Below are 225953 nucleotides of genomic sequence, written 5' to 3' on the forward strand. Positions count from 1 at the left end.
GGCCGGCAGGAGCTTCTGGGAGTTGAAGATCTCCGCGAGCTTGCTGAGGCGCGGGTCCGGGACGCCGACCACTCCGACGTTCGGCTCGATCGTGGCGAACGGGTAGTTGGCCGCCAGCACGTCGTTCTTGGTCAGGGCGTTGAACAGGGTCGACTTGCCGACATTCGGCAGACCGACGATTCCGATCGTGAGCGACACTTTGGCGACTTCCTGGAGTGAGGAGGGGGTCAGGGGCGTCCGGGGCCGGCTCGGCTGTTCGGGCCGGGTCTCGGAGTGGACCGATTCTCCAGTTTACGGGCGGGGGCGCGCGGCCCCGCACGGGTCCACCCGAGGCCGTGGACCGGTGGCTGCTGTTCGCTGCTGTTCCGTGCCTCGCTGCCGTACGCCGATGGCCCTCGCGTGCCTCCTTGCCGTCCCTTACGGCTCGACTTCGGCGTATGTACGCAGCCGAACAGGTTCGTTTCGGCCGTGTGGCATCGAACGCAACGCCAAGCTCAGCCAAAGCGCGTGTCCAACGCCTGATTCCTCCCGCCGCGCGACCTACGTTGTCCCCGTGGAGCAGCACAGGACACGTCCCTCGCAGCGCAGGCCGTCACCGCAGGCCGCGACCGCCCCTCCCGTCGCGCCCGTGCAGGGTTCCTTCGGGGAGAACGCCACCGTCTACCGGGCCGTGGGGGCGGCCGGCGGGCGTGTCCGTGCCGTGCCGCCCTTGCTGCTTGCCTTGAGGCGGTTCCCCAACCCCCGGCTGACCGGGATCGGCGCCGGGCTGTTCGCCGCCCTCACCATGTTCGTGCTCGCCTGCCTGGACCGGCTGCTGTTCGACAGCTCCGAGATCGTCTACGGGCTGCTGTTCCTGCCGGTCAGCGCGCTCACCGCGCTCTGGGTCCGGCCCGCCGACCTGGTCACCGCGCCGATCAGTGTGCCCATCGCCTTCGCCGTCGGGGTCTTCCCGATCTCCGGAGGGTCCGGCGGCTTCGGCGGTCAGACCATGGCCCTGGTCACCGCGCTCGCCGTGCACGCCGGCTGGCTGTACGGGGGCACGCTGGTCGCCGGCCTCATCGCCTCCGTACGCAAGGTCCGGCACATGCGGGCCCGGCGGCGGTATCTGCTGGCTCAGGGGCGTACGGGAGCGGAGAAGGGGCGGCCCGCTCCCCGGGCGCCCAAGAAGGCCGCCGGGGCGGGCGCACCGGCCGGACGTGCCGAGCGCCCCCGCGCCAGCAGGTAACGCCACCCGGACAGGTATGGCCGACGCCGCAGATAGGGCCGCCCCAGCAGAAAGCGCCGCCCCCCTACCTCCCCGCCGCCGCCATCGCCGCGCCGACGATCCCCGCGTTGTTCTGGAGCTCCGCCGGGACCGTCTCCGCGCGGACCTTCTCGATCAGCGGCAGGAACTTCTCCGCCTTGCGGCTCACGCCTCCCCCGACGATGAACAGCTCGGGCGAGAACAGCATCTCCACGTGCAGCAGATACTTCTGGACCCGGTGCGCCCAGTGCTGCCAGCTGAGGTCCTCGTCCTCCTTGGCCTTCGTGGAGGCACGCTTCTCCGCGTCGTGGCCGTGCAGCTCCAGGTGGCCCAGCTCCGTGTTGGGGACGAGGCGGCCGTCGACGAAGAGCGCGCTGCCGATGCCCGTACCGAAGGTCAGCATGATGACCGTGCCCTTGCGGCCCCGGCCCGCGCCGAACGTCATCTCCGCGACCCCGGCCGCGTCCGCGTCGTTCAGGATCGTCACCGGCTGGCCGACCCGCTCGCCCAGCAGGGTGCGGGCGTCGATGTCGATCCAGCCCTTGTCGACATTGGCTGCCGTGCGCGTGACGCCGTCCGTGACGACACCCGGGAACGTGATCCCGATGGGGCCCTGCCAGTCGAAGTGGCCGACGACCTCGGCCACGCAGTCGGCCACGCGGTCGGGCGTGGCCGGATGCGGTGTCAGCACTTTGTGGCGCTCCTGCGCCAGGTCCCCTCGGTCCAGGTCCACGGGAGCGCCCTTGATCCCTGAACCGCCGATGTCCACGCCGAAGATCTCCATGGAAACACCGTACGGGCAGGCCGGGCCCCGTGCCCTGCTACTCGGCCTACTCGCGCCTATTCGGCGGAGAGGGCCGCGGCCTCGGCGCGCAGGTCCCGGCGGAGCTCCTTGGGGAGGGAGAAGGTGATCGACTCGTCGGCCGTCTTGACCGTCTCCACGTCCTCGTAACCGCGCTCCGCGAGCCACTCGATGACACCGTCGACCAGGACGTCGGGGACCGAGGCCCCGGAGGTCAGGCCGACCGTCGTCACGCCCTCCAGCCACGCCTCGTCGATCTCGCTCGCGAAGTCGACCAAATATGCGGCGTCGGCTCCGGCGTCGAGGGCGACCTCGACCATGCGGATGGAGTTCGAGGAGTTCTTGGAGCCGACCACGATGACCAGCTCGGCGTCCTCGGCCAGCTTCTTCACCGCGATCTGGCGGTTCTGCGTGGCGTAGCAGATGTCGTCGCTGGGCGGCGAGAGGAGGTTCGGGAACTTCGACTTGAGCGCGCCCACCGTCTCCATCGTCTCGTCGACGGAGAGGGTGGTCTGGGAGAGCCAGACGACCTTCGACTCGTCGCGGACCTCGATGTTCGCCACGTCCTCGGGGCCGTCGACCAGCTGGATGTGGTCGGGGGCCTCGCCGGAGGTGCCGATGACCTCCTCGTGGCCCTCGTGGCCGATCAGGAGGATGTCGTAGTCGTCCTTGGCGTACCGGACGGCTTCCTTGTGGACCTTGGTGACCAGCGGGCAGGTCGCGTCGATGGTCGCGAGCTTGCGCTCGGCGGCCTCCGCGTGGACGGTGGGCGCGACTCCGTGCGCGGAGAACATCACGATGGACCCCTCGGGGACCTCCGCGGTGACGTCCACGAAGATCGCACCCTTCTTCTCCAGGGTCTGCACGACGTACTTGTTGTGCACGATCTCGTGGCGGACGTAGATCGGGGCCCCGTACTGCTCCAGGGCCTTCTCGACGGCGATCACGGCGCGGTCCACGCCCGCGCAGTAGCCACGGGGTGCGGCGAGCAGGACACGACGGGCAGGCGTTGCAGTCATGCGTCCCATCGTAAGGCCGTACCGAACAGGCGCCGTGACGGCCGGGTCGGGAGACTGGTCGCTACACGTGTGAAGCGGACGGTGACTGTGGAGGGTTCATGACGTCGGTCTCGGGGAGCGGTACGGGGTCCGCAGGCGGCACGGGGAAGGGAAGCAGCGCCGAGGAGGGCAAGCTGCGGCGGACCCTCGGCTTCCGGGACCTCGTCGTCTACGGGCTGCTGTTCATCGCGCCCATGGCCCCCGTCGGAATCTTCGGCACCCTGGACGCCAAGTCCGGCGGCTCGGTCGCCCTCGTCTACGTCGTGGCCACCGTCGTCATGGGGTTCACCGCCTTCAGTTACGCCCAGATGGTGCGCGTCGCCCCCTTCGCCGGCTCGGTCTTCACGTATGCCCGCAAGGGGCTCGGGGAAGGGCCCGGCTTCATCGCCGGGTGGATGGCGATGCTCGACTATCTGCTGATCCCCGCCGTCGCCTACCTCTTCTCCGGGATCGCGATGAACGCGCTGGTCCCCGAGGTGTCGCGGTGGGTGTGGACCGCGATCGCCGTCCTGATCACCACCCTGCTCAATCTGTGGGGGGTGCGGGCGGCCGCACGGGTCGGGTTCGCCGTGCTGGCCACGGAGATCGTGGTGCTGCTGGTCTTCGTGGCGTCGGCCGTGGTCGTCCTCGTACGGGACGGGGCGCAGCGCGGGTGGCTGACGCCGCTGACCGGGGACGCCACGTTCTCCATGGCGGCGGTCCTGGGCGCGGTGTCGGTGGCCGTCCTGTCGTATCTGGGGTTCGACGCCATCGCCTCGTTCGCGGAGGAGGTGACGGGAGGGTCGCAGAAGGTCGCGCGGGCGGTGCTGTTCTGTCTGGTGCTCGCGGGGGCGCTGTTCATCGCCCAGACGTATCTGGCTGCGCTCCTGGAGCCGATGAGCTCGGCGGAGCTGGCCGCGGATCCGGCGGCCCAGGGGTCAGCCTTCTACGACGCGGTCGACGCCTCCGTCGGGACCTGGCTGCACGACCTGGTCGCGGTCAGCAAGGCGATCGGTGCGGCGTTCGCAGCGCTGGCGGGGCAGGCCGCCGCCGGGCGGCTGGTCTTCGCGATGGCCCGCGAGCGGCGGCTGCCGTCCTTCCTCGCGAAGGTCGACCCGAAGTCGGGCGTGCCGCGGGTGGCGATCCTGGGGGCCGCGATCGTGACTCTCGTGGCCGCCGTGTGGGCCGCCCGGCGCGACGACGGCCTGGACCAGCTGGTGTCGGTGGTGGACATCGGGGCGCTGACCGCGTTCGTGCTGCTGCACGCGTCGGTGGTCGGCTGGTTCGCCGTACGCCGGATGAGCGGGCCGCCCGTCTGGTGGAAGCACGTGCTCATGCCGGTGGTCGGTGCGGGGGTGCTGATCGCCGTCATCGTGGAGGCGACGACGAGCGCCCAGGTGGTGGGGCTTTGCTGGCTGGCGGTGGGTTTCGTGGTCCTCGCGGTGCAGGGGGCTGGCGGGCGCGGGATGGAGCGCGGGGCGGGGCGCTGAGGGGGCCTTCGCCGGACAGCTTCCGTACGTGGGCCGCGCAGCTTGCGTTCGTGGACCTCCGTCGCTGTCGGTGCGTCCCGATACGCTCGGGCGCATGGCTCTCAATACGTCCGCGGAAGCGCCGCTGCCCGTCGGTGAGGTGTCGCGGCTCATCGGGGGGTGGATCGACCGGCTCGGTGCCATCTGGGTGGAGGGGCAGATCACCCAGCTGTCGCGGCGGCCGGGTGCGGGGGTCGTCTTTCTGACCCTGCGCGACCCCTCGCACGACATCTCGGTGAGCGTGACCTGTTTCCGGCAGGTCTTCGACCGGATCGCCGACGTGGTGAGCGAGGGCGCCCGGGTCGTCGTCCTCGCCAAGCCCGAGTGGTACGCGCCACGGGGGCAGCTTTCGCTGCGGGCCACCGACATACGGCCGGTCGGCATCGGCGAGCTGCTGGTGCGGCTGGAGCAGCTGAAGAAGTCGCTCGCCGCCGAGGGGCTCTTCGCCCTGGACCGGAAGAAGCCGCTCCCCTTCCTTCCCCAGCTCATCGGGCTGGTCTGCGGGCGGGCCTCCGCCGCCGAGCGCGATGTCCTGGAGAACGCGCGCCGCCGCTGGCCCGCCGTGCGCTTCGAGGTCCGCAACACCGCCGTGCAGGGGGTGAACGCGGTCAGTCAGGTGGTCCGGGCGGTCGAGGAGCTGGACGCGCTGCCCGAGGTGGATGTGATCGTCGTGGCCCGGGGCGGCGGCAGCGTGGAGGACCTGCTGCCGTTCTCCGACGAGCAGCTGATCCGGGCCGTGGCCTCCTGCCGTACGCCGGTGGTCTCCGCGATCGGCCATGAACCCGACTCCCCGCTGCTGGACCTGGTGGCCGACCTGCGCGCCTCCACGCCCACGGACGCGGCCAAGAAGGTCGTACCGGACGTGGGCGAGGAGCTGGAGCGGGTGCAGCAGCTCCGGGACCGGGCGCTGCGGACCGTACGGGGGATCCTGGACCGCGAGGAGCGGGGGCTCGCGCACGCGCTGGGCCGGCCCGCCATGGAGCACCCCCAGCGGCTGGTGGACGAGCGGGCGGCGGAGATCGACGCGCTCGTCGGGCGGAGCCGCCGGGTGCTGGGCCATCTGCTGGACCGGGCCGATTCGGAGCTCGCGCACACCCGGGCCCGGGTCGTCTCGCTGTCGCCCGCCGCCACACTGGAGCGGGGGTACGCGGTGCTCCAGCGGCCCGACGGACATGTGGTGCGCTCCCCCGCCGAGGCCGGGGCGCCCGGTGAGCCGCTGCGGGCGCGCGTGTCGGAGGGCGAGTTCACGGTGCGGGTGGACGGGAGCGGGGGCAGGGACGGGGACGGGGACGGGTGAACCGGATGTCGGCGGTCCGGCGGTCCGGCGGTCGGCGGTCGGCGGTCGGCGGTCGGCGGTCGGCGGTCGGCGGTCGGCGACGGGGCAGTGCCCACGATGACGTAGCAAGCTCACATTTAGGGTGGATCACATGACGGACGACGGTACGGCGGCGGCTGCCGCGACGAGCACGCTCGGGTACGAGCAGGCGCGGGACGAGCTGATCGAGGTCGTGCGCCGGCTGGAGGCGGGCGGCACGACGCTGGAGGAGTCGCTGGCCCTGTGGGAGCGGGGCGAGGAGCTGGCGAAGATCTGCCGCCACTGGCTGGAGGGCGCCCGGGCCCGCCTGGACGCCGCACTGGCCCGCCCGCAGGACGAGCCCGGCGGGGGTCCGGCCTCCGACGACTGATCCCTGGCGATCACCGCTGCCCGGCAACTGCGGCCGTGTTGTGGAGTGGATCACTCCACTCCGGTTTTAGTTGAAAGTTAACCTACCTCTCCGTTACGGTCGACGCACCGCTTCCCCCCATGCCCGTCCGGAAGGTTTGCCCCAGATGTCCCTCGTTCTTGACCCCGCCGCCCAGGACCTCCTCTTCCGCGAGGCCCGCACCGCCAACACGTTCACCGACGAGCCGGTGACCGACGAGCAGGTCCAGGCCATCTACGACCTGGTCAAGTTCGGCCCGACCGCCTTCAACCAGTCGCCGCTGCGCGTCGTCCTGGTCCGCTCCGCCGAGGGTCGCGAGCGTCTGGTGCAGCACATGAGCGAGGGCAACCGCCCCAAGACCGCCACCGCTCCACTGGTCGCGATCCTGGCCGCCGACAACGAGTTCCACGAGGAGATCCCGGCGCTGCTGCCGCACTTCCCGCAGGCCAAGGACATGTTCTTCGCCGAGCGCCCGGTCCGTGAGTCCAGTGCCGGCCTCAACGCCGCGCTCCAGGCCGCCTACTTCATCATCGGCGTCCGCGCCGCCGGCCTGGCCGCCGGACCGATGACCGGCTACGACGCCGCCGGCGTCCAGAAGGAGTTCCTGGACGGCGACCACACCCCGCTGATGATCGTCAACATCGGCAAGCCGGGCGAGGACGCCTGGTTCCCGCGCAGCCCGCGCCTCTCCTACGACGAGGTCATCACGACCGTCTGAGCTGCCATGCGAAGGGGCCCGGAACACATGGTGTTCCGGGCCCCTTCGCGTACGTACGGCGAAGACTTCACGTACGTACGGAAGACTTCACGTACGCACGGAGAACGGCGGACCGCCCGTCAGGAAGCCGGGGCGGAGGGGGACGCAGAGGCGGAGGCCGACGGCACCGCGCCCCCGACCGGTTCCGTCTTCAGTGCGGCGGCCATCTCCACCAGCCGCTCCTTGGGTGCCGAGCCGGTCACCACGGTGGTGTGTCCCTTGTCCAGCAGGACGAGGGCGTTGTACTTCGCGCCCTTCCAGTACTGCCACTCGCGGCCCGCCACCGTCTCCGTGGCCCCGCTGTCCTTGGCCTTCTGGCTGACCTGGGGGACGTACGTCCGCACGGCGGCGGTGGACTGCTCGACCGCGACGTACTTGCCGTCCGGGTCGAGGAAGCCGATGTGCCAGGCCTTGCCCGCGGCGGCGTCGTACGAGACGGAGGTCGGCTTCCACTGCTCCGGCAGGCCCTCCGGCGCGGCGACCGGGTAGGGCGCGGCGATGCGTACCGTCGCCAGTTCCACGGTGAAATCGACGGCCTTGACCGGGTCGAGGTTCTCGTCGTGCGGAACGAAGATGTAGATGACGCCCGCGCAGGCGGCGGTCACCAAGGTCGACAGGAACATGTTCCTGGCCGTCTGCTTGCCTCGCTTGCTTGCCACGGGGTCCATGGTGGCACGCGGCCCGGCGCGCCCGGCCGCAGGGTGGGGCCGGGCGCGGGTGCTGACGGTGGGTGGCGGCGGGAGCACGGACCGGGGCGCTCATGCGTGACCCGCACTGCTCATTTTATCGACCTACCGATAGAGTCACAGCACCCTCATATCCGGTCGTCGCCGTACAGAAAGGTGCGCTCCGATGTCCGAGCATCATCTGCCGTCCCAATTGGAGGTCTCCCCGGAGGCCCCCGACCGCAACCTGGCCCTGGAGTTGGTCCGGGTCACCGAGGCCGCCGCGATGGCCGCCGGGCGCTGGGTGGGCCGCGGCGACAAGATCGGCGCCGACGGCGCCGCCGTGAAGGCCATGCGCACCCTCGTCTCGACCGTCTCGATGAACGGCGTCGTCGTCATCGGGGAGGGCGAGAAGGACGAAGCCCCCATGCTGTTCAACGGCGAGCGGGTCGGCGACGGCACCGGCGCCGAGGTCGACATCGCGGTCGACCCGATCGACGGCACCACGCTCAACGCCAAGGGCATGCCGAACGCGATCGCCGTGCTGGCGGCCGCCGACCGCGGGGCGATGTTCGACCCGTCCGCGGTCTTCTACATGGACAAGCTGGTCACGGGGCCCGAGGCGGCGGACTTCGTCGACATCGACGCACCCGTGGCGGTGAACATCCGGCGCGTCGCGCGGGCGAAGAACTCCACGCCCGAGGACGTCACCGTCGTCATCCTGGACCGCCCGCGCCACGAGGGCATCGTCAAGGAGATCCGGGAGACGGGCGCCCGGATCAAGTTCATCTCCGACGGCGACGTGGCGGGTTCGATCATGGCCGCCCGTGAGGGCACCGGCGTCGACCTGCTGATGGGCATCGGCGGCACTCCCGAGGGCATCATCTCGGCGTGCGCCATAAAGTGCCTCGGCGGTGTCATCCAGGGCAAGCTCTGGCCCAAGGACGAGGCCGAGCGGCAGAAGGCGCTGGACGCGGGCCACGATCTGGACCGGGTGCTGTCGACCGACGACCTGGTCAGCGGCGACAACGTGTTCTTCGTGGCGACGGGGATCACCGACGGTGAGCTGATGCGCGGTGTGCGGTACCGCGCGGAGACGGCGACCACCGAGTCGATCGTGATGCGCTCCAAGTCCGGCACGATCCGGACGATCTCCTCGACCCACCGGCTGTCGAAGCTGCGCGCCTACAGCGCCATCGACTTCGACCGCGCGAAGTAGCGGAGAAGCAGAGAGAGCCGAGAAGCCGAGAGAGGGGGCGCGGGGGCCACGGTCCCCGCGCCCCCTCCCCCGTCGGCCGCTCAGCCGGCCGCGGCTATGCGCTCCGCCGGTGCGGCGGCGGTCAGTTCGATGTCGCGGCGGCGCCGACGGGCCAGCGCGACCCGGCGTTCAGCTGCGGTGAGGCCGCCCCACACCCCGTACGGCTCGGGCTGGACCAGCGCGTGTTCCCGGCACGCCACCATCACCGGGCAGCGGGCACAGACCCGCTTGGCGGCCTCCTCACGGGCCAGTCGGGCGGCGGTCGGCTCCTTCGACGGGGCGAAGAACAGCCCGGCTTCGTCCCGGCGGCACACCGCCTCCGAGTGCCAGGGGCCCGCCTCGTCCTCCCGGGCGGGGGTCCGCTGGGCAGGAACGGCGGCGACCTGCAGAGGCTGATGCGGCGGTTGCAGCACGGTCTACTCCTGACGACGGCTACGGCTTCGCGAGCGAGAGACGATGCAGCAAGCCATACCCACCGTGTGTACGCCTAAGCACGCAGTGCCACCGGCGCACGGTGTGCGACAAGGGCTCCGGGAGGCGTTCTGGCTGATTCCCGAACGTGCGTCCGCCGCCCCGTCGTCAGTGCCCGAGGTGCTTGCGCAGCCGCCTCTGGAGGTCCGCGACGAACTTGCCCCGCTTGGGTTTCGCCTCCACGCTGCCGAGGACCGCGTAGCCGTTCACGACGACGACCGGCGCTTCCGGGTCCATCGACTCCAGCGTGCGCACGTCGAAGCTGCCGAGGACGCCCGTTCCGCTGCCGCGCAGCGTGACGTTCTCCGGCACCCGGATCTCGACGCTGCCGAAGATGGACGTCGCGTTGATGACGGTGAGTCGTTGGCCGAAAAGCGCTTCGGTCAGATCGATCTCCACGCTGCCGAAGAGCGAGAAGGCGTTCGTCCGGGGGCCGACCCGCCAACGGCCCTTGCGGGTGGCGCTGCTGAAGACCGCGACGAGGTTGTCGGCGGGGCCGTCGGGGGACTCGGGGCCGTACGCGTACGGCTGCGGCTCCGGGCGCGGGGAGGCGCCGGAGGAGGCGGCGGGCAGATCGCGGACCAGCGGCTGGAGTTCGCCGACGGTCTTGGCCCGGTAGACGAGGTCGACCCGCTCCGCGTGCTCGTCCGCCGTCAGACGCCCCTCGGCCATCGCCTCACGCAGGATGTCCGCGATCCGGTCGCGGTCGGCGTCGGAGGCGCGGAGGGAGTCGCCGGGCACGGCCTCGGTGGGCGAGACCTGGGCGGGCGGGGCGGCCGGCCGGGCGGGCTGCTGGGGCTGCTTCTCTAGGTCCACCGCCCCAGCGTACCCAAACGCGATAGATCGCGACTACCCCTCCGGGCGGCGCGCCCGCTCCCCGGAACACCTCCTGGGCGGCGTCCAGGTGAGCCTTACCTCACAGGATCGGCCCGAAGGCGGCGTTCTACCCTGGTTGATGCGCTGCCCAAGGGAGGTCAGCCGCTGTCGCCGAGTGAGGAATGGCCGTAATGCCAGAGTTTGCGTACTCCGATCTGCTCCCCCTGGGAGAGGACACCACGCCGTACCGTCTGGTGACCGCCGAGGGTGTCTCCACCTTCGAGGCCGACGGCCGCACGTTCCTCAAGGTCGAGCCGGAGGCGCTGCGCACGCTGGCCGCCGAGGCGATGCACGACATCTCGCACTATCTGCGCCCGGCCCACCTGGCGCAGCTGCGGCGGATCGTGGACGACCCGGAGGCCTCCTCCAACGACAAGTTCGTGGCCCTGGACCTCCTGAAGAACGCCAACATCGCCGCCGCGGGCGTCCTGCCGATGTGCCAGGACACCGGTACGGCGATCGTCATGGGCAAGCGCGGGCAGAACGTGCTGACCGAGGGCGGCGACGAGGAGGCCCTGTCGCACGGGATCTTCGACGCGTACACCAAGCTCAACCTGCGCTACTCGCAGATGGCCCCGCTGACCATGTGGGACGAGAAGAACACCGGCTCCAACCTCCCGGCCCAGATCGAGCTGTACGCCACCGACGGCGGCGCGTACAAGTTCCTCTTCATGGCGAAGGGCGGCGGCTCGGCCAACAAGTCGTTCCTCTACCAGGAGACGAAGGCCGTCCTGAACGAGGCCTCCATGATGAAGTTCCTGGAGGAGAAGATCCGTTCGCTGGGCACCGCGGCCTGCCCGCCGTACCACCTGGCGATCGTGGTCGGCGGCACGTCGGCGGAGTTCGCGCTGAAGACCGCCAAGTACGCCTCCGCGCACTACCTGGACGAGCTTCCCGCCGAGGGCTCCCCCACCGGGCACGGATTCCGGGACAAGGAGCTGGAGGAGAAGGTCTTCGAGCTGACGCAGAAGATCGGGATCGGCGCGCAGTTCGGCGGCAAGTACTTCTGCCACGACGTGCGCGTGGTGCGGCTGCCCCGGCACGGCGCGTCCCTGCCCGTCGCCATCGCCGTCTCCTGCTCGGCGGACCGCCAGGCCACCGCGAAGATCACCGCCGAGGGCGTCTTCCTGGAGCAGCTGGAGAAGGACCCGGCGCGCTTCCTCCCCGACACCACCGACGAGCACCTCGACGAGGCGGGCGGGGACGTCGTGGAGATCGACCTCAACCGCCCGATGGACGAGGTGCTGGCCGAGTTGACCAAGTACCCGGTCAAGACCCGGCTCTCGCTGACCGGCACGCTGGTCGTGGCGCGCGACATCGCGCACGCCAAGATCAAGGAGCGGCTGGACGCGGGTGAGGAGATGCCGCAGTACCTGAAGGACCACCCGGTCTACTACGCGGGCCCGGCGAAGACGCCCGAGGGGTACGCCTCCGGCTCCTTCGGCCCGACGACGGCCGGCCGGATGGACTCCTACGTCGAGCAGTTCCAGGCGGCGGGCGGCTCCAAGGTGATGCTCGCCAAGGGCAATCGCAGCAAACAGGTCACCGACGCCTGCGACGCGCACGGCGGCTTCTACCTCGGCTCGATCGGCGGCCCCGCGGCCCGTCTCGCGCAGGACTGCATCAAGAAGGTCGAGGTCGTCGAGTACGAGGAGCTCGGCATGGAGGCGGTCTGGCGGATCGAGGTCGAGGACTTCCCCGCGTTCATCGTGGTCGACGACAAGGGCAACGACTTCTTCACCGAGCCCGCCCCGGCGCCGACGTTCACCAGCATTCCGGTGCGCGGGCCCGGTCTGGGCTGACCGGCCGCCGAGAGCGGTTGATGGGAGAGGGGGCGTCCTGACGGGCGCCCCCTTCGCCATGTCCGGGCCCCTTCGCCATGTCCGGGCCCCGCCGCCGTGTCCGGGCCCCGCCGCCGTGTCCGGGCGGCGGCGTCCGAACGGGCGCCCTTCTCCCGCGTACGGGCGCGCCAACCCCGCCCTTACGTCGAGATCAAGCCAATTCCTCGGCCGCGCCCGTCCCCGGTGCCGCCGCGCCCCGAACAGGTGCGGCAGGCTCCATGACGCGCCTGCCGACCGCCACCAGGGCCGTCCGGCCGCCACGGGCAGGGCCCTGTCAGCTCGCCCGAACGGACCCCGCGCGAACATGCGTTAGGCAACTTTCCCGCCCCGGACCCCGGGAGCCCCGGCCACGGCGCCGGGCCGATGGCCGGTCCGGCACCGCCGCTTTCCCGCAGCCCGCCGCCTTCCGGGCTTGCGCCGCGCCGGGCCGCCGCGAAGGGTTATCGAACGTTCCTGAAATTCTCCACCGGCCTGATCCGCCGGGCACCCCCCGGCGCCCTGCGGCCCTTCGCCCGCGCAGCCACTGCCGAACTCCGGAAAGGCGGACGCCGAATGACCCCGGCCCCCCACCGCAGCCACACCGACGACCTGCTCGCCTTCATCGCCGCCAGCCCCTCGCCGTACCACGTGGTCGCGAGCGCCGCCCAGCGGCTGGAGAAGGCCGGGTTCCGCGAGCTGCTCGGCACGGACGACTGGACCGGGGCGAGTGGCGGCTGTTTCGTCAGCCGGGCCGGTGCGCTGATCGCGTGGTACGTCCCCGAGGGCGCGCCCGCGCACACCCCGTTCCGGATCGTCGGCACCCACACCGACTCCCCGAACCTGCGGATCAAGCCCGCGCCCGACACCGGCTCGTCGGGGTGGCGGCAGATCGGGGTGGAGATCTACGGCGGGGTCCCGCTGAACACCTGGCTCGACCGGGACCTCGGCATCTCCGGTCGGCTCGCACTGCGCGGCGGCCCGGACGGCACCCCGCGCAGCAGCCTCGTCCAGATCGACGAACCCCTGCTCCGGGTACCCCAGTTGGCGATCCATCTGGACCGTACGGTCAACGACGGCGTGGCCCTGGACAGGCAGCGCCACATCTCCCCCATCTGGGCGCTCGGCGACCCGCGCGAGGGCGAGCTGCTGCGGCTGGTGGCGGCGGCGGCCGGGGAGGACCCGGCCGATGTGCTGGGCTGGGACCTGATGCTGCACGACATCCAGCAGCCCGGATACCTGGGCGCCGAGCGGGAGTTCGTCGTGGCGTCCCGGCTGGACAACCAGGTCTCGGTGCACGCCGGGGTGAGCGCCCTGGTGGACTCCGCGACCGGGGTCACCGAGCCCTCCTTCGTCCCGGTGCTGGCCGCCTTCGACCACGAGGAGGTCGGCAGCGGCTCCGAGACGGGGGCTCAGAGCCCGCTGCTGGAGCGGGTGCTCTCGCGCTCGGTCTCGGCCCGGGGCGGCAGCGACGAGGACTGGTCGCGGGCCCTGGCGGGCGCGTTCTGCGTCTCCGCCGACATGGCCCACGCGGTGCACCCCAACTACGCGGAGCGGCACGACCCCGACCACCGCCCACTGCCCAACGGCGGCCCGACGGTCAAGGTGAACGTCAACCAGCGGTACGCCACCGACTCCACCGGCATCGCGATGTTCACGGCCGCCTGCGAGCGGGCGGGCGCCCCCTGGCAGCCGTTCGTCTCCAACAACGCGATGCCCTGCGGCACGTCGATCGGCCCGCTCACCGCGGCCCGCCTCGGCGTCACCACCGTGGACGTGGGGGTGCCGGGCCTCTCGATGCACTCGGCACGCGAGCTGTGCGGGGTCGACGACCCGGCGCACCTGGCGGCGATCCTGGGCGCGGTGATGACGGGGGCCTGACAGGACGGCACGCGATGGGTGGCGGACGGACCGCCAGGCACAGGTGGGTGGCGGACGGACCGCCAAGCACACGGTGGGTGGCGGGCGCCGCACGGCACCCGCCACCCACCGCTGCCGGACGGCACCTACACGAAGCGCTGCTTCGCGCTGCCGTCGCACGTCTGGAGCTTCAGCGGGTCCTTGGCCCCCGCCAGCGTCAGACAGAGCCCGGTCGCGGCGGCCGGACGGATGGTGCCCGCCTGCCGCACGAACTTCTGGTTGGCCGCGCCCGAGCAGTCCCACACGACGAGCGTGGCGCCCGGGTTGTACTTGGCGCCCGACACGTCCAGGCACCGGTCGTGGCTGAGCGCGGTGCGCAGGGTCTGCGTACCGCCGTCGTACCACCAGTTCTGGTTGCGGCCGCCGTGGCAGTCCCAGCCGCCGATCGCGGTGCCGTTACGGGTCACCGAGGCGGGGACGTCCACACAGGTGCCGGTGGCCTCGTTCTTCACCGGGGTGAACACGTCGTCCCAGGCCGCCCGTTGCAGCACCGGGCTACCGGTGCTCGCCGGGTCGGCGCAGCTCGCCTCGCGGAGCCCGGAGTCGTACATCTGGGTGAGGCAGGAGGCGAAGGCGCGGTGGCCGGCCGCGTTGGGGTGGAAGGACTGCCGTACGGAGTTCTCGTCGGGCAGTCCGGGCTTGCTGAGGTCGATGTAGAGCCCGCGCGCCCAGGGGGCCTCGCTGCAGACCTCGTGGCCGTGGAAGAGGCGGGAGTTGTCGAGGTAGGCGGCTCCGGTGTTGGCGGCGGCCTTGCGCATGCCGACCTGGAAGGCGGGCACGGCGGTGTTGCGGCCCCAGACGGTGTCGGAGTCGTAGCCCAGGCCGCCGCAGATCAGCTTGCCGGGGAACTTCGGGTTGTCGTAGAAGTCCGGGCCGATCGGGCTCGGGTAGCCCATCAGGACGAGCTTGTAGTCGCTGTTCGCGTACCCGGCGTCGGTCATCACCGTGCGCAGGTCGCGGACGGTCGCCTCGACCTTGGGGACCAGGGCGTCCACGCGGGCCTGCCAGCCGCCCGCGTACTTCGGCTCGCACGGGCCCTGGAGGGTGATGTAGCGGACCACGCAGTCGGTCATGACCGGGCCGAACTGGAGGTCGTCGTTGGCCCCGGCGACCAGGACGATCATCTTGATCCGGGTGTTGCGGGCCTTGACGGCGAGGCTGTCGCTCTGCACCAGCTCGTCGGCGTACTGCTTGTTTCCGCCGATTTTGATGTTCCCGGTATAGGCGCCGGAGCAGGAGACGTTGTACGTGACGTCCGCCGCGATGCCCGTGCGGTGGATGGCGGCCTCCGGCGAGCGGTGGCACCAGTTGTCCGGCCCGTTGGTGCCGGGGTCGTAGGTGCCGACGCCCTCGCCGGAGATCTCGCTGTCGCCCAGCGAGATCAGCCCGGTCTTGCGTTCGGCGAGCGGCCGTTCGGCGGGGCTGCCGTACAGCCGGGTGGCCTCGGCCGCCCGGACCGTTTCCAGCGCGGGCGGGAGAGGAGTGGATGCGATAGTGCTGGAGCCGGTACCCGACTCGGCCGCGCCGGCCGGTCCGGCGACCGCCATGGTGGTGGCGGCCACCGCGAGCGCGGCGGTGACAGCGGCCGTACAGCGGAGCCGGCGAAGGCTACGGAGCCCTCGAAGTCTGAGCCTGGTGCGCCTCATTGCGCCTCCCGGGTGAGTTGTTACCCCCGGTATTTACTGGCCGGTAGGCGACTTGGGAATACATAGAACAAGACACGTGCTCATCTTTTGCAGGAGGTTTAAACACGATGGTCGACGCGACGTCGGATCCGCAGGACACCCCGGAGTTCCGGATCGAGCATGACTCGATGGGTGAGGTGAAGGTCCCCGTTCACGCCAAGTGGCGGGCGCAGACCCAGCGGGCGGTGGAGAACTTCCCCGTCTCCGGGCAGCGCCTGGAGCGGGCGCACATCGAGGCGCTGGCCCGGATCAAGGGCGCGGCCGCCAAGGTCAACGCCGAGCTGAAGGTGCTGGATCCCGATATCGCGGGTGCGATCCAGGAGGCGGCCGCCGAGGTCGCGTCGGGCCGTTGGGACGAGCACTTCCCGGTCGACGTGTTCCAGACGGGCTCCGGCACCTCGTCCAACATGAACACCAACGAGGTCATCGCCACCCTCGCCACCGAGCGCCTGGGCAGCGATGTCCACCCCAACGACCATGTCAACGCCTCGCAGTCGTCCAACGACGTCTTCCCCTCCTCCATCCACATCGCGGCGACCGCCGCCGTCACCGCCGACCTGATCCCCGCCCTGGACCACCTGGCGGAATCCCTGGGGCGGAAATCGGCCGAGTTCGCGGAGGTCGTCAAGTCCGGCCGTACGCATCTGATGGACGCCACCCCGGTCACCCTCGGCCAGGAGTTCGGCGGCTACGCGGCCCAGATCCGCTACGGCGTGGAGCGGCTGCGCGCCTCCCTGCCCCGGCTCGCCGAACTCCCCCTGGGCGGTACGGCGGTGGGCACCGGCATCAACACCCCGCCGGGCTTCTCCGCCGCCGTGATCGCCGAGGTCGCCGCGGCCACCGGGCTGCCGCTGACCGAGGCCCGCGACCACTTCGAGGCGCAGGGCGCCCGGGACGGGCTCGTGGAGACCTCGGGCCAGCTCCGTACGATCGCCGTCTCGCTGACGAAGATCTCCAACGACCTGAGGTGGATGGCCTCCGGCCCGCGCACGGGACTGGCCGAGATCAACCTCCCAGATCTCCAGCCCGGCTCCTCGATCATGCCGGGCAAGGTCAACCCGGTCATCCCGGAGGCGGTCCTGATGGTCGCCGCCCAGGTCACCGGGAACGACGCGACGGTCGCCACGGCGGGCGCGGCCGGCAACTTCGAGCTGAACGTGATGCTCCCGGTCATCGCGAAGAACCTGCTGGAGTCCGTACGGCTGCTGGCCAACGCCTCCCGGCTGCTGGCCGACCGCACGGTGGACGGCATCACCGCCAACGTGGAGCGGGCCCGCGCCTACGCGGAGTCCTCCCCCTCGGTGGTCACCCCGCTCAACAAGTACATCGGGTACGAGGAGGCCGCGAAGGTCGCCAAGCAGTCCCTCAAGGACGGCACGACGATCCGCGAGACCGTCCTGGCCTCGGGGTATGTCGAGCGCGGCGATCTGACCGTGGAACAGCTGGACGAGGCGCTGGACGTGTTGCGGATGACACGGCCGTGACGCGCGGGTCACCCGGGGTCAGTGGGGGTCACCCGGGTGACCTGAGTCGCAGCGGGCGGGCGCGGACGCTCCGTAAGATCCATCCATGACAGGTACGGGGACAAGCACGGGAGAGTGCGCACGCTGGGCGCCGGGGGACCGGATCCTCTGGCGCTACCGCGACAACGGCCGGGCCCACCGGGCGCAGGGCGGCCCGCCCGTGCACATCTGCCGCCCGGTGACCGTCGTCCATGACACCGCCGAGCTGCTCGCCGTCTGGATGGCGCCCGGCACCGAATGCGTACGGCCGGTCCTGGCCGACGGCACCCAGGTGCACGCCGAGCCGCTCGCCACCCGCTACACCGCGCCGCGCACCACGGCCCGCTCGACGTGGTTCGGCGCGGGGGTGCTGAAGCTGGCCCGGCCCGGGGACCCGTGGTCGGTGTGGCTCTTCTGGGACCGGGGCTGGCTCTTCCGGAACTGGTACGTGAACCTGGAGGAGCCGCACACCCGGTGGTCCGGAGGGGTGGATTCCGAGGATCACTTTCTCGACATCTCCGTGAATCCGGACCGCAGCTGGAAATGGCTCGACGAGGACGAGTTCGCCCAGGCGCAGCACGTCGGCCTGATGGACCCGGCGACGGCCGCGGGCGTACGGGAGGCGGGCCGGGCGGCCGTCGAGGTGATCTCGGCGTGGGGCTCGCCGTTCCGGGACGGCTGGGAGCACTGGCGGCCCGATCCGCGGTGGCAGGTGCCGCCGCTACCGGATGACTGGGACCGCACCCCTGCCCATATGCCGTCGTGAGACCCTGGACGCACCCCCCGGGGGCCCGGTCGGCAGGCCCGGCCCACCGAGGGGCGCGCCGGCGTGATCGGCGCGCACCACACCGGATCTGACCACAAGTCATCGCACCGGTCGTGCGGCAGGACGGGCCACGGACCCGGCCGGACCGCCCGGTCGCAGGACCACCACGAGGGGGTGGAGACGTGTTCGCTGCCCGCTGCCGCCTCACCGTGAGCAGACCGGCCGCCGCGCGGAACGTCGTCCTCCGGCCATCTCACGGGCGCACGGTTTCAGCCCCGCGTGCGGGGGCATCCGCAGACAGCCGTTGTCCTCATCGCGGTCGCCGGGGCACAGTGGCGCCCCACGAGGTGACTGCCTCATACAACCGGCCCGGACGGACGGAATCCCACGCGTGACGGAGCATCCCACCTCCCACGAAGGCCGGCAGCCTCTCGCGGCTCGGCAGCAGGAGCGCACCCGGCCCCGGCAGCAGGACGCCGCGGCCGCGGCCTCGGCTGCCGCGATCCCGGCGCCGGCCGCCGCACCGAACCCGGGCCCCGGACCGGCCGCCGTCGCCGAGGCGCAGGCGGCCACCCGCCGCGAGGGCGACCGGCTCCGTTTCGTCGGCGCGGCAACCCGGCGGATCGCCCGCGGCATAGACCTGGACGAGATCGTCCTGGGGCTGTGCCGGGCGAGCGTGCCGACCTTCTCCGACGCGATCCTGGTCTATCTGCGCGATCCGCTGCCGGTCGGCGACGAGCGGCCGGTGAGCCCGTTCGTGCTGCGGCTGCGCCGCAGCGACCGGCTCCGGCTCACCGACGAGGACGGCGAGGCGGGCCCGGAGACGGAGCGGCTGCGTCCGCTGCTCACCGACCCGACGGCCGACCTGATGCCCGCCGCCGAGCTGTGCGAGGTGCGGGCGGGCGGCGCGCTGGCCGAGGTGCTGCGCGGGGTGCGGCCGGTCTTCGGCGACTCGGCCGCGGCCCGGGCCGCGCTGCCCGAGCTGCTCGGACCCGGGCACCCGGCCCCCACCGGCCACCGTGCGATCCTCGCCCCGCTGCGCGGCAGGCGCCGGGTGATCGGCGCGGCCGTCTTCGTACGGGGCACCGAGCGGCCCCCGTTCGAGGCCAGTGACCTGCTGGTCGCCGCCCAGCTGGCGACGCACACCGCGCTCGGCATCGACAAGGCCGTGCTGTACGGGCGCGAGGCCTACATCGCGGACGAGCTCCAGCGCACGATGCTCCCCGACTCGCTCCCCCAGCCCACCGGCGTACGCCTCGCCTCGCGCTACCTCCCGGCGGCCGAGACCGCCCGGGTCGGCGGCGACTGGTACGACGCGATCCCGCTGCCCGGCAGCCGGGTCGCACTGGTCGTCGGCGATGTGATGGGCCACTCCATGACCTCCGCGGCGATCATGGGTCAGCTCCGGACGACGGCCCAGACCCTCGCCGGGCTCGACCTGCCGCCGCAGGAGGTGCTGCACCACCTGGACGAGCAGGCGCAGCGGCTCGGCAGCGACCGCATGGCGACCTGCCTGTACGCGGTGTACGACCCGGTCGCGCACCGGATCACCATCGCCAACGCCGGCCACCCGCCGCCCGTGCTGCTGCACCTGGGCGGCCGGGCCGAGGTGCTGCGGGTGCCGCCGGGCGCCCCGATCGGGGTGGGCGGGGTCGACTTCGAGGCCGTCGAGCTGGACGCCCCGGCCGGTGCCACGCTGCTGCTGTACACGGACGGCCTGGTCGAGTCGCGGCTGCGGGACGTGTGGACGGGCATCGAGCAGCTGCGGGAGCGCCTCGCGGCGACCGCGCAGCTCACCGGGCCGGACCACGCGCCGCCGCTGGAGGCCCTCTGCGACGACGTGCTCGACATGCTGGGCCCGGGCGACCGGGACGACGACATCGCGCTGCTCGCCGCCCGCTTCGACGGGATCGCACCGAGCGATGTGGCGTACTGGTACCTGGAGCCGGAGGACGCGGCCCCCGGCCGGGCCCGCAGGCTGGCCCGGCGGGCGCTGAGCCGGTGGGGCCTGGACGAGATGTCCGACGAGGTGGAGCTGCTGGTCAGCGAGGTCGTCACCAACGCGGTGCGCTATGCGGAGCGGCCGGTGACGCTGCGGCTGCTGCGGACCGACATCCTGCGCTGCGAGGTCGGCGACGACTCCCCGCAGCTGCCCCGGCAGCGCAGGGCCAGGGAGACGGACGAGGGCGGCCGCGGGCTGTTCCTGGTGAACCGGCTGGCCCGGCGGTGGGGTGCGACGCGGCTGTCGACGGGCAAGGTCGTCTGGTTCGAGATGGCGACGCGTAGTTAGCGGAACGTACGTGCATGGGGAGAGGGGCGGTGCCGAAGTCGGCACCGCCCCTCTCCGTCCCTGTCACGCGCGCGTGGTCACTCCCCGAGGAGTCCGCCGCCGCCGGGCCGCTCGCCCGGCTGCCCGTCGCTCTCCCCGGGCTGGGGCGGCACCTCGGGGCTGGTGGGCGGCGTGGTGGACGGCGTGATGGTCGGCGGGGCCGACGGCGTGGTCGGGGTCTCGCTGGGCGTCTCGCTCGGGGTCTCCGACGGCTTCTCGGACGGCGAGGGCTTCTCGGACGGGGTGGGCTCCTCCGACGGCGTCTCCGAAGGCGTCGGAGGAGCCGGGACCTCGCCGCGCTCCACGTCCTGGAGGTCGAACCGGGCGTCCGAGCCGCCGCCGAGGGCGCCGAGCGTGTAGTCCGCCCAGATGCGGGCCGGGAAGCCACCGCCGTTGGCCCGGCCGGAGTTGGCCGTTCCGGTGAGGGAGACCTGCTTGCGGCCGCCGTCGCCCTCGCCGAAGAGGGCCACGACCGTGGTCAGTTCGGGGGTGTACCCGGCGAACCAGGCCGACTTGTTCTCCTCCGATGTGCCCGTCTTGCCCGCCGCCCGGTAGGCGGAGGTGTTGGCCGCGCTGCCGGAGCCTGACTTGACGACCCCGGTGAGCGCGGAGGTCACGGTGTCGGCCGACGCGCGGCTGATCGACTGCTCCCGCTTGGGCGCCGCCGGCTTCACCGTACGGTCGCGGTGCTCGGCGGACTGGAGGATGTGCGGGGTGACCTTCCGGCCGTGGTTGTCGAGGGTCGCGTAGACCCCCGCCATGTCCCAGGTCGAGGCGTTCATGGTGCCGAGGGTGACGGCGGGGCGCTCGGGGAAGTTCTTGTCCGGTACGCCGAGGGCGAGCGCCGTCCGCTTGGTGGCGGCAGGCGTCACGTCCACGATCATCTGCGCGAAGACGGAGTTGACCGAGCTGTTCATCGCCTTCTGGACGGAGATCGGACCGTAGCTCCGGTCGTCCTCGTTCTGCGGGCTGAACGGGGTGTCGCTGCCCACGACGGGCCGCTTGCTGGTGCCGTCGTAGACCGTGTTCAGCCCGATCAGGCTGCCGTCCTGGGTCTTCGACTCGTTCTCCAGGGCGGCGGCGAGCACCAGCGGCTTGAAGGTGGAGGCCGGCTGGTAGTCCTGGCGGGTGGCGTTGCTGATGTAGTGCTTGACGTAGTCCTCGCCGCCGTACAGCGCGACGACCTTGCCCGTCTTCGGGTCGACGGAGGTGGCGCCCGCCTGGACGGTGGCGTCGACCTTGCTGCCCTCGCGGTCGAGCTTCGACTCCAGCTCCTTCTCCACCGACTTCTCCAGCTGCCGCTGGCGCTTCTTGTCGATGGTGAGGGTGAAGGTCCAGCCGCCGGCCTCACGGTCCTCGGCGGAGATGCCCTGCTTGTCGAGCTCCTTGTTGACCGCCTCGACGAGATAGCCGGTCTGGCCCTCCATGCCCTTGGCGGGCTTGGGCTTCTGCGGGACGGGGAACTCCTGCTTCGCCCGCTCGGCTTCGCTGAGCCAGCCCATCTCGACCATGTTCTTCAGGGTGTAGGCCCAGCGGTCCTTGACCAGGCGCTTGCCGGTGTCGGTGGCGGTGGCCCAGTCGTACTGGCTGGGGGCCTGGAGGAGGGAGGCGAGGTAGGCGCCCTGGGAGACGTTCAGGTCCTTGGCGTCGATGCCGTAGTACGCCTGGGCGGCCGCCTGGATGCCGCTGGCACCGCGTCCGTAGTAGGCGGTGTTGATGTACCCGGCGAGGATCTGCCCCTTGGACTGCTTCTGGTCCACCTTCAGCGAGATCACCAGCTCCTGGAGCTTGCGGCTGATGGTGGGGTCCTGTGTCAGGTAGTAGTTCTTCACGTACTGCTGGGTGATGGTCGAGCCACCCTGCTTGCCCTTGCCGCTGAGCGTGTTGATCAGACCGCGGGTCGTGCCCTTGAGGTCGACGCCCTGGTCCTTGTAGAAGGTCTTGTTCTCCGCGGCGACGAAGGTGTGCTGCACCTCCTTGGGCACCTGGGCCAGGTCGACGATCTGACGGTTGACGCCGCTGTTGGACCGGGCGAGGAGCGTGCCGTCGCTGTACTGGTAGACGTTGCTCTGCCGCTCGGCCAGGGCGTTGGGCGCGGGCACGTCGACGTACAGGTAGAGCGCCCCGAAGGCGCCCATGCCCAGCAGGATGATCCCGAAGAACGTGCCCAGCAGCTTCTTCCACGTGAAGAGTCTGCGTATGCCGCCGCTCTTCGCAGCCCGGCGCGATTCCCGCGCCTGAGCTCGTCGCGCATCCGCTCGACCCATTGCTGTGTTGCTCCCGCTTCTCTGCTCGACCGGCTCGCTCGGTTCACCCAGTCCGTTCAGACCTGCCAGCTAACACCGTCGGCAGAGACAAAAGGCAAGCGATCCAGTCTTTTCCGGACGTGACAATCAGCACCCGTTCCCAGGGGAACCGACTCCTCAGGGGTGCACAAGGTTGCGAGAACCATTAATGTGTAATCACATTGATAGCGCGGCGGGAGCCGCGCGGAACGGGGGAACCCATGACCGGACAGCACGACGGCCACAGCCCGGACAGCACGGCGGCCGGCCTCGACATCGACGCCCCCGACATGCCCGCACCGCAGGTCACCGAGGTCACGGCGCACTCGATCCCGGGCGGCCTGGGGCTGCTGCTGACGGTGGTCGGGGTGCTCGCCGGTGCCGGCCTCGCGATCGTCGGCGGTGTGATCGGGTCGGGCGGCAACAACGCCGTCGGCGTCCCGCTCCTCGTCGTCGGCATACTGCTCGTGATCACCTCGTTCTTCTGCATGAGCGGTGTGAAGATGGTCGCTCCGGGCGAGGCCCGGGTGATCCAGCTCTTCGGGCGGTACGTCGGCACCATCCGCGCCGACGGACTCCGCTGGATCAACCCGCTGACCTCCAGCCGCAAGATCTCCACCCGGGTCCGCAACCACGAGACCGCCGTCCTCAAGGTCAACGACGCCTACGGCAACCCGATCGAACTGGCCGCGATCGTCGTCTGGAAGGTCGAGGACACCGCCCAGGCCCTCTTCGAGGTGGACGACTTCCTGGAGTTCGTCGCCACCCAGACCGAGGCGGCGGTCCGGCACATCGCGATCGAGTACCCGTACGACGCCCATGAGGAGGACGGCCTCTCGCTGCGCGGCAACGCGGAGGAGATCACCGAGAAGCTGGCCGTCGAGCTGACCGCCCGGGTGAAGGCGGCGGGCGTCCTGATCATCGAGTCGCGCTTCAGCCACCTCGCGTACGCCCCCGAGATCGCCTCCGCCATGCTCCAGCGCCAGCAGGCCGGCGCGGTCGTCGCCGCCCGCCAGCTGATCGTGGAGGGTGCGGTGGGCATGGTGGAGATGGCCCTGAGCCGGATCGCCGAGCAGGACATCGTGGAGCTGGACTCCGAGCGGAAGGCGGCCATGGTCAGCAACCTGATGGTGGTGCTGTGCGGTGACCGCGCGGTCCAGCCGGTCCTCAACACGGGCAGCCTCTACCAGTGACCGACCAGACGCCCGGCCGGCGGACGCCGGACTCCCGGCCGCGGCAGCGCAAGCAGATGCTGCTGCGGCTGGACCCCGCGGTGCACGACGCGCTGGCCCGCTGGGCCTCCGACGAGCTGCGCAGCGCCAACGCGCAGATCGAGTTCCTGCTGCGCCGGGCGCTGAAGGAGGCGGGGCGGCTGCCGGGCACGGCGGCGCCGATCGCCCGCCGGGGGCGGCCGCCCAGACGGCCGCCGTCGCCGGAGGAGCCGGAGGCCCCGGAGGCCCCGGAGGCCCCGCCCGGAACCGACGCGTAGGAAGCTCCCCGCCGACCCGTAGGACGCGCCCCCGGCCCGCCACCTGGGCCGAGGGTGCTTTCCGGACGGGTATACATGCCGGGTATACACCGCGTGTACAGTGCTTCCCATGTCTATCGGTCACACCCTCCTCGGGCTCCTGGAGTCCGGCCCCCGCCACGGCTACGACCTGAAGCGGACCTTCGACGAGAAGTTCGGCCAGGACCGCCCGCTCCACTACGGCCAGGTCTACTCGACGATGTCCCGGCTCCTGAAGAACGGACTCGTCGAGGTCGACGGAGTCGAGAGCGAAGGGGGGCCCGAGCGCAAGCGGTACGCCATCACGGACGCCGGGATCACCGATGTCTCGCGCTGGCTGATGCAGCCCGAGAAGCCGGAGCCGTACCTCCAGTCGACGCTCTACACCAAGGTCGTCCTCGCGCTGCTGACCGGTCGCAGCGCCTCCGACCTGCTGGACTCCCAGCGCTCGGAGCACCTGCGGATGATGCGCATCCTCACCGACCGCAAACGTAAGGGCGACCTCGCCGACCAGCTGATCTGCGACCACGCCCTGTTCCACCTGGAAGCCGATCTGCGGTGGCTGGAACTGACCGCCGCCCGTCTCGGCCAGCTCGCCAAGGTGGTGGCCCCGTGATCCCCGAAGGCTCCCTGCTCGCCGCCCACGACCTGCGCAAGACCTACGGCTCGACGCCCGCCCTGGACGGCGCCTCGTTCTCCGTGCACCCGGGCGAGGTCGTCGCCGTGATGGGGCCCTCCGGCTCCGGCAAGTCGACCCTGCTGCACTGCCTGGCCGGGATCATCACCCCGGACTCCGGCACCATCACCTACGCGGGCCGCGAGCTCTCCGCGATGTCGGACGCCGAGCGCAGCGCCCTGCGCCGCAGCGACTTCGGTTTCGTCTTCCAGTTCGGCCAGCTCGTGCCGGAGCTGACCTGCGTGGAGAACGTCGCGCTGCCGCTGCGGCTGGACGGTGTGAAGCGGAAGGCCGCCGAACGGACCGCCCGGGAGTGGATGGAGCGCCTGGAGGTCGACGACCTCGCCGCCAAACGCCCCGGCGAGGTCTCCGGCGGCCAGGGGCAGCGCGTCGCCGTGGCCCGCGCCCTGGCCGGCTCCCCGAAGGTGATCTTCGCGGACGAGCCGACCGGCGCCCTGGACTCCCTCAACGGCGAGCGGGTCATGGAGCTGCTCACCGAGGCCGCGCGCTCGTCCAGCGTCGCCGTCGTCCTGGTCACCCACGAGGCCCGGGTCGCCGCCTACTCCGACCGTGACGTCACCGTGCGCGACGGCCGGGCCCGCGAGCTGGAGCACGCCGTATGACGCTGCTCGAATCCCGTGACGCCCCGGCCGCCGAACACCATCGCCCGCAGCCGCCCTCGCGCGGTGCGGCCACCCTCCGGGACCTCGGCCTCGGCATCCGGTTCGCCGCGGCCGGGGGCCGCGAGGGCTGGATCCGTACGCTGCTGACGGCGGTCGGCGTCGGGCTCGGGGTCGCGCTGCTGCTGCTCGCCTCCTCCGTACCGCATCTGCTCGACGAACGCGCCGCGCGGGAAGCGGCCCGCAGCGAGACGCGGATCTCCGACTCGCCCGACACGAACGCCGTGAAGTCGGACAGCTCGGTGCTGCGGATCAACGCGACCACCGAGTACCACGACCGGACCGTGGCGGGCTATCTGATGCGCGCCGACGGTTCGGCGCCCGTCCGCCCGCCGGGGGTCGCCCGCTTCCCCGGGGCGGACGAGATGGTGGTCTCCCCCGCCCTGAAGGAGCTGCTCGCGGCCCCGGGCAACGAGCTGCTGCGGGAGCGGCTGCCGTACGCGATCACCGGCACGATCGGTGACACCGGGCTGCGCTCGCCCGGTGAACTCCTCTACTACGCGGGCAGCGACACCCTGACCCCCGCCTCCGGCGGCCACCGGATCTCCGGGTACGGGAACTCCCTCGACGGCGAACCGCTCCCGGCTCTGCTGGTCGTGCTGACCGTGATGGTCTGCGTCGTGCTGCTGGTACCGGTCGCGATCTTCATCGCCACCGCCGTGCGCTTCGGCGGCGACCGGCGCGACCGCAGGCTCGCCGCGCTGCGCCTGGTCGGCGCCGACATCCGTACCACCCGGCGCATCGCCGCCGGGGAGGCGCTGTTCGGCGCGGTCCTCGGGCTGCTGATCGGACTGGTCTTCTTCCTGGTGGGGCGGCAGTTCGTCGGCGCGGTGGAGATCTGGGACGTCAGCGCGTTCCCGGCGGACCTGGTGCCCGACGCCCTGCTGGCGCTGCTGATCGTCGTCGCGGTGCCGCTCACCGCCGTGCTCGTCACGCTGGTCGCGATGCGCTCGGTGGTGATCGAACCGCTCGGTGTCGTACGCCGCGGCCGTGACCGGGGCCGCCGGCTCTGGTGGCGTCTGCTCATGCCGCTCGCCGGTCTGGCGGTGCTCGGGTTCACGGGCCGGGTCGGTAAGTACGAGGTGGTGAACCCGTTCCCGATCGCGGCCGGTGCCGTGCTGGTGCTGGTCGGTCTCGCCCTGCTGCTGCCCTGGCTGGTCGAGGCGTGTGTGAACCGGCTGCGCGGCGGCCCGGTGCCCTGGCAGCTCGCCACCCGCAGGCTCCAGTTGAGCAGCGGGGCCGCCTCCCGCGCGGTCAGCGGGGTCACGGTGGCGGTGGCGGGGGCGATCGCCCTGCAGATGCTGTTCGCCGCGATGAACGCCGACTTCAACCGGATGACCGGTCAGGACCCCACGCGGGCCCAGTTCGCCGCGTACTCCCAGAAGGTCACGGACGAGGCCGCCACCTCGGCCATCGAGCAGTTCCGCGCCACCAGGGGCGTCGAGCTGGTGATCGGCTCGGTGGAGACGTATGCGGCAAAGCCCGGCGTCTACGCCGAGGACGACATCCCGCCCACGACCTCGCTGACCATCGGCACCTGCGAGACCCTGCGCGAGCTGGCCCGGATCGGCACCTGCCAGGACGGCGACACCTTCGTCGTCCACCCGGAGAACGACAAGGACATGTCCCACTGGGTCGACCAGGCCGCCCGCAAGGGCAAGGTGGTCGAGATCGGCTCCGGGGACGGCAAGCCGGTGCGGTGGACGCTGCCCGCCGACTCCCCTACCGTGACGGGGCGCACGGACCCGATGGGTACCCCTCACTACGGGATCATGGCCACCACCGGCGCGATCGACGCGGGCAAGCTGCCCGCCGCAACGATCACGGCCCACATCCGGGTCGACCGGAGCGTGCCGGACGTCGCCGAGCATGTACGCAACACGGCGGCCCGGATCGATCCCGGCATGCGCTTCGTGACCCTGGACTCGGTGGAGCGCGACCGGCAGTACGCCAGCATCCAGACCGGCCTCCAGGTCGGGGCGACCGTGGTGCTGCTGCTGATCGCCGCGTCGATGCTGGTCTCACAGCTGGAGCAGCTGCGCGAGCGCAGGCGGCTGCTGTCGGTGCTGGTCGCCTTCGGCACCCGGCGTACGACACTGGGCTGGTCGGTCCTGTGGCAGACCGCCGTCCCCGTCGTGCTCGGCCTCGCGGTGGCGGTCGCGGGCGGGCTGGGACTCGGCGCGACGCTCGCGTGGATGACCGAGAAGAGCGTCTCCGACTGGTGGCTGTTCCTGCCGCTGACGGGCGCCGGAGCGGCGCTGATCCTGCTGGTGACGGCGTTGTCGCTGCCCTCGCTGTGGCGGCTGATGCGGCCGGACGGGCTGCGCACGGAGTAGCGGGACAGGCCGGTGCGGCCGGGAGGAGGTCTCCCGGCCGCACCGGCGTCCGTTCACCCGTCGGGCGCGTCCACCACCCGCACCGGGAGCGGCTTCATCGCCCCGCGCAGCGCGGCGCCGAACTCCTCGAACTCGCCGCCCCGCGCCGACCCGGCCCGCATCGCCAGCGCCACCCGCCGGGTGGGCGCCGGGTGGGCGAAGTACCCGGTGGCCAGGGCGTCGTTGCGCGCGGTCTCCACCGTCACCGCGGTGCGCGGGAGCAGCGTCACCCCGAGCCCGCCCGCCACCAGCTGGACGAGGGTGGAGAGCCCGGCGGCGGTCGTGGTCACCGGCGCCCCCTCCGTACGCCCCGCCTCCCGGCAGATGTCCAGGGCCTGGTCGCGCAGGCAGTGGCCCTCGTCCAGCAGGAGGAGCGGCAGTTGCCGCAGCGCCTCGCGCGGGATGTCGGCGCGGCCGCCGAGCCAGTGGTCCTGCTCCATGACCAGTACGAAGTCCTCGTCGAAGAGGGGGATCTCGCTCACTCCGGGGACCCCGAGGGGCACGGCGAGGAGCAGCAGGTCCAGGCGTCCGGCGGCGAGCCCCTCCAGCAGGGAGGAGGTCTGCTCCTCGTGGACCTGGAGGTCGAGGTCCGGGTAGCGGTCGTGGACCAGCCGGAGCACGGTCGGCAGCAGATAGGGGGCGACGGTCGGGATCACGCCGAGCCGGAGCACCCCGGTGAACGGCGCCCGGGCCGCCTCCGCCTCCTCCATCAGCGCCGCGACGGCCTCCAGCACGGTGGCGGCCCGCACCGCGAGCCGCTCCCCCGCGGGCGAGAGCAGCACCTTGCGCGTCGTACGCTCGATGAGCTGGACACCCAGTGCCTCCTCCAGGGTGGAGACGGCTCCGGAGAGTGCCGGCTGACTCATCCCGATTGCTGCCGCCGCGTCCCGGAAGTGCAGATGCTCCGCCACGGCCGCGAAGGCGCGGAGCTGCGACAGACTGGGCTGCTTGGCGGCCGACTTACCGGACTGCTTCGGGCGTATGCCCTGTTTTCCCTGAGCCACTGATAGGCACCTCCGATCATCACGACCGAGTGTAGCTATTTCCCTGATCAATGCACTCTGTGCCAAGGTGGATCTCGTCCAACCCTCAGGAACTCCCCCATAAGGGGAATTCCAGACGTTGCAAGGAGAGCGCGTGCTCACTGTCGGTGACAAGTTCCCCGAGTTCGACCTGACTGCTTGTGTTTCGCTGGAGAGCGGCAAGGAGTTCGAGCAGATCAACCACAAGACCTACGAGGGCAAGTGGAAGATCGTCTTCGCGTGGCCGAAGGACTTCACCTTCGTGTGCCCCACCGAGATCGCTGCTTTCGGCAAGCTGAACGAGGAGTTCGCCGACCGGGACGCCCAGGTCCTCGGCTTCTCCGGTGACTCCGAGTTCGTGCACCACGCCTGGCGCAAGGACCACCCGGACCTGACCGACCTGCCCTTCCCGATGCTGGCCGACTCGAAGCACGAGCTCATGCGTGACCTCGGCATCGAGGGCGAGGACGGCTTCGCCCAGCGCGCCGTCTTCATCGTCGACCAGAACAACGAGATCCAGTTCACGATGGTGACCGCCGGTTCCGTGGGCCGTAACCCCAAGGAGGTCCTGCGGGTCCTCGACGCCCTGCAGACCGACGAGCTGTGCCCGTGCAACTGGACCAAGGGCGAGAACACCCTCGACCCGGTCGCGCTCCTCTCGGGCGAGTGAGCTGATACCCATGGCTCTCGACGAACTGAAGTCCGCCGTACCGGACTTCGCCAAGGACCTGAAGCTGAACCTCGGTTCGGTCATCGGCAACAGCGACCTCCCGAAGCAGCAGCTGTGGGGCACCGTGCTGGCCTGCGCGATCGCCTCGCGCTCGCCGCGGGTGCTGCGCGAGCTGGAGCCCGAGGCGAAGGCCAACCTCTCCGCCGAGGCGTACACCGCGGCGAAGTCGGCGGCCGCCGTCATGGCGATGAACAACGTCTTCTACCGGACCCGGCACCTGCTGTCGGACCCGGAGTACGGCACGCTCCGCGCGGGCCTGCGGATGAACGTCATCGGCAACCCGGGCGTCGAGAAGGTCGACTTCGAGCTGTGGTCGCTCGCCGTCTCGGCGATCAACGGCTGCGGCCAGTGCCTGGACTCCCACGAGCAGGTGCTCCGCAAGGCCGGCGTGGACCGTGAGACCATCCAGGAAGCCGTCAAGATCGCTTCGGTGATCCAGGCGGTCGGTGTGACCCTCGACGCCGAGGCCGTACTCGCCGAGTAGTCACCCGCACCACCCCTGATACCGGAAGAGCCCCGAGGACGACCGACCGTCCCCGGGGCTCTTCTTCGTCTCCGTGCGCCGTGCGCCTACTTCTCCGGCGGCCCGCCCTCCGACGGGCCCCGCCCGGCCGGCGGCTCCGGGGGCGCGGCCGGGGTGACGGGCTCGGCGCCCGGCTCGTCCGGAACCGTCTGCCGCGCGGCCGGCGCCGGTGTCGGGGCGACCCCCGGCGCGGTGGCCCCATGCTGGCCTCCGGCCGCGCGCGGGGCACCGTAGGACCGTAGATAGCCGACCACCGTATTGGTGACCGCGACCAGCGGTACGGCGACCACCGCACCGCCGATGCCCGCGACCAGGCCGCCCGTCGCCACCGCGAGGACCACGGCCAGCGGGTGGACCCGCACCGCCCGGCCGAGGATGAACGGCTGGAGGATGTGGCCCTCGATCTGCTGCACCGCCAGGACCACCACCAGCACCATCAGCGCGGTGAACACGCCCTCGGTGACCAGCGCGACGACCACCGCCAGCGCTCCGGAGACCACGGCACCGATCAGCGGGATGAAGGCGAACAGGAAGATGAAGACGGCCAGCGGCACCGCGAGCGGCACATTGAGGAAGTACAGGCCGAGGCCGATGAAGATGGCGTCGATCAGGGCGACGAGCACTGTGCCGCGTACGTAGGCGGTCAGGGTGCGCCAGGCGCGCGGGCCGGCGCCGGCGACCCCGGGGCGGGCCTGGGCGGGCACCAGCTTGAGCGTCCACTCCCAGATGCGCCTGCCGTCGTAGAGCAGGAAGAGCGTGGAGAACATCGCCAGCAGCAGGCCGGTGAGGAACTCCACCATCACCGTGACGCCCTGGAGCCCGGCGGAGGTGATCTCCTCCGTGTTGGTGCCGATGGTGTCGTTGAGGTTCTTGGCGATGTCGTTGATCTGCGACTCGGTGACGTGGAAGGGGCTGTCCAGCAGCCAGCGCTTCAACTCGTCGATGCCGTCACGGACCCGGTCGGAGAGCGTGTCGAGGTTCTCCATCACCTGCCACACCACGAACCAGCCGACCAGGCCGATGATGACGAACCCGAGCACGGCCGTCACAGCGGTGGCGAGCCCGTGCGGCAGCCCGAACCGCTTGAGACGGACGACGGTCGGCTGGAGCATCGCGGTGACGAGCAGCGCGGCGGCGAAGGCGAGGACGACCAGCTGCACCGCGCTGATCACCTGCATCAGCACCCAGAGGGTCCCCGCGAGGACGAGCAGCCGCCAGCCCGCCTCGGCCGCGACCCGCATCCCCCACGGAATCGCCGCGACCGGATCGGGCCTGGCGGCGACGGAGGGGGCGTACGAGGGCGGCGCGGGCACCTGCCCGGGGTCCGGCACGTCCGAGGGCGTCCCGGTGCCACCGGGGGGATCGTCGGCGGCGGCGCGCGCCCGGCGCTCTTCCAGGCGTGAGCCCAGTTCCGTCAGTTCGGACCCGAAGCGGCCCAGCCAGCCCGGCAGTTTCGACATGTCTCTTTCCCTTCCCCCAACTTCGCTCCCCAGCGCTGCCAGGTTCGCCGGATGCGACCGTACACGCGCGAAGCCCCCCGCCGCGTTTCGCGGTGGGGGGCTTCGGCGGGACTGTTCGCCCCTAGTACCAGTTGTTGGCCTGCCAGAAGGACCAGGCGCCGCACGGGGAGCCGTAGCGGCTGTCCATGTAGCTGAGGCCCCACTTGATCTGGGTGGCCGGGTTGGTCTGCCAGTCGGCACCGGCGGAGGACATCTTGTGGCCCGGGAGGGCCTGCATCAGTCCGTACGCGCCCGAGGACGGGTTGCTCGCGCGGTAGTTCCAGGTCGACTCGTGGTTCACGATGTTGCTGAAGCACTGGAACTGGTCCGCGGGGACCATCTGACGGGCCATCGCCTTGACGTCGGCCACGCTGTAGGAGCCCTGCGCGGAGAACGAGGAGGCGTCGCGGACGGAGGACCGGCTGGCGCGCTCGGCCTCTTCCTTCTTCGCCTCCTCCGCGGCCTGCCGCTTGGCCTCGGCCTTCGCCTCGGCATCCGCCTTCTTGGACTTGGCGTCCTTGGCGGCCTGCAGGCGGGCCGATTCCTCGGCCGACTTCTTCGCGGCGGCGTCGGCGGCGGATGCCTGGGCATCGGCCTGCTGCGTCAGCGAAGCGGTCTGGACCTGGGCCTGCTGGCCCGCGGGGATGTCTGCGAGCAGCGTGGTGTCGGCTGCGGCCGCCTCGAAGTTGTTGTCGTCGGCGGCAGGTGTGCCGCCCGCAGCAACGCCTACGACGGCGCCTACGGTGGTGACCGCGGTGGCAGATGCCACGGCGAACCCCCGGACCGAGATCCGGCTCACATGGTGTCCTTCCAGCATCGTCCGCTTAGGTGACCTCGCGGGCGCAATCGTGCCCCTGGCACTGGCCTCCCTACTGCGTGGGTCACGGGAGGCACGGGCCCGTTGGGCAACCCCGTTGAGAGGGTTGCCACGTGGTACTCGCGGGCGGCATACGGGCGTCTCATGTTGAGTTGTGTGGTGCGTGGCACCTCTGGAGGTGCCCAAGTGCCGTATGCGGGGCCTGACGGAAGCAAGACTCTGCCGGACAGGGACGCCACAGGGCAATTCTGTGTTGCGTGGGAAAGGTCACACCCCGTTTGGGCCATCGGTTTTACGGAAATGACGGCGCAACACGATGCCGCCCGGCTAAGCTCCTTGGCTCGCCGGGCGGCATCAACAGGACATGCAGGTCAGATGTGGCCTTCCTCCAGCATTTCGGTCACCAGTGCGGCGATCCGGGAACGCTCCGAACGTGTGAGCGTCACATGGGCGAAGAGCGGATGACCCTTCAGCTTCTCGACCACGGCGACCACTCCGTCGTACCGGCCGACCCGGAGGTTGTCCCGCTGGGCCACGTCATGGGTGAGCACCACACGTGAATTCGCCCCGATCCGCGACAACACGGTCAGCAGGACGTTCCGTTCCAGCGACTGCGCCTCGTCGACGATCACGAACGCGTCGTGGAGCGAGCGGCCGCGGATGTGGGTGAGCGGCAGGACCTCCAGCATCCCGCGCCCCAGCACCTCCTCGATGACCTCGCGCCCGGCGACCGCCGACAGGGTGTCGAAGACCGCCTGCGCCCAGGGGCTCATCTTCTCGGCCTCGCTGCCGGGGAGATAGCCGAGCTCCTGGCCGCCCACCGCGTACAGCGGGCGGAAGACCATCACCTTCTTGTGCTGCTGGCGCTCCAGCACCGCCTCCAGGCCGGCGCAGAGGGCGAGGGCCGACTTGCCGGTGCCGGCCCGGCCGCCCAGCGAGACGATGCCGACGTCCTCGTCGAGCAGCAGGTCGAGGGCGATCCGCTGCTCGGCGCTGCGGCCGTGGATGCCGAAGGCCTCCCGGTCGCCCCGCACGAGCCGCACATTGCCCTCGGCCGTCACCCGGCCGAGCGCCTTGCCGCGCTCGGACTGGAGGACCAGCCCGGTGTGGACGGGCAGCTCGGCGGCCTCGGGGACGTACAGCGTCTCCTCGGTGAAGAGCAGGTCGACCTGCTCCCCCGAAAGGGACAGCTCGGTCATTCCGGTCCAGCCGGAGTCGGTGATGGCGAGTTCGGCGCGGTACTCCTCGGCGAGGAGGCCGACCGAGGAGGCCTTGATCCGCAGGGGCAGGTCCTTGGAGACGACCGTGACGTCGTACCCCTCCGCCTGGAGGTTGCGGGCAACCGCGAGAATCCGTGAGTCGTTGTCCCCCAGCCGGTAGCCGGCGGGCAGGACGCCGGGGTCGGAGTGGTTGAGTTCGACACGGAGCGTCCCGCCCAGATCCCCGAGCGGGATCGGGGCGTCCAGCCGGCCGTACCGGATCCGGAAGTCGTCCAGCAGGCGCAGGGCCTGCCGGGCGAAGTATCCGAGCTCCGGATGGTGCCGTTTGGCCTCCAGCTCCGTGACCACCACGATCGGCAGCACGACTTCGTGCTCGTCGAAGCGGGCCATGGCACCGGGGTCGGCCAGCAGGACGCTGGTGTCGAGAACGTATGTGCGCCTGTCGGGCATGCGGCGCTTAGTACTGGTCACCACGGAAGGACGTACCCCCTCGGACGAGGTCGGGGAGTGCGACGAACGGTCGCGGAGCTTCCCGAAGGGAGAGGACGGACCGGGATCGGGCCCCTGTGCGCGGGCCGGACCACGGCCTCCGCGTCGGCCGCAGGCTGTCTACGGTCCTTCGTGTGCAAAGGGCCTCCCGGGCGAGCGGACTGGGTGCCGCTCACTTGGATGCGACATCCGCCTGGTTGGTGACCGGATGTCGACCTGTCAGGGGTATTCCCTGTTCGGCCCGAAGCCATGCCGCTGCATATGACACGGTGCGGAGAAGTCCCGGTGGACGCGCGATGACTCCCCTATATAGAGGAGTCATCGGCGGTACGGGTGAGGGGGGCCGTTCAAGCCCCGTAGCGCCGGTGGCGGGCGGCGTAGTCGCGCAGCGCCCGCAGGAAGTCGACCTTGCGGAAGGCCGGCCAGAACACCTCGCAGAAGTAGTACTCCGAATGGGCGCTCTGCCAGAGCATGAACCCCGACAGGCGCTGCTCGCCGCTCGTCCGGATCACCAGGTCGGGGTCGGGCTGGCCCCGGGTGTAGAGGTGCTCTGAGATCAGGTCGGTGGAGACCACCTCCGCCAGCTCCTCGAAGGTCGTGCCCCGCTCCGAGTGCTCCAGGAGCAGCGAGCGCACCGCGTCCGCGATCTCCTGGCGGCCGCCGTAGCCGACGGCGACGTTCACGATTATCCCGTCGACCTGGGACGTGGACTGCTCGGCCTCCTTGAGCACCAGCTGCGTCTCGGCGGGCAGCAGGTCGAGCGTGCCGACGTGGTGGACACGCCAGCGGCCGTCGGCGGCGAGATTGCGCACGGTGTTCTCGATGATGCCCAGAAGCGGCTTCAGCTCGTGCACGGGCCGGTCGAAGTTGTCCGTGGACAGCATCCAGAGGGTGACGACCTCTACATCGGTCTCGCTGCACCAGCCGAGCAGCTCGGAGATCTTGTCCGCGCCCGCCTGGTGGCCCTGCACGGCCGATCCGCCGGACGCCTTCGCCCACCGCCGGTTGCCGTCGAGGATGACCCCGATGTGCTTCGGCACCTGGTCGTGGTCCAGGCGGCCTTCCACCCGGCGCGCGTAGAGCCTGTACACCAGGTCGCGGAAGTTCACTGAGTTCACCCTCTCGGTTCCGTACGGGCCCGTGGCCCGCCCTCCCCGTCGCCGGGGGTCCGGGGTCCACCCCCGCAGGGGAGCGCTGCGCGGTCCGCACGGACCCGCGCGGGCATGAGCCGCGCCGCACATCGGCATTCCCCGAAGCCGCCACATTACTGCGATCGGGTCACGGGGGCCCAACCCGGTCTGTCACAACTCCGTGATAAGGAGGGAAAGTGACTGATTACCTCTCCCCCGACCTCTACTACCGCGCTGCCGACACGCGCTACGACTCCATGGAATACCGCCGCACCGGACGCAGCGGCCTCAAGCTGCCCGCCCTCTCCCTGGGCCTGTGGCACAACTTCGGCGACGACCGGACGCTCGATTCCCAGCGGGCGATCCTGCGCCGTGCCTTCGATCTCGGGGTCACCCACTTCGACCTGGCCAACAACTACGGGCCGCCGCCCGGCTCGGCCGAGCTGAACTTCGGCAAGCTGTTCGCCCAGGATTTCGCCCCGTACCGGGACGAGCTGGTCATTTCCACCAAGGCCGGCTATCTGATGCACCCCGGCCCGTACGGCGAGTGGGGCTCCCGCAAGTACCTGCTGTCCTCGCTCGACGCCTCGCTGAAGCGGATGGGCCTGGAGTACGTCGACATCTTCTACTCCCACCGCTTCGACCCGCACACCCCACTGGAGGAGACGATGGGCGCCCTGGCGTCCGCCGTGCGGCAGGGCAAGGCGCTGTACGCGGGCGTCTCCTCGTACAACGCGGAGCAGACCGCCGAGGCGGCCCGGCTGCTCCGGGAGATGGGCGTCCCGGCCCTGATCCACCAGCCGTCCTACTCAATGATCAACCGCTGGATCGAGGACGACGGCCTGCTCGACACCCTGGAGACGGCCGGAATGGGCTGCATCTCCTTCGTGCCGCTCGCCCAGGGCCTGCTCACGAACAAGTACCTGGCGGGCATCCCGGAGGGCTCGCGCGCCACCCAGGGCAAGTCGCTGGACCCGGGGCTGCTCTCGGAGGAGGTGCTGCGCCGGCTGCGCGGCCTGAACGACATCGCGCAGGGCCGCGGCCAGTCGCTCGCCCAGCTGGCCATCGCGTGGGTACTGCGCGACAGCCGTATGACGTCGGCCCTGATCGGCGCGTCGAGCGTGAAGCAGCTGGAGGAGAACGTGGCCGCGCTGTCGGGACCGGCCCTGACGGCGGCGGAGCTGAAGGAGATCGACACCTTCGCCGTGGACACCGAGGGCACCAACATCTGGGCCGGACGGGGCTGAAACCGGGGCACTCATGCCGGGGCTCTCATGCCCCGCCAATGACACCTGGTCAGTCACCCCCGGTCACTGACGCCCGGTCAGGAGAGCTTCGGGACGGCGGGGCCGGCTCCGCCCAGAAAAAACGGGCCGGTCCGTGGGGGGATACGGACCGGCCCGAGGGGGGGTTTCCACCATAACCCTTCATAAGTCCTGCTGGGTGCCACGCCACTCCCCAACTACTCTCCGGATTCACCGGACTCCGCTGCGGGCAGCCACGGCACCCTCCGGCCCGCGCTCACGGGCCCGGATTCGCCCCCGGTATCGAGGGGGTGCCCCAGGGCGCGGCCTTGACGCCACGCCTTGCGGTTGCGGACAGGTTCTGACCTGAAGAGGTCTTAGGTTCGGTCCATGACGACCCGAGCCCGTGCGACCGTGACCGTGACCTGGCCCGAGGCGAACGCCCGGAGGTCGGCCCGCCAGCACCTGTGCGGTCCGGTGCCCGGAGTCTCCCCCGCCGAGGCGGCCGGCGCGATGCTCGGCGCGCACGCCCAGGTGCTGTCGGCGGCCGAGCTCTCGGTGGGGCTGCGCGGCGAGGGTCTGACACGCACGGACGTGCGTACGGCTCTGTGGACCGACCGGACCCTGGTCAAGACGTTCGGCCCGCGCGGCACGGTCCACCTCCTGCCCGCGGCGGACCTGCCGATGTGGACCGGCGCGCTCTCCGCCGTACCGACGGGCCCGAATCCGTTCCCCGGGGACACCCGGATGACCCCCGAGCAGGTGGAGGAGGTCGTGGCGGCGATCGGGGAGGCCCTGACCGGGGCGGAGCTCACGGTCGACGAGCTCTCCGATGAGGTCGTCGACCGGACCGGGCCGTGGGCCGGGGACCTGGTGATGCCCGGGTTCCAGCAGATGTGGCCGCGCTGGCGGCAGGTCCTGCACCTGGCGGGCCACCGGGGCGCACTGGCCTACGCCCCGAACCGGGGCCGCCGGGCGACGTACACCAACCCCGGGTACACCCCGCTGCCCGGCCCCCAGGCGCAGGCGGCTCTGGTGGAGCGGTACCTGTACGCGTACGGTCCGGCCACCCCGGCCCACTTCGCCCGGTGGCTCGCCGCGCCGAAGCGGTGGGCGGACGGGCTGTTCGCCTCGCTGGCCGCGTCGGGGGCGATCGAGGAGGTGGTGTTCGAGGACGCCGGGCCCTCCTGGGTGGTGGCGGGCGACACGGACTTCCCGGCCGGTCCGGTACGGGGAGTGCGCCTGCTCCCCTACTTCGACGCGTTCACGATCGCCTCGCAGCCCCGCGAGCGGCTCTTCCCCGGCCGGGCCTTCGAGCGGGCGCTCGCGGGCGGGCAGGCGGGGAACTACCCGGTGCTGCTGGTGGACGGCACGGTCGCGGGAGTCTGGCACCAGCGCCGCTCGGGGAAGCGGATCGCGGTGACGGTGGAGCCGCTGGAGCCTCTTGCCGCGCCGCGGCTGCGGGCGCTGGAGGACGAGGTGGAGCGGGTGGGGGCGATCATGGAGGGGCGGGCGGAACTGACGGTGGGGACGGTGACGGTGGGGCCGCACGCTTAGGGCTCGGTGGCGGTGGGCGCCGCATGCGTACGTGGACCAGTGGCGGTGGGACCGTACGCGGGGGGCTCAGTGGCGGTGGGGCCCCCGCGTAGGGGCTCAGTGGCGGTGGAAGCGGACCGCCAGCGTGTCCCCCGCCGCGACCACGAAGTCCCCTTCCTCGCACCGGATGACCGCCTCGTGGACCTCGCCGTTGCCGTCCCTGCGCTCCAGCGTGCCGACGACCGTCCAGGCACCCTCGTACGGCACCGGCGGCAGCTGGGTGAGTGGAGCGTGCTGCCACTGGTTCGCCGGTACGCACCAGTCGGGCAGCAGCGGCCAGGTGCCCGGGGTGATGCGCAGCGTCCAGTCGGAGGTGCAGGTGAGCAGGACGGACTGGCCCCGGTCGATCACGAACTCCACGGCCTCCGGCTCACCCGCGCGCCCCTCGGGCCGGTAGAAGACCCCGTGCACAGCGGTGATCCGGGAGCCCGTGAGCCAGTCGGAGTTGCCGCTCCGAGCGCGTCCGGCCGGGCCGCCGCACTCTTCCCTCTCCACCGTCATGGCCGCTCCCCGTCTCCCTCGCTGTGCCTGCTCCCACTGAGTAGGACGGCGGCTCGCACGATCGCGTTGCCTGTGGGGCAAAGCTGAACTGGCGTCCGGTGTAAGCAGGTTGACACCTCTCGATACGTCACAGGGGCTTGCGGGCCTCAATCAGGAAGCGCGTGGTGTGGGCGAGGAACGGGCCCTCCTCCTCGATCTGCCGGTGCAGTGCGGCCAGTTGGGGCCGGTACCGCTCGACGGTGAATCCGGGCACCATCCAGATCACCTTGCGGAGGAAGTAGACCACCGCGCCGATGTCGGAGAACTCGGTGCGCAGCCGCTCGGGCCGCAGGGCGACGACGTCCAGCCCGGCCGCCTCGGCGGCGGCGCGCGCGTCCTCCGGGTCGCGGCCGCGGCGCACCTCGGGCGGCTGCGGGCCGAGGAAGTACTCGACGAGTTCGAAGACGCTGGCCGGTCCGACCTGCTGCGAGAAGTACGTGCCGCCGGGGGCGAGCACCCGGGCGATCTCCTCCCACCAGGTGGTCACCGGATGCCGGCTGACCACCAGGTCGAAGGCCCCGTCGCCGAAGGGCAGCGGCGGCTCGTCCGCGTCCGCGACGACGACGGCACCGAGGGGGTGCAGGAGCGCGGTGGCGCGGGCGATGTTCGGCGGCCAGGACTCGGTGGCCACGGTGACCGGCGGGAGCTTGGGCGCGGCGGCCAGCACCTCGCCGCCGCCGGTCTGGATGTCGAGCGCGGCGCGGGCCTCCCCGAGCCGGTCGGCCATGGCCCGGGCGTACCCCCAGGAGGGGCGCTGCTCGGTGGCCCTCCCCTCCAGCCAGGAGAAGTCCCAGCCGTCCACGGAGACGGCGTCGGCCTCGGCGACGAGGGCCTCGAACCGGTCGCGGGAGGCAGGGGAAGCGAAAGGCGGCAGAAGCTGAGAAGGCGGAGACGGATGAGAAGGCGGAGGGGACTGTTCGGACATACGGGAATCGTGTCAGGCCGGGGGTGGGTGGCGCGAATGGATTCCGGGGCGTACGCGGGCGGCTTGCGGGCCGGGCCCTGGGCTCAGGCCGCCAGGGCTCCCAGCAGGATCCCGGTCAGCGCCCCCGCGATCATGAACGGGCCGAACGGGATGCCCGTCCTGCGCCCCGCCCGGCGCAGGAGGACGAGCCCGAGTCCGTACGCCGCGCCGAACAGGAACCCGGCGAACCCGCCCAGGAACAGCAGCTCCCAGCCGTACCAGCCGAGGGCGACGCCCAGGGCGAGGGCGAGCTTCACATCGCCGAAGCCCATGCCGTCGGGGTTGATGAGGAAGAGCAGGAAGTAGAAACCGCCGAGCGCCGGGCCGCCGAGCAGCGCGGAAGTCCAGGATCCGGCGTGGCCCGGGAGCAGGGCGGCCCCTCCCAGCAGCAGGACGGCCGCGGCGGCCAGGGGCAGGGTGAGCGGATCGGGCAGCCGGTGGACGCGGCGGTCGACGGTGGCGAGGAGCACGGCGACGGGCGTCAGCAGCAGCCAGCCGACGAGCTCGGGCCGGGCCCCCGTGGCGGCGGCGAGCCCGGTACAGGCGAGGACGGTGACCAGGGGCGCGAGGGCCCCGGGGGCGTACGGGACGGGGGCCTCGGCCTCGTCTCCGTACGGCGGCACGGGGGTCTGCGCGCGCGACCCGCAGGCGGGGCAGCGGGCCGGGCCGAACCAGCCGCCGAGCGGACCGGTGAACGCGTGCCCGGCCGGGCACTCGGTGCGCCAGGGTTCCTCGGGTTCGACGGCGAACCGGTACGCGGCGCGCGGGATCAGCAGTCCGGTCACTCCACCCCAGACAGCGGCGACGGCGAGCAGCACGAGGTCCACACCACGACCCTAATCGGCCGCGCGAACAGGGGGCTTGGGCCCTGGGGCCCACTCCCGGCCGTTCGGGACCCAGGCGGCGGCGCCGGGGGCTACGGTCGGTGCCCATGAGGACTTGGCGTGATGGCGAGGGGACGCTGACGGTCGGCGGGGACGCGGGGGCCCGGGGGGTGCCGCTGCGGATAGCGGCCTCGTACCGGGCCCGCACCCGGGGGCTGCTCGGGCGGGACGGGATCGACGGGGCGCTGATGCTCACGCCGGCCGGGAGCGTGCACACCTTCCGGATGCGGTTCGCCATCGATGTGGCGTACCTGGACCGGAAGTTCACCGTGCTGGCGGTCCGCACGATGAAGCCCGGCCGGCTCGGCCTGCCCCGGCTGCGGTCCCGCCATGTGGTGGAGGCGGAGGCGGGGGCGATGGAGCGGTGGGGGGTGCGGCCGGGCGTACGGGTGGAGTTGCGGGCGGCGGGCACGTCCTGGGGAAGGCCCACGCCCGGCACCTCCTAGGGCGGGCCCGCGCCGAGCAGGGTCCAGGCCCCGAAGGCCGCTGACGCGCAGGCGAGTACGGCGAGTACGGCAGCGGTGCGCGCCCCGCTCCGCAGCCGTACCAGAGCAACGGCGGGCGGGAGGAGCAGCGGGAAGGCGGGCATCATCAGACGCGGCCGCGAACCGAAGTATCCGGCGCCGATCAGCGAGATCACGACGATCGCGATGCCGTAGACGAGGACGGGCAGCGGCTGGCGCTGCCGCACGCAGAGCAACACGAGCCAACCGAGCAGCCCGAGCGCCGCGCAGAGCCCGAGGGCGGCGGGCAGCGGGAGCCCGGCGATGAAGGCGGCGAGCGCGCGTCCGCCGTCGATGCTGTTGCCCCACTGCGCCTGGACCTCGAAGTACGCGAACGGGCTGCCTTCGCGCACGCCGACGAAGACCACGTACGCCAGCCAGCCCAGCGGTGCGAGCGCCACCCCGGCGATCATCCGGGCGTTGCGGCGGAGCACCGGACCGGTCCGCTGTCCGGCGCGGACCTCCCGTACGAGCGTGACGGCGGCGGCGATCGCCAGGGCCGCGATGAGGGCGGCGGCCGAGGGCCGGGTGAGCCCCGCCAGTACGCAGAGGGCACCCGCCACGAGCCAGCGGCCCTTGAGGACGGCGTACAGCGCCCAGGCGGCCAGTGCGGTGAAGAGCGTCTCCGTGTACGCCATCGACTGGACGAACGCCGTCGGGTACACGCCCCACAGTGCGGCCAGCACCACCCCCGTACGCCGCCCGTGCAGCTCTGCCCCGACGGCGAAGATCCCCCAGGCGGCCAGCAGCCCGGCCGGCCAGGCGACCAGGAGCCCGGCGCCGCCGAGGGTGAGCGGGGTCACCTCGGAGATCCCGCGCTCCAGGGCGGGGAGGAGCGGGAAGAAGGCCAGGTCGGAGTGGAGGGCGCCGTCGGGGAGGGTGGCGGTGTAGCCGTACCCGTCCTCGGCGATGCGCTGGTACCAGACGGAGTCCCAGCGCCCGCTGAGCCGCGCCAGGGGGTCCTTGCCGGAGCTCCGGGCGGCCACCCAGAAGACCAGGAGCCCCAGGGCCCGGACGGCGGCGTAGACCGCGAGCGCGGGCGCGGCGGCCCGGAGAGCGGCGGCCGCCCGGGGGCCGGGGGCACGGGGGTGCCGGGCCGGGGGGCCGGGCGTCCGGGTACGGAGCTGGTGGTCGGACATATTGCCGATTATGTCCTCCGGCGGGTGGCGCCCCGCCCTCGGTGCCGCCCCGGCCTGGGCAGTGGCCCGGCCTCGGCGCCGTCGCGGCCCGGCGGTCGTCCCGCCCTCGTCAGCCGATCGCCGGCCGGAGGGGCGGGCGGGTGCCGAGGCCGCGGCCGACGAGAGGGGCCACCGTGCGGATCAGCTTCAGCTGGGCGGAACGTAAGACGCGCACGGTCGTCTCGTCGGACCAGCCGGTCGTGGTGGACCACTCGTAGCCGGAACCGACCACGTCGCTCGCGAAGGCAAGCTCGGTGGCGAGGAGGGCCCGTGCCCAGTCCATCGGCTCCAGCGCCTCGTGGGCGATCAGGGCGGCGCGGATCCGCAGCGAGCGGTAGTGGAGATCCTCCGTACCGTCGAAGCCCATGGCCACGGCGAACTCCTCCGTGGAGCGGGCCGGGCCGCACCACTCGATCAGTCCCAGCTGCAGGAGCCGGGACTCCTCGTCGGTCAGTGTCAGCTGCTCCGCGGTCTGCACGTCCGTCATCACCCTCTGGTCGTCCGCCCGCCCACGGGGGCCGTGGGGAGGACACCGGGGCGAACCTTGATCGGTTACGAGGAAGGACGCTAACTCCCTTACCCGGCAGGCGTCTTGGGCCCGAGGACCCATGCCTCCGGCACATGCGGACGCACCTCCGCTCCCGCCGCCTCACAGGCTCGGCACGGCGCTCCCGAACACCTTCCACGGCGAGATCGTGACGGAGTCCGTGGCCGTCAACTGCGGGTGGCTGGAAGCGATTTCCTCCCGTACGGCGACCGCGTCCGGCCAGGCGTCGAGCTGTGCGGAGCCATCGATGACGACGCCGTCCCAGTCGGTACCGGCCGTCGCGCCGTCCCGGTCGAGGACGAAGCCGATGCAGAGCACGGACGCCCGGCCGACGGTCCGCCGGATGGCACTCACCGCCCGCTCCCGCACGACCGGCGGCAGCTCCCCCACGGAGAACTCGACGGCGACGACACCGCTGCGCGCACGCCGTATGCGCACCAGGAGATCGGGCCCCTCGTCCACCCACAGCCGGAAGCCGACTTCCTGGAGTCTTCGCAGACCGGAAAGGGAGAGAAGCTGCTCCCGCGTCACGGGTGAACGGGCCCCGGACGAGGGGAGGTCCAGGCTGACGAGCACGGTACGGCCGGTCAGGGGATGTCCCGGGCGAAGACCTTCTGCTTCCAGGTCACCCAGTAGCGTCGCGGCATCCAGCCGGGTCCAGCCCAGGTGGTACGAGTAGAAGAACCCGGCACTCATCGACACCCCACCCCCCCATCACGGCATGATCCTAATAATTCGCGTGCGCAAACACAAGAGCAGGTGGACACCGGTACGTCCGAGCGTACCGAGCGGCAGGAGACGTGGCGTGGGCCCAGGGACCCACGAGCGGCCCACAGGGCGGAGGGAGCGGAGCCACCGGGCTTCCCGTGAACGGACTTGGGCCCGGCTTTGGGGCCGGGGGCCCGCGCCGGGGACGTATTCCGGCCGTACGCTCACGGCCGACAGGCGGCACGCGCGCAGTTCGGGTGCCGGGTGCCGGGTTACGGGTTCGGAGAAAGGGTGAACCGTGAGCGGTGGGGGCGGGGGCTGGGGAGACGGAGGGGCGGGCCACATACCGCCAGGACGCCGGGGTGCAGGGGGCTCCGGCGCCCTGGCAGGCAGCGAACCGGGCGGCCGATTCTTCGCGTTGACCCGCAGTTGGGCGACGGGTGCACTGGTCTACATCGCCGCCGGGTTCCTGGCGAGCCGGGTGCTCCTCGAACTGCTGGGCAACGCGGCCCGGTTGGAATCGTTCGGCTGGCGGCTGTGCTTGCTGCACATACCCGCGCTCGCCGTCACCCTGCTCACCGTCCTGGCCGCCACCCGCATGCTCCCCGACGAGTACCGCACCTCCCGCGCCCTCTACCTGCTCGCCGCGCTGACCGTGCCGCTGGCCGGTATGGCGTACGGCTTCGCGGTGTCGTGGGAGGCGGTGGGGATCGAGGGCGTTCTGATGCCGGTGGTGGCGCTGGCGGCGGGCGCCGCGTCGGGGATGGCGGTGGACCGGCTCCTGGAGGAGCGCGCCACCCGGCCCCCGCCGCCGACTTACTCGTACAACTGGCGTGACAGCGGCGTCACCGCGACGGAGTACCTCGGTGTCGTGGTCCTCGTGGTGACCCTGATCGGCGCGATGGCGATGGCGGGGGTCGGCGGGCAGATCGGGGAGCGCATCCGCTGCGCGGTCAGCGCGCTGGCCGGTGTCGGTGGGTCGTGCGCCACGGGCGGCGGGGACCCCGAGGCGCAGCCGAAGACGGACGCCGACTACGAGCCGAAGATGTGCCAGGTCTCGTCCGTCTCCGACACGGCGGGCGGCAAGGTCAAGATCGGCTGGTTCGAGTGGGGCGAGGAGTACGGCTTCCAGCAGAAGGTCTCCCAGGCCAACACCGACATCAACGGGGACGGAAAGGTCGACGGGAACGACAAGGTCGTCTCCATGACGTTCACCGACGCGGCATCGGCCGGCGTCACCGCCAGTACGCCGGGCGTGAAGCTCGGGAAACTCGGCAAGGCGGACATCGACATCGGCGGCGGCATCAAGATCACGAACGGTGACACCTGGATCTTCGCGAGCGAGGAAGAGGCGCAGAAGATGCGGGACGATATCGAGGAAATGAAGATGTGGGAGACCGCCACCAAGCACGGCGGCGGGTACGGCGGCAACTGGTACTCCGGCATGAAGTGGGCGGAGAAGAAGGAGGACATCGAGCGGAAGATCGGCGACAAGAAGATCTCGTACTCGACGGTCGGCCTCAACGCCTATGCCGACGGTGGTCTGTCCATCAAGGGCGGCGACGAGGACGAACTCGGCGCCAAGCTGGGCGGCAAGGCCAAGTTCACGCCCGAGGTGACGATCACCAAGGACGACGTGAACGGCAACGAGTCGTACACGTACACCGCCAAGCTGGAACTGGAGGGCAAGCTCAGCGGGAACACGGGCCCGCTCAAGGGCACGCTGAGCGGCAAGCAGGACCGCACCGGCGCCATCACCGTCACCCGCGACCAGAAGACCGGGAAGATCGTCCGCATCGACATGACACAGACGGTGGAGAGCGGCTCGACGTCCGGCAAGGTCGAAGTGGGCGGCGACAACGGCGAGTCGGGCGCGGACAAGCGCGGCGGCAAGGGCAGCGCGTCGGACTCGTCGGGCGAGACCGGCATCGAGGTGGTGACGAACTCGGTCGTCTTCGGCAAGGAGACCGACGCGGGCACCGAGGCCGAGCGGGCCGTCGCCGAGCAGTGGCTGGACGGCTCCGGCAACAACACGGCCCCCTTCGAGTACCTCTTCGGCGACCGCGGCATGGAGACGCGCCCCACGGGCAACGACCCTTTCGAACAGCTCATGTTCGAGGACGGGCTGTCCAGCACGATGCGCTACCACGGGGAGACGGACGCGCAGGAGTTCGGCTTCGAGGTCTCGCTCGGGATGAGCCTCGGGTTCTCGATCTCGGACGAGCAGAAGAAGGAGACACTGACGGACGCCAGGTTCCTGGGGGCGCCACGGGGTGACGGCCGCACGTATCTTCCGTACAGCTACTGCGCGAACTGACCTTCCCTACAGCTACTGCGCGAACTGATCCTCCGTGCAGCTGCTGCGCGAACTGACGCTGCCCGCCGCTCGCACGACGGACCTGGCCGGCATGGCACGACGAGAGGCGATGACGATGACGAATACCCCGCAGGTGCGCAGGACGGCCGCGGCGGCCGCCCTGGGGCTCTCCCTCCTCCTGTCACTGGCCGGCTGCGGCAGCGACACCGAGGGCAAGGCCTCGGTGCCCGAGGGCTGGTCCACGCTGGACACCGACAGCCTGAGCGTCGGCTACCCGAAGGCCAAGGGGTACGCGGAGCAGCCGGCGGCCGAGCGGAGCAGGAGTAACGCGGCGGTGGCGCTGAAGGTGGAGAACGGCATCCGCACGGGCATGGTCTCCGTCCAGCTGAACTTCGCCACGGGCGTGAGCGACGCGGGCGAGGCGGCGGCCGCGGCGGGCGCCGGAATCGGCCTGGGCTCCACGCGCAGGGCAACGGAGGACGTACGCCTGGCGGGCCCGGAGAAGTCCCGCGAAGCCCGCCGCATCGACTACGACTTCACAGCCGACGGCAAGGAGGACACCCCGAACACGGGCACCCCGATGACGGGGGTCCTGGTGGCGGGGGTGGACTCGGGGGGTGTGCCGTTCGTGGTCCGCCTGAACGCGGTGAAGGGCGCGGTGAGCGGGGAGGAGCTGGATGCGTTCGTGGGGTCGATCACGGTGAAGTAGGGGACGGGTGGAGGCCGTTCACGCCCTGTTGGGAGCGCCGGCACGTCGGTGCCGCCCTGCGCCGAGGCAGGCAAAGTGGACCCGTCGGCTGTGACAACGAGGGTCCGGCACCGCAGTGTGATCGCGGTGCCGGACCCGGCCGTACGTGGAGCGGAAGGAGTCAGGAACCCTCTCCGCGCGGGAAGGAGACCTCCACGCGGCGGTTCTTCTTCCGGCCCTCTTCGTTGCTGTTGCTGGCGATCGGGTACTGCTCGCCGTAGCCCCGGATCTCGTACGTGATCGTGGGGCCGAGCTCCTTCGAGAGGATCCCGTGGACGGCGTCGGCGCGCTGCTTGGAGAGCACGTCGCCGTGGGCGGAGGAGCCGAGGTCGTCGGTGAAACCGAAGACGCGGACCTTGGTGGCGTTCTGCTTCTTGATCTCGTCGGCGATTGCGGCGATACGGGCGTTGGCCGCCGAGCTCAGCTTCGCGCTGTCCTTGCCGAAGAGGACTTCCGCCTGGAGCGCGAACTTGATGTCGGCGTTGCTGTCCTCGCGGCGCTCCTCACCGCCCTGGTCCTCGACGACCTGGACGATGTCGAGGACCTTGCCAGGTGCGAGTGTCCCGCCCTCGGGCATCTTCAGATCGGGATCGTTCGCGTCGATGGGAACAGGCGCCTCGGACGTCGCCTCCGTACCCGGTGGAACGCTGGGTCCGTCGTCGGCGTAGGAGACCGTGGTGCCCAGGACCGCGCCGCTCACCACGAGTACGGCAACGGCCATCGCACGGCCGGCACTGCGCGTGGGCCTGACACGTCGGGTGGTTTTCATGTCCGTAGTCACCCGGAGATCTTGAGTGAGGTGGTGGCGAACGTCGGCAGGGTGAAGTCGACTTCCGTCGTCTCCTGGGGAGGCGCCGGGAACTGCATGAAGACCGACGCGGAATCACCGGGCGACAGCGGAACGATGGCGGTCGTGCACAGGCATCTGCCGTCGGTGTCCCGCAGCACGTAGTAGTTCTTCTTGCCTGCCTTGTCCACCAGCGTCGCCCCGGCGACCGAGTTGGGGTTCTTCGCCACCAGCGCGGACTCCTGCCCGACCCAGTTGGACGTGTTCTGGGTGCTGGAACCGCCGTTCTTGATCACACCCTGCACGGTTACGAACCCACCGGAATCGCGCTTGACCTGGTTGACGACCAGCGTCAGACCGTTCTGACCGCGAGCCTCCGCGAGCTTGGCATCCGGGTCGACGTCGTCGCCGGCGGCAGTGTCGTTCTGCTGCTCACCCTTGTCCTCGGGGGACGGGCTTGCCGGAGCGGACGTATTCGCAGAACCTGTGCCCGGCGCGTCACCGCCGTCATCACCGCAGCCGGCGAGGGCAAGGGCGAAGGCCGCGGCCATCGCCGCCGCCACCGTCGCCCTTCTGGCTGTCGTGGTCCGCCGCATGCTCATGGTCAGATTCCTCTACTCGTCGTTCGCTTCACTGTCACTGGTCGACCAACCGCACATCAAAGAGAGTCCTGCTCACGCTCTCCCACGGTGGAGGGCTGGCCGGCACGATCTCGAGAATCTCGCCGTTCCGGCACGTGAAGATGAAAAGGTCCTGGACTCCGTCACTGTTGGCGTCCACTGCCTTCGGATTGGGGCAGCGGAACTCGATGAGTGCGGTGGCCCTGGCCTCGGCCTTCCTGTTGTCCGAGCCCGGGAGGACCGACGAGTCCACCGTCTTACGGCCCTGGACCTCGACCGTGATCCGGTCGCGCAGGTATCCGGGGGTCGAGTAGCAGAGCTTCTCGTCGGCGTCGTTGGCGTCGGCCAGTCGTTGCGCCTCGTAGCAGGGTGCGGCGAAAGGCGTGCCGAGGAAGGCGTCCAGCATGTTGCCGGGAAGCGAGGCGAGGAATCCGGTCCCGAAGTCATCACGTGCCTGCTGAGCGGCGGCCAGCGCGGCGGCGTCGGCCGCGCCTTGGGACCCGTTGCGCAAAGCGGAGGCTTTGCCGACAGCGAAGAAGGCCAACGCAAGGAAGAGCAGGCCCGCCACCATCATCACGTAGATGGGGAAAGCCTGCCCTCGGTCCTTGCGCAGGAAATGAATCACTTCGCCGTGATCGAGTTCACCAGCCCGCTGATGCGCGCCGAGATCGCTCCGCCGATGCCCGTCGCCACGATCGCACCGATGATCGCCACGACCACCAGAATGATGCCCAGGTACTCGAACGCCGTCTGCCCCCGGTCCTTCGCCGCGTAGCGCTTCTGGATGGTGCTGACGGCGGTGTTGGCCCAGCCGTTGACGCGGACGGCGGTCTTCAGGGTGATGTCCGACATGGTGGTCCCCTCCTGGTTCGGCCGACCGGTTGCCGGCCGACTCGGGCGTTTCTGCGGTGCCGTCTCCGGTACCGGCTTCCTCCTGGCCGGTGCCGTCGGCGGCGACGTGAGAAACATAGGAGGGAACCGTCGCACGTTGAGAGGGTCCGTGGGCCCATTCCCGGGCCCAAAAGGTTTCCTGGGCCCCCTCGTTCGGCTTCCGGGCGGTCATGGGTGCCGTCCTGGGTCCCGGGGGGCCGTGCCGAGCCAGCGGGCTATCGCCTCGCTGCGGCTGGCGCTGTGGAGCTTGGTGAAGATGCGGTTGATGTGGTTCTTGACGGTCTTCTCGCTGATGAAGCAGGTGGCGGCGATCTGCTGGTTGCTCATTCCGGACGCAATCAGCTCCATGACCTCCACCTCCCTCGAACTCAGCCCGTACTGCTGCCTGTTGGGGGAAGGGACCGACCCCCCGGTTACCAAAGACTGTCCCACAAGAGGTTGCAGTTGCGAAAGGCTTTCGGAATGTTCGCGCTGTCGTGGAGGCGCGTGGACGGGCGTCGACGTGAGCGCCGCGCCCAGGCCGTCGGGCAGGGGGGACGGGTTCGGGGCCGTGCCGTGGCGCATGTGCGCCAGCAGGGCGTCGGCGGCCGTGGCGGTGAAGTTGGCCCGGCCGTTCCTCGTGTCCCGTACCGCCTGCACCAGCTGGTCCGCCGTGAACTCGCCGTGCACCAGGTAGCCGCCGGCGCCCAGGCGCAGGGCCTCGTGGACGATCTCGCTCTCACGGCTGTACGTCAGCATGAGTACGGGGGCGATGCCCACCAGGTGCGGCAGCGCCGAGATGCCGTCCACGCCGGGCATGCGGACGTCCAGCAGGACCACGTCCGGGCGGTGGTGGAGCGTCTTCTCGTACGCCTCCCGGCCGTCCGCCGCCTCCGCGACGACCTGGATGTCGGCCCGGCCCGAGAGCAGGACACCCAGGCCCGCCCGCACCACCGGGTTGTCGTCGGCCACCACCACCCGGAGCCTGGCGGGGGTGGGGGCGGAGGGCAGGGCGGGGGGACCGATCGCGGGGTGCGGGGGGCCTGGTCGGAAGGCGTCGTCCGGCATGCCGCGACCTCCTCTCTGGGTCGGGGATCAGGGGGGTCAGCGGTGGGGGGTGGGGAGGGATGGAGGCGGGGCCGGGGTGGTAGTGGTCGTGGTCGTGGAGGGGGGCTTGAACGGGGATTGCGGTGGTGGGGGTGGGTCTGTCTTGGGGGTGGGCCATGGGGTGCGCTGTGTTGCAGCCTGCTGCTGCCCGGGGGCGGCCACCTGGTCCTCCCGCCCCTCCCCTCCCGCCAGCGCCGCCAACGGGAGTTCCACCCGTACCTCCGTCCCCCTCTCCGCCTTGCCCCTGCCGATCCGGATCCGGGCCCCGATCGACGCCGCGCGTTCCACCATGCCGACCAGGCCGAAGTGGCCCGCCCGGCGCAGGCCCTCCAAGGTGGTTCCGGCGGGGAGGCCGCGGCCGTCGTCGTACACGCTCACGCGCAGCACATCGCCCTTCACCCCGGCCAGGACCACCAGGTACGTGGGGCCCGCGTGGCGGTTCGCGTTCTCCAGGGCCTCCGAGGCGACCGTGAGGAGCTGGCGGGCCACCGCCTGGGGGATGGGGGGGACCGGGGTCTCCTCTCCGAGCCTGCGGAACGTGGCCGTCACCGGGTGGCGGGCGGTGAAGTCCGCCGCCTGGGCGGCCAGTTCGGTGATGACGTCCACGCCGCCCTCCAGGCCCTGTTCCCTCCGCAGGTCCGTGAGCAGCTCCCTGGACTCGGCGGCCGCCCGGCGCGCGGCCCGGGCCACCAGGCCCGCCTGGTGCCGCACCGTCGGCGGGTCCATGCGGTCGGCCGAGCAGGCCAGGCCGTCGGCCGCCAGGGCCAGGCCGTGCAGGGTCTTGGCGACCGAGTCGTGCATCTCCCTCGCCAGGCGCGTGCGTTCGCCCTCCACCGCCTCGTTCACCGCCAGCCGCGCCCGGGTCTCGGTGAGCGCCTGGGTGGCCGTCCCGAACCGCAGGAGCAGGTTGCGCAGGGTGACCCCCACCGCCCCGGCGATCACGCAGAAGCCGGGGAGGAGCAGTCCCGTCGCCCCGCCCGCCTCCAGCTTCGGGACACTCGCGTACACGCCGAAGACGATCACCACCTGGAGCGCCGCGAAGACCGCCGCCCCGCGCCAGCCCTGGACCAGGCCCGCCAGCAGCGGGGTGCAGACCGTGACGTACGCGAGGGTCGACTCGGGGGTCGCCGTGATCAGCAGCAGTGAGCCGAAGAGCGCGTCGACGGCGAGCAGCCAGGGGTGGCGCAGGAGGACCGGGCCGAAGCGCTCCCAGTCGCGGAACAGGACGTACGAGCCCATGAAGGTGGCCAGGACCGCCGAGCCGATGAACCAGGTGGGCAGGCCGGGGGCGGTGTGGCCGATGGCGTACGGGGTCGCTATCGCGATCATCGCCAGGCGGAAGCCGAACACCTGGCGGCACATGGCCTGGAGGGCGTTGACCTGGATGGCGAAGGCCGGGCGGGCCGGGGTGCCGGTGTGGGCCCGGGTCAGGTCCGCGGCCAGGCCGGGCTGGGCGCCGCTCAGTTGGTATGCCATGTTCCTGTCACCTCCGGCTCGTTCCCTGTAAGGCCCCGCGGCCTCCGCCGTTCCCGCTGTGCCTGCCGTGTCCGCCGTGCCCGCCGTTCCTGTCGTCCCCATCCCTCCCGCCGTTCATGTCAGCCGCCCGTGAGAAACGAGAAGTCGACATCGGCCCCGTACACGAAACCGACCGTGAGGAGAACGAGCGTGCCGGGCAGGAGGAACGACGTCACCGCGAACGTCGCCTTGGGGACCGCCTTGGCGGCCTTGCGGCGGGCGTTCTGGGCGTCGGTGCGGCGCATGTCGTTGGCGATCTGGATGAGCGTCTCGACGATCGGCGCGCCCAGCTCCTCGCCCTGCTGGAGCGTGGTGACGAACATCGCGACCTGCTCCGAGTCGTTGCGTCTGCGCAGCTCCTCGAAGGCCTGGCGGCGGCTGACGCCCATGTCCATCTGGCGCAGCGTGATGCGCAGTTCGTCGGACCAGGGGCCCTCGTACTTCTCCGCCACCCGGTCCAGCGCCTGCCGGAAGCCGAGTCCGGCGGAGACGACGACGGCCAGGACGTCGAGGAAGTCCGGCAGGGTGCGTTCGATGTGCTCGCGGCGGACCCGGATCGCGGACCAGATCCCCGCCTCCACCCAGAACAGGCCGAACGCGACCATCAGGAGAGCCAGGAAGAGCTGGCCCCGGAGGAGCATCGAGAAGGCGCCCAGGAGGCCGAGCGCGCCGTAGACCGCACGGCGGGCGGCGTAGCGGTCGATGGTGAGGCCGCCCGGGTTTCCGGCCAGGTCGATCTGGCGGCGCTTCTTGTTGACCGCCTTGGGGCCCATCATCCGCAGCACCATCGGGGCCCAGCGGATGCCGAGCCGGTCGATGCCGGAGCCCACCGCGCTGGTGCGCGAGGAGCCGGATTCGAGCGCGATGGCGAGGTCCACGGGCAGTTCGGCGTCGGCCCGGTACATCCGGATGCCGTGGATGGCCCCGTAGACGGCGAGTCCGACGACCAGGGCAAGCAGCAGATCCATGTCCGTCCCCCTTCTTCCTGGTGTCAGACGTCGATACGGGACAGGCGGCGGATGACCACGAACCCGATCGCGTACAGGGCGATGGCCACGACCACCGCGGCCTGGCCGATGAAGGCGCCCGTCATGCGGTCGAGGGCGCCGGGCATGACCGCGTTCATCAGGAGCATCGCGCCGACGCCGAAGGCCGGGACGGCGTAGGCGGTGACGGTGACCTGGGAGAGCTGGGTCTTGACCTCGCGGCGGGTCTCCTTGCGCTCCTCCAGCGTCTCGGTGAGGTTGCGCAGCGAGCTGACGACCGTGCCGCCCGCCCGGTTGGAGAGGACCAGCGTCGTGACGAGGACGACGAGTTCGCGTGAGGGCAGCCGGTCGGTCAGTTCGCTCAGCGCTTCGTCCAGGGGTTCGCCGACCGCCAGCCGCCTCGCCACCCTTGCCAGCTCCTCGCCCGCCGGGTCCTCCAGTTCCTCGGCGGCCATGGAGAGCGCGGTGCGCAGGGCCAGGCCCGCCTGGGTGGCGTTGGCCAGGATGCGGGAGAGCTCGGGGAGCTGGTTGATGAAGCGCTCGGTGCGTTTGGTCCGCTGCCAGTTGAGGAAGGCGTTGGTACCCCAGAGGCCGATCAGCGCGGCGACCGGGCCGAAGAAGGCGGCGAGCATGGAGGAGGCGATCATCCACAGCCCGGCCATCGCGACCAGGGCGTAGACGAAGAACTCGCCGGGGGTGAGCTCCATGCCGGTGGCCGCGAGCTTCAGCTCCAGCTTCCGGCCGAGCGCGGTGGCCCGCAGCCGGCGGTCCAGGCCCTTGAACCGGCGGTGCCGGCCCGTCTCGGGGACCTGCCCGACGTGGGAGAGCCGTTCGACGAGGGCGTCGCGGTCGGCCTTGCCGCCGGAGTAGGCGTACAGGCCCATCACGCCGAGCACGCAGGCGACCAGCGTGACGCCGACGGTGACCAGGGGGAGGTTGACGTTGTCCATGGCTCGGTACCTAGTTGGCCTCTCGGATGGCGAGATGTTCGGCGCTCTCGGCGATACCGAACGCCTGCGGGATGGGCTGGCTCGCCATGTAGAGGCGGTCGGCGATCTTGCGGGGCAGCGGCAGGTACTGGAAGTGGCCGTAGATCCGGCCGTCGGACGCCATCGGCTGCCCGTTGAACCGGGCCACCGTGACGATCCGGTACGGGTCGCGGCCGTGCGAGTCGAGGACCGCGATCTCGGTGATCTTCCTGGTGCCGTCGGCGTGCCGGGTGAGCTGGACGATCACGTCGACGGCGCTGTTGATCTGGTCGTGCAGCGCCTCGAAGGGGATCTCCACCTCGGACATCGAGGCCAGGGTCTGCAGACGCATCAGCGCGTCCTCGGCGTTGTTGGCGTGGACGGTGGCGAGCGATCCGTCGTGACCGGTGGACATCGCCTGGAGCATGTCGAGCGACTCGCCGCCTCGGACCTCACCGACCACGATGCGGTCGGGGCGCATACGCAGCGAGTTGCGGACCAGGTCGCGGATGGTGATCTGGCCCTTGCCCTCGACGTTGGCCGGGCGGGACTCCAGCCGGATCACATGGCTCTGCTGGAGCTGGAGTTCGGCGGAGTCCTCGATGGTGACGATCCGCTCGGTGTTCGGGATGAGGCCGGAGAGCGCGTTGAGGAGCGTCGTCTTTCCGGTGCCGGTGGCGCCCGAGACGATGATGTTGAGCTTTGCCTGGACGAGACCGGCCAGCAGGATCAGCATCTGCTCGTCCAGCGAGCCGAAGCCGATCATCTCCTGAAGGGTGAAGGAGCGCGGGAAGCGGCGGATGGTGAGGGTGGCGCCGGTCAGCGACAGCGGCGGGATGATCACGTTGACACGTTCACCGCTGGGCAGGCGTGCGTCGACCATCGGATTCGACTCGTCCACACGGCGGTTGACGGTCGACACGATGCGTTCGATGGTCTGCATCAGCTGCTCGTGGGAGCCGAAGCGCAGGGGCAGTTGCTCCACCTTGCCGCTGCGCTCGACGAAGATCTGGTCCGGGCCGTTCACCATGATCTCGGTGATCGACGCGTCCTCCAGGAGCGGTTCCAGGATGCCGAGGCCGAGCGCCTCGTCCACGACCCGCCGGATCAGCTGCGAGCGCTCCACGGTGGAGAGGACCGGGCCCTCACGGCTGATGATGTGGCCGAGTACGCGTTCCAGGCGGGCCCGCCGGTCGGCGGCGGCCAGCGAGGACATCTCCGCGAGGTCGATCTCCTCCAGCAGTTTGGCCCGGTAGGTGGCCACCATGTGGCTGTCCTCCCGTGCGCCGCCGTGTTCGTCCGGGGCGGTCATGCGTGCCCGCAGGCTCATCTGCGTAACTCTCCTCGGTGTCGCGGAATGCTGCTGGGTCCGGCCGGTCTGTGCCGTGGGCGGCTATTCGCGTGGCATCGTGGCGCTCCGCTTCGCCACCCAGCCGTCCAGGCCAGGGACGACGGAGGGGACCTTGACCTGGACGGTCGCGGTGATGTCCTGGCCGCCGCTCTGGCTGTACCCGAACCCGTCGCCGCTCAGCCAGTCGCTCACCGCGCCCCGGGCCGCCGACTCCGGGTCCCCGTGGGCGTCGTAGCTGGCCGCCGTACGGGCTCCGGCGCGTGCGGCGGTGCCCGCCTGGTTGGCGGCGTACGCGGCGAGGCCGAGCTGGAGGGCGCCCATCGCGACGAGGAGCAGCAGGGGGAGGAAGCCGAGGTACTCCATGGCGACCTGGCCGCGGTCGCGGCCCTTCCCGGCCGGCCCGGACCGGATGCGTGCGCTGTACGGCAGGGTCGTCATCACTCAGTCCTCCAGCGCCGATCCGGCTTCGCCGTCGATGTCGATGTCCAGGTCGAAGAGGCCGGGGACCAGTACCGGGACCTTGAGCGTCACCTTCGCCTCGTACAGGTCCGAGCCCCGGCTGCAGCTCACCCGGGCCGCACCCGACCAGGCGTCGGGCAGGTCCTCCAGGGCCCCCGCCCGGCAGGCCGCCCCGGCCCCGTACTCCGCTCCGCTGCCCTTGCGCGCGCCCACGTCCGCCGCGTTGCCCGCGAGGCTGAACGTGTAGCCGATCAGGGCGCACTCCCAGAGCACCAGCATGATCAGGATGATGAAGGGGGTCATGCCCAGGAACTCGACCGCGGTCTGCCCGCGGTCGTCCCGCACGCCCCGGGCCCTTCGGCCCAGCACAGCCCGGGCCGAAGGGTCCCGTGCGTCTCCGGTGCGCTCACGCGGGGCGGTGATCCGCCCCCGTATGCCGCTGCGAGCCGTCCTTTTGGTGGTCATCGCTCAACGTGTCCCCTCAGCTTCTGCGGGCCCGCCACGCCGGCGGCGCGGGAGTCCGATCGAGCCCCGGTCGTTCTTGAAGGTGCCGCTGTTCCTCTTGGCGAGTAAGCCGCCGGACTTCTTGGCGGTCGCGCTCGCCTTGACGATGCCCAGCTCTCCGGCCAGGCCCCACAGGGCTTGCTTGACAGTGCTCTTGGCGTCCAGTTCGTGCAGGCGGCCGGAGTCGATGGACGCCTGGAGCTCCTTGAAGTTGGCGGGGACCGCCGCGTTGGCGACCCGGGTGCCGGTGATCTTCTGGATCAGGGGCGGCTGGATCTCGGTGTTGCGGGTGAAGCGGTTGACGAGGGTGACGGTCTCCTCGGCCTTGCGGATCTGGAGCCGTTCCCACATCCGTACGATGCGTTTCGCGCCGCGCACCGCGACGACGTCGGGGGTCGTCACCAGCAGGGCGACGTCGGCCATCTCGATGGCGGCCGCGTTGGCCCCGTTCATCTGCCCGCCGCAGTCGATGACGACGATCTCGTACCGGGAGCGCAGGGCGCTGACGATCTGGCGGGACGAGCGGTCGCTGACCTCCTCACCGCGTTCGCCCTCGCCGGGGGCGAGCAGCAGGGCGAGGCCGGTGGAGTGGGAGAAGACGGCGTCGGCGAGCACCCGGGGCGAGATGTCGGTGATCAGGGCGAGGTCGACGAGGGAGCGCCGGAACTGTACGTCGAGGAACGAGGCGATGTCGCCGGTCTGGAGGTCCATGTCGACCAGGGCGACCGAGTGGCCGGAGGCCTGGGCGGCGAGGGCGAGCTGGATGGCGGTGACGGTGGCGCCGACGCCGCCCTTGGCGCCGGTGACCGTGACGACCGTGCCGCCGGGGCCGGTGAAGACGTCGCCCGCGGAGGAGAGGTGGCGGCGTACGCCGGTCGACCACTGGGCCGCGGCCTGGACCCGGTTGGCGAGCTCCTCGTAGCCGACCGGCAGGGTGACCAGGCCGCGGGCGCCGGAGTCCATCGCGTCGGCGAAGAGGTGGGGGCTGGCGTCCGTGGTGATCATGACGACCCCGACGGAGGGGAACCGCAGGGACACCTCCCGGATCAGCTCCAGGGCGGGGACCGGGCCGATCCGCTCGTGCACCAGCACCACTTCGGGCAGCTCGTCGAGGGCCTCGCCCGCGAGCCGGGCCAGGGTGTCGATCAGCTGGGTCGAGTCGCCGACCGGGCTGGCCGGTTCGGCGTCGGGGAGCTGGCTGAGCAGGGTGGTGACGGAGCGGGCCGCGTCGGGGTCGCCCACGGCCGGGAGGATTCTGGTGGTCATCCGATCCTCACTTGTCCTTGTCGAGCGTGTAGGTGCGGTCCCCCGGGCGGATGGTGCCGTCGCTGCCCGGGGCGACGAGGGCGAGACGTACGTGCTCCGCGAAGGACTCGGCGTACGCGATGCGCTGGGTGTCCAGCGTGTTCAGGGCGAAGGTGATCGGCACGGCCTCGGTGACCTGGCTGCGGCGCTCGTCGCCGCTCGGGTTGAGGGCGGTGAGCGTGCCGACCTCCAGCACCTTGGCGTTGGAGACGATGACCTTGGACTGGGCGGGGGTGCCGTTCTCCTGCTGCTCACCGGCGAACGTGGCGTAGATGTTGACCGTGGCGCCCGGCGTGATCTTGCCCGCGACGCCGGTGGCGGCATCGATCATGATGGCGATCTCCTGCTCACCGGCACGGAGTTCGGGTTTGCGCACCATCATGTCCGACTGGAGCAGCGAGCCCGAGCGGAGCTGGGTGACGGCGATCTTCGACTCGATCTCGCGCAGGTCGGTCACGGCGTTCTCCGAGAGCCACCGCTTGGGCATCGTGATCTTCTCGAACTGACCACTGCGCAGGGCCGTGTACGGGGCCACGTCGGATTTCAGCTGGTAGGCGGTCACTTCGGGACCCACCTTGGAGTTCACATCGCTGATCACCGAGAGCACGCCGGCGAAGGCACCGAAGGCACACAGGACCGACAGGAGCAGGAGTATCACGCCGCGGCGCTGGCGGGAGTTCATGGGCCGGACAACCTCGTTCGAATCGGATGCGTGGGGCAGCGGACAGAGGGATGTGCGGTGAGGCGGTACGGGCCGGGGGCCGGGCGCCCGGGCCGGGCGGGCCTAGGGGCCGGAGGACTGGCCGGCTTCCAGCTGAAGGACACCGGTGGACGCCCTGCGGTTCTCGGGGGCGGCGAGCGGTGCGGAACAGAAGGCGCAGCGGTCGCCGATGAGTTCCATTTCGCACCAGTGGCACTTCTCCCGCCGGACGGAGCAGACCAGTTGGTAGAGCATGGAGATGTCCGGGAGGTAGGCGGCGAACTCCACCAGCTTTCCCGTGCCCCACCAGCGCGGGGAGTCGGCGAGTACGCCGGTGTCGTGTACGGCCTGGACCTTCCAGGCGGGCACGAGGGTCTCCTGTACCCAGTCCGACTGCAACTGCCCTTTGGCGACCAGAAGATGCGTACGGAATTCCGGTCCGGCCAGGGGTTCGGCGGCCGGCCCCACTTTGATGAGCTGCGGTTCGGGCCCGGCGAGCACGGCGAACTGCGAGCCGGGGACCCAGGACTTGGCGTGGCTCTTGAGGCTGACCGGGACCCGGTCGAGTTTGGCGACGGAGTTGAGCAGGGCGCCCGCGTAGATGTAGTGGGACAGCAGCCGGGCGGCGGAGGCGACCACCCCGGGGCTGAAGTCGCAGATGGACAACTGCCGCAGCTGGCGCACCAGTACGGCCACGCCGAGGGGTGGCAGATCCACCTTGACCAGGGCGATCCGGTCGCTCTCCAGGACCGAGCGGATCGAGTGCAGGCGGCGTTCGTGCTCGGGCCGGATGCCGGACGGGTAGAGGGCGATCACGTATCCGTGCTGTTCGAGCAGCAGATGCATGTCGCCGATCGCCAGCTCCAGGGCCTGGGCCTCTGGGGCCTGGAGCAGGGCCGCGGTCGGTGTCTGCTGATCGGTGGGCGGCAGCACCAGATCTGCACTCGTCACTGCTATTGCGGTCGGCACGCTCTTCCCCGTTCGGCTCCGGCCGCCGTCGAGACGTCGGCCGCAATCGCTCCTGCTCCGTGCTCCTGCCTCAGCACTTTAGCCACGTCTCACCAGGCAGAGAACAGTTATCGGAGACCAGTGCGTCATCATGCGAACACCGTTCGTACGGGGGTCGGGTGCTAAACAGGATGAAATCGATTCCGGTCAACTTCCCGGCCACTGCGGAGCGTTACCGAACCCGGCATCCGGAATCCGGTCGTGTTTTCATTTCCGCACGTCAGGGCGGATACAGGAGCGTTCCGGATCATTCCGGCGGGCCGTTTCCGTCACGGTACGAAGACCTTCAGCAAGATCACCCGTGTGGGTAGCGGAGTGAGGGCGGCGGGTCGCCTCCCGGCAAAGAATCTCCGGCCCGGGACCCTCCGCCGAGAGCCCCGCGGGCAGCGCCGGAGCCTCCCGCGAGCACGGCCGCCCGACGCTTCGGGATGCCCTTTCACCGCCAGAGGTCTTGACAACTTGATTGGTCTGGACCAGTTTATCCGCCAGCGGTGGCCACCGCTTCTGCTCCACACCGCACGGCCTTCCCCATCCCCGCCGCCGTGCACTCCCGCCACGTACCACCAACTCCCCACGGAGGCCCACGTGCAACGCTCCGCAGGCAGCAGAAGACGCAGAAGGCACAACTCCCGGCCCATCCTCGGCGGCGCCATGGCCGTCATCGCGGCCGGCGCCCTGACCGTCACCGGACTCGTCTCCACCGCGCAGGCCGCCGACATCAACAACGCCAAGAACGCGGGCTTCGAGTCGGGGCTCGCCAACTGGGCCTGTTCCGCCGGCAGCGGCGCCACCGTCTCCTCCCCCGTGCGCAGCGGTACGTCCGCGCTGAAGGCCACCCCGGCCGGCCAGGACAACGCCAAGTGCACGCAGACCGTGGCCGTGAAGCCCAACTCGACGTACGCGCTGAGCTCCTGGGTGCAGGGCGGTTACGCCTACCTCGGAGTGACCGGCAGCGGAACGACGGACGTCTCCACCTGGACGCCGGGCTCCACCAGCTGGACCAAGCTGTCCACCAGCTTCAAGACCGGCGCGAACACCACGTCGGTGACCGTCTACACCCACGGCTGGTACGGGCAGTCCGCCTACTTCGCCGACGACATCGAGGTGACGGGCCCCGACGGCGGTGGCGGCGGTGAGGACCCCGGCCCGGTCATCCCGGCAGCCCCCGCAGGCCTCGCCGCGGGCGCCACGACGACCTCCTCCGTCGCCCTGTCCTGGAACGCGGTCTCGGGCGCCACGGGCTACAAGGTGTACCGGGACGGTGCGCAGGCCAGCACCTCCACCGGGACCTCGGCGACCGTCACGGGGCTGGCCTCCGACACGGCGTACCAGTTCACGGTGAGCGCCACCAACGCGGCCGGTGAGTCGGTGAAGTCCGCCGCCGTCAGCGCCCGTACGGCCAAGCCCGGCACGGGCGGCCCCGGCCCCGCCGTGCCCAAGCACGCGGTGACCGGCTACTGGCAGAACTTCAACAACGGCGCGGCTATCCAGAAGCTCACCGACGTCCCGGCCGACTACGACATCATCGCGGTCTCCTTCGCGGACGCCACGGCGACGCAGGGTGCGGTCACCTTCAAGCTCGACTCGGCCGGGCTGGGCGGCTACACCGACGCCCAGTTCCGCGCGGACATCAAGGCCAAGCAGACGCAGGGCAAGAACATCATCATCTCGATCGGCGGCGAGCTCGGCACGATCCGGGTCGACAGCGACGCCTCCGCCACCGCGTTCGCCAACTCGGTGTACGCGCTGATGCAGGACTACGGCTTCAACGGGGTCGACATCGACCTGGAGAACGGCCTCAACGCCACCTACATGACGAAGGCTCTGCGCCAGCTGTCGGCGAAGGCGGGCAGCGGGCTCGTCATCACGATGGCCCCGCAGACCATCGACATGCAGTCGACGTCGGGTGAGTACTTCAAGACGGCGCTCAACATCAAGGACATCCTGACCGTCGTCAACATGCAGTACTACAACAGCGGTTCGATGCTGGGCTGCGACGGCAAGGTCTACTCCCAGGGCTCGGTGGACTTCCTCACCGCGCTCGCCTGCATCCAGCTGGAGGGCGGCCTCGACCCGTCCCAGGTCGGCATCGGTGTCCCCGCCTCCACCCGGGGCGCGGGCAGCGGCTACGTCTCCCCGTCGATCGTGAACGCCGCCCTGGACTGCCTGGCCAAGGGCACCAACTGCGGTTCCTTCAAGCCCTCGAAGACCTACCCGTCGCTCCGTGGCGCGATGACCTGGTCGACCAACTGGGACGCGACGGCCGGGTTCGCCTGGTCGAAGGCGGTCGGCCCGCACGTCCGCAGCCTGCCGTAACCGCGTAGCCCGTATCGCACAGCGATCCTCCGAACCTGCAGCGCCGCCGCTCCCCCGGCGGCGCTGCGGCGTTCCGGAAGCACGGTTCACCAGGGCAGTTCGCGCACCTGCTGCACACAGAGCACGACGAACAGCAGCCCCGCCAGGGCCAGCATCCCGTTGCTGAGCCAGCCGTTGCGCCACTCGCTCGGCGTACGGGAGGAGTTGAGCAGCCACAGCAGGGTCAGGGCGAGGAAGGGCATGAAGAACGCGCCGAGCACCCCGTACGCGATGACCAGGCCGAACGGCTCGTCCAGCCAGAGCAGGGTCATCGGCGGGAAGGTCAGCCAGAGGAGGTACGCGCGGAACGGCAGCGACCGCTGCTGGCGGTCGGCGACGGCCGGCCCGGCGTGTTCCTTCTCCTGCGCGACCGGGGCGGCCGGGGCGCGGAACCGCTCCACGAAGTCGGCGAACATCAGGCTCACCCCGTGCCAGACACCGATCAGCGACGAGAACGACGTGGCGAAGAAGCCGATCAGGAAGAGCTTCGCGGTGCCCGTCCCGAACCGGTCCTCCAGCACCTTGCCCAGGTCGATCAGCCCCCGGTCACCGGAGGTGAGGGCGATCTGGGAGGCGTGCAGCAGCTCGGCGCCGACGATGAGCATCGCCACGACGAAGATCCCGGTGGTGATGTAGGCGACCCGGTTGTCGAGCCGCATCACCTTCATCCAGGAGGAGTTGCCCCACCCCTTGGCGTTGACCCAGTACCCGTACGCCGCCATGGTGATCGTGCCGCCGACACCGCCGATCAGCCCGAGCGTGTAGAGCAGCGAACCGTCCGGCAGTACGGGCAGCAGCCCGGCGAACGAGGCCCCGACGTCCGGCACCACACGGGCGGCCACATACACGACCACCACGAACATGATGCCGATCAGGACCGTCATGACCTTCTCGAAGACGGCGTACCGGTTGAACCAGACGAAGGCCAGTCCGATCAGCCCGGTGACGATCGCCCAGAACTTCAGGCCGGGCCCGTCGGGGAAGAGCGCCACGATGGGCAGGGCGCTGGAGGACATGGCCGTCGCCCCGTAGATGAAGCCCCAGACGACGACGTAGATCGCGAAGTACACCGTGGTCCAGGGGCCGATGCTGCGCCAGCCGTCGAAGAGCGTGCGGCCGGTCGCGAGATGCCAGCGGCCGGCCGCCTCGGCGAGCGAGATCTTGACGACGCAGCCGATCACCGCCGCCCACATCAGGGTGTACCCGAACTTGGAGCCCGCGATCAGCGTCGCGACCAGGTCGCCGGCCCCGACTCCGGTCGCCGCGACGACGATGCCGGGGCCGATGTACTTCCAGCTGGACTTACGTGGTCGGGAGGCCGGCTCCCCTGTTTCTGTGGTTGCGCTTGTCTCCGCCATGCCGATCAAGGAAGCGCAATCGGCGGGGCGGCACAAGGGGGCGTGCACGGATCGGTGGGCGGGGCACGGGGAACGTCCCCGTGTGTGCCGGTTCGCCGGCGCTCTGGCTAGATGACCAGGCTGAGCAGCGCCGCGACCACGAAGCCGGCCACCGACAGCACCGTCTCCAGCACCGTCCAGGACTTCAACGTGTCGCGTTCCGAGATGCCGAAGTACTTCGACACCATCCAGAAGCCGCCGTCGTTCACGTGCGAGGCGAAGATCGAGCCCGCCGAGATCGCCATGATGATCAGCGCCAGGTGGGCCTGGGACATGTCCTGGCCCTCGACCAGCGGGACCACGATCCCGGCCGTGGTGACGATCGCGACGGTGGCCGAGCCCTGGGCGACGCGCAGGACCACCGAGATCAGCCAGGCGAGGAGGATGACCGGGAGGCCCACGTCGTTGAAGGTGTCGGCCAGCGCGTCCGCGATGCCGCTGCCCTTGAGCACGGCGCCGAAGATGCCGCCCGCGCCGACCACCAGCAGGATGTTGCCGACGGGCTTGAGCGAGGACGTGGAGACCGATTCCAGGGACTTGCGGGACCAGCCGCGGCGGATGCCCAGCAGGTAGTACGCGAGGAACAGCGCGATCGTCAGGGCCACGAACGGGTTGCCGAAGAACTCGACGACCGAGCGGAGCGTGGAGGGGTCCAGCGCGATGGAGGAGAACGTCGCGGCGAGGATCAGGATCAGCGGGGTCCCGATGATCGCGAGGACCGTGAGGAGCGGGACCGGCTTCTCGTGCGGGGCGACCCCGGCGGCCCGCTGCTCGGCGGCGACGGCCTCCTTGGCCTCGGCGGCGGCCTCCACCATGTCCTGCGGTACGTCGACGAAGATCCGCTTCCCGATCCAGGCGGCGTACACCCAGGCGGCGAGGACGGAGGGGATGCCGACGACGGCGCCCATCAGGATGACCCAGCCCAGCGACACATTGAAGAGTCCGGCGGCGGCCACCGGGCCCGGGTGCGGGGGCAGGAACGCATGGGTCATCGACAGCCCCGCCAGCAGCGGCATGGCATAGAGCAGAATCGATTTTCCGGAGCGCTTGGCGGCCGCGTACACGATCGGCGCGAGGACGAAGATGCCGACGTCGAAGAAGACCGGGATACCGAAGATCAGGCCGGTCAGGCCCATGGCGAGCGGGGCGCGCTTCTCGCCGAAGAGGTTCAGCAGGCGGGTGCTCAGCACCTCGGCCCCGCCGGACACTTCGAGGATCGCGCCGAGCATGGTGCCGAGCCCGATGATGATCGCGACATGGCCGAGGATGCCGCCCATACCGGATTCGATGACCGAGACGGCGGCGGACTTCTGCACGGTGCCGAACAGCTCGGTGACCGAGAGGCCGGCACCCAGGCCGACGGCTATGGAGACCGCGAGCAGGGCGACGAACGGCTGGAGCCTGACCTTGATGATCAGGAAGAGGAGGAGCGCGATACCGAGGGCGGCGACGGTCAGCAGACCGGCTGTGCCGTCGATCAGGAGGAGCAGGCCACCGGTGTGCGGTGGCGTCTCGACCGGCGGTGGGGTGGCGGCGAGCAACAAGGGGACTCCGGTGGTGCTGGAGGAGGGCAGGGGGGAGCGCGGCACGGCGTCCCCGAAGAGCGGGACGCCGTGCCGTACGGCGAGGTGGAGAGGTGCTGCGGGTGAGGCAAGACGATCAGTGGGTCCGAAGCGATCGGGGCCGGGCGGTCAGGGTCGAACGGTCGGCGCCGGGCGAGCGGTCAGCTGAGCACCGCGAGGGCGTCGATCTCGATCAGCAGGTCCTTGGGCAGGCCGACGTAGACCGTCGTACGGGCCGAGGGGGCCTCCTTGAGGTTCTGCTCGGCGAAGTACGCGTTGTAGATCTCGTTCATCTCCGCGAAGTGGTCCACGTCCGTGAGGTAGACGCGCATCATCATCACGTCGTCCCAGCTCGCGCCGCCCTCCTCCAGGATCGCCTTGACGTTGGCGAAGGTCTGGAGGGTCTGCTCGCGCAGGGTGGGGCCGGCCGGGGTCGGGGCCTGGCCGTCCACGGCCGGGAGGAAGCCGACCTGGCCGGCGACCTGGAGGATGTTCCCCTTCTTCACGCCGTGCGAGAACTGCGCGGGCGGCGCGGTGTGGGTGGAGGGGGTGAGGGCGGTCTTCTCGGTCATGGCTGATCAGACTTTCTTGGGTCGGTTGGTGCCGGAGTACTCCCGGCTGATGGTCTCGGCGGTGCGCCGGACCAGCGGGAGGAGGGTGAGGAGTTCCTCGGCCGTGACGACCACGTTCGGTGCGGAGACCGACATGGCCGCGACGACCCGCCCGTCCGCGCCGCGGATCGGGGCGCCGATGCAGTTGATGGACTCCTCGTGACCACCGAGGTCGGTGGCCCAGCCCTGTTCGCGGACGACGGCCAGCTCCTTGAGGAAGGCAGCCGCGTTCGGCGTCGAACGGGACGTGTACAGGGGGTAGTCGAGCTTCTCGGCGATGGTGCGCCGCTCGGGCTCGGTGAGGTCGGCGAGCAGCAGCTTGGCCACGGCCGCGACGGTGATCGCGACGGGCTTGCCGATCCGCGAGTACATCCGGACCGGGTAGCGGCTCTCGACCTTGTCGATGTAGAGGACTTCCTGCTCCTCGTAGACGGCGAGGTGCACGGTGTGCCCGCAGCGGTCGTTCAGCTCGACCAGGTGGGGGTGGGCGATCTCGCGTACGTCGAGGTTCTCGACGGCCTCCTGGGCGAGCGCGAAGAGCCGGGCGCCGAGGCGGTAGCGCTGGTCCTGCTGGCGGTAGACGAGCCCGTGCTCGTGGAGCGTACGCAGCAGGCGCAGCGCCGTGGACTTGTGGACGCCGAGCCGCTCGGCGACCTGGCCGAGGTCGGCGGGTCCCTGGGCGAGCAGCGGCAGGATGCTGAGTGCCCGGTCGACGGTCTGGCTCATGACGTACGTACCTCCTCGGGGGCCCGGTCGGCTGCGGTCCAGCCGGGGCCGAGAAGAAGTCTCCCCCAGGCGCCGTCGTCGAGGGCGACGAGCCGGTCGGCGTGGTCGCGGGCGGGCGGTTCGGTGAGGTCGCCGGGGACGGTGAGGACGGCGGCGGCCATGAGGTGCCCGTGCCGGACCCGGTCCCGTACGGACAGACCACGCAGGGTGGCGGAGAGGAACCCGGCGGCGAAGGCGTCCCCGGCCCCGACGGCGGCGACGACGTCGACGCGGAGGGCGGGGACGACGGTGACGATTTCAGCCGCTCCGGCGTTTGAGGAGCGGGGTCCGGGGCGGAGCCCCGAGAACACCGTCGCCCCCGCACTCCCCCGCTTCACGACCACCACGGACGGCTCCGGCAGCGCCGCCCGGATCGCCTCCGCACCCTCGATCCCCCACGCCTCCTCCGCCTCGTCCTCCCCCACGAACACCAGGTCACAGTGGCGGGCCAGCTCCAGCAGCACAGAGGCGTCGGCCTCCCCGCCCCGCCACAGATGCGGCCGGTGGTTCACGTCGAAGGAGACGAGCGGCCGGCCGGGACGCGGCGCGGTCAGCTCCCGCAGCAGCTCCAGACAGTCCCCCGACAGCGCGGCGGTGATCCCGGACAGATGAAGAATCCGCCCCGCGAACACCTCCCCGTACGGCACGTTCGACGGCGACATCGCAGACGCCGCCGACCCGGCCCGGTAGTACGCCACCTCGTGGGCGCCCGCCCCGCGATCCGTCGCCGTACGGAAGTAGATCCCGGTTGGACGGTCGGGATCCCGGCGGACGGCCGAGGTGTCGACCCCGTACCCCGCGATCGTCTCGACCAGATGGTCGCCGAAGCCGTCCGCGCCCACCCGCCCGACCCAGGCCGCCCGGTGCCCGGCGGCGGCGAGCGCGCAGGCCACGTTGGACTCGGCGCCCCCGATCCCGCGTCCGAAGGACGGCACATCGGCGAGGCGGCCGGGCTGCGAGGGCAGGAACGTCACCATGGACTCACCGAGGCAGACGACATCGGTGGTCGTGGCGGCGTGGGCCGTCCCTGCTGCGGGTCCGGGCACTGAAGGCTCCTCGCTGATCGGCGTGCGGGCCGGTGGTCACCATTGACCGGGCGTCGGCTCGGATGTTAGACAGCGTCAAGCGATATGCGCAATGGGTGTTGCATATAGTGCAACGAACTTCGAGGAGCTCCCCTTGGCAGCCGACCACCCCACAGGCCACACCGCGTCCCACCCCGCGAACCGCCCCGCGTCACTGGCCGCCGGCCTCGCCGAGGAGCGCGTCGACCACCGCTTCAAGGCGCTCCCGCCCGACGCGGAGGGCCTGACCGTCGCCACCCTGACCGCCGAGCGCCGCAACCTGTTCACGGGCGGGTTCACCACCCCCGTCCTCGCCCTCTCCGCCGAGTCGGTGGAGCACAACCTCGCCCTGCTGGAGGCGTACGCCGAGCGCCACGGCCTCGCGTTCGCCCCGCACGGCAAGACGTCGATGTCCCCGCAGCTCTTCGCGGACCAGCTGAAGCGCGGCGCCTGGGGCATCACGGCGGCCGTGCCGCACCAGGCGCGGGTCTACCGGGCGTACGGGATCGGGCGGATCTTCCTCGCCAACGAGCTGGTCGACGCGGTGGCGCTGCGGTGGCTGGCCGGCGAGATGACGGCCGACCCGGAGTTCCGCTTCATCTGTTACGTGGACTCCGTGCGCGGGGTCGAGCTGATGGAGGAGGCCCTGAGCGCGGCGGGTGCCACCCGCCCGGTCGATGTGGTCGTGGAGCTCGGCGCGGGCGAGGGCGCGCGCACCGGCGCCCGCACGGAGGCCGACTGCGCGGCGGTGGCCGACGCGGTGGCGGCGGCCGGGTCGCTGCGCCTGGTGGGCGTGGCCGGGTACGAGGGCGAGGTGCCGGACGCCGACCCCGAGCGGGTACGGGAGTGGCTGCGGCGGCTCGTCGCCCTGGCGGCCGCCTTCGACAGCGCCGGGCGGTTCACGTCCGGCGACGAGATCGTGATCAGCGCGGGCGGCAGCGCCTGGTTCGACGCGGTGGCGGACGTCTTCGCCGAGATCCCCGAACTCAGCGTTCCCGTCCTCAAGTTGCTCCGCTCAGGCGCGTACGTCTCGCACGACGACGGGCACTACAAGCACCTCACCCCGTTCAACCGCGTCCCCGAGGAGGGCGCTCTGGAGCCGGCCTTCCGGCTCTGGGCCCAGGTCGTCTCCCGCCCCTCCGGCGAGCAGGCGTTCCTGAACGCGGGCAAGCGGGACGCGGCGTACGACCTGGACCTCCCCGAGGCGCAGGTGGTCCGCTCCGGCCGGGACGGCTCGGTCCGCCCCGCCGCCGGGATCACGGTCACCGGCCTCTCCGACCAGCACACCTGGGTGCGTACGGAGGAAGGGGCCCGGCTGGAGGTGGGCGACTGGGTCGGCATGGGCCTCTCGCACCCCTGCACCAGCTTCGACAAGTGGCAGCTGATCCCGCTGGTGGAGTCGGACGGCACGGTCAGCGACTACATCCGCACGTTCTTCTGAGCCGCCCCCTCCCCCGCCCCGAAAGGCCACCCATGGACCTGGTCCTGCGCGACGCGCTCGTCGTCGACGGCTCCGGCGAGCCCGCCCACCGCGCCGATGTGGCGGTCGACGGCGGCCGGATCACCGAGATCCACCCCGAGGGCTCCCCCGGCCCCCGCCCCACCGCCACCCGCACGGTCGACGCGGACGGTCTCGCCCTCGCCCCCGGCTTCATCGACATGCACGCCCACAGTGATCTGGCGCTGCTGCGCGACCCGGACCACAGCGCAAAGGCGGCGCAGGGCGTCACGCTCGAAGTGCTGGGCCAGGACGGCCTGTCGTACGCGCCCGCGGACGACCGCACCCTGGCCGAGGTCCGCCGCTCCATCACCGGCTGGAACAGTGACGGCTCCGACATCGACTTCGACTGGCGCACGGTCGGCGGCTACCTGGACCGCCTGGACCGCAACTTCGGCGGCCAGGGCATCGCGGTCAACGCCGCCTACCTCATCCCGCAGGGCACGGTACGGATGTACGCCGTCGGCTGGGACGACCGCCCCGCCACCGAAGCCGAACTGGCCCGGATGAAGGAGCTGGTGGACCAGGGCATGCGGGAGGGCGCGGTCGGCATGTCGTCCGGCCTGACCTACACCCCCGGGATGTACGCGGACGACGCCGAACTCACCGAACTGTGCCGGGTGGTGGCCCGCCACGGGGGCTACTACTGCCCGCACCACCGCAGTTACGGGGCGGGCGCACTCGAAGCGTACGAGGAGATGGTGCAGCTCACCCGCAACGCGGGCTGCGCCCTCCATCTCGCCCACGCCACCATGAACTTCGGCGTCAACAAGGGCAGGGCGCCGGACCTCCTCGCCCTCCTGGACGGCGCGCTCGCCGCCGGGGCCGACATCTCGCTCGACACCTACCCGTACACCCCCGGCTGCACAACGCTCGTGGCGATGCTACCGAGTTGGGCGGGCGAGGGCGGCCCGGAGTCGGTGCTCACCCGACTGGCGGACCCGGAGAGCGCGGAGAAGATACGGCACCATCTGGAGGTGCTGGGCTCGGACGGCTGCCACGGGGTGCCGATCGAGTGGGACACCATCGAGATCTCCGGCGTCAGCGTCCCGCACCTGGCCGAGTACGTGGGCCGTACGGTGGCCGAGTCGGCCGGACTGCGGGGCGAGGAGCCCTGGGTGACCGCGCGGCGGCTGCTCACCGAGGACCGGCTCGGGACGACGATCCTCCAGCATGTGGGCCACGAGGAGAACGTCCAGCAGATCATGCGCCACCCGGTGCACACCGGCGGCAGCGACGGCATCCTCCAGGGCGACAAGCCGCACCCGAGGGCGTACGGGACGTTCCCGCAGTATCTGGGCCGATATGTAAGGGAGTTGGGCATCCTCTCGCTGGAGGAGTGCGTGGCGCACCTGACCTCGCGCCCGGCCGCCCGGCTGCGGCTGGCGGACCGGGGCCTGGTGCGCGAGGGCTACCGCGCGGACCTGGTGCTGTTCGACCCGGAGACGGTGGCGGCGGGCTCCACGTTCGAGGAGCCGCGCACACTGCCGGTGGGCATCCCGCACGTGCTGATCGACGGCCGGTTCGTCATCGAGGACGGCAGGCGGACCTCGGTACTGGCGGGCCGGGCGGTCCGGGGCGCAGGTTCCCGGGCGGCCTGAACCTCCCGGGAGGGACGGGGCGCGTGAGCCGTCCGAGCACCCTTTACGAGGCGTCGGCGGCGCGCTCCACAGCCCAGGCCAGGTCCTCCTCGGTCGGGGCGTCGTCCTGGGTGAGGGCCCGCCGCCAGTAGCCGCTGAACTCGACGGCCCCCTTGGGCAGTCCACGCTCCCCCACCAGATGGCGGCGGAGCGCCCGCACCGCCGACGCCTCGCCCGCCACCCAGGCCGCGTCCACCCCGTCGAGGTCCCGCCCGGCGTCCCGTACTGCCGCCACCAGCGAGCCGCCCCGGTCCCGATGGACCCACCGCACCTCGACCCCTCCGGCGGCGGCCGGCAGCTCCAACTCCTCCGCCGCTTCCGCGACCTCCGCGTACACGAGGGCCCTGGTCGTCACCGGCAGCGCCTCCAGCAGCGTGGCGATCGCCGGGAGGGCGGTCTCGTCCCCGGCGATGAGCAGCCGCTCCGCCTCGGGCAGCGGGCGGGCGTAGAGGGACGACGGGCCGACCAGGCCGAGTACGTCACCGGGGCGGGCGTCCGCACCCCAGCGCGGGGCGGGCCCGCCGTCGCCGTGGAGCACGAAGTCCACGGTCATCGCATTGCTGCCCCGGTCGTAGGCACGGACGGTGAAGCTCCGCATCCAGGGCCGCCGCGCCTCGGGGATCGCGAGGAACGCCTCGTACCAGCGCATGCCGTACGTGTCCTCGGCGTCCTGCTCCGGCAGCAGCCCCTCCTCCAGGCTCCGCCCCTCGCGCGGCAGGCACAGCTTCAGCTGCTGGTCGGGGCGGTCCTCCAGGATGCGGGGCAGCGCCTCCCCGGTGAAGGTGACCCGAGCGGTGCGGGGGGTGATCCGCTCGACCCCGGTGACCCGTACATAGCTGACCGGCATGGCCTGACCCATGGGTCGGAGCCCCTCTCCCTGATACCTTTACGGGGTAAAGAGTTCCCCGGATTACCCGGCCGAAGATACTTTATGGCGTAAGGAGTCGCAAGTGGTGGTCTTTGCCGGGCAGGGTGACGCCCGCCGCTCCCTCTCCCTGCTCTGGCGCGCGGAGGTCGCCGCCCCGCCGCGCGTCGGCCCCGGGCCCAGGCCCCGGCTGAGCGTGGACGCGATCGTGGCGGCGGCCGTCGCGATCGCGGACGAGGAGGGCATGACGGCCCTGTCGATGCGCGCGGTCGGCGAGCGGCTCGGGCGGACCGCGATGGCGCTCTACACCCACGTCCCGGGCAAGAGCGAGCTGCTGGACCTGATGTACGACGCGGTCCACGCCGAACTCCCGTCCGCGTACCCGGAGTCGGAGTCGGACGACTGGCGGGCGCCGCTCACCGCGTGGGCCGGGGAGGTCCTGGAGTTCTACGTCCGCCACCCCTGGGTGCTCCAGGTCTCGCAGGCCCGGCCGGTGCTGGGCCCGCACGAGTACGCGAACCTGGACACGCTCGTCCGGCTGCTCGGGGCGACCGGGCTGCCGGCCCGGACGGTGCGGCGGCTGGTGGGGACGCTGTTCCCGCTGGTGCAGGGCTCGGCGCGGACGGTGGCGGACGCGCGACGGGCGGCGGGGGCGACCGGGAGCTCCGACGAGGAGTGGTGGGCGGCCCGCGCGGCGGCCCTGACGGAGCTGGTCCCGGATTTCGCGGAACGCTTCCCGGCGGTGGTGCGGCTGGAACGGGAGAGGGCTCCGGACCCGTATCCGGAAGGCGCCGAAAGGGAAGATCTGCCCTACCCCGAGCGGGAGGCGCGGGAGACGTTCCGGGTGGGGCTCGGGGTCCTGCTGGACGGAATCGACGCAGCGCGCGCCGGGCAGGGCCCGACGACGGACACCGGGCGGCCCTGAGATCGGGACCGCCCGGCGCGCCTAAGAGGTGGGATACGACCCGACCACGGCTACAGCTGCTTCTGCAGCCACGGCTACGGCTTGGGCAGCCCGCAGCCCTCCCGATCCAGATCGATCTTGTTGCCGACGCCGATGCACGGGACCATGTTGTACGTCTGCTGGGCGTAGTTGATGCCCTCGCGGACGGTCACCTCGCCGTTCTCGTCGACCTCGCACGGGTTGTTGTCCGTGCACTCCTGGCCGCTCTCGTTACCGGTGTTGTTGACGGCGACCACCTTCCCGGTGGCGTCGTCGATCACCGGCGAACCGGACGTACCGCCGATGGTCTGGCACTCCGGGGTGTAACGGACCGAGTCCTTCCAGGTCCACCGGCCCTCCTTGAGCTGGTGGACGAAGCCGTCGATGTCGCAGCTGTAGGTCCGCTTCCAGTAACCGGACGCGACGGTGATGGCGGTGCCCGCCACCGGGTGGGCGGCCTCCAGCTCCAGCGCCCGGATGCCGTAGCTGCTCTCGATCTGCTCGTAGGTGGAGGTGAGTTCGTAGAGCGAGAGGTCGGTGTCGGTCATGGTGCCGTACGCGATCTTGCTGGCCTTCAACGTGCCGACACCGCTGCCGGAGGCGTTGAGCAGGGTGAACGTACGCGTGGACGGACGGTCGACGAGAACCTCGCCGGGGCCCGGGAATCCGGTCTCCAGACAGTGCCCGTTGGAGAGCACGAGGGCGGGGTCGGTGGGTGCGGAGTCGGGCGAACGGACGACGGAGCCCGAACAGTTGCTGAGTGCGACGGTCCCGGCGAAGGTCACGGCCTTCGCGGTGGGGGCGGCTTCCTGCGTCGGTACGTTTTCGGCCGCGACGGCGGGCGCGACGCCCGCTCCCAGGAGCAGGGCAGCAAAAAACGCACCGGTGAGAGGCTTGTTCATGTGGGGGGTCCCCTCCAGCGACGCCAAGGACCGGAGATCTTCCGGCTTTTGACATGCGCATGGTGGCCCAGATGTCAGGCCGTCACAAGGGGTCACTTCCAGCCACGCTCCCCCTCCCGGGGTAGACGTTCTCGCGCCCCCACTCCCCCAGCGGGGCCAGGGCCGCGTTCAGCGAGACCCCCCGCGGCGTGAGCGAGTACTCGACCCTGGGCGGCACTTCGGCGTACTCCTCGCGGTGCACGATGCCGTCGTCCTCCAGCTCCTTGAGGTGGGAGCTGAGCACCTTCTCGGTCACCCCGGGCACGGCCCGCCGCAGCTCGCCGAAGCGGCACGGCTTCTCGTCCAGCGCCCACAGGATGAGCACCTTCCACTTGCCGCCGATCACGTCCATCGCCGCGTCGATCCCGCAGACGTAGGCCCCCGGCCTCCGCACGGACCTCATCGCCCACCCCTTCCCCGCCTGGTCGCTCACCACCGGGTAACCACCCACTCGTAAGTGCGTACTTGATCGCTCCCGGCCCCGTCGACCAGCCTAATCCGCATGTCCGACAACGCACCAGCACCGACCCCGCCCACCCCTCTCACCCTGCTCGGCCTCGGCGCCATGGGCACCGCGCTCGCCCGTACCTGGCTCGCCGCCGGGCACCCCCTGACCGTCTGGAACCGCAGCCCCGGCCGGAGCACCGAACTCGCCCTCCGCGGCGCACGGGTGGCCGCCACCGCGGCGGAAGCGGTGGCGGCGAGCCCGCTCGTCGTCACCTGCCTGCTCGACGACGCGTCGGTCCGCGAGGCGCTGGCCGACGCCGACCTCACCGGCAAGGACCTGGTCGACCTCACCACCTCCACCCCGGCCGAGTCCCACGCCCGTGCCGCCTGGGCGGCCGAGCGCGGCGCCCGTTTCCTGGACGGCGGGATCATGGCCGTCCCCCCGATGATCGGTGCGCCGGACGCCGGCGGCTATGTCCTCTACAGCGGCACGCGCGCCCTCTTCGACGAGCACCGCGAGGTGCTGACCGTGCCCGCCGCCACCCGGTACGTCGGCACGGAGGCCGGTCTCGCCGCGCTGTACGACGTGGCGCTGCTCAGCGCGATGACGGCCATGTTCGCGGGGGCCCGGCACGCGTTCGCGCTGGTGGAGAAGGCGGGGGTCGACGCGAAGGAGTTCGGCGGGCTGCTGGCGGACTGGCTCGCGGCGATGGCCCCGGCGACCGCCGGATTCGGTGCCGCCCCCTCGGCCGATGACGCGACCAGCCCGGCCGTGGCGGAGGCGGGGGACGCGGCGCTGCTCCGTACGGCGCGGGAGCGGGGCGTGGACACGGCCCTGCTGATCGCGTCGGCCGGCTCGGTCTCCGGGATCTGACGGCCCGGCCAGGGCAGGCCCGCCCCCAGCCCCCGGCCCCCGCCCGAACAGGGGACGGGCGTGCCCCCCAGCCCCGCCCCCATCCCCCGTTCGGGCTCGGTCCGAAGTCCCGGGCCGGCCGGTCGCCCCGCCTGGTCCCGCAGCCTGAGGCGCCGCGCGGCCCCGGCTGCGTACGGTCGGGGTATGACACTCGACCTCGACGCCTATGTCGCCCGGATCGGCTGGACCGGGGAGCCCGCCCCCACGGTGGAGGTGCTGCGGTCCCTGCACCGCGCCCACGCCCTGGGCATCCCGTTCGAGAACCTGGATCCGGTGCTCGGTTCGGCGCCCTCCCTGGCCCTGGCCGATCTGGAGGCCAAGCTCGTCCGCGGCGGGCGGGGCGGCTACTGCTACGAGCACAACACCCTCTTCGCCAGCGTCCTTCGGCAGTTGGGCTTCACCGTGACGCTGCTGGCAGCCCGGGTGCTGCTGGGCGCGGCGCCGGGCGATGTCCGGCCGCGCAGCCACATACTGCTGCGAGTGGACGTGCCGGGCGTGGCGACCCCGTACGTGGCCGATGTCGGGTTCGGAACCGTCGGCGCGCTGCTGGAGCCGATCGAGCTGGTGGCGGGGGCGGAGCTGTACGACGCTCCGCGTCATCACCGGCTCGTGACGGTGGCGCACGAGGGGCCGCTGGAGATGTGGGAGCTGCAGGCGGAGAAGGGCGGGAGCTGGGAGGCGCAGTACGCCTTCACTCCGGAGCCGTTCGAGAGCCCGGACTTCGAGATGATCAACTGGTACGTCGCGACCAGCCCGCACTCTCCGTTCGCGCAGGCGGTGTACGCGCAGCGCACCCTGCCCGACGCCTCCCACCGGTCGCTCGCCGGGCTCGACCTGGTCGAGACGGCGGAGGACGGCACGATCGAGGAGCGGGTGCTGTCCGGCCCCGACGAGCTCGTCCAGGTGCTGGAGGACGGCTTCGGCATCCACGTCCCCGAGGGCGCCGAGCTGCCCGCCTGAGCCCCCGCACCCGGGCGCCCGTCACCCGGACACCGGAGCCCTCGCACCCGGGCGCCCGTCACCCCGACACCGGCCGGGCGACGCCGCCCGTCACCCGGGGCCCCGCGCGCCCGTCACCCCTGCCCCCGCGCGTGGCGCATCTCACCCGCCCGGGCGCCTCACGCCCCATTCCAAGCCTCGACGGCGCCCGGACCGGTCCTTCCCACGGTCCGGGGCCGGGGCGGCCTTGCCGATGGAAGCCGGAGGTTGGAGGCGGGCGGGCCCGGGGGTCGCGAGGACGGCGCAATCTCCGCGCACCGCGCGAAACGCGGCCGTAAGCTCGCGGACATGCAGGTCATCCAGTCCACCAAGCTCGCCAATGTCTGTTACGAGATCCGGGGCCCCGTCCTCGAGGAGGCGATGCGGCTCGAAGCGGCCGGTCAGCGCATCCTCAAGCTGAACACGGGCAACCCGGCCGCGTTCGGGTTCGAGTGCCCGCCGGAGATCCTTGAGGACATCCTGCGGAACCTCGCGGGCGCGCACGGCTACGGGGACGCGAAGGGCCTGCTCTCGGCGCGGCGCGCGGTGGTGCAGCACTACCAGACCAAGGGGATCGACGACCTCGACGTCGAGGACATCTACCTGGGCAACGGAGTCTCCGAGCTGATCCAGATGTCGATGCAGGCGCTGCTCGACGACGGCGACGAGGTTCTCGTACCGGCCCCGGACTACCCCCTGTGGACGGCCTCGGTCTCGCTGGCCGGCGGGACGGCCGTGCACTACCGGTGCGACGAGCAGTCCGACTGGATGCCGGACCTCGCGGACATCGAGCGGAAGATCACCGACCGCACCAAGGCCCTGGTGATCATCAACCCGAACAATCCGACCGGTGCGGTGTACGACGACGAGATGCTGCGCGGTCTCACCGAGATCGCCCGCCGCCACAACCTGATCGTCTGCTCCGACGAGATCTACGACCGGATCCTGTACGACGGCGCGACCCATACCCCGACGGCGGCGCTGGCCCCCGATCTGATGGTGCTGACCTTCAACGGGCTTTCCAAGAACTACCGGGTGGCCGGCTTCCGCTCCGGCTGGCTGGCGGTCTGCGGCCCGAAGGCGCACGCCACCTCGTACATCGAGGGGCTCACGATCCTCGCCAACATGCGGCTCTGCGCCAACATGCCCTCCCAGCACGCGGTGGCCACGGCGCTCGGCGGGCGGCAGTCGATCGAGGACCTGGTACTGCCGGGCGGCCGGATCCTGGAGCAGCGGGACGTGGCGTACGACCTGCTGACGTCGATCCCCGGGGTGACCTGCGTGAAGCCGAAGGGGGCGCTGTACCTCTTCCCCCGGCTCGACCCCGAGGTCTACAAGATCAAGGACGACCGGCAGATGGTCCTGGACCTGCTGCGGGCCGAGAGGATCATGGTCGTGCAGGGTACGGGGTTCAACTGGCCGGAGCCGGACCACTTCCGCATCGTGACGCTGCCCGCGACCGAGGAGCTGACCGACGCCATGACCCGGATCGGCTCGTTCCTGGACGGTTACGGACAGCCGTAGGGCGACCACACCCCGAAGCACGCCCGGATCGGGCACAAACTTAGACTCAATCCAATGTAGGATGGGAACCCAGCATCACCGGGAGGCCATCCATGTACGAGCCGATCCGCACCCCATCGGTCCACAGCCCGGCCGACGACGCGGACTTTCCGCACCGCAGCCGCGAGGAGGAGCTGGACATCCAGCTCGCGGGGCATCTCGCCGCCCTCCTCGCGGTCACCGACGAACTCGGCCTCCGCCCGGCGGGCGACCGCATCGCCGAGCAGGTGGCACGGCTGCGCGGCGCCCCGCCCGCCCGGCACGCCGCGCTGACCGACGCCGCCCCGGCGTCCCTGCACCGCCGCGCCCACGCCCTGGCGGGCCGCGCGCTCGTGGTCGCCGCGTCCCGCGCCGACACCACCGCCGCCATCCTCTCCGCGCAACGGATGGACGCCCACACCGAGGCCCTCGCCTCCACCCCCGCCGAGCAGCTGGTCGGCGCCCACTGACGGCCCCGGTCCACGTGCCGCCTCGGCGCGCGGACCGGGTGCCACGACCATGTGCGCCCGGCCCCGGGCGTTGCGTACTGGGATGGCCCCTTCATCTGCCGTCCACCCAACTCCGCCTGGAATGTGGACTTCCGCGAGCACTCTGCGTACGTGAGACGCATCGTGGGAATCGTCCTGGCGGTCCTGCTGATCGGCGGCGTGGCAGCAGCCGTCGTGGCAGGCCGTGACAGCGACGGAAGCAGCGGCACGGCAGCGACGGCCGTGCGGGGAGTCATCGGGTCGGAGAAGGCCGAGTTCTTCGCCGACCCCGAGACCGTGAAGGCCCTCGCCGCCCGGGGCCTCACCGTCCGGGCGGAGACATCAGGCTCCTGGGCGATGGACCAACTCTCCCTGGACGGGCAGGACTTCGCCTTCCCCGGCTCCAAGGCCCCGGCCGACGAGCTGCGCCGCAGGTCCGCCGTCGAGGGCGGCCCGCTCCGCCCCTTCTACTCGCCGCTCGTCGTCGTCGCCCACCGCAACGCGGCCGAGGTTCTCGCCGCCAACGGGCTGGTCCGGCTGAACGCGAACGGCACCTCGAAGTTCGCCACCCGGGGCACGCTGCTCATGGGCCCCTACCTGAAGGCCGCCGAGGCGGACCGGACCTGGCAGCAGCTCGAAGGGGCCTCCGGGCAGGCCGAGTTGAGCGGCACGGTGTTCATCACGAGCACCGACCCCGTCTCGTCCAACTCCGGCGCCCTCTATCTCGCCGCCGCCTCCTACGTCGCCGACGGCGGGCGGGTCGCGACGGACACCGCAGCCGTGGACCGTACGGCCGGACTGATGCGCAAGCTCGTCCAGGTGCAGGGCGCCCAGCAGACCAGCAGCGACGCCCCGTTCCGGGACTTCATCAGCGGGGTCGGCAATCCGCTCGTCCTGGTCTACGAGTCGCAGGTGGCCTCCCTCCTGACCCACAGCCGGCGGCAGGAGATCGGGGACCTCGTCGTCCTCTACCCCGACACCACGGTCTCCAGCGACCACACGCTCGTCCCGCTGACCGCCGCCGGGCAGCGGCTGGGCGAGCTGCTCTCCACCGACCCCCGGCTGCGGGAGCTCGCCGTACGCCACGGCTTCCGGCCGCAGGGTGCCCCGGCCGAGTTCACCGCCGCCACGGCGGACCACACCGACTACATCGACCAGGGACTGACCGGCGTACGCCAGGCACCCGTGCCCACCGCCGAGGTGCTGCGCACGATGGCCCGGCGGGCCCGCGGCTGATGACACCCGCAGCCACGCCCGGGCCGGTCCTCCCGTTCCCCGCGCGCCCCGACGCCCCCGCAGCCCAGGAGAGCTCAGCCATGCCCCAGGACCCCAGACGCCAGTACGCGAGACCGCGGGACGCCGACCCACACGAGCCCGAGGCGCCGGCCGCCGTCCCGCTCGTGCTCACCCCGCCCGAGCCCGTCGCCCCCGTCCGTACCGAGCAGGCCGCCGGTCTCGTCCCGGTCGAGGACGCGGTGCGCGAGGAGATGACCCGGCGCGCCGAGGAGTACGTGGGCTCCCTCGCCGGAATCGACGTCCGCTCCCCGGAGTTCACCGCCCGGATCGGCGAGATCGCCGCACTCGGGCAGGGCGACATCCGCAGCGCCGCCCAGCAGTCCAACCGGATGCTGGACCGCACCGTCCGCTCACTGGCCTCCGGTGAGGGCGACGCCCCTTCCCGGGTCGGCGCGTCGCTGGTCGAGCTGCGGCGCACCGTCCAGGACCTCGACCCGGGCGACACCCCCGGGCGCGGGGCCCGCCGCCTTCTGGCCAGGCTGCCCGGCGCGAACCGGCTCCGCGACCATGTCGCGAAGTACGCCTCGGCGCAGGGCACCCTCAACCGGATCGTCGGCTCCCTCCGCAGCGGCCAGGACGAACTGCGCCGCGACAATGCCGCGTTGCACACCGAACGCACCCGGCTCTGGGAGTCCATGGGCAGACTCCAGGAGTACGCGGTCCTCACCGAGGCCCTGGACGGCGTCGTGGCCCGGCGGATCGCGGACACCGGGCACACCGACCCCGTACAGGCCGACGCGCTTCGGGCCGACGTCCTCTTCCCCGTCCGGCAGAAGCACCAGGACCTGCTGACCCAGCTCGCCGTCTGCGCCCAGGGATACCTGGCGATGGACGTAGTGCGGCGCAACAACGACGAGCTGATCAAGGGCGTCGACCGGGCCGCGACCACCACGGTCTCCGCGCTGCGGATCGCCGTGACGCTCGCCTCGGCGCTGGAGAACCAGCGCCGGGTGACCGAGCAGGTGCAGGTGCTGCGCTCGGCCACGGAGGAGCTGATCCGGGGCAACGCCGAGATGCTGGCCACGCAGAGCGGCGAGATCCAGCGCATCGCGGCCGACCCGGCGGTGGGCGTGGAGACCCTGCGTACCGCGTTCCAGCAGATCTACCGGACGCTGGACGCCATCGACACGTACAAGGTGGCGGCGACGGAGTCGATGGCCGCCACCGTCGAGTCGCTGACCGCCGAACTCCAGCAGGCGAGCGCCTGGTTGGAGCGCGGACGCAGCGCCGGTGCGCTGGGCGGCGGCCTCGGATGAGCCGCCGCCCGCAGGCCGGGGCGGTCCGCGGACTCCCGCGCCTGCTCGCCCCGCTGCTCGCCGCCGCCCTGCTCGTCCCGCTCGCCGCCTGTACGCCCCAACCGGCCCGCCCCGACCGGGAGTCCACCGACGACGGCCGCCCGCGCGCGGGCACGGTACGGGTCCTCGCGTCCAGCGAACTCGCCGACATGGAGCCCCTGCTGGAGGAGGCCCGGAAGGCGACCGGGATCACCGTGCGGCCCACCTGGACCGGCACCCTGGACGCGGTCGGGCAGTTGGCGTCGGGGAAGGCGGACGGGGCGTACGACGCGGTGTGGCTGTCGTCGAACGACTATCTGCGCCTGAACCCGGACGCCGCCCGCCGCGTCACCTCGGAGACACCGCTCATGGCCTCACCGGTCGCCCTGGGCGTACGGCCCGCGACGGTGGAGCGGCTCGGCTGGGACCCGGAGCAGGTCACCTGGGCCCAGGTCCACCGGGCGGTCGCGGCCGGGAAGCTCACGTACGGGATGACCGACCCCGAGCGCTCCAACTCCGGTTTCTCCGCGCTCGTCTCGGTGGCGTCCGGGCTCTCCGGCGCCCAGGCGGCCCTGACCGACGCCGATGTCCGCGCGGCGAGCCCGAAGCTCAAGGAGTTCTTCGCGGGCCAGCGGCTGACGTCGGGCTCCTCGGGCTGGCTGGCCTCCGCGTACTCCCGGCGCTCCACCGTGGACGCACTGATCAACTACGAGTCGGTGCTGCTCTCCCTCAACCGGGACAGTTCCACCGGGCTGACGGTGATCCGCCCCCGCGACGGGGTGGTGACCGCCGACTATCCGCTCTCCACCCTCGCCACCGCGGCGCCCTCCGCCAAGGACGCGGTACGGGCCCTGACCGAGCACCTCCGCTCCCCCGCCGTACAGCGCGCGATGACCGGGCAGACCCTGCGCCGCCCGGTCGTGGCCTCGGCGCGCCCCGCCGGCCCGCTCTCCCCCGAGGCCCGCCGCGAACTGCCCTTCCCCGGCTCGCGATCGGTCGCCGACGGGCTGCTCTCCGCCTACGAGCACCAGCTCCGGCGCCCCTCGCGGACCGTGTACGTCCTGGACACCTCGGGGTCGATGAGGGGGAAACGGCTGGAGCAGCTGAAGTCCGCCCTCACCGGCCTGACCGGGGACTTCAGGGAGCGCGAGGAGGTCACAATGCTGCCGTTCGGGACCTCGGTGAAGCAGGTCCGCACCCACACCGTCGATCCGGCCGACCCGGAGGCCGGGCCCGCCGCGATCCGGGCGGACACGGCCGCGCTGACGGCGGAAGGGGACACCGCGATCTACTCCTCGCTCGCCGCCGCCTACGACCATCTCGGCCCGGACACCGAGTCCGCGTTCACCTCCGTCGTGCTGATGACGGACGGCGAGAACACGGCCGGCCGGTCGGCGGCCGACTTCACCGCGTTCTACCGGTCCCTGCCGCCCGCCCGGCAGGCCACCCCGGTCTTCCCCATCGTCTTCGGGGACTCCGACCGCTCCGAGCTGGACCGGATAGCCGCCCTGACCGGCGGCCGGCTCTTCGACGGGACGAAGGAGCAGGGCCCCGGTTCGCTGGACGGGGCGTTCGAGGAGATCCGTGGCTACCAGTAGACCGGCGACCGGGGTGGCGGGCCGGGCGCTCGCCCACCTCGAATCGGCGAAGAACCTCACCGGCAGCGCCTGTGCCGTCGGCGGGCTCGCCCTCACGCTGACGGGGTTCGCGGGCACGTACTGGCCGGTGGTGGTCGCCGGGCTGTACGGGGCGGGCGCGCTGATCGCGCCTCCGGCCCGGCCGCCCGCGCCGGAGTTCCCGGGCCCCTCGTCCCAGCTGGACGGCCTACGGGAGGACTTCACGACGCTCCGGGAGTACCTGGACCGGGTGGAGCTGCCGCCCGCCTCGGCCGAACGGCTCGACTCCCTAACGGAGTTGCTGGCCGGGCTGCTGGCGCCGGGCTGGGTCTCGCAGGCGCTGGCGCAGGACCCGGAGGGCATCCACATACTGGCCCGTGCGGTCCACCGGGACCTCCCGGAGTCCGTCGACGCCTTCGTACGGACCCGGTGGTGGACCCGGATGGCGCCGGGGCAGCAGGACCCCGAGGAGCAGCTGGGGCGGCAACTGACCTTGCTGCACCGGGAGGTGGAGGCGCTGGTGGCGGGGTTGCGGGAGGCGGAGGAGATCCGCCAGCGGACCCATACGCGGTATCTGGAGGACCGGGGCACGTAGAAGAGGAAAAGGGGCGGCCCCCGGAACCGTGAGGGGGTTCCGGGGGCCGGGAGGGTCTCCTTGGTCGGGGACGGCCCTCCGGGGCTGTCGGTGACGACAGGCCCCGTACCGCGGCGGGTCGTTCGGCCCCACAGGTCAGGGCGGATGTCCGATGGACCCGGCCGCGGAGTCAGCAGGGGTGCCGGGCTCAGCCCAGCCGCTCCACCAGCGCGCGGTACTCGTCCCACAGCTCCTTGGGCGTGTGGTCGCCGAAGGTGTTGAGGTGCTCGGGGACCAGGGAGGCCTCCTCGCGCCAGACCTCCTTGTCGACCGTGAGCAGGAAGTCGAGGTCGGACTCGGAGAGGTCCAGGCCCTCGGTGTCGAGCGCGCCCTTGGCCGGCAGGATGCCGATCGGGGTCTCGACGCCCTCACCCTTGCCCTCCAGGCGCTCCACGATCCACTTCAGGACCCGGCTGTTCTCGCCGAAGCCGGGCCAGACGAACTTGCCCGCGTCGTTCTTGCGGAACCAGTTCACGTAGTAGATCTTCGGGAGCTTGGACTGATCGGCCTTGTCGGCACCGACCTTGACCCAGTGGTTCATGTAGTCGCCCATGTTGTAGCCGCAGAACGGCAGCATGGCGAACGGGTCGCGGCGCAGTTCGCCGACCTTGCCCTCGGCGGCGGCGGTCTTCTCGGAGGCGACGTTGGCTCCGAGGAAGACACCGTGCTGCCAGTCGAAGGACTCGGTTACCAGCGGGACGGCCGAGGCGCGGCGGCCGCCGAAGAGGATCGCGGAGATCGGCACGCCCTTGGGGTCCTCCCACTCGGGCGCGATGATCGGGCACTGTCCGGCCGGGACGGTGAACCGGGCGTTGGGGTGGGCGGCGGGCGTGCCGGACTCGGGGGTCCAGTCGTTGCCCTTCCAGTCCGTGAGGTGCGCGGGTGCCTCCTCGGTCATGCCCTCCCACCACACATCACCGTCGTCCGTCAGCGCCACGTTGGTGAAGACGGAGTTGCCCCACATGGTCTTCATGGCGTTGGCGTTGGTGTGCTCGCCGGTGCCGGGCGCGACGCCGAAGAACCCGGCCTCCGGGTTGATCGCGTAGAGACGGCCGTCCTCACCGAACCGCATCCAGGCGATGTCGTCGCCGATGGTCTCCACGGTCCAGCCGGGGATGGTCGGCTCCAGCATGGCCAGGTTCGTCTTGCCGCAGGCGGACGGGAAGGCGGCGGCCACGTACTTCGACTCCCCGCGCGGTGGCGTGAGCTTGAGGATGAGCATGTGCTCGGCGAGCCAGCCCTCGTCGCGGGCCATGACGGAGGCGATGCGCAGCGCGTAGCACTTCTTGCCGAGCAGGGCGTTGCCGCCGTAGCCGGAGCCGTACGACCAGATCTCGCGGTCCTCGGGGAAGTGCGAGATGTACTTGGTGGTGTTGCAGGGCCACGGGACGTCCTGCTCGCCGTCGGCCAGGGGGGCGCCGAGGGTGTGGACGGCCTTCACGAAGAAGCCGTCGGTGCCCAGCTCGTCCAGGACCGCCTGGCCCATACGGGTCATGGTGCGCATGGAGACGGCGACGTACGCGGAGTCGGTGATCTCGACGCCGATGGCGGAGAGCGGGGAGCCGACGGGGCCCATACAGAAGGGCACGACGTACATGGTGCGGCCACGCATGGACCCGCGGAAGACACCGTCGGAGCCCGTGAAGCTGTTTCCCTCTTCCCCGGTGAAGATGGCCCGCATCTCGGCGGGGTCCTTCCAGTGGTTGGTCGGACCCGCGTCCTTCTCCTCCTTGGAGCAGATGAACGTACGGTCCTCGACGCGGGCGACATCGCTCGGGTCGGACGCGGCGTAGTACGAGTTCGGCCGCTTGATCTCGTCCAGCTTGGTGAACGTGCCCTTGGCGACGAGCTCCCCGCACAGGCGCTCGTACTCGGCCTCGGAGCCGTCGCACCAGACCACCCGGTCGGGCTGGGTGATGGCTGCGATCTCGTCGACCCAGGAGACCAGCTCCTGGTGGTGGGTGGGGACAGTGAGGGGAGCCGCGATGTCGCGCGCCACGATCGCTCCTTGATGAGGGGGTGTGTTGTCAGGTGCCCCGTGGGGGCTGCGACCCGGATGCTTCGTACCCTTCGATCCCCTGGCGCTCATCCGGTGCCGACCGCACTCATTTGATCATCCGACCGTTTCGCCCATATGTCCAGGGGGCCGCACACGTGAGCATCGCCACTCATATTCGTTACCTACGGTTGCGTAGGTAGCATGCGGATATGACTGACGCCGCCGCTGCCGCCGCGACCACAGGACCTGCCGAGCCGACGACCGGACCCGTCGAACTCGACCCCGTTCCCGTCAAGCCCCGGATGCGCGGCTGGCTGCACGCCGGCATGTTCCCCGCGGTGCTGATCGCCGGAATCACCCTGATCGCCCTCACCGACAGCACCCGCGGCCGGATCGCGTGCGCCATCTACATCGCGACGGCCTGCCTGCTCTTCGGCGTGAGCGCGGTCTACCACCGCGGCACCTGGGGCCCGCGCGGGGAGGCGGTGCTCCGCCGGCTGGACCACGCCAACATCTTCCTGATCATCGCGGGGACCTATACCCCGCTGACCCTGCTTCTCCTGCCCGAATCCACCGGACGGCCCCTGCTCTGGGCGGTCTGGGCGGCCGCCGCGGCGGGCATCGCCTTCCGGGTCTTCTGGGTCGGCGCCCCGCGCTGGCTCTACACACCGTGCTACATCGCGATGGGCTGGGCGGCGGTCTTCTTCCTGCCCGACTTCATGCGGACGGGCGGTATCGCGGTCCTGGTCCTCGTCATCGTCGGCGGGCTGCTCTACAGCGCGGGCGGCGTGATCTACGGGATCAAGCGGCCTAACCCGTCGCCGCGCTGGTTCGGCTTCCACGAGGTCTTCCACTCGCTGACGCTGGCGGCGTTCGTGGCGCACTACGTGGGCATCTCGCTGGTGGCGTACCAGCACGGATAGACATTCAGGCGTTACGGGTGAGGGGCCGGCCGCACGCAGCGACCGGCCCCTCACCTCTGTGTACGGCTCTCAGCCGCCCAGCTTCACCGCCAGCTCGCCCGCATCCGTGGTCGGCGCGTCACAGACGAAATGCCGGCAGACGTACGCGGTCGGCTCCCCGCCCACCAGCGGCCGGTCCACCAGCAGCGGGAACTCGGCCCCCGCACCCGGCCCCTCACCCGCCGCGACGACCGCACCCGGCGCCCGGCCCAGCAGCGCCGTACGGTGCAGCTCACCGCCGACCGGCCCGGCGACGGCCACCTCGCGGGGCCCGTCCAGCAGCGCTTCGGCCACGGCCAATCCCCAGCCGATGAACCGGGGCGCGCGCGGGGCCAGCGCCTTGACGACCCCGAGCGCACCTTCGGCGGCGGTTCGGTGGGCCTCGGACCCGGTGTACGCGGCGTACGAGAGCAGGGCGCCCGCCGCCGCCGTCCACCCGGCCGGAGTGGCGCTGTCCGTCGGATCCTGCGGTCGGCGGATCAGCTTCTCGGCGTCGTGGGCGGTGTCGTAGAGCTGCCCGCCCTCGCCGGTGAACTGCTCCAGCACGATGTCGAGCAGGAACCCGGCGAACTCCAGCCAGGCCCCCTCTCCCGTCACCGCCGCCAGCGCGAGGAACCCCTCGGCGACATCGCCGTAGTCCTCCAGCACCCCGGCGTTGGAGCCCGCGCGCCCGTCCTTGGAGGTACGGGTCAGCCGGGCCACCTCGCCGAGGTGGACCCGGACCAGCAGATCGGCGGCCTCGGTGGCGCGCTCGACGAGGTCGGGCCGGTCGAAGTAGGCCCCGGTCTCGGCGAGCGCGGCGATGGCCAGCCCGTTCCAGGCGGCGACCACCTTGTCGTCCCGCCCCGGACGCGGCCGCTCCTCACGGGCCGCCAGCAGCCGGGCCCGTACGTCCGCGACGCGCCCCGCGTCCACGGGCCGCGCCTCACCGGAGAGCTGGAGAACGGAGGCCCCCTCCTCGAAGGTCCCCTCCTCCGTCACACCGAAGTAAGCGGCGGCGAAGGCCCCGTCCTCCTCACCGAGCACCTCACGCAGCTGCGCGGGCGTCCACACGTAGAAGGCGCCCTCGACGTGCTTGCCGTCGGCGTCCTCGCTGTCGGCGTCGAGCGCGGAGGCGAAGCCGCCCTCGGCGGTGCGGAGCTCGCGGACCATGAAGTCGGCGGTCTCCAGGGCCACCCGGCGGGCTTCGGCGGACCCGGTGGTGCGCCAGAGATGGGCGTACACGCGGCAGAGGAGCGCGTTGTCGTACAGCATCTTCTCGAAGTGCGGAACGACCCATTCCCGGTCCACGGAGTAGCGCGCGAACCCGCCGCCGAGCTGGTCGTAGATCCCGCCCCGGGCCATCGCCGAACAGGTGTCGGCGGCCATCTGGAGCGCCCCCTCGGACCCCGTACGGGCGTAATGCCGCAGCAGGAACTCCACAGCCATGGACGGCGGGAACTTGGGCGCACCCCCGAACCCGCCGTGCTGCTCGTCGTACTCCCGCGTCAGCCCCAGCAGCGCCTGCGCGATCTCCGGCTCCCCCGGCACCCCCTCACCCCCGTGGGCCAGCGACCGCCCCGCCAGATCGGCGACGATCCGCTCGGCGACCTCGGCGACCTCCTCACGCCGGTCGCTCCACGCGGCACTCACCCCTTCGAGCACCTGCTGGAAGGAGGGCGACCCGTGCCGGGGCTCGGGCGGGAAGTAGGTCCCGAAGTAGAAGGGTTCGGCGTCCGGCGTGAGGAAGACGGTCATCGGCCACCCACCGTGCCCGGTGGCCGCCTGGACGGCCTCCATGTAGACGGCGTCGACGTCGGGCCGCTCCTCACGGTCGACCTTCACGGCGACGAAGTGCCCGTTGAGGTAGGCCGCGACGGTCTCGTCCTCGAAGGACTCGTGGGCCATGACGTGGCACCAGTGACACGCCGAGTAGCCGACCGACAACAGAACGGGCACATCGCGCCGCTTCGCCTCCTCGAAGGCGTCCGCTCCCCAGGGCCACCAGTCGACGGGATTGTCAGCATGCTGAAGCAGATAAGGCGAGGTCACACCAGCCAGCCGGTTCATGCAGCCCAGCCTCTCACAGCACTTGGCGCGACCGGCGAAACCCTCACGAGCCCGCCCCGCTTGGCCGAATTGCACTGGTGAGCCATCACGTGGTGGACGGCTCCTCCCTCTCGGGGTCGACGTCGAACCTCTCTCGGCGTTCGTCCGTGTCGGGCGCCCCGACACCTCGGAACAGTAGGCTGAGCGCAGCAGCGCCGGACCTGCTGAGGCTCCTCGAAGGAGGTGGACCATGACCGCCGAGATGGTGGCGCCCGCATGGATGCATACGCAGATCAGCGCGGAGCAGTACGACTCCTGGACCGAGGAGCAGTGTGCCGGCATCGAGATCGTGGACGGGATGGTCGTCGTGAGCCCGAGCGCCTCCAAGCGGCACAACCGGCTGACCCGCATCCTGGCCAATGCCCTCGCCGCTGTCGGGCTGCCGTTGCCGGGCGGCGGCGACATGGCCGGGTGAGCCCGCACCCCCTTCCTTGACCGTCCCCTTGCACAGTGGCTCTCGCGTCGAAGCCTCGTACGCAGGACACTTGGCCCTGATGCCGGGGCACCGGCCCTCGGCTTCAGAGGGCATCAGAGGGCTTCAAGCGGCTTCAGAGGCAGCTTTCGGAGGGGGACACATATGCGGGACAGCCATCGGGCGGAGGCCGAAAGGCTGTTGGTGCGCGCCGTGGAGGAGGAGGCGCGCCGCACGGGTGGCCGGACGGACCCCGGCGTGCTGATGGCGCGGGCGCGGGCAGCGCTCGACACCATCGCGGCGGGGGCGGGCGAGGAGTACGCCGCGTACACGCAGGCGCTCGACGCTGCGGCGGCGGGCGAGCGGCCGCTGTCGGAGCGGCTCACGATGGAGACTCTGGGAACGCCCCTTCTGGTGACGTGAGTTGCCGCCGTCGCCGCGTTCGGGGCGGACCTGGCGTTCGGTACGGCCACCGGCCCCGCCCTCGGCGCGGGCGCGGTCGTCGCGGTGGCCGGCGCCGCGACGACCGTGGCGAAGGCAATGGCCTCGCACTGGCCCGCGGCCCATCGCCGCGCCGGTGCGGCCGGACAGCCGGGCGGGGCCGAGCAGTTGCGCCTCCAGTGGCTGACCGCGCTGGAGGTACGGGGCATCCGCCCGTACCTGGACCAGCAGCGGATGCTGACCCCCGCCACCCGCGCCGCCAAGAAGCGGACCGCCCCGGTGGTACGGCAGTTGCGCGGCGGTGACCGCAGTGCGGTGGCCCGGACGCGGGTCGTGCTGGAGCAGTCCTTCGGGCATCTGCCCGACGCCGAGGGGCCGTTCACCGGGCGGCGGGCCGAACTGGACCGGATCGCCCAGTGGGTGCACGCCGCCCGCGCCGCCACGCAGACCCGGCCCACCGTCGTCGTGCTGCACGGCGAGCCGGGCTCCGGGCGCACCACGCTCGCGGTGCGGGCGGCGCACGCGCTCAAGGACCAGTTCCGGGGCGCCTGCGTGGTCGATCTGCGGGGCCAGGTGGCCGGGGAGAGCCCGCTGCCGACCCGGGACGCCCTGCTGCACCTGCTCAACCGGCTGGGCGCCCCGCGCGAGCAGCTGCTCTTCCGTGACGGGGCCACGCCGGGAGCCCCCGGCCGCCCCGAAGGAGCCACGCCAGGAGCCACGCCCGGAGCCCCCGGCACCACCGGTCCCGCCCAGGCGGCCGCGTACGGCAACTCGGCCGCCGAGCAGCACGTGCGGCGGCTCGGCGAGCTGTACCACCAGCACCTCACCGGCACCCCGGTCACCATCGTGCTCGACGACGCGACCGACGCCGGTCAGGTCCGCACCCTGATCCCGGAGCGCTCGGACAGCCTGGTGATCGTCACCGCCCGGGAGCCCCTGGAGCTGCCCGCGGACGTTCCGGCCTGGGTGCACCACCTGCCGGTCGGCCCGCTGGACGCGGCGGGTGCGGAGGAGCTGCTGCGCGAGGTGGCCGGGGGTGAGGAGGCGGGGCCGTACGACTACCCGGCCACCGATGCCGTCGTGGAGCTGTGCGGCGGGCTGCCGCTGGCGCTGCGGGTGGCCGCGTCCTCGCTCGGGGACCGTACGCGGAGCGCGCTCGCGGAGGATCTGCGCGCGTACGGTCCGGTGTCCCCCGTGGACCGGGCCCTGTGGCTGCGCTACACCGACCAGAGCGAGGCGGCCCGCCGGCTGCTGCGGCGGCTCGCGCTGGCGGGCCGGGCCAGCCTCGGTGCGGCGGCCGCCGCGGCCCTGCTGGCGGCCGACGAGCAGGAGGCCGGGCGGAGGCTGGCGGAGCTGACCCGGGCCGGGCTGCTCACCCACGTACGGGGATCGCGCTACCGGCTCCACGACCTCGTCCGGGGCTTCGCACTGGCCCGGTTGCTCGACGAGGAGGAGCCGGCCGAGCGGGCCGCCGCCCATGAGCGGCTGCTGACGAACTACGCGGAACTGGCCGACGCGGTGATCCGCATGGTCGACGGGAAGATGTCGACCAGGGCCGGACAGTTCGGCTCGCACGGCTTCGGTTCGCTGGACTCGGCGCTGCGCTGGCTGGACGACGAGTCCAGCTTCATCACCTCGGCCCTGCGCCACACCGAGGGCGTCGACCAGGGCACGGTCCTGAACCTCCTGGGCGCGCTCTGCGACTACTGCCTGCTGCGCGGCGACCTCTACCGCCTGGGCGAGATCAGCGAGCTGACCCGCTCCGTCGACCAGGGCCTGCTGGAGCGGTCCGTGCAGTGGCGTACGGGGATCGCGGCCCGGCAGCTCGGCGAGCTGGACAAGGCCCGCACCACGCTCTCCTCGGTGGTCGGCCTCTACCGGGAGGCGCACAACGACTCGGGGGCGGCCCTCGCCCTCTGCTCCCTCGGTATCACCCTGCACCACCAGGGCAACCTGACGGAGGCCGCCGCCCGGCTCGGTGAGGCGCTGGAGCTCCAGGCCTCCGAGTCGCAGGCCGAGGACCGCGCCTGGACCCTGCACGCCCTGGCGGCCGTCGAACGCGACCGGGGCAACCTGGGCCGCGCCCTCGCCCTGCTGGACACCGCGCTCACCCTGCACCGGGAGGGCGAGTCGCTGCACGGGGAGGCGTGGACGCGGTTCCAGCTCGGCCAGGTCCGCCTCCGTACGGGCGAGGTGGCGGCGGCCGAGGAGGCCCTGTCCACCGCCCTGGAGCTGTACGGGCGCACCCGCGACGGCCGCGGCGAGGCGTGGGCGATCACCCAGCTGGCCCGGGCCCGGCTCCTGGACGGCGACCCGGAGCCCGCGCTGGAGCAGCTCCGCGACGCGCTGGCCCGGCACCGGGACAACGAGGACGCGCGCGGTGAGGCGTGGACGCTGTACTACCTGGGCCAGGCGCTGGAGGAGGACGGCGACACCGTCGAGGCGGTACGGGAGCTGGAGCGGGCCCGGACGATGTTCTCCCGGATGCGGGACGTGTACGGGCTGGCCTGCGCCCGCCACCACTCGGGCCGGGTGACCCGCGACCAGCGGGCCGCGCAGACGGGGAACCTGCGCAATTCGGGGTTCGCCCGGCAGCTCCTGATGGATGCCCGGGCCGACTTCCGGCGGATCGGGGTGGCGCACGGGGAGGCGTGGGCCTGCCTGGAGCTGGCGCTGATCGACGCGGGCAACAGCCGTGCGGCCCAGGCGCTCGCGCTGTGCGGCGAGGCGGTGGAGCTGTTCGCCTCCTACGGGGACGAGCGCGGGCGCGACTGGGCCCGGTTCCTGCGGTGCACGCTGCTGCCGTACGCCTCGCCGGGCGGCAGCGAGGTGGGCACGGTGGTGGCGCAGCAGGAGCTGGCGGAGCTGGCCGCCGAGCACCACCCGGCCCGGGACAGCAGGCTGGAGCGGTGCGCGGAGGCGTACGCGGTGGTCCTGAACCGGGGTGTGGACCTGGAGGACGGCTGGCAGGCGTGGCGGCTCGGCCTGATCCCGACCCGCCACTCCCGCGAGGTCATGGGTGTGCCCCTGGAGGCGTCCCGCCCGTGACCGTACGCCCCGGCCCTCACCGTGCCGGGTTCACCCCCGGCGGCCGCCGCGCAGCCGGGCGCGCAGGAGGTTGGGGTCCTCAGCCGTGGTGTAGGCGGCGCTGAGGACGTACACCTCCCTGCCCCGCACGGCGACGGAGGTGGGGTTCTGGAGTCCGTCCCCGGCGTCCAGCACGGTGGTGCCGGTGCCGTCGGGCCGGATGCGTACGACCTTGTTGGGGGCGTTGAGGGTGGCGAGCACCTCGTCGCCCCGGCCGGTGAAGGCGAAGTCGTCGATACCGGCCAGGCCTGTCGCCTTCACCTGCGGCGCTCCCGCCCGGTTCCCGTGCCGGATCGGGATGCGCAGGAGGGTGCCCTTGTCGAGGTTGGTCACCCACAGGGCGCCGTCGTGCACCTTCGCGCCGTTGACTCCGAGGAAGCCGGCCGGGGCGAGCTCGGGTGCGGTCGCCCACGCGGTGGGCCGGCCCCCGGAGAGCGGAACGGTCCATACGGTGCCGAGCACCGAGTCGGTGATGTAGAGCCGCTCGCTGTGCCGGTCGAGGGCCAGTCCGTTGGGCACGCCGTCCGGGGGCAGCGCGGCGATGCGCCTGGGGGCCCGGCCCGGGGACAGCCGCCACAGGCCCGTCAGGTCGGCGGCACCGGTCGCGTACAGCACGTACGTGGCACCGCCGGGGGCGTGGACGATCCCGGTGGTCATGGGGAAGCCGAGGACGGGGGTCTTGACCCCGGCGTCGGCGGGCGCGGGCAGGGTCGCCAGGATGCGGGTGGTGCCGCGAGGCGTGATCCGGGCGATCTGGCGGCCTGCGGCGAAGGTGACGTGCGCCGAGCCGTCGGGGAGCAGGGCGATGTTCTCCGGCATCTGGCCCGCGGTCAGGTCGAAGTGGGACGCGATCCGGACGTCGCTGAGGGGCTTCGGGTCCGCCGGGGTGGCGTCGGCCGGGAGGGCCACGGCGAGGGCCGCCGCGACCGAGGCCGCGACGGTCGCGACGATGCTGCTGCGCTGGGACATGGGCGACATGGGTTCCTTCACTGTTCTCAGGCGTGCGGGCATGCTGCAGCCAGGGTGGGTGCCGAGGGGTTCGGAAACCGGCAGATGGAGGCTGAACACGGCGGTGTCTGCCCGTGGTTCGGGCATTTCCGGCCATGGAAGAGGACCGTGGGGTCTGCTTCTCGGGTCAGGTGGGCGGGGTTCGTTCTCGGGTCAGGTGGGGCGGGGTTCGGCGCCCCGGGGCGGCCGGGCCGCCTCGCCGGCGTGGGCGAGGAGCTTCAAGGCGGCCGCCGAGGGAGAGCCCGCGGCCGCCGTGGCGACCACCAGAGCGGGTCCGTCTCCTTGCGGGCTCTGGAGGGTCTGCTGCGTGACGGTCAGGGGTCCGACCGTGGGGTGGTGCATCGCGTAGTCGGCGACATCGCAGGCCAGGATCCGGTGATCCGCCCACATGGTGGCGAACTCCGGGCTGCGCATGGTCAGTTCGCCGACGAGTCCGGCCAGCAGGGGATCGTCCGGGTACCGGCCGGCGGTCAGGCGCAGGTTCCCGACCACGGCCCTGGCCTTGGCGGGCCAGTCGACGTAGAGGTCACGGGTGTGGGCGTCGAGGAACACCGACCTGGCCATGTTCGGCCGGCGGCCCGGTTGGTCGGGGCCGTCCCGGTCGAGATGACCCGCGAACAACGCGTGCCCCTGGGTGTTCCAGGCCAGTACGTCACTACGGCGGCCGACGACGATGGCGGGGGTGCCTTCGAGAGCTGCCAGCAACGCGCCGGTGGCCGGGGTGAGGTGCTCGGGGCGGGGACGGGGGGTGGCTCTGCCCCGCTTCGGTGCACGGGCGAGCTCGTGCAGATGGGCCCGCTCGGACTCGTCCAGACGCAGAGCGGTCGCGATGGCGTCGAGTACCTCGCGCGAGGCGTTGCGCGACTGGCCCTGCTCCAGCCGGGCGTAGTAGGGCGCGCTGATGCCCGCGAGCATCGCCAGCTCCTCCCGTCGCAGCCCCGGCACCCGGCGCCGCTCACCGTAGGTCCGCAACCCGATGTCCTCGGGACGCAGCAGGCCACGGCGTGCCTGGAGGAAGTCGGCGAGCTGCCCGTGCTTGGTCATGGGACCGAGTATGCGGAGCGCTGCCGGCTCGTGCCCCACCCTGCCGGGGTGCGGATCCACAGGGTGTGGCTGCTCCCCGTACCGGTCCCCAGGATGGGCCGCGTATCTCCTCGACAACGTACGGAGCACCCATGAGCGCCACCACGTCCGAGAGCACCGCCCCCGTCGCGCGGCAGCCGCCGGCCGGGCTCGATCCGACGCCCTTCGCCTTCTCCAGGCGGTGCTGGGTCGCCTTGGCGCCGGACTCCGTCTACCGCCTGATCAGTGATGTCTCACTGATCGAACTGTGGAGCCCGAGCGCCAGTGCGGTGAGCTGCGAGCCGGGGGACGGCCCCTGGGTCGGCGCGCGGTTCCATGGCCGCAACCGCCGGGACGGGCGTGAATGGGTCACCCGTTCCGAGGTGGTGCGAGCCGATCCGGGTTCCGCGTTCGCCTTCGTCGTCGGCGGCGCCGAGGACGGCATCGTGCGCTGGGAGTGGCGCCTCCATGAGCAGGGCACCGGCAGCGTCGTCGAGCAGACCTGGCGGCTGCTGCGTACCGACCCGGTCCTGGGCGACACACCCGGGGACCTCCATGCGCTGCGGGACCACATGGCGCGGAGCGCGGAGTCCACCCTGCTCGCCCTGGCGGAGTGGATCGCGGGCGGGGGCGCTCGCTGACGGCACGTTCGCGGTCACGTTCGCGGTACGGAGGACCGGCCGCGCCCCCGCCGTGGCGGAGGCTCCGGCCGGTTCCCCTCGGACAGGGCCGGTCGGCCCGTCCGGCGTCCCAGGACGGAGCCCGGGCCCCGGGGCCCGGGCCTACTTCTCGGCGTTCGCCCCGGGGGCCCCGCTCCGGGCCGCCTCGGGGGCGGCCGGGTCCGGGGCCTCCTCGAAGTCGACCCGCCCCATGTGCCGGTTCATCGACTTCATCAGCTGCCACACGCCGACGGCGAGGGCCGCGAAGACGAGGAAGCCGAGAACGCCGGGGGTGACCTTGTTCTTGTCGAGCTCGGCGGCGAGCGGGACGACGTGCGTCAGTGCCTGGGTCGCGTACATATCAGGCATTGTCGCGGATGCCCGCGAAGAGGTCGCTCTCGGGGAGGGAGGTATCGACGAGAGACTTCGCCAGCTCGTACTCCTCGGTCGGCCAGACCTCGCGCTGGACGTCCATCGGAACCCGGAACCAGCCGCCCTCCGGATCGATCTGCGTGGCGTGCGCGATCAGCGCCTTGTCACGGATCTCGAAGAACTCGTCGCAGGGAACGTGCGTGGTCAGCGTGCGTTCGACGCGCTCGAACTCCTTCCAGCGCTCCAGCCACTCCCCGTACGGCGACTCCAGGCCGCGGGCGAGCAGCGCCTCGTGCAGCGCGACGGTGCGCGGCCGGTTGAAGCCCTGGTTGTAGTAGAGCTTCCGCGGCTCCCACACCGGGCCGAACTCCGCCTCCGGGAACGCCTCCGCGTCCGCCGCACCGTCGAACGCGATCATCGAGATCGTGTGCGTCATGATGTGGTCGGGGTGCGGGTAGCCGCCGTTCTCGTCGTACGTGGTGATGACCTGGGGCCGGAAGGCGCGGATCTTCGCCACCAGGCGCCCGGCCGCGACCTGGGGGTCCTCCAGCGCGAAGCAGCCCTCGGGCAGTGGCGGCAGCGGGTCGCCCTCGGGGAGCCCGGAGTCGACGAAGCCGAGCCACTCCTGCTGGACGCCCAGGATCTCCCTGGCCTCGTCCATCTCCTTCTTGCGCACCTCGTGGATGTTCTTCTCGATGTACGCGTCGCCCTGGAGCTTCGGGTTGAGGATGGAGCCGCGCTCGCCTCCCGTGCAGGTCACGACCAGCACGTCCACCCCCTCGGACACGTACTTGGCCATGGTGGCCGCGCCCTTGCTCGACTCGTCGTCGGGGTGGGCGTGAACGGCCATCAGTCGCAGCTGCTCAGTCAAAGCTCGATCCTCAGTGATGTGGTCGCGATGTGGGGCGCGGTCGGATGACGCACGGGCGACTTCTATAGTGACCGAACGGGGAGGTGGAAAATTCCTCGTTGCCCGGACCGGAGGGAAAGATCATGACGGCGGTTCGTGAAGCCACGCCCGAGGGGCGGTACGGCAGGACCGATGATCAGCGCGCGGACCGCAAGCTGAAGATCGTCGGTTCGGTGCTGGGCGTCGCGCTGCTCGGCGTGGTCGGCTGGATCGGCTACGGCTACGTGACCGGCGAGGGCATCAGCGCCGAGCTGATCAAGTTCGACATCGTCTCCGACGTGCGGACCGAGGCCCACCTCGAAGTGCGCAAGGACTCCGAGGCCGACGGCTACTGCACCGTACGGGCCCTGAGCAAGGACGGCAGCGAGGTCGGCCGCAAGGAGACCCGCTTCGCGCCCGGCGCCGACCGGATCGACGAGCTCGTGGTGATGCGGACGCGGGCGCTGGCGACCGCGGTCGAGCTCACGGGCTGTACCGCGGACAGCTCTACGGCCCGCTGAACTGCCCGGGGTGCCGGATCTGATGCACCCCGCCTGACCTGCGCCTTCCGCCGGTGGAGCAGTCCACCCGGACGTGTGACGGTTTACCTTCTCCCCCTTTTCCTGCGGAATTGTTAGGCTCGTGGTTTCGCCCACCCGTGGAAGCACATGCTTCTGGGTAGGGCGATGCTTTGTATTCCCAGCACCGACGAGGAGCACCTGTGACCCAGACCAGCGAAAACGTCACCTGGCTCACGCAGGAGGCGTACAACCAGCTCAGGGCCGAGCTGGAGTACCTGTCTGGTCCCGCGCGCACGGAGATCGCCGTCAAGATCGCGGCGGCCCGTGAGGAGGGTGACCTCCGGGAGAACGGCGGGTACCACGCGGCCAAGGAGGAGCAGGGCAAGATGGAGCTGCGGGTGCGCCAGCTCACCCAGCTCCTGGAGCACGCGAAGGTCGGCGAGGCGCCGGCCGACGACGGCGTGGTCGAGCCCGGCATGGTCGTGACGATCGCCTTCGACGGCGACGAGGACGACACGACGACGTTCCTGCTCGCCTCCCGCGAGTACGCCAGCGCGGACATCGAGACGTACTCCCCGCAGTCCCCGCTCGGTATCGGCGTGCACGGCAAGCGCACCGGCGAGAACGCCGAGTACGAGCTGCCGAACGGCAAGACTGCCACGGTGAAGATCCTGGCGGCGAAGCCGTACACGGGCTGACACCCGGCCCACCACGACGGAACGACGCGGGAGCCCCGGCCTTGGCAGGCCGGGGCTCCCGCGTCGTTTGTCGGTCCCAGGTCTCAGACGGTCGCCGAGCGGTACTTGCGGACCGCCAGGCTCCGGAAGACCACGATGATCAGGATCGACCAGATGACCGAGGCGATGACCGGGTGCTCCATCGGCCACGCCCCGGTGACCGACTTCGGCACGCCCGGCATGGTGTTCCCGAAGAGTTCACGGGCGCCCGCCACCGTGGCGCTGAAGGGGTTCCACTCGGCGACGTGCTGCAGGAACGTCGGCATGCCGGTGACCGGCACGAAGGCGTTCGAGATGAACGTCAGCGGGAACAGCCAGATCAGCCCGCCGGAGGTCGCCGCCTCCGGGGTCCGCACGGACAGGCCGATCAGGGCGCCGATCCAGGAGAAGGCGTAGCCCAGCAGGAGCAGCAGCAGGAAGCCGCAGAGCACCTTGCCGATGTTCTCGTGGGTGCGCCAGCCGACGATCAGGGCGACCCCCGCGAGCACCACGAGGGTGAGGGTGGTCTGGACGAGGTCGGCGAGCGTCCGCCCGGTGAGGACGGCTCCCCGGGCCATGGGGAGCGACCGGAAGCGGTCGATGAGCCCCTTGTGCATGTCGTCGGCGATGCCCGCGCCGGCGCCCGCGGTGGCGAAGGTGACGGTCTGGGCGAAGATGCCCGCCATCAGGAACTCCTTGTACAGCTGCGGGTCGGTCGAGCCGCCGATGCTGATCGAGCCGCCGAAGACGTACGTGAAGAGCACCACGAACATGATCGGCTGGATCAGCCCGAAGATCACCATCTCGGGGATCCGGGTCATGCGGATCAGGTTCCGCTTGGCGACGACGAGTGAGTCCCTGACCGACTGCATGACGCCGCCGGACGGGCGGGGGGCCAGGACGGGGGCGTCCTTGGTGGTGACGCTCACGGGGTCTCCTCCTTCTCTTCGGGGTCCCCGTGCTCGTTCGCCTCGGCGGCGTGGCCGGTGAGCGAGAGGAAGACGTCGTCCAGGGTGGGGCGGCGCAGGGCGATGTCGTCGATCTCCACGCCGCTGCCGTCGAGCTCGCGGATGATCTCGGCGAGCAGCTTGGCCCCGCCGCTCACCGGGACGGTCAGCTTGCGGGAGAGCCGAGCGACGGTGACCTCGCCCTTCCCCAGGGTGGTCAGCACCGAGCGGGCGGGCTCGATCTCGTCGGGGCGGTGCACGACGACCTCGACGCGCTCGCCGCCGGTGCGGGCCTTGAGCTCGTCGGAGGTGCCGCGGGCGATGACCTTGCCGTGGTCGATGACGCAGATGTCGTGGGCGAGGCGGTCGGCCTCCTCCAGGTACTGCGTGGTCAGCAGCAGTGTCGTACCGCCCGCCACCAGGTCCTCGATGACGTCCCACAGCTGCTGCCGGTTGCGCGGGTCGAGACCGGTCGTCGGCTCGTCCATGAACATGACGGGCGGCGAGACGACCAGGGCGGCCGCGAGGTCGAGCCGGCGGCGCATGCCGCCGGAGTACGTCTTGGCGGTACGGTCGGCGGCGTCGGCGAGGTTGAACCGCTCCAGCAGGACGCCCGCCCGGGCCTTCGCGTCGCGGGAGCTCATCTGGTAGAGCTGCCCGACCATCTGGAGGTTCTCCCGGCCGGTCAGATACTCGTCGACCGCGGCGAACTGTCCGGAGAGCCCGATCGAGCGGCGTACCTCGTTGGGCTTCTTCAGCACGTCGATCCCGGCCACGAACGCGCTGCCGCTGTCGGGGCGCAGGAGGGTGGTCAGGACCCGTACGGCGGTCGTCTTGCCGGCGCCGTTGGGGCCGAGCAGCCCGAGGACGGTGCCCTCGGGCACATCGAGGTCGACTCCGTCCAGGGCTCGTACGTCACCGAAGGTCTTGACCAGACCTTCGGCATGGATGGCACCTGGCATGGACGAACTCCCCCGTCGCTCGCGGATGACGTACACGTACGTGGTTCGTCAGCGATCCTAGGATTCGCCGGGCCTCACCGCGCGGTGAATAACGGGATCCGGCCAACCGGCGGGAACCGGGCGCTCAGCCGATGACCCGGTAGCCGTCCCGGCGCAGTGCCGCTTCGACCTCTTCGCAGTGGCGGGGGCCCTTGGTCTCCAGATGGAGGTCGACCTCCACCTCGGTCAGCCCGAGGCGCGGGTCGGTGCGCACATGGCCGATATCGAGCACGTTGGCGTCGGCGACGGTCAGTGCCGCCAGCAGGGTGGCCAGCGCCCCCGGCCGGTCGGTGAGCCGCAGCCGCAGGCTGAGGTAGCGGCCCGCTGCGGACATCCCGTGGCGCAGGACGCGCTGCATGAGCAGCGGGTCCACGTTGCCGCCCGACAGCACCGCCACCACCGGTCCCCGGAACGCCTTCGGGTCGCTGAGCAGCGCGGCCACCGGGCTCGCCCCGGCCGGTTCCACCACCAGCTTGGCCCGCTCCAGGCAGAGCAGCAGCGCGCTGGAGAGCTCGTTCTCGGTGACGGTGCGGACCTCGTCGACCAGCTCCTCGATCACCGCGAACGGAACGTCCCCCGGGCGCCCCACCTTGATCCCGTCGGCCATGGTGACCGGGTCGTCGAGGGAGACCGGGTGGCCTGCGGCCAGGGAGGGCGGGTAGGCGGCGGCGCCCTCGGCCTGGACGCCGACGATCCGGATGTCGGGGCGCAGCGCCTTCACCGCGACGGCGATACCGGCCGCGAGACCGCCGCCGCCGATGCCGACGACGATCGTGCGGACCTCCGGGCACTGCTCCAGGATCTCCAGCCCGACGGTGCCCTGGCCCGCGATGATGTCGGGGTGGTCGAAGGGGTGGATGAAGACCGCGCCGGTCTCCTCCGCGTACCGCTGCGCGGCGGCCAGTGTCTCGTCGACGACCTGGCCGTGCAGCCGCACCTCGGCCCCGTACTCCTGGGTCGCGGCGACCTTGGGCAGGGGGGCGCCGACGGGCATGAAGACCGTGGACCGGACGCCGAGGAGCGTGGAGGCGAGCGCGACGCCCTGGGCGTGGTTCCCGGCGCTGGCGGCGACCACCCCGGCCGCCCGCTCCACCGGGGTGAGGCCGGAGATACGCACGTACGCGCCGCGCAGTTTGAAGGAGCCGGTGCGCTGGAGGTTCTCGCACTTGAGGTGGACGGGGGCGCCGACCAGCTCGGTCAGGTGCCGGCTGCCCTCCAGGGCGGTCACCCTGGCCACCCCGGACAGCATTTTCTGCGCGCCCCGGACATCGTCGAGGATCAGGGCCGGGTGTCGGGCGGTCGCGCGGAACGTCATACCCGCAAGTCTTGCAGCTCGGAGCGGTCGCGGCAGACTTGTCTCATGGCGGCCTGCGGTGGTGTCCGCAGGTTTGTGCGGCACTGGTACGCGTTGCCCCGGGGCCGCGTACTCTGTCCCCCACCCATCCGACACCGCACGAAGAGAGCCCCCGGCCATGCCCCCTCAGGACATGACGACTGCTGCGTCTCCTTCCGGGGGCGCCGCCCCCGAACACCCGGGTCCCGACCGCCTGCTGGACTCCCTCCAGCACCAGGTGGCGGTCTTCGCCCGCCGTGCCGAGCAGACCCGCCTCGGCGGTGTCGGCCAGGTCCGCAACTCGATGGACCGGGCGGCGTACCTGCTGCTGAACCGGCTGGACAAGGAAGGCCCGATGGGCGTCAAGGCGCTCGCCGCGGGCATGGGGATCGACTCCTCCACCGTGACCCGTCAGGTCGCCCCGCTCGTCGACACCGGGCTGGTCAAGCGGACCTCGCACCCGGAGGACGGCCGGGCCGTCGTGCTCCAGCTCTCCCCGCGCGGCCAGGCCCGCCTGGACGAGGTCCGCGCCTCGCGGCGCGAGCTGATGTCGCAGGTGACGGACGGCTGGACGCAGGAGGAGCGGGACACCTTCTGCGCGCTGCTCACCCGGTTCAACGGATCACTGGCCGCCCGGCAGGCCGCGCACCAGCCGCCGCAGAGCGACTGACACCCGCGTACGTCCCGGGGCACCGGCCGCGTCCGGCCTCTTGACCCCATGGCCGCACCGGGGCTCGGATGAACTCCATGCGAGAGCGGCAGACCCACCGGGACCGGCTCCGCGCCCAGGAGTTCGAGGCCTTCGTGGCGGGCGCGGGCGGACGCCTGCTGCACACGGCGACCCTGCTCACCGCCGAGCCGACCGCACCGGCGGGCGCCAACGTACGGGCCGAACGGCTGCTCTGCGCGGCCCTGGCACGTACGTACGCGGAGTGGGACCGGCTGCGCGGCGAGGACCCGTACGACCGCACCCGCCAGGAGCTCGCGGTCCGGTTCGCCCGGGAGGCGTGGCGTCACCGGCATCCGCTCGGCGGGGTGCTGGGGCGGCTCGCCCCGCTGGAGCGGCTGGTGCTGGTGCTGCGGCTGTACGAGGAGGTCGGCGAGGACCAGACGGCGGCGCTGCTGGGGCTTCCGGCGGACCGGATACGGGCGGTCTGCGACCGCTCGATAGCGGCGATGCGCTCCGCGGGGCCCCGGCGCCCCGCGGCCGGTTCGGCCCTTGCCTCGGGGGTGACGCCGTGATCGGGAGCCGGTGCAGGAACTACCTCCCCGGGGTGACGCCGTGATCAGGGGCCGGGACCGCAAGGCGGACGAGGTCCGGCGGATGCTGGAAGGGCCGCATCCGCCGGTGCCGGCCGGTCTGGCGGACCGGGCCGCGCGGCGCGGGGCCCGGCTGCTGCGGCTGCGCCGAGGGGTGCGGCGTACGGCCTGGTGGCTGGCGGGGACGGTGTTCGCCGCGTTCCTGGTGTGGGCGGGGGTCGAGCAGCCGTGGCTTCCGGAGCCTGCGGAGGTGACACCGCCGCTGGAGGGGTGGTGAGGCCGTTGGAGCGCCGGTGGAACCGGCCTACCCTGGAAGAGCGGGTCGTCGTACGAGCCTAGGAGGCCGTCATGACCAGGAAGATCGCCGACTGCCGCAAGTACCCGAGCGAGACGAACTGCTCGCTCGCCATCTCCGGTGAGGAGGACGAGGTCGTCCGCGCCGCGAGCGAGCACGCCGTGTCCGTCCACGGTCACGAGGACAGCCCCGAACTGCGGGGGCAGATCCGGACCATGCTGGAGGACGAGAAGGTGAGCGTCTGACCGTGCGGGCGCCCGCCGTTCACCGGCGGGCGCCCGGGTGTGTCGCCGTACTGCCGGCCGGTCAGCCCAGGGCCTGGGTGAGGTCGGCGAGCAGGTCGTCGCCGTTCTCGATGCCGACGGAGAGACGGACCAGGTCGGCGGGGACCTCCAGCAGGGAGCCCGCGACGGAGGCGTGCGTCATCCGGCCGGGGTGCTCGATCAGCGATTCGACGCCGCCGAGGGATTCACCGAGCGTGAAGAGCTTCGCCCGGTTGCAGACCTCGACCGCCGCCTCCTCGCCGCCCTTGACGCGGAAGGACACCATGCCGCCGAACGCCTTCATCTGCTTGGCGGCGACCTCGTGGCCGGGGTGCTCGGGCAGGCCCGGGTAGAGGACCTGGGAGACCTTGGGGTGCCGGGTCAGCAGCTCGGTGACCTTGGTGGCGTTCTCGGTGTGCCGGTCCATGCGGACGGCGAGGGTCTTGATGCCGCGCAGCACGAGCCAGGCGTCGAAGGGGCCGGAGACCGCGCCCATGGCGTTCTGGTGGAACGCCAGCTCCTCGGCCAGCTCCGGGTCGCTGACGACGAGGGCGCCGCCGACGACGTCGGAGTGGCCGCCCATGTACTTGGTGGTGGAGTGCACGATGACGTCCGCGCCGAGGGACAGCGGCTGCTGGAGGTAGGGCGAGGCGAAGGTGTTGTCGACGACGAGGCGGGCCCCGGCCTGCCGCGCGACCTGGGCGACGGCGGCGATGTCGGTGATGCCGAGCAGCGGGTTGGAGGGGGTCTCCACCCAGACCGCCTTGGTGCGCGGGGTGATCGCCGCCCGTACCGCCGCCACGTCCGAGGTGTCGGCGACCGAGAACTCCACGCCCCAGCGCGCGGCGACCTTCGCGAACAGCCGGAAGGTGCCGCCGTAGGCGTCGTTCGGGATGACCACGTGGTCACCGGGGGTCAGCAGCGTACGCAGGAGGCAGTCCTCGGCGGCGAGGCCGGAGGCGAAGGCGAGACCGCGGCGGCCGCCTTCCAGGGCAGCCAGGTTCTCCTCCAGGGCGGTACGGGTGGGGTTGGCGCTGCGGCTGTACTCGTAGCCGCCGCGCAGTCCGCCCACGCCGTCCTGCTTGTACGTGGACACCTGGTAGATGGGCGGAACCACCGCGCCGGTGAGGGGGTCGGCGGTGTTCCCCGCGTGGATCGCGAGAGTCTCGAAGCTGTGCTGGTCGCTCATGGTCCCGAGCGTAGTTCGTCGTAAGGGTGCTTACGGGCCACTCGCCGATCCGGGGACAATGGGTCCATGGAGATTCTGTTGTTCCTGCTCGCGATGTGCATGCTCGCCGCGATTGTCGGCCCGTTCGTGATGCGCCGCCGCGGTGGTATCCGCCAGGTCGCCCCGGGTTCGCCCGACGCCGCCGACCCCGATACGTACGGCTTCGCCCGCCAGGAGGAGCTGGACGTCCGGATGCCGGGCCCGGACCAGGACCTCCTGGACGTCCTCGGTGTCGTCCAGGCCACCCAGGACTGGCGGGCCGCCTCCCAGCTGCTCTCCGGCACGCCGAAGGAGGGCGAGGTGCGCTGGCAGCGGGTGCAGGCCTTCGCGGGTGCGGCCTCGCTGGAGCTGGCGCAGCAGCCGGGGAAGGGCGGGTCGTGGCTGCGCGCCTGGCGTGCGGAGGCCCCGAAGGACGCGGGCGGTGCGGCGGTGCACGCGGAGTTCCTGGTGCAGCAGGCGTGGCGGTCGTCGGCGGCGGGGACGGACGACTTCCGGATCATACTGGAGGAGGCCCGTACGGTCTGCGGCGAGGCGGCCCTGCTCGCCCCGGGCGACCCCGTCCCGTGCATCGCGGAGCTGGCGGTGGCCCGCGGCCTGGGCTACACCCCCGAGCAGTTCGACCAGCTCTGGGCGAAGATCATCGACCGGGCCCCGGCCCACATGGGCGCGCACATCGCGGCGCTGCACTTCCACTGCGAGAAGTGGCACGGCTCCCGCAAGGACGCCGACGCCTTCGCCACGGCGGCCGCCGCCCGCGCCCCGCAGGGGTCGCTGCTGGCCGCGCTGCCGCTGTTCGCGGTGTACGAGCACCTGCCGGAGGTCAATCTCGTGCAGGGCTTCTACCAGGGCCAGGTGGTGACGAAGGCGGTCGGGGGCGCTATGTTCGCGGTCCACGCGGCCCGCCCGGACGACCCGATGCTCGCCCACGTACGCCATCTGCTGGTGTTCTTCCTGGTCCACATGGAGCGCTGGTCGGAGGCGATGCACCAGCTGGTCCTCATCGACGGCCACGTGGGCGCGCTGCCCTGGACCGCCGAGCCGGACCCGGCCGCGCAGTACACGGTCTACCGGGCGCTGGCGGTCGCGGGGTACGAGGCGAACGGCGGCTCCCCGGCGACGCTGCCGCACTGAGGGGTGTGCTGCCGGCCGGAATCCCGGTGGCGGGTCCCTTGTTGTATGTACCGAACCCCCACCGACCCCGGAGGAGCCCCCGCATGTTCCTGAACCGCCGCACCCCCGAGCTCCCCACCCCGGAGCAGGCCCTGCGCGGCCGTCCCGTCCCCGAATTCACCGTCCCCTCCCGCCACACGGTCCTCGGCAACCCCCTGGTGGGCCCGTACCCGGAGGGCCTGGAGGTGGCGGACTTCGCGCTCGGCTGTTTCTGGGGCGCGGAGCGGAAGTTCTGGCAGACGGAAGGCGTCTGGACGACGCTCGTCGGCTACCAGGGCGGCTACACGGAGAACCCCACGTACGAGGAGGCCTGCTCGGGCCTGACCGGCCACACGGAGGCGGTCCGCGTCGTCTTCGACCCGGCGGTCGTCTCGTACGAGGAGCTGCTGAAGCTGTTCTGGGAGTCCCACAACCCGACCCAGGGCTTCCGCCAGGGCAACGACGTGGGCACCCAGTACCGCTCCGCGGTCTACACCCACTCCCCCGCCCAGGCAGCGGCGGCGGACGCCTCCCGCGAGGCGTACCAGAAGGTCCTGACGGCTTCGGGCCACAAGGAGATCACCACGGAGATCCTCCCGGCCGACGGCCGCCCGTTCTGGCCCGCGGAGGCGTACCACCAGCAGTACCTGGACAAGAACCCCGGCGGCTACTGCGGGATCGGCGGTACGGGGGTGTCCTGCCCGATCGGCGTGGCACCGGTCGAGGGCTGACGGCCGTCCCGGGACGGAAAATCCAGGTGCCGGCGGACGGCACGCGCCACTAGGGTGCCCGGATGGCAACACTCAGGAAGCTCCAGATCACCTTCGACTGCGCCCAGCCTGAGCGCCTCGCCCGTTTCTGGTGCGAGGTGCTGGGGTACGTCGTGCCGCCGGTGCCCGAAGGGTTCGACACCTGGGCCGATCACGATCGCTCGCTGCCGCCCGAGCAGCAGGGTGCCTGGTTCGCCTGCACCGATCCCTCAGGTGTGGGCCCGCGCCTCTTCTTCCAGCGCGTTCCGGAGGGCAAGACCGCCAAGAACCGGGTGCACATCGATGTGCGGGCCGGCACGGGGCTCGTGGGTGAGGAGCGCCTCGCCACGCTTGAGGCCGAACGCGACCGGCTGGTGGCGCTCGGCGCGGTGTGTGAGCGCGTGATGGTCGCCGACGAGGAGAACGAGTCGTGCATCGTGATGCAGGACATCGAGGGCAACGAGTTCTGCCTCGACTGAGGCGTGCGCCGTACGACGACTCGACTGAGGCGTGCGCCGTACGACGATGAGGGCAGGCCCTAGCCGAGCATCGCCGGAAGCAGCCGGCGCAGCAGCCGTTCGAACAACGCGTCCCGCTCGGCCGGGCCCGCCACAGGTGGCGGGCCCGCTGTCGTGAGGGCGGCCAGCAGGTGCGGGTGGCGGCCCTCCGCGGCGACCGCGGCGAGGTGGGCAGCCTGAGCGGGCCGGCGGCCGCCTTCTTCGGCCGTCGTGGTGGTCTCACGGCGGGCGAAGAGCGTGGCGAGGCCGCCCAGGAGCCCGATGGCCTCCAGCTTCTGCCCGCTCGTACCGGGTGCCGGGGCCAGGATCGCGAGGGCGTGGTCCAGGTAGTCGATCGCGTGCGGGCCCAGCACCTCGCCCCGGCGGTCGTTCAGCTCGGCGAGCCACGGGTGGCGGGCGTGGGCGGCCTTGGACTGGAGGGCCAGGCCGACGAGGTCGCCGAGCCAGTCGCCGCCGGGAGCGGCGGAGAGGTCCAGTTCGCCCGCGACCGCGTCGGCCATGAGGTCCAGCAGCTCGTCGCGGCTCCCCACATAGCGGTAGAGCGAGGCGGGCCCGGTGCCCAGCCGCTGCGCGAGCGCGCGCATCGACACGGCCGCCAGCCCTTCGTGGTCGGCCAGGGCGAGGGCGGCCTCGGTGATCTCGTACCGGGACCGCTCGGGCGCGGGTCCGCGCGCGCCCCGCTCGGGGCGTGACCACACGGTCCTCGGCGGGGTCTCGCGATCGGCCACTGCCCGCCGCCTCTCCTTCTGGGGTCCTGGACTGGCCTGTAGTCTAATACTGCGAACATCGATCGCAGTATCCAGCCACCGAGGAGCCCGCCATGACCTGGACCGAACGCCGCTTCGCCCGCAACGGCCCGGTCGAGCTCGCCCACGACCGGCTCCGGGAGGGCGGGGACGGCGAGGCGCTGCTGCTGGTGATGGGACTGGCGGTGTCCCGGTACTGGTGGCCGCAGGAGCTGTGCGCCGCCTTCGCCGGCGCCGGGTTCGCCGTCGCCCGCTACGACCAGCGGGACGCGGGCGAGTCGACCCGGCTGCCGAGGAGCCCGGGCGGCAACCCGTTCACCGCCCTCGCCGCCCGGCGCGGCGCCGCGTACACCGCCGAGGACATGGCCGACGACGCCGTCGCCGTCCTGGACGCGCTGGGCTGGGAGTCGGCGCACCTCTTCGGGCACTCGCTGGGCGGGGTCGTCGCCCAGCGCGTCGCGCTGCGCCACCCGGACCGGGTGCGCACACTCACCTCGTCCGCCGCCCTGCCGAGCGACATCGGCGGGCTCGGCGCCTTCCGCCATCTGCGTCTGGCCACCCTCGCGAAGTTCGCCCGCATCAAGCCGGCCCGGGACCGCGAGGGGCGGATCGCGGCGGGGCTCGCGGTGGCACGGCTCTGCGCTTCGCCGGGCTACCCGTTCGACGAGGCGGAGGCCCTGGAGCGGATCACCGCCGACGTGGACACCGGCATCGCCGACCCGGACGCCCAGTCCCGGCAGATCGGCGCACGGTGGACCGGACCGGCCCTGGCCGAACTCCGCGTCCCCGCACTGGTGTTGCACGGCACGGACGACCCGCTGCTCAAACCCTCCGCGGGCCGGGCCACCGCTGCGGCGATCCCCGGCGCCCGGCTCGTACTCCAGCCGGGCGTCGGCCACGACATCCCGCGCGAGCGTCATGCCGGGGTCGCCGCAGAGGTACGGGCGCTCGCGGACCGGGCGAGGTCCACGAGCGCCCGCGACGGATCGACGGGTCCGGCCGCTACCGCTTGACGAAGTCCAGCAGGTCCGCGTTGAACTCCTCCTCGAAGGCGCCGTTCAGCCCGTGCGGGGCGCCCGGGTAGACCTTGAGCGTGGCGTTCGGGAGGAGCTGGGCCGACCGGTGGGCAGCGGCGCCGATGGGGACGATCTGGTCGTCGTCGCCGTGGGCCACCAGGACGGGGATGTCCATGCGCCCCAGGTCCTCGGTGAAGTCGGTCTCCGAGAACTGCTCGATGCAGTCGTACGCGGCCTTGCTGCCCGCCGCCATGCTCATCAGCCAGAACGCGTCCCGCAGGCCCTGCGAGACCGTGGAGCCTTCGCGGTCGGCGCCGTAGAAGCTCCCGCTCAGGGTGCGGTAGAACTCCGAGCGGTCGGTGCGCACCCCTTCGCGGATCCCGTCGAAGACCTCACGCGGCAGACCGTCCGGGTTCGCCTCGGTCCTGAGCATCAACGGCGGTACGGCTCCGAGGAGTACGGCCTTGGCGACGCGCGCGGTGCCGTGCCGGCCGAGGTAGCGGGTCACCTCGCCGCCACCGGTGGAGTGGCCGACGAGCACCGCGTCCTCCAGGCCGAGGTGCTCGATGAGCTGGGCCAGGTCGTCGGCGTAGGTGTCCATGTCGTTGCCCTGCCAGGGCTGGCCGGAGCGGCCGTGGCCCCGGCGGTCGTGGGCGATGGCGCGGTAGCCGTTCTCGGCGAGGAGCCGCAGCTGGTTGTCCCAGGCGTCGGCGTTGAGCGGCCAGCCGTGGCTGAACACGACGGGGCGTCCGCTGCCCCAGTCCTTGTAGAAGATCGCGGTGCCGTCGGTGGTGGTGAAGGTGCTCATGGCTGCTGCTTCCTGTGGGTGGGGGTGTGGGCGAACGGGCGGACGGGGCGTCAGACGAAGCGGCTCACGAAGGTCAGCGCGGTGTCCGCGACCTCCTTCCAGCCGCTGTCGATGACCAGCGAGTGCCCCCGGCCCGGCAGTTCGGTGATCTCGGTGACACCGGGGTTGCGCTGCTGCTTCTTGTACGAGGCGTTGGCAATGGCCCAGGGGACGGTGTTGTCCTTCTCGCCGGAGATGACGAGCAGGGGACCGCGGCCGGGATGAGCCGTGTCGACCCTGGCCTCGGTGCGGGGGTTGATGTTGGCGGTGGCCGCCTGGAAGAGCGGGGCGCCGGGGGCGGGCACGGCGTACGTCGCGTACAGCTCGCGTGCCTCCTTCTCGCTCACCGCGTTGGCGAAGGCGTACCGGAACTGCTCGTAGGTGAGCGGCACCGCCTTCTTGCGGTTGGCCGGGTTGCCCAGGACCGGGCGCGCGGCGCGCAGGGCCGACAGCGGCAGGGGCAGCACACCGCGGAAGGGGGCCGGGTCGATGGCCACGGAGGCGGCGGAGAGGCCCCGTCCGGCGAGGATCTGGGTGAGCAGACCGCCGAAGGAGTGCCCGATCACGACGGGCTTGCGGTCCAGGCGCCGGACGAGCCCGTCCAGGTGGCCGGCGACCTGCCCGACGGTCTTGCCGGCGAAGACCTCGGGGTGGGCGTTGCCCTCGGCGACGGTGTCCGGGTCGTCGGGCCAGGAGAGCGCGACCGGGGCGAACCCTGCGGCCTCGGCCCGTACCGCCCAGCGGTCCCAGCTGCTCGCGAGGAGCCAGAGGCCGTGGACGAGGACGAGGGGCGTCCGGCCCGACGCGTTGGCCTGCTCGATCTGTCGGAGGTCGTGGGCCTTGGGGGCTCCGGGGGCTTCGGAGTCGTTGGGGGTGGCGTTGGCAGCCATGGCGGCCTTCCCGGTCAGGTGGTGCGCGGGGGTCCGAGGAGTGAAGCAGACAGACCGTTCTGTCTTGTTCCTTGCTCAGAGTGCACCCTTGCGCGCCCGCCGTCAAGCAAAATGGGAGACAGACCGTTCTGTTAGCGTAATGAGATGACTGTTCCGGCGCATTCCCCCTCCTCAGCGGCCCCCGCCAAGACCTCCGCCGCCCGCACACGGCTGGTCGCCACGGCGGCGGAGCTGTTCTACGCGGAAGGCATCCACACCGTCGGCATCGACCGCCTCATCGCCGCCGCCGGGGTCACCAAGGCGACGTTCTACCGGCACTTCCCCGCCAAGGACGACCTGGTCGTCGCCTACCTCCGGGGGCGGGACGCCGCCATCCGGGCCGGGGTCGAGCAGGCGGTGGCCGCACTGCCCGGCCCCGGCGACGCGCTGAAGGCCATGGTCGAGGGGCTGGGGGACGAGGTGTGCGGGGACGGCTTCCGGGGGTGCCCGTTCATCAACGCGGCGGCGGAGTACCCGGACCCGGACCACCCCGTACGCCAGGTGGTCACCGAACACCGGACGTGGTTCCGGGCGGCCGCCGCCGAGCTGCTGCGGGCGGCCGGGCACCCCGATCCCGTACCGGCCGCGGCCTCGCTCCTGCTGGTCAGGGACGGGGCGATGATCGGCGGCTATCTGGACGGGGCGGCGGCGAGGGAGACGCTCATCAGCACCGCAGCGGCCCTGTTGGGCGGCGGCGAGGAGTGAAGGGCCGGGGAGGGCACGGCCACCGGATCGGGGCCCGGGCCACCGACGTAACACCCCGGCCCCCGCTCAGGGCCCGGGCTGCCGGCGGAACTCCCCGGCCACCCGCTCAGGCGGCCAGCCGCACGGTGCCCATCAGGCCGGCCCCTGGACCCGCCGGGCGGCCGGCCTGCCCCGAACGTCCGGCGCCGAGGCTCCGGGACCGCGCCCCGGACAGCCTGATCAACTCCCCCTGGGCCAGCGCGAGGACATCGGCGAGGCTCAGGCCGAGCGCCTGGGCGGCGGCCGCCAGCACCTCGGACGAGGCCTCCTTGCGGCCGCGCTCCACCTCGGAGAGGTAGGCCATCGAGATCCGACCGGCATCGGCCACGTCCTTCAACGTCCGCTCCTGGGCGAGCCGTTCACCCCGGAGTACGTCCCCGACGAGGTCGCGCCAGAGCGGCTCCCGGGCCGGAGCGGGCCCGGGCGGAGCCGGGAACGGGCGCAGGGGAATGACGCGGGCCTGGTTCGTCGCTCGGATGGTCACCGCTCCAGCCTAGGGGCAGGGCGCCCGGCGGGCACGGGTCGGGCGTTGCGCTCCGGGCGGATCTGCTGACGGCGAAGGAGCGTGACAAACGGGAGCGGCACCGGCCCGGCAGGAACCCCGTACGGATTCCTGCCGGGCCTGTGACCGGATCCCGCCGGGCCGGTGTCCGGCCATGGGTGACCGGCCATATACGTCTGCTCAGATCAGCCCCTGCGCCAGCATCGCGTCCGCCACCAGCTCGAAGCCCGCGATGTTCGCGCCCACCACGTAGTTGCCGGGGCTCCCGTACCGCTCGGCGGTCGTGTAGCAGGAGTCGTGGATGTGGCGCATGATCTCGGCGAGGCGCTCCTCGGTGTGGGAGAAGGTCCAGGAGTCCCGGGACGCGTTCTGCTGCATCTCCAGGGCGCTCGTCGCGACCCCGCCCGCGTTGGCCGCCTTGCCGGGCGCGAAGGCGACGCCCGCCTCCTGGAGGACCCGGACCGCGTCGGGGGTGGTGGGCATGTTGGCGCCCTCCGCGACCGCCTTGACCCCGTTGCGTACGAGGTCGAGCGCGTCGGCCTCGTGCAGCTCGTTCTGGGTGGCGCAGGGCAGGGCCACGTCCACGGGGACCGACCACACTCCCGTGCCGGGCACGAACCGGGCGTGTGCGCCGCGCCGCTCGGCGTACTCGGAGACCCGGCCCCGGCCCGCCTCCTTGATCTCCTTGAGGAGGGCGAGGTCGATGCCCTTCTCGTCGACGACGTAACCGCCGGAGTCCGAGCAGGTGATGACGGTCGCGCCGAGCTGCTGGGCCTTCTCGACGGCGTAGATGGCCACGTTGCCGGAGCCGGAGACCGCGACGGTCTGGCCCTCCAGCGACTCGCCCCGGCTGCGCAGCATCTCGGCGGTGAACAGGACCGTGCCGTAGCCGGTGGCCTCCGTGCGGGCCTGGGCGCCGCCCCAGCCGAGGCCCTTGCCGGTGAGGACGCCGGACTCGTAACGGTTGGTGATCCGCTTGTACTGGCCGAAGAGGTAGCCGATCTCGCGGCCGCCCACGCCGATGTCACCGGCGGGGACGTCGGTGTACTCCCCCAGGTGGCGGTGGAGTTCGGTCATGAAGGACTGGCAGAACCGCATGATCTCGGCGTCGGAGCGGCCCTTGGGGTCGAAGTCCGCGCCGCCCTTGCCGCCGCCGATGGGCATGCCGGTGAGGGCGTTCTTGAAGATCTGCTCGAAGCCGAGGAACTTCACGATGCCGAGGTTGACGGAGGGGTGGAAGCGCAGGCCGCCCTTGTAGGGGCCGAGCGAGCTGGAGAACTCCACCCGGAAGCCGCGGTTGACGTGGATGTCGCCGGAGTCGTCGGCCCACGGCACCCGGAAGATCAGCTGGCGCTCGGGCTCGCATATCCGCTCGATGATGCGGGCGTCCACGAACTCGGGGCGCTGCGCCAGCACCGGACCGAGCGTCTCCAGGACCTCGCGGACCGCCTGGTGGAACTCCTTCTCGCCCTGGTTGCGCCGCAGGATCTCGGCGTAGAGCGGTTCGATGACCCGGTTCGCGGCCTCGTGCGTGCGGGCGGGATCGGTGGAGTCGGGAATGACCGGCATCTGATCAAGACCTTCCGTGGTGGGCTCGTGCGCGTCGGCGCCCCCGTCCCGGAGGGCGCCACCGTCGTACGCCCCGATTGTCCCGTGCCGCCCGATGATCTTCGGCACCCATCCACATAGTGGCCGGTCGGCATCGCGGCCGGTCGGCATCGCGGCCTTCCGCCCGGCCGCCCCGTCGGTCTGCCCTACAGTCCCTCCTCGGAGAACGGGGTGTCGCTCCACCGGAACCAGGCCCGGTCCCCCTGGATGTGCAGCAGGAACTCGGCGACCGCCCGCCCCTCCGGACCGGCCAGCGCGAGCGTGCGGTTCAACTCGGAGCAGACCGTCTCCCACGCCTCCGCACCCTCGTCGCTCTCGTCCTCCTCCAGCCGCTCCAGGAGGGCCAGTTCACGGTCGAAGAGCTCGCGTGTCGCGACGTCGTAGGCCGGGCCGGGGATGAACCGGCCGCGCAGCCAGGGGAAGTCGGGGTCGTCGACGGCGATCTCCCCGACGAGTTCCGTGCCGCGCCGCAGCCTCCATGTAGTGCCGTCGAATCCCATCGCCGCCCCCGTACCCGCTCGTGCATCTGTTCCCGTCACGGTAAGGGATTGGTGAAGGCCTATACGGGCACGGGAGTTACCCGTCAGGAACCGCGACACCTCGCCTGACGATCAGTCATGATGCTCCCCATGACGAAGCCTCGGGGGCGTCGGAGAGCGCAATCTCCTTATCAGCCAAGGTTGTTGTACGGATCCGGCCGGACCGCCGCCCGTCCTGCGGGGCGGCCGCAGCCACACCCGTACGGTGCTCCGGTGCGGCAGCCCCGTATCCCCAAGGGCACGGGCGAGACACGCCGCTATCTGGCGGTGGGCCTCGACTGCTACCTGTGCCTGCTGGTCGTCGGCCTGCTGGTGCACTCCTGCCTGGACTCCCAAGGCGCGGGGGCGGGACGGACGGCGGCGGTGCTCGTGGGTCAGCTGACCGTGCTGTCCTTCGCCAACCAGGTGCTGCTCACCATGGCCGTACGGGCGAGCGCCGGAAAGCTGATCATGGGCGTACGGGTGATCCGGCTGCCCGACGCGGGCCGGCCGGAGTTCCGCCGCCTGGTGCTGCGCTGGCTGTACGGACTGTTCTGGCTCCCGCTCCAGCCCTGGCACCACCTCCGCCGGGCGGCCACCGCCGAGCCGCCGCCCCCGGAACGTCTGGGCGGCGGCCCCCCGGCCGCCCCGTGCACGGACCTGGCGGGGGTGCGCCAGGTCCACCGCAGCGACCTGCGGTACTACAGGGAGGCGGTGGAGGGACGTACGGGCTGAGGCGGCCCAAGCCCGCGAGGGCCATCCCGCCGCCCACGCCCGCGAGGGCTACCCCACCACCCGCTCCACCGTCACCCGCGCCGACCGCATCGCCGCAGCCGTGGCCGACGCGTCGTACTCCGGACCGACGCCCGGGACGATGATCACGTCACCGTCGAGGTGCCGGGTGCGCAGCGGCAGGATCTCCTGGTAGGCGGGGGACGCGTACCAGGCGCGGATCTCCTCGGTACCGGGGAAGGCGATGACGACCAACGCGCCCGGCCAGGCCCCCTCCACCACCTCGACCTCGGCCCCGTGCACCAGGAAGCGGCCCCCGTAAGGCTCCATGGTGGCCTGGATGCGCTCGATGTAGCTGAGCACCTCGTCCTCGACGGGGCCGTCGGTGGGGCGCAGGTGGGCGATGGCGTACGCGGTCATGGTCCGGTCCTCCGGGGTGGGGTCGGGGTGGCTCTTCCTGACACCCACGATGCTGCCGGGCGGGGCGGAGGACGTCGATTACCTCGGAGGTCATGGCAGCGGACGTCCGGCCGCCTACGCCGAAGGCGGCGGCCCCCCGAACGTTCCGGGGTGCCGCCGCCTTCGGGCGGGGACGGGGGTGAAGCGTGAGGGGGGCGGGTGGATCAGGCCTCGGAGCCGGCCGTCCACTGGGCCCAGTCCATGTTCCAGCCGTTGAGGCCGTTGTCCGGCTTGATGGTCTTGTCCGGGGAGTTCTTGACGATGACCACGTCGCCGACCATGGAGTTGTCGTAGAACCAGGCACCGGGCGCGCTGGCGTCGTTCGCGCCCTTCACGTCGGCGAGGCCCACGCAGCCGTGGCTGGTGTTGGCGGTGCCGAAGATGCCCTTGCCCCAGTAGTTGCCGTGGATGAAGGTGCCCGAGGTCGACAGGCGCATCGCGTGCGGCACGTCCTTGATGTCGTACTCACCCTTGCCGTCGTCATCGGTGAAGCCGACGGTGGCGCCGTTCATCCGGGTCTCCTTGTGCTTCTCGGAGATCACCATCTGACCGTTGTACGTGGGGTTCTCGGGCGCGCCCGCGGAGATCGGGATGGTCTTGACGGTCTTGCCGTCGCGGGTGACCGTCATCATCTTGGTCTTCGCGTCGACGGTGGAGACCTGGTTGCGGCCGACCTTGAACGTCACGGTCTTCTGCTGCACACCGAAGACACCGTCGGCGCCCTCGACGCCGTCCAGGGCCAGCTTCAGGGTGACGGTGGAGCCGCCCTGCCAGTAGTCCTCAGGGCGCAGGTCCAGGCGCTGGGCGTTGAACCAGTGGCCGACGACCTCCTGGCCGCTGCTGGAGGTCACGGTGATGCCGGACTGGACGGCCTTCTTGTCCGTGATCGGCTTGTTGAAGTTGATCGAGACGGGCATCCCGACGCCGACGGTGGAGCCGTCCTCGGGGGTGAAGTTCCCGATGAAGCTGTTGTCGGGCGAGACGGTGGTGAAGGAGCTGTTCTCGTGGGCCTTGCGGCCCTTCGAGTCCTCCGCCGTCGCATCGATCTTGTACGTGGTGGAGCGTTCCAGCTGCCCCGCCGGCTTCCAGCTGGAGCCGTCGGCCGCCAGTGTGCCCTCGACCGTCTTGCCGTCCGCCGTGGTCATGACGACCTCGGTCAGCTTGCCCTTGGTGACGGAGACCTGGGCGGCGTTGTTGATGCTGGCGTTGGTGGCACCGTTCTTCGGCTTGATCGCTATCTGCGCCTCGGAAGCGTCCTCGGCCGCGGCCTTGTCCACCTCCTGCGCCTGCGAGGACTCCGAACTTCCGGCGCCCGCCTTCTTGTCGCCGTCGTCGCTACAGGCCGAAAGCACCAGCACGCCGCCGAGCAGTGCGGACACGGCCGCGAGGCCCCTGCGCCGCTTGCTGTCCGTCATCACACGCTTCTCCATCGTTGCCGATTCCCCAAAAATCCCCGAGCGGGGCTGCCAGGCGGCGATTCCCCGTCAATGTTCCAAGAACACCCGGAACGGGTGCTCCGTTCCGCATCCGTCAGGGATGTGGGGAACACCACTCATCGACGCGGCTGCGGCAGCGGTGGTTCCCACTGCCCAGCCCGCATACGAAAACCGCCGCACAGCACGGCCCCGGTCCGCGGTGAAGCGGGGCCGGGGCCGGTGTTCTCACACGTCAGACCCGCTGCGCGAGGTCACCGTCCTCGCCGTCGTTCTTCCCATTGTGCGCGACCTCGTCGCCGTACCCCTCCTCGTCGTCCCCGGCCTCGGCCGGGAACGGTCCGTCCTCGTCGTCCTCGTCGTCGTCCCAGCCCTCCGCATCGGGGTCGTAGTCGACGCTCTCGCTGCTCCAGGAAGCCTGCGCGAGCTCGACCCCGGGCACCTCGCTGACCAGGTCGAACGGGTCGATCAGCGAGGCGAGGGCCTCTGCTCCGTCTGCCCGGACTGTGGCCTCGGCATGCATCCGCTCCTCGGCGGTGTCGCTCTCGGTGATACCCGAGACCGGCTCCCCGTATTCGGCGGCGATGGATTCGAGGGCGGTACCGGTGAGGGCGTCGAGGTCGGTGACCTCCAGCACCATCTCCACGCGAACGCGAACAAACCTGGATGTCTCTTCTGTGCTCATACTCCGGAGCGTATGGCTCGGGGAGACCGCGACTTTCCACCGACCCGCTGCTTTGCTTAGCATCGGCCCACGGGGCTAACTCATGGTTGTCGCAAGGGGATAGAAACTGTGTCCGTCACTCGCCGCACGCTCCTGACCGCCACCGCCGCGGGAACGCTGCTGGCCGCTCTCTGGTTCGTCCCGTCGGCCAACGCGACCGTCGAGACCACCTACCGGAGCGGCGCGGCCACCACGTCCGCTCAGGGCGCACCGTCCACCGCCGACGGCGCCGCCTCCGGTCCGCAGCTCGCCGAGACCGGCCCGGGGGCGGACACCACCCCGTACCTGATCGCCGGCACGGCGCTGCTGGGCCTGGGCGCCGCTTCCGTCACGTACTCGGTGCGCCGCTCGGGGGCGCGCCCGGCTGTCTGAGGCAGTACGCGAAAGGGCTGTCGCACCCCCCGGTGCGACAGCCCTTTTTCGTTGCGTACGGGGCCGGCTCGGGCCGGCGGACCGGTGACCGGCTCAGGCCAGCGGACCGGTGACCGGCTCCACGGCCTCCACCAGACGCCCTTCCCGTACGAACGTGTCGGCGGCGGCCAGGTCCGGCGCGAGGAAGCGGTCCGGGCCCGGGCCCTGCGCCCCGGCGGCCCGCAGTGCGGCCACCGCGGCCTGCGAGGCGGGGGCGGGGGTGAGGCCCTGGGCGGCCCGGATCTCGACGGCGCGGGTCGCCGCGTACAGCTCGACGGCGACGATCCTGGCGAGGTTGTCCACGGCGGTACGGAGCTTGCGCGCGGCGGACCAGCCCATGGAGACGTGGTCCTCCTGCATCGCGGAGGACGGGATGGAGTCGGCGGAGGCGGGGACCGCCAGCCGCTTCATCTCGCTGACCAGGGCGGCCTGCGTGTACTGGGCGATCATCAGCCCCGAGTCGACCCCGGCGTCGTGCGCGAGGAACGGCGGCAGGCCGTGCGAGCGGTTCTTGTCGAGCAGCCGGTCGGTGCGGCGCTCGCAGATCGAGCCGAGGTCGGCGGCGACGATGGCGAGGAAGTCCAGGACGTACGCGACGGGCGCGCCGTGGAAGTTGCCGTTGGACTCGACCCGTCCGTCGGGCAGCACCACCGGGTTGTCCACGGAGGAGGCCAGTTCGCGGCCGGCGACGACCGCCGCGTAGTCCAGGGTGTCGCGGCCGGCGCCGTTGACCTGGGGGGCGCAGCGTACGGAGTAGGCGTCCTGGACCCGGGGGGCGTCGTCCTGGTGATGGCCCGTCAGTCCCGAACCGGCGAGCACCCGCAGCATGTTCTCCGCGCTGACGCCCTGGCCGGGGTGCGGGCGGATGGCGTGCAGCTCGGGGGCGAGGACCTTGTCCGTGCCGAGCAGCGCCTCCAGGGAGAGGGCGGCGGTGATGTCGGCGGAGGTGTAGAGGTTACGCAGGTCGGCGAGGGCCATGACCAGCATGCCGAGCATGCCGTCGGTGCCGTTGAGGAGGGCGAGGCCCTCCTTCTCGCGCAGCTCGACCGGGGCGATCCCGTGCGCGGCGAGCAGTTCGCCCGCCGGGCGGACCGTGCCGTCGGGGCCCTCCGCGTCGCCCTCCCCCATCAGGGTGAGCGCGCAGTGGGAGAGCGGGGCGAGGTCGCCGGAGCAGCCGAGCGAGCCGTACTCGTGGACGACGGGTGTGATCCCCGCGTTGAGCACGTCCGCCATGGTCTGCGCGACCTCGGGGCGTACGCCGGTGTGTCCGGAGGCGACCGTCTTCAGCCGCAGGAACATCAGGGCGCGCACGACCTCGCGCTCGACCCGGGGGCCCATGCCCGCCGCGTGCGAGCGGACGATGTTGCGCTGGAGCTGGGCGCGCAGCTCCGGGCCGATGTGGCGGCTGGCCAGGGCGCCGAAGCCGGTGGAGACGCCGTAGACCGGCTCGGGCTTGGCCGCGAGCGCGTCCACGATGAGCCGGGAGGCGGCCAGCGCTTCCACGGCGGCGGTGGAGAGCTCGATCCGGGCGCCGTGGCGGGCCACGGCGACGACGTCCTCGGCGGTGGTTCCGGACGTCCCCACCACGACAGTGTGCATATCCATATTCAGCAGCGTACGGATTGAAACCCTGTGTGTCACTAGGGGTTGGCGGCGGGATGGTCACGAGTGGTCACCCAGGGGACCCCTTACCGACAGGCCCGCCCCGGTGGCGGCCTCAGGGACGGTTGCCGCGCAGCCTGCGGCGGTCGTGCGCGGACTTCGGCGGGGAGTCGGCGAGCCGGATGACCTCGCCGTCCCGCCCGGCCACCACCGGCCGCAGCGAGCGGGCGGCCTTGGCCCGGTACTGCGCCGCGTCCGCCAGCCGGAACAGCCGGCGGGCCGAGCTCACCGGGCCGATCGGGTCGCCGGTCGAGGCGACCCCGCAGGCGACCCCGTTGCCCAGCTCGATCACCGCCGCCCGGTCGCACAGCTCGGTGGCCACCCCCACCACGTCGTCCGCCTCGGGCCCGTCGGCCACCAGGCAGAACTCGTCGCCGCCGAGCCGGGCGGCCAGGGCGTCCGGGAGCATCGCCCCGCAGAGGGAGAGCACCGAGCCGAAACGTTCCAGCAGCCGGTCACCGACCGCGTGCCCATGGGTGTCGTTCACCGTCTTGAGGCCGTTCAGATCGCAGACGACGAGGCTGACGACGACCCCGGCGGTGCGGTGCGCCTCGACCGCCTCGTCGAGGCGGATGTCGACGGCCCGGCGGTTGGCGAGGCCGGTCAACGGGTCGGTGAAGGCGAGCTTGCGGACCTCTTCGAGCCGCTCGGTCTGGGCGATCCCGGAGGCCACGACGGCGGCGAGCACGGTCGCGAAGTTCGCGTCGTCCCGGTCGAAGACCGGCATCCCGGCCGGGCGCGCCACATACAGCTCGCCCCAGGCCCGGCCGTGCAGCACGATCGGCGCGACCACGCAGCAGCCCCGGCCGCGCCGCCGCAGCGCCGCGACCCGCTGGTGGCAGTACGGGCGGGCGCCGCGCGCCGGGCCGCCCGCGCCGGGCAGGCCGTCGGCGGTCTCCACCCAGGCGTCGGGCTCACCGCCGCCGGCCCAGCGTTCGTGCAGGAACTCGGTGATCTCCGGGAACTCGTGGACCGGGTAGGCCTCCTCCTCGGGGAACTCCTCCTCCCCCTCGGCCCGCCGGCCCGCGTTGACCAGCACCCGCAGCCTGCCCCGGTCCCGCTCCCACACGGAGAGCGCGGCGAAGCTTCCCCCCAGCGCCTCGCAGGCCCCCAGTGCGGCCGCCCGCCACGATTCGCGCGGCGTGTAGGCCGCGGCCATCGTCTGCGCCAGCGAAACCACGGCCCGCAGCCGCGCATCGTCTCCACCCATTTATCCAGCTTATGTAGATTTGTTCCCTTTTGATCAGTTTGATGCGCAACTAATTTTCGGCGTCACCCGGCAGCGCTCCGGCGGGGTGCGTCACTCCCCCGGCCACTGCGGGCTCCGCTTCTCGTTGAAGGCGGCCACCCCCTCCGCCCGGTCCCCGGAGAAGGCCACCGACCGCCAGGCCGCGTCCTCCACCTCCAGGCCCGCCCGCAGATCGAGGCCGTGCCCCAGCCGGAGCGCCTTCTTGGCCGCGCGCAGCCCGACCGGCGAGTTGGCGGCCATCCGGGTGCCGAGCGCGAGGGCCTCCTCCCGGTCCCGGCCCGCCTCCACCAGCTCGTCCACCAGGCCCAGCTCCCGCGCCTCGGCCGCCTCCACCCGCCGCGCGGTGAAGACCAGCTCGGCGGCGCGCGCAGCACCCACCCGGCGCGGCAGCAGCTGCGTTCCGCCGCCGCCCGGGATGACGCCCACCGAGACCTCGGGCAGGCCGACCACGGCGGTGGCGTCGGCGACGATCACATCGCAGGCGAGGGCGAGTTCGAAGCCGCCTCCGAGGGCGAAGCCGTGGACGGCGGCGATCGTCGGCATCGGCAGCTCCAGGACGCCGGTGTAGGCGGCCCGGGCGGTGGGCCGCTGGCGTACCAGCTCGGCGTCGGTGAAGGAGTTCCGCTCCTTGAGGTCGGCGCCCACGCAGAAGGCCCGCTCGTGGCTGGAGGTGAGGACGGTGACCCTGACGCCCGGGTCGGCTCCGAGGGCCTCGCAGGCGGCGGCGATGGAGCGGGCCATGTCGGTGGAGACGGCGTTCATCGCCTTCGGCCGGTCGAGCACCAGCTCGGCCACGTGCTCCTGGCCCGCGTGACGCCGTACGGCGACGAACTCCCCGAACCGCTGCTCGGACGTGACGGTCATGACTGCACCCCTGTCGGTCGACTGCCGGTGGACGACACCGGCGCGTACCCGAACGCCGGTGAACGCCGGTTAACGAGCGTTACCGACAGGGATCCTAGACAGGGCACCCGGAGAACCGACAGGGCGAGCCGAGCCCGAACACGTGAAGGCGGGGCTCAGGACCCCGTCTTCCCCCGCCGGGCCAGCAGCCACGGCTCCACCACACCGAGCCCGCGCACCGGCCGCTGCCACATCGGCTGGAGCCCGAAGCGGTACGTGGGCAGCGGCGGCTCGTCGACCGCCTCGCGGCCCTCCTTCTCGGCCAGCCGCGCCCGCTCGGCGGCGGCCGCGACCTCCTCGGAGGCCTGGGCCTCGGACTCCGGGGCGTCCCCGTGCCGGACCAGCTCCTTGGCGAACGCCCCGTCGACCAGGACGGCGTCCTTCGGAGCTATCGAGGTGAGCCGGCTGGCGAGGTTCACCGTGGTGCCGAAGACGTCGCCCATGCGGGTGGTGACGGTGCCGAAGGCGATGCCGACGCGCAGCGCGGGCATCGTCTCGTCCTGGGACATCGCCTCGATCAGCCGGAGCGCTATCTCGGCGGCCGTGCCCGCGTCGTCGGCGGCGAAGAGCACCTCGTCGCCGAGGGTCTTGATGAGCCGTCCGCCGTGCGCGGCGACCAGGTCGGCGGCGGTCGTCTCGAAGGACTCGACCAGCTCGCCGAGCTCCTCCTCCTCCAGGCGCCGGGTCAGCCGGGTGAAGCCCACGAGGTCGGCGAAGCCGACGGCGAGCCGCCGGTCGACCATCTCGTCGTCGTCCGCCGCCTGCACGACCCGCCCGGTCGCGGCGGCCAGCTGGCGCCGCCACACGTAGACGAGGAACTCCTGGAGCTCCGGCAGCAACAGCTCGACCAGCGGGTACGTGACCTCGGTCCGTGTCATCCCCGGCTCGGGCGGCTCGGTGAGCCCCTCCAGGAACGAGTCGATCTGCCACTCCGCCAGCCGGGCGGTGGTCTGCCCGGTCGAACGGGCCACCTGGATCGCCATCGGCTCGCTGAGCAGCCCCGCCTCCACCAGACCGGCGAGCCGGCGCAGCGCCAGGACGTCTGCCTCGGTGAGCGCCTTGGCCTGGCCGATGTCGGCGAAGCCCATGGCCCGCCAGAAACGGGAGGCCAGGTCCATGGAGACCCCGGCGGTGCGGGCGGCCTGGAAGGGCGTGTAGCGGCGGTCCGCCCCGAGGATCAGCGCTTCGAGGCGGATCGCGAGGGGGTCGTCGGTCGGTTCGGCCGTGTGGTCGACCTCGTGATGCGGGGTGGCATGGACCGAGGAGTCCGACGGGTGCTCCTCGCCCGCGCCGGACGTCGTGTCGCCGACGGTCACCAGCCGCCTCCTGCCCGTTCCCTGCGCACTGCCTGCCGATCTGTCGCTGATCGCCTCGACATGATCTGTCGCTGGATCGCCTCAACAATACGGCAGGTGTGCCCTAGCTCACGTCCTTGGTTGCCCGATACGGGTGCGTCGCGCGTGACATCTACCGGTTGCGCGGCATCCACCCCTTACCCGGACCCCTCACGTACGGGCGTGCGGGTGCCTCACGTCAGGCCGCCCGCCGCCCCCCTCAGGTGCACGATGTCGCCCGCCGACACCGGCTGCTGGAGTCCCCCCTCGGTGGAGAGCACCAGACGCCCGTCGCCGTCGATCGCGACGGCCTGCCCGACCAGCGAGTTCCCGCCCGGCAGCTCGGCCCGCACGGTCCGGTCCAGGGTCGCGCAGCCCGCCGTGTACGCCGCCTGGAGCCCGCTGGCCGACGCGTCGCCGTCCGTCGCCTTCCACTCCCCGTACCAGTGCTCCAACGAGCGCAGGACGGCCCGCAGCAGGGTCTCCCGGTCGGTGGAGACCGCCCCGGCGAGGGCCAGGGACCCGGCGGTGGGGGCGGGGAGCTCGTCGGCGCGCAGCGAGACGTTGATGCCCAGGCCGACGACGATGCCGTCCCCGGCGAACTCCCCGAGGATGCCGCCGGCCTTGCGCTCCTCGCCCGGTGGGGTCTCCCCTGGACGGAGCTTGCCGGAGCCCTTGGGGATCGTGACCAGCAGGTCGTTGGGCCACTTGAGTGCCGTGTCGACCCCCGCCGACCGGGCGAGGCCGGTCGCGGCGGCCACCCCGGCGAGCAGCGGCACCCATCCCCACCGCTCCACGGGTACGTCGCCGGGCTCCAGGTACACCGAGAAGAACAGCCCGGAGCGGGGCGGCGCGGTCCAGCTCCGCTCCAGCCGGCCACGCCCGGCGGTCTGCTCCTCGGCGACCAGGACCGCGCCCTCGGCCAGGCCGCCGGAGCGGGCCCGCTCCGCGAGGTCGGAGTTGGTCGATCCGGTGGTCTCCACGACCTCCAGCTCGCTCCAGAGCGCGTCCGGCCGCAGCAGCCCGCGGCGCAGTGCGGTCACGTTCAGGGGCGGCCGGTCCAGGTCCGACCAGCGGTTGTGTGGCGCATCCGGTGGTGTCATGCAAGCCACCCTAGGTGTGGCAAAGGACGCACTGCCTTTCCGGAGGCGCGCCGATACCCTACGAGTCAGTAGCCACGAGTTACGCAACAGAGTTACGCAACAGAGCCGACGAACAGCGCTAGGCGTCGGAGTGACCCATCAGCAGCCGCAGAGCCGGACAGACGACCGGTCGTCCCCCCGAGACCCTCACCGTTCGTCGTCCCCGTGACCAGGCAGGGAGCCGCCCCCCGATGTCCGAGCCGCTAAGCGACATCCACACCACCGCGGGCAAGCTCGCGGACCTGAGCCGCCGCATCGACGAAGCGACGCACGCCGGTTCGGCCCGCGCGATCGAGAAGCAGCACGCCAAGGGCAAGCTGACGGCCCGTGAGCGGGTCGAGCTGCTGCTGGACGAGCACTCCTTCGTGGAGCTCGACGAGTTCGCCCGGCACCGATCCACCAATTTCGGCATCGAGAAGAACCGCCCGTACGGCGACGGTGTCGTCACCGGGTACGGCACGGTCGACGGCCGCCCGGTCTGCGTGTACTCGCAGGACTTCACCATCTTCGGCGGTTCGCTCGGCGAGGTCTACGGCGAGAAGATCGTCAAGGTCATGGACTTCGCGCTGAAGACCGGCTGTCCGGTCATCGGCATCAACGACGGCGGCGGCGCGCGCATCCAGGAGGGTGTCGCCGCGCTCGGCCTGTTCGCCGAGATCTTCCGCCGCAACGTGCACGCCTCCGGGGTGATCCCGCAGATCTCACTGATCGTCGGACCGTGCGCGGGCGGTGCGGTCTACTCCCCCGCGATCACCGACTTCACGGTGATGGTCGACCAGACCTCGCACATGTTCATCACCGGACCCGACGTCATCAAGACGGTCACCGGTGAGGACGTCGGCTTCGAGGAGCTGGGCGGAGCCCGTACGCACAACACCACCTCCGGGGTGGCGCACCACATGGCGGGCGACGAGAAGGACGCCATCGAGTACGTCAAGTCCCTGCTGTCCTACCTCCCTTCGAACAACCTCTCCGAGGCCCCGGCGTTCCCGGAGGAGGCGGACCTCGCGACCACCGACGAGGACCGCGAGCTGGACACGCTGATCCCGGACTCGGCGAACCAGCCGTACGACATGCACACCGCGATCGAGCATGTGCTGGACGACGCGGAGTTCCTGGAGACCCAGTCCCTGTTCGCGCCGAACATCCTCACCGGCTTCGGGCGGGTCGAGGGCCACCCGGTCGGGATCGTCGCCAACCAGCCGATGCAGTTCGCCGGCTGCCTGGACATCAACGCGAGCGAGAAGGCGGCCCGCTTCGTCCGGACCTGCGACGCGTTCAACGTGCCGGTCATCACCTTCGTCGACGTGCCGGGGTTCCTGCCGGGCGTCGACCAGGAATACGGCGGCATCATCCGGCGCGGCGCCAAGCTGATCTACGCCTACGCGGAGGCGACGGTCCCGCTGATCACCGTCATCACCCGCAAGGCGTTCGGCGGCGCGTACGACGTGATGGGCTCCAAGCACCTGGGCGCCGACCTGAACGTGGCCTGGCCGACCGCCCAGATCGCCGTCATGGGCGCCCAGGGCGCGGTGAACATCCTGCACCGCCGCACCATCGCGGCCGCCGAGGACCCGGAAGCCACCCGCGCCGAGCTGATGGCGGACTACGAGGACGCGCTGCTCAACCCGTACGTGGCGGCCGAGCGCGGCTACGTCGACGCGGTGATCATGCCGTCCGAGACCCGGGCCCACATCGTGAAGGGGCTGCGTCAGCTGCGTACGAAGCGGGAATCACTGCCTCCGAAGAAGCACGGCAACATCCCGCTGTAGCCGCCCGCCCTGTCACAGAGAGGTCTGCCCATGATCAGAGTCGTACGGGGCAACCCGACCCCGGAGGAGCTGGCCGCCGCCCTGGCGGTGGTACAGGCCCGCGCCGCGGCGAGCGCCGCCGTGTCGTCCGGCGCGCCCGTCCCGCCCGAGCAGTGGTCCGACCCGGGCCGCATCGCCCGCACGGGCCGCCCCCAGCCGGGCCCCCGGGCCTGGGCCCGGACGTACTGGCCGGCCTGAGCCGCGCGGGGTGTGTCCGCCGGGCGCCGACGCGCTTGAGTACCCGTACTCAGGCGCATCGGCGCCCGGCGCAGCAGGATCGGAAGCATGCTGTGGTCCGACCCCGAGAACAAGCCTCCGAAGGAACTGCGCGACGCCCAGGACATGATGCGCCGCGCGGGCTTCGTGCTCGCGCTGGCGATGGTGGTCGCGATGTTCGTGCTCGGCACCCGCTGACCCTGCTTCCGTACGGGCCGGGCTCCCGGCCCTTCTACGATGGCCGGTATGACTGATCAGCGCCGCCTCGTGCTCGCCTCCGCCTCCCCCGCCCGCCTCGGCCTGCTGCGCCAGGCGGGTTTCGCCCCCGAGGTGATCGTCAGCGGGGTGGACGAGGACGCCCTGACCGCCCCGACCCCCGGCGAGCTGGCCCTGGTGCTGGCCCGGGCCAAGGCGGCGGCGGTCGCGGAGCGCCCCGAGGCAGTGGGCGCCCTGGTCATCGGCTGCGACTCGGTGCTGGAGCTGGACGGCGAGGCGCTCGGCAAGCCGGCCGACGTCGAGGAGGCCACCGCCCGCTGGAAGGCGATGCGCGGCCGGTCCGGCATCCTGCAGACCGGCCACAGCGTGATCGACACCGCATCGGGCCGTCACGCCTCGGCGACGGCGTCCACCGTCGTCCGGTTCGGCGAGCCGAGCGACGCCGAGGTCGCCGCGTACGTCGCGTCGGGAGAGCCGCTGCACGTCGCGGGAGCCTTCACGCTGGACGGCCGCTCGGCGCCGTTCGTCGACTCCATCGAGGGCGACCACGGCAACGTGATCGGCCTCTCGCTGCCGCTGCTGCGCCGGCTGCTGGGCGAACTGGACATCTCCGTCACGGAGTTGTGGGTCTGAGCCGAGCTGTTGCGGGTCTGGGCCGAGCCTCCGGGCGGCGGCTCAGGCCGCCGCCGGGGCCGCCTCTTCGCCCACCCGGCCCTCGGTGCGGTACTCGGGGCCGTACGCCAGCTGGGTGAACACCAGCAGGGCCAGCACCACCATCATGAAGGCGAAGGCGGACCAGCCCACCAGTCCCACGGTCACCGCGCCGAGCACCCCGTGCACCACCGCGCAGCCGATCAGGGTGATCCGGCCGAACCGCCCCGGCGAGCGGTCCCGGACCCCGGCCAGCAGGGCGATCAGCCCGCACCCGATCAGCAGCACGGCGGAGACCCCGCCCATCACCCAGGTCCCGGTGGACATGGCCTTCGGGTCCATCCCCGCCAGCGACATGTTCTGATTCTCGGTGACCGTGGCGAGGACGGCGTTGATGGCGAAGATGCCGACCGCCTCCCCGAAGAGCACGAGCGCGGTCACGATCGCCACCGGTCTGCGCAGCAAAGCGCCACCCCCTTTTACCTGCAGTACGTCCGTAGCGCGGACCCTACTCACCGGTATTCCTTCGGACAAGGGGTCGGACCGCTCCGCACGCCACGCAAAGAATCACTCGGCCGTTCGTAGGGACTCCACAAAGAAACGCCGTGAGGCGTTGACCTTCAAGACAGAGACCTGCACCACACCGGCTGGTTACTGTGCGGTGGTAGAACCCGGCGTACCGTGGTGCCACAAGGGATTTCACTACTGGGGCAAGCCTCGGATCACACTCCGTGTGGGCAAGCTCACCATTGGGGACGGGTCGTAGCGCCGTGTCGGTAGTCCCTAAACTCAGCTTGTTTCAAGGAGGGAGTCATCGTGCGCAAGGTGCTCATCGCCAACCGTGGCGAAATCGCTGTCCGTGTCGCTCGGGCGTGCCGGGATGCGGGGATCGCGAGCGTGGCGGTCTACGCCGATCCGGACCGGGACGCGTTGCATGTCCGGGCGGCCGACGAGGCGTTCGCGCTGGGCGGTGACACCCCGGCCGCCAGTTATCTGGACATGGCCAAGGTGCTGCAGGCCGCCGTGGATTCCGGGGCGGACGCGATCCATCCGGGGTACGGGTTCCTGTCGGAGAACGCCGAGTTCGCGCAGGCCGTCCTGGATGCGGGGCTGACGTGGATCGGGCCGCCGCCGCAGGCGATCCGGGACCTGGGGGACAAGGTCGCGGCCCGTCATATCGCGCAGCGTGCGGGTGCTCCGCTGGTGGCCGGTACGCCGGACCCGGTGTCCGGCTCCGGTGAGGTGGTGGCGTTCGCCGAGGCCAACGGGCTGCCGATCGCGATCAAGGCCGCCTTCGGTGGTGGCGGGCGGGGGCTGAAGGTGGCCCGGACGCTGGAGGAGATCCCGGAGCTGTACGACTCCGCCGTCCGCGAGGCGGTTGCCGCGTTCGGGCGGGGCGAGTGCTTCGTGGAGCGCTATCTCGACCAGCCCCGGCACGTGGAGACCCAGTGCCTGGCCGACACCCACGGCAACGTGGTGGTCGTCTCGACCCGTGACTGCTCGCTCCAGCGCCGTCATCAGAAGCTGGTGGAGGAGGCCCCGGCCCCCTTCCTGTCCGCCGAGCAGAACGAGGAGCTGTACGCGGCGTCCAAAGCGATCCTGAAGGAAGCCGGCTACGTCGGTGCCGGCACGGTGGAGTTCCTCGTCGGGGCGGACGGGACGATCTCGTTCCTGGAGGTCAACACCCGCCTCCAGGTCGAGCACCCCGTCACCGAAGAGGTCACCGGTATCGACCTCGTGCGGGAGATGTTCCGTATCGCCGACGGTGAGGAGCTCGGCTACGGCGACCCGGCCGTGCGCGGGCACTCCTTCGAGTTCCGCATCAACGGCGAGGACCCCGGCCGCGGGTTCCTGCCCGCCCCGGGCACGGTGACCACGTTCGCCCCGCCGACCGGCCCGGGTGTCCGCCTCGACGCGGGTGTCGAGACCGGGTCCGTGATCGGGCCGGCCTGGGACTCCCTCCTCGCCAAACTCATCGTCACCGGCGCCACCCGGCAGCAGGCACTCCAGCGCGCCGCCCGCGCGCTCGCGGAGTTCCAGGTCGAGGGCATGGCCACCGCCATCCCCTTCCACCGCGCCGTCGTCACCGACCCCGCCTTCACCTCCGCCCCCTTCACCATCCACACCCGCTGGATCGAGACCGAGTTCGTCAACGAGATCAAGCCCTTCGCCGCCCCGGCGGACGCCGACACCGAGGACGAGGCCGGTCGCGAGACCGTCGTCGTCGAGGTCGGCGGCAAGCGCCTGGAGGTCTCGCTGCCCTCCTCGCTGGGCATGAGCCTGGCCCGTACGGGCCTCGCGGCCGGTGCGAAGCCGAAGCGGCGCGCGGCGAAGAAGGCCGGTTCCGCCGCCTCCGGTGACAGCCTCGCCTCCCCGATGCAGGGCACGATCGTCAAGGTCGCGGTGGAGGAGGGCCAGGAGGTCAAGGAGGGCGACCTCGTCGTCGTCCTGGAGGCCATGAAGATGGAGCAGCCGCTCAACGCGCACCGCTCCGGCACGGTCAAGGGGCTCACGGCGGAGGTCGGCGGTTCCGTCTCCTCCGGCGCCCTGATCTGCGAGATCAAGGACTGACGGCTCAGCTCGTACGGAGGGGCCCGGCCCGCGTCGTCAGGACGCGGGCCGGGCCCCTCCGCGTGCAGTGGCATCCTGGATCCCGACGGAAGAACGAATACCCGGGAACCGAGGGAGGGCGGGAGCCATGGCAGGGCCGATCTCGATGGGGACGGGCACGGCACGGCCGCCGGAGCGGCCGATGCGCGCGGATGCCCGCCGGAATCACGAACGCCTCGTCGGGGTGGCCCGTACGGCCTTCGCCGAGCACGGCACCGATGCCTCGCTGGAGGACATTGCACGGCAGGCGGGCGTGGGCATCGGCACCCTCTACCGGCACTTCCCCAACCGGGACGCCCTGATGAACGCCGTCTTCCAGGACGCACTGTGCTCACTCCTGGACCGCTCCAGGGAGCTGGCGGGGGCGGAGGCTCCGTGCCGGGCGCTGGTGGACTGGCTGGGCGCGATCATCACTCATGCGGGTGAGTACCGCGGGCTGGCCCGCGCGCTCATGTCGGCCTCGCAGGACCGGAATTCGGCGCTCGCCCAGTGCCATCTGCCGTTGCGTGAGGCGGGGGCGGGGCTGTTGCGGCGGGCGCAGGAGAGCGGGGCGGTGCGGGCGGATGTCTCGATCGACGATCTGCTGCAGCTGACGAACGCGATCGCGTTGGCTGCGGAGCAGTCGCCGGATGATTCTGAGTTGGCGGGGCGGTTGCTGCGGCTGACGTTGCGTGGGTTGAAGTAGGGGGTGCGGTGGGGTTGGCGGGTGCCGGGTGGGGGTCCCGCTGAGCGGAGCCTCTCCCCGCCCCGGACCCCGCTCCTCAAACGCCGGAGGGGCTGGCATCTACGCCGGACGGGCTGGCATCTGGAGGGGCGGAAATGGCGCCCGCGTCTCCGGCTCCGAGGGGCTGAACCATCCAGCCCCTCCGGCGTTTGAGGAGCGGGGGTTCGGGGGCAGCGCCCCCGACGTTGGCCTAGCGGCGGCGGAGGTCCGCCACCCGGGCCCGCTCGCCCGACGACGCCTGGTCGGACAGCGAGGACGCGCTGCGCAGCTGCGGCCCCAACCCCCCGTTCCGGGTCGTCGTCGTCCGCCGCTGCCCCGGCAACGGCATGTCGCGGCGGGGTCGGCGCTCCCCGGGGGGAGCCTCGCCCGCCGACGCGTCCGACTCGGGGCCCGCCACCGTGACCTCCACGCCCTGGTCCGCCAGCGCCTGGAGCTCCGCTGCCGCACGTTCGTCGTGGAGCGGGGGTTCGTCCGTCACGAGACGGGTGATCAGATCCGTGGGCACCGTCTGGAACATGGTGTCGGCGCCGAGCTTCGTGTGGTCCGCCAGCACGACCACCTCGGCGGCCGCCTCCACGAGGGCCCGGTCGACGCTGGCCGAGAGCATGTTGGAGGTGGACAGGCCACGCTCCGCCGTGAGACCGCTTCCGGAGAGGAAGGCCCGCGAGACCCGCAGCCCCTGGAGGGACTGCTCGGCCCCGCTGCCCACCAGCGCGTAGTTGCTCCCGCGCAGGGTGCCGCCGGTCATGACGACCTCCACCCGGTTGGCATGGGCCAACGCCTGGGCGACCAGCAGCGAGTTGGTGACCACAGTGAGACCGGGGACCCGCGCGAGCCGGCGGGCCAGCTCCTGCGTGGTCGTACCGGCGCCGACCACGATGGCATCGCCCTCACCTACGAGGCCTGCGGCCAGCTCGGCGATGGCCGTCTTCTCCGCGGTGGAGAGATGGGATTTCTGCGGAAAGCCGGACTCCCGCGTAAAACCGCCCGGCAAAACCGCACCGCCGTGCCGGCGGTCGAGGAGTCCTTCTGCCTCCAGCGCCCGCACGTCCCGCCGTACGGTCACTTCGGAGGTCTGGACGACGCGGGCGAGCTCACGGAGCGATACCGCCCCGTTGGCGCGCACCATTTCGAGGATCAACTGACGACGTTCTGCAGCGAACACGAAACTGACAGTAACCTGGCCGCCGGTGAGTTTTCAGCAGTTTGCGCCGAATAAAGGAAGTTGTACATCCGGCAGGACCCCAAGTGGTATAGGGGCTTTCGATGTTGTCCGGGTGTGATCGCCGAACGGTCGCAACCCCCGTCCGGAGTGACGGGGGTTGCAGGGGAATGTCTGGATTCCCCGGCGACCCAAGGGCTTCGCCCGGTCCCTGACCTGCTGTCAGCCCTCGTCCATGAGCTTGCGGGTGTGCAGCTGCCGGGCCACTTCTGCGATCGATCCGGACAGGGACGGGTACACGGTGAATGCGTTTGCGATCTGTTCCACGGTCAGGTTGTTGTCGACCGCGAGGGAGATCGGGTGGATCAGCTCGCTGGCGCGCGGTGCGACGACACAGCCGCCGACGACGATCCCCGTACCGGGACGGCAGAAGATCTTGACGAAGCCGTCGCGGATGCCCTGCATCTTGGCGCGCGGGTTGCGCAGCAGCGGCAGCTTCACCACCCGGGCCTCGATCTTGCCCGCGTCGACGTCGGCCTGGCTGTAGCCGACGGTGGCGATCTCCGGGTCGGTGAAGACGTTGGCCGAGACCGCCTTGAGGTTCAGCGGGGCCACCGCGTCGCCGAGGAAGTGGTACATCGCGATCCGGCCCTGCATCGCGGCGACCGAGGCCAGCGCGAAGATCCCGGTGACGTCACCGGCCGCGTAGACGCCGGGGGCGCTGGTGCGCGAGACCCGGTCGGTCAGGATGTGGCCGGAGTCCTTCAGCCGTACGCCGGCCTCCTCCAGGCCCATGCCCGCGGTGTTGGGGATCGCGCCGACCGCCATCAGGCAGTGCGAGCCGGTGATGACCCGGCCGTCGGCCAGCGTCACCTCGACCCGGTCGCCGACCCGCTTGGCGGACTCGGCACGGGAGCGGGCCATGACGTTCATACCGCGCCGCCGGAACACGTCCTCCAGCACGGCGGCGGCGTCCGGGTCCTCGCCCGGCAGCACCCGGTCGCGGGAGGAGACGAGGGTGACGCGGGAGCCGAGCGCCTGGTAGGCCCCGGCGAACTCGGCACCGGTGACGCCCGAGCCGACCACGATGAGCTCCTCGGGGAGCTCGTCGAGGTCGTAGACCTGGGTCCAGTTCAGGATGCGCTCGCCGTCGGGCTGCGCGTCCGGGATCTCGCGGGGGTGGCCGCCGGTCGCTATCAGCACCGCGTCGGCGCTGAGCCGCTCCTCGGTGCCGTCGGCGGCGGTGACGACGACCTGGCGGGAGCCGTCGGCCGCCTGGAGCCCGTCGAGCCGGCCGCGGCCGCGCATCACGCGGGCGCCGGCCCGGGTGACGGAGGCGGTGATGTCGTGGGACTGGGCGAGCGCCAGGCGCTTCACCCGTCGGTTGACCTTCCCGAGGTCGACGCCGACCACCCGGGCGGCGTGCTCCTTGTGCGGCGTGTCGTCGGCGACGATGATCCCCAGCTCCTCGTACGAGGAGTCGAAGGTCGTCATCACCTCGGCCGTCGCGATCAGGGTCTTCGATGGCACGCAGTCGGTGAGTACCGAGGCTCCGCCGAGGCCGTCGCAGTCGACGACGGTCACCTCCGCGCCGAGCTGGGCGCCCACAAGAGCCGCCTCGTAGCCGCCGGGGCCGCCGCCGATGATCACGATCCGGGTCACGAAAAGTCCGCCTCGCGTGGTGTCATCCCACGGCCGTCTGCCGCCCCGGCCGGGGGTCCGGGGGATCGCCCCGGGGGAATGCAGTACGTACTCCATTGTCCCGCACGCGCCAAGCACATTCGCCCCGGGGCCCTCCATACGGGAACGGGCCGCCCGCGCAGCCCGCCGGGGCCGCTCCCGGAACTCCCCCGACCGGGGCCTTCGTCACAGGAACCGGCACTCCCGCGACCACCTCCCGTACCCTCGGTCCCATGTCGCTCTACGCCGCGTACGCCGGCAACCTCGACGCGCGGCTCATGACCCGCCGCGCCCCACATTCCCCGATGCGCAGCACCGGCTGGCTCAACGGCTGGCGGCTGACCTTCGGCGGGGAGCAGATGGGCTGGGAGGGAGCGCTGGCCACCGTGGTGGAGGCGCCGCGCTCCCAGGTCTTCGTCGCGCTGTACGACCTGGCACCGATGGACGAGGACTCCATGGACCGCTGGGAGGGCGTCGGGCTCGACATCTACCGGCGCATGCGCGTCCGTGTGCACACCCTGGACGGCGAGGAGCCGGCCTGGATGTATGTGCTGAACGGGTACGAGGGCGGGCTGCCCTCGGCGCGCTACCTGGGCGAGATCGCGGACGCGGCCGAGTCCGCGGGCGCCCCGCACGACTATGTGATGGGCCTGCGCAAGCGCCCCTGCTGAGCGGGGCTCCCGGGGCCTCTTCGTGCGAAGCCACAAAGCCACCGGCCGACTCTTTGCGCAAGGTCATCTACGCGCGTAGGCATTCAGCGGTTACGCTCTTCCGCGTGAACGCATCAGTTATTCCGGACAACATCCAGGGCGACCCGTACGCAGCCGCTGCCGGGGCCGCCGCCCGCCTGCGCGAGCTGACCGGCGCCGAGACCCACGACGTCGCCCTGGTCATGGGCTCCGGCTGGGCACCCGCGGGCGAAGCACTCGGCGCCCCGGAGGCCGAGTTCCCCGTCACCGAGCTCCCCGGCTTCCCGGCGCCCGCGGTCGAGGGCCACGGCGGCACCATCCGCTCGTACAAGATCGGTGGCAAGCGCGCGCTGGTCTTCCTCGGCCGCACTCACTACTACGAGGGCCGCGGCGTCGCCGCCGTCGCCCACGGAGTCCGTACGGCGGTGGCCGCGGGCTGCAGGACGGTCGTCCTGACCAACGGCTGCGGCGGTCTGCGCGAGGGCATGCGCCCGGGGCAGCCGGTGCTGATCAGCGACCACATCAACCTCACGGCGACCTCCCCGATCGTCGGCGCCAACTTCGTCGACCTGACCGACCTGTACTCGCCGCGCCTGCGCGCGCTGTGCAAGGAGATCGACGACACGCTCGAAGAGGGCGTGTACGTCCAGTTCCCCGGTCCGCACTACGAGACCCCGGCCGAGATCAACATGGTCCGGGTCATGGGCGGCGACCTGGTGGGCATGTCCACGGTCCTGGAGGCCATCGCGGCCCGCGAGGCGGGCGCCGAGGTGCTCGGCCTCTCCCTGGTCACCAACCTGGCCGCGGGCCTCTCCGGCGAGCCCCTGAACCACGAGGAAGTCCTCCAGGCGGGCCGCGACTCGGCGACGCGGATGGGCGCACTGCTGGCCCAGGTGCTGGACCGCATCTAGGGCACCCGGGCCGCTCAGAGCCCGTCCGGCTTCCCTTCCGGCCCGTCCGGCGTTCGAGGACCGGGGTCCGGGGCGGAGCCCCGGTTTCGGGAAGGGGCGGGGCGGGGAACAGCCCGCGCAGCGCCCACCCCACCCCACCCCACCCCACCCCCCGCCCCGCCGGACGCCCCGCACCACCATCCCGCCCGAACACCCGCCCACCCCACCACCCGCACACCCCGAAAGGCGGACCCCGTGCAGCACGACCTCATCGCGCAGGCCAGGACCTGGCTGGCCGAGGACCCCGACCCCGAGACGCGCGACGAGCTGGCCGCACTCATCGAGGCGGGCGACACCCAGGAGCTCGCCGCCCGTTTCGCGGGCACGCTCCAGTTCGGCACCGCCGGACTGCGCGGCGAGCTGGGGGCCGGGCCCATGCGGATGAACCGGTCCGTGGTGATCCGGGCGGCGGCGGGCCTCGCCGCCTACCTCAAGGCGCAGGGCGAGGAGGGCGGGCTCGTCGTCATCGGCTACGACGCCCGCTACAAGTCCGCCGACTTCGCGCGCGACACAGCAGCGGTCATGCTCGGCGCCGGACTGCGCGCCGCCGTACTCCCGCGCCCGCTCCCCACCCCCGTACTGGCGTACGCCATAAGGCACCTGGGGGCCGTAGCCGGCGTCGAGGTCACCGCCAGCCACAACCCGCCGCGCGACAACGGCTACAAGGTCTATCTCGGCGACGGCTCGCAGATCGTGCCCCCGGCCGACGGCGAGATCGCGGCCGCCATCGCGGCGGTCGGCCCCCTGGACGGCGTGGCCCGCCCGGAGGACGGCTGGCAGACCCTCGGCGAGGAGGTCCTGGACGCCTACCTCGCCCGTACGGACGCGGTCCTGACCGCCGGGAGCCCCCGTACGGCACGCACCGTCTACACCGCGATGCACGGCGTAGGCACCTCCGTGCTGACCGCCGCGTTCGACCGGGCCGGGTTCCCCGCGCCGGTGCTCGTCACCGAGCAGGCCGAGCCGGACCCCGACTTCCCCACCGTGGCCTTCCCCAATCCGGAGGAGCCCGGCGCGATGGATCTCGCCTTCGCCACCGCGCGCCGGTCGGCACCGGACCTGATCATCGCCAACGACCCCGACGCGGACCGCTGCGCCGTCGCCGTGCCCGACACCGCCACCGAGGTCGGCTGGCGGATGCTGCGCGGCGACGAGGTCGGCGCACTGCTCGCCGCGCACCTGGTGGAGCGGGGCGCCTCCGGCGTGTTCGCCGAGTCGATCGTGTCGTCGTCGCTGCTCGGCCGGATCGCGGAGAAGGCGGGCCTCGGCTACGAGGAGACGCTGACGGGCTTCAAGTGGATCGCCCGGGTGGACGGACTGCGGTACGGCTACGAGGAGGCCCTCGGCTACTGCGTCGACCCCGAGGGCGTCCGCGACAAGGACGGCATCACCGCCGCCCTGCTCGTCGCCGAGCTCGCCTCCGTACTCAAGGAGCAGGGCCGTACGCTGCTGGACCTGTTGGACGACCTGGCGCTCACCCACGGCCTGCACGCCACCGACCAGCTCTCGGTGCGGGTGGAGGACCTGTCGGTCATCGCGGACGCCATGGCCCGGCTCCGCGAGCAGCCGCCGGCCGCGCTGGCCGGCCTCGCCGTCACCTCGGCCGAGGACCTGTCGCAGGGCACGGACAAGCTGCCGCCCACCGACGGGCTGCGCTACCACCTGGAGGGCGCCCGGGTGATCGTCCGCCCGAGCGGCACCGAGCCGAAGCTGAAGTGCTACCTGGAGGTCGTGGTCCCGGTCGCGGACGCAGCCGGGCTGCCCGCCGCGCGGGCACGTGGCGCGGAGCTGCTCGCCGGGATCAAGCGGGACCTGGCGGCAGCCGCCGGGATCTGAGGCGTACGCACACACACGAAGGACCGGCTCCCGTTCCTGGGGGGGGCCGGTCCTTCGTGTGTGTACGAGGCGTGCGAGCTCCAGCAGATCGCCGCACGCGCGATGTGCGGGCCGCTCTCAGCCGATCGCCGCCAGCACCACGAACAGGACGATCCCCGCGACGGCCGGGGCGATCACCTCGTACGCCCAGCGCACCGAGCCCGTGGTGGTCCCACCGGCCGGGTCGCCCGCCTTCTCGGCGAGCCCCCGCAGCTCCACGATCGTCTGGTCGGCGGCCGCGACGGGCGGGACGGTGTGCCGGTGGGCGTCGGCGGCCGCGCCGGGCGAGAACCGGCCGTAGGCGTCCTTGTGCGGCGCACGGCCCGCCGCGCGCGAGGCGCGCTTGCGGTCGCGCAGCGAGACGGGCACCGCCCAGAGCTGGTACCTGGTGCCGCCGGCGGCGATCAGCTCGGAGGAGTAGCCGGCCCGGACGTCGGCGACCTCGGTCCACGGCAGCAGGATCGTCCGGAACGGGTTACGGATGCGGATCCGCTCGTCGTTCACGAAGACTGCGGGCCGCAGGGTGAACGCCACGATCAGCGGCACCGCGGTGAGCAGGGCGGCCAGGGCCAGCCACGGCGCCTGTCCCTCGCCCTGGATCAGGGCGTCCCCGGCCATCACGGCGATCAGCGCCAGGAGCAGCACCCCGCAGACCAGCGCGGCTGTCGAGCGGTAGGTCCGGTCGGCGAACTGCGGCTCTGCGGGGGGTGTGGGGCTCGTCATGGGGCCGATTCTGCCTGACGGACCCGGAGGACGGGCCTCCGGCCATCGGGCCGGGCGGTCCCGCTCCGGAGAAGAAGTGGCGGAATGTGTGGCGGTGCGCACGGTTGGGCGCTCCCCCTGTACAGGTCGCTACGCGCGTAGATATGCTCCCCTGGTGACCATGCCCACCTCTGCTCCCGCATTTTCCGACGCGACGGCGTCCGACAGTGCGCTGCGCCGCTTCCTGTTCGGGCTGCCCGGCGTCGACGCCGTCGGCCTCGAAGCGCGCGCCGCCTCCCTCGGAACCCGTTCGATCAAGACGACGGCCAAGGCGTACGCCATCGATCTCGCCATCTCGATGATCGACCTGACGACGCTGGAAGGCGCGGACACCCCGGGCAAGGTCCGGGCTCTCGCCGCCAAGGCCGTCCACCCCGACCCGACCGACCGCGCGACCCCGCGTACCGCCGCGGTCTGCGTCTACCCCGACATGGCGGCCACCGCCGCCGCCGCGCTCGCCGGTTCCGGTGTGAAGGTGGCGTCCGTGGCGACCGCCTTCCCGGCCGGCCGCGCCGCGCTGGACATCAAGCTCGCGGACGTCCGCGACGCCGTGGCCGCGGGGGCCGACGAGATCGACATGGTGATCGACCGGGGGGCCTTCCTCTCCGGCCGGTTCATGAAGGTCTACGAGGAGATCCTCGCCGTGAAGGCCGAGTGCGGCACCGCCCGCCTCAAGGTGATCTTCGAGACCGGTGAGCTGTCCACGTACGACAACATCCGCCGGGCCTCCTGGCTCGGGATGCTGGCCGGCGCGGACTTCATCAAGACCTCGACCGGCAAGGTGGCCACCAACGCCACCCCCGCCAACACCCTGCTGATGCTGGAGGCCGTGCGCGACTTCCGGGCGCAGACCGGCGTACAGATCGGTGTGAAGCCGGCCGGCGGCATCCGCACCACCAAGGACGCGGTCAAGTTCCTGGTGCTGGTGAACGAGACGGCGGGCGAGGACTGGCTGGACAACCACTGGTTCCGGTTCGGCGCCTCCAGCCTCCTCAACGACCTGCTGATGCAGCGCCAGAAGCTCAGCACCGGCCGTTACTCCGGCCCCGATTACGTGACGGTGGACTGATACGCCATGGCATCTGCATTCGAGTACGCACCGGCGCCGGAGTCCCGCTCCGTCGTCGACATCGCCCCCTCGTACGGGCTGTTCATCGACGGCGAGTTCACCGAGGCCGCCGACGGCAAGGTCTTCAAGACCGTCTCGCCGAGCACCGAGGAGGTGCTCTCCGAGGTCGCACAGGCAGGCGCTGCGGACGTGGACCGGGCCGTGAAGGCGGCACGCAAGGCGTTCGAGAAGTGGTCGGCGCTGCCCGGCTCCGAGCGCGCCAAGTACCTGTTCCGGATCGCGCGGATCATCCAGGAGCGCAGCCGTGAGCTGGCCGTCCTGGAGACCCTCGACAACGGCAAGCCGATCAAGGAGACCCGCGACGCGGACCTCCCGCTGGTCGCGGCGCACTTCTTCTACTACGCGGGCTGGGCCGACAAGCTGGACCACGCGGGGTACGGGGCGAACCCCCGGCCGCTGGGTGTGGCGGGCCAGGTCATCCCGTGGAACTTCCCGCTGCTGATGCTCGCGTGGAAGATCGCCCCGGCGCTCGCCACGGGCAACACGGTGGTGCTGAAGCCCGCCGAGACGACCCCGCTCTCCGCGCTGTTCTTCGCGGACATCTGCCGCCAGGCGGGGCTGCCGAAGGGTGTCGTCAACATCCTGACGGGTTACGGGGACGCGGGCGAGGCCCTCGTCACGCACCCGGACGTCAACAAGGTCGCCTTCACCGGCTCGACCGCCGTCGGCAAGGCCATCGCGCGCTCCGTCGCGGGCACGGACAAGAAGGTCACGCTGGAGCTGGGCGGCAAGGGCGCCAACATCGTCTTCGACGACGCCCCCATCGACCAGGCCGTCGAGGGCATCGTCACCGGGATCTTCTTCAACCAGGGCCAGGTCTGCTGCGCGGGGTCCCGGCTGCTGGTCCAGGAGTCGGTCCAGGACGAGGTGCTGGACGCGCTGAAGCGCAGGCTCTCCACGCTGCGGCTGGGCGACCCGCTGGACAAGAACACCGACATCGGCGCGATCAACTCCGCCGAGCAGCTCTCCCGGATCACCGCCCTGGTGGAGACCGGCGAGGCGGAGGGCGCGGAGCGCTGGAGCGCCCCCTGCGAACTGCCGTCGTCGGGGTACTGGTTCGCCCCGACCCTCTTCACCAACGTCACCCAGGCCCACACGGTCGCCCGTGACGAGATCTTCGGCCCCGTGCTCTCCGTCCTCTCGTTCCGTACCCCGGACGAGGCGGTCGCCAAGGCCAACAACAGCCAGTACGGCCTCTCCGCCGGCATCTGGACGGAGAAGGGCTCCCGGATCCTCGCGGTGGCGAACAAGCTCCGCGCGGGCGTCGTCTGGGCCAACACGTTCAACAAGTTCGACCCGACGTCGCCCTTCGGCGGCTACAAGGAGTCGGGCTACGGCCGCGAGGGCGGCCGCCACGGCCTGGAGGCGTACCTCGATGTCTGAACAGAACCGTCTTGGCGTCTTCAAGACCTACAAGCTGTACGTCGGGGGCAAGTTCCCCCGCTCCGAGAGCGGCCGGGTGTACGAGGTGACGGACTCCAGGGGCCAGTGGCTCGCCAACGCGCCGCGGTCCTCCCGCAAGGACGCACGTGACGCGGTCGTGGCCGCGCGCAAGGCGTTCGGCGGCTGGTCGGGCGCGACCGCGTACAACCGCGGCCAGGTCCTCTACCGCGTCGCCGAGATGCTGGAGGGCCGCAAGGAGCAGTTCGTCCGCGAGGTCGCCGCGTCCGAGGGGCTGTCGAAGTCCAAGGCGGCGGCCGTGGTCGACGCGGCGATCGACCGCTGGGTCTGGTACGCGGGCTGGACCGACAAGATCGGGCAGATCTCCGGCGGGGCCAACCCGGTGGCGGGCCCGTTCTTCAACCTCTCCACCCCCGAGCCGACCGGTGTCGTCACCGTGCTCGCACCGCAGAAGTCGTCGTTCCTCGGGCTGGTCTCGGTGATCGCCCCGGTGATCGCGACCGGCAACACGGCGGTCGTCATCGCCTCCGCCGACGCCCCCCTGCCCGCGCTCTCGCTGGGCGAGGTGCTGGCCACCTCCGACGTTCCCGGCGGTGTGGTCAACATCCTGTCGGGCGCCACGGCTGAGCTGGCGGCCCCGCTCGCCGCCCACCAGGACGTCAACGCGATCGACCTCACCGGCGCCGACGCCGAGCTGGCCAAGGAGCTGGAGATCGCGGCGGCGGACAACCTGAAGCGGGTCCTGCGGCCGCTCGCCGCCGAGGCGGACGGCTCGGACGCCTCCACCGACTGGCTGGCCGCGCCGGGTACGCACCGGCTGACGGCCTTCCTGGAGACCAAGACGGTCTGGCACCCGACGGGTGCGCTGGGGGCCTCGGGCTCGTCGTACTGACGTTCCCGCCCTGGTACGCCGGAAGGGGCCGCCCCCGTGAACGGGGCGGCCCCTTCCGGCGTGCCGCAGGCGTCAGCCCGTGACCAGCCGGGTCACCTGCCCCACCACCGGCAGGTCGCTCAGCGCGCCGCCGCTGGTGAGGGGGTCGGTGAGCACCGCGGTGGTCACCGGCTGGAAGTCGGCGATCTGGGTGCCCACCGCGTTGTCCAGCGGGTCAACCCCCGTGTTGGCCAGCGGGTGCAGCTGGAGGTCGGTGATCGGGGCGACACTGCTGGCGAGTGAGGTCCCGAGCGCGCTGGTCACCGCGGGCCCGGCGCTCTCGGTGACCGCCTGGACGGCCGTGACGCCCTGCTCGGGGATCTCGGCGACCGGGGGCAGGGAGACGGCCTGCGCGGAGCCCGCACCGGCCCCCAGGGCCGCTCCCAGCGCGGTCACGGTCAGACCGGCGCGCAGCAGAGCGCGACGTTCGGGCTTGCGTGCATGACGTGCCATGTTTTCCACCTGATCGAGCCTGGTCGGGTAATGGTCTGTACACGCAGAGTAGTTGAGGTGTGATGCTGGATACCAACAAGAGGCCCGAGTGGTCCCCTGCGCGGGTCAATGCCTCACACTTCTGTTCTGTGAGTTCCAGTTCCCAACCGATCCCGACCCGCGTCGTGCTGCTCGCGGGCCCCTCCGGCTCCGGCAAGTCCGTCCTTGCCGCCCGCACCGGCCTCCCGGTGCTGCGCCTGGACGACTTCTACAAAGAGGCCGGTGACCCGACGCTGCCCCAGGTCCCCGGCTCCACGGACATCGACTGGGACTCCGCCGGGTCCTGGGACGCGGGCGCGGCGGTGGCGGCCATCGCCGAGCTGTGCCGGTCCGGCCGTACGGACGTTCCGGTGTACGACATCGCCACCAGCTCCCGTACGGACCACGAGACCTTCCACATCGGGCGCTCGCCGCTCTTCGTGGCCGAGGGCATCTTCGCGGCGGACATCGCGGGGCGCTGCCAGGAGCTGGGGCTGCTGGCGGACGCGCTGTGCCTGCGCGGCCGCCCCTCCACGACGTTCCGGCGGCGGCTGGTGCGGGATCTGCGCGAGGGCCGCAAGTCGGTGCCGTTCCTGCTGCGGCGCGGCTGGCGGCTGATGCGGGCCGAGCGGCGCATCGTGGCCCGCCAGACGGCGCTGGGGGCGTACCCGTGCGGCAAGGACGAGGCGTTGGGGCGGTTCGCCGCCGCGGCGGCGGGGCGGTGCCGCCGGGCGAGCGTGGGGGCGCCGGTCCCGGAGTAGGGACGGGCGCCCCGTTCGCGCTCAGCCGGTGGGGGCCGCGCAGTCGAAGGTCTTGGCTGCGGCCTTCATGAAGGGGGCGAAGTACGCGTCCCGCTTCGGAAGGTCCGGGTGGCTCTTTCTCGCCTCCAGGTACTGGAGACCCAACTCGGATGTCACGTAGAGGGGTCCGCCTTCGGCACAGGGCAGAATCATCGCCTGCGGGCTGACGAACTCGGCCTCCCGGCCGTCCGGCGCCTTGCCCTTGCTCGTGCCCGGTGCCTTCCGCACGGCAGCGGCGATCAGGGGGTCCTTGGACGCCGTGTAGGTGATGAATCCGTCCGCACGGACGGACTCACGTGAGCGGTCATCCAGGGTCAGCTTGCAGGACCACAGGTCGGCGGGGGCCTTCTGGCCTGCTTCGAGCACCTTGGTACCCGTCGGCACCTGGCCGCGTACGGCGAAGCCGTCCAATCGGCAGACCTGGCCCTCCGAGACCGGACGGGCCTCGTCGGAGACGGGCGACACGAGCGGTCCGGGCTTCTCGGGGAGGTCACCGCACTTCGCGGCGGCCGCGACGGCACGGGCGGTGTCGGTGACCAGCGCGGCGAAAGCGTCTCGGCCGGAAACCGGCTTGGTGGTACTGACCCTGACGATCACCGGCTGGGTGTCCCAGCACTTCTCGGGCAGCAGGGCCCACCCCGTGTACGTGTCGACCCCGCCGGTCACCTTGCCGGAGAAGAACGACGTCGTCGACAGTGCCGGTGACCGACCGGCCCCGACGAGGTCGTCGCCCTGCTCCTCCCAGACCCGTACCGTCAGCTCGCTCTCCCCGGAGCCGAGCGCGACGGACGACTTCTTGATCCGGCACACCGTGTCCGTCAGGTCGTCGTCGAGACCAGCTCCGTCGGCGTCCAGTCGGCCGGATCCCGGGAGGACCGCGTCCGTCTCCTCCGCCGAGACCAGCCCCCCGCAGAGCCGGTCCTCCGTCAGTACGTTGGTGTTGCGCCAGGCGTGCAGCAGCCCCGCGACCACCACGACCAGGACGGCCACGACAGCCCAGACCCTCCACGCCGGCCGCGTACGGCCCTCTGCTGTGCTCACGTGCTCACTTCCTGGTTCGCAGGGCCGAGTACGCTTCCTCACGGCCGGTGATGTAACTCTGCTTCGCCTCGCCCTTGGCGTTCTCGGCGGCGTCGCTGCCCTTGGCGTCCCGGGTCTCGGCCCAGGAGTCGATGAGGTTGTTGGTGCCGGCGATGCCGCCCGCGGTCTCCCTGCTGACGTCGGCGCGTGCGACGTTCTCCTTCTCGGTGATGACGTCCTTGGACCACTCGTACGTGGCGGCGTCCACGGCGCGTTGGGCGATGTCTCCGACCTGCGGGATCGTGTTGGCCAGGGCCCCGAAGCCGTGGTAGGCGTAACGGGCCTGGTCGTTGATCTTCCCGACCTCGGCGTCCCGGACGTCGAGCACCATGTCCGTGCCGATGGCGTTCATCCCGCCGAAGGCCTCACCGACGTGGCGGGACTTGACGTCCCAGCTGGTGACGTTCTCCGTCAGGGCGCTCTGGGGCACCTGGCGGCCGGTCTCCAGGTACTCCGCCGCGTAGAGCCGCTGGCCCTCGTACAGCGAGTCGAAGACCCGTACCGGCTCGCCCTTGTCGTTCTCGCCGATCACACCGTCGGAGACGCCACGCATCACCCGCAGCAGACTCTCCTTGCTGTTCGTGATGGAGGCGCCGTCGCCGGATCCGGTGGGGCCGTCCTGGCCGACCGGGCTGTTCGGCGCGTAGCCGCCCAGGATGGCGTGCGTGTCCGCCGTGTAGTCGTTCAGCGCGCGGCCGAGCGGTGCCTTGAGGGCCTCGGGGACGGTGTCGCCCTGGGCGCCCTTGTCCAGCGTCGCGATGACCCCCTGCATCATCCGGGCCTGGCCCTCGCTGTGCGGTCCCGGCTTGCCCAGCGGCGTACCGGGCTGCTCCCCCGTCGTCCCGGCCTCCAGCGCGAGCCCCAGGCCGTGGCGGCTGAGCGGGTCGTCGGTGGTCATGACCCTGGGGCCGGCCACGATGTGCTGCTGCGGCCACTCGCGTGCGTCGTCCCCCTGGCCCACCAGATAGTCGAGGTGGGCCTGGCCGTTCTCCAGCTTCGGGTCGAAGAAGGAGGTGGCCGCGTCGGGATTCTTGCTCATCACACCGAGCAGGCTGTCGAGCGCGTCGGCCCGGCCCTCCCGGTGGTTGCCGCCCCACTGCTCGAATATGGTGCGGTTGTCCTTCTCGGCGGCGATCATGTCGTGGCCGAGCTGGTTGAGGAACTGGTCGTCGAACGGCACGTCGGCGCGCGTCATCATCTCGACGAACGGGCGGTAGCCGTACATCGGGTTGGTCTTCGAGTCGAAGTTCTTGGCCCCGGCCTCCTTGAGGCCCTCGGTGAACTTCTTGTAGAACGCGCCGTCGGGGCTGTTCAGCCAGGCCTGGTACTTCGCGGAGCCGGGCCCCGCGTCCGCCATCGAACCGGGAACCTCGGTGGCTGTCGCCACCGTGTTGGCCAGTCCGCCCAGGAGCTTCGTGTACTGGTCGGCGGAGGACCCGCCGTCCCGCTCCCGGTCGGACATGACGTCGCTCAGCTTGACGAGGCCGTCGGGGCCCAGCTTGTTGAGCAACGACTGGGACCACGCCTTGTCGCCGGCCTGGTCCCGCATCGCCCGTTCCATCTCGGCGAGGTCGGCGTCGGAGACCTTCTTGCCGTCGCGCAGACGCTCCGCGATCTCCTCGGTGTTGCGCAGCTCGTACTGCTCGATGTCGCCGAGAGCCTTGCCGTTGAAGCCGTTGGTCGTGCCGTCCAAGGGGTCGGAGTCCTTCACGACCGCCTTCAGCGCGATCTCGACACCGGTGTCCGCGTCCGTCGTCTGCGCGACCAGGCGGTCGATCGCCCGCTGCCACGAACTGACCGCGTCGCGTACGGACTTCTGGTAGTCCGGGTCGTGGTGGTACGCGCTCTTCGAACCCGCGCTCAGGCTCGACATGTCGAAGGTGACCCGGCCGGAGTCCGAGACCAGCATGTCGGCCTTGAGGGCGTCGGTCCGCGTCGTCTGGAGCTTGGTCTTGAACCCCGTGAACTGGGTGTACGCGTCCCGGAGCAGCGAGGCGATCGCCTTGGCCTGGGTCTGGGCCGCCCGGTACTCGTTGAGCGTGACGCGGAACTGCGCGTTGGCGGCGTTCGCGCTCTGGCCGATCCAGGTCGGCTGCAGCGTGATGCCCTGGACCTCTTTCTCGTAGTCCTTCTCACGCTTGTTGAACTCGCCCGCCATGGCAGTCCACTTCTCCGCCGCGGTGGTCAGAGCGGCCAGGTCCGTGGTCATGATCTCGTGATATGTGGGCATGCCCCTACCCCCGTTGTCCGGTATGCCTGATGAACGCGCCGATTCGGCTCTTCCCGCTTCGCAACGGTCAGTAGCCGTCGATGGCGGAGGGCAGGCGGAACTGCTGCCCGCTCAGCACATCGGCCCCCTGGAGGTTCACCCGGGCGGCGCTCAGGCCGTTGATGTCCGCCTCGAGCCGGTTCAGCAGGCCCTGCACCTGGTCGCCCCACGTCTTGTGCGCGTTCTTCAGCGCGCGTGAGGTGATCCATCCGTCGCCGTCCTTGGCGCCGAGCGCCTTGACCGCGGCCGATGTCTCCTCGTCCGTGTGGTCGCCGGCCGTCTTGGTCTGCGGCTTGATGCGCGTGCGGATGGCGTCGGCCGCGGCCTTCTTCTGCGCGGGGGTGGAGGCCAGGGAGGGGCCGCCGCCGGGTGCGAAGGGCGACTTGTACCCGGGGGCGAAGGGGCCCTGGACGGGGCCGTTCGGGCCCTGCCCAGGCGCGTAGGGGCCGTACACGGGAGGCGGGAAAGGATCGGCCTGGACCTCGTTCAGCTGCATCGAGGCCGACGCCCCGCCCTCTGCGGACCCTGCTGCCTGATCGCCTGCCTGCCTGCTCACTTGACCCCCATGAGTTCCCTCGTACGCCCACGCTTGACGTGGTCCGCTCACACTAACAAGTACGTTTTCCGCCGCGCCCGCACGGCGAACGGGGCCGTACAGGACCCCCCCGGCCCGTACGACCCCGCTGCGTTTCCCCCGTGGCCAGCGCCTCCCCCGAAGCGATGGGCCCTTCCCCCGTGTTTCCCCCGGGCCCCCTCGGACCCCGTTTTCACTGCTCCCCCGTGGGTCCCCCACATGTCCCCCGTGGGTTCCCCGCTTCTCCCCCGTCGGCCCCTGCCTCCCCCGAAGCAGTGGCCCCCGTCGCCTCAGGCCACCAGCTCGCCGAAGGACTCCTGCTGGTCACGTCCGAAGCTGAGGACCTCGTCCTCGCGCAGCCGGCGGAGGGACCGCCAGATGCTCGACTTCACCGTGCCGACACTGATGTCGAGGATCGACGCGATCTCCGGGTCGGTGCGGCCCTCGTAGTACCGCAGGACCAGCATCGTGCGCTGGAGTTCGGGCAGCCGGGCGAGCGCCTGCCAGAGCACCGCCCGCAGCTCCGTGCCGCGCATCGCGTCCGTGTCGCCCACCGTCTCCGGGAGCTCCTCGGTCGGGTATTCGTTCAGCTTGCGCCGGCGCCAGGCGCTGATGTGCAGGTTGGTCATGGTGCGGCGCAGATAGCCGCCGACCGCCGCCTTGTCGCTGATCCTGTCCCACGCCCGGTACGTCGAGAAGAGGGCGCTCTGCAGCAGGTCCTCGGCCTCGAACCGGTCGCCGGTCAGGTGGTAGGCGGTCGCGTACAGGGAGGCCCGCCGCTCCTGGACGTAGGCCGTGAACGCCGCTTCGGCGCCCTCGGTCTCCGCCCGGTCGGTGCGGTCCCCCGTGACCTCCCCGTACACGCCTCGCCCGTTGTCCCCCGTGTTCTCCCCCGTGGTGGCGTCAACCACCGTCATGTACGGCTTGCGCATCTGCTCCGCAGCCGCCGACGGGTGCTGACGCCCGACGCCCCGAACACACCCCCGCATGTTCGTCACGTTCGCCGCGCCGGTCTTCTCCGCACTCCGGCCGACATCGTGGAGACGCGTCACAACTGCGCTTGAGCCGGTGCTGTGCAGTGCGTTCATCTCGCGCCCCCTTGTCGGTGGAGTTCGGTGGAGTCCGTTCGTTTCCTGCTGACCAAGAGCTTGCCGGGGCAGTTTCATGGCGCTGTCCTCCGACTGTCACAGGCCTGTCACAGGGGCAGTTGCGGCCGTGCCCGGACAGGTGGAGGAGGCCGCAGGTCGAACTGAAGCGCCACCATGGGCCAGAATGACGCTCGTGCCTTTCCTGTTGCTGATCGAGGACGACGACGCCATCCGCACGGCCCTCGAACTCTCGTTGTCACGCCAGGGCCACCGTGTGGCCACCGCGGCGACGGGAGAGGACGGCCTGGAGCTGCTGCGTGAGCAGCGCCCCGACCTGGTCGTGCTGGATGTGATGCTCCCCGGGATCGACGGTTTCGAGGTGTGCCGGCGTATCCGGCGCACCGACCAGCTGCCGATCATTCTGCTGACCGCGCGCAGCGACGACATCGACGTCGTGGTGGGACTGGAGTCCGGCGCGGACGACTATGTGGTCAAACCCGTCCAGGGCCGGGTGCTGGACGCCCGGATCCGGGCGGTGCTGCGCCGCGGCGAGCGCGAGTCGACCGACTCGGCGACCTTCGGCAACGTGGTCATCGACCGTTCCGCCATGACCGTGACCAAGGCCGGTGAGGATCTGCAGCTCACGCCGACCGAGCTGCGGCTCCTGCTGGAGCTGAGCCGCCGGCCCGGCCAGGCCCTCTCCCGCCAGCAGCTGCTGCGCCTGGTGTGGGAGCACGACTACCTGGGCGACTCACGTCTGGTGGACGCCTGTGTGCAGCGGCTGCGCGCCAAGGTGGAGGACGTGCCGTCCTCGCCGACCCTGATCCGTACGGTGCGGGGCGTGGGCTACCGGCTGGACACGCCTCAGTGACCGAGAGCGCCAAGCGGTCGATCCGGGCGGGGCTGCGCTGGACCAGTCTGCGGCTGCGGCTCGTCGTGGTGTTCGCGCTGGTGGCGCTGACCGCCGCGGTCTCCGCCTCGGGGATCGCGTACTGGCTCAACCGCGAGGCCGTGCTGACCCGTACGCAGGACACCGCTCTCGACGACTTCCGGCGGCAGATGCAGGACACGGCGGCGACGCTGCCGGTGCGGCCCACCAAGGACGACCTCCAGCGGGCCGCCGCGCAGATGGCGGCCGGCGGCCCCGGCTACAGCGTGCTGCTGGAGGACGAGCGCGAGCGCGGCAAGCCGATCGTCGGCTACTCCGACCTGGACACCTTCACCCGGGCCGACGTACCGGACTCGCTGCAGAAGCAGGTGGCCCGCAAGCAGCCGCTGACCTCGAACAACGAGCACGAGTACCACCTGTTCTGGCAGCGCACGAGCATCGCGGGCACCCCGTACCTGGTCGCCGGTACCCGGATCATCGGCGGCGGCCCGGCCGGGTACATGCTCAAGTCCCTCGACCAGGAGCGGCAGGACCTCAACTCGCTCGCCTGGTCGCTGGGGATCGCCACCACCCTGGCGCTGATCGGTTCGGCGCTGCTGGCCCAGGCCGCCGCGACGACGGTGCTGCGCCCGGTGCAGCGGCTCGGCGACGCCGCCCGCAAGCTCGGTGAGGGCAAGCTCGACACCCGGCTCACCGTCTCCGGTACGGACGAACTCGCCGACCTCTCCCGTACGTTCAACCGGACCGCGAGCTCGCTGGAGAAGAAGGTCGCGGACATGAGCGCCCGGGAGGAGTCGAGCCGGCGGTTCGTCGCCGACATGTCCCACGAGCTGCGCACCCCGCTGACCGCGATCACGGCGGTGGCCGAGGTGCTGGAGGACGAGGCGGACAGCCTCGACCCGATGATCGCGCCCGCCGTGCACCTCGTGGTCAGCGAGACCCGGCGGCTGAACGACCTGGTGGAGAACCTGATGGAGGTGACCCGCTTCGACGCGGGCACCGCACGTCTGGTCCTGGACGACGTCGACGTCGCCGACCAGGTCACCGCGTGCATCGACGCGCGGGCCTGGCTGGACGCGGTGGACCTGGACGCGGAGCGCGGCATGATGGTCCGGCTCGACCCGCGCCGGCTCGACGTGATCCTGGCCAACCTGATCGGCAACGCCCTCAAGCACGGCGGTTCGCCGGTGGGCGTCAGGGTGCGGACCGAGGGCGAGGAGCTGGTCATCGAGGTACGGGACCACGGTCCGGGCATCCCCGAGGAGGTGCTGCCGCACGTCTTCGACCGCTTCTACAAGGCCAGCGCCTCCCGGCCGCGTTCGGAGGGCAGCGGTCTCGGCCTCTCCATCGCCATGGAGAACGCGCACATCCACGGCGGTGACATCACGGCCGCCAACTCCCCCGACGGCGGGGCGGTCTTCGTCCTGCGGCTGCCGCGCGGCGCCTCGGAGCCGACCGAGGACGGGGCGGACGGACGGGACGGCGATGCCCGGTCCCGGGGTGTCGTGGACGACGGGGACGGTGGGGCGTCATGACGGGCACATCCCGGCGGCGGGGTGCCGTCGCCGCGCTCGGCGCCGTCGTGGCCGCCGCCGCGCTGGCGTCGGGGTGCGGGATCCGGACGACGTCCGTACCCGTGGACGCCGGGGCCGCACCGTCGCGGGTGCCGTGCAAGCTGCCGTCGGCGGACGTCACGACCCGGTCCCCGGACAGCGTCGCGGCACCCGTGTACCTGGTGTGCGCCTCACAGCTGGTGACCGTGGACCGGCCGGTGCCTGCGGGCCGGGCCGGTGCCGACCCGCTGGTGGCCGCCCGCGCCCTGCTGGACCAGGTGCAGCAGGCGCCGCCCGAGAACGAGCGCCGGGCCGGGTTCTCCACGGCGGTACCGGTGGGACTGCGGGTGGAGACCCCCCGCCCCGGTGACCCGGCGGGCACCCTGCGGCTGAGCAGCCAGCCCGAGGACCTGTCGGCGGAGGCGCTGGCGCAGCTGGTGTGCACGTACGCGGAGAACGACGCGCTCGTGACGGCGGGCTCGGTGGTCCTGGGCGGCCCCGGGGAGTACCCGCCGCGCGGCTATCTGTGCACCTCGCAGACGAAGTCCCGGCCGCAGGACGCGACGACCGCGGACGCGCTCGAACTGGACTGACCGGCCGGACGGCGGTGCTTTACGGGGACGTGGGCGCGGTGCCGTACGAAGACAGCGGGTGGCGTCCCCGTACGGCCTGCGGCGAAGTCACGGAACCGATCCTGCCGGTCGGGGCGTCTTGGTGGACGTGCGTCAAGGTTCGGACGGTCAGACCGTCATCCACTTCCGCGCGGCGGGGGTCACTCTCCTCCTGGCGCATCTGCTGCTCGTCGGGTGGCTGACGCTGCGCCCGCTGGACGTGCCCTGGATCACGGCCGCCAACTTCGAGCCGCTCGCCTCCATCAGAGCCGACCTCGCGCTGGGGCCGGTCGAGGCCACGCGCCGGATCGGCGGGGCGCTGCTCCTGCTGGCCCCGCTCGGGGTGCTGCTGCCGATGGCCGGGGGACGGATCTTCGTCTTCCCCTGGGTGTCGCTGCTGCGGACGGTGGCGGCCGGGGCGTTGATCTCGCTCGCCATCGAGCTGGGCCAGACCGGGGTGCCCGGTCAGGTGGTCGACATCGACTCGGTGCTGCTGAACACCACCGGCGTGGTCCTGGCCCATCTGCTGGTCGTCCCGGTCTGCCGGGCGCGGCTGCGCCGCCGGGGAGTGCCGGGCGTACGGGACCTGCCCCGGTACCGGCAGGAGACCCGTCTCAGGGACGAGGCCCCTGGGGGCCCGACCCCGACGATTACCAGGGTCGGCATCGCCCCGTAGAGCGATGCTTTGTACCCCTTCGCGGACGCACTATGGATACATCGGGAGCGGAACAGAGCCGCCCCCACCGCAACGGTTCGCGAAGGAGCTCACCATGGCCGCACTCGTCCGCCCCAGTGAAGGACGCATGATCGGCGGTGTGTGCGCGGGGCTGGCACGGCGCTTCGGCACCTCGGCCTCCACGATGCGCGTCATATTCGTCGTCTCCTGTCTGCTGCCCGGCCCGCAGTTCCTGCTCTACCTGGCGCTGTGGGCGCTGCTGCCCTCGGAGAAGTCCACCTCATCCGCGTCGGCCTGGTGACGCGACCGGCCTACGGGGAGCGGTCCGGCGTACGCACAGTGGGGCGCACACCCTGATCAGGATGTGCGCCCCACCGGCGTGTGCGGGTGCGCGCCGCGGGGCGGCGCGTCGGGGTGGTGCGGTCAGCCGCCGAGCGGGATGCCGTTGGCGGTGAGGCCCTGGGTGGGCAGTCCGCCGAGCAGGCCGGTGACCGGGGCGGCGGCGTCGGTGGCGTCGCCGCCGAGGATCTTGCCGACGGTCTCCTGGACCGGGGCGTTCTGGGCCGACTTGGCGACGGTGTCCAGCGCCATGGTGGAGACGGGGAGCGCGCCGGCCGCGGAGTCGAGCGGCAGCGCGGGGGCGGCGGAGGCGCTGCCGGCGGCGGCAGCGGCGAAAGCGGCACCGAGAACGGCGACACCGAGAGACTTGGCAGCAGACTTCTTCATGAAGAATTCATCCTTGGGGAAGGGGATGTGAGCGGCTCTGCAAGTTAGCCACCCCACTGCCCCGACCGCAAACATCCCGACACGCGAAAAATGGCCGGGATTTCGATTCCCGGCCATCTTCCGCACTTCGAACGTCAGCTCGCCGCGGCGGCAGAACCACTGGTCACAGCGGTCTGCCGGAAGAGCCACTCGGACTTCAGCTCGGCATATCCGGGCTTGACGACCTCGTTGATCATCGCGAGACGTTCATCGAAAGGAATGAAAGCTGATTTCATCGCATTGACGGTGAACCACTGCATGTCGTCGAGCGTGTATCCGAATGCCTCGGTCAGCAGCTCGAATTCACGGCTCATGCTCGTCCCGCTCATCAGCCGGTTGTCCGTGTTCACGGTGACGCGGAAATGCAGCTTCCGCAGCAGCCCGATCGGGTGCTCCGCGTACGAGGTGGCGGCACCGGTCTGGAGGTTGGACGTCGGGCACATCTCCAGCGGGATGCGCTTGTCGCGTACGTAGGAGGCGAGGCGGCCGAGGGTGACCGAGCCGTCCTCGGCGACCTCGATGTCGTCGATGATCCGCACCCCGTGGCCGAGCCGGTCGGCGCCGCACCACTGCAGGGCCTGCCAGATCGACGGCAGGCCGAAGGCCTCGCCCGCGTGGATCGTGAAGTGGTTGTTCTCCCGCTTGAGGTACTCGAACGCGTCGAGGTGGCGGGTGGGAGGGAAGCCTGCCTCGGCGCCCGCGATGTCGAAGCCGACGACACCGTGGTCGCGGTAGGTGTTGGCGAGTTCGGCGATCTCCAGCGCGCGGGCCGCGTGCCGCATCGCGGTGAGCAGGGCGCCGACGCGGATCCGGTGGCCGTTGGCGCGGGCGATGCGCTCGCCCTCGCGGAAGCCCTCGTTGACGGCCTCGACGACCTCTTCGAGGGTCAGGCCGCCCTCCAGGTGCTGCTCGGGGGCGTAACGGATCTCGGCGTAGACGACGCCGTCCTCGGCGAGGTCCTCGGCGCACTCCGCGGCCACCCGGAAGAGCGCGTCACGGGTCTGCATGACGGCGCAGGTGTGGGCGAAGGTCTCCAGATAGCGCTCCAGCGAACCGGAGTCGGCGGCCTCGCGGAACCAGATGCCGAGCTTGTCGGCCTCGGTCTCGGGGAGGGAGTCGTAACCCTGCGCGCGGGCCAGCTCGATGATCGTGCCCGGTCGCAGGCCGCCGTCGAGGTGGTCGTGGAGCAGCACCTTCGGGGCGCGCCGGATCTGGTCGGAATCAGGGACATTCTGGGTCTGGCTCGTCATCTGGGCACTCTAGCGCCTACGCGCGTAGAGCGCCTGTTGTCGATGCGCAACAGTGACCGGAAAGTCGGGTGGAGTACACCTGCTCTTCTGAGACTGTTCTGTCATGGCACAGCGCGCACTCCCCCTGCCTGCAGCCAGGCTGGGACGGGCCGTCACGACGGCCGGAGCACCATACGAGGTCAGCGGCGTGGTCCTGCTGCTCCCGGACGGCGAGGCCGACTCACGGCGCCGCCCCTCCCCCCTGTCGTACGCGGTCCAGCTGCCGTTCGCCCGTGCGCTGGCGCGCGCCGGGGAGGGGGACGGGCTGGCGGTGCACGTCCTGCGCTACCGCTGCCGCGGCTGGAACGCGGACGACGCGCACCCGGCCGAGGACGCCGCGTGGGCGGCCGACGAGGTCCAGCGGCGGTACGGGGATGTCCCCGTGTGCCTGGTCGGCCACGGGATGGGCGGGCGGGCGGCGCTGCGGGCGGCCGGGCACGGGGCGGTGACCTCGGTGCTGGCGATGGCCCCCTGGCTGCCGGAGCGGGCCGCCGCCGAACCGGAGCCGGTGAAGCAGCTCGTGGGGCGGCGGGTGCTGATCGTGCACGGCACCAACGACGAGCGCACCGACCCGGAGCTGTCGTACCGGCTGGCGGAGCGGGCGAAGAAGTCCAACCGGGACACCTGCCGCTTCGAGGTCCACTCCGACGGGCACGCGCTGCGCCAGCACCGCTCCGAAGTGGTGGCCCTGGCCGCCGACTTCGTCCGCGGCTCGCTCTTCGCCCGGTCCTACTCCCGGCCGGTCAAGGACGCGCTGGCCGCACCGCCGCCGCTCGGGCTGCGGATGCCTCTGGCCGCCGGGTTCGGGCGGTCGCTGCGGCACTGAACGCCGGGGCGGCCCCGGGCGCCCGTCCCCGCGCGCACCCCTCAGTCCGGCAGCAGGTTCCCCCGCCGCGAGAGCAGGAACCGCTTGAAGGCCGCGACCGGCGGGGTGTCGGGGTGCCCGTCCAGCCAGGCGACCCCGATCTCGCGGACCGCGCGCGGCGCCGTCACCGTCAGCTCGACGACGCCCGGGCGGGCGACCGCGGGCGGCGGGAGCAGCGCCACGCCGAGGCCGGCGGCGACCAGCCCGCGCAGGGTTTCGGCCTCCTCGCCCTCGAAGGCGACGCGCGGGGTGAAGCCCGCCTCCGTGCAGAGGTCGTCGGTGATCCGGCGGAGCCCGTAACCCGGCTCCAGGGTCACGAACGTCTCGTCGGCGGCCTCCGCGAGACGGATGCGGCGGCGGGAGGCGAGGCGGTGGTCGTCGGGGACCACCAGGCGCAGGCGCTGTTCGTCCAGCCGGCGGGTGACCAGGTCGGGGGCGTCGGGCACGGGTGAGGTGAGGCAGAGGTCGAGGCCGCCGGCGCGCAGCCGTTCGATCATCGCCTCGCCGTAGTTCTGGACGAGCTGGAAGCGGACCTTGGGGTGGTCGGCCCGGAAGCCGCGGATCAGGGCGGGCACGGTCTCCGAGCCCATGGTGTGCAGGAAGCCGAAGGAGACCCGGCCCGCCGTGGGGTCGGCGTCCGCCCGGACCGAGTCGGCGGCCTTCTCCACCTCGGCCAGGGCCCGTTCGGCCGAGGTGAGGAAGGTGCGGCCCGCCGGGGTGAGCGAGACGGTACGGCCCTTGCGGGCGAACAGGGCGACGCCCAGGTCCGCTTCGAGCCGGACCATGGCCCGCGAGAGCGTGGACTGCGGGACGCCGAGCTCGTGTGCGGCACGGGTCACATGCTCGTGGCGGGCGACCGCCTCGAAGTACGCGAGGCGTGGCGCGAGGACGGCCCGGATGTCTTCTTCGTAACTGCTCGGTGACAGCCGAGGCTGTGAGCTGGGTTGATGCACCATGGGATTGATTATGGCGGTTTCGTGCATTGGACGCATGAAACCGGGCGCTCTACGTTCGTCGTATGCCTCCCGCCGATACCGGGGCATCCACCGTCGTCGTGGATGCCTCTGCCCCGTCGTCCCCCGTCACCACCACTGCCGCTCCGGCGGGCGCCCATGAGCGCCTGGAGCCCGGCCGCCCCGGCTACCGCAGGATGAGCTTCGCGCTCTTCGCCGCCGGTGTCGCGGCCTTCGCCCTCCTCTACTCCACCCAGGCCCTGCTTCCCGCGATCTCCGCCTCGTACGGCGTGAGTGCCGGGCGGGCGAGCTGGACGGTCTCCGCGGCGACCGGCGCGCTGGCGCTGTGTGTGCTGCCGCTGAGCGCGCTGTCGGAGCGGTTCGGGCGGCGGCAGATGATGACGGCCTCGCTGACGGTCGCGGTCCTGGTCGGGATGCTGGTGCCGTTCGCGCCCTCGATCGGCTGGCTGATCGCACTGCGGGCGATCCAGGGCGCGGCGCTCGCCGGGCTTCCGGCTTCCGCGATGGCGTATCTCGCGGAGGAGGTCCGGCCCAAGGCGCTGATCGCCGCGATCGGGCTGTTCGTCGCGGGCAACAGCATCGGCGGCATGAGCGGCCGGATCCTCACCGGCTGGGTCGCCCAGCTGTGGGGCTGGCGCGCCGCGCTCGGGGCGGTCGGGCTGCTCGCGGTGGCGTGCGCCGTCGCCTTCCACTTCCTGATCCCCAGGGCCCGCAACTTCACCCCCGGTTCGCTGAACCCGAAGGCGCTGGCGAAGACCGTAGCCACCCATCTGGGCAACCCGCTGCTGGTGCGGCTGTACGCGATCGGCGCACTGTTCATGACGGTGTTCGGCGCGGTCTACACGGTGATCGGCTACCGCCTGGTCGAGGAGCCGTTCTCGCTGCCGCAGGGCATCGTCGGCTCGATCTTCCTCGTCTACCTGGTCGGTACGGTCTCCTCCGCCGCGGCCGGACGGCTGGTGGCCCGCCTCGGCCGCCGGGGCGCGCTCTATCTGGCGGTCTCCACCACGACGGCCGGGCTGCTGCTCTCGCTCGCCGACCAGCTGGCCGCCGTGCTGCTGGGCCTGGTGCTGATCACGGCCGGTTTCTTCGCCGGGCACGCGGTCGCCTCGTCCTCGGTGAGCCGGACCGCGACGACGGGCCGGGCGCAGGCCTCGGCGCTCTACCAGTCGGCGTACTACCTGGGCTCCAGCGCGGGCGGCACGCTGGGCGCCGTCGCCTTCCACGCGGGCGGCTGGGCGGCGACGGTGGCCCTGGGGCTGCTCGCGGTCCTCGGCGTCGTCTCCATCACGCTGTACGGGACCCGGGTGGCGCGGGCCGAGCGGCGGGCGCTGATCCCGGCGACACGGTGAGCCGGTAAGCGGGGATTACGGCCTCCGGTCAACCGGAGGCCGTAATTCCGGCTATGCCGTACCGCGACGCAACCGAGACCTGGCCCGTGCAACCACCGCCCCCCTTCGGGCGTCTACCAGGCGTAACCGCAAAACCACTGTGGGCGAAGGGGAGTTGGCGCATGGGAGTCACGGCGAAAATACCCGGAGGACGGCTGCGACGCGGGGCGGCGCTCACCGTGGCCGGGCTGGTGGCGGCACCCGCCCTGGTCCTGGGCACCGGGACCGCGGCCCAGGCCGCCTCCTGTTCGACCTCCGCCGGGCCGCACCAGAAGCAGGTCGAGAAGTTCCTGAAGCGGCCCGTCGACGGCAAGCAGTCGGCCGCCGACTGCAAGGCGATCCAGAAGTTCCAGAAGGCCCACGGGATCACCCCCACCATCGGGTACGCCGGGCCGCTGACCTGGCGCACGATGAACACGATGCTCGCCCAGAAGGCGGCCGGGAAGAACCCCAACAAGGCCGGGAAGTGCCCCACCAACAAGGGCCGCATCGCCTGCGTCGACCTGACCCGGCAGCTGAGCTGGATCCAGGACGGCAAGAAGCTGAAGTACGGCCCGGTGCCGGTGCGGACCGGGCGCGACGGCGCGGAGACCCGGACCGGCGCGAAGAAGATCTACTGGCGCAACATCAAGCACTGGTCGACGATCTACAAGGTGTGGATGCCGCACTCGCAGTTCTTCGACGGCGGCCAGGCGTTCCACTCGGTCACCAAGTCCATGTACAACCCGCCGGGCTCCGGCGGCTGCGTCAACATGCGCCCCGCAGACGCGAAGGCATACTGGAAACTGCTGAAGAACGGCGACGACGTGTACGTCTACGGGCGCAAGCCCGGTACCTGATCCGGAGCCCCGGGGGCTTGGCCCCTTTCCACCCCCGTTGTCAGTGGCCTGCGGTAGCTTCCGAGGTACCGGGTTACGGATACCGCCGCGCGGCTGCGCGACAGGGGTGGAGCGATGAGCGATCTGACCACGACGACGGCTGCGGGGGCGGGAGTCGGCACGGCCGGTGACGCCGGCATCGACGCCCGCCTCGAAGGCCACAGGACCGAGCTGACCGGGTACTGCTACCGGATGCTCGGCTCGGCGTTCGAGGCCGAGGACGCGGTGCAGGACACCCTGGTGCGGGCCTGGCGCAACTTCGACAAGTTCGAGGGCCGCTCCTCGCTGCGCTCCTGGCTCTACCGCATCGCGACCAACGTCTGCCTGGACATGCTGAAGGCGGGCAACAAGCGGGCCCGGCCGGTCGATCTGACGGGCCCGACCCCGCTCGCCCAGGCCGCGCTCAGCCCCCGTCCCGAGAACGTCTGGCTGGAGCCGATGCCGGACGGCCGGATCCTGCCCTCGGTCCAGGACCCGGCGGAGGCCGCCGTGGCGCGGGAGTCGGTGCGCCTGGCGTTCGTGGCCGCGCTCCAGCACCTGCCGCCCAAGCAGCGGGCCGTGCTGATCCTGCGCGAGGTGCTCGCCTGGAAGGCCGCCGAGGTCGCCGAGCTGCTGGAGACCTCCGTCGCCTCGGTCAACAGTGCCCTCCAGCGGGCCCGCGCCACCCTCACCGAGGCGTCGGACCGGGTCCCGGACGCGGCGGACCCGCTCGACGAGGAGCAGCAGAAGCTCCTGGAGCGCTATGTGAAGGCGTTCGAGGGGTACGACATGGCCGCCCTGACCGCGCTGCTCCACGAGGACGCGGTGATGACGATGCCGCCGTTCGACCTGTGGCTGCGGGGCACCCCGGACATCACGGGCTTCATGACCACCATCGGCGCGGCCTGCGCGGGCTCCCGGCTGGTGCCCGTGGCGGTCAACGGCTCCCCGGGCTTCGCGCACTACAAGCCCGACCCGGAGGGGCCCGGCTTCGTGCCGTGGGCGGTGCAGGTCATCGACGTCCAGGACGGGGCGATCTCGGGGATGCACTGCTTCCTGGACGTGGAGCGCTGGTTCCCGCTGTTCGGCCTGGCCGACCGGCTTCCGGCGGTGACGGCCGGGGAGTGAAAGGCCCTAGGGGCGGGGCACCCGCCCCTCCGGCTCCTCCAGGGCGATCACGTCCGCCAGCCCCACCAGGTCCAGCAGTCCCTGGAGTTCCGGCCCCACCCGGCGCAGCCGCAGCTGCCGCCCGGCCCGGCGGGCGACGAGCGCCAGCCGGGCCACCGCCTCGACCAGGGCCAGGTCCGCGCGCTCGACACCGCCCACGTCGCACTCCACCGGCGCGGCCGGACCGGGGGCGGACGCGCTCTGGTCCGGCGCGGCGCCCCGGGGGCGGTTCAGCAAGGTCTCCAGTTCCGTGCAGAGGGCCGGCACGACGTCACGGGTGACGTGTCCGGTGACGACGAGGACGATCGGGTTCATGGCAGCCACAACGGGGAGACCGGTCCCGTGACCGAAACTCATCGCCGCCCGGGGGCAGGATCCTCGCCGGAGAGAGTCAACTCACAACTCGTACACATCCCTTGCGAACCTCTTCACGATTTTCCCCCTCTAGATTGAGTGAACGGTTCAGAGGAACCGCCTCATTCTCCAGGGGGAGAGTTGCACAGACACGTGAACAGGGTGGGGGTCCCGGCTGTCGCCACGGCCGCGGCCGTGGCGCTCGCGGCGGGCATGACCACGCCCGCCGCCGCCCAGCCGGTCCGCAGCGCAGCCGCCGGACCGGCGGCCTCCGGCCCCTCGGCCGAGGTCGCGCACCAGCTGACGCTGATCACCGGTGACCGGGTGTCGGTGGACGCCAAGGGCCGGGTCGTGGGCTTCCGGCCCGCGAAGGGGCGCGCCGGGATACCGGTGCGCAAGGAGATACGGGACGGGCGCACGCTCGTCATACCCGCCGACGCCCAGCGGCTCATCGCCTCGGGCAAGCTCGACCGGCGGCTGTTCGACATCACCGAGCTGAACCGGCCGGAGAACCGCCGGGCCCAGCAGCACGACCTGCGGCTCATCGTCAGCTACCGGGGCGCGAAGAGCGCCCGGGCGAAGGCGGAGGTCCGGGACGCGGGCGCCACCCGGATCGGCCGGAGCCTGACGTCGCTGAACGCGCAGTCGGTGGCCACACCGAAGGCGGACGCCCCGGACCTGTGGCAGGCGCTCACCAGCGAGCAGGCCGGCAGTGAGCAGCGCACCACCGCGGCGGGCGTCGACCGGGTCTGGCTGGACGGGAAGCGCAAGGCGACCCTGGACCGCAGCGTCGCCCAGATCGGGACGCAGGCCGCCTGGAACGCCGGATACACCGGCAAGGGCGTCAAGATCGCGGTCCTGGACACCGGGGTGGACGGGACCCACCCGGACCTCGTGGGCAAGATCGCAGCGGCGAAGAACTTCACCTCCTCGCCCAACCTCAGGGACCGCATCGGTCACGGCACCCATGTCGCCTCGATCGCCGCGGGTTCGGGCGCCAAGTCGGGCGGGAAGTTCAAGGGCGTGGCCCCGGACGCCACGCTGCTGGCGGGCAAGGTCCTCGGCGACGACGGGTTCGGCGACGACTCCGGCATCCTGGCCGGGATGGAGTGGGCGGTCGCCCAGGGCGCCGACATCGTCAACCTGAGCCTCGGCGGCCTGGACACCCCCGAGGTGGACGCACTGGAGGCCGGGGTCAACAAGCTCTCGGCCACGAAGGGCGTCCTGTTCGCCATCGCGGCGGGCAACGAGGGCTCCGGGGCGGGCACCGTCGGCTCCCCGGGCAGCGCGGACGCCGCGCTGACCGTCGGAGCGGTCGACGTCAAGGACAAGCTGGCGGACTTCTCCAGCCGTGGCCCGCGCGTGGGCGACGGCGCCGTCAAGCCCGATGTCACCGCCCCCGGCGTGGCCATCACGGCGGCCTCCGCCCCGGGCTCGGAGATCGCCAGGGAGGTCGGCGAGAACCCGGCCGGCTACCTGACCATCGACGGTACGTCGATGGCCACCCCGCATGTCGCGGGCGCCGCGGCCCTGCTGAAGCAGCAGCACCCGGAGTGGACGTACACGCAGCTGAAGAGCGTGCTGGCGTCCTCCACCAAGCCGGGCACGTACACCCCGTTCCAGCAGGGCACGGGCCGTATCGCGGTGGACCGGGCGCTGACCCAGTCCGTCGTGAGCGAGCAGGTCTCGGTCGGCTTCGGCGTGCAGCAGTGGCCGCACACCGACGACACCCCGGTCACCGAGAAGATCACCTACCGCAACCTCGGCACCACGGACGTCACCCTCGACCTGACGGTCGCCGGCACCGGTCCGAAGGGCAAGCCTGCTCCGGCCGGCTTCTTCACCCTCGGCGCCCAGCAGGTCACCGTGCCCGCGGGCGCCACCGCCGATGTGGCGCTGACGGCCGACACCCGGCTCGGCGGCACGGAGACCGGCGCGTACTCCGCGTACGTCGTCGCCACCGGCGGCGGCCAGAGTGTCCGTACGGGGGCGGCGGTCGAGCGCGAGCGTGAGGCGTACGACGTCGTCGTGAAGGCCATCGGCCGTACGGGCAAGGCCGCGGCCGGCGCGGAGGTCTCGCTGGACGACCTCGGCACCGCCTCGGACGGTTCCGCGTTCACGTCGGCCTTCAAGAACGGTGTGGCGACGCTGCGGGTGCCCAGGGGCACCTTCGTGCTGAACGGCACCGTCGTGACGGATCCCAAGAAGATCCGGGAGATCGACTGGCTCGCCCAGCCGAAGCTGAGCGTCACGAAGAACACGACGGTCACGCTGGACGCCCGCAAGGCCAAGCCGGCCGCCATCACCCTGCCGGTGAAGGGGACCAAGCTCCGCGGCCTGCAGAGCGAGTTCTCGCTCTCGACCAAGCACGACGAGGTCACGTACGGCTGGATGGTCGACGGCAAGGGGACCCTCCGCACCGCCCACGTCGGCCCGAAGATCACCGACGGTTCGCTCAGCCAGCGCTGGGCCGGCAACTGGAACAAGGGGGCGTCGGGCGACTACAACATCGCGACCGGCGGCCGGGTCCAGCAGCTCGCCACGGGCTTCACCCGTAAGTACAAGGCCAACCAGTTCGCCACGGTGAAGCTGACCATGGGCGTCGGCGCGGTCAAGAAGAAGACCGGCATGCTCGCCCCGCTGGCGGAACTGCCGGGCGGATACCCGATGTACGGCGCACCCGTCTCGCAGGCGCTGCCCGCCGTCCGCACGATCCGGGTCGCCACCACCGACAAGACCCGCTGGGGCCTGGAGTTCGCCCAGATCGGCGGCAAGGACCACGAGGGCTACCCGATCTTCGAGTCGGGCTACTCGCTCGGACGGCCCGCCGCCTACAAGGGCGGCAAGTCCTACACCAAGGCGGTCAACACCGGGGTCTTCGGCCCGCGGCTGGCCGCGGGCGACGGCATCTACCGCGACGGCAGCACGATCGGTGCCATCCTTCCGCTGCTGGCGGACGGCAAGGGCAACGACGGCGCACCGGAGTTCTCCTCGGTCACCACCGTGCTCCACCGCAACGGGAAGAAGTTCGCCCAGAACACCGACCCGCTCCAGGGCTGGGACACCTTCCGGGTCCCGGCGGGCAACGCCGACTACAAGCTCACCTCGTCGGTGAAGCACAGCGCGAAGATCGGCGCCCTCTCCACCCGGGTGGACGTCAGCTTCTCGTTCCGCTCCAAGAAGGCGACCACGAAGCTCCCCGCCTCCACCGTCCGCTTCACCCCCGCCATCGGCTCCGACGGCCGGGCGAAGGCGGGCAAGACGATCTCCGTGCCGGTGACGGTGCAGGGCTCGGCCGCCGGGAAGAACCTCAAGTCGCTTACGACGTACGTCAGTTACAACGGCGGCAAGACCTGGAAGAAGGTCACCGTGAAGAAGGGCAGGATCACGGTGAAGAACCCGGCCAAGGGCAAGGGCATCTCCTTCTCCGCCAACGTCACCGACAAGAAGGGCAACAAGTCCTCGGTGAAGATCTACAACGCGTACCTGGGCAAGTGACCCGGTACGAGCGGTAGTTCACCCTCGCACGACGGCGGCCCGCCGCACGGATCATCTCCGTGCGGCGGGCCGCTCGCTTGTTCCCGCGGGGCGGGGCGGGGGCGTCAGCTGACCGGGAAGACGCCGGTGTCCAGGTCGAGCGCGAAGGGTTCGGGGAGGCTGATCTTCCCGCCGTACTCGACCGTTTCCAGCACCCGGTACGTACCGCCCTCCGGCTCCCCGTAGAGGGTCGCGGTCGGACGGCCGGAGTGCCAGGGGTCGAGGAGCAGGAACAGCTCCACCCCGGCCTTGGCGTAGCCGTTGACCTTGCTGACGCGGTCGTGGTTGGCGTTGGCGCGGGAGGTGATCTCCACGACGAGGCGGGCCTCGGCGGCGGGGACCTGGTGGCCCGGCGCGGAGAGCACCTCGCGGGGCACGACGACGAGGTCGGGGATGTAGAGCCCGCCCCGCCCCGGCAGCGAGACACCGAGGGTCTGGTAGATCCCCCAGTCCCCCGGAATGACGCTGTAGAGGCTGCGCTGAAGCAGCTCCGCAGTGACGTTGTGGTCCGTGGACGGCGGTGGCGACACGGTGACGATCTCCTCGATGATCTCCACCTTGCAGCCCTCGGGTGCGTCCGTCTCCTCCCAGATCCGGACGAGGTCGTCCCAGTCCTGGCCGGGGCCCGGCACGGGCTCGACGGTGAGTGCGCTCATGGCGGTCTCCTCTATCGGTACGTCACCGAGTCCAGCATGCCGAACGGGACCGGTGGCAGTCCACCAGTCCCGTTCACCCGTACGAGGAAAGCGCAGGTCAGGCGATACGTTCCCGCACCACCGGGAGCGCCGCGTACGACGTGCCGGCCGGGGCGATGTCGTACGCGTCCGGCAGGGCCTTCAGCGCGTAGTCGAACTTCTCGGGGGTGTCCGTGTGCAGCGTCATCAGGGGCTGGCCCTCGGTGACGGTGTCGCCGGGCTTGGCGTGGAGTTCGACGCCCGCGCCCGCCTGCACCGGGTCCTCCTTGCGGGCGCGGCCCGCGCCGAGGCGCCAGGCGGCGACGCCGACGTCGTAGGCGTCCAGGCGGGTCAGGACGCCGGAGGAGCGCGCGGTGACCACGTGCTGCTCGCGGGCGACCGGGAGCGTGGCGTCCGGGTCGCCGCCCTGGGCGGAGATCATCCGGCGCCAGACGTCCATGGCGGAGCCGTCGGCCAGGGCCTTCTCGGGGTCGGCGTCCTTCAGGCCGGCCGCGTCGAGCATCTCGCGGGCGAGGGCGAGGGTCAGGTCGATGACGTCCTGCGGGCCGCCGCCCGCGAGAACCTCGACCGACTCCCGTACCTCCAGGGCGTTGCCCGCGGCGAGGCCGAGCGGGGTCGACATGTCGGTGAGCAGGGCGACCGTGCGCACTCCGCTGTCGGTGCCGAGCGCGACCATGGTGGAGGCCAGTTCGCGGGCGTCCTCGATGGTCTTCATGAAGGCGCCGGAGCCGACCTTGACGTCCAGGACGAGCGCGCCGGTGCCCTCGGCGATCTTCTTGGACATGATCGAGCTGGCGATGAGCGGGATCGCCTCGACGGTGCCGGTGACATCGCGCAGCGCGTACAGCTTCTTGTCGGCGGGGGCGAGTCCGTCACCGGCGGCGCAGATGACCGCGCCCGTGGTGTCCAGGACGTTCAGCATCTCCTCGTTGGAGATGTGGGCCCGCCAGCCCGGGATGGACTCCAGCTTGTCCAGGGTCCCGCCGGTGTGGCCGAGGCCCCGGCCGCTGAGCTGCGGCACGGCCGCGCCGCAGGCGGCGACCAGCGGGGCGAGCGGCAGGGTGATCTTGTCGCCGACGCCGCCGGTGGAGTGCTTGTCCGTGGTGGGGCGGGAGAGCGCGGAGAAGTTCATCCGCTCGCCGGAGGCGATCATCGCGGCGGTCCAGCGGGCGATCTCGGTGCGGTTCATGCCGTTGAGCAGGATCGCCATGGCGAGGGCGGACATCTGCTCGTCGGCGACCTCGCCGCGGGTGTACGCGTCGATGACCCAGTCGATCTGCTCGGGGGTCAGCTCGCCTCGGTCCCGCTTGGTGCGGATGACGGAGATGGCGTCCATGGGAGTCCTTCCGGCCGGTGCGTACGCAAGAGTTCCAACGACTCTACGCGCATAGAGAGGGGGAATGGCGGGGGGGGGGGGGCGGGCCCCCCCCCCCCCCCCCCCCCCCCCCCGCCGGGGAGTCGCGGGTTCAGCCGAGGTGCTGCGGGCCGAACGACTGGGGCAGCATCTCGTCGAGCGTGCGCCGCCCGTCGGGCGTCTCCAGGAGGAGTTCGGGGCCGCCGAACTCGTACAGGAGCTGTCGGCACCTGCCGCACGGCACCAGGACCGACCCGGTGCCGTCCACACAGGTGAAGTGGGTCAGCCGGCCGCCGCCGGTCGCCTGGAGCGTGGAGACCAGACCGCACTCGGCGCAGAGCGAGAGGCCGTAACTGGCGTTCTCGACGTTGCAGCCGGTGATCGTGCGGCCGTCGTCCACCCGGGCGGCGACACCGACCGGGAAGCGCGAGTACGGGGCGTACGCCCGGGACATGGCGTCCCGGGCCGCGGCCCGCAGGGCCTCCCAGTCGGACTCGCCGAAGGGAACCGCCTGCTCCGGGGCGGGCGAGGTCACTTGCCCTCGCCCTTCCGGTAGGGCACGCCGTCCGCCTTCGGCATCCGCAGCCGCTGTGCGGAGAGCGAGAGGACCAGCAGCGTGGTGACGTACGGGGCCGCGTCGACGAACTGGCTCGGCACCTGGTCGGTCAGGAAGTACCAGGTGAACAGCAGCGCCGAGACGGCCGCCGAGATCACCGCGGTGACGTACTTCTTCTTGTACAGCTGCCAGAACACCGCGATGACCAGCAGGATCGCCAGCAGGAGCAGCATCGCGTGGACGTTCTCCGCACCGCCGCGCAGCTTCAGGCTGTCGGTGAAGCCGAAGAGTCCGGCGCCCAGGGCCATACCTCCCGGCATCCAGTTGCCGAAGATCATGGCGGCGAGGCCGATGTAGCCGCGGCCGCCGGTCTGGCCCTCCTGGTAGATGCCGGTGGCGACGATCGCGAGGAACGCGCCGCCGAGACCCGCGAGACCGCCCGAGATGGTGACGGCGATGTACTTGTACTTGTACACATTGACGCCCAGCGTCTCGGCGGCCACCGGGGACTCACCGCAGGAGCGCAGCCGCAGCCCGAACGGGGTGCGCCACAGGATCCACCAGGTGGCCGGGATCAGCAGCAGGGCCAGCAGGGTCAGCAGCGACAGGCCGGTGACCAGGCCGCCGACGATGCCCGCGATGTCGGAGACCAGGAACCAGTGGCGTTGCTGGAGGTCCTGCATCCAGTCCGAGAGCCCGGGAATGGTGATCTTGTCGATCGGATCGATGCGCGGGGACTGCTTGGAGGAGCCGCCCTGCACGCCGTCGAAGGCGAAGTTGGAGAGGTAGCGGGTGACGCCGACGGCGAGGATGTTGATCGCCACACCGGAGACGATGTGGTTCACGCCGAAGGTGACGGTGATGACCGCGTGGAGCAGGCCGCCGAGGCAGCCGCCGAGGATGCCGAAGAGGACACCCATCCACGGACCCCACTGGAATCCGGCCCAGGCACCGAACCAGGTGCCGAGGATCATCATGCCTTCGAGGCCGATGTTGACGACGCCCGCGCGCTCGGCCCACAGGCCGCCGAGTCCGGCGAGGCCGATCGGGACGGCGAGCTCCAGCGCGCCGGCGACCTGGCCGACCGAGGTGATGTCGTCGGCGCCGCTGATGAGGCGGACCAGCGAGACGAGGGCGAGACCGCCCGCGATGATGAGCAGGACGACGGGCAGAGTGAGCTTGCGGCGGCCGCCCTTCTTGGGGGCGTGGCGTGCGGCGGTGGCTTTGCTGGTGCTCACAGGGCCGCCTCCTTCTCGGTCGTGAGGGCATGGCCGGCGGCGAGCTCCTCGCCGACCTTCTGCTGCTGGCGGCGGACGCCGTAGCGGCGTACCAGCTCGTAGGAGACGACGACCGAGATCACGATCAGGCCCTGCATGATCGTGGCGATCTCCTTCTCGTACCCGTACTGGTCGAGCGAGGCCGACGACTTGTCCAGGAAGGCGATCAGCAGGGCGCTGAAGGCGATGCCGAGCGGGTTGTTGCGGCCCAGCAGCGCGATGGTGATACCGGTGAAGCCGATGCCGGTGGGGAAGTCGAGGCTGTAGGTGTGGGTGTCGCCGAGCAGCGTCGGCAGGCCCGCGAGGCCCGCCACCGCACCGGAGATCAGCATCGAGGTGAGGATCATCTTCTTGGCGTCCACACCGGAGGCCTGGGCGGCGCTCTCGCTGGCGCCGGTGGCGCGCAGGTCGAAGCCGAACCGGGTGCGGTTGAGGACGAACCAGTAGAGCAGGCCGCAGCCGGCGGCGACGAAGGTGAAGCCGTAGATCTCGCCGGCCCCGTCACCCATCGGCAGCCCCGGGAACCAGCCGGACTCGGCGATCTCACCGGTGGTCAGGTTGTTGGAGCCCGCGGGCTGCTCGCCGAAGTTCTTCGGCAGGATCAGCCAGGCGACCAGGGCGGTGGCGATCGAGTTGAGCATGATCGTGGAGACGACCTCGCTCACCCCGCGGGTGGTCTTGAGGAAGCCCGCGATACCGGCCCAGAAGGCACCGACGAGCATCGCGACGACCACGATGAGCGCGATGTGCAGCGGGCCCGGCAGGGTGACGCTGGCGCCGACCAGCGCGGCCATCATGGCGGCGAGGCGGTACTGCCCGTCGACGCCGATGTTGAAGAGGTTCATCCGGAAGCCGACGGCCACGGCGAGTGCGGCGAGGTAGTACGTACCGGCCTGGTTGATGATCAGGACCTGCACGTCGGCGTAACTGGCCGACTCGAACATGATCCGGTACGGCTCGAACGGGTTGCGGCCGGAGGCCAGCAGCACCACGGTCGTCAGCGCGAGGGCCACGACCAGGGCGAGCACCGGGCCGGCGAGGCCCAGGATCAGCCGGTCCTTGTCGAATTTCTTCATCGGGCCTCGTCCTCCGGGCTTTCGAGGTGACCGGTGGCGGCACCGGTCATGGCCGAGCCCAGCTCCTCGGGGGTGATGGTGGCCGGGTCGGCGTCGGCGACCAGTCGGCCGCGGTACATGACGCGCAGGGTGTCGGAGAGCCCGATGAGCTCGTCCAGGTCCGCCGAGATCAGCAGCACGGCGAGCCCTTCGCGGCGGGCCTCACGGATCTGGTCCCAGATCTGCGCCTGCGCGCCGACGTCCACCCCGCGGGTGGGGTGGGCGGCGATCAGCAGCTTGGGGGCGTGGCTCATCTCGCGGCCGACGATCAGCTTCTGCTGGTTGCCGCCGGAGAGGGAGGCCGCGGTGACCTCGATACCGGGGGTGCGCACGTCGTACTCGCGCACGATCCGCTCGGTGTCGACCCGGGCCGCCTTGTTGTCCAGCAGCCAGCCGCGGCTGTTGGGCTTCTCGGTGACGTGGCCGAGGATGCGGTTCTCCCAGAGGGGGGCGTCCAGCAGGACGCCGTGGCGGTGCCGGTCCTCGGGGATGTAGCCGATGCCGGCCTCGCGCCGCTTGCGGGTCGGGGAGTGCGAGATGTCGTCGGTGTCGAGGGTGATCACCCCGCCGTCCGGGTCGCGCATCCCGATCAGGGCCTCGATCAGCTCGGTCTGCCCGTTGCCCTCGACGCCGGCGATCCCGAGGACCTCGCCCTTGTGGATGGTGAAGCCGACGCCCGCGAGGACGTCGCGGACGGTGCCGTCGGGGTCGGTGACCGTGAGCGCGAGGTCCTGGACGCGCAGCATGGGCACGTCGGTGACGGTGGACTCGCGGGTCTCCGGCGAGGGCAGCTCGCTGCCGACCATCAGCTCGGCGAGCTGCTTGGTCGTGGTGGTGGCCGGGTCGGCGGTGCCCACCGTCGTACCACGGCGGATCACCGTGATGTCGTCGGCGACCGACAGCACCTCGCCCAGCTTGTGCGAGATGAAGATGACGGTCAGACCCTCGGCCTTGAGCTCGCGCAGGTTGGCGAAGAGGGCGTCGACCTCCTGCGGCACCAGGACCGCGGTCGGCTCGTCCAGGATCAGGATGCGGGCGCCCCGGTAGAGCACCTTGAGGATCTCCACGCGCTGCCGGTCGGCGACGCCGAGGTCCTCGACGAGCGCGTCGGGGCGGATGCCGAGACCGTACGCGTCGGAGATCTCCTTGATCTTCCTGCGGGCGCCGGCACCGATGCCGTACAGCTTCTCGCCGCCGAGGACCACGTTCTCCAGGACGGTGAAGTTGTCGGCGAGCATGAAGTGCTGGTGCACCATGCCGATGCCGAGCTCGATGGCGTCGCCCGGGTTGGAGAACGAGACCTGCTCACCGTTGATGGCGATGGTGCCCTCGTCCGGCTTCTGCATGCCGTAGAGGATCTTCATCAGGGTGGACTTGCCGGCACCGTTCTCGCCGACGAGGGCGTGGACCGTGCCCTTGCCGATCGTGATGTCGATGTCGTGGTTGGCGACGACGCCGGGGAAGCGCTTGGTGATGCCGTGAAGTTCCACGGCGGGGGGGCTGCTGGACGCGTTGATGACGCACTCTCCTTGGCCGGACAGGAGCGGGGGCGGAGGGGCTGGGGGGCGGGGTGAAGTTATCGCGCCGGAGGGCTGTCTACACGCGTAGAGCTGCCGAATCGTAAAACACAGGCGCACGTCACAGTCCGGACGCGGGGTCCGGGACCGGATGGGGGAGCACTGCGAAAGGCGGATCTTCTTCGTTGCTTGCTGTTCTTGCTGCGGGTATCGCTTCGGATGCTCGGCCGGCCCGGTCAGGATCCGGGCGCCGCCCGCGTACGGGTGAGGGCCCGGCGGCCCTGTCCGTCCGCCCCGCCGGTGTGCGGCGGGGCGGACGGACAGGGCCTGGGAAACCAGCCGGTGGGCCGGCCTCGACCGCCCTTGTCACAGGGCGGTCATGCCTTGTTACGGGGCGGTCTTGACGGTGATCTTGCCGTCGATGATCTCCTGCTTGGCCTTGTCGACCGCGGCGATGACGTCCTTCATCTCGGTGAAGGCCGGGTTGGACATCGACAGGCCGACGCCGTCCTTGTCCAGGCCGTAGCGGATCTCACCGGTCTGCGGCTTGCCGTCCTGGACCGACTTGATCAGGTTGAAGACCGAGTCCTCGACGTCCTTCGTGACCGAGGTCAGGATGGACTCCTTGTAGTTGGCGAGGCCCGCCTGGTTGTACTGGTCGGAGTCGACGCCGATGTTCCACTTGCCCGCCTTGGAGGCGGCCTCGATGGCACCGGAGCCGGCCAGACCGGCGGCCGAGTAGATCACGTCGGCCTTCTTGTCGAGCTGGCCCTGGGCGGCGGCCTTGCCGAGGTCGGGCTTGGAGAAGCCGTCGAAGTTCGGGGGCTGCGTCAGGTACTGCGGGAGCACGTTCACCGACGGGTCGGTGTCCTTGACGCCCTGGATGTAGCCGGCCTCGAACTTCTTGATCAGCGGGGTCTCGACGCCGCCGATGAAGCCGACCGTCTTCGTCTTGGTGACCTTGGCGGCGGCGACGCCGGCGAGGTAGGAGCCCTGCTCCTCGTTGAAGACGATGTTGGCGATGTTCTTGCCGGTCACCGAGGCGTCGTCGATGATCCCGAAGGTGGTCTTCGGGAACTTCGGCGCGACCTTCTTGATGGCGGGCGCGTAGGCGAAGCCGACGCCGATCACCGGGTTGTTGCCGGCGCGGGCCAGCTCGGTGAGGCGCTGGACCTTGTCGGCGTCGCTCTCACCGTCGGACGGCTCGGCCTCGTTGCCGTCGATGTCGAGGTCCTTCTCGGCCTTGGCGAGACCGGCGTAGGCGGCGTCGTTGAACGACTGGTCGCCGCGGCCGCCGATGTCGTACGCGATGGCGGCCTTGTCAGCGCCGTCGGAACCTGCGTCCGACGACGTTTTTCCGCCACACGCGGTGGCGGAGAGCGCGAGGGCCGCTGACGCGACGCCCACGGTGGCAATCCTGGTGATCCGGCGCAAGGGAAGGCTCCTTCAAACCTGACCGAAGCGCCTCTTCCGGCGCTGGTTTCGCGGCGATCGTAACGCGCGTAGATGTCAGATAAGAGCACGTACGGAAGCCGTTATCGGATCGTCGCGAACAGGAGGCGTCGCGTCCGTCCATGGATGGCCCGCGAACAGTTCGTTAAGGCGGGCCTAAGACCGTCCGGCCAGCAGGGCGGCGGCGGTGAACAGCTCGACCCCCGCGGTGATGGCTTCCTCGTCCACATCGAAGTTGCCGCGGTGCAGGTCCAGACCGCGCGTGTCGCCGGGCGGCCGGACCCCGAGGCGGGCCATGGCGCCCTGGACGTGCTCCAGGTACCAGGAGAAGTCCTCGCCGCCGAGGCTCTGCTCGGTGTCCTCGATCGCATACGACCCGCGGCGCTCGGTCATCGCCGCGTCCAGCAGGCCGATGGACTCGGCGTCGTTCACCACGGGCGGCACGCCCCGTACGTAATTGATCACGGACTTGGCCCGGTGCATTCCGGCCACCTCGTCCACGGCGGCGTGCACCAGGTCGGCCGCGTCCCGCCAGGCGTTCAGGTCGAGGCAGCGGACCGTGCCGGAGAGCTCGGCGTGCTGTGGGACGACGTTGGGGGCGTGTCCGGTGTGGAGGCGGCCCCAGGTGAGGATGAGCCCCGAGCGGGCGTCGACGCGGCGGGAGAGCAGCGCGGGGACGTCCACGGCGACCCGGGCGGCGGCGGTGACCAGGTCGGTGGTCAGGTGCGGGCGGGCGGTGTGGCCGCCGGGCCCGTCGAGGGAGATCTCCAGGCGGTCGCAGGCGGAGGTGATGGCCCCGACGCGCAGCCCGATCTTCCCGACGTCCACCTTCGGGTCGCAGTGGACCGCGATGATCCGCCCGACGCCCTCCAGCACCCCGGACTCGATCGCGCTGAGCGCACCGCCCGGCATGACCTCCTCGGCGGGCTGGAAGACGAGCCGCACCGCGTTGGGCAGGAGCCCCTGCCGGTCGAGCGTGGCGAGCACCAGGCCGGCGCCCAGCACGGTGGTGGTGTGGACGTCGTGCCCGCAGGCGTGGGCCCGGTCGGGGACGGTGGACCGGTAGGGGACGTCCACCTTGGTGTCCGGGATCGGCAGCGCGTCGATGTCGGCGCGCAGCGCCAGCATGGGCGTCACGCCGTCCCACTCCCCCACGTCACAGACGAGCCCGGTCCCCACGTCGAGCACCCGCGGCCGGAGCCCGGCCTTCTCCAGCCGGTCCTTGATGGCGGCGGTGGTGCGGAACTCCTGGTTGCCCAGCTCGGGGTGCATGTGCAGATCCCGGCGGAAGGCGATCAGCTCGGCCCTCAGCTCGTCACCGAGCCTGCCGGGCAGCCCACCTCCCCCCGGCTGGTCGACCATGTCTTCGGGGCGGGAGGCGCGGGACTTCAACTGGTTCACCTTGTGAAGGGTAGGCCCCTTCACCCCTCAACTGGCCACAGATCAACAAAACTTCAGCCGCACAGGGGAACAAAAGGCCGGGTGGGAGCGTGTGACGGGCCGTGACAGTGGGTATACCTTGCGGCTTCCTCGCCGCCTGCCTCCCCCTATGCGTGGGCCGTCGACGTCAGGCGCTGTACCCCCCGTGCCGTCTCCGTGACCCCGCTCAGAAACCCCTGCGCGCGCGGGGAGGCCGTCGTGCGGAGCCATTCCGGGGCGATGTCGCAGACCGCGACGTTCACGCCCGTGCCGGCCAGGGCCAGCGGGAGGGTGTGGACCACCGTCGAGGGGAAGCTCACCACCGTGTGGCCGATGGGGCCGCGGCGGGCGATGAGTTCCAGGGGGAGGTCCGGGCGGACGATCTCCAGGCCGGTGGCGGCTTCCAGGGCGTGGAGCTTCTCGGCGGACTCCCGGCGGTGGGCGAAGTAGCGGGTCGCGCCGTGGGCGCGGGCCAGGGCCGTGACCGCCTCCTGGTACGGGACCGGGTCGACGACCCCCGTCTCGACCAGGGACGTGCCGACCAGGTCCGCCCCCTTGCCGACGCTCGGCGGGCCGAAGCGGGCGCGGGTCCAGGCGAAGGTGTTGGCGGTGACGGTGATGCCCTCGGGGGGCTCGACCGGCATCGCGGTGAAGACCTCCACCGTGTGCCGGGCCGTCGGGGTGAAGCGGCGGCGGGCGGTGGCCGTGACCGGGGCGAGGAGCAGTTCGCGCGGGCCGCCGCGGCCCTTGCGGTGCCAGCGGGTCAGCCGCTCGCCCCGGGCCAGCTGGGTGACGAACTCCATGGTCGCCGTGCCGTCGTCGACCACCGTGAGGCGCTCGGCGCGCACCAGGGTGAGCAGGAGCTGCACATAGCGGGAGAACGGGTCACCGATCACTATGTGGTCGGCGCGCCTGACCAGTCCGGCCAGGGCGCGCAGGGCCTTGAGAGGCGCGCCGGAGTCCCCGCGCGCCTCCTGCCAGCGGACGGTGATGCCCTCGTCGCGGGCCAGCTCCGCCATCCGGCGCAGCTGGCCGCGCGACATCGGGTCGACCGGGGGCAGGACGACGACCGTGGTGGCGGCCGGGTCGTCTCCCCCCATGGCGTGGGTCCACTCCAGGACGTTCAGGAGCTGGACCGGGCTCTCGACGAAGGCGAGGTTCACCGGTCGGCGCTCAGACCGCGACCGGCTCGGGGGCCGGCGCGTTGTCGGCCTCGGCGACGACGCCCGCGACCCGGCGGAGCTTCTTCATCGGGCCGAGCTCGGACTCGTACACCTTCTTGACTCCGTCGCCGAGGGAGGCCTCGATGGTGCGGATGTCGCGGACCAGGCGGGTCAGGCCCTGCGGCTCGACGGAGGCGGCCTGGTCGGAGCCCCACATGGCGCGGTCCAGGGTGATGTGGCGCTCGACGAAGGTGGCGCCGAGGGCGACGGCCGCGAGGGTGGTCTGCAGGCCCGTCTCGTGGCCGCTGTAGCCGATCGGGACGTTGGGGTACTCCTGCTGGAGGGTGTTGATGACCCGCAGGTTGAGCTCCTCGGCCTTGGCCGGGTACGTGGAGGTGGCGTGGCAGAGCAGGATGTTGTCGCTGCCCAGGACCTCGACCGCGTGGCGGATCTGCTTCGGGGTCGACATGCCGGTGGAGAGGATCACCGTGCGGCCGGTGGCGCGCAGGGCGCGGAGCAGCTCGTCGTCGGTGAGGGAGGCGGAGGCCACCTTGTGGGCGGGGACGTCGAACTTCTCCAGGAAGGCGACGGCCTCGGTGTCCCACGGGGAGGCGAACCAGTCGATGCCGCGCTCGGCGCAGTGCTCGGAGATGGCCGTGTACTCGTCCTCGCCGAACTCGACGCGGTGGCGGTAGTCGATGTACGTCATCCGGCCCCAGGGGGTGTCGCGCTCGATGTCCCACTGGTCGCGCGGGGTGCAGATCTCCGGGGTGCGCTTCTGGAACTTGACCGCGTCGCAGCCGGCTTCGGCGGCCGCGTCGATCAGGGCGAGGGCGTTGCCGAGGTCGCCGTTGTGGTTGATGCCGATCTCACCCGTGATGTAGACGGGGTTGCCGGGTCCGGCGGTACGGGTGCCGAACGTGCGCAGGCGGGAGGTGCTCATGGTGGTGCTTCCTTACTTGGTGGGGACTGTGGGGACAGAGGGAGTGGTGGTGAGGGTGGGGCCGAGCAGCCAGGCCGCGATCTCGCGGATGGCGCCGTAGCCGCCGGGGGTGGTCGTGACGGCGCGCGCCGCGGCGCGTACCGAGTCGTGGGCGCTGCCGACCGCCACGGGCCAGCCCGCGAGGGCGAAGCAGCCCAGGTCGTTGACGTCGTTGCCGACGTAGAGAACGCGGTCGGGGGCGATGTTCTGCTCGTCGCACCACTGCTTGAGCGCCTCGTCCTTGCGGTCGATGCCGTGCAGGACGGGCACCTGGAGCTTGCGGGCGCGGGCGGCGACGACCGGGTTCTGTTCGGTGGAGAGGATCAGGAGGGGCACGCCGGCCTTGCGCAGGGCGGCGATGCCGAGTCCGTCGCCCCGGTGCACGGCCACCGTCTCGCGCCCGTCGGAGTCGACCATGACCCGGTCGTCGGTCTGGGTGCCGTCGAAGTCCAGGACGACCGCGTCCACGTCCGCGAGGGAGGGCAGCGGCGAGGGGTCCAGGAGCGGGGCGAGCGCGCGGGCGCGGGCCAGGTCGTGCGGGTCGTCGATCTCCAGCACCCGGGCCGGGTCCGTGGGGACCAGGGCGGTGTGGCCGAAGAAGCGGTGGCGGTGGGTACGGAAGCCCGCCGCGTCCATCGCGTAGGCGGCGCCGGTCTCCAGGTGGTCCTGGGGGCGGTCCTGGCGGCGCGGGCGTACGGACTTGTCGTGGTTGACGCCGTACGTGCCCTCCTCGACCGCGGCCCCGTCGCGCCAGACGAACCCGTGGAACGGGGCGACGGTGACGGCCGTGTCGGCGCCCTCGTGGGCCACCGCCCTGGCCACCCCGTCGATGTCCTCGCGGGAGACGAACGGGCTGGTGCACTGGACGAGGAGGACCACGTCGACGGTGCGGGCGCGCTCGGCCTCGTAGACGTCCAGGGCGTGCAGGACGGCCGCCTCGCTGGTGGCGGTGTCGCCCGCGATGGCGGCGGGGCGCTCCACACAGTGCAGCCGGTGGGCGGCGCCGAGGTGGGCGGCGGCGGTGCGGGCGGCCTCCGCGATGGTCGCGTCGTCGGTGGTGACGACGACGTCGGTGACCTCGGGGGCGCCGAGCGCGGCGCGGACGGCACGGGCCACCAGGGGGATGCCGCCGACCTCGGCGAGGTTCTTGGCGGGGACGCCCTTGGATCCGCCACGGGCGGGGATCACGGCGAGCACGGTCGGGGGCGGCTTCATCGCTGCTCCTGGGGTCGTCGAAGCTTCTGAGGTCGTGCCTGAGGTCGGGGAGGTCCCTGGGGTGGTGGTCACAGCTCCCCCATCCGGCGGATCACCGGGGCTACACGCTGGACGCCGTGGCGGTAGGCGCCGCGCGCCGCGTTGCGGACGGTCTCGCGCACCGCGCCCCGCACCCGGCCGGGCTCCTGCGGCGCGACGGCACCGGGCAGCGGCGTGCCGTCGGGGGCCAGATGGTGGCGGGCGAGGATGCCGGGGAGGTAGCCCGAGGCGGTGGCGGGCGTGTAGTAGGGGGCGAGCGGCGGGAGTTGAACGTTTTCCAGCAGGGTGGTGACCCTGGCGCGGGCGGTGTCGTAGGCGGTGCCGTACGAGCCGTCGGCGGCGACGCCCTGGCCGGCCAGCCACTCCCCGTCGGGGCGCGGGCGGAACCCGCCGTCGAGCCGGTCCCAGGAGGTGAGGAGCCCGGAGCCGACGAAGTGGTGGTTGCCGAGGGGCTCCCGTACGCCGAGGTCGGTGAGGACCGCGGTCGGGATGCGGCGGTGCAGGGACTCCAGGGCGGCGGTCGAGGAGACGGTGACCAGGAGGTCGGTGCGGTCCAGGACCTCGCCCATGTGCCCGTACACCAGGCGGAAGTTGGGCGGCAGTCCGCCGGGCAGCCGCTGCGCGAGCTTCTGGTAGGGCAGTTCCTCGATGTGCGTGGTGTGCTCGCCGGGCTTGGAGCGCAGCTTCAGCAGCACCTCGCGGCGCGGGTGCAGCCGGGCGTGCTCGACGAGCCGGCGGAGCAGGTACGTACGGTCGGCGCGGGAGGCCGGTACGGAGGGCTGGGCGGCGAACACCACGGTGTCGCGGCCCTCTTCGGCGCGGTACGGGGCTCCGCCGAGGAAGGGCAGCGCCGCTTCCGTGACGGCCGAGGCGTCGGCGCCCACTCCCTCGTACACCGCGCGGAAACGTCCTGCGTCGTGGGCCGAGTTGGCGAGGACGACGTCCGCGCCGTGGCGGAGCAGGAGGCCGTCGGCGAGCTTCTCGTAGACGACGCCGACGTATCCGGTGACGACGACCGGGCGGCGCTCCAGCTTCAGCGCGGCCAGCCCGTGCAGCATCGCCTGGACGCCGCCGCCGACGAGGGCGAGGACGACGAGGTCGTAGCCCTGCTCGCGCACGGTGTGCAGGAACTCGACCGCGGTGACCTCACGGACCCGCTCGGCGTCGATCCCGACCTCGCCGACCTCCGCGAGCTGGCGGGGCGTCGGGGTGGCCCGGCCGCGCAGCAGCAGCCCGCTGACCTCGACGGGGCGCGCGCCCCGCTCGTCCGCCCCGTCGGTCAGGCGGCGCGCGGTGAGCGCGCCCCATTTCCACCGGGTGTCGGAGTCGGCGAGGACGGCGACCCGCAGCGCCGGGCGGGGCTCGGCGGGGGTTCGGGCCGGTTCGGCCGTATTGCTGGTACGTGGGGGCACGTCCTAGAAGTTAGGAAGGCATTTCGATGAGCAGCCCAACGTGACGGCAACAAATGGTTAACAGGCGGCCGACGCTTGGGGATTCCGCAGATCGGCGGGGTCAACTGGCGGCCTATTCGGTCCGCTTCACCGTTCGGACATTCACCGTTCACCCGCAGTACTTTTCCGGGACAAGGAAAGTGCCGGGTCTCCAACTAGCGTGATGCGGGTGGTTAAGCTCTCCGTCATCGTGCCGTTCTTCAACGTGCAGACATACGCGCCCGACACCCTCAGAAGCCTTCGGGCCAACGCCCGGGAGGACTTCGAGTTCATCCTCGTCGACGACCGTTCGACCGACGGGACGGCCGACGTGCTCCAGCGCGCGAGGAAGGACATTCCCGGCGCGAAGGTGATCGTCCACGAGCGCAACGGCGGTCTGGCCACGGCCAGGAACACCGGCCTCGACGCGGCGAGCGGGGAGTATCTGACCTTCCTGGACGGTGACGACTGGCTGGCCCCCGGCTACTTCGCGGAGCTGGTCGCCGCGGCGGAGCGGCTGCAGTGCGACTTCGTACGCGCCGACCATGTGCAGGTCACCGGCCGCACGCGGACGGTGCACCGGGTGCCGCACGGCCTGCGGAACGTGGTGCTCAGCCCCCGCTCGGTGATCCTTCCGGCCGACCGCACCACCTCGGTGGACTATCCGTACGCCTGGGCCGGCATTTACCACCGCCGCCTTCTCGACCAGGGCCTTCTGCATTTCACCGACGGACTGCGGACCGCCGAGGACCGGCCGTGGATCTGGCGGCTGCACCGGGAGGCGGAGAGTTTCGCGGCGGTCGGACTGCTCGGTGTTTTCTACCGGCGGGGGGTCGCTTCCTCGCTCACCCAGATCGGGGATGTCCGCCAGCTCGATTTCATCCGGGCATTCGACCAGGTCATCGAGGAGACTTCGCGGGACCGCGACGCGGATATTCTGCTCCCGAAGGCAATGCGCACCTATTGCGCGGTCATGGCCCACCACCTCGGGTCCATCGAGCGGTTCGAACCGGGCGTGGCGCGGACGCTGCGCTCCATGAGCGCCGCCGCCCTGCGCAGGCTCCCCGGTGACCTGCTCGACGAGACCCTCACCTCCCTGGGCGACCGGCGCGCCGCCCTGCTGCGCCGGGTACGCCGCCGCCCCGCCGGCGCCGAGCCCACGCCCGCCGCCACACCTGCCGCCGCCACCGGAGCCCGTGCCTGATGTCTGCCATCCGTTCCACCCAGCTCTTCTTCGCGGCCTCCCAGTACGCCGCCGCCACGGTGACCGCGGCGATCCGGGCGGGGCAGTTCGGCCCGCGCGCCGAACACCGCCGGCTGCTGATCGTCAGCGACACCTCGCCCGCCCCCGAGGTCGGCACCCCGCTCGACCGGATGGCCGGATTCGCCTCGCTGCGGCCGGAGTTCGACGAGGTCCACTCGTGGAACGCGTTCATCAGGCCCTTCCACCCGGCCGGCTGGTTCCCGCGCGAACAGGACACCCTGCTCTGGGAGCGTTATCTGCGGCTGGCCTGGAAGCTGGGCGACGGGCCGGTGGAGATCGCCTGCGAGTCCATCCAGGCCAACCCGTCCAGCGCGGTGGCCAAGATCTTCGGCGAGAGCCCCATCCACCTCTACGCGGACGGGCTGATGAGTTACGGGCCCACCCGCAGCAAGATCGATCCGCTGATCGGCACCCGGGTGCAGCGGCTGCTCCACCTGGACCTGGTGCCGGGGCTGCGGCCGCTGCTGATGACAGAGTTCGACGTCGAGCCGGAGGTCGTGCCGACGATCGAGTTCCTGAAGGTGCTGGGTGAACTGGCCGCCTCGGCCGACGAGTTCGCCGCACCGGCCGGCTCCCCGGCGCTGCTTCTCGGCCAGTACCTGTCCGCCATCGACGTCCTCACCGCCGACGAGGAGCAGGAGCTCCATCTGCGGATGCTGCGCGGCACGGTGGCGCTCGGCCACACCCGCGTCGTCTTCAAACCGCACCCCGCCGCCCCCGTGAGCTGGTCGCGCGCCCTGGAGCAGGAAGCCGAACTGCTCGGCGCCGAACTCACCGTCCTGGACTCCCCGGTGATCGCCGAGGTGGTGTACGAGCGGACCCGCCCCGCGCTCGTCGTGGGGGCGTTCTCCACCGCGCTGCTCACCGCCGCCACGTTCTACGGCATCCCCGTCGCGAGGGTCGGCACCGAGGAGCTGCTCGCCGCGCTGACCCCGTACCAGAACAGCAACCGCGTCCCGGTCACCATCGTCGACGCCCTGCTGCCCGCCCTGGAGGACCGGGAGGCGGTCACCTCGTGGCGGCTGCCGGGCGAGGAGCGGGTGCGCGCGGAGCTCTCGGGTCTGGTCACGGCCGTCGGCTTCGCCATGCAGCCGCAGATCTACCCGGGGCTGCGTGCCGCCGCCGAGGAGTACCTCGCCGGGCATCCGGCCCCGGCCTCGTCCCCGTACTTCCGTCGCCGCCGCCTCACCTCGCTGGCGCTGCCGGGGGCCCTTCCGGGGCAGCTCGACTTCATCCCGCGCAACGCGACGGTCCGCAGGATCGCCCGGCAGGCCGTCGCCTGGAAGCGGGGCGCGGGCCGGCGGCTCCCCGGTGTCCGCAGCGCGCGCGGCTGACGGGGGCGGGGATGAGCGGGGGACGAACAGGGAGATGAGCGGGGGGATGGACGTGACGAGTACACGGACGGGTACACGGTCGGGTGCGCTGACGCTTCCGGTGCAGGAGAGCCCGGTCGCGGTTGCGGTGAGCCCCGCCGCGGCGCCCGGGAAACGGGACCGGATGCGGGCCCTGGACGGGCTGCGCATCGTGGCCGCCCTGATGGTCTGCCTCTACCACTACGCGGGCAAGGAAGGGACGGTCGCCGAGTCCTGGGGCCAGTCGCCCGCGCACCTCTTCCCGACGCTGTCGTCGTTCGCGACGTACGGCAGCCTGGGGGTGCAGCTCTTCTTCATCATCAGCGGCTTCGTCATCTGCATGAGCAGCTGGGGCCGCACGGTCGGTGACTTCTTCCGCTCCCGGGTCGCCCGGCTCTACCCGGCGTACTGGGCGGCGATCGTCGTCGTCACGGCTGCGGCGGTCGTGCTGCCCGTCGTCGTGCGGCCGCTGCGCCTGGACGAGCTGCTGGTCAACCTGACCATGCTCCAGCAGCCGATGGGCGTGGACCGGGTGCTCGGGGTGTGCTGGACGCTCTGGGTGGAGCTCCGCTTCTACGTCCTGTTCGCCGTCTTCGTCGTCTGGCGCGGGGTGACGTACCGCCGGGTGGTCATCTTCTGCTGCGGCTGGACCCTGGCGGGCGCCTTCGCCCGGATCGCCGACCATCCGCTGACCGACGCCCTGGTCATGCGGGACCACTCGCCGTACTTCATCGCGGGCCTCGCGCTGTACCTGGTGTACCGGCACGGCAGCGACCTGCTGCTCTGGGGCATCGTCCTGGTCAGCTGGCTGCTGGGACAGCGGTACTCCGTCACCGCGCTGTGGCACCCGGGCGGGGGCGGCGAGTTCGGCCGCTCCCCCTATGTCATCCAGCTGATCGTGACGGTCGCCTTCGTGGCGGTGGCCGCCGTGGCACTGGGCTGGCTGCGGTGGGCGAACTGGCGCTGGCTGACGTTCGCGGGGGCGTTGACGTACCCCTTCTACCTGCTCCACGAGCACCTGGGCTGGTTCGCGATCCGCGTCATGAGCCGCGGCCTGCACCTGCCGCCGCAGCTGACCCTCGTCGCCACGGTGGTCGCGATCCTGGTGCTGGCACATCTGCTGCACCGGTTCGTCGAGAAGCCGATCGGGCCCCGGCTGAAGCGGACGATGACGCAGCAGAGCCAGCGGGTGCGGTCACGGCGGTGAGTGCCGGAGCCCATCGACCACGAGCACGGATTCGAGGATCGACACCATGCGCTTCCCGGACGGCCGCCGCACCCGCGTCGCCGCAGAACCCGGCCGCTGACAGCAGCCCTCACCCTGATGCCGGCGGCCACGGCCCTCACCACCCCCGCTTCCCCCGCTGCCGCAGCCGTACCGGCGGCGGTGACCACCCCGTTCGAGGCCGGCACCGAGGGCTACCGCTGCTTCCGTATCCCCGCTCTCGTCACCACCCCCTCGGGCGCCCTGCCGGCCTTCGCCGAGGGGCGGGTCGCCACCTGCGGCGACATCGGGCACAACGACATCGTGATGCGTAAGTCCACCGACGGGGGCCGGAGTTGGGGCCCGCTGAAGGTGGTGGCCGGCGCGGCCGACGAGGACGCGCACGGCAATCCGGCACCGGTCGTGGACACCGCGACCGGGCGCGTATCACTGCTGTACGCGACCGGCGGCTGGAGCGGAACGCCGAGCGCCCCGGTCCGGGGCCCCCGCAGCCTGCGCGTCGTGCACAGCGTGGACGACGGCGCAGGCTGGACGGCGGGCGCCCCGCTCCCCCACCTCAAACCCGCCGACCGGGCCTGGGTCTCCACCGGACCCGGCCACGGCATCCAGCTCCCCCGCGGCCCGCACCGGGGCAGGCTCGTCGTCCCGGGCGACTACACGACCGCGGGCGGCAGGGCGGGCGGTCAGCTGTACGTCAGCGACGACGGCGGACTGACCTGGGACCTGGGCGCACACGCGGACGTCGACCGGGCCGCCTCCGCGTTCCCGGCCGAGCTGTCCGTCGCGGAGACGACCGGCGGGGGCGTGTACGTGAACGCGCACAGCTCGGCCCGGTGCGGCACGAACGACCACCGGACGTCGGCCCCAACCAGTACGGCAACCACGCCGTCATCCACGGCGGCGCCCAGCTCGGCGACCGTAACTCCGGCAGGGCCATGACCTTCGACGGCCAGGACGACTACCTCCGCCTGGTCTCCTGCTCGGACTCGCTGCGCCTGGGCGCGGGGGACTTCACGCTCACGGCGTGGTTCCGCCACACCGCCACGACGGGCGCGCTGCCGATCGTCCGGGGGTACGGGATGGGCTCGGGCGTCCGGCAGTTCTGGCTCCGGGCGGAGCCGGGCCAGGGCAGGATCCGGGCCGCGATCGACACGGGCACGGCGTACGCGGAGGTGAAGACCACGTCCGCGTACAACGACGGGCAATGGCACCACGCGCTCATGAAGAGGCAGTCGGGCCGGCTGACGCTGTCCGTGGACGGCGGGCCGGAGTTCGGTGCGGCGGCCCCGGCGGGCAGCATCACCCCGCCCGCCGAGTTCTCCGTCCACGTCGGCGCCCGCCCGGACTTCCCGAACCAGCCGGCCGGCGTCACGGAACTCTTCCGGGGCCTCAAACCACTTGACCTCAAGTTGGCTTGAGGTCCTACCTTCGGGGCATGAACTACTCACACGACGACGCAGGACTCGCCCGCCAGCCGATCGGCTACTGGAGCTGGGCCGCGCACGACGCCACGGTCACCCACATCCGGGCGGCGCTGGCCGAACACGGGCTCACGCAGCCGCCCTGGTGGGTGATGAACCAGGTCATCGGCGCGGAGGAGGACGGCCGCGGCCGCGCCGAGGTGGTCGCCCTGCTCAGCGGGTACCTCGACACCGGGGCGGACGGCATCGAGGAGGCCGTCGACGAACTCCTCCGACGTGAGCTGATCATCCAGGACGACGGGGACCGACTGCGGATCACCCCCGAGGGGCTCGCGCTGCGCGACCGGGCGTCCGTACGGGTCGCGCAGGCCCGCGCGGAGATCCACGAGGGCATTCCCGACGAGGAGTTCGTCGCCGCGTTGAAGGTGCTCCAGCGGATGATCCGGAACGTCGGGGGGAAGGCCTGGCACGAGTGAGGAGCCGGCCGAGCCCTATGGACGCCTAGACGCTGCTGAGCGAGAGCTTCGCAGCGAACCCCAGGAACAGCACGCCCGCCGCCGAAGTCGCCCCCGCCGAGAGCCTCTTGCGGCGGCGGAAGGCGGCGGCCAGGCGGGTGCCGCCGAAGATCAGCGTCGAGAGGTACAGGAAGCTGGCGAGCTGGAGCAGCGTCCCCAGCAGCAGGAACGACAGGGCCGGGTAGGCGTAGCCGGGGTCGACGAACTGGACGAAGAACGAGATCAGAAACAGGATCGCCTTCGGGTTGATCAGGCTGACCACCAGCGCCCGCCGGTAGGGGTTCTCCATCGTCGCCCCCGCCCCGGGCGTCTCGGCCGCCTCCGCCAGCTCGACCGTGCGCCGGTGCCGTTCGCGCCACAGTGAGGCCGCAGCGCGCAGCATGCCGATCGCCAGCCAGGTCAGATAGCCGGCGCCCGCGTACTTGACGACGGCGAACAGCAGGGGCGTGGTCTGGAGCAGCGAGGCCGCGCCGAGCGCGGACAGCGTCATCAGGACGGTGTCCCCGGTCCACACTCCGGCGGCGGCCGTATAGCCGGTGCGCACGCCGCGACGCGCCGCGACGGAGAGCACGTACAGCGAGTTCGGGCCCGGCAGAAGAACGATCAGCAGCAGGCCGGCGAGGTAGGTCGGAAGGTCGGTAACACCCAGCATGGACGGAGTTTCGCACATCTGTACGCCGCCTCGTCCAGCCGTCTCGCCGTGACCTTTCGGCCGTCCTGCCGTGACCTGGCGCCACTAGCGTCGTGCGCAGGATTCGATCACCGGGCAGGACGGGCATCCGTCAAGGGAAGCGCCGGTGAGGCGCCGGACCGATCGGGCGGTCGGACGGTCGGACCGGACGAAGGCTTGGGGGAAGCGGGGATGTCGGGGATGGCAGAGATGGCCGACAGGAACGTGGGCGCGGAGAGCGACGCGTACGCCGGCGGGGGCGACGGCCCGTACACGCGGGGGCTCCAGGGCAGCGACCCGTACACACGGAGGAACCGGCGCGGCAGGCGGGCGGCCGGGGTGACCGCCGGGGTGCTCGTGACAGCCGCCCTGGCGGCGGGGTGCGGGCCGCAGGACCCCGGGGCGGACGCACGGCGGCAGCCACCGGCCCGGGCCACCACCGCGCCCGCCTCTCCCACCCCCTCGCCCACCGACGACGGCAAGGGCGGGACCGGCACGGCCGAGCCGTCCCCCAGCACCCCGCCCGTGAGCCCGTCGGCCCCGCCCACCGCACCGCCCATCGCACCGCCCACGCCCTCCTCCCCCGCACCCCGGCCGAGCACCGCCCCGCCGCCCCAGGTCCTGATGCGGACCGGGTCCGAGGGCGCCCAGGTGCGGGAGTTGCAGGCCCGGCTGCGGCAGATCGGGCACTTCGGGCGCAACCCCACCGGCTACTACGGCACGGTCACCGCCGACTCCGTACGGTCCTTCCAGGCCAAGCGCGGCACGGAGGCCACCGGCTCCACCGACGCGGACACCTGGCGGAAGCTGCAGTCCATGACCCGTACGCCGACGGCCGACGAGCTCGACCCGCCGACCGAGCGGCCGGTGGCCGAGCCGGACAAGCGGTGTCTGACCGGCCGGGTGCTCTGCATCAGCAAGAAGAGCCGGACCCTGGCGTGGATGATCGACGGCCGGGTCGTCTCGGCGATGGATGTGCGCTTCGGCTCGGAGTACACGCCGACCCGTGAGGGCGAGTTCCCGGTGTACTGGAAGTCCCGGGACCATGTGTCGACGCTGTACGACACCCCGATGCCGTACGCCCTGTTCTTCAGCGGCGGCCAGGCCGTGCACTACTCCGCCGACTTCGCGGCCAACGGCTACGGCGGTGCCTCGCACGGCTGTGTGAACGTCCGGGACAGGAAGAAGGCCGCGGCCCTCTTCGACCACGTGAAGAACGGCGACAAGGTCGTCATCTACTGGTGAACGCGGTACGGGGAGAGAGGGCGCGGGCGGGACCGGGGGAACGTGTCCCGCCCGCGCCGATGCGCTGAGCCGAAGGTACGGGGGGAACCCCGGCTCGTCGCGCTGCCGATGACCAGTCGGCTCACTCTGTACTGCGCCCGGCCCCCGAAAAACGTCACACTTGACCGAAACCCACTCGGTGCCGGGTTGCCGTACGGGGAGGAAAGCGCAGGTCAGCGGGCAGGAAGGGCTGTCGGCGCGGAGGTCGCCGCCCTCAGCGGCGCCGCCGCCTCCGACTCCGCCCGTATGCCGGCATCGCCCCGGCGGTCGCTCTCGGCGAGGGGCGGAGCGGGTTCGAAGGAGACGGGCGGCAGCGAGCCGCCGTCGCCGTCACCCGGTCCGTCGTCGTCCCCGCCTCCGCCGGAGCCCCCGGAGCCGCCGCCGTTCAGCAGCCGGTCGCAGAAGCGCTCCAGGTTCTCCTCGCCCTTGGCGAGCTGGACCAGCTGGCGCCGGCTCCGCTCGTCGAGGGTGCCGGCGCGGAAGGCCTTGCAGGCCTTTACGGACTTCTCGTACCACTTGCCGCCCTGGTCCCGATCGTTGTCGGAGCCGTCGGGGTGCTCCTCCTGGCCGCCGGGGCCCTTGGAGGCGTCCTCGCGCCCCGAGTCTCCGGGGCGGTTGCTCTCCCCCGTACCGTCGTCGTCCGTCTCCGTGCCGCGTCCGCCCGGCTCCGGATCGGCGGGCTCCTCGGAGGCGCCGGGCCGGTGGCTCTCGGGCGGGGCGACCGGATCGGGGTCGGCGGGCGGGGACGGTTCGGCCGCGGCGGAGGGGTCCTCGGCGGGCAGCCCGGACACCAGCGGTTCGGGGGTCGCCGCCGATACGGAGGAGGCGGGCGCGGGTGAGTCGTTGCCGCCGAAGGGGCCCGGGAGGACCCCCGTACCGGCGGCGACCGCCACTCCGCCGAGCGCGCAGCCCGCGAGCGAGACGGCCAGGCCGAAACGGACCGGGCGGCTCCAGCGCGGGCGGCGGGGCGGGGCGGCGGGGGCGGCGCCGATGTGGACGGAGTGCAGCGTTCCGGGCTGCCCGGGGAGCGCGGCGCCCGCGCTCCGCCCGGCGAGCCGGTCGCCGCCGGCCCGGGTGGCCTGCCGGAACGCGGTGAGCACGGCGTCCTCGCCGGGGAGTTCACCGGCCGGGGCGCGGCGGACGGCACGGGCCGCGCCGAGTGCTTCGGTGAGCCGGAGGGCGTTGTCGCGCGCCCGGTCGCCGAGGGGTACGACCGGCTCGCCGCGGAGCAGTTTCTCCGCCGCGTCCTTGTCGAGCCACTCGTCCTGCTCGTCGGCCATCACATGTCCCTCTGCGTCCACGGTCGCGAATGCGTCACACCGGGAGTGACCCCCGCGGGCGCTGCCGGACCGGCCCTACCGGGGCGCTGAGAGGGTACGGCACCGAGCTCCGCACCGCCGCCCGCGCCCTGACCTGCGTCGCGCCCGGAACCCTGGGCCGGCGCCCGGTCCCCGTCCTCGGGACCGCCGCCCGGGGCGGGCGCACCGGCGGGGCGGGGCGAGTCCGGGTGCTCGGAACCGAGGAGTTCGGCGAGGCGCTTGAGGCCGCGATGGGCGGCGGTCCGTACGGCGCCGGGGCGCTTGCCGAGGGTCTGGGCGGCGCTCTTCGCGTCCAGGCCGACGACCACGCGCAGGACGACGGCCTCGGCCTGGTCCTGCGGGAGCTGGGCTATCAGGGACATCGTGCGGTCGGTGTCGAGCGCCTCCATGGCGTCGCCCGCGGTGTCGGACTCGGCGGGCCTGCCCGTGAGCTCCGTCTCGTCGCCCCCGATCGCGGGACGGCGGCTGCGCATCCGCAGATGGTCGAGCGAGCGGTTGCGGGCGATCCGGGCCGCCCAGCCGCGGAAGCGGTCGGCGTCCCCGCTGAAGCGGTCCAGGTCGCGCGCTATCTGGAGCCAGGCCTCGGACGCGACATCCTCGGCGTCCGGCTCGCCCACCAGCGTCCGTATGTAGCCCAACAGCCGTGGCTGTACAGCGCGGTACACAGCACGGAAGGCGTCCTCGTCCCCGTCCTGTGCCGCGAGCACCGCGGCGGTCAGCTCCGCGTCGTCCCCCAGCACTCCCTCAACCCGCCCTGCTGTCCTCAATCGCAGCTGGTCACCACTGCTGCGCCACTCTGCGCGACTCAGCACGCTACGTGCTCGGCAGGGGTCACGTCCATGACTTGTACAACTCGCAACAATTCGCGGCCCTCGGTGCGGTGTGACAGAAAACGCAGTCGCGGCGCTGAGATGAGTACGGGGTCGTGCTGCGACCCCGTGGAAGACGGCCGGGGCCTCTCCTGTGGGGGGTGGCGGCCCCGGTCGTCGCTCCTCTTCGCCTGAGCTCGGACCAGGCACGCCCCTGGCCGCTGAACCCCTGGTCAGCCGGGCCTGGACTGCCCCGGGTGAATACCGCGCCCCGATCACCCTCCGTCCTCCGCCTGATCGTGACGGGCGGTGGCACCGGCGGTCACACGTATCCCGCTCTCACCGCGATCCGCACCTTGCAGGCACGCCCGGCGGCTTCCGGCCGCACCCTCGACGTCCTGTGGATCGGAACGGCGGAGGGCCTGGAGGCCCGGGTCACCAGCGCGGAGGGCATCCCCTTCACGACCGTCGCCACGGGCAAGATCCGGCGTCACGCGAACCCGCTGAAGATGGTGTCGCCCGCCAACGTCCGGGACATGGCGCGCGTGCCGCTCGGGGTCGTCCAGGCGCGCAGCGCGGTCTCCGGTTTCCGGCCGGACGTCGTCCTCGCGACGGGCGGTTACGTCGCCGTGCCGGCCGGGCGCGCCGCCAGGATGTGCCGGGTGCCGCTGGTCCTGCACGAGCAGACCGCCCGCCTCGGCCTCCACAGCTTCGACCGGCGGCTTCCGACGGTGTACGTCACCGGAGGCGCACAGGGCTCGCAGCAGATCAATGACGTGGTCGGCGGCGAACTGCCGTGGCTGCTGGAGCGCGCCAACGTGGTGCACCAGTGCGGTCCGGTCCATGTCGCGGCACTGTCCGCCCGCGCCGCAGGAACGCCCGCCGACATCGCCGCCCGGTATCACCTCACCCCGTTCGTCGGACCGGAGCTGCCGGACGTCCTGGCCCTGGCAGATCTCGTGATCTCCCGTAGCGGCGCGGGCACCCTGGCCGAGCTGACCGCCCTGGGCAAGCCCGCCGTATTCATCCCGCTCGCGACGGCGGCCGGGAACGAACAGGCCCACAACGCCCGCCACCTGGAGGAGTCCGGGGCGGCGGTCGCCCTCCTCGGCGAGGTCACCGGCGGGCACCTGCGGGAGGCGGTCGGGCCGCTCCTCGACGATCCGGCGAGCCGGGAAGCGATGGCGGCGGCGGCCAGGGCGCGCGGTCGCCCGGATGCCGCGGAAAGGCTCGTGGACGTGATCCTGTCCGCAGCGGACGAAAGGGCCTAGGGATACCGCCCGCCGGGGCAGCGGCGTGACGTCCCCGGCGGTTCGGTCCGGCCGGGGGCGGCGGCTGGTTCGGCCCCGGCCAGCAGCTCGTCGAGCGCGAGCTCAGGCGCTACTCCATCGGCACCACCCTGGACGTCGCCCCGACCGTCGCCGTCATGCCGGACGGGAACGGCTACCGGAGCGCACCGCCCGAGGAGACCTTCGGCAGACTCGGAACCCTGTTCGACGAGTTCTACGCGGGCTCCGCCGAGTACTTCGAACGCCCCCTGGAGCCGCTCCACCGCAAGGACCTGCTGCGGACCGTGGACGGCCTGTCGCTGGCGGACCGCATCAAACAGCTCGACCTGTCCCCCGTGGACCACCAGTGGGTGGCGGGCTCCACCGCGCCCTTCGCGGGCAGCGACGACTGGGGCGGGCTGACCGGCCTGGCGCAGTGGTACCAGCTGGCCGGCGGGACGTACGACGGGTTCCACTCGACCATGAGCCTGCGGCCCGACGGGGGCATGACCTCGGTGCTGTCGGCGATGTTCGCCGAGTCCGGGGCGGTGGTACGGCTCAACTCGCGGGTCACGTCCGTCAGCAGGGCCGGCGCCTGGACGCAGGTGCGCCTCAGCGGCGGGCAGGCGTACCGCTCGCGGGTGGTGGTCGTCGCCACCCCCGTCAACACCTGGAACACCATCGCCTCCACCCCGGGCCTGCCGAAGGTGCACACCGACGCGACCCGCGAGGGCGTCGGCGTACCGCACGCCACCAAGGTGTGGCTCCATGTGCGCGGCAGCTCGGAGGCGGTGTACGCGCAGTCCGACGAGACCGGCCCGATCCAGCTGCTGCTCCCGCAGCAGGAACTCCCTGGCGGACGGCTGTACGTCGGCTTCACCGGCCCCTCGCTCGACGTGTCCGACCGGGCGGCGGTCCAGGCGGCCGTACGGCGCTTCATACCCAAGGCCACGCTCGTCGGCCACCGGGTGATGGAGTGGAGCAAGGACACATACGCGCGCGGCGGCTGGGGGCTGCGCCGGCCGGGCCAGCTGCTGCGCCAGCTGGCCGCCATCCAGGAGCCGCACGGACAGCTCGTCTTCGCCGGCTCCGACATAGCGAGCGGCTGGTACGGGGCGTTCGTCGAGGGCGCGATCGAGTCCGGCCTGCGCGCCGCCGACCAGGCTGTGACCCTGGCACGCTGACGGCCGCCACCGCCGTCACCGCTCCCCTCCCGTCGCATGTGCGCCGGGGGGGAACAGCCATGGCTCCCTCCCGGCGCTCGCGTACGGGAGGGAGCACGGCACTCGCGTACGGCAGCGCAACCGTCGAATCTGCCTCCCGGCGCCCCTGTACGGGAGGGGGCCCGCGCCTGTACGGGAGGGATCCCTCGCCGTCAGCCCCGGATGCGGGCTCGGCGGGACATCACCGCGCGCAGCACCCGGCGCCCCTCCGTGGACAGGTCCAGGGCCTTGCGCACCCCGGCTCCGCTGCCCGCCGTGCCGGCGGTCTCCGCGAGGATCTCCAGGATCCGGACCTGCCGCTCCAGCTCCCCCGCCACCAGCGGCCCGGCATCGGCCGCCGCCCCGCCGCGCGCCGCCTTCAGCAGGTCGGCGTCCTGCGGGGCGCCCCCGTCCGGGGCGTCGAACCGCCCATGGATCTCCAGCGCGACCAGCGAGCAGGCGTCCGCCCACTCCCGCAGCGGCGCGGGGGCGAAGTCGGACGGGGCGGCCCCCAGCATCGCGCGCACCCGTGCGGCCGGCCCGTCGGTGACGGACTCGTGGTCCATCGCCGTACGGACGGCCGTGAGGCGGATGGCCCATTCCCGCCCGTCCTCACAGCTCGCCCAGAGCGGTCGCAGCGGCTCGGCCCCCTCCGGCCCCGCCAGCAGTGGCAGGCAGCGGTCCAGGCAGGCCACGGCGCTGGCGGCGAGCGCTCGCTCGTCGGCGCGTTCGATCAGTTCCAGCAGACTCATCGACGTCTCCCTCGGTCTATCGCGTACTGCGCCGAATGGCCGAAAAGCGTCACTTCTGAGCGGCTGTCACCGGTGAGCGCCCGGGACCGCCGGGGCGGGAACCGGGGGCTGCGCCGCGCGCTCCACCTGCATCCGGGTCAGGGCGCGGACGAAGAGGAGGGCCACCACCGCGGCGACGATCTCCAGCGCGTCGGCGGCCGCCACCAGCCAGAGGCCGTCCGGACCCGCCACGCTGCCGGCCCTCCGATCGGTGATCTGGTCGGCGAGGACCGACGCCACCCACAGGCCCCACCAGAAGTTGAGCAGTGCCCGCGACACCGCGACCCGGCCCCCCTCGGGGCTCACGGGGGCGCTGCCCGTCCAGATCCCGTCGGCCACCCGGTAGGGAAACCAGAAGTTGGCCACGGGGACGAACCAGCTGCCCACGGCCCACCCGGGGCCCATCTTCTGCACGCTCGGGTCGAAGACCTCGGCGTTCCGGCGGGTCCGGTGGAACCAGAGGATGAAGAGGACCCCGGTGACCAGGAAGCCGGTCGCCTGGAAGTTCGTGGTGATGTCGTGGAGCTGGTCGGCCCACTGGACCCGGCTGTCCTGGGCGGCCGTGTCGTCGGCGTCGGCGCCCCCCTGCCACATGTTCCGCAGGTGCAGCCCGGTGCCGATGGCGGCCAGGTCGGTCGCGATGACCGTGCCCAGCAGGGCGGTGACCGCCCAGGACAGACCGACGGGCGAGCGCGGCCAGTCCCCGACACGCCAACCGCCGGGGCCGACGGCGGCGGGCGCGAGATGGTCCGGCAGCGGGGGCCGGGTGCCCGAGCAGAAGGTGCAGAGGCCGTCGTCGGTGACGGCCGTTCTGATGCGGCAGCGGGTACAGAGCATGAGGCGTTCCCCCCAGGGCGTGGTCGTGGTCGGTGACCCCTCACGTCCTCCCCGGGAAGCGCGCGGTCGGCGGACCGTAGCCCGTGGACAGCTCCGCTGTCCAAAGGCTTACGGCCCGCCGGACCCGCGGGCTCCCGGACCCCCGGACCCGCCGGACCCCCGGGCTTCCGGACCCCCGGCTCCCGATCCCTGCGGTCTCCCGGCCGCCCCGGGGGCCGTCAGCCCGCGCTGCCCGTCCGGGCCGCCAGCTCCTGGAACTGTGCCCAGGTCAGCGCCGGCTTCCGCGGGTCCCAGAGCTTCTGCGAGGTCGCGACGAGCGGCAGCCTGATGCCGTCGGCGACCTGCTGGGTGGTCTGGGCGTTCGGCAGGTCGCCCCAGACGGCGAACCGGCCGCCGAGGATCTGCGGCGAGTAGCGCTCCGCCACCGGCTCGGTGCCGCGCAGCACCATCGGGGTCCACTGCTCGTAGATCCGCTTGCCGGTCGGGTAGACGAAGTCGTTCGGCTCGCCGAGCACGTAGTACAGGAACTCGTCGTTGAGGTTGAGCATTTTGTAGCCCTCGGCGAGGTACTCCTGCGGGGGCCGGGCGCCGATCTCCTTGCCGGTCCAGTACTCGATCTCGATGTTCTTGGCGGCCTTGACCTTCGAGTCGCGGAAGAGGCCGTCGTTCCACGCCTTGGCGGTGCGGCCCTTGGGCTCGACCACTTCGGCCCGGTCGTTGAGCCAGCCGGTGGCGAGGTCCTCGATGGTGGCGCCGGAGCCGTGCTTCTGCTCGGCGGCCCGCTGGAGCTGCGGGTAGGAGGCGGCGGGGTCGCGGACCATCAGCGCCTGGTACTCGTCGGCTCCCAGGTGCCAGTACTTCCCGGGGAACAGGTCCGTGTACTCGTCGAGCAGCTCGTCGATCAGCGTGGCCGCGCCCGGCTTCGAGATGTCGATGGACCCCCGGGACTCCACGCCCTGGGTGTTGCGGAGCTGGAGGTCGGGGTGGGCGCGGAGCACGGCGCCGAGGTGTCCGGGCGAGTCGATCTCGGGGACGACCTCGATGTGCAGACTGTTGGCGAGCCCGACGATGCGGCGGACCTCGGCCTGTGTGAGGGCCTCGTCCGAGACCACCTCGGGGTGGGTCTTCGACTCGATCCGGAAGGCCTGGTCGTCGGAGAAGTGCAGGCCGAGCTGGTTGAGCTTGAGGTCGCCCATCTCGCGCAGGCGGTCCTCTATCCACTCAGCGCTGTAGTGCTTGCGCGCGATGTCGAGGTTGAGCCCGCGCTGCGGCCGGTCGGGCCGGTCGTTGACGACGCCCTCCGGCACGGCCTTGTCCGCCTTGAGCGACTGCTTGAGGGTGCGGGTGCCGTAGAAGACGCCCGACTCGTCGGGGCCGGTGATCCGCACCTTCCGGTCGCGGACGGTGAGCGTGTACGACTCGGCGGGCCCCTTGTCCTTCGCGCCGAGGGCCAGCTCGACGTCGCCCGCGCGGGGTGCCTCGGCGCCCCGGTAGCGGATCTTCAGCTCCTTGGCGAGCAGCTGGGCCTCGTCGGCGAGCACCTGGCTGCCCCCGGCTATGACGACCGTGCTGTCCTTGCCCGGCTGCCAGCCGGGCCCGCGCGCCGCGGTGTGCTCGCGGACCGCGGGGATCGTGCTCGGGGCGCTGGACAGCGGGTAGCTGCGGGAGGGCGACGGGGCGGCCGCCGTGGCGGAGGTCCCGGACGGTGACGCCGCGTCGCGGGAGGGGTGGCTGCCGGAGCCTTCCGGCCAGACGACGACGGTGAGGACGACGGCGGCTGCGGCCGTGACAGCCGCGCCGGTGACGAGGGCACCACGCGTGGGCGACATCGGTCAGATTCCTCCGGGATAGGGGCCAGGGGACAGGTAGGGGGCAGGGATGGGTGAATAGGCTGAAAGGTTGACATTTTTGCCGACGATCTGCCCACCGAGAACATGTGATGAGCAGGTGGAAGCCCGGACACCGCAGGTCAGGCGGCCGCCAAACGTTCCGTAACTCTCCCGTTCGGGTGATTTTTGGCCGATCCCCCGGACGGCCGCCGACCGATCTCGCTAGCGTTACGGCACATTCGTCTCTCCCTCCCCTTCCACCCCGTGCTCTCCTTCTCCTTCCACCCTGCGTGCGCCCCACTTTCACCCCGCGTACGCCCCCGTCGGGCAACCTTGTTGCCCTCCTGCCCCTCTTCAGGGTCACAGATGTCGTTGATTCGAGGAGTCCACGCTGTCCAGGTCCAGCGAGTCCCCCGCCGGCCTGCCGAAGCAGTCCACGCCTCCGGCCGGGGGCTCCGCCATACCCGTGCAGCACCGCCGTCCACCGCAGGTGGGCGGGGTCCCCGGCGTACTGCCGGCTGATCCCGCGGCCGGTCTCGCCCGGTTCAACGAGGCCCCCTTCGCCACCGCCGAGGCCGCGCTCCTGGAGTGCTGCGGCAGCCTCCGCTGGGCCCACCGGATGGCCGCGCACCGCCCCTTCCCGGATCTGGCGTCCCTGCTGGCCGCCTCCGACGAGGCGGGGTACGACCTGGCCCCCCGGGACATCGCGGAGGCGCTCGCCGCCGAGCCGGCCCCCTGTCTGCACCACGACGCGCCCCGCGCCGCCCACCTGGCGCTGCAGGCCGCGCACGCGGCGTACGAGAGCAGATTCGGCCATTCCTTCGTGATCTGCCTGGACGCGTGCCCGCCCTCGCAGGCCGTCGACCAGGTCCTGGCCGGTATCCGGGTCAGGCTGGCGCACGAGGTGGACGAGGAGCGGGCGGTGACCGCCGACGAGCTGCGGCGACTCGCCCGGAGCCGGCTGGTCGAGCTGGTGACCGAGGACTGGTGACCCGGGCGGCGGGCCGGTGGGCCCGGCCCCGGGGAGCGGCGGCCGGGAAAGGGCGGCTCTAGCCCGTACGTGCCTGTTTGATTGCCACTTTGATCACACCAGAGGCCCCGGCGCGAACGAACCGACAAAGCGTCGCTACGATGGCCGGGGCCGGTGGACCGTACCCGGCCGGGTCAGACCGACAGTCAAGCCGGCCGACCCTAATCCCCGCTCCCGGAGGGTTCTTCCGTGCCGGCTGGAACGCTGTACCGCGGCCGGGAAGGCATGTGGTCCTGGGTGGCTCATCGAGTCACCGGTGTCCTCATTTTCTTCTTCCTGTTCGTACATGTCCTGGACACCGCACTCGTCCGCGTCTCCCCGGAGGCCTACGACGAAGTCGTGGCCACCTACAAGACGTGGCCTGTCGCGTTCCTCGAATACGGCCTCGTGGCCGCGATTCTCTTCCACGCGCTCAACGGTCTCCGGATCATCGCCGTGGACTTCTGGGCCAAGGGCCCGCGCTTGCAGAAGCAGATGCTCTGGACCGTGGTGGGCATCTGGATCGTGCTGATGGTCGGGGCCCTGTACCCCGTCCTCGGTCACGCCGTACGCGACATGTTCGGGAGCTGAGGCCCATGTCCAGCGAGACCTCTTCCGCAGCCGCGATCGGCGATGTCGAGGGCGTGAGCCTGTACGACGTCGACCACCCGGCCCCGGTGATCGAGCCCCCGCGCAAGCGCACGGGCAAGACGCCCAAGGCTTCGCGCACCAACTTCGAGATGTACGCCTGGCTCTTCATGCGCCTATCGGGCGTGGTCCTGGTCGTCCTCGTCATCGGTCACCTGCTGATCCAGCTGGTGCTCGACGGCGGCGTCTCCAAGATCGGCTTCGCCTTCGTGGCGGGCCGCTGGGCCTCGCCGTTCTGGCAGGTCTGGGACCTGACGATGCTGTGGCTCGCCATGCTCCACGGCGGCAACGGGCTCCGTACGGTCATCAACGACTACGCCGAACGGGACAAGACCCGCTTCTGGCTCAAGATGCTGCTGTACACCGCCACGGTGTTCACCGTCCTGCTGGGCACGCTGGTGATCTTCACCTTCGACCCGAACATCCGCTAGGCGCCGGGACAGAGGGACCAGAGGAAACCATGCAGATCCACAAGTACGACACCGTCATCGTCGGCGCCGGCGGCGCCGGCATGCGCGCGGCCATCGAGTCGACCAAGCGCAGCCGTACCGCCGTGCTCACGAAGCTCTACCCCACCCGCTCCCACACCGGTGCGGCGCAGGGCGGCATGGCCGCCGCGCTCGCCAACGTGGAGGAGGACAACTGGGAGTGGCACACCTTCGACACGGTCAAGGGCGGCGACTACCTGGTCGACCAGGACGCGGCCGAGATCCTGGCGAAGGAGGCCATCGACGCCGTCCTCGACCTGGAGAAGATGGGCCTGCCGTTCAACCGGACGCCCGAGGGCCGCATCGACCAGCGCCGCTTCGGCGGTCACACCCGCAGCCACGGCGAGGCCCCGGTCCGCCGGTCCTGCTACGCCGCGGACCGCACCGGCCACATGATCCTCCAGACGCTGTACCAGAACTGCGTCAAGGAGGGCGTGGAGTTCTTCAACGAGTTCTACGTCCTGGACCAGCTGATCACCGAGGTCGACGGGGTCAAGAAGTCCGCCGGCGTCGTCGCGTTCGAGCTGGCGACCGGCGAGATCCACATCTTCCAGGCGAAGTCGGTCATCTACGCCTCCGGCGGCACCGGCAAGTTCTTCAAGGTGACGTCCAACGCGCACACCCTGACCGGTGACGGCCAGGCCGCCTGCTACCGGCGCGGCCTGCCGCTGGAGGACATGGAGTTCTTCCAGTTCCACCCGACGGGCATCTGGCGCATGGGCATCCTGCTGACGGAGGGCGCCCGCGGTGAGGGCGGCATCCTCCGCAACAAGGACGGCGAGCGCTTCATGGAGAAGTACGCGCCGGTCATGAAGGACCTGGCCTCCCGTGACGTCGTCTCGCGCTCCATCTACACGGAGATCCGCGAGGGCCGCGGCTGCGGTCCGGCCGGGGACCACGTCTACCTGGACCTGACCCACCTGCCGCCGGAGCAGCTGGACGCCAAGCTCCCGGACATCACGGAGTTCGCGCGGACCTACCTCGGCATCGAGCCCTACACGGACCCGATCCCGATCCAGCCGACCGCGCACTACGCCATGGGCGGCATCCCGACCAACGTCGAGGGCGAGGTGCTGGCCGACAACACCACCGTCGTCCCGGGCCTGTACGCCGCCGGCGAGGTCGCCTGTGTCTCCGTGCACGGCGCCAACCGCCTGGGCACCAACTCGCTGCTCGACATCAACGTCTTCGGCAAGCGCTCCGGCATCGCCGCCGCCGAGTACGCGGTGAAGAACGACTTCGTCGAGCTTCCCGAGAACCCGGCGCAGCTCGTCGCCGACCAGGTGGAGCGGCTGCGCAACTCCACGGGCACCGAGCGCGTCTCGACGCTGCGCCTGGAGCTCCAGGAGTGCATGGACGCCAACGTGATGGTGTTCCGCACCGAGCAGACGATCAAGACGGCGGTCGACAAGATCGCCGAGCTGCGCGAGCGGTACCTCAACGTGTCCATCCAGGACAAGGGCAAGCGGTTCAACACCGACCTGCTGGAGGCCGTCGAGCTGGGCAACCTGCTCGACCTGGCCGAGGTCATGGCGGTCTCCGCGCTCGCCCGCAAGGAGTCCCGCGGCGGTCACTACCGCGAGGACTACCCGAACCGCGACGACGTCAACTTCATGCGCCACACCATGGCGTACCGCGAGGTGGCCGCCGACGGCGCCGAGTCGATCAGGCTCGACTACAAGCCGGTCGTGACGACCCGCTACCAGCCGATGGAGCGTAAGTACTGATGGCTACCCCGACCCTGGACAAGACCGACAAGGCCGAGGCCGGCTTCGCCGACTCTCCGTTCATCACGGCCACGTTCCGGATCCGCCGCTTCAACCCGGAGGTCTCCGACGAGGTTCAGTGGCAGGACTTCCAGATCGAGATCGACCCGAAGGAGCGTGTCCTCGACGCCCTTCACAAGATCAAGTGGGAGATCGACGGAACGCTGACGTTCCGCCGTTCCTGCGCGCACGGCATCTGCGGCTCCGACGCGATGCGGATCAACGGCAAGAACAGGCTCGCCTGCAAGACGCTGATCAAGGACATCAACCCGGACAAGCCGATCATGGTCGAGGCCATCAAGGGCCTCACGGTCCTCAAGGACCTCGTGGTCGACATGGACCCGTTCTTCCAGGCGTACCGCGATGTCATGCCCTTCCTCATCACCAAGGGGAACGAGCCGACCCGCGAGCGTCTGCAGTCGGCCGAGGACCGCGAGCGGTTCGACGACACCACCAAGTGCATCCTGTGCGCCGCGTGCACGTCCTCGTGCCCGGTCTTCTGGAACGACGGCCAGTACTTCGGCCCGGCGGCGATCGTCAACGCGCACCGCTTCATCTTCGACTCGCGCGACGAGGCCGGTGAGCAGCGGCTGGAGATCCTCAACGACCGTGACGGCGTGTGGCGTTGCCGCACCACGTTCAACTGCACGGACGCCTGCCCGCGTGGCATCGAGGTCACCAAGGCGATCCAGGAGGTGAAGCGCGCGCTCATCACGCGTCGCTTCTGACCCCTCCCGGGTCCGCCCGGCACCTTCGCAGGCCCCGCCCGCCGCGGTCATCACGACCGAGGCGGGCGGGGCCTGTTGCTCCGCCCGGCCGGTGCGGGCGGTACGGTCGTGCGGAGCTGAAGACGCACAGAGAACGGGGATCCCCATGAGCGAGCCGAATCCGTCACCGGGCGACGCCTACAAGTGGGGTCCTCCCCAGCAGCCCGGCCACCCGCCGACGATGGCCGAGGGACAGGGCTACGGACAGGCTTACGGGTACCCGGCGCCGGGTGCCACGCCGGCGTACGGCTATCCGCAGCCGCTGCCCGAGTCGGCGACGCAGCCCGGCCCCGGCTACGGCTACCCGAACCCGGCGCAGCCGACGATGCCCGGCCAGTACCTCCCCGTACCGCAGGGCGTGCCCGGTCAGGGCGGGGTCCCGGTGCTGTCGATCGGTGACATCACCGTCATGAGCGACGCGATCGTCACCCCGTCCGGGACGATGCCGCTGCGGGGCGCGGTCTGGACGGCGACGGACATGTCGCGCACCGAGGAGAAGATCCCGGCGCACGCGATCGTGCTGGCGATCATCTTCGCCCTGTTCTGCCTGATCGGCCTGCTGTTCCTGCTGATGAAGGAGAAGCGGACCGTCGGGTTCGTCCAGGTCACGGTCACCAGCGGCGGCCGGCACCACGGCACCATGATCCCGGCGATGGGCCCGCACACCTTCCCCGCCGTCATGGGCCAGCTCAACCAGGCCCGCTCGATGAGCGCCTGAGCTCCGGGCCGCGGCCATGGCGCGTTTCGAGCACATTGTCACCGTCGCCGCCCTGGACCGCCACTGGTTCGAGGAGGCCGCCGGGCCGTGGTGGACCTCTTCGAGGGATCCCGGGAGCAGGGCGGCGCGATCCTGCTGTCCGACGGGCGCCCGATACACGGCCTCCGGCTGCTGAAGGGGCGTCACCTGAAGCCGGGGGTGCACTACGGGGACGCCCCCGAGGAGGGCGAGAAGCCCGGTCCGGCGGGCACCCCGGTGGCGTCCGGCCCGGCGGGCGCCCCGGTGGCGCAGGAGGCCACCGTCCTGCGCGAGTGGCGGCCCTCCCGCACCGCCCAGGTGGAGAGCCTCATGGCGGAGGAGTCCATGGTCGTACGGGTGGGGGTGCGGCTGCGCGAGCCCCGGACCCCCAGGGCGCTGGAGGTGTCCCTCGACGGGCACAACCCGAAGGGCGGTTCGCTGTACCGCTTCTCGGGCCGTGCCAGGGCCGACCCGCACGCCTGGTGGGCGGCGCTGGACCGGCCCTCGTCGGCGCCCCCGGCCGCCCGGGCCCCGGTCACCGGCAGGGTGGTGCACCGGCTGGCCAAGGCCCGTCTCACGGTGACCCCGCGCCCGGCCGAGGACGGCTCCTGGCAGGTCTCCGTCGTGCTGAGCGTGCGCGGGCGGTGGCTGCTGCGGCCGGTCGCGGCGCTGGCGCCGGCCTTCGCCCGGAAGCCGGTCGAGCGGGGCTTCCGGGAGGCGGTGGACTCCTCTGCCGAGGAGTGGGCCGAGATGCCGGCGGAGCTGCCGTCGCTGCACGGCGAGGCGCTGCGCGCGGAGATCGCGGACGCGCTGACCGCTCACTGACCACCTATCCGCGGACCCCTTCTTGAACATGTTCAAGAAGGGGTCTACAGTCATGCCCACAAGCATTTTTGAACGCGTTCAAAGGAGGGTGGGGCATGGACCTCACTGTTGTCGCGTACGTGGTCTACCTGCTGATCAGCGGGGCGCTCACCGTCTGGGTCGCCCGCACGCTCAGCCGTAACGGGCGGGTCTTCCTCGCCGATGTGCTGCAGGGGAACGAGAAGCTGGCCGAAGCCGTGAACCACCTGCTGGTGGTGGGCTTCTACCTGGTCAACCTCGGGTTCGTCACGCTCTACCTCAAGAACTCCGACGGGGTGGCCAACGCCCGCGAGCTCTTCGAGGCGCTCTCGGTGAAGGTGGGCGTGGTCCTGCTGGTGCTCGGCGTCATGCACCTGGTCAACGTCTATGTGCTCAGCCGCATCCGCCGCCGCAGCGCACTGGAGCGCGAGCAGACCCCGCCCGTACCGCCTCAGGGCTGGACGCCGCCGGGGGCCCAGGGCCCGTGGTCGGCCCCCGCGCCCGCGCCCGGGCAGTGAGTCCGGTGACCGCGAACGCCCCCGTCCGCCGGCTCACCGTGCTCTACGACGCGCAGTGCCCGCTCTGCACCCACCTGAGGCACTGGCTCCAGCGGCAGCGGCAGCTCGTCCCGCTGGACCTCGTACCGGCCGGATCGGCCGAGGCCCGGCGCCGGTTCCCGGAGCTGGACCCCGCCTCCACGTACGAGGAGATCACCGTGGTCGGCGACCTGGGGCAGGTCTACCGGGGGACGTCCGCGTGGATCGTCTGCCTGTGGGCACTGGCGAAGTACCGCTCGAAGGCCCACTGGCTGACCACTCCGGCGGGGGCGCCCTTCGCCCGGGGGACCGTGCTCGCGGCGGCGAAGTACCGCTCGGTGACGGCGGCGCGGTGCGGGCCGGGGCAGGCGTGCACCGTGCCGCCGGGTGGGCAGTGGGCTCCCCGCTAATCTGGGGCCGTGGTGAAGGAAGAGAAGAACGTGCAGGAGAACGGGGCCGCGAAGCCCGCCAAGGCCGGCAAGGCCGCTCAGTCCGGCAAGGCCGCGAAGAGCGAGCAGACCCGCACGCTGATTCTCGAAACGGCGCTCCGGCTCTTCGCCGAGCGGGGGTACGACCGGACGACGATGCGGGCGATCGCGCAGGAGGCGGGCGTCTCCGTAGGGAACGCCTACTACTACTTCTCCTCCAAGGAACACCTGGTCCAGGGGTTCTACGACCGTATCGCCGGCGAACACGCGGCGGCGGTGCGGCCCGTCCTGGCGGACCGGCCGGAGCTGGCCGACCGGATCCGGGGGGTGCTGCTGATCTGGCTGGACGTGGCGGAGCCGTACCACCGGTTCGCCGCCCAGTTCTTCAAGAACGCGGCCGACCCGGAGAGTCCGCTCTCCCCGTTCTCCGACGAGTCGGTGGCGGCCCGCGAAGCGGCGATCTCCATCCACCGGGAGACCCTCGCCGGTTCGAGCACCAAGAGCGATCCCGAACTGGCACCGCTGCTGCCCGAGTTGCTCTGGCTGATGCAGATGGGTCTGGTGCTGTTCTGGGTGTACGACCGCTCACCGGGCGCGGAGCGCAGCCGACGGCTCGTCGAGCGCACCGCGCCGATCGCCGCACGGGCGATCGCGCTCTCCCGGTTCCGGGTGCTGCGACCGCTCGTACGGCAGGTTCACGCGCTGCTGGTGGAGTTCATGCCGGGCCCGGCGGCCGGGAGCGAGCCCCGGCCGGCCGGCTGACCGGCCGATGTCCCGGCCCGGGAGGCCGGGACATCTACCCGTCAGATCCAGCTGAGTTCCCACAGGCGCCAGAAGCCGGTGCCGTCGGAGAGGTACTGGGACCCGGCGACCTCCGACTTGGCGACGACGTAGTCCTTCTTCTGCCAGAGCGGCAGCAGCGGTACGTCCTCGCCCACCAGCTTCTGCATCTCCTTGAAGTCGTTGGAGGTCCGGCCGCGGTCGCTGAACTGCTGCGTGGCGGTGATCAGCCGGTCCATCTGCTTGCTGGAGTAGCCGCTGTGCAGGACGTTGCCGGTGCCGACGAGCGGCTGGCTGAAGGTGTCGGGGTCCGGGAAGTCGGGGAACCAGCCGACGGTGTACATGTCGTACTCACCGGCCGCGTAACCCTTCTGGTAGCGCGTCCACTCCACGCCCTTGACCGAGACCTTGAACAGCCCGTCCTTCTCCAGCTGGCGCCGCAGCTCGGCGGTCTCCTTGGTGTACATGTCGCCCTCGCGGTAGGCGAAGTTGACGGCGACCGGCGTTTCCACGCCGGCCTGCTGGAGCAGCTGCTTGGCGCGCTTGGGGTCGGACGTGGGGTAGGCGTCGAAGAAGGGGGTGCTGTGCCCGATGTAGCCGGTGGGGATCAGCGAGTACAGCGGCTCGACCGTGCCCTGGTAGACCTTGCTGACCAGCGGGCCCCGGTCCAGGAGCGCGGCGACGGCCTGGCGGACCTTCTTCTTGCCGAACGGCGAGTTCTCGCGGGTGTTGAAGATGATGTTGCGGATCTCGGCGCTGGCCGCCTCGGTCACCCGCAGCTCCGGGTCGCCCTCGTCCAGCTCGGCGAGCTTGGAGGCGGGCAGCTGGCGGTGGGCGATGTCGACCTCGCCGCTGTTCCAGGCGGTCAGCAGGTCCTCGGACGCCTTGAAGTAGCGGATGTCGACCGCTTCGCCGATCTTCTTGAGCGCGCCCTTGTACTTGAGGTTCGGCACCAGCTCGGCGCGGGTGTCCGGCTCGTACGAATTGAGGACGTAGGGGCCGGAGCCGTCGACCTGGTTGCCCTTGCGGAGCTCGTCCTTGGGGTACTTGGTCGAGTCGACGATCGCCGCGGCGCCGGTGGCGAGCTTCTGCGGGAAGGTCGCGTCCTTGCCGGAGAGGTTGAACGTGATCGTGCGACCCTCGGTGGAGACCGTGTCGAGCGTGGGGAAGAGACCCGCGGGGCCGACGTCCGACTTGATCGCGAAGATCCGGTCGAAGGAGTGCTTGACGTCCTCGGCGGTGATCTTCCGGCCGTTGGAGAAGGTCAGGTCGTCACGGAGCTTGCACTGGTACGTCTGGAGCTTCTGCCCGACGAACGCGCAGCTCTCCGCGGCGTCCGGCTCCGGCACGATCGCCCCGGGCTTGAAGGTCATCAGCGACTGGTAGATGTTGCTGTAGATCGCCCAGGAGCCCGCGTCGTACGCACCGGCCGGGTCCAGGGAGGTGACGATGTCCGATGTCCCGACAGTGATCGCGTCGGTCTTCGCCTCCCCCGTCGGGAGCAGTTGCCAGGCGCCGACGCCTGCGATGACCAAAACCGCGAAAATCGCGAGAATCCGTACCCGGACCGACCGCATTGCCGTGCTCTCCCTTACCAGCCCCACTACGGCAGTTGCGCTCAGACACGCATACCGCCGCACGTTCGCGCTTACCCAATCACACGATTTTCACATCTGGAAGAGTAAATGGGGCGCTCACAGCCTTTTGTTGGACACGTTCGACACAGCGTGTCCGAAAAGGCCGTTTCCCGCCTCCGACCTGCGGTTTTCCGTAGCGGAGCGTGACGTTACGGTGCAGTTTTGTTGAAGATCGCATGATCGCAACCGCAACGCATCCGGAGGCGGGAGGGCTGGGTCTAGGCCTGGCGCGAGGCGAGTTCGACGACCGTGATGTCGGCCGGGGCGCCGACCCGTACCGGCGGTCCCCAGGCGCCCGCCCCGCGGGAGACGAACAGCTGCGTGTCGCCGTACCGTTCGAGCCCGGCGACGGTCGGGTTGGCCAGCTCGGCGAGGTAGTTCCCCGGCCAGAGCTGTCCGCCGTGGGTGTGGCCGGAGAGCTGGAGGTCGACGCCGTGCTCGACGGCGTCGTGGATGACGACCGGCTGGTGCGCGAGGAGGACGGCGGCCCGGGAGCGGTCCCGGTCGCCGAGCGCGCGGACGAAGTCGGGACCCTGGCCCTCGGTCTCCCCCGCGATGTCGTTGACCCCCGCGAGGTCGAAGCCGCCCAGCTCCGCCCGGGCGTTCTCCAGCGGGATCAGCCCCAGCTCCCTTACGTGGTCGACCCACTGGGCCGCGCCGGAGAAGTACTCGTGGTTGCCGGTGACGAAGAAGCTGCCGTGCCGTGACCGCAGCCCGGCCAGCGGTTCGGCGGCGGAGCCGAGATCGGCCACGGACCCGTCGACCAGGTCACCGACGACGGCGACCAGGTCGGGCGAGGTGGAGTTGATCGTGTCGACGATGCGCCGGGTGTGGGCGCGGCCGAGGATCGGGCCGATATGGATGTCGCTGACCACGGCGATCCGGAAGCCGTGGGCGGCGCGGGGCAGTTTGGCGAGCGGCACGGTGATGCGCTGGACGCTCGGCCCGCTCAGCACGTTGTGGGTCCCGTACCCGACGGTGGCGAGCCCGGCGGCGGCAGCGGCGCCGCCGACGACCCGGGAGACGAAGAGCCGCCGGGAGGGGTGCGTGATTCCCGGGGCGCCGGCCGCCGCTTTCGCTTCCGTTTCCGCCTGCGCGGCCGCTTCCGCATCCCGTACCGCTTCCGCTTCCGGTTCGGCGGGCGGTGCGGTCGCCGGAGTCCGGTCGGCCGGGGTGGCGGGGCGGGGCGGGCCCGCCGGGACGAGTTCTTCCGTACGGGGACGGGTTCCGCTCGCCGTCGCGGCCACGGTTCCGTCCGCCGCCGGGACGGAGGTTCCGGTTCCGGTCGTGGTCCGGGCGGCGGCCGCCGCATCGCGCCGGGCGAGCACCCGGCTCAGGAGCGGGCGGACGGCCTCGCCCACCAGCAGAGCCAGCGTCAGGTACAGCAGGGCGGCCAGCCACAGGAAGCCCGGCCAGGCGAGCACCTGCTGGAGCCAGAAGGGCGCGCCGATCCGGCCGGAGGTCATGGCTCCCAGGCTCAGCAGGGGCAGCACGAAGGCGGCGACGGTGCCCACCTTGCGCAGTGTGCTGCCCGGAGCCGTCGTGTCACCGACGAACCGGCGCCACACATAGCGGTGCACACTCGCGAGCAGCGCCAATACCACGAGCGCCACCAGGACGAAGACCACTGCTGCCATCCGCGCTTACCCACGTTCCTGTCGTCATGCGCGCTCGTCGCGCAAAGCTCTGACGCCACGCAACCCGATCGCGCCGACCACCGTCCCCAGAAGAAAGGACGTGATGGCGAGCAGCAGGTGTACCCAGAAGTACCCGGTCGGCTCTCCCGCGTCGTCGAACGCGAGCCCGCTGCCGTCCTGCCACAGGTTCTTGACGAAAGTGATCCAGATGAACCAGCTCCACACCCCGAAGACGAGCAGGAACCAGGAGACGGGGCGGCTGAGCTTCATGGATCCAGTATCGCCGCCACCCTCCGGGCCCCTCGCCCGGGGTGGCGTCCGAAAGGGGCAGTCCCGGCCGTCCCTCCGGCGGGTCAGCCGGTCGGGGTCCGCATCCACATCTTTGCCCTGTACTTTTTCGACCGTGCCTGCTCTGAAAAAGATCGCTTCGACGGTCATCTCCGCCGCCCTGCTGTCCGGTCTTGCCCTCACCCCCGCGTTCGCGGCCGACAAGGACAAGCAGGACGACAAGCAGCCCAAGCCACCGAGCACGATGTCGAGCCTCGGCGGGGAGCAGCTCGCCAAGACGGGCCCCCAGGTCAACCTGGGACCGGGAGCACCGGTGCTGCCCAAGAAGCTGTCCGGTCGCTCGTGGGTCGTCGCGGACGCGGAGAGCGGCGACATCCTGGCCGCGCACAACGCGCACTGGCGGCTGCCCCCCGCCTCCACCCTGAAGATGCTGTTCGCGGACACGGTCCTGCCCGCGCTCCAGCCCACCACCCTGACCCACACGGTGACGGACAGCGACCTGACGGGGGTCGGCGAGGGCAGCAGTCTGGTGGGCATCAAGGAGGACCACACGTACACGGTCCACGATCTGTGGCTCGGCGTCTTCCTGCGGTCGGGCAACGACGCGGTGCACGTGCTCTCGGAGATGTACGGGGGTGTCCCCAAGACGGTGACGGCGATGCAGAAGCACGCCGAGGAGCTCCAGGCGCTGGACACGACGGTGGTCTCGCCGGACGGCTACGACGCCCCGGGGCAGGTCTCCAGCGCCTACGACCTGACGCTGATCGCCCGCAGCGGTATGCAGAAGAAGGACTTCCGCGAGTACGCGGCGACCGCCTCCGCCGACTTCCCCGGTGAGGAGAAGAAGGGGAAGAAGCGCGAGAGCTTCGAGATCCAGAACACCAACCGGCTGATCACCGGGGACAACGGCGTGGACCCGTACAAGGGCATCGCGGGCGTCAAGAACGGCTACACCACCCACGCCGGCAACACCTTCACCGGCGTCGCCGAGCGCGACGGCCGGGTGCTGCTGGTCACCGTCATGAACCCGTCGGCGGAGGAGAGCCACGCCGTCTACAAGGAGGCCGCCCACCTCCTGGACTGGGGCTTCGCCGCGAGCGGCAAGGTGACCCCGGTCGGCCAGCTGGTGCCCCCGAAGTCCGTGGACACCGGGAGCGCGAACGGCGGGAAGGGCGCACAGTCGGCCGCCGGGGCGGACCAGGGCTCCGGGGGCCAGGCGAAGGCCGCGCACGCGGCGACGGCCGGGCGGGGCTCGGGCGGGGTCGGGATCGCGCTGGCGGTCGTCGGCGGCCTGCTGGTGGTCCTCGCAGCCGGGGTCTTCCTGGTCAACCGGCGCTGGCCGCTGCCGGGCCTGGCCCGCCGCACCCCGGCCACGGCCGATGCGGCCGAGCCCACCAAGCCTGCCGACCCGGCCGAGCAGGACGAGCAGGCCGAGCCGAAGACTTCGGTCGGTGCGACCGAAGCGGCCGAACCGACCGGCCCGACCGCCTCGACCTCAGCCGACCCGACCGGCCCGGCCGAGAAGTCCTAGGCGCGGGTGGAGCCGCCGGGCGCCACGGCGCCGGCGGCATCCCCCGTCCCCGTCTCCGGCGCGTCCTCCGCCCGGCCCACGCCTTCCTCCTCCTTGCTGCCGGTCGCGGTCCAGGCGGCGCAGAACAGCAGCAGTTTCGCGGTGAAGTTGATCCACAGCAGCAGCGCGATCGGCACGCCGAACGCGCCGTACATGCTCTTGCCCGCGACGTCCCTCATATAGCTCCCGAGCAGCAGCTTGAGCAGTTCGAAGCCGACCGCGCCGATCAGGGCGGCGACCACGAGACGGCGCCGGGGCGGCTCGACCCCCGGCAGCAGCGACAGCAGATAGAGCAGCAGCAGGAAGTCGGCGAGGACCGCCACCACCAGCGCGGCCACCCGGAGCAGGACGCCGCCCGCACCGCCCTCGGGGATGCCGATGAGGTCGGCGGTCCACCCGACGGCCGTCGAGCCGGCCGTGGAGACCGCCAGGGTGGCGAGCGCCGCTCCCCCGAGTCCCACCAGCAGCACGGCGTCCTTGAGCTTGGCGACGACCGGGTTGGCCTCCTGGACGTCGTCCAGCTCCCAGACCGCGCGCAGGCACTCCCGCATCGAGCCGACCCAGCCGATGCCGGTGAACAGCAGCAGCGCACCGGCCACCAGACCGACCGTGCCCGCGTTGGCCACCAGTCCGTCGATGCCGAGCTGGTCGGAGATGCCCGGCACCTGATCGGCGATCTTGTCCTTGATGGTGTCGAGCTGCTTGTCGCTCAGCAGCGCGGCCGCGACCGCCGCGCCGACCGCGATCAGCGGGAAGAGCGCCAGGAAACTGATGAAGGTGATCGCGGCGGCGAGCCTGGCCCAGTGGACCCGGTCCAGCCGCTCGTAGGAGCGCCAGGCGTGCGTCTCCATCAGCCGGGAGACGAGCGGCCCGACGACGGGGAGTTTCTTGAGCCAGTCCATGGACCTACGCGTACCCTCCCGGGCCCGGAAAACCGGCGGACCGCACCGAGGACTCTTCCGGACGCGTCCGGACGGAGTACGCGGCGCCCCGGTGCCCCACACTCCGTCACCCATTCCGGTGAGCGATGTAACAAAGGGGACGAATAGGTTTTCCTGGACGATACGCCCGGGGCTACGGTCACGGGCATGTCCGTCGACACGGTGTCCTTGACCGGCTGGGGCCGCACCGCCCCGACCACCGCCGTACGGTTTCGCCCCCGTACGTACGAGGAAGCGGCTGCCGTCGTCCGGGGCCGCGGGCCCCGGGGCGCCATCGCCCGGGGGCTCGGGCGGGCGCCCGGTGACGCGGCGCAGAACGCGGGCGGCTCGGTGCTCGACATGACGGGCCTGGACCGCGTCCGCGCCCTGGACGAGGGGGCGGGAACGGTCCGCTGCGACGCCGGGGTGAGCCTGGAGCGGCTGCTGCGGATCCTGCTGCCGCGCGGCTGGTTCCTGCCGGTCGTGCCCGGGACCGGCAGGATCACCGTGGGCGGTGCGATCGCCTCCGACGTGCACGGCCGCGACCACCCGGGCGCAGGTTCGCTCGCCCGGCACGTCGACGCGCTGGAGCTCCTCACCGCCGACGGCGAGGTGCGTACGGTGACGCCCGGCACCGCCCTCTTCGACGCGACCACCGGCGGCCTGGGGCTGACCGGGGTGATCCTCTCCGCCACCCTCCGGCTGAAGCGCGTGGCCACCCCGTTGATCTCCGTCTCCACCGAGCGGGCCACGGACCTGGACGACCTGCTGGCCCGCTTCACAGCCGGCTTCACGGACGGCGGCGACCGGCTGCCGTACGCCTCCGCCTGGATCGACCTGCTGGCGCGGGGCCGGGCGACCGGGCGCGGCGTCCTCACCCAGGGGGAGCACGCGCCCCTCTCCGTACTACCAGCGCACGCCCGGCGCACAATGCGCGCCCCGCGCACGGCGGCCTACGGCCGGAGCGGCCCGTGGCCCGCCCTGCCGGCCCTCCCCGGCGGCCTGCTGGGCCGGACCTCCGCCGCCCTCCTCAACGAGGTCCGCTACCGCGGCGCGCCCCGCTCCCGGACCGGTGAGCTCCGGACCGCCGCCGCCTTCTTCCACCCGCTGGACGCCCTTCCAGACGCGAACCGGCTGCACGGGCGCGCCGGGCTCGTGCGCTACCGGTTCGCGGTCGGATACGGGCAGGAGGAGGCCCTGCACCGCGTGGTGCGGCGGATCTCGGCGCGGCGGTGTCCCGCGTTCGGGGCCACGCTCCAGCGGTTCGGCGCCCCTTCGCCGGGGTGGCTGTCGTTCCCCGCGCCCGGCTGGACGCTGGCCCTCGACCTGCCCGCCGCCCTGCCCGGCCTGGCCCGCTTCCTGGACGGGCTCGACGCGGAGGTGGCTGCGGCCGGGGGCCGGGTCTGCCTGGCGCAGGACTCCCGGACCCGCCCGGAGACGGCGGCCGCGATGTACCCCCGGCTCGGTGCGTTCCGGGAGCTGCGGGCGGAGCTGGACCCGACGGACGCGTTCCGCTCGGACCTGGCCCGCCGGCTCGGCCTGTGACGTACCTGAGTTCCCGCTCCCCCACCCCTGGATCCGTGCCGCCCCCTGAAAAGGAGTGTTCCGTGAAGGACGCCTTCGGTGCCCCGCAGTCCCTGCTCGTCCTCGGCGGCACCTCCGAGATCGCCCTGGCCACCGCGCGCCGTCTGATCGCCCTGCGCACCCGCCGGGTCTGGCTGGCGGGCCGCCCCTCCCCCGCCCTGGAGGCGGCCGCCGTCGAGCTGCGCGACCGGGGCGCCGATGTGCGGACGGTCGCCTTCGACGCGCTGGACCCCGCCGCGCACGAGGAGGTGCTGGGCAAGGTCTTCGCGGAGGGCGACATCGATGTGGTGCTGATGGCGTTCGGGATCGCCGGGGACCAGGCGCGCGACGAGGAGGAGCCGGCGGCGGCGGTCCGGGTCGCCCAGACCAACTACACGGGGGCGGTCTCCGCGGGGCTGGTGTGCGCCGGCGCACTCCAGGCGCAGGGGCACGGTTCGCTGGTGGTGCTGTCCTCGGTGGCAGGGGAGCGCGCCCGGCGGGCCGACTTCATCTACGGCTCCAGCAAGGCCGGGCTCGACGCCTTCGCCCAGGGGCTCGGGGACGCCCTCCAGGGCACCGGCGTACAGGTGATGGTCGTGCGCCCCGGCGCCGTACGGGCCCGGGGTGTGGCCGGGCGGCCGGAGCAGCCGCTCACCACCACCCCGGAGGAGGTGGCCGGGGCGATCGTGACGGGGCTGCGACGGCGCTCGGAGACGGTGTGGGTGCCCGGTTCGCTGCGGGTGGTGATGTCGGCGCTGCGGCACGTCCCGCGCCCGCTGTACCGGCGGCTGCCGGTCTGAGGGGCGGCGGGGGTTTCAGGGCCGCAGTGAAGGCGCGTCGATCGAGTAGCCGCCCTGGGCCGGGACGGCGGGCGTGCCGCCCCCGGCGCCGAACGGGAAGTCCTTGATCTTGCGCCAGACGGCGTCCGCGCCCTGTTCGTACAGGGCGAAGGAGCCGCAGGTCCAGGCCGCCTCGTAGTCGGCGAGCTCCGCGTACGCCCGGTCCATCGCCTCTTCGGAGATGCCGTGCGCCACGGTGACGTGCGGGTGGTACGGGAACTGCAGCTCGCGCACCAGCGGCCCGGAGGCGTCCCTGACCCGCTTCTGCAGCCAGGAGCAGGCCGAGGCGCCCTCGACGACCTGGACGAAGACCACCGGGGAGAGCGGCCTGAACGTGCCGGTCCCGGAGAGCCGCATCGGGAAGGGGCGGCCGGCCGTGGCGATCCTGTCGAGGTGCGCCTCGATCGCCGACAGGTCGGCCGCATCCGCCTCGGTCGGCGGCATGAGGGTGACGTGGGTGGGAATGCCGTACGCGGCGGGATCCCCGAAGCTCGCGCGCCGCTCCTGGAGCAGGCTGCCGTAGGGCTCCGGGACCGCGATCGAAACGCCGAGCGTTACGGTCCCCACGTCGTTCTCCTCAATCGTCGATGGTCGGTTTCCGGCCTTGCGCCGCGACCTGCCGCCGCAAGTGTGGCCCCTTCGGCCGTGATCTCGCCAGAGTCCTTGGACTCAGTGCTTCGCGGGCAGGAGGCCCATCCGGTCGTACGTCTGCGCCAGGGTCTCGGCGGCGACGGCCCTGGCCTTCTCCGCTCCCTTGGCCAGGATGGAGTCCAGCGTCTCCGGGTCGTCCAGATATTCCTGGGTGCGGAGCTGGAAGGGGGTGACGAATTCCACCATGGCCTCGGCCAGGTCGGTCTTCAGCGCACCGTAGCCCTTGCCCTCGTACTTCCGTTCCAGGTCCTCGACGGAGCTGCCGGAGAGGGTGGAGAGGATCGTGAGCAGGTTGCTGACGCCCGGCTTCTTCTCCTCGTCGTAGCGGATCACCGTGTCGGTGTCGGTGACCGCGCTCTTCACCTTCTTCGCCGTGGCCTTCGGGTCGTCGAGGAGGTTGATGAGCCCCTTCGGCGTGGAGGCCGACTTGCTCATCTTGACCGCCGGGTCCTGGAGGTCGAGGATCTTCGCCGTCTCCTTGAGGATGTACGGCGCCGGGATGGTGAACGTCTGCCCGAACCGGCCGTTGAACCGCTCCGCGAGGTCGCGGGTCAGCTCGATGTGCTGGCGCTGGTCGCCGCCGACCGGGACCTGGTCGGCCTGGTAGAGCAGGATGTCGGCGACCTGGAGGACGGGGTAGGTGAAGAGGCCGACGGTGGCGCGGTCGGCGCCCTGCTTGGCGGACTTGTCCTTGAACTGCGTCATCCGGGAGGCCTCGCCGAAGCCGGTGAGGCAGTTCATCACCCAGCCGAGCTGGGCGTGCTCGGGCACATGGCTCTGGACGAAGAGCGTGCACCGCTCCGGGTCCAGGCCGGCCGCGAGCAGCTGCGCCACGGCGAGCCGGGTGTTGGCCCGCAGCTCGGCGGGGTCCTGCGGCACCGTGATCGCGTGCAGGTCCACGACCATGTAGAAGGCGTCGTGGGTCTCCTGCAGCGCCACCCACTGGCGCACCGCGCCCAGGTAGTTGCCGAGGTGGAACGAGCCTGCGGTGGGCTGGATCCCGGAGAGCACACGCGGACGGGCGGGCACGCCGGTGCGGCCCGTCTGCGGCTGGTCGGTGGAGAGCGCGGGGCGATCAGAGGCCATGGACCCATTGTCTCAGGTGCGGGGGCGATCTCCGGCAGCCGGTGCGGGGCGCAGCGGGGGCGCACCCACTCGGGTGCGGGGCCCGGGAACGCCCCGGGAGCGCGCGCCTGAGACGAAACACACATTCCGGCCGCCGGAGCACGCGCGGGCGGGCGCGCCGGAAAGTGAAGGTTTCCCCGCGCCGGATGCGACCGACGATACAAAGTGGGCACCACCCCCGCCCACGCCGCACGACGAACGGAGATCCCGTGTCCGCCACGGAAACCGCCATCGCCTCCGCCGAGGCGCACAGCGCGCACAACTACCACCCGTTGCCGGTCGTCGTGGCCTCGGCGGAGGGCGCCTGGATGACCGATGTCGAAGGGCGCCGCTACCTCGATCTGCTCGCCGGGTACTCGGCGCTCAACTTCGGCCACGGCAACCGCCGTCTGATCGACGCGGCCAAGGCCCAGCTGGAGCGGGTGACGCTGACCTCCCGGGCCTTCCACCACGACCGGTTCGCCGATTTCTGTACGCGGCTGGCCGAGCTCTGTTCCATGGAGATGGTGCTGCCCATGAACACCGGGGCGGAGGCCGTGGAGACGGCGGTGAAGACCGCCCGTAAGTGGGGCTACCGGGTCAAGGGCGTCCCGGACGGGATGGCGAAGATCATCGTGGCCTCGGACAACTTCCACGGCCGCACGACGACGATCATCAGCTTCTCCACGGACCCGGAGGCGCGGGCCGACTACGGCCCGTACACCCCGGGGTTCGAGATCGTGCCGTACGGGGATCTCACCGCGCTCCGGGAGGCGATGACGGAGAACACCGTGGCGGTGCTGATCGAGCCGATCCAGGGCGAGGCCGGGGTTCTGGTGCCGCCGGCCGGCTATCTGCCCGGGGTGCGGGAGCTGACCCGGGAGCGGAACGTGCTCTTCATCGCGGACGAGATCCAGTCGGGTCTTGGGCGTACCGGGAAGACGTTCGCGTGCGAGCACGAGGGCGTGGTTCCGGACATGTACGTGCTGGGCAAGGCGCTCGGCGGCGGGGTGGTGCCGGTGTCGGCCGTCGTCTCATCGGCGGACATCCTCGGCGTGTTCAGGCCGGGCGAGCACGGCTCCACCTTCGGCGGGAACCCGCTGGCGTGTGCGGTGGCGCTGGAGGTGATCGCGATGCTGCGGACCGGCGAGTACCAGGAGCGCGCCGCCGAGCTGGGCGACCACCTGCACCGGGAGCTGGGGCTGCTGACCGGGGGCGGCGCGGTGGAGGCGGTACGCGGCCGGGGGCTGTGGGCGGGCGTCGACATCGCGCCCGCCCTGGGCACCGGCCGGGAGATCTCCGAGCGGCTGATGGAGGAGCGGGTGCTGGTGAAGGACACCCACGGCTCGACGATCCGGATCGCGCCGCCGCTGGTGATCAGCAAGGAGGACCTGGACTGGGGGCTCGACCGGCTGCGGGCGGTGCTCAGCGCCTGAGCCCTTCAAAAAGAGGTCAGAGGATGACGTGGGGCAGGAAGCGGGCGTACTCGTCCGTGACCGGCCCCGCCGATTCCCGGATGCCGAGCCCGGCCGCCTCGTCCTCGACGACCCAGGCCCCGAGCACCACCCGGTTGCCGTCGAGGTCGGGCAGCGGTGCCAGCTCCTGGTAGCAGCACGGCTCGTCGCGCGGGACCGCCGGGGAGCCGGGCCCGTGCAGGTCGACCCCGGCGCCCTCGCGGCCGAGCAGCGGCTTGGAGACGTACCCCGCACCGCCGGGTCCGGCCAGCTCGCGGGGTCCGTCGAGATAGGAGGGGAGCAGGTTCGGGTGGCCCGGGTACAGCTCCCACAGGACCGCCAGGAGCGCCTTGTTGGAGAGCAGCATCTTCCAGGCGGGCTCGATCCAGCAGGTGGTGCCGGAGCCGCCGCCGTTGTCGAGGGTGTCCAGCACCTGCGGCCCGAAGCGGTCCGTGGTCAGCCACTCCCACGGGTAGAGCTTGAAGCAGCTGCGGATGAAGCGGAACCGGTCGTCGACGAACCGCCCGCTCAGCCGGTCCCAGCCGATCTCCTCCACCGATAGCGCCTCGGTCTCCAGCCCGGCCTGGGCGGCGGTCTCGCGCAGATACGCGACCGTCATCAGGTCCTCGCCGGCCTCGTCGCCCTCCGAATGGACGAAGTGCAGCGGACCCGGCGGCAGGAGGGACGCCTGCCGCTTCCAGGCGTCGACCAGCCGCTCGTGCAGGGAGTTCCACTGGTCGGCGCCGGGGAACCGCTCCTCCATCCAGAACCACTGCGGACTGGCGGCCTCCACCAGGGAGGTCGGGGTGTCGGCGTTGTACTCCAGCATCTTCGCCGGGCCGCTCCCGTCGTACCGCAGGTCGAACCGCCCGTACAAGGAAGGCAGTTCGTCACGGCGCCGCCAGGACTCGGCGACCAGGGAAACCAGGCGCGGATCGGTGATGGAGAGGTCGGCGAAGCGGTCGTGCTCGACGATGTGCGCGGCGGCGGCCAGGCACATCGTGTGCAGCTCCTCGACGGTCTCCTCCAGCGCCTCGACCTCGGGCAGCGAGAAGACGTAGTAGGCGCTCTCGTCCCAGTAGGGGCGCAGCGACCCGTCCGGGTAGCGGGTGAGCGGGTAGACGAGCCCCTGGGACTCGACGGTCTCCTGCCAGCCGGGGCGCGGCGCGATGGTGCGGCGCTCCACCGGGCTCAGCCTCCGCCGGACTTGGTGCAGCCGAAGCCGCCCCGGTCGACCGCCGACTTGTCGAAGCTGCCGCCCTGTACCTTGCCGTCGCCGCTCTTGCCGCCGCCGTAGTAGTACGAACCGCTGCCGCCGCTGCGGCACTCGGAGCTCGGCAGGGTCCTCTGGGTGGTCCGGTCGGCGCAACGCCGGTCGGGTTCCGATCCGCAGGATGTGATCGTCAGGGCGAGCAGCCCCATTCCGCCGAGCACGACCGTGCTCGACCTCAACCTCCGCTTGGCCATGTCCGGTTCTCCCCCGTGGTACGTGATCCGGCCCGGTACCCCGTTCATCACCGGACCTCTTGTCAGACTAGTTCGACGGTCGGCCGGACCGGAACCCGTGAGGTGAACCGCCGCCCGGTACATTCCTTTTGTGCTTCTCGGGATGATCTGTGCGCTCGGTGCCGCCCTCTGCTACGGGACGGCCTCCGTCCTCCAGGCGATCGCCGCGCGGGCCGCCACCAGGCCCGATTCGGGGGCGGGCGTGGACCCCGCGCTGCTGCTCCGGGGGGTGCGGCGCTCGCCGCGTCCCTCGCGGTCACGGCGGTGGTGGCCGCCCGGCTGCTGGCGGTCCGGCTGAGCTCCACGGAGTGGGCGGCGGTGGCGGTGGTCTGCGCGGGGCTCGGGATGCTGGGGCTCGCCTCGGGTGCGGAGGGCGACCGGCCGGGTCCGGAGTGGCTGCCGTGGGCGACGATCGCCGCCGCGCTGGGGGTGCTGGTGCTCGGCGCGGTGGGCGGGCGGCTGCCGACGCGGGGGCGGGCGCTGGGCCTGGGGGCCGGGTTCGGCTTCGGGGTGGTGGAGGTGGCGGTGCGGCTGGTCGACGGTGTGTCGCCGGGGGCGCTGGTGCGGAACCCGGCGGTGTACGGGCTGCTGCTGGGCGGGGCGGCGGCGTTCCTGCTGCTGACCTCGGCGCTGCAGAAGGGGTCGGTGACCACGGCGACGGCCGGGATGGTGCTCGGCGAGACGGTCGGCCCGGCGCTGGTGGGGGTGGTGTGGCTGGGCGACGGGACCCGGCCGGGGCTGGGGTGGCTGGCCGTGACCGGTTTCGCGGTGGCGGTGGCGGGGTCCCTGGCCCTGGTCCGCTTCGGCGAGGCGCCGGAGCCGGCTCACCCTTGACCCCTGTTACGGCAGCACCCGGCACAACGCGTCCAGCGCACCCGCCCACGCGCTCTCCGACGGGGAGCCGTAGCCGATCACCAGCGCGTCGCGGCCGACCGGGGCGTCGGGGTGCCGGTAGGTGGCGAGACCGTCCAGCCGCAGGCCCTGGAAGGCCGCCGCCTGGACCACCGAACGCTCGGTGCCCGGCGGGAGTTCGAGGACCGCGTGCAGCCCGGCCGCGATACCGCTGACCTCGATGCCCGGCGCGCGTTCGGCGAGCGCCGCCACCAGCTGGTCGCGGCGGCGCCGGTAGCGCAGCCGCATGGAGCGCACATGCCGGTCGTACGCCCCCGAGGCGATGAACTCCGCGAGCGTCAGCTGGTCGAAGGCGCCGGACATCCAGTCGGACGCGCCCTTCGCCGCCACGACCTCCCCCACCAGCCCCCGGGGCAGCACCATCCATCCCAGGCGCAGGCCTGGGGCGAGCGACTTGGAGGCGGTGCCGAGGTAGACCACCCGTTCGGGGTCCAGGCCCTGGAGGGCGCCCACGGGTTGGCGGTCGTAGCGGAACTCGCCGTCGTAGTCGTCCTCCAGGATCAGGCCCCCGGTGGAGCGGGCCCAGTCGACGGCGGCGGCCCGCCGGTCCGGATGGAGGGGTACGCCGGTGGGGAACTGGTGCGCCGGAGTCAGCAGGACCGCCCCCGTACCGCGCATCGCGGCCAGCTCCCCGGTCCGCGAGCCGAGGTGGTCCAGCTCAAGCCGGGGCGTGTTCAGCCCGGTGCCGATGAGGAGGTCGCGGTGCAGGTCGAGACCGTACGACTCGACGGCGAGGTCCCGCACCCGGCGGCGGCGCAGGACCGTGCCCAGCAGCATCAGCCCATGGACGAAGCCGGAACAGATCACAATGCGTTCCGGGTCGGCGTGGACCCCGCGCGACCGGGCCAGATACTCAGCCAGCACCGTGCGCAGCTCGACGCGCCCGCGCGGGTCGCCGTAGTCGAACGCCTCGTCGGGCGCCGCGGTGAGCGCCTTGCGGGCGGCCCGGAGCCAGGCGGTGCGCGGGAAGGACGACACGTCCGGGGAGCCCGGCTTCAGGCTGTGGCCGGTGCGCGGGCGGGCCGGCCGGGTGCGGGCCGCCACCGGGGCCGCCCGGCGCGGCGCGGACCGCTGCGCGACCCGGGTCCCCGAGCCCTGCCGGGCGGTGAGCCAGCCCTCGGCGACCAGTTCGGCGTAGGCGTCGGCGACCGTGTTGCGGGCGACGCCCAGGTCGGCGGCGAGCGCCCGGGAGGACGGCAGCCGGGTGCCGGGGGTCAGCCGCCCGCTGCGCACCGCCTCCCGCAGGGCCTCCATCAGCCCGCTGCGCACCCCCGTACCGACCGGCTCCAGATGCAGGTCGGCGCCGAAAGTGGCCCAGGAATCCGTCATGGGAATGGACCATACCGGGGTGCCACCGGGCCCGTACCGTCAATGCCATGACGACGACACCCGCACACCACACCCACGCCCACGCAGCCACCGGCACCGATGCCCCGTACGCCCCCGAGCACCCCGCCCGGATGCCCTGGGCCCAGCTGGCCCCCGAGGTCTACAAGGCGATGGTCCGGCTCGACGCCGCCTCCCGGAAGGGACTCGACCCGCTGCTGCTGGAGCTGGTGAAGGTCCGGGCCTCGCAGCTCAACCGGTGCGCGCTCTGCCTGGACATGCACTCCAAGGACGCCATCGCCGCGGGCGAGAGCGTCGAGCGGATCATCCAGCTGAGCGCCTGGGACGAGTCGCGGCACTTCTACACGGAGAAGGAGATCGCGGCGATCGAGCTGACCGAGGCCATCACCGTCCTGACCGACGGATTCGTCCCGGACGAGGTGTACGCGCGGGCCGCCGAGCACTTCGAGGGGGCCGAACTGGCCCAGCTGATCGCCGCGATCACGGTGATCAACGCCTGGAACCGCTTCGGGGTCGCCACCCGGCAGGTCCCCGGCCACTACACGCCCGGAGACCTCAAGCACTGACCGCTCCGCCGGAAGAGCTCCGGCCGCTCGGTCAGAAGGGGCTGTCGTACGGGTCGAAGTGCGTCACGGCGGTGGAGAGGATCTCCTCGTGGCGCGGCCACTGCTCGTCGGGGGCGGCCACCAGCACGGCGTAGAGGCGGCCGTCCGACGCGGTGAAGACCCGCTCGGCGACCTGGCGGCGGCCGCCGGAGTCCTCGCTGTCGTACGCGTACACCAGCTCGGCGGCCTCGCCTCCGAGCGGGTTGTCGACGGCGCCGATGCGGACCTCCTCGAAGCCGGGGCTCACGCTGCGGTCCTCCGAGGCCGCGCGCACCGCCTCCAGGGCGGTCATGCCGGGCTCGGACACCCGGAAGACCTGGAGCAGTTCGCCGGAGCCGAAAGGCGCGTAGAACACCCCGCCGGTCTTCTGCGTGCGTTCGCCCCACTCCTCGGGCACTGCGATCCGGAAACCCTCCTCGTCGTCCCGGGTGACGAATCCGGGCGGCGGATCCCCGGCGTCCGGGGACTCGGTGCCGGTGGCGCCGGAGGTCTCGGACGCGGCGTCCCCGGTGCCGTCGGGAATGCCGGTGCCCGGGTCGCCGTCCGGGACGGCCGGGTCGGTGGCCTCCTCGGCCGGGGCGCTCGCCGTCCGGCCCCGGGCGTCGTCCCGGCCGCCGTCACCACCGCCGCCGACCGTGAACCAGAGCGCCGCCGCACCGGCCGCGAGCACGGCCACGGCGAGCCCGGCGGTCAGCGGGGTGATCCGCTCCCGCACCGTCCGGGAAGCGGTCGCCGGCCCGTGGGTCCCGGTGATGTTGTTGTACGGGCCCGGCGGCCCCTGCACGACGTAGGGCCCGGTCTCCGCGTACGGGTCGGGGACCGTCGGCAGCACCGTGGGGACCACCGGCGACGCGGAGGTGTCCTCCGGCGACGCGACCGGGGACCCCGGCGGCACGGGCGGCACCACCGGGGCGGCCGAGGGCGGCGGGGGCGGCGGCGGGGTGTAGGCGCGCCGCGGCTCGGTCTCCCAGCTCTGGGTCTCGTCGTTCCAGCGCACCCCACCGCCCCCGGTCACCGGTCAGCCTCCCAGCAGGGCGCGCAGCGCCTCGGCCACCGCGACGCCGGACGCCAGGGTTCCGGTGAGCGCCCCGGCGGCGGTCAGGGCCTGCTGGAGGCGGGCCAGCCGGCCGGGCTCGGCCGCGCCCGCCGTCTCGATCTCGTCCGCCACCGAGACCAGTTCGGCGTCCAGCACCTCCGTGGTGTCGGAGGCGACGAACCGGGCGAGATCCGCGCGGAGTTCCTGCACGGCCCGCAGCAGTTCGGCCTGGGCCTCGTCGGCGGGTCCGGCGTGCTGGTGCTGGGTGACGGTGTTGTGGTCGCCGACGGCGAAGGCGCTTCCGGTCACCGAACCGATGTGCACGGTGCGCTGCGGCTGCGACTGTTGCGGCTGCTGGTCGCCAGGGGTCGGGCCGGAGGCCGGGCCGGGGGTCATTTCTCTCCTGCTTTCCGCTGGGGGCCGGGGGGCGCGGCGGGGCCGTTCCCGGTGCCGGGGCTCTTCGTGGCGCCGGGGGCCTTCCCGCTGCCGGGGCCCTTCTTCGCGCCGGGGGCGGCCGGGCCGGCCGGGGCCGTCGGGCCGGAGCGCCTGATGTCGTTGTGATCGCCGATGCCGATCGCGCTGTCCTTCGCGGACTCGATGAACACGCCGCCCGCACCGATGTTGACGATCTTCTGCTCGAACTCGTCGGTCTCCCAGCCGGCTTCGCGCAGGGCGAGCCGGACTCCGGCGTTCACCCGGTCCTCGATGCTCTTCAGATACCGGTTGATGTCCATGTCCTGGAAGAGCGAGGCCTCTTCGTCGGCGCCCAGCTCCCGGACGGAGAACGCGGGCCCCTCGGCCAGCGCACCGCTGTTCCCTGCGGTGAGGAGCTTCCAGCCGCTCGCCACGCCGCGGCCCAGGGTGACGAGGGAGCGCGCCAGCGAGGCCGGGGTGCGGGTCAGCGCCCAGACCGCCTTGCCGAACCAGTTGTTGTTGCGGTGCCGGTGGGCGGCCCGGTCGGCGTCGCGGAACAGCGGGTGCACCGGCATCAGGACGTGCGGGGCCACCTCCAGCATCAGCATCCCGCCCTGGGTGTGGACCCGGACGAAGACGGTGACGACGACCTCCTCGTTCCAGCCGCCGACCCGGATGCGCAGGAAGTGCCGCCGGCCCTCGCCGCCCTCCTCGACGGCGCGGCCGCGGTGTTCCTCGAACGCCCCGGGACCGTACGGGGCGCTCTCGCGCCGGGGCAGGCCGGCCACCGGCAGGAAGACGCACTCGTCGACCACCAGCTCGCGCAGCCGGTCCCGGACGGCGGCCGCGCCCTCGGCGGAACCGTGCGAGGAGGGCACCCGCAGGCCCTCCAGCAGCGGCACGATCCGGCGCAGGATCCGGGCGTTGTCGAGTGGCTCGGTGGGGCCCTCCTCGCTCGGCCGGAGCTCGACGGTGAGGTTCCACGTGCCGTAGGGCGTGCCCATTCCGCAGAACGGGTTCCGCTCGCCGTACAGGATGACGGGGGCGTGCTGCTCCAGCCGGATCCGCTGCTGGAGCCGCCGGAAGCGGTCGCCCGCCGCGTGCTCGGCCTGGTCGGCCGCGAGGTCGGGGAAGTTCTTCCGGGACAGCTCGTCGGTCATCACCCGGGCGAACTGGCCGTGCTGGAGGCCGACCAGGCCCCCGATGACGGCGAGGAAGAAGAGGACCGCCCAGGCGGCCCCGGTGGCGGACCCTTCGGAGAGGCTGCCGGTGATCAGGGCGAAGCCCAGGTCGGAGGCGTCCGGCGGGGTGTCGGAGAAGCTGTCGGACCCGGAGGCTCCCGGGCCGTACGAGCCGGAGAACTCGTCCGGGTCGGAGTCACCGTCGAACAGGCCGAGGGCCGAGGCCAGCACCCAGAGCCCGACGAGGAGCAGGAAGAGCCGCCCGTACCAGCGCATGAGGAACGCCGCGGCCCGCCGGTAGACCGGGGGGCTGGGGGCGGACCCCCGCACCCAGGGCGCGAGGGCCAGCAGGATGCACGGGAAGAACAGCGCGCCGATGACGCCCCCGGTGAGGACGGCGCCGAGCAGCCAGGCCGCCAGGATGCCCGCAGCCCAGGCCAGTTCGGTGCGGCGGGCGCGCAGGGCGTGGGCGAGGACGCGGGCTGCGTCGAAGCCCGTCGACGGGGCGACGACGCACTGCTCCTGGACGTACAGCTGGTCGATGACCGCGTTCCGGTAGCCGTCGTGCAGATGGACCCCGGCGCACAGCAGCCTGCTCGCCTCGCTCGTGGCGGGGTGCACGGGCGGCTTCCCGAGCAGATCGTCCTGGCCCCGCGACGGCCGCGGCACGGCACTCCCGGTCACCGGTTCCTCTTTCCCCTGATGCGTCGCGCCGGCCACGGTCTGTCGGGCCCTTCCCCGGCCTTACGGGCAGGCGGCGGGAACCGAAGATCGAAAGGGGCCAATGTAAGCGAGGCCGGGACCGCCCGGGGAGTCGATTGTCGGCCATATCGATCCGGGGCCACCGGGCGGGGAAAAGCCGAAGCGCCCCCGGCGGCAGAGGCTGCCGGGGGCGCTCGGTGTGGTGCGGGTGCGGATCAGATGAGACCGAGCTCGCGGACCGCGTCGCGCTCCTCGGTGAGCTCCTTGACCGACGCGTCGATGCGCGTACGGGAGAACTCGTTGATGTCCAGACCCTGGACGATCTCGTACTTTCCGTCCTTCGTGGTGACCGGGAAGGAGGAGATGATCCCCTCGGGGACGCCGTAGGAGCCGTCCGACGGGATGCCCATCGAGGTCCAGTCGCCCTCGGCGGTGCCGTTGACCCAGGTGTACACGTGGTCGATGGCGGCGTTGGCGGCCGAGGCGGCCGAGGACGCGCCACGGGCCTCGATGATCGCGGCGCCGCGCTTGGCGACGGTCGGGATGAAGGTGTCGCCCAGCCATACCTCGTCGTTGACGACCTCGGCGGCGTTCTTGCCGGCGATCTCCGCGTGGAAGATGTCCGGGTACTGGGTGGCCGAGTGGTTGCCCCAGATCGTCAGCTTCTTGATGTCGGAGACGGCGGCACCGGTCTTGGCGGCCAGCTGCGAGATCGCGCGGTTGTGGTCCAGGCGGGTCATCGCGGTGAAGCGCTCGGCCGGTACGTCGGGGGCGGCGGCCTGCGCGATGAGCGCGTTGGTGTTGGCCGGGTTGCCGACGACGAGGACCTTGATGTCGTCCGCGGCGTTGTCGTTGATGGCCTTGCCCTGCGGCTTGAAGATGCCGCCGTTGGCGGCGAGCAGGTCGCCGCGCTCCATGCCCTTGGTACGCGGGCGGGCGCCGACGAGCAGGGCCACGTTCGCCCCGGCGAAGCCGACGTTCGGGTCGTCGGTGATCTCGATGCCCCGCAGCAGCGGGAAGGCGCAGTCGTCGAGCTCCATCGCGGTGCCCTCGGCGGCCTTGAGGCCCTGCGGGATCTCCAGGAGGCGCAGGATGACCGGCACGTCCGGGCCGAGCAGGTGGCCGGAGGCGATGCGGAAGAGCAGCGCGTAGCCGATCTGGCCGGCAGCGCCGGTCACGGTGACATTCACGGGAGTGCGGGTCATGGCGGTCTCCGTAGACAGCTGGCGGTGGGGGTCCCGGCCCCTGGTGCCGGACCCTGGTGCGGGAGACCCCTTCGCGCCCGAGCAATCTTGACGTGAAGAGATATCCGGCGGCCAGGCTATCGGACCCGGAGAGGGCGGGCCGCCCGGCCCCCTGTGGCACCGCACACAGCCGGTCACACACCGCACGCGGGACACACCCTGCTTGGCGTCACGCGGGACACCCCCTACGTGGTGCACCCCTTCGTGCCCGAGGTGAGCGTCGCGCAGGCCTTCGCGTCGGCCGCCTTCTTCACCGCGACCATCGGCGTGTACGCCTCCGTGACCGCGACCTCGCCGTTCTGGTCGTCCGCCGCCGCGCCGCCGGTGATCGTCACGGTGTCGCCGAGGGCCGCCTCGGTGAGCCGGGCCCAGGCGGCGGAGCAGACCTCGCTGTACCGGACCTCGACCCGGGCACCGCCGACCTGGGCGGTGGAGACCGTACGGGCGTAGTCGCCGCCGCATCCCATCTTGTCGGGGTTCTGGCCGGCGCAGTCGGCACCCTGGCACTCGACGCCGACGGGCAGTTCGGGGGCGGGCGCCTCGGTCGAGGGGGCGGGGGTGGGGGTGGCCGCCGGGGGCGGGGTGGCCTTGGCGGGCTCGTCGCCGCTGGGCGCGAGCATCACCGCGCCGACGATGACGACCAGGGCTCCGGCCGCACCGACGGCGAGCATGATCGCCTTGCTGCGGCTGCCGGAGGGCCGCCCCTCGGCGCCGCCGCTCCGCTTCGCGTCCGCCCGCCGCCCGCCCTGCCGCTGCTGCGGGACCGGGGGGACGGTGCCGCGCTGTGCGGGGACGAAGGGGGCGCGTCCGTCGGAGCGGTGGGCATCGGTGCCGTACGCGTCGTGGGCGTCGGCCCCGTGGCCGCCGGGGCGGTCGCCGTCCGGGCCCGGCCGGTCGGCGCCGTAGCCGTCAGATCCGTAGCTGTCCGGCCCGTAGCCGTCGGGCCCGTAACCGTCCGGCCCGGCCGTGGTGGAACCGCGCGGGGCGGAGCCGGCCGCGCTGTGCCGGCCGCCGGCGGCCCGGCCGGGGCCGCCGCCCCTGCCGCCCGCCGCCGGGTCGCTCGCGCCGAGCGCCTCGCGCGCCTGGGTGATGCGGATGGCCTCGATCGTCATGTCGTGGCGCATCTCGGCCCGGCTCCAGGCCCGCTCGGCCAGCTCCCACATGGTCGTGAGGTGGTGCTGCGGGGTGCTCGTCACATCGGCGAGGGCCACGACGGCGCGGCGCGGGGGGAGCAGCCGGCCGTTGAGGTACCGCTCCCAGGACGTCTTGCTGAACCCCGTGCGGTCGGCCACCGCGTTGATGTTCAGCCCGCTGCGGTCCACGAGCCTGCGCAGCTGGCTCGCGAACTCCCTGATCTGCGGGTCGAGTTCTTCGGGCAGTGCCTTCCAACGAGGCATGGCGTCGTTCCCCCCTTGTATCCCCCGGTGCATCCCCGGACGTGCTTCCTGTGCCCCCGCTGCGGCCGGTCCCGCCGGCCGGTGCGTCCCCCGGACCGGTCAGCTGTTCGTCCGTTGCGCCGTGCCAGTCTGCCATCGTTGCGCGGCGATCACACCGTGCCGGAATGGTCACTTCCGTGCCACAGGCCCCAGGGGAACCTTGTGGCGGCCTTCCGTGTCCATGACGCTTGAGCCGGGACGGGGCAAGGCCGCTCACTCCGCCGCATACCGGGGCTGGCACCCCGGAAGCCCCGAACCGTGCCGTCCGTCCCTCCTCGGGGGTGGGGACGGGCGCCCCGGGCGGGCACCTCCTGACGGGTGCCCGCCCGGGCCCCACGGCCTGTCGTTCCCACGGACCGGCAGGGCCTGGCCGTTCTAACGGATCGTGAAGCGGACCGCGTTCTCCAGGATCGGGACGTCCAGCCACGGCTCCGGCTGCGCGACCAGCGCGAGCAGCACGATGAGGGTGCCCATCAGCCCGTACGTCACCAGGTCGGTGAAGCGGGACCGCACCGCGAGCATGCCCACCGACGGCACCACCCAGCGCAGCACCGCTCCGGCGATCAGCGCCGCGCCGATCAGGATGGTGCCGATGCGGAACGCCTCCGCGAACGGGTCCAGGGCCACGATCAGCAGGCCGGCGCCCGCCGTGCAGAGCACGGTGAGCAGAGGCCACTGCCGGGCCGGAGCGGGCGCGTCGCCCGGGGCGGCCCGGCCGCCGCCCTCGGGTCGGGCGGTGTCACGCGTGAAGAGCGGGAACCGCCGGGACCTGCGGGGCGCCGCCGCCTCACCGCCCGGCTCGGCGGAGGTGGAACCGCTGCCCGACTCTCCGGCCTCGGGCCCACTCCCCGACTGTCCGGCCTCGGGCCCGCCGCCCGGCCGTCCGGCCTCGGGCCCGCCGCCCGGCTCCGTGTTCCCGGTCGCCGTGGAGCCGCCCTCCGCGGCGGAATCCGGCCCGTCGGCCTCCCGGCCCGCCGAGGCGGGGTCGGCCGGACTCGTACCAGCGCCCATGGCGTTCCCTCCGGATCCGGCCGTCAGCCCGCGGCAGCCGCGTCGGCGGCCTCGGCCGCGGTCCGCTCGGCCGCCTCGACCACGTTGACCAGCAGCTGGGCGCGGGTCATCGGGCCCACACCGCCGGGGTTCGGGGCGACCCAGGCCGCCACCTCGCGGACCCCCGGGTGCACATCGCCGACGATCTTGCCGTTCTCGTCCCGGCTGACGCCGACGTCGAGCACGGCCGCGCCCGGCTTGACGTCCTCGGGCTTGATCAGGTGCTGCACCCCGGCGGCGGCGACGATGATGTCGGCCTGCCGCAGGTGCGAGGAGAGGTCCCGGGTGCCGGTGTGGCACTGGGTCACCGTGGCGTTCTCCGACTTCCGGGTCAGCAGCAGCGGGATCGACCGGCCGATGGTGACACCGCGTCCGACGACCACGACGTGCGCCCCGTCGATCTCCACGCCGTGCGCGCGGAGCAGCTGGACGACGCCCTGCGGGGTGCAGGGCAGCGGGCCGGTCTCGTTGAGGACGAGGCGGCCGAGGCTCATCGGGTGCAGCCCGTCCGCGTCCTTCTCCGGGTCCATCAGCTCCAGGATCCGGTTGGTGTCGATGCCCTTGGGCAGCGGCAGCTGCACGATGTACCCCGTGCACTCCGGGTCGGCGTTGAGCTCCCGTACGACCTCCTCGATCTCCTCCTGGGTGGCGGTGTCGGGGAGTTCGCGCTGGATGGAGCCGATGCCGACCTCGGCACAGTCGCGGTGCTTGCCGTTCACGTACCAGCGGCTGCCCGGGTCGTCCCCGACGAGCAGGGTTCCGAGGCCGGGAGTGATCCCCTGCGCCTTGAGGGCCGCCACACGGACGGTCAGATCGGATTTGATCGCGGCAGCGGTGGCCTTGCCATCGAGAATCTGGGCAGTCATGGACCCATCCTCGCGGATGACCCCGCCCGCATACCAATTGCCTCCGCCCCGCCCCTGGCCGAGATTGCACTTGCACAACGTCCTCCGCCCCGGACTGGACAAACGCGGGTCGCGCTTATAACGATGAAGGCCGCGGTTGTACGGGGGGCGGGCCGCTGAACGTCGTCCTTCCTCCGTGTGGCCATCCGTCCCCACACGTCTGTTGAAGGAACACCCCATATGAGCTTCGGCGACCCCAACAACCCGTACGGGCAGCAGCCCGGCCAGCCTCCCCAGGGCCCGCCGCAGGGACAGCCCGGTTACGGGTATCCGCAGCAGGCTCCGCAGGGCGTCCCGCAGCAGGGGTACGGCTATCCGCAGCAGCAGCCGGGGTACCCGCAGCAGCCGCCGGGCTATCCGCAGCAGCCCGGCCAGCCCTACGGCGGCGGCTACCCGCAGGGGCAGCCCGGCTACGGCGGCGGTATGCCGGAGCTGGCGCACTGGGGTCTGCGGGCGGGCGGGCTGATCATCGACGGCCTGATCATCGGCGCCCCGTACCTCCTCTTCGTCGGCATCGGCGGCGCCATGGGGGACGCGGCGGGCGGCTTCATCGCCCTGATCGGCGTCCTCCTGATGATCGGCCTCTCCCTCTGGCAGCTGTACCAGGAGGGCACCACCGGCCAGACGATCGGCAAGAAGGCCGTGGGCATCCGCGTGCTGCGCGAGGCCGACGGCCGCCCGCTGGGCTTCGGTATGGCCTTCGTGCGCCGCCTGGCCCACTTCCTGGACAGCATCGCCTGCTACATCGGGTGGCTGTGGCCGCTGTGGGACGAGAAGAAGCAGACGTTCGCGGACAAGGTCTGCTCGTCGGTGGTCATCCGCTCCAAGTGACCCTCGCCGCTCGGCGCTCGCTTCGAAGGCCGCACCCGTCCACCGGTTGCGGCCTTCGCGCGTACGGGCCCGGGGCCGGGCTCAGTCCCCCCGTACGCCCGGGATCTCGGCCGGCTCCGGAGTCGTACGCTCCATCACCACGAAGCTGCCGCCCCGGTGCCTGAGCTGGTAGCGCGCCTCGGGGTGGAGCTGCTCGGCGTACGCCACCGGGTCCTGGATCGGGCGTGACCAGCCGAAGTCCAGGTTGATGGCGACGATGTCCGGCGCGGTGCCCGGGGCGCCCCCGATCCAGTAGACGGTCCGGTCGGAGGTGAGGTGGGCCATGAGGGTGATGTCCGTCTCGACCCGCGCCCCGGCCGGGATGGCCTTCAGCGCCGCACGGGCCATTTCGGTGCGGGCGTCGGTGCTGTAGGTGTCCGGGCGCAGCAGGTCGCGCAGCGGCAGGTACTGGGCCATCGCCACGGCGATCGCGACGGAGACGGGGACGACGACCTTCGCGTACGAGGCGAGCCAGGGGCGGTGCGATCCGCGGCTGCGGCGGACGCCGTCGGCCATCGCCAGGAAGAGCACGGGCATCAGGATCGCGCTGTAGTGCCAGACCATGCCCCAGTGGTTGCTGTCCTGCGACAGCAAACGCCAGCCGAGCGTGGGAACGATCAGCAGGGTCAGCGGCGAACGCAGCGCCATGAACGCGGTGATGCCGACCAGGAAGACCAGCATCTCGATCTTGACGGAGGAGTTCAGGACGCCGAGGAGGGAGTCCGCCATCGAGACGTCCTGCTCGCCCTTCTTGTCGATCTTCTGCCAGTAGTCGTACGTGCCCGCGCTGCTGGCCGCCGGGATGAGGACCATGAGGGTGACCACGAAGGCGGCCACCCCGAACGCGGCGAGCAGCGCGCCCTGGAGGCGGCGCCCGTGGACGAAGAGCAGGAAGCCGACGACCGCGACGGTGGCGCCGAGGTCCTCCTTGACCAGGACCAGCGGCAGCGACCAGAGGAGCGCGGCCGTCCACCGCTTCAGGAGCAGCGCCCGGCAGACGAGGGCGAGCAGCGGGACGGCGAAGGCGATCTCGTGGAAGTCGGCCTTCACCGCCTCCTGGATGCCCCAGGAGAGCCCGTACGCGACGGTGACGCAGAGCCCGGAGCGGCCGCCGAGGAGCTGCTGGGTGGTGCGGCCGACGACGACCGCGCCGAGCGCGAAGAGCGCGGCCTGGGCGAAGAGCAGGGCCTCGGCCGAGGGCCAGAGCCAGTACAGCGGGGCCAGCAGCGCGACGATCGGGGAGAAGTGGTCGCCGAGGATCAGATAGCCGGGGCCCTTGATGTCGACGACCGGGGCCCTGAGGTCCGCGTACGCCCGTACCTCCTGCTCGAAGATCCCGAGGTCCCAGGAGGGCGAGCCGAACCGGCTGTACTGGAGGTAGGAGTAGAGGAAGTAGATCCCGCAGAGGATCGCGGCGACGATCACATACGGGCGCAGGGGCACGCGTTCGGCAGTGGCGGCGGCGTCCGGGGCCGGGGAGTCGCCCGCCGGGCGGGCGTCCGGCCCCGACCCCTGGGCGGGCAGCCGCCCCGGTCCCGGCCGGTCCGTTCCACTCTTGTTCAGCTCAAGCACGGTGACTGCCCCCGCTAGGGATTCCGGCTGTTCTTCGGATACGGCCGCTCATCGGATACGGCCGTTCATTAGAACAGAGCGGCGAGGCGATTCCGTACGACGGACACGGCCGTGGCCGCACCCCTTCACCGGGTGCGGCCACGGGTCGTACGGGTGCCGGTCAGTGGAAGAAGTGGCGCGTCCCGGTGAAGTACATGGTGACGCCCGCCTTCTTCGCGGCCTCGATCACCAGCTCGTCGCGGACGGAGCCGCCGGGCTGGGCGACCGCCTTGATGCCGGCGGCGGTGAGGATCTCCAGGCCGTCGGGGAAGGGGAAGAACGCGTCGGACGCGGCGTACGAACCGGCCGCGCGCTCCTCGCCCGCCCGCTCGACGGCGAGCTTCGCGGAGTCGACCCGGTTGACCTGGCCCATGCCGACGCCGACCGAGGCGCCGTCCTTGGCGAGCAGGATCGCGTTGGACTTGACCGCGCGGGACGCCTTCCAGGCGAAGGCCAGCTCCTTCAGCTCCGCCTCGGAGAGCGCGTCGCCGGTGGCGAGCGTCCAGTTGGCCGGGTCGTCGCCCTCGGCCTGGAGGCGGTCGGTGACCTGGAGCAGCGCCCCGCCGTCGATGGCCTTGACCTCGACCGTGGTGGCCGGGGCGCCGGGGGCGCGCAGCACGCGGATGTTCTTCTTGCGGGCGAGCACCTCGACCGCGCCGTCCTCGTACGCCGGGGCGACGATGACCTCGGTGAAGATCTCCGCGACCTGCTCGGCCAGCTCGACCGTCACCGGGCGGTTGACGGCGATGACCCCGCCGAAGGCCGAGAGCGGGTCGCAGGCGTGGGCCTTGCGGTGCGCCTCGGCGACGTCACCGGCGATCGCGATGCCGCACGGGTTGGCGTGCTTGATGATCGCGACGCACGGCTCGGCGTGGTCGTACGCGGCCCGGCGCGCGGCGTCGGTGTCCGTGTAGTTGTTGTACGACATCTCCTTGCCGTGCAGCTGCTCCGCCTCGGCCAGACCGCCGGTGCCCGAGGTGTAGAGGGCGGCGGGCTGGTGCGGGTTCTCGCCGTAGCGCAGGACGTTCTTACGGGTGAGGGCGTCGCCCACGAACTCCGGGAGGCCCGAGTCGTCGGCGGGCGCGTAGCCGTCCACGAACCAGGAGGCCACGGCCACGTCGTAGGCGGCGGTGTGCTGGAACGCCTCGGCGGCCAGCCGCTTGCGCGCGGTGAGGTCGAAGCCGCCCGCCTTCACTGCCGCGAGGACGTCCCCGTACCGCTCGGGGCTGGTCACCACGGCGACCGAGGGGTGGTTCTTGGCGGCGGCGCGGACCATGGAGGGGCCGCCGATGTCGATCTGCTCGACGCACTCGTCGTCGGAGGCGCCGGATGCGACGGTCTCCTTGAACGGGTAGAGGTTCACGACCACCAGGTCGAAGGGCTCGACGCCGAGCTCGGCGAGCTGCTCGCGGTGGGTGTCCAGGCGGAGGTCGGCGAGGATGCCGGCGTGGACGCGGGGGTGCAGCGTCTTGACGCGGCCGTCCAGGCACTCGGGGAAGCCGGTGAGCTCCTCGACCTTGGTGACCGGTACTCCGGCGGCGGCGATCCGCCCGGCGGTGGAGCCGGTGGAGACGAGCTCGACGCCCGCCTCGTGCAGACCGCGGGCGAGGTCTTCGAGCCCCGTCTTGTCGTAGACACTGACCAGGGCGCGGCGGATGGGCTTATTCACCGACATGACCGAGATGAACCTTTCGTCCCTCAATGCGATGACCGTCACGGGCGATCCGCCCCACGGCCTCGACGAGCAGTGTGCGCTCGACTTCCTTGATGCGTTCATGAAGGGCGGCTTCGCCCTCCGGGGTGTCCTCCTCGGTCACCTCGACCACGCCCTGCGCGATGATCGGACCGGTGTCGACGCCGTCGTCGACGAAGTGGACGGTGCAGCCCGTGACCTTGACGCCGTACGCGAGTGCGTCACGCACTCCGTGGGCGCCGGGGAAGCTGGGCAGCAGGGCGGGGTGGGTGTTGACGGTCCGGCCGCCGA

At 71.7% G+C, this 225953-nt stretch carries 215 protein-coding genes and 2 pseudogenes (2 of these 217 cut by a window edge); 102 read left to right on the plus strand and 115 right to left on the minus strand.

The features are described 5' to 3' along the window. Nucleotides 1-198, minus strand: partial view of a redox-regulated ATPase YchF gene (ychF, locus tag ACK8N7_RS11960; protein ID WP_403209290.1) — the 5' portion only. It extends 891 nt beyond the left edge of the window; the window shows 198 of its 1089 coding nt (coding positions 1-198); it begins with the start codon at nt 196-198; its stop codon lies off the left edge, out of view. Between the two features lie 355 nt (nt 199-553). Here ychF and ACK8N7_RS11965 point away from each other — a divergent pair, with 355 nt between their 5' ends. Beyond that, nucleotides 554-1225 carry a DUF6542 domain-containing protein gene (locus ACK8N7_RS11965; RefSeq protein WP_403209288.1) on the plus strand — a complete coding sequence of 224 codons (672 nt, stop codon included), beginning with the start codon at nt 554-556 and terminating at the stop codon, nt 1223-1225. Between the two features lie 64 nt (nt 1226-1289). Here the strand turns inward: ACK8N7_RS11965 and ppgK are convergent, their stop codons facing one another. Together ppgK and ACK8N7_RS11975 are read right to left on the minus strand one after the other, a co-directional pair. After that, complete coding sequence (gene ppgK, locus ACK8N7_RS11970) at nt 1290-2027, minus strand: polyphosphate--glucose phosphotransferase (protein ID WP_500442206.1); 738 nt, start codon at nt 2025-2027, stop codon at nt 1290-1292. Nucleotides 2028-2083: 56 nt separating this feature from the next. Then, the gene (locus tag ACK8N7_RS11975) at nt 2084-3073 is read right to left on the minus strand and encodes a 4-hydroxy-3-methylbut-2-enyl diphosphate reductase (protein ID WP_403209284.1); all 990 of its coding nucleotides are present in this window, start codon (nt 3071-3073) and stop codon (nt 2084-2086) included. An 89-nt stretch (nt 3074-3162) separates the two neighbouring features. Between ACK8N7_RS11975 and ACK8N7_RS11980 the strand changes: the two genes are divergently transcribed. The 4 genes from ACK8N7_RS11980 (at nt 3163) to ACK8N7_RS11995 (ending at nt 7032) form a co-directional block, all read left to right on the plus strand. Next, nucleotides 3163-4572, plus strand: coding sequence for an APC family permease (locus tag ACK8N7_RS11980; protein ID WP_500442208.1), 1410 nt, complete (start codon nt 3163-3165; stop codon nt 4570-4572). A gap of 94 nt (nt 4573-4666) precedes the next feature. Then, nucleotides 4667-5908 carry an exodeoxyribonuclease VII large subunit gene (gene xseA, locus ACK8N7_RS11985; protein WP_500442210.1) on the plus strand — a complete coding sequence of 414 codons (1242 nt, stop codon included), beginning with the start codon at nt 4667-4669 and terminating at the stop codon, nt 5906-5908. 130 nt (nt 5909-6038) lie between these two features. After that, the gene (locus ACK8N7_RS11990; RefSeq protein ID WP_355086978.1) at nt 6039-6296 is read left to right on the plus strand and encodes an exodeoxyribonuclease VII small subunit; all 258 of its coding nucleotides are present in this window, start codon (nt 6039-6041) and stop codon (nt 6294-6296) included. 145 nt (nt 6297-6441) lie between these two features. Beyond that, nucleotides 6442-7032 carry a malonic semialdehyde reductase gene (locus ACK8N7_RS11995; protein ID WP_015611064.1) on the plus strand — a complete coding sequence of 197 codons (591 nt, stop codon included), beginning with the start codon at nt 6442-6444 and terminating at the stop codon, nt 7030-7032. A 119-nt stretch (nt 7033-7151) separates the two neighbouring features. On the opposite strand, the gene ACK8N7_RS12000 is transcribed toward ACK8N7_RS11995, so the two are convergent. After that, complete coding sequence (locus ACK8N7_RS12000; protein WP_403209276.1) at nt 7152-7739, minus strand: DUF4245 domain-containing protein; 588 nt, start codon at nt 7737-7739, stop codon at nt 7152-7154. A 184-nt stretch (nt 7740-7923) separates the two neighbouring features. On the opposite strand from ACK8N7_RS12000, the gene glpX reads away from it, so the two are divergent. Continuing rightward, the gene (glpX, locus tag ACK8N7_RS12005) at nt 7924-8955 is read left to right on the plus strand and encodes a class II fructose-bisphosphatase (RefSeq protein WP_015611062.1); all 1032 of its coding nucleotides are present in this window, start codon (nt 7924-7926) and stop codon (nt 8953-8955) included. Nucleotides 8956-9035: 80 nt separating this feature from the next. On the opposite strand, the gene ACK8N7_RS12010 is transcribed toward glpX, so the two are convergent. Both ACK8N7_RS12010 and ACK8N7_RS12015 read right to left on the minus strand, forming a co-directional pair. Further along, nucleotides 9036-9407 (minus strand): WhiB family transcriptional regulator, encoded by a 372-nt coding sequence (locus ACK8N7_RS12010; protein WP_403209274.1) that lies wholly within the window; start codon nt 9405-9407, stop codon nt 9036-9038. A 166-nt stretch (nt 9408-9573) separates the two neighbouring features. Then, entirely contained in the window at nt 9574-10281 is a 708-nt protein-coding gene (locus ACK8N7_RS12015) for a DUF1707 SHOCT-like domain-containing protein (RefSeq protein WP_403209272.1), read from the minus strand. Nucleotides 10282-10472: 191 nt separating this feature from the next. On the opposite strand from ACK8N7_RS12015, the gene ACK8N7_RS12020 reads away from it, so the two are divergent. Both ACK8N7_RS12020 and ACK8N7_RS12025 read left to right on the plus strand, forming a co-directional pair. Continuing rightward, nucleotides 10473-12143 carry a fumarate hydratase gene (locus ACK8N7_RS12020; RefSeq protein ID WP_403209270.1) on the plus strand — a complete coding sequence of 557 codons (1671 nt, stop codon included), beginning with the start codon at nt 10473-10475 and terminating at the stop codon, nt 12141-12143. A gap of 591 nt (nt 12144-12734) precedes the next feature. After that, on the plus strand, nt 12735-14039 hold the full coding sequence (locus ACK8N7_RS12025) for a M18 family aminopeptidase (protein WP_500442214.1): 1305 nt from the start codon (nt 12735-12737) through the stop codon (nt 14037-14039). A 125-nt stretch (nt 14040-14164) separates the two neighbouring features. On the opposite strand, the gene ACK8N7_RS12030 is transcribed toward ACK8N7_RS12025, so the two are convergent. Next, nucleotides 14165-15724: a ricin-type beta-trefoil lectin domain protein gene (locus ACK8N7_RS12030; RefSeq protein WP_500442216.1), complete on the minus strand. Its 1560-nt coding sequence runs from the start codon at nt 15722-15724 to the stop codon at nt 14165-14167. A 107-nt stretch (nt 15725-15831) separates the two neighbouring features. On the opposite strand from ACK8N7_RS12030, the gene ACK8N7_RS12035 reads away from it, so the two are divergent. The 3 genes from ACK8N7_RS12035 to ACK8N7_RS12045 all read left to right on the plus strand — a co-directional run bounded on the left by ACK8N7_RS12035 (nt 15832) and on the right by ACK8N7_RS12045 (nt 20321). Continuing rightward, on the plus strand, nt 15832-17247 hold the full coding sequence (locus ACK8N7_RS12035) for a class II fumarate hydratase (protein WP_500442218.1): 1416 nt from the start codon (nt 15832-15834) through the stop codon (nt 17245-17247). Between the two features lie 85 nt (nt 17248-17332). Then, nucleotides 17333-18031 (plus strand): cytidylyl-2-hydroxypropylphosphonate hydrolase, encoded by a 699-nt coding sequence (fomD, locus tag ACK8N7_RS12040; protein ID WP_500442220.1) that lies wholly within the window; start codon nt 17333-17335, stop codon nt 18029-18031. Between the two features lie 391 nt (nt 18032-18422). Then, entirely contained in the window at nt 18423-20321 is a 1899-nt protein-coding gene (locus ACK8N7_RS12045) for a SpoIIE family protein phosphatase (RefSeq protein ID WP_403209262.1), read from the plus strand. 77 nt (nt 20322-20398) lie between these two features. On the opposite strand, the gene ACK8N7_RS12050 is transcribed toward ACK8N7_RS12045, so the two are convergent. Continuing rightward, nucleotides 20399-22627: a transglycosylase domain-containing protein gene (locus ACK8N7_RS12050; protein WP_403209261.1), complete on the minus strand. Its 2229-nt coding sequence runs from the start codon at nt 22625-22627 to the stop codon at nt 20399-20401. Between the two features lie 239 nt (nt 22628-22866). On the opposite strand from ACK8N7_RS12050, the gene ACK8N7_RS12055 reads away from it, so the two are divergent. From ACK8N7_RS12055 to ACK8N7_RS12075, 5 genes are all read left to right on the plus strand, one after another. Continuing rightward, nucleotides 22867-23838, plus strand: a complete 972-nt coding sequence (locus tag ACK8N7_RS12055; protein WP_500442223.1) for an SPFH domain-containing protein — start codon at nt 22867-22869, stop codon at nt 23836-23838. Then, nucleotides 23835-24134, plus strand: coding sequence for a type II toxin-antitoxin system antitoxin (locus ACK8N7_RS12060; RefSeq protein ID WP_403209257.1), 300 nt, complete (start codon nt 23835-23837; stop codon nt 24132-24134). The genes ACK8N7_RS12055 and ACK8N7_RS12060 overlap by 4 nt, the downstream gene beginning before the upstream one ends. A 109-nt stretch (nt 24135-24243) precedes the next feature. Further along, the gene (locus tag ACK8N7_RS12065) at nt 24244-24768 is read left to right on the plus strand and encodes a PadR family transcriptional regulator (protein ID WP_015611050.1); all 525 of its coding nucleotides are present in this window, start codon (nt 24244-24246) and stop codon (nt 24766-24768) included. Continuing rightward, complete coding sequence (locus ACK8N7_RS12070; protein WP_500442226.1) at nt 24765-25451, plus strand: ABC transporter ATP-binding protein; 687 nt, start codon at nt 24765-24767, stop codon at nt 25449-25451. The genes ACK8N7_RS12065 and ACK8N7_RS12070 overlap by 4 nt, the downstream gene beginning before the upstream one ends. Continuing rightward, nucleotides 25448-27844, plus strand: a complete 2397-nt coding sequence (locus tag ACK8N7_RS12075) for an ABC transporter permease (protein ID WP_500442228.1) — start codon at nt 25448-25450, stop codon at nt 27842-27844. Before ACK8N7_RS12070 ends, ACK8N7_RS12075 begins: the two co-directional genes overlap by 4 nt. Before the next feature lie 53 nt (nt 27845-27897). On the opposite strand, the gene ACK8N7_RS12080 is transcribed toward ACK8N7_RS12075, so the two are convergent. Then, nucleotides 27898-28887, minus strand: a complete 990-nt coding sequence (locus ACK8N7_RS12080; RefSeq protein ID WP_403209251.1) for a hydrogen peroxide-inducible genes activator — start codon at nt 28885-28887, stop codon at nt 27898-27900. 133 nt (nt 28888-29020) lie between these two features. On the opposite strand from ACK8N7_RS12080, the gene ACK8N7_RS12085 reads away from it, so the two are divergent. Together ACK8N7_RS12085 and ACK8N7_RS12090 are read left to right on the plus strand one after the other, a co-directional pair. Further along, nucleotides 29021-29575 (plus strand): peroxiredoxin, encoded by a 555-nt coding sequence (locus ACK8N7_RS12085; protein ID WP_007452441.1) that lies wholly within the window; start codon nt 29021-29023, stop codon nt 29573-29575. Between the two features lie 10 nt (nt 29576-29585). Beyond that, a complete protein-coding gene (locus tag ACK8N7_RS12090; protein ID WP_329218569.1) occupies nt 29586-30119 on the plus strand; it encodes an alkyl hydroperoxide reductase in 534 nt (177 codons plus the stop codon). 86 nt (nt 30120-30205) lie between these two features. Here ACK8N7_RS12090 and ACK8N7_RS12095 read toward each other — a convergent pair whose 3' ends face one another. The 4 genes from ACK8N7_RS12095 to ACK8N7_RS12110 form a co-directional block, all read right to left on the minus strand. After that, nucleotides 30206-31618, minus strand: a complete 1413-nt coding sequence (locus ACK8N7_RS12095) for an AI-2E family transporter (RefSeq protein ID WP_403209249.1) — start codon at nt 31616-31618, stop codon at nt 30206-30208. A gap of 121 nt (nt 31619-31739) precedes the next feature. Then, complete coding sequence (locus tag ACK8N7_RS12100) at nt 31740-32456, minus strand: aggregation-promoting factor C-terminal-like domain-containing protein (RefSeq protein ID WP_403209247.1); 717 nt, start codon at nt 32454-32456, stop codon at nt 31740-31742. A gap of 389 nt (nt 32457-32845) precedes the next feature. After that, nucleotides 32846-34168 carry an RNA 5'-3' helicase PhoH2 gene (gene phoH2, locus ACK8N7_RS12105; RefSeq protein ID WP_403209245.1) on the minus strand — a complete coding sequence of 441 codons (1323 nt, stop codon included), beginning with the start codon at nt 34166-34168 and terminating at the stop codon, nt 32846-32848. Between the two features lie 362 nt (nt 34169-34530). After that, on the minus strand, nt 34531-35292 hold the full coding sequence (locus tag ACK8N7_RS12110) for an isoprenyl transferase (RefSeq protein ID WP_403210056.1): 762 nt from the start codon (nt 35290-35292) through the stop codon (nt 34531-34533). 218 nt (nt 35293-35510) lie between these two features. Between ACK8N7_RS12110 and mgrA the strand changes: the two genes are divergently transcribed. Both mgrA and ACK8N7_RS12120 read left to right on the plus strand, forming a co-directional pair. Further along, nucleotides 35511-36560 (plus strand): L-glyceraldehyde 3-phosphate reductase, encoded by a 1050-nt coding sequence (mgrA, locus tag ACK8N7_RS12115; protein ID WP_356176679.1) that lies wholly within the window; start codon nt 35511-35513, stop codon nt 36558-36560. A gap of 387 nt (nt 36561-36947) precedes the next feature. Next, complete coding sequence (locus ACK8N7_RS12120) at nt 36948-38114, plus strand: winged helix DNA-binding domain-containing protein (RefSeq protein ID WP_500442231.1); 1167 nt, start codon at nt 36948-36950, stop codon at nt 38112-38114. Between the two features lie 96 nt (nt 38115-38210). Here the strand turns inward: ACK8N7_RS12120 and ACK8N7_RS12125 are convergent, their stop codons facing one another. From ACK8N7_RS12125 to ACK8N7_RS12135, 3 genes are all read right to left on the minus strand, one after another. Continuing rightward, nucleotides 38211-38654, minus strand: coding sequence for a hypothetical protein (locus tag ACK8N7_RS12125; RefSeq protein ID WP_403209239.1), 444 nt, complete (start codon nt 38652-38654; stop codon nt 38211-38213). A 127-nt stretch (nt 38655-38781) separates the two neighbouring features. Then, a complete protein-coding gene (locus ACK8N7_RS12130; RefSeq protein ID WP_500442232.1) occupies nt 38782-39618 on the minus strand; it encodes a class I SAM-dependent methyltransferase in 837 nt (278 codons plus the stop codon). Nucleotides 39619-39701: 83 nt separating this feature from the next. Then, nucleotides 39702-40484, minus strand: coding sequence for a prepilin peptidase (locus tag ACK8N7_RS12135; RefSeq protein ID WP_403209235.1), 783 nt, complete (start codon nt 40482-40484; stop codon nt 39702-39704). A 104-nt stretch (nt 40485-40588) separates the two neighbouring features. Between ACK8N7_RS12135 and ACK8N7_RS12140 the strand changes: the two genes are divergently transcribed. Then, nucleotides 40589-40987, plus strand: a complete 399-nt coding sequence (locus ACK8N7_RS12140) for a DUF192 domain-containing protein (protein ID WP_403209233.1) — start codon at nt 40589-40591, stop codon at nt 40985-40987. On the opposite strand, the gene ACK8N7_RS12145 is transcribed toward ACK8N7_RS12140, so the two are convergent. The 3 genes from ACK8N7_RS12145 to ACK8N7_RS12155 all read right to left on the minus strand — a co-directional run bounded on the left by ACK8N7_RS12145 (nt 40984) and on the right by ACK8N7_RS12155 (nt 43465). Then, complete coding sequence (locus ACK8N7_RS12145; protein WP_500442234.1) at nt 40984-42183, minus strand: putative hexosyltransferase; 1200 nt, start codon at nt 42181-42183, stop codon at nt 40984-40986. The genes ACK8N7_RS12140 and ACK8N7_RS12145 overlap by 4 nt on opposite strands. A gap of 109 nt (nt 42184-42292) precedes the next feature. Next, a complete protein-coding gene (locus tag ACK8N7_RS12150; RefSeq protein ID WP_403209229.1) occupies nt 42293-42709 on the minus strand; it encodes a hypothetical protein in 417 nt (138 codons plus the stop codon). A 162-nt stretch (nt 42710-42871) separates the two neighbouring features. Beyond that, on the minus strand, nt 42872-43465 hold the full coding sequence (locus ACK8N7_RS12155; RefSeq protein WP_403209227.1) for a hypothetical protein: 594 nt from the start codon (nt 43463-43465) through the stop codon (nt 42872-42874). Nucleotides 43466-43895: 430 nt separating this feature from the next. Here ACK8N7_RS12155 and ACK8N7_RS12160 point away from each other — a divergent pair, with 430 nt between their 5' ends. Both ACK8N7_RS12160 and ACK8N7_RS12165 read left to right on the plus strand, forming a co-directional pair. Next, nucleotides 43896-45794, plus strand: a complete 1899-nt coding sequence (locus ACK8N7_RS12160) for a hypothetical protein (protein ID WP_500442236.1) — start codon at nt 43896-43898, stop codon at nt 45792-45794. Nucleotides 45795-45903: 109 nt separating this feature from the next. Beyond that, on the plus strand, nt 45904-46503 hold the full coding sequence (locus tag ACK8N7_RS12165; RefSeq protein WP_500445730.1) for a hypothetical protein: 600 nt from the start codon (nt 45904-45906) through the stop codon (nt 46501-46503). Between the two features lie 160 nt (nt 46504-46663). Here the strand turns inward: ACK8N7_RS12165 and ACK8N7_RS12170 are convergent, their stop codons facing one another. The 14 genes from ACK8N7_RS12170 to ACK8N7_RS12235 all read right to left on the minus strand — a co-directional run bounded on the left by ACK8N7_RS12170 (nt 46664) and on the right by ACK8N7_RS12235 (nt 58665). Then, on the minus strand, nt 46664-47311 hold the full coding sequence (locus ACK8N7_RS12170) for an OmpA family protein (protein ID WP_403209223.1): 648 nt from the start codon (nt 47309-47311) through the stop codon (nt 46664-46666). Between the two features lie 8 nt (nt 47312-47319). Further along, entirely contained in the window at nt 47320-47931 is a 612-nt protein-coding gene (locus ACK8N7_RS12175) for a hypothetical protein (RefSeq protein ID WP_500442238.1), read from the minus strand. Between the two features lie 34 nt (nt 47932-47965). Further along, the gene (locus tag ACK8N7_RS12180; protein ID WP_500442240.1) at nt 47966-48574 is read right to left on the minus strand and encodes a pilus assembly protein TadG-related protein; all 609 of its coding nucleotides are present in this window, start codon (nt 48572-48574) and stop codon (nt 47966-47968) included. Beyond that, nucleotides 48571-48801, minus strand: coding sequence for a hypothetical protein (locus ACK8N7_RS12185; RefSeq protein ID WP_015611026.1), 231 nt, complete (start codon nt 48799-48801; stop codon nt 48571-48573). Before ACK8N7_RS12185 ends, ACK8N7_RS12180 begins: the two co-directional genes overlap by 4 nt. Nucleotides 48802-49008: 207 nt before the next feature. Beyond that, the gene (locus tag ACK8N7_RS12190) at nt 49009-49887 is read right to left on the minus strand and encodes a response regulator (RefSeq protein ID WP_500442241.1); all 879 of its coding nucleotides are present in this window, start codon (nt 49885-49887) and stop codon (nt 49009-49011) included. Nucleotides 49888-49923: 36 nt separating this feature from the next. Beyond that, nucleotides 49924-51402 (minus strand): sensor histidine kinase, encoded by a 1479-nt coding sequence (locus ACK8N7_RS12195; RefSeq protein WP_403209215.1) that lies wholly within the window; start codon nt 51400-51402, stop codon nt 49924-49926. A 119-nt stretch (nt 51403-51521) separates the two neighbouring features. Further along, the gene (locus ACK8N7_RS12200) at nt 51522-52409 is read right to left on the minus strand and encodes a DUF5936 domain-containing protein (protein WP_015611023.1); all 888 of its coding nucleotides are present in this window, start codon (nt 52407-52409) and stop codon (nt 51522-51524) included. A gap of 23 nt (nt 52410-52432) precedes the next feature. Next, entirely contained in the window at nt 52433-53377 is a 945-nt protein-coding gene (locus tag ACK8N7_RS12205; RefSeq protein WP_032757697.1) for a type II secretion system F family protein, read from the minus strand. A gap of 10 nt (nt 53378-53387) precedes the next feature. Then, the gene (locus tag ACK8N7_RS12210) at nt 53388-54725 is read right to left on the minus strand and encodes a TadA family conjugal transfer-associated ATPase (RefSeq protein WP_031123245.1); all 1338 of its coding nucleotides are present in this window, start codon (nt 54723-54725) and stop codon (nt 53388-53390) included. Nucleotides 54726-54788: 63 nt separating this feature from the next. Beyond that, nucleotides 54789-55184: a TadE/TadG family type IV pilus assembly protein gene (locus ACK8N7_RS12215; RefSeq protein WP_403209213.1), complete on the minus strand. Its 396-nt coding sequence runs from the start codon at nt 55182-55184 to the stop codon at nt 54789-54791. Between the two features lie 3 nt (nt 55185-55187). Continuing rightward, nucleotides 55188-55670, minus strand: coding sequence for a TadE family protein (locus ACK8N7_RS12220; protein ID WP_403209211.1), 483 nt, complete (start codon nt 55668-55670; stop codon nt 55188-55190). Nucleotides 55671-55673: 3 nt separating this feature from the next. Then, nucleotides 55674-56975 carry a CpaE/TadZ family protein gene (locus ACK8N7_RS12225; RefSeq protein WP_500442243.1) on the minus strand — a complete coding sequence of 434 codons (1302 nt, stop codon included), beginning with the start codon at nt 56973-56975 and terminating at the stop codon, nt 55674-55676. A gap of 7 nt (nt 56976-56982) precedes the next feature. Then, on the minus strand, nt 56983-57696 hold the full coding sequence (cpaB, locus tag ACK8N7_RS12230; RefSeq protein WP_403209207.1) for a Flp pilus assembly protein CpaB: 714 nt from the start codon (nt 57694-57696) through the stop codon (nt 56983-56985). Between the two features lie 102 nt (nt 57697-57798). Further along, nucleotides 57799-58665: a hypothetical protein gene (locus ACK8N7_RS12235; RefSeq protein ID WP_403209205.1), complete on the minus strand. Its 867-nt coding sequence runs from the start codon at nt 58663-58665 to the stop codon at nt 57799-57801. A gap of 642 nt (nt 58666-59307) precedes the next feature. Here ACK8N7_RS12235 and ACK8N7_RS12240 point away from each other — a divergent pair. Continuing rightward, entirely contained in the window at nt 59308-61038 is a 1731-nt protein-coding gene (locus ACK8N7_RS12240) for a chitinase (RefSeq protein WP_500442246.1), read from the plus strand. Between the two features lie 86 nt (nt 61039-61124). On the opposite strand, the gene ACK8N7_RS12245 is transcribed toward ACK8N7_RS12240, so the two are convergent. From ACK8N7_RS12245 to ACK8N7_RS12265, 5 genes are all read right to left on the minus strand, one after another. Next, entirely contained in the window at nt 61125-62435 is a 1311-nt protein-coding gene (locus ACK8N7_RS12245; protein WP_500442248.1) for an Nramp family divalent metal transporter, read from the minus strand. Between the two features lie 107 nt (nt 62436-62542). Next, on the minus strand, nt 62543-64018 hold the full coding sequence (locus tag ACK8N7_RS12250) for a GntP family permease (RefSeq protein WP_403210052.1): 1476 nt from the start codon (nt 64016-64018) through the stop codon (nt 62543-62545). Nucleotides 64019-64197: 179 nt separating this feature from the next. Continuing rightward, nucleotides 64198-64608, minus strand: a complete 411-nt coding sequence (locus ACK8N7_RS12255) for a RidA family protein (protein WP_500442250.1) — start codon at nt 64606-64608, stop codon at nt 64198-64200. Between the two features lie 6 nt (nt 64609-64614). Further along, nucleotides 64615-65373: an IclR family transcriptional regulator gene (locus ACK8N7_RS12260; protein WP_319348801.1), complete on the minus strand. Its 759-nt coding sequence runs from the start codon at nt 65371-65373 to the stop codon at nt 64615-64617. Further along, nucleotides 65370-66458, minus strand: a complete 1089-nt coding sequence (locus tag ACK8N7_RS12265) for a sugar kinase (RefSeq protein ID WP_500442252.1) — start codon at nt 66456-66458, stop codon at nt 65370-65372. Before ACK8N7_RS12265 ends, ACK8N7_RS12260 begins: the two co-directional genes overlap by 4 nt. 133 nt (nt 66459-66591) lie before the next feature. Here ACK8N7_RS12265 and ACK8N7_RS12270 point away from each other — a divergent pair, with 133 nt between their 5' ends. Beyond that, complete coding sequence (locus tag ACK8N7_RS12270) at nt 66592-67917, plus strand: alanine racemase (protein WP_500442253.1); 1326 nt, start codon at nt 66592-66594, stop codon at nt 67915-67917. 32 nt (nt 67918-67949) lie between these two features. Then, nucleotides 67950-69575, plus strand: coding sequence for an N-acyl-D-amino-acid deacylase family protein (locus tag ACK8N7_RS12275; RefSeq protein ID WP_500442254.1), 1626 nt, complete (start codon nt 67950-67952; stop codon nt 69573-69575). Between the two features lie 43 nt (nt 69576-69618). Here the strand turns inward: ACK8N7_RS12275 and ACK8N7_RS12280 are convergent, their stop codons facing one another. Then, entirely contained in the window at nt 69619-70473 is an 855-nt protein-coding gene (locus tag ACK8N7_RS12280) for a siderophore-interacting protein (protein WP_500442256.1), read from the minus strand. Nucleotides 70474-70564: 91 nt separating this feature from the next. Here ACK8N7_RS12280 and ACK8N7_RS12285 point away from each other — a divergent pair, with 91 nt between their 5' ends. Next, nucleotides 70565-71404, plus strand: a complete 840-nt coding sequence (locus ACK8N7_RS12285; RefSeq protein ID WP_500442258.1) for a TetR/AcrR family transcriptional regulator — start codon at nt 70565-70567, stop codon at nt 71402-71404. A 74-nt stretch (nt 71405-71478) separates the two neighbouring features. On the opposite strand, the gene ACK8N7_RS12290 is transcribed toward ACK8N7_RS12285, so the two are convergent. Together ACK8N7_RS12290 and ACK8N7_RS12295 are read right to left on the minus strand one after the other, a co-directional pair. Beyond that, nucleotides 71479-72324, minus strand: a complete 846-nt coding sequence (locus ACK8N7_RS12290; protein ID WP_500442260.1) for a S1 family peptidase — start codon at nt 72322-72324, stop codon at nt 71479-71481. A gap of 82 nt (nt 72325-72406) precedes the next feature. Continuing rightward, nucleotides 72407-72766 (minus strand): winged helix-turn-helix transcriptional regulator, encoded by a 360-nt coding sequence (locus tag ACK8N7_RS12295; protein WP_500442262.1) that lies wholly within the window; start codon nt 72764-72766, stop codon nt 72407-72409. Nucleotides 72767-72865: 99 nt separating this feature from the next. On the opposite strand from ACK8N7_RS12295, the gene ACK8N7_RS12300 reads away from it, so the two are divergent. The 8 genes from ACK8N7_RS12300 to ACK8N7_RS12335 all read left to right on the plus strand — a co-directional run bounded on the left by ACK8N7_RS12300 (nt 72866) and on the right by ACK8N7_RS12335 (nt 81512). Further along, on the plus strand, nt 72866-73684 hold the full coding sequence (locus tag ACK8N7_RS12300; protein ID WP_500442264.1) for an NAD(P)-dependent oxidoreductase: 819 nt from the start codon (nt 72866-72868) through the stop codon (nt 73682-73684). Nucleotides 73685-73867: 183 nt separating this feature from the next. After that, nucleotides 73868-74683, plus strand: a complete 816-nt coding sequence (locus ACK8N7_RS12305; RefSeq protein WP_500442266.1) for an arylamine N-acetyltransferase family protein — start codon at nt 73868-73870, stop codon at nt 74681-74683. Nucleotides 74684-75010: 327 nt separating this feature from the next. Next, nucleotides 75011-76225, plus strand: a complete 1215-nt coding sequence (locus ACK8N7_RS12310) for a pyridoxal phosphate-dependent aminotransferase (RefSeq protein ID WP_403209180.1) — start codon at nt 75011-75013, stop codon at nt 76223-76225. Between the two features lie 92 nt (nt 76226-76317). After that, entirely contained in the window at nt 76318-76713 is a 396-nt protein-coding gene (locus ACK8N7_RS12315) for an SCO4983 family protein (RefSeq protein WP_403209178.1), read from the plus strand. A gap of 123 nt (nt 76714-76836) precedes the next feature. Then, nucleotides 76837-77967, plus strand: coding sequence for a hypothetical protein (locus ACK8N7_RS12320; RefSeq protein ID WP_500442269.1), 1131 nt, complete (start codon nt 76837-76839; stop codon nt 77965-77967). 80 nt (nt 77968-78047) lie between these two features. After that, a complete protein-coding gene (locus ACK8N7_RS12325) occupies nt 78048-79283 on the plus strand; it encodes a toxic anion resistance protein (protein WP_500442271.1) in 1236 nt (411 codons plus the stop codon). Further along, nucleotides 79280-80899: a vWA domain-containing protein gene (locus ACK8N7_RS12330; RefSeq protein ID WP_500442273.1), complete on the plus strand. Its 1620-nt coding sequence runs from the start codon at nt 79280-79282 to the stop codon at nt 80897-80899. The genes ACK8N7_RS12325 and ACK8N7_RS12330 overlap by 4 nt, the downstream gene beginning before the upstream one ends. After that, on the plus strand, nt 80886-81512 hold the full coding sequence (locus tag ACK8N7_RS12335) for a hypothetical protein (protein ID WP_403209171.1): 627 nt from the start codon (nt 80886-80888) through the stop codon (nt 81510-81512). The genes ACK8N7_RS12330 and ACK8N7_RS12335 overlap by 14 nt, the downstream gene beginning before the upstream one ends. 187 nt (nt 81513-81699) lie before the next feature. Here ACK8N7_RS12335 and ACK8N7_RS12340 read toward each other — a convergent pair whose 3' ends face one another. After that, entirely contained in the window at nt 81700-83550 is a 1851-nt protein-coding gene (locus ACK8N7_RS12340) for a phosphoenolpyruvate carboxykinase (GTP) (RefSeq protein ID WP_403209169.1), read from the minus strand. Nucleotides 83551-83759: 209 nt separating this feature from the next. Here ACK8N7_RS12340 and trhA point away from each other — a divergent pair, with 209 nt between their 5' ends. After that, nucleotides 83760-84473: a PAQR family membrane homeostasis protein TrhA gene (trhA, locus tag ACK8N7_RS12345; protein ID WP_015610994.1), complete on the plus strand. Its 714-nt coding sequence runs from the start codon at nt 83760-83762 to the stop codon at nt 84471-84473. A gap of 69 nt (nt 84474-84542) precedes the next feature. Here the strand turns inward: trhA and ACK8N7_RS12350 are convergent, their stop codons facing one another. Beyond that, nucleotides 84543-86561, minus strand: a complete 2019-nt coding sequence (locus ACK8N7_RS12350) for a thioredoxin domain-containing protein (RefSeq protein ID WP_403209167.1) — start codon at nt 86559-86561, stop codon at nt 84543-84545. A 229-nt stretch (nt 86562-86790) separates the two neighbouring features. Between ACK8N7_RS12350 and ACK8N7_RS12355 the strand changes: the two are divergent. The 3 genes and pseudogenes from ACK8N7_RS12355 to ACK8N7_RS12365 form a co-directional block, all read left to right on the plus strand. Further along, nucleotides 86791-86985, plus strand: a pseudogene (locus ACK8N7_RS12355) (Uma2 family endonuclease); the annotation flags it as partial. A 192-nt stretch (nt 86986-87177) separates the two neighbouring features. Next, a complete protein-coding gene (locus tag ACK8N7_RS12360) occupies nt 87178-87435 on the plus strand; it encodes a hypothetical protein (protein ID WP_500442276.1) in 258 nt (85 codons plus the stop codon). An 84-nt stretch (nt 87436-87519) separates the two neighbouring features. Next, nucleotides 87520-90501, plus strand: coding sequence for a tetratricopeptide repeat protein (locus tag ACK8N7_RS12365; RefSeq protein ID WP_500442278.1), 2982 nt, complete (start codon nt 87520-87522; stop codon nt 90499-90501). Between the two features lie 30 nt (nt 90502-90531). On the opposite strand, the gene ACK8N7_RS12370 is transcribed toward ACK8N7_RS12365, so the two are convergent. Both ACK8N7_RS12370 and ACK8N7_RS12375 read right to left on the minus strand, forming a co-directional pair. Beyond that, nucleotides 90532-91509, minus strand: coding sequence for a hypothetical protein (locus ACK8N7_RS12370; RefSeq protein WP_500442280.1), 978 nt, complete (start codon nt 91507-91509; stop codon nt 90532-90534). 192 nt (nt 91510-91701) lie between these two features. Then, the gene (locus ACK8N7_RS12375; protein WP_500442281.1) at nt 91702-92592 is read right to left on the minus strand and encodes a helix-turn-helix domain-containing protein; all 891 of its coding nucleotides are present in this window, start codon (nt 92590-92592) and stop codon (nt 91702-91704) included. Nucleotides 92593-92723: 131 nt separating this feature from the next. On the opposite strand from ACK8N7_RS12375, the gene ACK8N7_RS12380 reads away from it, so the two are divergent. Continuing rightward, the gene (locus ACK8N7_RS12380; RefSeq protein WP_403209160.1) at nt 92724-93251 is read left to right on the plus strand and encodes an SRPBCC family protein; all 528 of its coding nucleotides are present in this window, start codon (nt 92724-92726) and stop codon (nt 93249-93251) included. A 141-nt stretch (nt 93252-93392) separates the two neighbouring features. Here ACK8N7_RS12380 and ACK8N7_RS12385 read toward each other — a convergent pair whose 3' ends face one another. Together ACK8N7_RS12385 and mca are read right to left on the minus strand one after the other, a co-directional pair. Further along, nucleotides 93393-93629, minus strand: a complete 237-nt coding sequence (locus ACK8N7_RS12385; protein WP_500442283.1) for a hypothetical protein — start codon at nt 93627-93629, stop codon at nt 93393-93395. Nucleotide 93630: 1 nt separating this feature from the next. Then, entirely contained in the window at nt 93631-94512 is an 882-nt protein-coding gene (gene mca, locus ACK8N7_RS12390) for a mycothiol conjugate amidase Mca (protein WP_358373502.1), read from the minus strand. A gap of 122 nt (nt 94513-94634) precedes the next feature. Between mca and ACK8N7_RS12395 the strand changes: the two genes are divergently transcribed. After that, nucleotides 94635-95051 (plus strand): DUF4307 domain-containing protein, encoded by a 417-nt coding sequence (locus tag ACK8N7_RS12395; RefSeq protein WP_403209155.1) that lies wholly within the window; start codon nt 94635-94637, stop codon nt 95049-95051. 200 nt (nt 95052-95251) lie between these two features. Further along, nucleotides 95252-95749, plus strand: coding sequence for a transcription elongation factor GreA (greA, locus tag ACK8N7_RS12400; protein ID WP_403209153.1), 498 nt, complete (start codon nt 95252-95254; stop codon nt 95747-95749). A gap of 83 nt (nt 95750-95832) precedes the next feature. Here greA and ACK8N7_RS12405 read toward each other — a convergent pair whose 3' ends face one another. The 3 genes from ACK8N7_RS12405 to ilvA all read right to left on the minus strand — a co-directional run bounded on the left by ACK8N7_RS12405 (nt 95833) and on the right by ilvA (nt 99030). Continuing rightward, nucleotides 95833-96696, minus strand: a complete 864-nt coding sequence (locus ACK8N7_RS12405; protein ID WP_403209151.1) for an ABC transporter permease — start codon at nt 96694-96696, stop codon at nt 95833-95835. Next, complete coding sequence (locus tag ACK8N7_RS12410; protein WP_403209149.1) at nt 96693-97676, minus strand: ATP-binding cassette domain-containing protein; 984 nt, start codon at nt 97674-97676, stop codon at nt 96693-96695. The genes ACK8N7_RS12405 and ACK8N7_RS12410 overlap by 4 nt, the downstream gene beginning before the upstream one ends. Nucleotides 97677-97800: 124 nt before the next feature. Then, on the minus strand, nt 97801-99030 hold the full coding sequence (ilvA, locus tag ACK8N7_RS12415; RefSeq protein WP_403209147.1) for a threonine ammonia-lyase: 1230 nt from the start codon (nt 99028-99030) through the stop codon (nt 97801-97803). Between the two features lie 157 nt (nt 99031-99187). On the opposite strand from ilvA, the gene ACK8N7_RS12420 reads away from it, so the two are divergent. The 4 genes from ACK8N7_RS12420 (at nt 99188) to ACK8N7_RS12435 (ending at nt 100848) form a co-directional block, all read left to right on the plus strand. Then, entirely contained in the window at nt 99188-99718 is a 531-nt protein-coding gene (locus ACK8N7_RS12420) for a MarR family winged helix-turn-helix transcriptional regulator (RefSeq protein ID WP_015610981.1), read from the plus strand. Nucleotides 99719-99795: 77 nt separating this feature from the next. Then, nucleotides 99796-100290 (plus strand): SigE family RNA polymerase sigma factor, encoded by a 495-nt coding sequence (locus ACK8N7_RS12425; RefSeq protein ID WP_355085565.1) that lies wholly within the window; start codon nt 99796-99798, stop codon nt 100288-100290. Between the two features lie 82 nt (nt 100291-100372). Next, nucleotides 100373-100585: a hypothetical protein gene (locus tag ACK8N7_RS12430; protein ID WP_043974794.1), complete on the plus strand. Its 213-nt coding sequence runs from the start codon at nt 100373-100375 to the stop codon at nt 100583-100585. A gap of 71 nt (nt 100586-100656) precedes the next feature. Continuing rightward, nucleotides 100657-100848, plus strand: a complete 192-nt coding sequence (locus tag ACK8N7_RS12435) for a DUF1059 domain-containing protein (protein ID WP_403209145.1) — start codon at nt 100657-100659, stop codon at nt 100846-100848. A 61-nt stretch (nt 100849-100909) separates the two neighbouring features. Here the strand turns inward: ACK8N7_RS12435 and ACK8N7_RS12440 are convergent, their stop codons facing one another. After that, entirely contained in the window at nt 100910-102055 is a 1146-nt protein-coding gene (locus ACK8N7_RS12440) for a cystathionine gamma-synthase (RefSeq protein WP_403209143.1), read from the minus strand. Between the two features lie 66 nt (nt 102056-102121). On the opposite strand from ACK8N7_RS12440, the gene ACK8N7_RS12445 reads away from it, so the two are divergent. From ACK8N7_RS12445 to ACK8N7_RS12455, 3 genes are all read left to right on the plus strand, one after another. Then, nucleotides 102122-103225 (plus strand): hypothetical protein, encoded by a 1104-nt coding sequence (locus ACK8N7_RS12445; RefSeq protein ID WP_500442288.1) that lies wholly within the window; start codon nt 102122-102124, stop codon nt 103223-103225. A gap of 83 nt (nt 103226-103308) precedes the next feature. Next, nucleotides 103309-103974, plus strand: a complete 666-nt coding sequence (gene msrA / locus ACK8N7_RS12450; protein ID WP_032757642.1) for a peptide-methionine (S)-S-oxide reductase MsrA — start codon at nt 103309-103311, stop codon at nt 103972-103974. A gap of 62 nt (nt 103975-104036) precedes the next feature. Continuing rightward, nucleotides 104037-104471: a VOC family protein gene (locus tag ACK8N7_RS12455; RefSeq protein ID WP_500442290.1), complete on the plus strand. Its 435-nt coding sequence runs from the start codon at nt 104037-104039 to the stop codon at nt 104469-104471. 59 nt (nt 104472-104530) lie between these two features. Here ACK8N7_RS12455 and ACK8N7_RS12460 read toward each other — a convergent pair whose 3' ends face one another. Next, nucleotides 104531-105238, minus strand: coding sequence for a TetR/AcrR family transcriptional regulator (locus ACK8N7_RS12460; RefSeq protein ID WP_403209135.1), 708 nt, complete (start codon nt 105236-105238; stop codon nt 104531-104533). 92 nt (nt 105239-105330) lie between these two features. On the opposite strand from ACK8N7_RS12460, the gene ACK8N7_RS12465 reads away from it, so the two are divergent. Beyond that, the gene (locus ACK8N7_RS12465) at nt 105331-106269 is read left to right on the plus strand and encodes an alpha/beta fold hydrolase (RefSeq protein WP_403209133.1); all 939 of its coding nucleotides are present in this window, start codon (nt 105331-105333) and stop codon (nt 106267-106269) included. Here ACK8N7_RS12465 and ACK8N7_RS12470 read toward each other — a convergent pair. Together ACK8N7_RS12470 and ACK8N7_RS12475 are read right to left on the minus strand one after the other, a co-directional pair. Then, nucleotides 106259-107080 (minus strand): alpha/beta fold hydrolase, encoded by an 822-nt coding sequence (locus tag ACK8N7_RS12470; RefSeq protein ID WP_403209131.1) that lies wholly within the window; start codon nt 107078-107080, stop codon nt 106259-106261. The genes ACK8N7_RS12465 and ACK8N7_RS12470 overlap by 11 nt on opposite strands. Nucleotides 107081-107130: 50 nt before the next feature. Next, complete coding sequence (locus ACK8N7_RS12475) at nt 107131-108009, minus strand: alpha/beta hydrolase (RefSeq protein WP_403209129.1); 879 nt, start codon at nt 108007-108009, stop codon at nt 107131-107133. A 144-nt stretch (nt 108010-108153) separates the two neighbouring features. On the opposite strand from ACK8N7_RS12475, the gene ACK8N7_RS12480 reads away from it, so the two are divergent. Next, the gene (locus tag ACK8N7_RS12480; protein WP_403209127.1) at nt 108154-108753 is read left to right on the plus strand and encodes a TetR/AcrR family transcriptional regulator; all 600 of its coding nucleotides are present in this window, start codon (nt 108154-108156) and stop codon (nt 108751-108753) included. 106 nt (nt 108754-108859) lie between these two features. On the opposite strand, the gene ACK8N7_RS12485 is transcribed toward ACK8N7_RS12480, so the two are convergent. From ACK8N7_RS12485 to ACK8N7_RS12495, 3 genes are all read right to left on the minus strand, one after another. Then, on the minus strand, nt 108860-109276 hold the full coding sequence (locus tag ACK8N7_RS12485; protein WP_403209125.1) for a helix-turn-helix domain-containing protein: 417 nt from the start codon (nt 109274-109276) through the stop codon (nt 108860-108862). 198 nt (nt 109277-109474) lie between these two features. Next, nucleotides 109475-110863 (minus strand): NADP-specific glutamate dehydrogenase, encoded by a 1389-nt coding sequence (gdhA, locus tag ACK8N7_RS12490; protein WP_403210048.1) that lies wholly within the window; start codon nt 110861-110863, stop codon nt 109475-109477. Nucleotides 110864-111048: 185 nt separating this feature from the next. Then, on the minus strand, nt 111049-111402 hold the full coding sequence (locus ACK8N7_RS12495; protein WP_500442294.1) for a hypothetical protein: 354 nt from the start codon (nt 111400-111402) through the stop codon (nt 111049-111051). Nucleotides 111403-111654: 252 nt separating this feature from the next. On the opposite strand from ACK8N7_RS12495, the gene ACK8N7_RS12500 reads away from it, so the two are divergent. After that, on the plus strand, nt 111655-112155 hold the full coding sequence (locus ACK8N7_RS12500; protein ID WP_500442296.1) for an RDD family protein: 501 nt from the start codon (nt 111655-111657) through the stop codon (nt 112153-112155). A 48-nt stretch (nt 112156-112203) separates the two neighbouring features. Here the strand turns inward: ACK8N7_RS12500 and ACK8N7_RS12505 are convergent, their stop codons facing one another. The 3 genes from ACK8N7_RS12505 to ACK8N7_RS12515 all read right to left on the minus strand — a co-directional run bounded on the left by ACK8N7_RS12505 (nt 112204) and on the right by ACK8N7_RS12515 (nt 114729). Next, nucleotides 112204-112572 carry a DUF1330 domain-containing protein gene (locus ACK8N7_RS12505; protein WP_403209119.1) on the minus strand — a complete coding sequence of 123 codons (369 nt, stop codon included), beginning with the start codon at nt 112570-112572 and terminating at the stop codon, nt 112204-112206. 203 nt (nt 112573-112775) lie between these two features. Further along, nucleotides 112776-114041 (minus strand): L,D-transpeptidase, encoded by a 1266-nt coding sequence (locus tag ACK8N7_RS12510; protein WP_403209117.1) that lies wholly within the window; start codon nt 114039-114041, stop codon nt 112776-112778. Nucleotides 114042-114279: 238 nt separating this feature from the next. Further along, entirely contained in the window at nt 114280-114729 is a 450-nt protein-coding gene (locus ACK8N7_RS12515) for a hypothetical protein (protein ID WP_373301938.1), read from the minus strand. A gap of 108 nt (nt 114730-114837) precedes the next feature. Here ACK8N7_RS12515 and ACK8N7_RS12520 point away from each other — a divergent pair, with 108 nt between their 5' ends. After that, on the plus strand, nt 114838-115140 hold the full coding sequence (locus ACK8N7_RS12520; protein WP_403209115.1) for an LPXTG cell wall anchor domain-containing protein: 303 nt from the start codon (nt 114838-114840) through the stop codon (nt 115138-115140). A gap of 93 nt (nt 115141-115233) precedes the next feature. Here ACK8N7_RS12520 and hutH read toward each other — a convergent pair whose 3' ends face one another. From hutH to ACK8N7_RS12545, 5 genes are all read right to left on the minus strand, one after another. Further along, nucleotides 115234-116784, minus strand: a complete 1551-nt coding sequence (gene hutH, locus ACK8N7_RS12525; RefSeq protein ID WP_403209113.1) for a histidine ammonia-lyase — start codon at nt 116782-116784, stop codon at nt 115234-115236. Nucleotides 116785-116896: 112 nt separating this feature from the next. Beyond that, on the minus strand, nt 116897-118051 hold the full coding sequence (locus ACK8N7_RS12530; protein ID WP_500442299.1) for a GGDEF domain-containing protein: 1155 nt from the start codon (nt 118049-118051) through the stop codon (nt 116897-116899). A gap of 90 nt (nt 118052-118141) precedes the next feature. After that, nucleotides 118142-118954, minus strand: coding sequence for an enoyl-CoA hydratase/isomerase family protein (locus ACK8N7_RS12535; protein WP_403209112.1), 813 nt, complete (start codon nt 118952-118954; stop codon nt 118142-118144). A gap of 155 nt (nt 118955-119109) precedes the next feature. Beyond that, entirely contained in the window at nt 119110-120309 is a 1200-nt protein-coding gene (locus ACK8N7_RS12540; RefSeq protein ID WP_403209110.1) for an adenylate/guanylate cyclase domain-containing protein, read from the minus strand. Between the two features lie 212 nt (nt 120310-120521). Continuing rightward, nucleotides 120522-121430, minus strand: coding sequence for a biotin--[acetyl-CoA-carboxylase] ligase (locus ACK8N7_RS12545; protein ID WP_403209108.1), 909 nt, complete (start codon nt 121428-121430; stop codon nt 120522-120524). A 230-nt stretch (nt 121431-121660) separates the two neighbouring features. Between ACK8N7_RS12545 and ACK8N7_RS12550 the strand changes: the two genes are divergently transcribed. The 4 genes from ACK8N7_RS12550 to ACK8N7_RS12565 all read left to right on the plus strand — a co-directional run bounded on the left by ACK8N7_RS12550 (nt 121661) and on the right by ACK8N7_RS12565 (nt 124345). Then, entirely contained in the window at nt 121661-123241 is a 1581-nt protein-coding gene (locus tag ACK8N7_RS12550) for an acyl-CoA carboxylase subunit beta (RefSeq protein WP_500442302.1), read from the plus strand. 30 nt (nt 123242-123271) lie between these two features. Then, nucleotides 123272-123478 carry an acyl-CoA carboxylase epsilon subunit gene (locus tag ACK8N7_RS12555; RefSeq protein ID WP_015610948.1) on the plus strand — a complete coding sequence of 69 codons (207 nt, stop codon included), beginning with the start codon at nt 123272-123274 and terminating at the stop codon, nt 123476-123478. Between the two features lie 87 nt (nt 123479-123565). After that, nucleotides 123566-123694 carry a morphogenic membrane protein MmpB gene (mmpB, locus tag ACK8N7_RS12560; RefSeq protein WP_015610947.1) on the plus strand — a complete coding sequence of 43 codons (129 nt, stop codon included), beginning with the start codon at nt 123566-123568 and terminating at the stop codon, nt 123692-123694. Between the two features lie 39 nt (nt 123695-123733). After that, nucleotides 123734-124345, plus strand: a complete 612-nt coding sequence (locus tag ACK8N7_RS12565) for a nucleoside triphosphate pyrophosphatase (RefSeq protein WP_403209104.1) — start codon at nt 123734-123736, stop codon at nt 124343-124345. Nucleotides 124346-124387: 42 nt separating this feature from the next. Here the strand turns inward: ACK8N7_RS12565 and ACK8N7_RS12570 are convergent, their stop codons facing one another. After that, nucleotides 124388-124825, minus strand: a complete 438-nt coding sequence (locus tag ACK8N7_RS12570) for a hypothetical protein (RefSeq protein ID WP_403210046.1) — start codon at nt 124823-124825, stop codon at nt 124388-124390. A gap of 354 nt (nt 124826-125179) precedes the next feature. On the opposite strand from ACK8N7_RS12570, the gene ACK8N7_RS12575 reads away from it, so the two are divergent. Together ACK8N7_RS12575 and ACK8N7_RS12580 are read left to right on the plus strand one after the other, a co-directional pair. Next, entirely contained in the window at nt 125180-126934 is a 1755-nt protein-coding gene (locus tag ACK8N7_RS12575; RefSeq protein ID WP_500442304.1) for an acetyl/propionyl/methylcrotonyl-CoA carboxylase subunit alpha, read from the plus strand. Nucleotides 126935-127115: 181 nt separating this feature from the next. After that, on the plus strand, nt 127116-127658 hold the full coding sequence (locus ACK8N7_RS12580; RefSeq protein WP_457810838.1) for a TetR/AcrR family transcriptional regulator: 543 nt from the start codon (nt 127116-127118) through the stop codon (nt 127656-127658). Nucleotides 127659-127887: 229 nt separating this feature from the next. On the opposite strand, the gene ACK8N7_RS12585 is transcribed toward ACK8N7_RS12580, so the two are convergent. Both ACK8N7_RS12585 and ACK8N7_RS12590 read right to left on the minus strand, forming a co-directional pair. After that, a complete protein-coding gene (locus ACK8N7_RS12585; RefSeq protein WP_403216360.1) occupies nt 127888-128862 on the minus strand; it encodes a DeoR/GlpR family DNA-binding transcription regulator in 975 nt (324 codons plus the stop codon). A 219-nt stretch (nt 128863-129081) separates the two neighbouring features. Beyond that, the gene (locus ACK8N7_RS12590) at nt 129082-130521 is read right to left on the minus strand and encodes an NAD(P)H-quinone dehydrogenase (RefSeq protein ID WP_015610941.1); all 1440 of its coding nucleotides are present in this window, start codon (nt 130519-130521) and stop codon (nt 129082-129084) included. Nucleotides 130522-130772: 251 nt separating this feature from the next. Here ACK8N7_RS12590 and ACK8N7_RS12595 point away from each other — a divergent pair, with 251 nt between their 5' ends. From ACK8N7_RS12595 to ACK8N7_RS12605, 3 genes are all read left to right on the plus strand, one after another. Continuing rightward, nucleotides 130773-131210: a gamma-glutamylcyclotransferase family protein gene (locus ACK8N7_RS12595; RefSeq protein WP_015610940.1), complete on the plus strand. Its 438-nt coding sequence runs from the start codon at nt 130773-130775 to the stop codon at nt 131208-131210. Nucleotides 131211-131314: 104 nt separating this feature from the next. Then, complete coding sequence (locus ACK8N7_RS12600) at nt 131315-132139, plus strand: purine-nucleoside phosphorylase (protein ID WP_500442306.1); 825 nt, start codon at nt 131315-131317, stop codon at nt 132137-132139. A 234-nt stretch (nt 132140-132373) separates the two neighbouring features. Next, on the plus strand, nt 132374-134014 hold the full coding sequence (locus ACK8N7_RS12605) for a phospho-sugar mutase (protein ID WP_500442308.1): 1641 nt from the start codon (nt 132374-132376) through the stop codon (nt 134012-134014). A 117-nt stretch (nt 134015-134131) separates the two neighbouring features. Here the strand turns inward: ACK8N7_RS12605 and ACK8N7_RS12610 are convergent, their stop codons facing one another. Beyond that, nucleotides 134132-134776: a PH domain-containing protein gene (locus tag ACK8N7_RS12610; protein WP_500442310.1), complete on the minus strand. Its 645-nt coding sequence runs from the start codon at nt 134774-134776 to the stop codon at nt 134132-134134. A gap of 160 nt (nt 134777-134936) precedes the next feature. Here ACK8N7_RS12610 and deoC point away from each other — a divergent pair, with 160 nt between their 5' ends. Genes deoC through ACK8N7_RS12625 form a run of 3 tightly spaced genes read left to right on the plus strand, consistent with a single transcriptional unit; the run spans nt 134937 to nt 138237 of the window. After that, nucleotides 134937-135884 carry a deoxyribose-phosphate aldolase gene (gene deoC, locus ACK8N7_RS12615; protein WP_500445734.1) on the plus strand — a complete coding sequence of 316 codons (948 nt, stop codon included), beginning with the start codon at nt 134937-134939 and terminating at the stop codon, nt 135882-135884. 6 nt (nt 135885-135890) lie between these two features. Further along, complete coding sequence (locus tag ACK8N7_RS12620) at nt 135891-137327, plus strand: aldehyde dehydrogenase family protein (RefSeq protein WP_433402425.1); 1437 nt, start codon at nt 135891-135893, stop codon at nt 137325-137327. Then, the gene (locus tag ACK8N7_RS12625; protein ID WP_500442313.1) at nt 137320-138237 is read left to right on the plus strand and encodes an aldehyde dehydrogenase family protein; all 918 of its coding nucleotides are present in this window, start codon (nt 137320-137322) and stop codon (nt 138235-138237) included. The genes ACK8N7_RS12620 and ACK8N7_RS12625 overlap by 8 nt, the downstream gene beginning before the upstream one ends. A gap of 72 nt (nt 138238-138309) precedes the next feature. Here the strand turns inward: ACK8N7_RS12625 and ACK8N7_RS12630 are convergent, their stop codons facing one another. After that, on the minus strand, nt 138310-138729 hold the full coding sequence (locus ACK8N7_RS12630; protein WP_411117395.1) for a hypothetical protein: 420 nt from the start codon (nt 138727-138729) through the stop codon (nt 138310-138312). A gap of 62 nt (nt 138730-138791) precedes the next feature. Here ACK8N7_RS12630 and ACK8N7_RS12635 point away from each other — a divergent pair, with 62 nt between their 5' ends. Beyond that, complete coding sequence (locus tag ACK8N7_RS12635; RefSeq protein ID WP_500442314.1) at nt 138792-139508, plus strand: uridine kinase family protein; 717 nt, start codon at nt 138792-138794, stop codon at nt 139506-139508. Between the two features lie 21 nt (nt 139509-139529). On the opposite strand, the gene ACK8N7_RS12640 is transcribed toward ACK8N7_RS12635, so the two are convergent. The 4 genes from ACK8N7_RS12640 to ACK8N7_RS12655 all read right to left on the minus strand — a co-directional run bounded on the left by ACK8N7_RS12640 (nt 139530) and on the right by ACK8N7_RS12655 (nt 144558). After that, nucleotides 139530-140588: a hypothetical protein gene (locus ACK8N7_RS12640; protein WP_500442315.1), complete on the minus strand. Its 1059-nt coding sequence runs from the start codon at nt 140586-140588 to the stop codon at nt 139530-139532. A 4-nt stretch (nt 140589-140592) separates the two neighbouring features. Beyond that, nucleotides 140593-142857 (minus strand): hypothetical protein, encoded by a 2265-nt coding sequence (locus tag ACK8N7_RS12645; protein WP_500442317.1) that lies wholly within the window; start codon nt 142855-142857, stop codon nt 140593-140595. A 67-nt stretch (nt 142858-142924) separates the two neighbouring features. After that, on the minus strand, nt 142925-143392 hold the full coding sequence (locus ACK8N7_RS12650) for a hypothetical protein (RefSeq protein ID WP_500445735.1): 468 nt from the start codon (nt 143390-143392) through the stop codon (nt 142925-142927). 368 nt (nt 143393-143760) lie between these two features. After that, nucleotides 143761-144558, minus strand: coding sequence for a SigE family RNA polymerase sigma factor (locus ACK8N7_RS12655; RefSeq protein WP_500442319.1), 798 nt, complete (start codon nt 144556-144558; stop codon nt 143761-143763). Nucleotides 144559-144751: 193 nt separating this feature from the next. Here ACK8N7_RS12655 and afsQ1 point away from each other — a divergent pair, with 193 nt between their 5' ends. The 5 genes from afsQ1 to ACK8N7_RS12680 all read left to right on the plus strand — a co-directional run bounded on the left by afsQ1 (nt 144752) and on the right by ACK8N7_RS12680 (nt 148588). After that, entirely contained in the window at nt 144752-145429 is a 678-nt protein-coding gene (gene afsQ1 / locus ACK8N7_RS12660) for a two-component system response regulator AfsQ1 (RefSeq protein WP_403216377.1), read from the plus strand. After that, the gene (locus ACK8N7_RS12665) at nt 145426-146982 is read left to right on the plus strand and encodes an ATP-binding protein (RefSeq protein ID WP_403216340.1); all 1557 of its coding nucleotides are present in this window, start codon (nt 145426-145428) and stop codon (nt 146980-146982) included. The genes afsQ1 and ACK8N7_RS12665 overlap by 4 nt, the downstream gene beginning before the upstream one ends. After that, the gene (locus ACK8N7_RS12670; protein WP_500442321.1) at nt 146979-147593 is read left to right on the plus strand and encodes a hypothetical protein; all 615 of its coding nucleotides are present in this window, start codon (nt 146979-146981) and stop codon (nt 147591-147593) included. The genes ACK8N7_RS12665 and ACK8N7_RS12670 overlap by 4 nt, the downstream gene beginning before the upstream one ends. Before the next feature lie 121 nt (nt 147594-147714). Beyond that, nucleotides 147715-148287, plus strand: a complete 573-nt coding sequence (locus tag ACK8N7_RS12675; protein WP_403216336.1) for a VanZ family protein — start codon at nt 147715-147717, stop codon at nt 148285-148287. A gap of 94 nt (nt 148288-148381) precedes the next feature. Next, nucleotides 148382-148588: a PspC domain-containing protein gene (locus tag ACK8N7_RS12680; protein ID WP_403216334.1), complete on the plus strand. Its 207-nt coding sequence runs from the start codon at nt 148382-148384 to the stop codon at nt 148586-148588. Between the two features lie 122 nt (nt 148589-148710). On the opposite strand, the gene ACK8N7_RS12685 is transcribed toward ACK8N7_RS12680, so the two are convergent. Together ACK8N7_RS12685 and ACK8N7_RS12690 are read right to left on the minus strand one after the other, a co-directional pair. Next, complete coding sequence (locus ACK8N7_RS12685; protein ID WP_015610922.1) at nt 148711-149013, minus strand: hypothetical protein; 303 nt, start codon at nt 149011-149013, stop codon at nt 148711-148713. Nucleotides 149014-149147: 134 nt separating this feature from the next. Next, nucleotides 149148-150302, minus strand: a complete 1155-nt coding sequence (locus ACK8N7_RS12690) for an adenosine deaminase (RefSeq protein WP_500442324.1) — start codon at nt 150300-150302, stop codon at nt 149148-149150. Between the two features lie 103 nt (nt 150303-150405). On the opposite strand from ACK8N7_RS12690, the gene ACK8N7_RS12695 reads away from it, so the two are divergent. Beyond that, entirely contained in the window at nt 150406-151167 is a 762-nt protein-coding gene (locus tag ACK8N7_RS12695) for a dienelactone hydrolase family protein (RefSeq protein WP_403216330.1), read from the plus strand. Between the two features lie 41 nt (nt 151168-151208). On the opposite strand, the gene ACK8N7_RS12700 is transcribed toward ACK8N7_RS12695, so the two are convergent. Beyond that, a complete protein-coding gene (locus ACK8N7_RS12700; RefSeq protein ID WP_403216328.1) occupies nt 151209-152162 on the minus strand; it encodes a LysR family transcriptional regulator in 954 nt (317 codons plus the stop codon). A 62-nt stretch (nt 152163-152224) separates the two neighbouring features. On the opposite strand from ACK8N7_RS12700, the gene ACK8N7_RS12705 reads away from it, so the two are divergent. The 3 genes from ACK8N7_RS12705 (at nt 152225) to ACK8N7_RS12715 (ending at nt 155556) form a co-directional block, all read left to right on the plus strand. After that, the gene (locus ACK8N7_RS12705; RefSeq protein ID WP_500442326.1) at nt 152225-153532 is read left to right on the plus strand and encodes an MFS transporter; all 1308 of its coding nucleotides are present in this window, start codon (nt 152225-152227) and stop codon (nt 153530-153532) included. Between the two features lie 161 nt (nt 153533-153693). Continuing rightward, nucleotides 153694-154410: a L,D-transpeptidase family protein gene (locus ACK8N7_RS12710; protein ID WP_403216324.1), complete on the plus strand. Its 717-nt coding sequence runs from the start codon at nt 153694-153696 to the stop codon at nt 154408-154410. Nucleotides 154411-154524: 114 nt separating this feature from the next. Beyond that, a complete protein-coding gene (locus tag ACK8N7_RS12715) occupies nt 154525-155556 on the plus strand; it encodes a sigma-70 family RNA polymerase sigma factor (protein ID WP_403216322.1) in 1032 nt (343 codons plus the stop codon). A 6-nt stretch (nt 155557-155562) separates the two neighbouring features. Here ACK8N7_RS12715 and ACK8N7_RS12720 read toward each other — a convergent pair whose 3' ends face one another. Next, entirely contained in the window at nt 155563-155952 is a 390-nt protein-coding gene (locus ACK8N7_RS12720; protein ID WP_403216320.1) for an STAS domain-containing protein, read from the minus strand. A 150-nt stretch (nt 155953-156102) separates the two neighbouring features. Here ACK8N7_RS12720 and ACK8N7_RS12725 point away from each other — a divergent pair, with 150 nt between their 5' ends. Next, the gene (locus tag ACK8N7_RS12725; protein WP_500442328.1) at nt 156103-159447 is read left to right on the plus strand and encodes a S8 family peptidase; all 3345 of its coding nucleotides are present in this window, start codon (nt 156103-156105) and stop codon (nt 159445-159447) included. 104 nt (nt 159448-159551) lie between these two features. Here ACK8N7_RS12725 and ACK8N7_RS12730 read toward each other — a convergent pair whose 3' ends face one another. The 12 genes from ACK8N7_RS12730 to ACK8N7_RS12785 all read right to left on the minus strand — a co-directional run bounded on the left by ACK8N7_RS12730 (nt 159552) and on the right by ACK8N7_RS12785 (nt 173682). After that, a complete protein-coding gene (locus ACK8N7_RS12730; protein ID WP_403216316.1) occupies nt 159552-160142 on the minus strand; it encodes a Uma2 family endonuclease in 591 nt (196 codons plus the stop codon). A 97-nt stretch (nt 160143-160239) separates the two neighbouring features. Continuing rightward, a complete protein-coding gene (locus tag ACK8N7_RS12735; RefSeq protein ID WP_500442330.1) occupies nt 160240-161517 on the minus strand; it encodes a thymidine phosphorylase in 1278 nt (425 codons plus the stop codon). A 130-nt stretch (nt 161518-161647) separates the two neighbouring features. Further along, nucleotides 161648-162070, minus strand: coding sequence for a cytidine deaminase (locus tag ACK8N7_RS12740; protein ID WP_403216314.1), 423 nt, complete (start codon nt 162068-162070; stop codon nt 161648-161650). After that, the gene (locus tag ACK8N7_RS12745; protein ID WP_403216313.1) at nt 162067-163329 is read right to left on the minus strand and encodes an ABC transporter permease; all 1263 of its coding nucleotides are present in this window, start codon (nt 163327-163329) and stop codon (nt 162067-162069) included. The genes ACK8N7_RS12740 and ACK8N7_RS12745 overlap by 4 nt, the downstream gene beginning before the upstream one ends. Further along, nucleotides 163326-164444: an ABC transporter permease gene (locus ACK8N7_RS12750; RefSeq protein WP_403216311.1), complete on the minus strand. Its 1119-nt coding sequence runs from the start codon at nt 164442-164444 to the stop codon at nt 163326-163328. The genes ACK8N7_RS12745 and ACK8N7_RS12750 overlap by 4 nt, the downstream gene beginning before the upstream one ends. Further along, complete coding sequence (locus ACK8N7_RS12755; RefSeq protein ID WP_403216375.1) at nt 164441-166024, minus strand: ABC transporter ATP-binding protein; 1584 nt, start codon at nt 166022-166024, stop codon at nt 164441-164443. The genes ACK8N7_RS12750 and ACK8N7_RS12755 overlap by 4 nt, the downstream gene beginning before the upstream one ends. A 363-nt stretch (nt 166025-166387) precedes the next feature. Beyond that, nucleotides 166388-167434, minus strand: coding sequence for a BMP family lipoprotein (locus ACK8N7_RS12760; RefSeq protein WP_032759863.1), 1047 nt, complete (start codon nt 167432-167434; stop codon nt 166388-166390). Between the two features lie 174 nt (nt 167435-167608). After that, entirely contained in the window at nt 167609-168844 is a 1236-nt protein-coding gene (locus tag ACK8N7_RS12765) for an amidohydrolase (protein ID WP_500445737.1), read from the minus strand. A 155-nt stretch (nt 168845-168999) separates the two neighbouring features. Next, nucleotides 169000-170034 (minus strand): hypothetical protein, encoded by a 1035-nt coding sequence (locus ACK8N7_RS12770; RefSeq protein ID WP_403216309.1) that lies wholly within the window; start codon nt 170032-170034, stop codon nt 169000-169002. A 10-nt stretch (nt 170035-170044) separates the two neighbouring features. Further along, on the minus strand, nt 170045-170977 hold the full coding sequence (locus ACK8N7_RS12775; protein WP_500442334.1) for an N-acetylneuraminate synthase family protein: 933 nt from the start codon (nt 170975-170977) through the stop codon (nt 170045-170047). Between the two features lie 12 nt (nt 170978-170989). Then, nucleotides 170990-172231 (minus strand): cytidylyltransferase domain-containing protein, encoded by a 1242-nt coding sequence (locus tag ACK8N7_RS12780; RefSeq protein ID WP_403216305.1) that lies wholly within the window; start codon nt 172229-172231, stop codon nt 170990-170992. Nucleotides 172232-172299: 68 nt separating this feature from the next. After that, nucleotides 172300-173682, minus strand: a complete 1383-nt coding sequence (locus tag ACK8N7_RS12785; RefSeq protein WP_500442336.1) for a DUF6716 putative glycosyltransferase — start codon at nt 173680-173682, stop codon at nt 172300-172302. Nucleotides 173683-173884: 202 nt separating this feature from the next. Between ACK8N7_RS12785 and ACK8N7_RS12790 the strand changes: the two genes are divergently transcribed. The 6 genes from ACK8N7_RS12790 (at nt 173885) to ACK8N7_RS12815 (ending at nt 179438) form a co-directional block, all read left to right on the plus strand. Further along, on the plus strand, nt 173885-174904 hold the full coding sequence (locus tag ACK8N7_RS12790; protein WP_403216301.1) for a glycosyltransferase family 2 protein: 1020 nt from the start codon (nt 173885-173887) through the stop codon (nt 174902-174904). Then, nucleotides 174904-176298 (plus strand): polysialyltransferase family glycosyltransferase, encoded by a 1395-nt coding sequence (locus ACK8N7_RS12795; protein WP_403216299.1) that lies wholly within the window; start codon nt 174904-174906, stop codon nt 176296-176298. Before ACK8N7_RS12790 ends, ACK8N7_RS12795 begins: the two co-directional genes overlap by 1 nt. A 34-nt stretch (nt 176299-176332) precedes the next feature. Next, complete coding sequence (locus ACK8N7_RS12800; RefSeq protein ID WP_500442339.1) at nt 176333-177523, plus strand: acyltransferase family protein; 1191 nt, start codon at nt 176333-176335, stop codon at nt 177521-177523. A 117-nt stretch (nt 177524-177640) separates the two neighbouring features. After that, nucleotides 177641-178480: a sialidase family protein gene (locus ACK8N7_RS12805; protein WP_500442341.1), complete on the plus strand. Its 840-nt coding sequence runs from the start codon at nt 177641-177643 to the stop codon at nt 178478-178480. Continuing rightward, entirely contained in the window at nt 178477-178959 is a 483-nt protein-coding gene (locus ACK8N7_RS12810; protein WP_500442342.1) for a laminin G domain-containing protein, read from the plus strand. Before ACK8N7_RS12805 ends, ACK8N7_RS12810 begins: the two co-directional genes overlap by 4 nt. A 17-nt stretch (nt 178960-178976) precedes the next feature. Then, nucleotides 178977-179438 (plus strand): MarR family winged helix-turn-helix transcriptional regulator, encoded by a 462-nt coding sequence (locus ACK8N7_RS12815; RefSeq protein WP_403216289.1) that lies wholly within the window; start codon nt 178977-178979, stop codon nt 179436-179438. 25 nt (nt 179439-179463) lie between these two features. On the opposite strand, the gene leuE is transcribed toward ACK8N7_RS12815, so the two are convergent. Then, nucleotides 179464-180129 (minus strand): leucine efflux protein LeuE, encoded by a 666-nt coding sequence (gene leuE, locus ACK8N7_RS12820; protein ID WP_403216287.1) that lies wholly within the window; start codon nt 180127-180129, stop codon nt 179464-179466. A gap of 228 nt (nt 180130-180357) precedes the next feature. On the opposite strand from leuE, the gene ACK8N7_RS12825 reads away from it, so the two are divergent. Further along, nucleotides 180358-181392, plus strand: coding sequence for a L,D-transpeptidase family protein (locus ACK8N7_RS12825; protein ID WP_403216285.1), 1035 nt, complete (start codon nt 180358-180360; stop codon nt 181390-181392). A gap of 212 nt (nt 181393-181604) precedes the next feature. On the opposite strand, the gene ACK8N7_RS12830 is transcribed toward ACK8N7_RS12825, so the two are convergent. Both ACK8N7_RS12830 and ACK8N7_RS12835 read right to left on the minus strand, forming a co-directional pair. Next, on the minus strand, nt 181605-182711 hold the full coding sequence (locus ACK8N7_RS12830) for a hypothetical protein (protein ID WP_500442345.1): 1107 nt from the start codon (nt 182709-182711) through the stop codon (nt 181605-181607). Beyond that, entirely contained in the window at nt 182711-183490 is a 780-nt protein-coding gene (locus ACK8N7_RS12835; RefSeq protein ID WP_403216283.1) for an RNA polymerase sigma factor, read from the minus strand. Before ACK8N7_RS12835 ends, ACK8N7_RS12830 begins: the two co-directional genes overlap by 1 nt. Before the next feature lie 326 nt (nt 183491-183816). On the opposite strand from ACK8N7_RS12835, the gene ACK8N7_RS12840 reads away from it, so the two are divergent. Next, nucleotides 183817-184830: a UDP-N-acetylglucosamine--N-acetylmuramyl-(pentapeptide) pyrophosphoryl-undecaprenol N-acetylglucosamine transferase gene (locus ACK8N7_RS12840; RefSeq protein ID WP_403216281.1), complete on the plus strand. Its 1014-nt coding sequence runs from the start codon at nt 183817-183819 to the stop codon at nt 184828-184830. A gap of 155 nt (nt 184831-184985) precedes the next feature. Continuing rightward, nucleotides 184986-186011, plus strand: a complete 1026-nt coding sequence (locus ACK8N7_RS12845) for a flavin monoamine oxidase family protein (RefSeq protein ID WP_500442347.1) — start codon at nt 184986-184988, stop codon at nt 186009-186011. 191 nt (nt 186012-186202) lie between these two features. On the opposite strand, the gene ACK8N7_RS12850 is transcribed toward ACK8N7_RS12845, so the two are convergent. The 3 genes from ACK8N7_RS12850 to ACK8N7_RS12860 all read right to left on the minus strand — a co-directional run bounded on the left by ACK8N7_RS12850 (nt 186203) and on the right by ACK8N7_RS12860 (nt 189486). Further along, a complete protein-coding gene (locus ACK8N7_RS12850; protein ID WP_403216277.1) occupies nt 186203-186781 on the minus strand; it encodes a hypothetical protein in 579 nt (192 codons plus the stop codon). A gap of 66 nt (nt 186782-186847) precedes the next feature. After that, on the minus strand, nt 186848-187657 hold the full coding sequence (locus tag ACK8N7_RS12855; protein WP_500442349.1) for a DUF4328 domain-containing protein: 810 nt from the start codon (nt 187655-187657) through the stop codon (nt 186848-186850). Between the two features lie 218 nt (nt 187658-187875). After that, a complete protein-coding gene (locus ACK8N7_RS12860) occupies nt 187876-189486 on the minus strand; it encodes a beta-N-acetylhexosaminidase (RefSeq protein WP_500442350.1) in 1611 nt (536 codons plus the stop codon). 466 nt (nt 189487-189952) lie between these two features. On the opposite strand from ACK8N7_RS12860, the gene ACK8N7_RS12865 reads away from it, so the two are divergent. From ACK8N7_RS12865 to ACK8N7_RS12910, 10 genes are all read left to right on the plus strand, one after another. Beyond that, nucleotides 189953-190477 carry a 2-oxo-4-hydroxy-4-carboxy-5-ureidoimidazoline decarboxylase gene (locus ACK8N7_RS12865; protein WP_403216271.1) on the plus strand — a complete coding sequence of 175 codons (525 nt, stop codon included), beginning with the start codon at nt 189953-189955 and terminating at the stop codon, nt 190475-190477. 228 nt (nt 190478-190705) lie between these two features. Then, nucleotides 190706-191086 carry a succinate dehydrogenase, cytochrome b556 subunit gene (gene sdhC / locus ACK8N7_RS12870; RefSeq protein ID WP_031127342.1) on the plus strand — a complete coding sequence of 127 codons (381 nt, stop codon included), beginning with the start codon at nt 190706-190708 and terminating at the stop codon, nt 191084-191086. A 5-nt stretch (nt 191087-191091) separates the two neighbouring features. Then, nucleotides 191092-191574, plus strand: a complete 483-nt coding sequence (locus ACK8N7_RS12875) for a succinate dehydrogenase hydrophobic membrane anchor subunit (RefSeq protein WP_403216269.1) — start codon at nt 191092-191094, stop codon at nt 191572-191574. A gap of 29 nt (nt 191575-191603) precedes the next feature. Further along, the gene (sdhA, locus tag ACK8N7_RS12880) at nt 191604-193358 is read left to right on the plus strand and encodes a succinate dehydrogenase flavoprotein subunit (protein WP_403216267.1); all 1755 of its coding nucleotides are present in this window, start codon (nt 191604-191606) and stop codon (nt 193356-193358) included. Beyond that, nucleotides 193358-194125, plus strand: a complete 768-nt coding sequence (locus ACK8N7_RS12885; protein ID WP_403216265.1) for a succinate dehydrogenase iron-sulfur subunit — start codon at nt 193358-193360, stop codon at nt 194123-194125. Before sdhA ends, ACK8N7_RS12885 begins: the two co-directional genes overlap by 1 nt. A 145-nt stretch (nt 194126-194270) precedes the next feature. After that, the gene (locus ACK8N7_RS12890) at nt 194271-194882 is read left to right on the plus strand and encodes a hypothetical protein (protein ID WP_500442353.1); all 612 of its coding nucleotides are present in this window, start codon (nt 194271-194273) and stop codon (nt 194880-194882) included. Between the two features lie 87 nt (nt 194883-194969). Next, nucleotides 194970-195725: a hypothetical protein gene (locus ACK8N7_RS12895; RefSeq protein WP_500442355.1), complete on the plus strand. Its 756-nt coding sequence runs from the start codon at nt 194970-194972 to the stop codon at nt 195723-195725. 95 nt (nt 195726-195820) lie between these two features. After that, entirely contained in the window at nt 195821-196261 is a 441-nt protein-coding gene (locus ACK8N7_RS12900; protein ID WP_500442357.1) for a hypothetical protein, read from the plus strand. Continuing rightward, nucleotides 196258-196689, plus strand: a complete 432-nt coding sequence (locus ACK8N7_RS12905; protein WP_032756523.1) for a thiol-disulfide oxidoreductase DCC family protein — start codon at nt 196258-196260, stop codon at nt 196687-196689. Before ACK8N7_RS12900 ends, ACK8N7_RS12905 begins: the two co-directional genes overlap by 4 nt. 9 nt (nt 196690-196698) lie before the next feature. Next, nucleotides 196699-197469, plus strand: a complete 771-nt coding sequence (locus ACK8N7_RS12910) for a TetR/AcrR family transcriptional regulator (protein ID WP_500442358.1) — start codon at nt 196699-196701, stop codon at nt 197467-197469. Between the two features lie 41 nt (nt 197470-197510). On the opposite strand, the gene ACK8N7_RS12915 is transcribed toward ACK8N7_RS12910, so the two are convergent. The 3 genes from ACK8N7_RS12915 to ACK8N7_RS12925 form a co-directional block, all read right to left on the minus strand. After that, entirely contained in the window at nt 197511-199064 is a 1554-nt protein-coding gene (locus tag ACK8N7_RS12915) for an ABC transporter substrate-binding protein (protein ID WP_403216254.1), read from the minus strand. 278 nt (nt 199065-199342) lie between these two features. Further along, nucleotides 199343-200752, minus strand: coding sequence for a metallophosphoesterase (locus ACK8N7_RS12920; protein WP_403216369.1), 1410 nt, complete (start codon nt 200750-200752; stop codon nt 199343-199345). Nucleotides 200753-200785: 33 nt separating this feature from the next. Further along, nucleotides 200786-201031, minus strand: a complete 246-nt coding sequence (locus ACK8N7_RS12925) for an SCO4848 family membrane protein (protein ID WP_015610857.1) — start codon at nt 201029-201031, stop codon at nt 200786-200788. 133 nt (nt 201032-201164) lie between these two features. Between ACK8N7_RS12925 and ACK8N7_RS12930 the strand changes: the two genes are divergently transcribed. Continuing rightward, nucleotides 201165-202580, plus strand: coding sequence for a D-alanyl-D-alanine carboxypeptidase family protein (locus ACK8N7_RS12930; protein WP_403216252.1), 1416 nt, complete (start codon nt 201165-201167; stop codon nt 202578-202580). Here ACK8N7_RS12930 and ACK8N7_RS12935 read toward each other — a convergent pair. Further along, the gene (locus ACK8N7_RS12935) at nt 202577-203521 is read right to left on the minus strand and encodes a YihY/virulence factor BrkB family protein (protein ID WP_403216250.1); all 945 of its coding nucleotides are present in this window, start codon (nt 203519-203521) and stop codon (nt 202577-202579) included. The genes ACK8N7_RS12930 and ACK8N7_RS12935 overlap by 4 nt on opposite strands. 186 nt (nt 203522-203707) lie before the next feature. Between ACK8N7_RS12935 and dprE1 the strand changes: the two genes are divergently transcribed. Both dprE1 and dprE2 read left to right on the plus strand, forming a co-directional pair. Continuing rightward, nucleotides 203708-205084, plus strand: coding sequence for a decaprenylphosphoryl-beta-D-ribose oxidase (dprE1, locus tag ACK8N7_RS12940; RefSeq protein WP_500442360.1), 1377 nt, complete (start codon nt 203708-203710; stop codon nt 205082-205084). A 62-nt stretch (nt 205085-205146) separates the two neighbouring features. Continuing rightward, complete coding sequence (dprE2, locus tag ACK8N7_RS12945; RefSeq protein ID WP_403216246.1) at nt 205147-205902, plus strand: decaprenylphospho-beta-D-erythro-pentofuranosid-2-ulose 2-reductase; 756 nt, start codon at nt 205147-205149, stop codon at nt 205900-205902. Nucleotides 205903-205917: 15 nt separating this feature from the next. Here the strand turns inward: dprE2 and ACK8N7_RS12950 are convergent, their stop codons facing one another. Together ACK8N7_RS12950 and trpS are read right to left on the minus strand one after the other, a co-directional pair. After that, nucleotides 205918-206508, minus strand: a complete 591-nt coding sequence (locus ACK8N7_RS12950; protein WP_391225857.1) for a 2'-5' RNA ligase family protein — start codon at nt 206506-206508, stop codon at nt 205918-205920. 102 nt (nt 206509-206610) lie between these two features. Beyond that, nucleotides 206611-207603, minus strand: coding sequence for a tryptophan--tRNA ligase (gene trpS / locus ACK8N7_RS12955; RefSeq protein ID WP_403216367.1), 993 nt, complete (start codon nt 207601-207603; stop codon nt 206611-206613). 323 nt (nt 207604-207926) lie between these two features. Between trpS and rocD the strand changes: the two genes are divergently transcribed. Then, nucleotides 207927-209132, plus strand: a complete 1206-nt coding sequence (gene rocD, locus ACK8N7_RS12960) for an ornithine--oxo-acid transaminase (RefSeq protein ID WP_403216244.1) — start codon at nt 207927-207929, stop codon at nt 209130-209132. Nucleotides 209133-209148: 16 nt separating this feature from the next. On the opposite strand, the gene ACK8N7_RS12965 is transcribed toward rocD, so the two are convergent. Then, nucleotides 209149-210336, minus strand: coding sequence for a glutathionylspermidine synthase family protein (locus ACK8N7_RS12965; protein WP_500442363.1), 1188 nt, complete (start codon nt 210334-210336; stop codon nt 209149-209151). Nucleotides 210337-210341: 5 nt separating this feature from the next. After that, nucleotides 210342-210617, minus strand: a complete 276-nt coding sequence (locus tag ACK8N7_RS12970; RefSeq protein ID WP_032756527.1) for a hypothetical protein — start codon at nt 210615-210617, stop codon at nt 210342-210344. A gap of 142 nt (nt 210618-210759) precedes the next feature. Between ACK8N7_RS12970 and ACK8N7_RS12975 the strand changes: the two are divergent. Beyond that, nucleotides 210760-211490: pseudogene (locus tag ACK8N7_RS12975) on the plus strand (DMT family protein). Nucleotides 211491-211496: 6 nt separating this feature from the next. Here ACK8N7_RS12975 and pdxR read toward each other — a convergent pair. Then, complete coding sequence (gene pdxR, locus ACK8N7_RS12980) at nt 211497-212897, minus strand: MocR-like pyridoxine biosynthesis transcription factor PdxR (RefSeq protein ID WP_500442365.1); 1401 nt, start codon at nt 212895-212897, stop codon at nt 211497-211499. Between the two features lie 47 nt (nt 212898-212944). Between pdxR and ACK8N7_RS12985 the strand changes: the two genes are divergently transcribed. Beyond that, nucleotides 212945-213481 (plus strand): carboxymuconolactone decarboxylase family protein, encoded by a 537-nt coding sequence (locus ACK8N7_RS12985; RefSeq protein WP_403216238.1) that lies wholly within the window; start codon nt 212945-212947, stop codon nt 213479-213481. Between the two features lie 31 nt (nt 213482-213512). Here ACK8N7_RS12985 and ACK8N7_RS12990 read toward each other — a convergent pair whose 3' ends face one another. From ACK8N7_RS12990 to ACK8N7_RS13020, 7 genes are all read right to left on the minus strand, one after another. After that, complete coding sequence (locus ACK8N7_RS12990) at nt 213513-214535, minus strand: serine/threonine kinase C-terminal domain-containing protein (protein WP_500442367.1); 1023 nt, start codon at nt 214533-214535, stop codon at nt 213513-213515. Between the two features lie 3 nt (nt 214536-214538). Next, nucleotides 214539-214952 carry a hypothetical protein gene (locus ACK8N7_RS12995; protein WP_403216234.1) on the minus strand — a complete coding sequence of 138 codons (414 nt, stop codon included), beginning with the start codon at nt 214950-214952 and terminating at the stop codon, nt 214539-214541. Continuing rightward, nucleotides 214949-216835 (minus strand): AbeC-like domain-containing protein, encoded by a 1887-nt coding sequence (locus tag ACK8N7_RS13000; RefSeq protein ID WP_500442369.1) that lies wholly within the window; start codon nt 216833-216835, stop codon nt 214949-214951. Before ACK8N7_RS13000 ends, ACK8N7_RS12995 begins: the two co-directional genes overlap by 4 nt. A gap of 233 nt (nt 216836-217068) precedes the next feature. After that, nucleotides 217069-218058 carry a malate dehydrogenase gene (locus ACK8N7_RS13005; protein ID WP_500442371.1) on the minus strand — a complete coding sequence of 330 codons (990 nt, stop codon included), beginning with the start codon at nt 218056-218058 and terminating at the stop codon, nt 217069-217071. 224 nt (nt 218059-218282) lie between these two features. After that, a complete protein-coding gene (locus tag ACK8N7_RS13010; protein WP_403216230.1) occupies nt 218283-219494 on the minus strand; it encodes a helix-turn-helix domain-containing protein in 1212 nt (403 codons plus the stop codon). Between the two features lie 414 nt (nt 219495-219908). Beyond that, on the minus strand, nt 219909-220544 hold the full coding sequence (locus tag ACK8N7_RS13015; RefSeq protein WP_403216228.1) for a DUF3017 domain-containing protein: 636 nt from the start codon (nt 220542-220544) through the stop codon (nt 219909-219911). Nucleotides 220545-220567: 23 nt separating this feature from the next. After that, complete coding sequence (locus ACK8N7_RS13020; RefSeq protein WP_031127370.1) at nt 220568-221449, minus strand: bifunctional methylenetetrahydrofolate dehydrogenase/methenyltetrahydrofolate cyclohydrolase; 882 nt, start codon at nt 221447-221449, stop codon at nt 220568-220570. Nucleotides 221450-221668: 219 nt separating this feature from the next. On the opposite strand from ACK8N7_RS13020, the gene ACK8N7_RS13025 reads away from it, so the two are divergent. Next, entirely contained in the window at nt 221669-222319 is a 651-nt protein-coding gene (locus ACK8N7_RS13025; RefSeq protein ID WP_403216226.1) for an RDD family protein, read from the plus strand. A gap of 81 nt (nt 222320-222400) precedes the next feature. Here ACK8N7_RS13025 and ACK8N7_RS13030 read toward each other — a convergent pair whose 3' ends face one another. From ACK8N7_RS13030 to purN, 3 genes are all read right to left on the minus strand, one after another. After that, nucleotides 222401-223930 (minus strand): DUF2079 domain-containing protein, encoded by a 1530-nt coding sequence (locus ACK8N7_RS13030; RefSeq protein WP_403216225.1) that lies wholly within the window; start codon nt 223928-223930, stop codon nt 222401-222403. A gap of 160 nt (nt 223931-224090) precedes the next feature. Then, entirely contained in the window at nt 224091-225644 is a 1554-nt protein-coding gene (gene purH / locus ACK8N7_RS13035; RefSeq protein ID WP_403216223.1) for a bifunctional phosphoribosylaminoimidazolecarboxamide formyltransferase/IMP cyclohydrolase, read from the minus strand. Continuing rightward, nucleotides 225631-225953, minus strand: the final stretch of a protein-coding gene (gene purN, locus ACK8N7_RS13040; RefSeq protein ID WP_403216222.1) for a phosphoribosylglycinamide formyltransferase. It continues 334 nt past the right edge of the window; the window shows 323 of its 657 coding nt (coding positions 335-657); its start codon lies beyond the right edge, outside the window; its stop codon occupies nt 225631-225633. The genes purH and purN overlap by 14 nt, the downstream gene beginning before the upstream one ends.

It is taken from the genome of Streptomyces griseobrunneus, from assembly GCF_046713465.1.
GTDB lineage: Bacteria > Actinomycetota > Actinomycetes > Streptomycetales > Streptomycetaceae > Streptomyces > Streptomyces microflavus.

Bases quoted from the DNA above. Each gene is read 5' to 3' on its own strand.
- ppgK (WP_500442206.1), bottom strand. From the start codon at position 2,027: ATGGAGATCTTCGGCGTGGACATCGGCGGTTCAGGGATCAAGGGCGCT.
- ACK8N7_RS11975 (WP_403209284.1), bottom strand. From the start codon at position 3,073: ATGGGACGCATGACTGCAACGCCTGCCCGTCGTGTCCTGCTCGCCGCA.
- ACK8N7_RS11980 (WP_500442208.1), top strand. From the start codon at position 3,163: ATGACGTCGGTCTCGGGGAGCGGTACGGGGTCCGCAGGCGGCACGGGG.
- xseA (WP_500442210.1), top strand. From the start codon at position 4,667: ATGGCTCTCAATACGTCCGCGGAAGCGCCGCTGCCCGTCGGTGAGGTG.
- ACK8N7_RS11990 (WP_355086978.1), top strand. From the start codon at position 6,039: ATGACGGACGACGGTACGGCGGCGGCTGCCGCGACGAGCACGCTCGGG.
- ACK8N7_RS11995 (WP_015611064.1), top strand. From the start codon at position 6,442: ATGTCCCTCGTTCTTGACCCCGCCGCCCAGGACCTCCTCTTCCGCGAG.
- ACK8N7_RS12000 (WP_403209276.1), bottom strand. From the start codon at position 7,739: ATGGACCCCGTGGCAAGCAAGCGAGGCAAGCAGACGGCCAGGAACATG.
- glpX (WP_015611062.1), top strand. From the start codon at position 7,924: ATGTCCGAGCATCATCTGCCGTCCCAATTGGAGGTCTCCCCGGAGGCC.
- ACK8N7_RS12020 (WP_403209270.1), top strand. From the start codon at position 10,473: ATGCCAGAGTTTGCGTACTCCGATCTGCTCCCCCTGGGAGAGGACACC.
- ACK8N7_RS12025 (WP_500442214.1), top strand. From the start codon at position 12,735: ATGACCCCGGCCCCCCACCGCAGCCACACCGACGACCTGCTCGCCTTC.
- ACK8N7_RS12030 (WP_500442216.1), bottom strand. From the start codon at position 15,724: ATGAGGCGCACCAGGCTCAGACTTCGAGGGCTCCGTAGCCTTCGCCGG.
- ACK8N7_RS12035 (WP_500442218.1), top strand. From the start codon at position 15,832: ATGGTCGACGCGACGTCGGATCCGCAGGACACCCCGGAGTTCCGGATC.
- fomD (WP_500442220.1), top strand. From the start codon at position 17,333: ATGACAGGTACGGGGACAAGCACGGGAGAGTGCGCACGCTGGGCGCCG.
- ACK8N7_RS12050 (WP_403209261.1), bottom strand. From the start codon at position 22,627: ATGGGTCGAGCGGATGCGCGACGAGCTCAGGCGCGGGAATCGCGCCGG.
- ACK8N7_RS12055 (WP_500442223.1), top strand. From the start codon at position 22,867: ATGACCGGACAGCACGACGGCCACAGCCCGGACAGCACGGCGGCCGGC.
- ACK8N7_RS12065 (WP_015611050.1), top strand. From the start codon at position 24,244: ATGTCTATCGGTCACACCCTCCTCGGGCTCCTGGAGTCCGGCCCCCGC.
- ACK8N7_RS12075 (WP_500442228.1), top strand. From the start codon at position 25,448: ATGACGCTGCTCGAATCCCGTGACGCCCCGGCCGCCGAACACCATCGC.
- ACK8N7_RS12090 (WP_329218569.1), top strand. From the start codon at position 29,586: ATGGCTCTCGACGAACTGAAGTCCGCCGTACCGGACTTCGCCAAGGAC.
- ACK8N7_RS12095 (WP_403209249.1), bottom strand. From the start codon at position 31,618: ATGTCGAAACTGCCGGGCTGGCTGGGCCGCTTCGGGTCCGAACTGACG.
- ACK8N7_RS12120 (WP_500442231.1), top strand. From the start codon at position 36,948: ATGACGACCCGAGCCCGTGCGACCGTGACCGTGACCTGGCCCGAGGCG.
- ACK8N7_RS12125 (WP_403209239.1), bottom strand. From the start codon at position 38,654: ATGACGGTGGAGAGGGAAGAGTGCGGCGGCCCGGCCGGACGCGCTCGG.
- ACK8N7_RS12130 (WP_500442232.1), bottom strand. From the start codon at position 39,618: ATGTCCGAACAGTCCCCTCCGCCTTCTCATCCGTCTCCGCCTTCTCAG.
- ACK8N7_RS12140 (WP_403209233.1), top strand. From the start codon at position 40,589: ATGAGGACTTGGCGTGATGGCGAGGGGACGCTGACGGTCGGCGGGGAC.
- ACK8N7_RS12145 (WP_500442234.1), bottom strand. From the start codon at position 42,183: ATGTCCGACCACCAGCTCCGTACCCGGACGCCCGGCCCCCCGGCCCGG.
- ACK8N7_RS12150 (WP_403209229.1), bottom strand. From the start codon at position 42,709: ATGACGGACGTGCAGACCGCGGAGCAGCTGACACTGACCGACGAGGAG.
- ACK8N7_RS12155 (WP_403209227.1), bottom strand. From the start codon at position 43,465: ATGAGTGCCGGGTTCTTCTACTCGTACCACCTGGGCTGGACCCGGCTG.
- ACK8N7_RS12165 (WP_500445730.1), top strand. From the start codon at position 45,904: ATGACGATGACGAATACCCCGCAGGTGCGCAGGACGGCCGCGGCGGCC.
- ACK8N7_RS12170 (WP_403209223.1), bottom strand. From the start codon at position 47,311: ATGAAAACCACCCGACGTGTCAGGCCCACGCGCAGTGCCGGCCGTGCG.
- ACK8N7_RS12175 (WP_500442238.1), bottom strand. From the start codon at position 47,931: ATGAGCATGCGGCGGACCACGACAGCCAGAAGGGCGACGGTGGCGGCG.
- ACK8N7_RS12185 (WP_015611026.1), bottom strand. From the start codon at position 48,801: ATGTCGGACATCACCCTGAAGACCGCCGTCCGCGTCAACGGCTGGGCC.
- ACK8N7_RS12190 (WP_500442241.1), bottom strand. From the start codon at position 49,887: ATGCCGGACGACGCCTTCCGACCAGGCCCCCCGCACCCCGCGATCGGT.
- ACK8N7_RS12195 (WP_403209215.1), bottom strand. From the start codon at position 51,402: ATGGCATACCAACTGAGCGGCGCCCAGCCCGGCCTGGCCGCGGACCTG.
- ACK8N7_RS12200 (WP_015611023.1), bottom strand. From the start codon at position 52,409: ATGGATCTGCTGCTTGCCCTGGTCGTCGGACTCGCCGTCTACGGGGCC.
- ACK8N7_RS12205 (WP_032757697.1), bottom strand. From the start codon at position 53,377: ATGGACAACGTCAACCTCCCCCTGGTCACCGTCGGCGTCACGCTGGTC.
- ACK8N7_RS12210 (WP_031123245.1), bottom strand. From the start codon at position 54,725: ATGAGCCTGCGGGCACGCATGACCGCCCCGGACGAACACGGCGGCGCA.
- ACK8N7_RS12215 (WP_403209213.1), bottom strand. From the start codon at position 55,184: ATGACGACCCTGCCGTACAGCGCACGCATCCGGTCCGGGCCGGCCGGG.
- ACK8N7_RS12220 (WP_403209211.1), bottom strand. From the start codon at position 55,670: ATGACCACCAAAAGGACGGCTCGCAGCGGCATACGGGGGCGGATCACC.
- ACK8N7_RS12225 (WP_500442243.1), bottom strand. From the start codon at position 56,975: ATGACCACCAGAATCCTCCCGGCCGTGGGCGACCCCGACGCGGCCCGC.
- cpaB (WP_403209207.1), bottom strand. From the start codon at position 57,696: ATGAACTCCCGCCAGCGCCGCGGCGTGATACTCCTGCTCCTGTCGGTC.
- ACK8N7_RS12245 (WP_500442248.1), bottom strand. From the start codon at position 62,435: ATGGCGGAGACAAGCGCAACCACAGAAACAGGGGAGCCGGCCTCCCGA.
- ACK8N7_RS12255 (WP_500442250.1), bottom strand. From the start codon at position 64,608: ATGACCGAGAAGACCGCCCTCACCCCCTCCACCCACACCGCGCCGCCC.
- ACK8N7_RS12260 (WP_319348801.1), bottom strand. From the start codon at position 65,373: ATGAGCCAGACCGTCGACCGGGCACTCAGCATCCTGCCGCTGCTCGCC.
- ACK8N7_RS12275 (WP_500442254.1), top strand. From the start codon at position 67,950: ATGGACCTGGTCCTGCGCGACGCGCTCGTCGTCGACGGCTCCGGCGAG.
- ACK8N7_RS12280 (WP_500442256.1), bottom strand. From the start codon at position 70,473: ATGGGTCAGGCCATGCCGGTCAGCTATGTACGGGTCACCGGGGTCGAG.
- ACK8N7_RS12290 (WP_500442260.1), bottom strand. From the start codon at position 72,324: ATGAACAAGCCTCTCACCGGTGCGTTTTTTGCTGCCCTGCTCCTGGGA.
- ACK8N7_RS12295 (WP_500442262.1), bottom strand. From the start codon at position 72,766: ATGAGGTCCGTGCGGAGGCCGGGGGCCTACGTCTGCGGGATCGACGCG.
- ACK8N7_RS12300 (WP_500442264.1), top strand. From the start codon at position 72,866: ATGTCCGACAACGCACCAGCACCGACCCCGCCCACCCCTCTCACCCTG.
- ACK8N7_RS12305 (WP_500442266.1), top strand. From the start codon at position 73,868: ATGACACTCGACCTCGACGCCTATGTCGCCCGGATCGGCTGGACCGGG.
- ACK8N7_RS12310 (WP_403209180.1), top strand. From the start codon at position 75,011: ATGCAGGTCATCCAGTCCACCAAGCTCGCCAATGTCTGTTACGAGATC.
- ACK8N7_RS12315 (WP_403209178.1), top strand. From the start codon at position 76,318: ATGTACGAGCCGATCCGCACCCCATCGGTCCACAGCCCGGCCGACGAC.
- ACK8N7_RS12325 (WP_500442271.1), top strand. From the start codon at position 78,048: ATGCCCCAGGACCCCAGACGCCAGTACGCGAGACCGCGGGACGCCGAC.
- ACK8N7_RS12330 (WP_500442273.1), top strand. From the start codon at position 79,280: ATGAGCCGCCGCCCGCAGGCCGGGGCGGTCCGCGGACTCCCGCGCCTG.
- trhA (WP_015610994.1), top strand. From the start codon at position 83,760: ATGACTGACGCCGCCGCTGCCGCCGCGACCACAGGACCTGCCGAGCCG.
- ACK8N7_RS12350 (WP_403209167.1), bottom strand. From the start codon at position 86,561: ATGAACCGGCTGGCTGGTGTGACCTCGCCTTATCTGCTTCAGCATGCT.
- ACK8N7_RS12360 (WP_500442276.1), top strand. From the start codon at position 87,178: ATGCGGGACAGCCATCGGGCGGAGGCCGAAAGGCTGTTGGTGCGCGCC.
- ACK8N7_RS12370 (WP_500442280.1), bottom strand. From the start codon at position 91,509: ATGTCCCAGCGCAGCAGCATCGTCGCGACCGTCGCGGCCTCGGTCGCG.
- ACK8N7_RS12375 (WP_500442281.1), bottom strand. From the start codon at position 92,592: ATGACCAAGCACGGGCAGCTCGCCGACTTCCTCCAGGCACGCCGTGGC.
- ACK8N7_RS12380 (WP_403209160.1), top strand. From the start codon at position 92,724: ATGAGCGCCACCACGTCCGAGAGCACCGCCCCCGTCGCGCGGCAGCCG.
- ACK8N7_RS12385 (WP_500442283.1), bottom strand. From the start codon at position 93,629: ATGTACGCGACCCAGGCACTGACGCACGTCGTCCCGCTCGCCGCCGAG.
- ACK8N7_RS12395 (WP_403209155.1), top strand. From the start codon at position 94,635: ATGACGGCGGTTCGTGAAGCCACGCCCGAGGGGCGGTACGGCAGGACC.
- ACK8N7_RS12410 (WP_403209149.1), bottom strand. From the start codon at position 97,676: ATGCCAGGTGCCATCCATGCCGAAGGTCTGGTCAAGACCTTCGGTGAC.
- ilvA (WP_403209147.1), bottom strand. From the start codon at position 99,030: ATGACGTTCCGCGCGACCGCCCGACACCCGGCCCTGATCCTCGACGAT.
- ACK8N7_RS12420 (WP_015610981.1), top strand. From the start codon at position 99,188: ATGCCCCCTCAGGACATGACGACTGCTGCGTCTCCTTCCGGGGGCGCC.
- ACK8N7_RS12425 (WP_355085565.1), top strand. From the start codon at position 99,796: ATGCGAGAGCGGCAGACCCACCGGGACCGGCTCCGCGCCCAGGAGTTC.
- ACK8N7_RS12430 (WP_043974794.1), top strand. From the start codon at position 100,373: ATGCTGGAAGGGCCGCATCCGCCGGTGCCGGCCGGTCTGGCGGACCGG.
- ACK8N7_RS12435 (WP_403209145.1), top strand. From the start codon at position 100,657: ATGACCAGGAAGATCGCCGACTGCCGCAAGTACCCGAGCGAGACGAAC.
- ACK8N7_RS12440 (WP_403209143.1), bottom strand. From the start codon at position 102,055: ATGAGCGACCAGCACAGCTTCGAGACTCTCGCGATCCACGCGGGGAAC.
- ACK8N7_RS12445 (WP_500442288.1), top strand. From the start codon at position 102,122: ATGGAGATTCTGTTGTTCCTGCTCGCGATGTGCATGCTCGCCGCGATT.
- msrA (WP_032757642.1), top strand. From the start codon at position 103,309: ATGTTCCTGAACCGCCGCACCCCCGAGCTCCCCACCCCGGAGCAGGCC.
- ACK8N7_RS12455 (WP_500442290.1), top strand. From the start codon at position 104,037: ATGGCAACACTCAGGAAGCTCCAGATCACCTTCGACTGCGCCCAGCCT.
- ACK8N7_RS12465 (WP_403209133.1), top strand. From the start codon at position 105,331: ATGACCTGGACCGAACGCCGCTTCGCCCGCAACGGCCCGGTCGAGCTC.
- ACK8N7_RS12470 (WP_403209131.1), bottom strand. From the start codon at position 107,080: ATGAGCACCTTCACCACCACCGACGGCACCGCGATCTTCTACAAGGAC.
- ACK8N7_RS12475 (WP_403209129.1), bottom strand. From the start codon at position 108,009: ATGGCTGCCAACGCCACCCCCAACGACTCCGAAGCCCCCGGAGCCCCC.
- ACK8N7_RS12480 (WP_403209127.1), top strand. From the start codon at position 108,154: ATGACTGTTCCGGCGCATTCCCCCTCCTCAGCGGCCCCCGCCAAGACC.
- gdhA (WP_403210048.1), bottom strand. From the start codon at position 110,863: ATGCCGGTCATTCCCGACTCCACCGATCCCGCCCGCACGCACGAGGCC.
- ACK8N7_RS12495 (WP_500442294.1), bottom strand. From the start codon at position 111,402: ATGGGATTCGACGGCACTACATGGAGGCTGCGGCGCGGCACGGAACTC.
- ACK8N7_RS12505 (WP_403209119.1), bottom strand. From the start codon at position 112,572: ATGACCGCGTACGCCATCGCCCACCTGCGCCCCACCGACGGCCCCGTC.
- ACK8N7_RS12510 (WP_403209117.1), bottom strand. From the start codon at position 114,041: ATGGAGAAGCGTGTGATGACGGACAGCAAGCGGCGCAGGGGCCTCGCG.
- ACK8N7_RS12515 (WP_373301938.1), bottom strand. From the start codon at position 114,729: ATGAGCACAGAAGAGACATCCAGGTTTGTTCGCGTTCGCGTGGAGATG.
- hutH (WP_403209113.1), bottom strand. From the start codon at position 116,784: ATGGATATGCACACTGTCGTGGTGGGGACGTCCGGAACCACCGCCGAG.
- ACK8N7_RS12530 (WP_500442299.1), bottom strand. From the start codon at position 118,051: ATGGGTGGAGACGATGCGCGGCTGCGGGCCGTGGTTTCGCTGGCGCAG.
- ACK8N7_RS12535 (WP_403209112.1), bottom strand. From the start codon at position 118,954: ATGACCGTCACGTCCGAGCAGCGGTTCGGGGAGTTCGTCGCCGTACGG.
- ACK8N7_RS12545 (WP_403209108.1), bottom strand. From the start codon at position 121,430: ATGACACCACCGGATGCGCCACACAACCGCTGGTCGGACCTGGACCGG.
- ACK8N7_RS12550 (WP_500442302.1), top strand. From the start codon at position 121,661: ATGTCCGAGCCGCTAAGCGACATCCACACCACCGCGGGCAAGCTCGCG.
- ACK8N7_RS12555 (WP_015610948.1), top strand. From the start codon at position 123,272: ATGATCAGAGTCGTACGGGGCAACCCGACCCCGGAGGAGCTGGCCGCC.
- mmpB (WP_015610947.1), top strand. From the start codon at position 123,566: ATGCTGTGGTCCGACCCCGAGAACAAGCCTCCGAAGGAACTGCGCGAC.
- ACK8N7_RS12565 (WP_403209104.1), top strand. From the start codon at position 123,734: ATGGCCGGTATGACTGATCAGCGCCGCCTCGTGCTCGCCTCCGCCTCC.
- ACK8N7_RS12580 (WP_457810838.1), top strand. From the start codon at position 127,116: ATGCGCGCGGATGCCCGCCGGAATCACGAACGCCTCGTCGGGGTGGCC.
- ACK8N7_RS12595 (WP_015610940.1), top strand. From the start codon at position 130,773: ATGTCGCTCTACGCCGCGTACGCCGGCAACCTCGACGCGCGGCTCATG.
- ACK8N7_RS12610 (WP_500442310.1), bottom strand. From the start codon at position 134,776: ATGACGAGCCCCACACCCCCCGCAGAGCCGCAGTTCGCCGACCGGACC.
- deoC (WP_500445734.1), top strand. From the start codon at position 134,937: ATGCCCACCTCTGCTCCCGCATTTTCCGACGCGACGGCGTCCGACAGT.
- ACK8N7_RS12620 (WP_433402425.1), top strand. From the start codon at position 135,891: ATGGCATCTGCATTCGAGTACGCACCGGCGCCGGAGTCCCGCTCCGTC.
- ACK8N7_RS12625 (WP_500442313.1), top strand. From the start codon at position 137,320: ATGTCTGAACAGAACCGTCTTGGCGTCTTCAAGACCTACAAGCTGTAC.
- ACK8N7_RS12630 (WP_411117395.1), bottom strand. From the start codon at position 138,729: ATGGCACGTCATGCACGCAAGCCCGAACGTCGCGCTCTGCTGCGCGCC.
- ACK8N7_RS12635 (WP_500442314.1), top strand. From the start codon at position 138,792: ATGCTGGATACCAACAAGAGGCCCGAGTGGTCCCCTGCGCGGGTCAAT.
- ACK8N7_RS12645 (WP_500442317.1), bottom strand. From the start codon at position 142,857: ATGCCCACATATCACGAGATCATGACCACGGACCTGGCCGCTCTGACC.
- ACK8N7_RS12650 (WP_500445735.1), bottom strand. From the start codon at position 143,392: ATGCAGCTGAACGAGGTCCAGGCCGATCCTTTCCCGCCTCCCGTGTAC.
- ACK8N7_RS12655 (WP_500442319.1), bottom strand. From the start codon at position 144,558: ATGAACGCACTGCACAGCACCGGCTCAAGCGCAGTTGTGACGCGTCTC.
- ACK8N7_RS12670 (WP_500442321.1), top strand. From the start codon at position 146,979: ATGACGGGCACATCCCGGCGGCGGGGTGCCGTCGCCGCGCTCGGCGCC.
- ACK8N7_RS12680 (WP_403216334.1), top strand. From the start codon at position 148,382: ATGGCCGCACTCGTCCGCCCCAGTGAAGGACGCATGATCGGCGGTGTG.
- ACK8N7_RS12685 (WP_015610922.1), bottom strand. From the start codon at position 149,013: ATGAAGAAGTCTGCTGCCAAGTCTCTCGGTGTCGCCGTTCTCGGTGCC.
- ACK8N7_RS12690 (WP_500442324.1), bottom strand. From the start codon at position 150,302: ATGACGAGCCAGACCCAGAATGTCCCTGATTCCGACCAGATCCGGCGC.
- ACK8N7_RS12695 (WP_403216330.1), top strand. From the start codon at position 150,406: ATGGCACAGCGCGCACTCCCCCTGCCTGCAGCCAGGCTGGGACGGGCC.
- ACK8N7_RS12700 (WP_403216328.1), bottom strand. From the start codon at position 152,162: ATGGTGCATCAACCCAGCTCACAGCCTCGGCTGTCACCGAGCAGTTAC.
- ACK8N7_RS12705 (WP_500442326.1), top strand. From the start codon at position 152,225: ATGCCTCCCGCCGATACCGGGGCATCCACCGTCGTCGTGGATGCCTCT.
- ACK8N7_RS12710 (WP_403216324.1), top strand. From the start codon at position 153,694: ATGGGAGTCACGGCGAAAATACCCGGAGGACGGCTGCGACGCGGGGCG.
- ACK8N7_RS12715 (WP_403216322.1), top strand. From the start codon at position 154,525: ATGAGCGATCTGACCACGACGACGGCTGCGGGGGCGGGAGTCGGCACG.
- ACK8N7_RS12720 (WP_403216320.1), bottom strand. From the start codon at position 155,952: ATGAGTTTCGGTCACGGGACCGGTCTCCCCGTTGTGGCTGCCATGAAC.
- ACK8N7_RS12730 (WP_403216316.1), bottom strand. From the start codon at position 160,142: ATGAGCGCACTCACCGTCGAGCCCGTGCCGGGCCCCGGCCAGGACTGG.
- ACK8N7_RS12735 (WP_500442330.1), bottom strand. From the start codon at position 161,517: ATGGACGCCATCTCCGTCATCCGCACCAAGCGGGACCGAGGCGAGCTG.
- ACK8N7_RS12750 (WP_403216311.1), bottom strand. From the start codon at position 164,444: ATGAAGAAATTCGACAAGGACCGGCTGATCCTGGGCCTCGCCGGCCCG.
- ACK8N7_RS12775 (WP_500442334.1), bottom strand. From the start codon at position 170,977: ATGAGCACCTCCCGCCTGCGCACGTTCGGCACCCGTACCGCCGGACCC.
- ACK8N7_RS12780 (WP_403216305.1), bottom strand. From the start codon at position 172,231: ATGAAGCCGCCCCCGACCGTGCTCGCCGTGATCCCCGCCCGTGGCGGA.
- ACK8N7_RS12790 (WP_403216301.1), top strand. From the start codon at position 173,885: ATGCGGGTGGTTAAGCTCTCCGTCATCGTGCCGTTCTTCAACGTGCAG.
- ACK8N7_RS12795 (WP_403216299.1), top strand. From the start codon at position 174,904: ATGTCTGCCATCCGTTCCACCCAGCTCTTCTTCGCGGCCTCCCAGTAC.
- ACK8N7_RS12800 (WP_500442339.1), top strand. From the start codon at position 176,333: ATGAGCGGGGGGATGGACGTGACGAGTACACGGACGGGTACACGGTCG.
- ACK8N7_RS12805 (WP_500442341.1), top strand. From the start codon at position 177,641: ATGCCGGCGGCCACGGCCCTCACCACCCCCGCTTCCCCCGCTGCCGCA.
- ACK8N7_RS12810 (WP_500442342.1), top strand. From the start codon at position 178,477: ATGACCTTCGACGGCCAGGACGACTACCTCCGCCTGGTCTCCTGCTCG.
- ACK8N7_RS12815 (WP_403216289.1), top strand. From the start codon at position 178,977: ATGAACTACTCACACGACGACGCAGGACTCGCCCGCCAGCCGATCGGC.
- leuE (WP_403216287.1), bottom strand. From the start codon at position 180,129: ATGCTGGGTGTTACCGACCTTCCGACCTACCTCGCCGGCCTGCTGCTG.
- ACK8N7_RS12825 (WP_403216285.1), top strand. From the start codon at position 180,358: ATGGCCGACAGGAACGTGGGCGCGGAGAGCGACGCGTACGCCGGCGGG.
- ACK8N7_RS12830 (WP_500442345.1), bottom strand. From the start codon at position 182,711: ATGGCCGACGAGCAGGACGAGTGGCTCGACAAGGACGCGGCGGAGAAA.
- ACK8N7_RS12845 (WP_500442347.1), top strand. From the start codon at position 184,986: ATGCCGGACGGGAACGGCTACCGGAGCGCACCGCCCGAGGAGACCTTC.
- ACK8N7_RS12850 (WP_403216277.1), bottom strand. From the start codon at position 186,781: ATGAGTCTGCTGGAACTGATCGAACGCGCCGACGAGCGAGCGCTCGCC.
- ACK8N7_RS12855 (WP_500442349.1), bottom strand. From the start codon at position 187,657: ATGCTCTGTACCCGCTGCCGCATCAGAACGGCCGTCACCGACGACGGC.
- ACK8N7_RS12860 (WP_500442350.1), bottom strand. From the start codon at position 189,486: ATGTCGCCCACGCGTGGTGCCCTCGTCACCGGCGCGGCTGTCACGGCC.
- ACK8N7_RS12875 (WP_403216269.1), top strand. From the start codon at position 191,092: ATGTCCAGCGAGACCTCTTCCGCAGCCGCGATCGGCGATGTCGAGGGC.
- sdhA (WP_403216267.1), top strand. From the start codon at position 191,604: ATGCAGATCCACAAGTACGACACCGTCATCGTCGGCGCCGGCGGCGCC.
- ACK8N7_RS12885 (WP_403216265.1), top strand. From the start codon at position 193,358: ATGGCTACCCCGACCCTGGACAAGACCGACAAGGCCGAGGCCGGCTTC.
- ACK8N7_RS12890 (WP_500442353.1), top strand. From the start codon at position 194,271: ATGAGCGAGCCGAATCCGTCACCGGGCGACGCCTACAAGTGGGGTCCT.
- ACK8N7_RS12900 (WP_500442357.1), top strand. From the start codon at position 195,821: ATGGACCTCACTGTTGTCGCGTACGTGGTCTACCTGCTGATCAGCGGG.
- ACK8N7_RS12915 (WP_403216254.1), bottom strand. From the start codon at position 199,064: ATGCGGTCGGTCCGGGTACGGATTCTCGCGATTTTCGCGGTTTTGGTC.
- ACK8N7_RS12925 (WP_015610857.1), bottom strand. From the start codon at position 201,031: ATGAAGCTCAGCCGCCCCGTCTCCTGGTTCCTGCTCGTCTTCGGGGTG.
- ACK8N7_RS12935 (WP_403216250.1), bottom strand. From the start codon at position 203,521: ATGGACTGGCTCAAGAAACTCCCCGTCGTCGGGCCGCTCGTCTCCCGG.
- dprE1 (WP_500442360.1), top strand. From the start codon at position 203,708: ATGTCCGTCGACACGGTGTCCTTGACCGGCTGGGGCCGCACCGCCCCG.
- ACK8N7_RS12970 (WP_032756527.1), bottom strand. From the start codon at position 210,617: ATGGCCAAGCGGAGGTTGAGGTCGAGCACGGTCGTGCTCGGCGGAATG.
- pdxR (WP_500442365.1), bottom strand. From the start codon at position 212,897: ATGACGGATTCCTGGGCCACTTTCGGCGCCGACCTGCATCTGGAGCCG.
- ACK8N7_RS12985 (WP_403216238.1), top strand. From the start codon at position 212,945: ATGACGACGACACCCGCACACCACACCCACGCCCACGCAGCCACCGGC.
- ACK8N7_RS12995 (WP_403216234.1), bottom strand. From the start codon at position 214,952: ATGACCCCCGGCCCGGCCTCCGGCCCGACCCCTGGCGACCAGCAGCCG.
- ACK8N7_RS13005 (WP_500442371.1), bottom strand. From the start codon at position 218,058: ATGACCCGCACTCCCGTGAATGTCACCGTGACCGGCGCTGCCGGCCAG.
- ACK8N7_RS13010 (WP_403216230.1), bottom strand. From the start codon at position 219,494: ATGCCTCGTTGGAAGGCACTGCCCGAAGAACTCGACCCGCAGATCAGG.
- ACK8N7_RS13015 (WP_403216228.1), bottom strand. From the start codon at position 220,544: ATGGGCGCTGGTACGAGTCCGGCCGACCCCGCCTCGGCGGGCCGGGAG.
- ACK8N7_RS13020 (WP_031127370.1), bottom strand. From the start codon at position 221,449: ATGACTGCCCAGATTCTCGATGGCAAGGCCACCGCTGCCGCGATCAAA.
- ACK8N7_RS13025 (WP_403216226.1), top strand. From the start codon at position 221,669: ATGAGCTTCGGCGACCCCAACAACCCGTACGGGCAGCAGCCCGGCCAG.
- purH (WP_403216223.1), bottom strand. From the start codon at position 225,644: ATGTCGGTGAATAAGCCCATCCGCCGCGCCCTGGTCAGTGTCTACGAC.